Source organism: Bradyrhizobium genosp. L, assembly GCF_015624485.1.
Taxonomy (GTDB): domain Bacteria; phylum Pseudomonadota; class Alphaproteobacteria; order Rhizobiales; family Xanthobacteraceae; genus Bradyrhizobium.
On the sequence record NZ_CP061378.1, the window covers coordinates 3,900,414 to 4,126,394 of the forward strand.

Consider the following 225,981-nt stretch of genomic DNA (forward strand, 5'->3'; position numbering starts at 1 on the left):
GCGCTGGACGATCTCGCCGGCCATATGGACCTCGATCAGTTCGCGCTGGCGAGCCTGACCGAAGACCACAAGGAAGGCGTCGCCGCCTTCCTTGTGCGTCGGAAACCGCGGTTCAGGGGGCGCTGATGCGACGTGCCGATCGGATCGATCCTCAGCCGCGGCTAGGGGTGCAGGACGCGCCTAAGCCTCGGGCAATTTGCAGAGGCAATGTCGGATGCCGATAAGCGCGTTCGTCGTTCCGACGAGACGGGCATAAGGATCATCGACGTGAACGTGCAGACGCAAATCGACCGATATATCGACGCTCAAGACCCGCCAAAGCGAGACGATATCGAAGCCATACAACGGCTCATCCTCGCCGCGTCGCCGAACTGCAAGCTGTGGTTCCTGGATGGCAGGGACAGCGACAACAAAATCGTCACCAACGAGAACATCGGATATGGGACGCAAACGCTGAAATACGCGAGCGGCAAAACCCGGGAGTTCTACCGGATCGGCCTAAGCTCAAACGCAACCGGAATTTCCCTCTACCTCATGGGGCTCGAGGACAGGAGATACCTGCCCGAAACCTATGGCGGGAAAATCGGCAAGGCGAAGGTCACCGGCTATTGCGTCAGGTTCAGGCGCCTCAAGGACTTAAACCTCGACATATTGGAAGAGATGATCGCGACCCACATGACCCAGGGCGCGGCCGGCGGCGCCTAGCCGGCCTTCGCGTCACGGCTCAGCGGCCCGTGATCGACCGGGGCCCCAAGGCGCTCGGCGATCTTAGGGACGGAGACCTGGCTTCGCGGATATCCCACCCACCCATATCCGTAATTCGCATAATGTATATTATGGAATATTTATATCTACAATTAGATCAGATATTTGCGGTATCTTTCTCACCCAAGGCCTTCAATACGGCCCGGCACTCGGACGTCATGCCGTCCATGATCTGGCGGATCGATTGCTCTTCCTTGATGCGGCCGACGATCTGCCCGGTCATGTAGCCCATGTAGTCGACGGCGTTGGCGAGCTCGAGCCGCTTCAGCGCAGGCGCCACGAGCAGCTTCTGGGCGGCCAGCGGCAGCGGCTGCGGCGCGCCGGGCGCATCCCAGGCGTCAGACCATTTGCTGCGCAGACCGCGCAGCGGCTTGCCGGTGTCGTATTTGCGCTGGATCGCATCCTGGGACCGCGCCGCCAGGACCCGCTTGCGCATCTCCGGCGACAGCTCGCTCTGCGGCGAGCCGAGCCAGATCGTACCGCACCAGACGCCTTCGGCGCCGAGCGCGAACGCCGCCGCCAGATGACGGCCGCTGCCGACGCCGCCGGCAGCGAGCACCGGGACCGGCGCGATCGCATCGACCACCTCGGGCCACAGCACCATCGAGGAGATCGTGCCGGTATGGCCGCCCGCCTCGCTGCCTTGCGCCACGACCAGGTCGACACCGGCCTGGACCTGCTTGCGGGCGTGCTCGGCGCTGCCGGCCATGGCGCCGACCTTGATGCCGTAGCCGTGCAGGCGGTCGACGACATAGGCCGGTGGCGCGCCCATCGCGCTGAGCACGAATTTGGCCTGGGGATGCCGGACAACGACCTCCAGGACCTCAAGGACGCCTTCCTCGGTATGGCCGTGGCCCGGCGGCTTTTCCCGCAACATCTCCGCCTCGACCTCCGGCGGCAGCGGCGGAATGCCGGCGTCGTCGAGCAGCCTGTCGACGAACGCGATGTGCTCCTTGGGCAGTGCCTTGAGGCGATCCGACAATGGGACCACCTCGCCCACCTTGTTGGCGAACAGCACGTCGATGCAATAGGGCCGTCCGGCGGTCTTGCGGTCCATGTCGGTCAGGATCCGCTCGAGCTCGTCCGGCTGATAGTAGCTCGCCGCGAGCGCGCCCATGCCGCCTGCATTGGTCACCTCGATGGCGACCTCCGGCTTGTGGGTGAAGCCGAAAATCGGGACCTCGACCCCGAACATCTCGGTGACCCGGTTACGCATCGGCGACCTCGCGTGTTTGGCAAATTGGTTCATCGTCAGTCCCGACTGTCGTGCCGGTGCGCTTTACAGCGCACGCGCGATCAGCTCCTTCATGACTTCATTGGAGCCGCCCCAGATCTTCTGGATGCGTCCGTCGCTCCACATCCTCGCGATCGGATAGTCGAGCATGTAGCCGTAGCCGCCGTGCAACTGGACGCAATCGTCGATGATCTCGCATTGCTTGTCGGTCGCCCACCACTTCGCCATCGCCGCGGTCTCCGGGTCGAGCGTGCCGTCGATCAGCCGGTCGATGCAGCTCTCGACGAAGCTGCGCGTCACCGACGTCGCGGTCTTGGCCTCGGCCAGGACCATCCGCGTGTTCTGGAATTCAATCAGCGGCTTGCCGAACACCTCGCGCTGCTTGACATAGGCGATGGTCTCGGCGAGCGCCGCCTCGGCCAGCGCCAGCGCCTGCATGGCGATGTTGATGCGCTCCTTGGCGAGCTGCTCCATCAATTGATAGAAGCCGCGGCCCTCGATGCCACCCAAAAGATTCTCGACGGGCACGCGTGCGTCGTCGAAGAACAGTTCCGCCGTGTCCTGGGCCTTGAGGCCGACCTTGTCCAACCTGCGGCCGCGCCGGAAGCCGTCAGTCTTGTCGGTCTCGACGACCAGCAGGCTGAAACCGCGCACGCCCTCGCCGGTATCCGTCTTGACTGCGAGGCAGATCAAATCGGCGGTGTGGCCGTGGGTGATGAAGGTCTTCTGTCCATTGACGACGTAATCGCGGCCGTCGCGTCGAGCATGGGTTCTGATGGCCCTGACGTCGGATCCCGCGCCCGGCTCGCTCATCGCCAGCGCTGCCACGAGCTCGCCGCTGGCCATGCGCGGCAGCCAGCGGCGCTTCTGCTCCTCGGTGCCGTACTGCACGAAGTAGGGCGCCAGGATCACGTTCTGCAAGGGGATGCTGAAGTCGGGAAATGCGATCGCAGCCAGTTCCTCGATGATCACGGCCTCGTGGCGGAAATTGCCGCCGCCTCCTCCATAGATTTCCGGCGTGCTGGCGCAGAGCAGGCCGAGCGCGCCCGCCTTGCGCCAGAGATCACGGTCGATGTAGCCCCTTGCCCGCCACGCATCGGCATGCGGTACGACTTCGGCGGCCAGGAAGCGGCGGACATTGGCGCGGAAGAGATCGAGCTCGCCGGTGTCGGGCATTGCGGTCACGAGCGGGCTCCGCGGCTATGGGCTGACCAGCGGACAGCCGCCTTGATCGAGCGGCCGGACCGCCTTGTCCGCCGGGATCACCGCGATCTGCTTGTAATAGTCCCAGGCTGCCTTGGATTCCTTCGGCGACTTGACTTCGAAGAGATAGAGATCGCGCATCACGCGGCCGTCGGCGCGCAAATGCGCATCATGCGACATGAAGTCGTTGATCGGCATCTCGCGCATCTTGGCCATCACCTGGTCGGGGTCCTTGGAGCCGACCGCCTTGATCGCCTTCAGGTAATGATTGACCACGCTGTAGGCGCCGGCCTGCACCTGGGTCGGCATCGCCTTCATCCGCTCATAGAACCGCTTGGCGAACGCACGGGTCTCGTCGTTCTGGTCCCAGTAGAAGGCTTCGGCGACGATGATGCCCTGGGCGTCCTTGAGGCCGACGCCGTGGATCGCATCGATCGTCGCCATCAAGGCCGCGAAGCGCTGTCCCTGGGCCTTGAGGCCGAACTCCTCGCCCTGCTTGAGCACCGTCGCAAGATCGGCGCCGGCTTCGACGAGACCGATCACCTTCGCCTTGGACGATTGCGCTTGCAGCAGGAACGACGAGAAATCCGTCGCGCCGGTCGGCGTGCGCACCGAACCGACTACCGTTCCGCCACCGGCTTTCACGGCAGCGGACGCGTCACCTTCGAGGCTGTTGCCGAACACGGTGTCGTTGGTCAGAAAGAACCAGGAGTTCTCGCCGCGGTGACCAGGCCGCTGGTCGGCCCATGGCCCAGCGAATAGGTGTCGTAGGTCCATTGCGCCACATGGGGCGAGCATTTCGCGCCCGTGAGCTCGGAGCTTGCGGCGGCGTTGAACAGCGCGAGCTTCTTCCGGGTTCGGGTCATGTCGGCGATCGCCAGCGCAAGGCCCGAGAACGGCACGTCGATGATCGTATCGACGTTCTCCTCGTCGTACCATTTCCTGGCAATCGCCACCCCGACATCGACCTTGAGCTGGAAATCCGCGGAGACGATCTCGACGGGTTTCCCAAGCACCAGGCCCGCGTCTTCCGCGGCGAGCTTCGCCGCTTCGACGCTGCCGCGTCCGCCGGCGGCCGAATACACCGACGACTGGTCGCCCAGCACACCGATCTTCACCGGCGCATCAGTGGCTGTTTCGGCAACAGCGTGCCCAACCGCGAGCAACGATATCGCCGCAGCCCCCAACCATTTCAACATACGCGCCTCCCCGCTTCGGTCTTCTGTTTGACCCATGATGGCATAATTTGTCGAACGTTCAACAAAAATATGTTGCCTTCCTCCTTGGCGGCCCTAGGATCGATTTCGACAGCGAAAAGAAGCAGAGCCGGGCCGTTGCGCCTGCGCCAGCAAACGCGGGGAGAAACGGTGGCTGAGACGATCTTCGAGGCATTTCAGGCCAGCGTGGCCACGGCACCGGACAATGCCTTCGTCTGCGTGCCGGCAGGGACCTCTTACGCGCCAGATGGCTTCGAATGGACCTATGCCGAGACGATGCGGCGCGTTGCCGATCTCGTCGCGCGCTACAAGCAGGCGGGATACGGCCTCGGACATCGCATCGCCCTGCTCGTCGAGAACCGGCCGGCCTATTTCATTCATTTGCTGGCGCTCAACGCCATCGGTGCGAGCATCGTGCCCGTCAATCCCGATCATCGGCATGCCGAATTGCTCTATCAGATGAGCCACAGCGGCGCGGTGCTCGCAGTGGCGCTGCGTCACCACGTCGACCGTTTGAAGGCCGTCGCCGGCGAACTGACCGGCCCGTTCGCCGTCGTCGCTGCCGACGAGTTGCCGGAATATCTCCCCTCGCCGTCACGTCAGGCGGCTTCAGGCGCGCTCGACCGCAACACCGAGGCCGGCGTCTTCTACACATCGGGAACGACCGGCCGGCCGAAGGGCTGCCTGGTCACCAACGACTACTGGCTCTCGGCGGGCGAATGGTTCTTCACGCTGGCGAACGCCGGCGGCCGGTTCTCGATCGAGCCCGGACGGGATCGCCTGTTCAATCCGATGCCGGTGTTCCACGTCCATGCCGGCGTCGTCGCGCTGATGCCGATGCTGCTTTCGCAAGGCTGCATCATCCGCCCCGAATATTTCTCGGCCAAGCGCTGGTGGCGCGAGGTGACCGAGAGCCGCGCCACGATCGTCCACTACATCGGCGCCGTGCCGCAGGCCCTGGTTGCGCTCGATCGCTCGGCCGACGAGCGCGCGCATGCGATCCGGTTCGGCTTCGGCGCCGGGATGGAGCCTGCGATTCATCGCGCGTTCGAGCAGCGTTTTGGAATTCCCCATCTCGAAGTCTGGGGCATGACGGAGGTCGGGCGCTGGACCGCCAACGATCACGAGCCGCGTCCGCTGGGGGTTCGCGCGATCGGGCGCGCGATTCCGCCGCTCGAGGCGAAGGTGATCGACGAGCAAGATTGCGAGGTGCCAACTGGAGCCGAAGGCGAACTCGTGGTGCGGCTGGCGGGAGACAATCCGCGCAAAGGCTTTTTCGCCGGCTACCTCGCCGACGACGCCGCGACGGAGGCCGGCTGGCGCGGCGGATGGTGGCATTCGGGCGACATCGTGCGTCGGGACGACGACGGCACGATCTATTTCGTCGACCGGCGCAAGAATATGATCCGGCGATCCGGCGAGAACATTGCCGCGACCGAGGTCGAGACCGTGCTGTGCCGGCATCCCGCGGTCGGCCAGATCGCGATCATGGCCGTTCCTGACGAGAAGACAGGCGAAGAGATCTTCGCCTGCGTAGTCCCGGTGCCGAAGCGAACCGCCGATCATCAGCTCGCGAACGACATTGTCGATTATTGCAACGGCCAGCTCGCCTACTACAAGGCTCCGGGCTGGATCCTGTTTCTCGATCGGCTGCCGGTGACGGCGACGCAGAAGATCAACAAGGCGCAGATCTTCGAAGCCGGGCTCGACCCACGGACGCTGGTCGGTGCGATCGATCTGCGTTCGATGAAACGGCGCAGGTAATGCCGAGCGGAGTGACGCTAGGCCGACGCGCCCTTGCGCAGGAACGCGTCAAGCAAATCGTGGCATGCCGCCTCGCCTTCCGCAGCCGACACGGTTTCCGGATCGGCGGCCCAGCCGGCCCACAAACCTTCGGTGAGCTGGGTCAGCGTGATCGCGAGGCGATCGGCTTTGATCTTCGCCCCTCGCGCATCGGCCGCGCGCCGGATCAAATTGGTCAGTCCGCGACGGTAGGGCCGGTAGAGCTGCCGGTAGATTTCGGCGAGCTCGGGAGACCAGTGCGAGGTGCTGGCGAGCGCGACCCAGACCAGCACCCGCTCGGGCGTGAACACCGGCGGAGAAAAACTCGCCGTCACCACGGCGTGCAGGCGGTCCAATGGATCCGATCCAGCCGCCTCTGCCGCAGCCCTCGTGGCCTGCTCGAACTCCCGCGCCACCTCACCGACGGCGTGCAACAGCAACGCATCCTTGCCGGGGAAATAGTGCCCGATCAGCCCGCGCGAGAAGCCTGCGGCCTCGCAGATGGTCGCAACGGTGACGTCCTTGTAGCCGTGCTCGGCGATCGCCTTCATCACGGCGACGACGAACTCGCGCCGTTTCAGCTCCTGATCCGACGATCCGACCGGACGCCCCCGCGCCCGCTTCTCCGCTTTCTGCAAGCCGTGCTCTCCCTGGTGGCCGCGCGTGTTCGGTTGAACCTCAATCGCCCGAATTTATTTGAATGTCCATTTAATTTCATGCGCGACTGAACGCCGGGCGTCTCGACCAATGAAAAAAGCAATACAGTTGAAAGCGTTAGGCTGAAGTTTGCAACTGCGATCCGTCGACAGAATGAATTTTGAGCGGACCAGGCTGAGCGGTCCATCGACGACGTCTTCTCGTCTGAAAGCCGATATTGCCGCAGTTGGCGGACGCTGCAATAAGCGCGGGCTCCGATGCAGAGATCACTGGTGACCCCGCGGCATCTGGTCCGTATAGGATGGCATCAGAGAACAACAACAAGCCTCCCGAGGAGACTACCAATGAGCTTTTCACGACGCACGCTGCTGAAGGCCTCCGCCGCTTCCGCCGTCCTCGGCGGGATTGGCGCACCTCATGTCGCGCGCGCCCAGGCCGCCGAGTTCAGCTACAAATTCGCCAACAACCTGCCGGAGTCGCATCCGTTCGTGACCCGTGCCCGCGAGATGGCGGCGGCGATCAAGACCGAGACCAACGGCCGGTTCGATCTACAGGTGTTCCCGAACAGCCAGCTCGGCTCCGATACCGACATGCTGAGCCAGGTGCGCTCGGGCGGCGTCGAGTTCTTCACGCTGTCAGGCCTGATCCTGGCGACCCTGGTGCCGGCGGCCTCGATCAACGGCATCGGCTTCGCGTTCCCGGACTATCCCACGGTCTGGAAGGCCATGGACGGCGACCTCGGCGCCTATGTCCGCGGCGAGATCAACAAGTCCGGCCTCGAGGTCATGGACAAGATCTGGGACAACGGCTTCCGCCAGACCACGTCGTCGACCAAGCCGATATCAGGGCCCGATGATTTCAAGGGCTTCAAGATCCGCGTGCCGGTGTCGCCGCTGTGGACCTCGATGTTCAAGGCGTTCGATGCCTCGCCCGCCTCGATCAATTTCAGCGAGGTCTATTCGGCCTTGCAGACCAAGATCGTCGAGGGCCAGGAGAATCCCCTGGCGCTGATCTCGGCCGCGAAGCTCTACGAGGTGCAGAAATACTGCTCGATGACCAACCACATGTGGGACGGCTTCTGGTTCCTGATGAACCGCCGTGCCTGGGCCGCGCTGCCTGACGACATCAAGACCATCGTCGCCAAGAACGTCAACGCGGCCGCGGTCAAGGAGCGCGAGGACACCGAGAAGCTCAATGCGACAGTCAAGCAGGAGCTCACGAGCAAGGGCCTTGTGTTCAACCAACCCGAGGTCGCGCCGTTCCGCGACAAGCTGCGTGCCGCCGGCTTCTACGCCGAGTGGAAGGGCAAGTACGGCGAGAAGGCGTGGGAGCTGCTGGAAAAGTCCGTCGGCAAGCTGTCCTGATCGCGCGGGAGCTTTCCATGGCGCATGTTGAGATGACGCCGGCCGTGGCGGGCGAGGCGGCGTCAAAGCCCCCTCGCCGCCGCTCCGTTTTAGGCTCGATCGATGCCGCGCTCGGCATGCTGGTGGAGATCCCGGCGGCGATCCTGGTCGTCGCCGAGGTCGTGATCCTGTTCGCCGGCGTGATCTCGCGCTACGTGCTGCACGCGCCGCTGATCTGGTCCGACGAACTGGCCTCGATCCTGTTCCTGTGGCTCGCGATGCTGGGCTCAGCGGTCGCATTCCGCCGCGGCGAGCACATGCGGATGACGGCACTGGTCGCAAGCGCCGGGCCCAGGCTCTGGGCCTATCTCGACGTCGTCGCCACCTGCGCGGCGCTGGCGTTCCTGATCCTGATCGTCAAGCCGGCCTACGAATACGCCTACGAGGAAAGCTTCATCACCACGCCGGCGCTACAGATCTCCAACACCTGGCGCGCGGCGGCGCTGCCGATCGGCACCTGCCTGATGGCGCTGTTTGCGCTGCTGCGGCTGGCGCGGGTCGGTGATTTCAAGACGTTCCTGCTGGCCGCGCTCACCGTTGCGGCGCTGATCCTGCTGTTCTGGCTGGCGCAGCCGCTGCTGCGGCCGCTCGGCAACCTCAACCTGATCATCTTCTTCGTCGGCGTGGTCGCGTTCTGCGTCTTCGCCGGCGTGCCGATCGGGTTTGCCTTCGGCATGGCGGTGTTCGGCTATCTGGCGCTGACCACGCGGACGCCGCTGATGGTGCTGGTCGGCCGGATGGACGAGGGCATGAGCCATCTGATCCTGCTCTCGGTGCCGCTGTTCGTGTTCCTCGGCCTCCTGATCGAGATGACCGGCATGGCGCGGGCCATGGTCGCGTTCCTGGCGAGCCTGCTCGGGCATGTTCGTGGCGGGCTGCACTATGTGCTGGTCGGCGCGATGTACCTGGTCTCCGGCATCTCCGGCTCGAAGGCAGCCGACATGGCCGCGGTGGCGCCGGTGCTATTCCCCGAGATGAAGCAGCGCGGCGCCCGTTCCGGCGATCTCGTCGCCCTGCTCGCGGCCACCGGCGCGCAGACCGAGACCATTCCGCCGAGCCTGGTGCTGATCACCATCGGCTCGGTCACCGGCGTCTCGATCTCGGCGCTGTTCACCGGCGGCCTGCTGCCGGGCGTGGTGCTCGCGATCACGCTGTCGACCCTGGTGTGGTGGCGCTACCGCGGCGAGGATCTGAGCCACGTGCAGCGCGCCACCGGCAGCGAGATCGGCAAGGCCTTCATCTTCGCCCTGCCCGCCTTGGCGCTGCCCTTCGTGATCCGCTACGCCGTGGTCGAGGGCATCGCGACCGCCACCGAAGTCTCGACCATCGGCATCGTCTACGCCTTCATCATCGGGCTTCTGATCTACCGCCAGTTCAAATGGCGGCGGCTGCTGCCGATGCTGATCGAGACGGCGTGCCTGTCGGGCGCGATCCTGTTCATCATCGGGACCGCGACCGGCATGGCCTGGGGCCTGACGCAATCAGGCTTTTCGCGCGCGCTGGCGGCGGCGATGACCGGGCTGCCCGGGGGATCGGCGACCTTCATCGCGGTCTCGATCCTGGCCTTCGTGATCCTCGGCAGCGTGCTGGAGGGCATTCCAGCGATCGTGCTGTTCGGGCCGCTGCTGTTTCCGATCGCCAAGGCGGTCGGCGTCCATGAGGTGCACTACGCCATGATCATCATCCTGGCGATGGGCATCGGCCTGTTCGCGCCGCCGTTCGGCGTCGGCTATTATGCCGCCTGCGCCATCGGACGGGTCGATCCGGCCGAGGGTATTCGGCCGATCTGGGGTTACATGCTGGCGCTGTTGATCGGCCTCGTCATCGTCGCCATATTTCCGTGGATTTCGATAGGGTTCCTGTAAATTCTTCAAATGAGATAGAGCCATGAGTGCAGCTCAAAACCAGTACGCGATCGGGCTGGACAAGACGCCGGCCAACTACGTGCCGCTGACCCCGCTGAGCTTCCTGGCGCGCTCGGCCGCGGTCTATCCCGATCATGTCAGCGCGGTCTATGAAGGCCGCAGCTTCACCTGGAAACAGACCTACGAGCGCTGCAAGCGCTTCGCATCCTATCTCGCGGGCCGCGGCATCGGCCATGGCGACACGATCGCTGCGATGCTGCCGAACATCCCGGCGATGAACGAGTTGCATTTTGCGGTGCCGATGGCAGGCGCCGTGCTGAACGCGCTGAACATCCGCCTCGACGCGGCGTCGATCGCTTTTCAGCTCGATCACGGCGGCGCCAGGATCATCCTGGTCGATCCCGAATTCTCGCACGTGATCACGGAAGCCCTGAGCCTGATGCAGGGCGCAAGGCCGTTCGTGATCGATGTCGACGATGCGGCGTTCGGCGGCGGCAAGCGGATCGGCGAGATCGAGTATGAGGCGGCCGTCGCGGCCGGCGATCCGGCTTTCGCGGAGCGGCCGCCGGGCGACGAATGGGACGCGATCGCGCTCAGCTACACGTCGGGCACGACCGGCAATCCCAAGGGCGTGGTGACCCATCACCGTGGCGCGTATCTGAACGCCGTCAGCAATATCCTCGCCGGCAATCTCGGCCAGCATCCGGTCTATCTGTGGACCTTGCCGATGTTCCACTGCAACGGCTGGTGCTTCCCGTGGACGATCGCGGCGACCGCCGGCGTCAATGTCTGCCTGCGCAAGGTCGATCCGGCGAAGATCTTCGAGCTGATCCCCGCGCACGGCGTCACCCATATGTGCGGCGCGCCGATCGTCTACAACACGCTGATCAATGCATCCGATGCGCCGAAGGGCGGCAAGGCGAAGCCCGTGATCGGGCTGATCGCGGGCGCGGCGCCGCCGGTCGCGGTGCTGGAAGGCGCCGAGCGGATCGGCATCAAGCTGACGCATGTCTATGGCCTGACCGAGGTCTATGGCCCCGCCTCCGTCTGCGCCGAGCAGCCGGGCTGGGATGAGCTGTCGGCCGATCAGCGCGCGCAGCTGAAGCGGCGTCAGGGCGTCTCCTATCCGCTGCAGGAAGGCGTCACCGTGCTCGATCCCGAGACGATGCGCGAGGTGCCGCGCGACGGCGAGACCATCGGCGAGGTCATGTTCCGCGGCAACATCGTGATGAAGGGCTATCTGAAGAACGAGAAGGCGACGCAGGAAGCGTTTGCCGGCGGCTGGTTTCACACCGGCGATCTCGGCGTGCTCGACGAGCACGGCTACGTCATCATCAAGGATCGCTCCAAGGACATCATCATCTCCGGCGGCGAGAACGTCTCCTCGGTCGAGGTCGAGGATATCCTCTACAAGCACCCGGCCGTGCTGTTCGCGGCCGTCGTCGCCAAGCCCGATCCGAAATGGGGCGAAGTCCCCTGCGCCTTCCTCGAACTGAAGGACGGCGCCAAGGCGACCGAGGCCGAGATCATCGCCTATTGCCGCGAGCACATGTCGGGCTTCAAGACCCCGAAATCCGTGGTGTTCGGCGTGATCCCGAAGACGTCGACGGGCAAGATCCAGAAGTTCCTGCTGCGCAATGAGGTCGGGTCAGTGAAGGCGATCTCGGCCTAGTCGACCGTCCGCGTCGCGTAACAGAGTTCTCGCGTCCTTTGCTTATCGCGGATATTCTCGTGATGTCGCGGTCGGTTACCATCCTCGCGGCACGGAGCATTGCCGATGAAGTATGTGGCACTCGTCCTCGGTACGGTAGCCATGCTCGCTGTTGCCGGGATCGCATTCATTTGGCGTTATCTCAGCCCAAAAGATCTCGATACCGAGATTGCAAAATCCCTGTTGAGCGTGCTGACCGCTTCCGTTGTGACCCAAGCCGTAGCGATTGTCGTTTATCAATATAACGAGTCGAGAAAGACGCAGGCAGACAGAGACGCCTTTCGTGCCCGAGTGCTCGATCGTATCAACGAAGCATTCGTGAAGATAAAGGGATTACGCCGCAAATTGCGCGCTCAGGCTACGCTAACGGGGACCGAAGAAGCACCGACCTATAGCGTTAGCCAAAGTTTGTACCAGGAAACACTCGAGGAGGTGAACGATATTCAACTGGGTCTCGAAGTCATTGCCAAGGACGTGGAAACCAACTCCGGCATTCTGAAATTCGGGAAGGAAATCTTTCGAGGCCTGCGTTCGATGGAAGAGTATCTCAATGAAATTGTCGACGAGTGGGAACATCTGCATGCCGAATTCGAAGGCGAGCCCGCAGTTGCGCAAACGTCGGCTATTCCGAAGTTCAATGACTTGCTGGGTCCCTACAAAACATCCCAATTCAGGCCACTGTTCGTCCATGCCTATTACGAGACTATCGAGCGCGTCAGAGCATCCATGACAGATGGGAGTGCCCGGCGGTGGCAAATGTTCTTGAAGCCGTTCAAGGCCAGTTAGCGATCCTTGCCGACAGCTCAACGTAATCGCGCTTCAGCCTGCCCGGTCGAGGGTCAGGCGCATGCCGTCATAGGCCGGCACGACATTTCCGGGCAGCGAATTTCGCAGCACCTCGTAGTCGAGGTCGGAATGCAGATTGGTGAGCACGGCCTGCTTCGGCTTGAAGCGCTCGATCCACGACAAAGCGTCGTTGAGGCTGAAATGGCTCGGATGCGGTGCGTAGCGCAGGGCGTCGACGATCCACAGATCGAGGTCTTTCAGCGCCGGCCAGCTCGCCTCGGGAATATCGTGCAGATCCGGCGTGTAGGCGGCTGCGTCGATGCGATAGCCGAGCGCGGGGATGTTGCCGTGCTGGACCAGGAAGGCGGTCAGTTCGAGCGGACCGCCCTTCCCGTCAATCGTCTGGCTCTCGCCGGCCTCGATCGCATGTCGCGTCAGGATCGGTGGATAATCGCTGCCTTCCGGCGAGATGAAGCAATACGAGAATCGCGCCATGATGTCGTTGGCGGTCGACGTGTTGAAGTAGACCGGAATACGTCGCCGCTGGTGCAGCACGACCGAGCGCAGATCGTCGATGCCATGGGTCTGGTCGGCGTGCTCATGCGTCAGGAACACGGCGTCGATGTGCTCGACATCGGCGTCGATCAATTGCTCGCGCAAATCGGGCGCGGTGTCGATCACGACCCGCGTGGTGCCGTGCGCGCCCTCCTGCTCCGCCATGATCGAGCAGCGACGGCGGCGGTTCTTGGGATTGTTCGGATCGCAGGCGCCCCAGCCGAGCGCCGGGCGCGGCACGCCGGCGGAGGAGCCGCAGCCCATGATGGTGAGTGTCAACGTCATGCAATAACCTTTGGCGCCGGCACCTTTGAGAACAGCCGGAAGAAATTTTCGCTGGTCTGCCGCGAGATCTCCTCAAGCGAGACGCCGCGCGTCTCGGCGAGCACCTTGGCGACCTCGACGAGATAGGCCGGCTCGTTGCGCTTGCCGCGGAATTTGCCGGGCGCCAGGTACGGCGCGTCGGTCTCGACCATGATGCGATCGGCCGGCAGTTCGGCCGCCAGCTCGCGCAGCGCCTCCGACTTCTTGAAGGTCAGGATGCCCGTGAACGAGATCGACAGCCCGAGCGCGATCGCCTTCATCGCCAGCTCGCGACCGCCGGTGTAGCAATGCAGCACGGCCTTGAACGGGCCCTTCGCGGCTTCGTCTTCCAGGATGCGGCCGCAATCCACATCGGCCTCGCGGGTGTGGATGACAAGCGGCAGGCCGGTTGCGCGCGCAGCGGCGATATGGGCGCGAAAGCCGCGCTCCTGGGCCTCGCGCGAGCCGTGCTCGTAGAAATAATCCAGCCCGGCCTCGCCGAGTGCGACGACCTTCGGATGCGTCGTGAGTTCGATCAGCTCGCCGGTCAGAATGCCGTCCTCCTCGTCGGCATGATGCGGATGGGTGCCGACCGAGCAATAGACATCCGGGAAGCGATCGGTGATCGCGAGCAAGCCGCCGAGCCGCTTTACCCGGGTCGAGATCGTGACCATGCGGCCGATGCCGGCCGCTTCGGCGCGGCCGACGATGCCGTCGAGATCGTCGGCGAAATCAGGGAAATCCAGATGGCAGTGACTGTCGACCAGCATGATGTCCGAACCGCTCACTCGGTCTTCGGTTCCACATAGCGCGGGAACACGCCGACCGGCGCCGGCAGCACCGTCCCCGGCCTGATCCGCTCCGCGAGCGCCTCGAAGCTGCGGGTATTCTCCGCAACGCCGAGGCTGTCGAGCATCTTGCCGCAGGACGCCGGCATCACCGCCTGCGCCATGATCGCGATCTGGCGCACGACTTCGGCGGTGACATAGAGCACCGTCTTCTGGCGCGCAGGATCGGTCTTCGCCAGGGCCCACGGTGCCTCGCCGGCGAAGTAGCGGTTGGCCTCGGCGACCACGGCCCACACCGTGTTGAGCCATTGGTGGATCTGCTGCGTCGCCATCGCGTTGCGCGAGGTCTCCAGCATGGCATCGGCCTGCGCCAGGATCGCCTGGTCGTTGTCGCTGAACGCGCCGGGCTCCGGCACCACGCCGCCGAGTTGTTTCGCGATCATCGACAGCGAACGCTGCGCCAGATTGCCGAAATCATTGGCGAGATCGGCATTGATGCGCGCGACGATGGCCTCATGGTTGTAATTTCCGTCCTGACCGAACGGCACCTCGCGCAGGAAGAAGTAGCGCACCTGGTCGACGCCGTATTGCTCGGCAAGATTGAAGGGATCGACCACGTTGCCGACCGACTTCGACATCTTCTCGCCCCTGTTGAACAGGAAGCCGTGCGCATAGACGCGCTTCTGCACGGGGACGCCGGCCGACATCAGGAACGCCGGCCAGTACACGGCGTGGAAGCGGATGATGTCCTTGCCGATGATGTGGACGTCGGCCGGCCAGTAGCGCCAGCGCTTGTCGCTCTCATCGGGATAGCCGACGCCGGTGATGTAGTTGGTCAGGGCGTCGACCCAGACATACATCACATGCTCTGGATCGTCCGGGACCTTGACGCCCCAGTCGAACGTGGTGCGCGAGATCGACAGATCCTTCAGTCCGCCGCGCACGAAGCTCATCACCTCGTTGCGGCGCGAGTCCGGGCCGATGAAATCGGGCTGGCTCTCGTAGAGCTGCAGGAGCTTGTCCTGATAGGCCGAGAGCTTGAAGAAATAGCTCTTCTCCTCGACCCACTCGACCGGCGTGCCCTGCGGGCCACGGCGGACATTGTCCTCGCCGACGGTGGTCTCGTCTTCGGCGTAATAGGCCTCGTCGCGCACCGAATACCAGCCGGCATAGGCGTCGATGTAGATGTCGCCATTGTCCTGCATGCGGCGCCAGATCGCCTGCACCGATTTGTGGTGCGCGGGCTCCGAGGTGCGGATGAAACGGTCGAACGAGACGTTGAGCCGCTCGTCCATCTCCTTGAAGCGCGCGGCGTTGCGGGTCGCCAGATCGTGGGGCGTCATGCCCTCGCCCTGCGCGGTCTGGATCATCTTTTGGCCGTGCTCGTCGGTGCCGGTCAGGAAGAACACGTCCTTGCCGTCGAGCCGCTGGAAGCGCGCCAAGGCGTCGGTCGCGATCGCCTCATAGGCGTGGCCGATATGCGGCTGGCCGTTCGGATAGGCGATCGCGGTCGTGATGTAGAACGCATTGCCGCGATCCGCGGCCGGCGCTGCTGCGGGAGCAGCCATGGACTTTGGTTGCGTGGCCGCCGGATTCGCGGTTGCAGGCTTCGGAGCCTTTTTGGGCGTTGTCGTTTTAGCTGTCGTCTTCGGCGCTGGCGCCTTCGGAGCATCAGGACCCTTGGTCGTGGCCTTCTTCGCCATCTTGGCTGGTTTCCTGATGACCTTCTTGGCGACCTTGCCGGCTTTCTTCGCGACGGCTTTCTTGCCCGAATTCTTTGCGGTCTTCTTGGTGCTCTTGTTGCCGGCCTTCGCCTTCGCAGCGCCCTTTCTCCTGGTCGCGCGCGTCTTGACGGCCGCCTTCTTTGCAGCGCCCTTCTTCGCAGTCTTCTTGGACGATTTCTTCTTAGCCTTGTTGGCCACCACAAAATCCTTCGGATCGAAACTTGATTGTCGGGAGTGTCGTCAGACGAGTGCTGTCAGAGGGGGCGTCTACCGGGTTGCGTCCGCAAGCATCGAAAACACCGAGAAAACCAGCGGCTTGCGCTCCAGATTGTAGGCCTCGGTGTCGCGCGCGGCGCTCGTGATCTTTTCCCATACCTCTGCCAGCCGTGCAAGGCGCGGCAGATTGGCATTGACGTCGCCAGCGCGCATGCGCTCGCTCATCCAGCGATCGATGCCGTCGATGAAGGCCGCGAGCGCGACGCGGTCGCTGATGCCGAGCGCATCGCCGAGCGCATGCAACTCACGCGGATCGACATTCGGCAGCGTCGCGAGCAGCGCGGCGGTGCGCTGCTGCAGCTTGAGCGCGTCGCCGCCGAGCAGCGACAGCGCCCGCCCCACGCTGCCCTCGGAGGCCGCGGCGGCCTCGAGCAGCGCGGGATCGTCGGCGGCCATATCGGTCGCAGACGCAGCCGCGCGCACAACGTCGCTCGTCTCGAGCGGCCGCAGCAGCAATTTGCGGCAACGGGACAGGATGGTCGGCAGCACCCGCGACGGCGCGTGACTGGCCAGCAGGAACAGCGACTGCTGCGGCGGCTCCTCGAGGATCTTCAACAGCGCGTTGGCGGCATTGGGATTGAGCTCGTCGACGGTGTCGACGATGCAGACGCGCCAGCCCTCGACCGCGGCGGTCGAGCCGAAGAACGAGATCGTCTCCCGCGTCTCGTCGACCGTGATGACCGTGCGCATCACGCCACGGTCGTTGAGGCCGCGCTCCAGCACCAGCAACCCGCCATGGGCACCGGCCGTGACCTGCCGCGCCACATGATCGGACGGATCGAGGCGGAGCGTCTGTGCCTGCTGCACCTGGGAGGCACGCGGATTGCGGAACGCGAGCACGAAGCGCGCCATGCGATAGGCCAGCGTCGCCTTGCCGATGCCCTGCGCGCCGCCGATCAGCCAGGCATGCGGAATCCGACCACTGCGATAGGCATCGAGCAACGCGGCTTCCGCCTCGCGATGCCCAAACAGTTCGGACGTCTCGCGCGGATGCCGGACCGCGATCTCCTGTTCGACCTTGCGCGCGCTCATGCGGAACTGGCTTCCGTCATCGTCATGCGCAGATGCTCGCGCAGCTCGGTCCAGATCCTGGCCGCGACCGTGTCAGGATCGCCGGTGGCGTCGATCGGCACGCAGCGCTCCGGGTCCTCGGCCGCGATCCGCAAGTAGGCTTCGCGCAGATCCTGGTGGAACTTGACGCCCTCCGCCTCGAAGCGATCGGCCGCAGCGTTGCCGCGGCGCGCGGCGGCGCGTTGCAGGCCGACCTCGACCGGGACGTCGAGGATGAAGGTCAGGTCGGGCTTGAGATCGCCGATGGTGACGCGCTGCATGGCGTTGACGAGGCCGGGCGGCACCTGGCCGAGCTGGCCTTGATAGGCGCGCGTGGAATCGAAGAAGCGGTCGCACAGCACCCAGACGCCCTGCTCCAGCGCCGGCAGGATCACGCTGCGGACATGGTCGTCGCGGGCGGCGGCAAACAGCAGCGTCTCGGCGTCGGGCCCGAGCAGCTTGCCCATCCCTGACAGCAGCAGATGGCGGATGATCTCCGCGCCGGGCGAGCCGCCGGGCTCGCGGGTGACGATGGCGCGCAGCTTGGCGGCATCGAGACGCTCGGCGAGCTTGCGGATCTGGGTCGATTTGCCCGAGCCTTCGCCGCCCTCAAAGGTGATGAAGCGACCGCGCAAGCTCGGCCGTTTGACTGCCGCTTCCGCCATGTCAGAGCTTCTCGACGCCGGCGCGGAACATGCCGATGACGAGCTCCTGAACGCCGTCGAGCGCCCGGCGCATGGTCGATCCCGTGCCGACGGCTTCCGCGGCAAACACCGGCTGCTCGACGGCGACATTGGCGCCGCGCCACACCCTCACAACGCCGATCTTCTGGCCCGCCGTGATCGGCGCCTTGACCGGGCCGCTGTAGATGACCCGGGCGAGCAGCTTGTCGTTGCCGTTCTTCGACACCATCACCTTGACCGGATCGGGGCTGGTCAGCTTGACCGAGCGGCTGTCGCCGCCGAACACCCGGGCGTAGCCGATCGGCTGGTTGGCCGCGATCAGCGTGCGCGTCTCGAAGCTGCGGAATCCCCATTCCAGCATCTTCTTGGCTTCGCTGGCGCGATCCTCCGAATCCTCCAGGCCATTGACCACGACGATCAGCCTTATGTCGTTCTGCACCGCCGAGCCGACCATGCCGTAGCCGCCCTCCTTGGTGTAGCCGGTCTTCAACCCGTCGGCGCCGGGCATGGCGTTGAGCAGCGGGTTGCGGTTCTGCTGGCGGATCTTGTTCCAGGTGAATTCCTTCTCGCCGAACAGCTTGTACATGTCGGGATAGGTCAGGATGATGTGGCGCGCCAGGATCGCGAGCTCCCGGACCGTCATCTTGTTGGCGGGGTCGGGCAGCCCGTTGGAATTGCCGAAGGTCGACCTGGTCAGGCCGAGCTCGCGGGCGCGCTTGGTCATGACATCGGTCGCGAAGGTGTGCTCGTTGCCGGCAATGCCTTCGGCGAGCGCGATGCAGGCGTCGTTGCCGCTCGGGATGATCGCGCCGTGCAGGAGGTCGTCGACCGAGACCTTGCTGTTGATCGCCGCGAACATCGTGGACGTCCCGGACGGCGCACCGCCGCGGCGCCAGGCGTTCTCGCTGATCCGATACTCGTCGGTCAGCTTGATGTCGCCCTGCTTGATGGCGTTCAGCACCACCTCGGCGGTCATCAGCTTCATCATGCTGGACGGCGCGCGCAGCTCGTCGGCGTTCTTCTCGAACAGCACGCTGCCCGAGGAGGCCTCGACCAGGATCGCGGTCGGAGCATCGCCGTCGAAGCCACCCTCTTCCTTCTTGGCGCCCTGCACGCTTTGGTTGGCGGCATAGACCACCCCACCCCAGCCGATCCCGAGCGCCACCGCAGCCACGACCAGGCCGCGCCAGCTACGCCCGGCGCGAGCGGCGAACGTGCGGGGAACTGCGGTCTCTGCTGCCATCGGCGATGTCCTGAGAGGCTGCGTTCTAGAACCTTTTCCGTTCCGATGGAATCGGAACGGAAAAGCTCCAGATTCTTTGTTTGACGCTTTTTCTTTACGCGAACCGGTGACCACTTCGCTCGAAAACGCTCTAACAGTTGGAAATATCGCAAACAACTGAGGTTTTTGCGCTGTGCACGGCCGGCACCGCGCGCCATCGCCATCCTGACCGGAACTGTTAGACAATCAGGCGAAGTACCTGAGCAAGCGACCGATTCAATAAAGGCCGCGTCCGCTCAGCACTTCGGCCGGTCCGCGAGCATCGATCGGCACATAGGCCGCCGCCGGGCTCGGGCTTGCGGCATAGCGCTCGTCGCCCTCATAGGAGACTTCCCGCGGATTGTTCAGCACACGACCCCGCGAGCGGCTCGAGGCCGACATTTCGGAGGTGGCATTGATCGAGGCGTAGTCGGCCGAGGTATTGCCCAGGCTATACGGCCGCCCCTCCGGCATCGGGACATCGCCACGGATCCGGCCCGCCGAAGACCCCATCTCGGGCACGAACGACCGCGCCGAGGCGACCCGCACCATCGAGGGTGACGGCGCCGGCGTCCCGGTCCGCAAGGTCGCGATCAGCTGACGATCGTCGGACCCTTCCAGCGGCGCCCGGCCGACATATTCGACGCGGACGCGGGCGACGCCGTTGCCTTTGAATTCAAGCAGTTCCGCCGCCTTGTTCGAGACGTCGATGAGGCGGTTGCCGTGGTACGGGCCGCGGTCATTGACACGGACGACCAGCGATTTGCCATTGCTCAGATTGGTGACCCGGGCGTAGCTCGGCATCGGCAGGGTCGGATGGGCTGCCGTCAGCGAGCCCATGTCGAATACCTCGCCGTTGGCGGTCAGGCGGCCGTGGAAATCGTCGCCATACCAGGAGGCGATGCCCTCGGCGCGGTAGTTGACGTCTTCCTCGGGCACGTAGGTGCGGCCACCGACGACATAGGGCTTGCCGATCCGGTAGGTGCCGCCGCCCTTGGGCACGGGGTCACCGAACGCCACCACGCGGGGGCTCGAGGACACCCCGTATTTGGGATCGACGCGGCTGGCGAATTTGCCCGACGAGGCGCAATTGGCGAGCAGAAGACAGGTGGCCACCGCAACAGCACCGCGTGCCGTCCGGACGATCGAATCTGGCCGTCGATTCCCCATCTGCCCCAAGTACCATTCTGCTGGAGCCGCGCCTACTGCGAGGCGTCGGCGTCACATCCCCTAACGATGCGGCCCACCTTCCGCACCAGACAGTGACAATATCGCAACCGGAACACGGCGGAAATGGGGACGGCCGTCCGGCGGTGTCGCCTTGGTAAACGGTCGCTTGCGCTTCCTCCGTTCAACTACGGAGCTGCGGCACCCTCGCCTGTCCCGCGATCAGACACACTGTTGCAGCAAATCATCAGTCGGGCGGCATCTTAGATTCCAACAATTGAATCTTTTTGACTGTGCAAGGCTGCAATCGTTTTCTCTCGGGTGTGGGGCGCAAAGGAAGTTTGCGATGATCGAGACGGTTACAGCGGTTATGGGCCTGGTGAGTGCAGCCATCTTCCTGGCGCACGCCGTGGAAGGCTATCGGTATCGGGCTTAAGGCCGGCACGAACGGAAAGACGCATCACCTCTTTCCAGGAGCGACTTCCAGGCGACGACGTTCCAAGGACGACTGTTCGGAAAGCTTTAATCAATTCGGATGAGCATCGGGTCAAGGCAGGTGTGTCATGCGTAATCACGATTTTGTCTCCGACGGATTTCTGACCCTCACCGCAGCGAGCCTCGTGCTGCTGTGCTCGAGCCTGCTGGCGTTCGCCTTCAACTGACCATTTGTTATCGGGCGCGGTCCGCGCCCATCCGAGGGGCATCGCATGCCCCTTTCGCGTTTCCTTCCCCTTTGCTATGTGGCTCGCATCCAGCTGGAAGGGTGGCCGAGTGGTTTAAGGCACCGGTCTTGAAAACCGGCGTGCCCGCAAGGGTACCGTGGGTTCGAATCCCACCCCTTCCGCCAGATGGGTGACAACCTCGTGCCGTGTGCGGTCAGGTCTGCCGGATGAAATCCGCGATCAATCCTCCGACTGCCTCCGGGGCATCCTCAAAGCAATAGTGCCCGACACCGGCGAGCCGCTTGACCGGCGCATCGGGAAAGATCGCTGAGAACAGCGGCAGGAAATGCTCCGCTTGCAGCGTGCGGTCGGCCTCGCCCCAGATCGCGAGCGCGGGCTTGCTGCGGATGGCGCGGTCAGTGGCGGCATCGGGGGTCTCGAACCGGTGTGCACCCGTCGCAAAGCCCTTGGCCCAGCCGATCGCACCCAGGCAGTCGGCCGGACGCGCGAACGGTTCGCCATAGGCCGCGAGCCAGCTGTCGTTGATGATGGCGTTGTTCTCAAAACCGTTGAGCTTGAGCGTGCTCAGGATGTTGAAGCCGAGCTGTCCCAGCACCGGCTCGAGGTCGCCGCTCGCCGCGGCCTTCGCGATCCACTGAAACCAGGGCGAAGCCTGCGCATTCGCGGTGAGACGGTCGAACAGATCGCCCTGCCCGAACGGCGTCGGTCCGTTGGCCGAGATGACGCGGCGGATGCGATCCGGGTGCCGCGCCGCTAGGCCCATGCCGACCGGGCCGCCGAAATCGTGCATCACGAGCGTGATGTCGGTGAGATCAAGCGCGAGAACCAATGCCTCCAGATTATCGACGTGGTCCTGAAGCCAGTAGCTGCGCGCCGCCGGCGTCTCGCTTTTGCCAAAACCCATATGGTCCGGGACGACCACGCGGTGCGTTGCGCTCAGGACCGGAACCAGATGGCGAAACAGGTAACCCCAGGTCGGTTCGCCATGCAGGCAGAGCACGACCTCAGCGTGCCGCGGGCCCTCGTCGAGATAGTGCATCCGGAAGCCTGGCGCTGCAGTGACGTGCGGCGCGAAGGGAAAGGTCCCGGCGAAGGTGGCATCGGATCGGATCATGGTGCGGATTTCCAGTGGAGGTTTTAATTTGAAACCACGCCATATCAGTTGAGGTTTTAGTTTGCAACCGCTATATCTCCCTTGTGTCGGAGCAGCAACGGACGAGGAAGCGGAAGGCAGATCGGCGATGGCCAAACGAGTGAGCCACAAGGATTCGATGTGCGGCGTGGCGCGGCCGCTGGATGCGATCGGCGACTGGTGGTCGCTTTTGATCGTCCGCGATGCCTTCGACGGGCTGCGCCGGTTCTCCGAATTTCAGCGCAGCCTCGGGCTTGCCAAGAACATCCTCTCGGCCCGGCTACGCAATCTCCTCGCGCACGGCATTCTGGAAAGCGCGCCGGCTGCGGATGGTGGCCCCTATCAAGAGTATCTGCTGACCGAGAAGGGACGCGGTCTCTTCCCGCTCCTCGTCGCGCTTCGGCAATGGGGCGAGGATTTCTTCTTCGCGCCTGACGAGGCCCATGTGCTGCTGCTGGATAGGAAGAACGCGCTGCCGGTCCGGCGGCTGGAGCTTCGGGCGCAGGACGGCCGTGTGCTCGGCGCCGAGGACACGATGGTGCGCCTGCCGTCGGTCGAACCTCGGAGCGCAAAGCGTTCACGGTGAACGTTGCGGCGCTTCTGCAGGCAACCGGATGTTAACCCTCCCGGCCGCAGCATTCGGTCCGTGGAGGTTCGACCAATGCAGACATTCCGGATTTCGCTGAGTGATGGAACGCGCAAATTCCACACCGTGATCCAGGCTCCCGATTCCGCTTCCGCGCACATCAAGGCCACCTACTTCTTCGATACGTCGAAATGGCGGATCCTGAGCGTGTCGCTGACCGGAGCCAGCGCCGTGGCGGCGTAGTCGCTGCTCGCGTTCCGAGCGAGTTCCATCGCGCCCTGCCCATGTTGGCTGATGACAGCCCCCACCCACCTCGCGCTACAATGGCGCGCCGGTGGACGGGAGGTGTGGTGATGCCGCGAAAGGGAATTACCGGACACGATGACTGGGTGGTCACCGAGGCCCTGGCCACCGCGCTGGTTGCGCTTGAACAATTGCCGTCAAAGCATCAGCCGCGCGCGCATATGGATGACGTCCGGAAACTCCTGACGGCAAGGTGCGAGGCCGGCGCCGTCACGCTGCATCTGGCGCAGGCCAAGTGCAGATTGTTTCCCGACACCAGTCCCCTGACGATCTACGAGGAGTACGGCCTGAAGGACGGGCTGGGCTAAAGCATGATCGATCAAGGTGAGTTGGAGCAGCAACGGAGGTCACCTCTCCCTTGGGAGAGGTCGGCGCGCAGCGCCGGGTGAGGGGTTACGGTCTCTCGTTAGACTAGCGCTGCGGCCCTCACCCGATTTGCACTGGACGATGCTTCGCATCGCCAAGCGCAAATCGACCTCTCCCCGCCGGGGAGAGGTGACCCGAACCTGACGCGAAATCGATTCAACCTAATTCCATCCCGCTGTAGCCGCGCCAACCAGCTAGTCGTGGCTGATGCGCCAGATCGTGCCGTTGCCGTCCTCCGAGACCAGCAGCGCGCCATCCTGCGCCACCGTGACGCCGACCGGTCGGCCCCAAACCTCGTTGTCGCCGACCACAAAGCCGGTGACGAAATCCTCGTACTGGCCGGTCGGTACGCCGTCCTTCAGCCTGATGCGAATGACCTTGTAGCCGGTGCGCCGGGACCTGTTCCACGAGCCGTGCTCGGCCGCAAAGGCATCGCCGCGATAGTCCGGCGGAAAGTTGCTGCCAGTGTAGAAGGTCAGGCCGAGCGAGGCCGAATGGGCCTGCAGCAGCACGTCGGGGATCGTCACCTTGTCTATCAGATCCGGTCGCTCGCCGGCATGCGCGGGGTCTTCGTTGGCGCCGATATAGTACCAGGGCCAGCCATAGAACGCGCCCTCGCGGACCCGCGTCACGTAGTCGGGCACCAGATTGTCGCCGTGGCCGTCGCGCTCATTGGTCGAGCACCACGGCGTGCCGCTGCCGGGCTGGATCGCAAGCCCGACGCAGTTGCGGATGCCGGTGGCGAACAGTTTTTGGTTCTTGCCGTCGGGGTCGAAGGCGAGCACGGCGGCGCGGTCGGTCTCGGCGCCCCAGGCGGCGCCGAGCGCGTGGTCGCGGCTCCACGCCTCGATGCCATCAGGCGGCCGCCCGAGCCCCTCGCCTGCGTTACCGGCGGAGCCGACCGACACCAGCATGCGCTTGTCGTCGGGCGTGAACACGATGTCGCGGGTGGAATGGCCGTAGCCGTGCGGCAGCTGCGCAACGATGGTCTCGGGTTTGCCGGACGCCTTGAGATCCCCGCTGTGATAGGCAAAGCGGACGACGCTGTCGGTGTTGGCGACGTAGAGCCATTGCGGATCGTCGCCGCTCGGGAAGAACGCGATGCCGAACGGCCGGTTCAGGCCGCTCGCAAAGACCTCGTTGGTGGCAGACCTCGTGGCACCGGCGGCGCTGCGCAGGATGCGGATGCGTCCGGTGCCGGTTTCGACAACAAAGATGTCGCCGTTGGGCGCGGTGCGGATGATCCGCGGCCCGCTCAGCCCGCTGGCGAACAGCTCGATCTTGAAGCCCGCCGGCACCTGCGGAATCGCCGATGCCGGACGCGGCATGACGCGGGACGCATTGCTGCTGGAGGCCGTCGCGCCGGGTTTCGGCAGGTCCTGCGGCGTGATCAGGCGGACCGTACCCGGCTTGTCGCGCTGCCAGTCGCCGAAGGCGTCTGCGCCCTTCAGCACAGGCTCGGCGGCCGCAGCCGATGCGATGAGGCAGGCGGCGCAGCCTGCAATGAAGACATTTCGCTGGTTCGGCATCATGCATTCCCGACACGCGACGGTCCGATCGCTTGCCAATATCTAGCCGAGCCGCCCCTTCAACTCATCTCACAATCGCGCTGACGTCGTCACCCGACTTGTGAACTGACCACGGGCTTGCGGTCCTGCGTGGGTATTTCGCGGAACGGCGGGGAATCCGAGGAGAGCACCGCGCGCAGCGGGACAGTGAGGCGACAGATCAGGCCTTCGCTGCGCCAATCGAAATCGGCGTGCCCGCCGAGCTGGGTCTCGATGCTGGCGATCACGCTCCTTGTGCCAAAACCCTTTTGCGTCGGCGTCGTCACCCTGGGCCCGCCGGATTCTACCCAGGCCAGGATCAGCGTTTCGCTCGCCACTTCCCAGGTGATCGCGAGCCGGCCGGCCAGTGCGGACAGGCTGCCATATTTTGCGGAGTTGGTGACAAGCTCGTGCAGCGCAAGTGCGAGCGTCTGTGCGGTCGCAGGCTGCAGCTGCACCTCCGCACCGTCGATCTGGATCTGTCCGGCCTCGGAGTAAGGCGCGACCTCCTCGCTCACCAGCCGCCGGATTTCGGCGCCCTGCCAGCTCGACAGCGACAGCACGGTGTGGACCCGCGCCAGCGCGGTGATGCGCCCCTCGACCGCCCGCACATAGGCATTGACGTTCTGCGCACGCGTCAGGCGCACGATCGATTGCGCCAGTGCAAGCGCGTTCTTGGCGCGATGATCGACCTCGCGGGTGAGCAGGCTCTGGCGTTCCTCGGCCTTCTTGCGATCGGTGATGTCGACCGTGACGCCGCTCACCCGCACCACCTTGCCATTGCGATCACTGGTGGCGGCCGCGGTGCCGACGCACCAGCGCACCTCGCCGTCGGGGCGCAGCACGCGGAATTCGGCTTCATACGACGTCTGGCCGTTGCCGAAGCCAGCCCAGGCCTGCCGAAGGTCTTCGGCGTCCTCCGGATGGAACATGCGCTGGATGTTCTCGGAGGTGAGCTGGAAGGAGTTCGGGTCGACGCCGAAGATCTTGTACTGGCCTTCGTCCCACATCCAGTCGCCGTTGACCCAGTCCCAGTCCCAAGAGCCCATCTTGCCGGCGGCGATCGCCATGCTGCGGCGCTGCTCGCTTTGCAGCAGCCTCGCGGTCGACTGCTCCAGTTCGGCGGTGCGCGCGCGCACGCGGTCCTCGAGCTCGGCATTGAGACGTTCGAGCTGCCGGGTCTTGCGGTACAGCTCGGCGAACACGCGGATCTTGGCCCGCAGCACTTCGGGCACGACCGGCACCGGCACATAATCGACGGCGCCCATCTCGTAGCCGCGCAGGCGGTCGATGTCGGAAACCTGGATCGCCGAGATGAAGATCATCGCGGTCTTCTGGAAACGCGGATGCTCGCGGATCATCGCCGCAAGCTCGAAGCCGTCGAGCTCGGGCATGCAGACGTCGACCAGGATGACCGCGACCTCATTCTTGAGCAGGAACTCCAACGCCTCGCGCCCCGACGACGCGACGACGAGGTTCTCGCCGAGCTCCTTCAGGATGACCTCGTAGGCGAGCAGCTTCGCCGGCTGATCATCGACCAGAAGAATGTTGATCTTTTCGTGGTCCATCATGTTCGATCGCCGATCAGCGGTGCAGCCACATGCGGATCGCGAGCAGCAGTTGCTCGGTGTTGACGGGTTTCGCCAGATAGTCGGATGCGCCCGCCTCCAGGCATTTCTCGCGGTCGCCCTTCATTGCCTTGGCCGTCAGCGCAATGATCGGCAGCCGTGCGAAGGCCGGGTTTTGCCTGATCGCGCCGATGGTCTGGTAACCGTCCATCTGCGGCATCATGATGTCCATCAGAACGATCGCGATCCTTGGATTGGACTCCACGAGCGAGATCGCCTCGTGACCAGTTGTCGCAGTCAGCACCTTCATACCGCGCCGCTCCAGCACGCTGGAGAGCGCGAAGATGTTGCGGGCGTCGTCGTCGACCAGCAGCGCCGTCTTGCCAATGAGATCCTCATCGGAACTGTTCAGCTTCTCCAGCATCCTCTGTTTTTCGAGAGGCAATTCCGTGATCACACGGTGCAGGAACAGTGACGTTTCATCGAGCAGCCGTTCCGGCGATTCCACGCCCTTGACCACGATGCTGCGCGCCATGGTGTGCAGTTCCGCGTCCTCTTCGGCGGAGAGTTCCCGCCCCGTGAATACGACGACGGGAACGTTGGAAAGCGCATCGTCCTTGCGGATCTGGTCGAGCACCTCGAAGCCGCTCATGTCGGGCAGGCGCAGATCGAGCACGACGCAATCGCAGGGATTGTCGCGCAGCGCCGACAGCGCCCCTGCCCCGGTGTCGCTGGTCACGATCTCGATATCCTCGTGCCCGAGCAACTCGCGGATGCTGAGCTGTTCGGCGGCGTTGTCCTCGACGATCAGGAGACGCTTGCGGCGCGGCTTGGCGTATTCCTTGATCTGGGTCAGCGCCGCGCTGACGCCTTCGGTCGTGGTCGGCTTGTTGACGAAGGAGAAGGCGCCGCGGGCCAGCGCGTGCTGGCGGTCCTCGTCGAGTGTGATGATCTGCACCGGAATGTGCCGGGTCAGCGGATTGTGCTTGAGCTGGCTCAGCACGCTCCAGCCCAGCATGTCCGGCAGGAACACGTCGAGCGAGACGGCCGTCGGCTGGAATTGCTTGGCGAGATCCAAGGCCTCCGTGCCACGGGTGGCGATCAGCACCTTGAAGCCCTTGTCGCGCGCCAGGTCGATCAGCACCCGCGCGTAATGCGGGTCATCCTCGACGATCAGCAGGATGGTGTCGCCGGGCTCGAGATTGAGCCGGTCGTCCGACAACTGCTCGATCGCGCGCTCCTGCGTGGATACGACCTGCAGCGACGGCGCCGGCGTGTGGGGCATCGGCAGCGGCTGCCCCTGCGCGCGCAACGCGACCGAAGGTCCGGAATATTTCAGCGGCAGATAGAGCGTGAAGGTCGAACCCTTGCCTGGTGCGCTGCGCAGATGGATCTCGCCGCCAAGCAGGCTTGCGAGCTCGCGGCTGATGGCGAGGCCGAGCCCGGTGCCGCCATATTTGCGGCTGGTGCCGGCGTCGGCCTGCTGGAATGCCTCGAAGATCAGCTTCTGCTTGTCCTGGGGAATGCCGATGCCGGTGTCGGACACTTCGAATGCCACGACCGCGGGCGCCGTGTTGAGGATCGGATGCTCGGCGCTCCAGCCGCCGAGCGCGCCCGAGACGGTGAGCTTGACGCCGCCCTCCGCCGTGAACTTGAAGGCGTTCGACAGCAGGTTCTTCAGCACCTGCTGCAAGCGCTTGGAGTCGGTCACCATACTGCGCGCAAGGTTGCCGTCGACGTCGATGCCGAACGAGAGATGACGGTTTTCCGCCTCGTGGCGGAACGGCCGCCCGACGGTCTCGAGCAGGCTCGAGGTCAGGATCTCCTCGGCATCGACGGTCACCGTACCGGACTCGATCTTGGAGAGATCGAGGATGTCGCTGATCAGGTTCAACAGGTCGGTGCCGGCACCGTGAATGGTGCGGGCAAACTCGACCTGCTTGCCGGTCAGGTTGCCGTCGGGGTTTTCGGTGAGCTGCTGGCCGAGGATCAGGATCGAGTTCAGCGGCGTGCGCAGCTCGTGCGACATGTTGGCGAGGAATTCGGACTTGTACTTCGAGGTCAGCGACAATTCGGTCGCCTTCTCTTCCAGCGCGCGCCGTGCCTGCTCGATTTCCTGGTTCTTGCGTTCGACGTCGACGTTACGCTCGGCGAGCTGCTGCGCCTTCTGCTCGAGCTGGTCGTTGGTCTGCTGCAGCTCCTTCTGCTGGGTCTGAAGCTCGCCCGCGAGCTGCTGCGACTGCTTCAGCAGCGCCTCGGTCTGCATCGTCGCCTCGATGGAGTTGAGCACGATGCCGATGCTGTCGGTGAGCTGTTCGAGGAAGGTGATCTGCGACGTCGTGAACGAGGCGATCGAGGACAGCTCGATCACCGCCTTGACCTGGTTCTCGAACAGCACCGGGAACACGACGAGGTTCTTCGGCATGATCCGCATCAGCGCCGAATTGACCGGCACGGCGTCGCCGGGAATGTCGGAGACCAGGCGCTGCCGCTTGTCGAGCGCGCATTGGCCGATCAGGCCTTCGCCGAACTGGACGATTTGCGGATGCGGATTGGTGCTGTCGTTGGCATAGCCCGCCAGCAACCGCAATTGCGGGTTGTCGGGATTATCGATCTGGTAGATCACGCCCATATGCGCATTGATCAGCGGCGCAAGCTCGGTCAGCAGCGAGCGGCCGACGGTCGCGAGGTCGCGCTGGCCCTGCAACATGTTGGTGAAGCGCGCCAGATTGGTCTTCAGCCAGTCCTGCTCGGTGTTGCGCTCCGTGGTGAGACGGAGGTTGCCGATCATGGTGTTGATGTTGTCCTTCAACTCGGCCACCTCGCCGCGCACGTCGACCTGGATCGAGCGCGTCAGATCGCCCTTGGTCACGGCGGTCGCCACCTCGGCAATCGCGCGCACCTGGGAGGTCAGGTTGGCCGCGAGCAGGTTGACGTTGCCGGTCAGGTCCTTCCAGGTGCCGGCGGCGCCGGGCACGTTGGCCTGACCGCCCAGCCGTCCCTCGACGCCGACTTCGCGCGCCACGCTCGTCACCTGATCAGCAAAGGTCGCGAGCGTCTCGGTCATGTTGTTGATGGTGTCGGCGAGTGCCGCCACCTCGCCCTTCGACTTCACGGTGAGGTTCTGCTTCAGATCGCCGTCGGCGACCGCGGTCACCACCTTGACGATGCCGCGCACCTGCTCGGTCAGGTTCGCCGCCATCACGTTCACGGTGTCGGTCAAATCCTTCCAGGTGCCGGCGACGCCGGGCACCTCGGCCTGGCCGCCGAGCCTGCCTTCAGTGCCGACCTCGCGCGCCACGCGCGTCACTTCGCCGGCGAAGGCGTTAAGCTGGTCGACCATCGTGTTGATGGTGTTCTTGAGCTCGAGGATTTCGCCCTTCACGTCGACCGTGATCTTGCGCGACAAGTCGCCGCGCGCCACCGCGGTGGTCACCTCGGCGATGTTGCGGACCTGGGTGGTCAGGTTCGCCGCGAGCAGGTTGACGTTGTCGGTGAGGTCCTTCCAGGTGCCGCCGACGCCGGGGACGACGGCCTGGCCGCCGAGTCTGCCTTCGGTGCCGACCTCGCGCGCCACGCGCGTCACTTCGGCGGCGAACGAGCGTAGCTGCTCGACCATCGTGTTGAGGGTGTCCTTGAGCAGCAGTATCTCGCCGCGCACGTCCACCGTGATCTTTTTCGACAGGTCTCCGCCGGCGATCGCGGTCGCGACTTCGGCGATGTTGCGGACCTGGGCGGTCAGGTTCGAGGCCATGAAGTTGACGTTGTCGGTGAGGTCCTTCCAGGTGCCGGCGACGCCGGGCACCTCGGCCTGGCCGCCGAGCTTGCCTTCGGTGCCGACCTCGCGCGCCACGCGTGTCACCTCGCCGGCAAAGCCGTTGAGCTGGTCCACCATGGTGTTGATGGTGTTCTTGAGCTCGAGGATCTCGCCTTTCACGTCGACCGTGATCTTGCGTGACAGGTCGCCGCGCGCCACCGCCGTGGTGACTTCGGCGATGTTGCGGACCTGCGCCGTGAGATTGCCCGCCATCGAATTGACGCTGTCGGTGAGATCCTTCCAGGTGCCGGCGACGCCGGGCACGTTGGCCTGGCCGCCCAAGCGTCCCTCGGTGCCGACCTCGCGCGCCACGCGCGTCACCTCGCCCGCGAAGCGGTTGAGCTGGTCGACCATCGTGTTCAGCGTTTCCTTGAGCTGAAGGATTTCGCCCGAGACGTTCACCGTGATCTTGCGCGACAGGTCGCCGCCGGCGATCGCGGTCGCCACCTCGGCGATGTTGCGCACCTGGCCGGTCAGGTTGCCGGCCATCGAGTTGACGCTGTCGGTGAGGTCCTTCCAGGTGCCGGCGACGCCGGGCACCTCGGCCTGGCCGCCGAGCTTGCCGTCGGTGCCGACCTCGCGCGCCACGCGCGTCACCTCGCCGGCGAAGGCGTTGAGCTGGTCCACCATCGTGTTGAGCGTTTCCTTCAGCTGAAGGATTTCGCCCGAGACGTTCACCGTGATCTTCTTCGACAGGTCACCCTTGGCCACCGCGGTCGCGACATCGGCGATGTTGCGGACCTGCGCGGTCAGGTTGGAGGCCATCGAGTTGACGCTTTCGGTGAGGTCCTTCCAGGTGCCGGCGACGCCGCGCACATTGGCCTGGCCGCCGAGCTTGCCCTCGGTGCCGACCTCGCGCGCCACGCGCACCACCTCGCCGGCGAAGGCGTTGAGCTGGTCCACCATGGTGTTGATGGTGTCCTTCAGCTCGAGGATTTCGCCGCGCACGTCGACCGTGATCTTTTTCGACAGGTCGCCGCCGGCGACCGCAGTCGTCACCGCGGCGATGTTGCGGACCTGCGCCGTCAAATTCGAGGCCATGAAGTTGACGTTGTCGGTCAAGTCCTTCCAGGTGCCGGCGACGCCGAGCACGTTGGCCTGGCCGCCGAGCTTGCCCTCGGTGCCGACCTCGCGCGCCACGCGCGTCACTTCCGAGGCGAAGGCGTTGAGCTGGTCGACCATCGTGTTGAGCGTTTCCTTCAGCTGAAGGATCTCGCCCGACACGTTCACCGTGATCTTCTTCGACAGGTCGCCGCCCGCGATCGCGGTCGCGACGTCGGCGATGTTGCGGACCTGCGCGGTCAGGTTCGAGGCCATGAAGTTGACGTTGTCGGTCAGGTCCTTCCAGGTGCCGGCCACACCGGGCACCTGCGCCTGGCCGCCGAGCTTGCCTTCGGTGCCGACCTCGCGCGCCACGCGCGTCACTTCCGAGGCGAAGGCGTTGAGCTGGTCCACCATGGTGTTGATGGTGTCCTTCAGCTCCAGGATTTCACCTGACACGTCGACCGTGATCTTGCGCGACAGGTCGCCGCGCGCCACGGCCGTCGTCACGTTGGCGATGTTGCGCACCTGGGCGGTCAGGTTGCCGCACATCGCGTTCACGGAGTCGGTCAGGTCCTTCCAGGTGCCGGCGACGCCGGGCACGATCGCCTGGCCGCCGAGCTTGCCGTCGGTGCCGACCTCGCGCGCCACGCGCGTCACTTCCGAGGCAAAGGAGCGCAGCTGATCGACCATCGTGTTGATGGCTTCCTTCAGTTGCAGGATCTCGCCGCGGACGTCGACCGTGATCTTCTTCGATAGGTCGCCGTTGGCGACCGCGATCGTCACCTCGGCGATGTTGCGGACCTGGCCGGTCAGGTTGTTGGCCATCGAGTTGACGCTCTCGGTCAGGTCCTTCCAGACGCCGGTCACTTCCGGCACCTGGGCCTGGCCGCCGAGCTTGCCCTCGGTGCCGACCTCGCGCGCCACGCGCGTCACCTCGGAGGTGAACACCGAAAGTTGCTTGATCATCGTGTTGACGATGTTGGCCGACTGCAGGAATTCGCCGCGCAGCGGCCTGCCCTCGACGTCGAGCTGCACCGTCTGCAACAGGTCGCCCTGGGCGACGGCGGCCACCGCGCGGGTCACCTCGCGGGTCGGCCACAGCAGATCGTCGATCAGCGTGTTGAGCGAGCTTTCCATGTCGGCCCAGGAGCCGCTGGCGAGCCCGAAATTGACGCGCTGGCGCGTTTGGCCCTCGCGCCCGACGACCTGGCCGACGCGCGCCAGCTGCTGCGACATCCGCTCGTTGGCGGCGGCGATTTCGTTGAAGGCGTCGGCGATCTTGCCGTCGATCCCGAGATAGTCGCCGCGCATCCGGACCGAGAAATCGCCGCCGCGCATCGCCTGCAATGACTGCAGGAGGTCGTGCGAGGAATCCAGATTTCCGTTGGGTGGATTGGCGCGGCGTGTTTCAGTGCGGGGACGAGGCGGCGAACCGAGGTCGGTCATGGAAATTCCCCTACGTGCCGGCCGCAAGTCCGGAGACTCGGGTGAGCCAGCGACACCATAAGAAAGACTGCCCGTGATCTATTCAAGCGGGAAAACGGAATAACCGCGATTTGTGACGCAAACCGAGCAGGTTAATTGTCATTGGAACCAAAGGTTCCATCGGGCGTTGGAACTTTTTTGGCGGTTGGATTATTCTACCGGTTGCGCGGTTGCCCTGCTCGCATTGGAACAAAGGCCACCCCGAAGGCGTTTCGGGCGCTGGCAGGATGACGATGGTTAAAAAATCACGACAGCGCGAACAGGCGGTTTTCGAGACCGAGCGGCAGCAGGCGCGGGCGGAGCTCGAAGCCAGCGAAAGCCAGTTCCGCCTGCTGGTGAGCAATGTCACGGATTACGCGCTCTATATGCTGACGCCGGCCGGCATCGTCGCCAACTGGAATGCCGGTGGCGAGCGGATCAAGGGGTATGCCCCCGACGAGATCATCGGCCAAAGCTTCGCGCGATTTTATACGCCGGTCGACCAGGCTGCCGGCAAGCCGGCCCGGGCGCTCAGGATCGCCGAAGAGACCGGGCACTATGAGGAGGAAGGCTGGCGGGTCCGCAAGGATGGCTCGTTCTTCTGGGCAAGCGTCGTGATCGATCCGATCCGCGACGCTGACGGCCAGCTGGTCGGCTTTGCCAAGATCACGCGCGACATTTCAGAGCGGCGCGAGGCGCAGCAGAAGCTTGAGCAGGTGCAGCGTCAGCTCGCGGAATCGCAGAAGATGGATGCGCTGGGTCAATTGACCGGCGGCGTCGCGCACGACTTCAACAACCTCCTGATGATCATCTCCGGCAATTTGCACAGGATCGAACGCGAGGTGACGAGCGAGCGGGGCCGGCTTGCGCTCGGCGCGATCGAAACCGCTACCCAGCGTGCCGCTTCACTGACCAGCCAGCTCCTCACCTTCGCGCGCCGGCAGAGCGTCAACCCGCAGACCATCGACGTCGCCGACAGGATCGCCTCGGTGCGCGAGGTCCTGACCAGTGCGCTCGGCGGCATGATCAAGCTGAACATCGAGATATCGCCGGAGCTCTGGCCGATCTTCGTCGACCCGAACGAGTTCGAGACCGCACTGATCAACCTTGTGGTCAATGCGCGGGACGCGATGCCGGACGGCGGCACGTTGAGCGTGACAGCCCACAATGCGGCTGCCGCCGACCAGGTGGTCGTCAGCGTCGGCGATACCGGCGAAGGCATTCCCGACGATGTGCTGAGCAAGGTCTTCGACCCGTTCTTCACCACCAAGCCGGTCGGCAAGGGCACCGGCCTCGGGCTTTCCCAGGTCCATGGCTTTGCCCACCAGGCCGGCGGCAGGGTTGAAATCGCCAGCACGCTCGGCAAAGGCACCACCGTCAGCATCCATCTGCCGCGGGAGACGACGGTCCCGAAGGTCGAGGTTGAGGGCCGGGCCGCGCCAAAGTCCGCCACCGTGCTTCTGATCGAGGACAATCCCGCCGTGGCCGACGCCAGCACCGGGCTGCTCGAACAGCTCGGCTACACCGTGCGCTGGACGTCGAATGCGGAGACCGCGTTGCGGGAGATCGAGGCCAACGGCGTCGATGTGGTGTTCAGCGATATCATCATGCCCGGCAAGATGGACGGGCTGAAACTGGCGCGCGCCATCAGGGCCATGAAGCCCGATTTGCCCATCCTGCTGACGACGGGCTACAGCGACAGTGCGCGTGACGTGAAGTCGGATTTTCCGGTGCTGCGCAAGCCGTATCACATTCACGACCTCAGCCGCGAATTGTCGAAGCTCACCGGACATGATCCCGGCGAAGGGGCCACGATTCCAGCGGAATCGGATACCGGTTCGCGGCCGCCTCGACCAAGGGCGAAGGTCCGCTCCTAGAGCATTTTCGGTTCTGATTGAATCAGAACCGAAGCTCCAGCTTTTTGTGTTGACGCGTTTTCTTCACGCGAACCGCTATCCACTTCGCTCGAAAACGCTCCGGAAGCGCGCCGAAGAGCTGGTCTAGCGCTCCGCGGGCCAGCTGCGACGCACCAACTGCACGCGCTCGATGCGGCTGCACTGCTCGCAGCGGTACTGAAGGATGTCCCTGCCCTCGTCGCCGGGATAGCTGGTCTCAAGCCGCATCGTCCTGTTGCAACTGATGCAGGAGATCAGCGTCAGGAGCGGACTGCGATCATCATTCATCGATGCCCGCGGCGGTCGCGCGGTCAGATCGGCGATCATTGCGTTGGACGAAGCCATCGAATTGGACATCACCACCAGAAAATGCCGATCCCGTGGCCCGGGTTCCAGCCCCGAAACCTCAACTTGTCCTCAGACCCGGGGGCTGCGACCAGGCCCGGGCTTTCCCTTGTCGAGCCCAACCTTGGCCACCGGACGCGCCCCGCGGCTCCGGTCCAGCCGCTCGCGCACGGCCGGCAAGTGCTCGCCGCCGCCTGCGGCCTTCCAGCGGCCGATCAGCTCGGTCACCTCGGCGCGCATCGCCATCAGCCGGGTGGACGCTTCGCTGCAATCGAGGTCGCGGTTGACCTGATCCCGGATCGCGGCTTCGACCAGCGTCATCTCAGCCCGCAACACGCTGATCTTGCGACGAATTTCATTGATTTTATTGTCCATATCTTGTTAGAACAAAAATAGAACATATTGTCAAGTCACAACACAGCCAGCAAGGTGGAACATGAGCATGGCAGCGGTAAGATATGGTGGGGTCGCCGAGCGCCTGGGCGAGCAGATGACCCGTGCCCAGGCTCTGCGGTTGAGGGGCCTCGCCGAGGAGGCCTACCAGCCGAGCCAATATGCACGGGACCTGACATACGAGGAAGCGGAGCGCCGCATCGGCGCCCTCAAGGCCGAGATCGCGCTCGCGGACTCGTTCTGAAGCACCCCACTGGTCGGTTGCCGGACAGCACTTAACACTTGCTATAGCCGACGCAGCTAGTTCTGTTCCCGTGGTGCCGTTGCCTCGGGGAGTCCCTCACGTGCTGGAGCTGGAGAAGCGATCGCCGCTCGCCTTCCCGATCGCGCTGAAGGACGGGCGCAGGCTCGAGACCGTCGGCGACGCGGCGGATTATTTGTCCCGACTGAATGTCGAACAGCGTGAGCGCTTCTATTGGAGGAACGCCATCATGATGTTCAACAACGCGATGCGCGAACCGAACTATCTGAAGATCGCGACCATGAATCTGCGCTCGGCTCTTGTGTATGACCGGCTCGTCGACGACGCCGGCGCCTGACTGTGCTTTGACAGCTACAGCCGAATCGACGGCGCTTGCGTAGAGGCCATTCCGTTATGGCCGCAAACAAGGTAACGGCGGTACACACCACGGCTCGACGCTGACGGCGCCGCGAGCTGCGATCTGGGGCCGCCTGGGAGGGCCAAGGCGGCCCATTCTTTTTTCGCGAGCGCTGCGAAAAATCCGGTCAGAGCATCTTGTCAAAGCATCTTGGCGCGGACGAACAATGCGCGCAGCGCGTTGGTCGCCTGGATCGTCAGCATGGCGTTGCCGGCCGCCCGCTCCAGCGCGGTGACGGCGTCGTCATGCAGCGAGCGGAATTCCATCCATTCGACAGCGCTGAGATTGGTGATGAAGCGATAGGCCTGGCCGACGGTCGCAAGCGTCATCGTCTCGCCGTTCAGCCGCACCTTGAACGTCGCCTTCAGCGGCGTGTCGGATCTGGATACGTCAGCCATCTACGTCACTCATGGCGCGGTTGTGCGCTGCGCCCCGTTAATGTCAATCTAATTTCTCGCGCCCCTGCTCCGGCGCAACAGCCCCGACGATCGCAATGTCTGTTAGCGTTTGCTGGGGGTGATTCGTGCCTGATGTTGCCAACACAGCCTATCTCGACGCGCTCAATCCGCAGCAGCGCCGCGCGGTCGAGCACGGCATCGGGCGCGACGGAACCATCGGCACGCCGCTGCTGGTGATTGCGGGCGCGGGTTCCGGCAAGACCAACACGCTCGCCCATCGAGTCGCGCATCTGATCGTCGCCGGCGCCGATCCGCGCCGCATCCTGTTGATGACGTTTTCGCGCCGCGCGGCGGGCGAGATGGCCGGCCGCGTCGAGCGCATCGCGCGGCGCGTGCTCGGCGACCGCGCGTCCGTGATGACCGACGCCTTGAGCTGGGCCGGCACCTTCCACGGCATCGGTGCGCGCCTGTTGCGGGAATTCTCCGAGCGCATCGGGCTCGATCCAGCCTTCACGATCCACGACCGCGAGGATTCCGCCGACCTGATCAATCTGGTCCGCCACGAGCTCGGCCTGTCCCGGACCGAAAGCCGGTTTCCCACCAAGGGCACCTGCCTTGCGATCTATTCGCGCTGCGTCAACGCGGAGCTGCCGATCGAGGCGGTGCTCGGCCAGTTCTTCCCATGGTGCGCGGGCTGGGCCAGCGAGCTGAAGCAGCTGTTCGCGGCTTATGTCGAGACCAAGCAGCAGCAGAACGTGCTCGATTATGACGACCTGCTACTGTACTGGGCGCAGATGGTCGCCGACGCCGGCCTCGCGGACGAGATCGGCGGCCGCTTCGACCATGTCATGGTCGACGAATATCAGGACACCAACCGCCTGCAGTCCTCGATCCTGCTCGCGCTGAAGCCTGCGGGACGCGGGCTCACCGTGGTCGGCGACGACGCGCAGTCGATCTATTCGTTCCGCGCCGCGACCGTGCGCAACATCCTCGATTTCCCGAGCCAGTTCGCGCCGGCAGCGGAAATCGTCACGCTCGACCGCAACTATCGCTCGACGCAACCGATCCTCGAAGCCGCCAATGGCGTGATCGCGCTCGCCAGGGAGCGCTTCACCAAGAACCTGTGGACCGACCGCGCGTCGACGCGCAAGCCGCTGCTGGTCGCGATCCGCGACGAAGCCGATCAGGCCCGCTATGTCGTCGAGCAGGTGCTGGCGACCCGCGAGGAAGGCGCGCTGTTGAAGCACCAGGCGGTGCTGTTCCGCACCTCCTCGCATTCGGGACCGCTCGAGATCGAGCTGACCCGCCGCAACATCCCCTTCGTGAAGTTCGGTGGCCTGAAATTCCTCGACGCCGCGCATGTCAAGGACATGCTGGCGCTGCTGCGCTTCGCCGCCAATCCGCGCGATCGCGTCGCCGGCTTCCGCATCCTGCATCTGTTGCCCGGTGTCGGGCCCGCGTCGGCGCAGCGCGTGCTCGACCTGATGGCGGAGGCCGCGGATCCGATTGCCGCGCTCGTCGCACTGCCCTCGCCGCCCCGCGCCGGCGCGGACTGGCGGCGGTTCGTCGAGGTGATCGAGAACCTGCGCCATTCGGAATGGCCGGTCGATATCGAGCGTGCCCGGCTGTGGTACGAGCCGCATCTCGACCGCATCCATGAGGACAGCGAAGTCCGCCGCGCCGACCTGATCCAGCTCGAGCAGATCGCAAGCGGCTATCCCTCGCGCGAACGCTTCCTGACCGAGCTGACGCTCGATCCGCCGGATGCGACCAGCGACCAGGCCGGCGTGCCGCTGCTCGACGAGGATTATCTGATCCTGTCGACGATCCATTCCGCCAAGGGCCAGGAATGGAAGTCGGTCTATGTGCTCAACGTCGTCGACGGCTGCATGCCGTCCGATCTCGGCGCCGGCACTTCGGCGGAACTCGAGGAAGAGCGCCGCCTGCTTTATGTCGCGATGACCCGCGCCAAGGACGATCTGCACCTGATGGTGCCGCAGCGCTTCTTCGTCCACGGCCAGGCCGCCAGGGGCGATCGCCACATGTACGCTTCGCGCACCCGCTTCATCCCGGAGAAGCTGCTCCCGATGTTCGAGCGCGCCACCTGGCCGCGCGCCGCTGCCGCCGATCCGACGTCATCGAAACGAGCGCCCCCCATCGATATCCGCGCCAGGATGCGCGGCATGTGGCGCTGAGCAGGGGCGAAAGAATTTCTCGTCGGACCGGAACGAACCTGCCGTCGTCGCGTTGAAGCGCTGTTCGTAATCGGCAAACGACCATCCCCGACGGCTTCGGCGCATCGTCCGCAAGGACGCGCTGAAGCCGTCGTTTCTTTGCGTTCCGACGGATCACGCCGGGAACAATGTCACCGGTTCGGCAAAGCCTTTCAGCACATGATCCGAACCGTCGGCCGTGACCATGCCGCCGGTTCGCTCTCGCACGGCCGACGTGACGAATATCTCGCCCGATCTTGCCACCGATTGTGCGCGGGCCGCGCGATTGACCACGGTGCCGATGGCGGTCAGGTCGCGATGGCTCTGGCCGAATTCCCCGAAATTGGTCTCGCCGCTGTCCATCCCGATTCCGATGCCGATCTCGACATCTCCGGCACCGATCGCGCGCGCCAGTTCACCGCGCCGCCGGCCGAAGCTCTGCTGGATCTCGCGGGCCGCCAGCAGTGCCTGCGTCGCGTGATCCTGCTGGCGAACCGGAAAATTGAAGATCGCGAACACGGCATCGCCGATCGTTTTGTTGAGGATGCCGTCATAGCGCCAGATCGCCGCGGCGCAATCGTCGTAGAACGCATCGAGCAGCGAAGTCAGCCCACTCGGAGCGATGGTCTGCGTCAGTGCGGTGTAACCGCGCAAATCGGCGAACAACACGGTGGCGTCGATCGTGACGGCGCGCGCTTTCATGATCTTCGAGAACGCCATCTCGCAGATCGTGCATGTGTTGGGGTTCATGCGGCTCGGCTTGACGCCGAACAGGCGGAACGGCGCCGACAACGGTCCGCGCAATGGGATCGGCATGTGCAGATTCTGCCAGCAGCCGAGACAGACCGATGCAGGTTCCGGAGTCATGGACGCGCCTGCCGTTCCAGCGACGAGATTTGCTAGCTTAGCACCATTGCCGCCGTCCTGGCACGGATTTACCGCGGTCAGGCGGGGGCGATGAAGCTCAACCCGATCCGGGTCTTCTGGCGCCAGATCACCTGGCTGTCGTAGACGACCGACGCATCATTGGCCATCACCAGGCGAAAGCGGTCGGGAACATAGGCCGGATTTGCAACCTCGATCGCCGCACCCTCCGCCGAGATATTGACCACCACGCAATGCATCACCGAGCCGCCCGACGAGACATAAGCGGGCTCGTTGACCTCGGTCCGCGGATGTCTGCGCTTTTCTTCCATCCGGCTTGGCCTCTCGCGTTTGGACGCGAAGGCTTGGCGATTGAGGCGGACGAGTCAACGGCCCGAGCTCATCACATCGACGTTCGCAGCGCGATTTGTGCGCGGCACCATGGGACGCCGCGTGCGGCCCGGACGCAGACGAGCCCCGCGTCGGCGCGGGCTTGCCGTTCGCGACGCCGGAGAGATAGCCTGACGCATTGGCGGTGTGCTGGCGCGACGCCCGCTTTCAAATAACGAACAGGCGCCAAGGGGAAACGCCATGTTCGAGATTCTCGATCGCCGGACGAGTCTGACCGGCAACCAGATCAAGATCCTTGCGGCGGCCATCATCGGCGATGCGCTGGAGTTCTTCGATTACTTCCTGATCGGCTTCGTGCTCGCCTTCCTGATCGGGCCGTGGAAGCTCACCTTCGGCCAGTCGGCGACCGTGCTGATGAGTTCCGGCATCGGCGCCATCCTCGGCGCCTATCTCTGGGGCTGGCTCGCCGACCGGGTCGGGCGCCGCATCGTGTTCATCGGCACGGTGCTGAACTTCTCGATCGCCACCGGCCTGCTCTATTTCACGCCCGACAATGGCTGGGTCTACCTGGCGATCCTGCGCTTCTTCGTCGGCACCGGGGTCGGCGGCCTGTATTGCGTCGACCTGCCGCTGGTGCAGGAGTTCATGCCCTCGCACAAGCGCGGCTGGGTCGGCGGGCTCGTCACCTGCGTGATCCCGCTCGGCGTCGGCCTCGGCGCCGTGCTGGGCGCCTTCCTGGGCAGCGACCAGTGGCGGCTGTTGTTCGCCGTCGGCGTGCTGCCGTCGCTGATGGTGCTGCTGGTCCGGCTCTGGGTTCCGGAATCGCCGCGCTGGCTGTGCCGTCAGGGTCGTTATGAGGAGGCGCGCAAGTCGCTGGCCTGGGCCTTGCAGGTGCCGCCATCGGAACTGCCGTTGCCGAGCGCCGCCGATGCCGGCCCGATCGTCAAGACGAGTTGGCTCGATCTGTTCAAATATCCGCGCAGCCTGATCACCTCCTGGCTCGGCAATGCCGGCGCGCAAACCGGCGTCTATGGCATCACGCTGTGGGCGCCATCACTGTTCGTGCTGCTCTTGAAGGTCACGCCGCAGGAAGCCGCCAAGATGATGATCCTGCTCACCATCTCAGGCTTCATCGGCCGGCTCTCGTTCTCCTATTTCTCCGAGCTGCTCGGACGGCGCGTGGCGGGCGGCCTGCTCGGCCTCGGTGCCGGCGCGCTGACCATCATTGCCGGCTATCATTACGACACGACGCTGTTCGGCATGTCGGCGTTCTGGCTGCTGCTCGCCGCCGCCTTCTTCTTCGCCGATGGCGGCTTTGCCATCGTCGGCCCCTATGCGGCCGAGGTCTGGCCGTCGCATCTGCGTACCACGGGCATGGGTTCGGCCTACGGCTTCGGCGGCATCGGCAAGATCATCGGACCGGTCGGCCTCGCCCTGATCGTCGGCTCGAACAACTACCTGAAACCGGACGTACCGCTGACCCAGATCCCAATCGCCTTCGTCTATCTCGGCTGCTGGTTCCTGATGGCAGGCGCCGTCTATCTGTTCTTCGGTTTCGAGACCCGGGGCAAGTCGATCGAGCAGATCGACAGGGAGCTGAACGCGACCGTCGATGTCGCGGCCTCGGCGACGATCCGGCAAGCCTGAGGAAACGTCATGGGCATCAGTTCCGCCGACCTTGCGGGCAATCGCGACGTGATCGCCCTGGCCGAGGCCGTCAGGGGCGCGGTCGCGGCCGCCTCCGATGCGATCGAGACCACGCGCCGCCTGCCGCCCGAATTGCTCGACCGGCTGCACGAGGCGAAATTGTTTCGCCTGCTGCTGCCGCGTTCGTCCGACGGGATCGAGACCGATCCCGTCACCTTCTTCCATGTCATCGAGACCATCGCCAAGGCCGACGCCTCGACGGCGTGGTGCCTGAGCCAGGCCGGCGGTTGCGCGATGTCGGCCGCCTATCTCGACCTGCCGGTCGCCCGCGAGATTTTTGCCGACCCGCGCGCGGTGCTGGCGTGGGGGCCCGGCCCCAAGGTCAAGGCGATCGAGTGCGAGGGCGGCTACCGCGTCACCGGCGTGTGGTCGTTCGCCTCGGGCGGCCGGCACGCGACCTGGCTCGGCGCGCACTGCCCGATCTATGCCGCCGACGGCACGCCGCGCCGCGACGCCAATGGCGAGCAGCTCGAGCGCACCATGCTGGTGCGCACCGAGGACGTCGAATGGACCGACATCTGGAACACGGTCGGACTGCGCGGCACCGCCAGCGATCAGTTCGCCCTCAACGACTTCTTCGTCCGCTCGGACCATTCGATCATCCGCGAGTTCGACCGCGAATGCCGCGAGGACGGCCCGTTGTACCGGATGAGCAACCACACCTGCTACCAGGTCGGCTTTGCCGGGGTGGCCTGCGGCATCGCCCGCAGTGCGCTCGATACCTTCATCGACGTCGCCCGCAACAAGGTGCCGCGCGGCATGAAGAGCCCGATCCGCGACAATGCCGTGGTGCAATCTGGCCTCGCCCAGGCAGAGGTCAATCTGCGCGCTGCCCGCGCCTTCCTGCTGCAGTCGATGGCGGATATCTGGACGGACCTGGAGGCCGGCAACAGCATCACGGTCGCCCAGCGCATCACCATCCGGATGGCGGCGACCAACGCAATCCACAAGGCGCGCGAGGCGGTCGACTTCGCCTACAACGCCGCCGGCGCCACCGCGATCTTCGACGGCCATCCGCTGGAGCGGCGCTTCCGCGACATCCACACCGTGACCCAGCAATTGCAGGGCCGGCTCAGCCATTTCGAGACCGTCGGCGCCTGGATGCTGGGCGTCGATGCCGATCTCGCTTTCGTCTAACCCTGGATATCAAGGAGAAGAACCATGCCATTGGGCGGACTGCAGCATTTCACCATCGAGCCGCAGGATCTCGAGAAGACCAAGGAGTTCTATTGCGACGTGCTTGGGCTCGAGAATGGCGATCGCCCGCCGCTCGATTTCCCGGGCTACTGGCTCTATTCCGGCGGCCAGGCCACCGTGCATCTGATGGGCACAAGGAAGCCGCGCGAGGGCATCGTGGTACGCGGCACCGAGAAGAAGTTCGAGGATACCGGCCGCCTCGATCACATCGCCTTTGCCGCCACCGATGTCGAAGGCGTCCGCAAGCGGCTGCAAGCCAGGAAAGTCAGCTTCCGCGAGCAGATCGTGCCGCGCACCGGCGATACCCAAATCTTCCTCTACGATCCCGATGGCGTCGGCGTGGAGCTGAATTTCCCGAAGAGCTGAACACCCCACCGTTCATCAGCGGCCGGACCGCGTGCCAGCCGATTCCGCAATATTGCGCAATCGGTTCCCGACAAGGCCGCGGGACGGCCATCACTCGGGCGCGATCCGGTCCGCTTTTCTTCAACATTGAATGACGATCTGGCCGGGCCGCGCCGCTGCGGCAGAATAGCCGGGTGCCGCGCCTTTAACCTACCCCAGGGCCAGGCGGCCCGGCTATTCGTCCCCACCTCCCCACGAGTTGGGCGTCAATCGAGCCCGCGCTCGTGGCTGAGGCGGACCATTTCATTGATGAAGATCTGCTTCTGCTTGTCGTCGAGGCTCGCATAGAGCGGTTCGGCGGCATCGGCGACGCTGCGCTGATCGCCGGCGCGGTCGTTGAGAAACTGGGCCTCGTTGCGCATTTGCTCGATGATGTCGTCGGGCGGATCGCGCTGGGCGCGTGCGATGCGCAGGTTGAGGCGGTCGGCGCCGTTATGGCCGAGATAGTGCATCGCGCTGTTGAAGCCGGCCCACTGCTTCTCCTGTTCCGGTGTCAGGTTCAGCTCCTTCTTGATCCGATCGATGTTGGCGTCGCTGTTGGCGACGATCTGCTCGGCGGTGAGCTGCGGTGCGCCATCCTGGGTCAGCACGGCCGGCTGCTGCTTGGCGCCCTTGTCCTTGGCCGCATCCTTGCTGGCAACCTTGGCCGATTTGCTGCCCTTGGTGGCTTGTTTGCCGGCGGGTGGCGCGGTCTGGCCCGCGGCGTTGGTGTTGGCATTGCCGTTGGGATTGTTGCCATTGTTGCCGGTGAAGACGCCCGTCACGCCGGTCACCACGCCGACGACGCCACCGATCGCCCCGCCCAGCACGCCGCCGACCGGACCGGCCGCCTTGTTGCCTTCACGCGCGCCCTTCTCGACGCCCTGCACGATCTGTGCATCGACCAGATGAGGCGCTGCGAGCAGCGTAACGGCGGCGGCTCCGAGCGCGACGCACAATTTCCAGCGCGTCCGCAGCTTCGCGACCGGGATGGGCATTATCGTGTCTCCATGATCGATGGTTCGTTGGGCGATGCGAGGGGTCAGGGCGGGGTCGGCGCATCCGGATTTTATCGTTTCCGGCTTGCGCAAGTCTATTGGCAACGCTGGGCACCAGGATGACCAGACAATCCGCTGCTGCCTGAGCGATCTGCTTTCCGATGGGAAACCTGCGGCCCAACCGCGCACCTTGCCCCCGAAGCGACACGCGCCGCGCTGAACGTTGCGGCGCAGCATGGTGACAAGAAGCTTTGCTCGCGCAAGGATTACCAAGTGCATTGCCTGCAATTTGACCACAACGTTAGTTCTACATGCACAAGCATCTGATTTCTCGACAGACGACGGCAATTCTGTTCTGATCAAACTGAACGCAAGTACACGACGTCGCGCAAAAGCGACGCGCAAAAAATACGAAAAGTCTTTGTCCGTCGGCTCACCAGGGAGGGAACGCCATGTCACGGAAGAAGCTTTCACGGCGGCAATTCGTTGCTGCGACAGCGCTGTCGTCGGCCGCGCTGATAACGGCGCCGTATGTGCGCGGCGCCTATGCTGCTGGAAAACTATCGATCGGCTTCTGGGACCACTGGGTACCCGGCGCGAACGACGAGTCGAGAGCCCTGGTCAAGGAATGGGCCGAGAAGGAAAAGGTCGACGTCCAGATCGACTACATCACGAGCCAGGGCGACAAAAACCTCGTCACCATCGCCGCCGAGGGCCAGGCGAAAACCGGCCACGACATCTTTGCGATGCCGACCTGGTGGCCGCATGCCAATTCCGAGCAGCTCGAGCCCCTCAACGACGTGATGGAGCCGCTGATCAAGCAGAACGGCGAGGTCAACGGCACCGTCAAATATCTCGGCCAGCTCAACGGCAAATGGCTCGGCGTTCCGACCTGCCTGGGCAGCCAGATCAAGGGTCCTTGCTCGCGCATCGACCTGATGAAGAAATACGCCAATATCGACGTGCAGGAAATGTATCCCGCAGGCAGCCCGCCGAAGGCCGACAACTGGACGCTCGACACCTTCCTCAAGGCCGCCGAAGCCTGCCACAAGGGCGGCTTCCCGTTCGGCATCGGGCTCGGCCTGACCAGCGACAACGTCGACACCGCGGGCGCGATCTTCCAGTCGTTCGGTGCCCAGCTGGTCGACGCCAAGGGCGACATCAACGTCAAGACCGACGCGGTGCGCCAGTCGCTCGAATTCTACAAGAAGCTGATCGCCTTCCTGCCGCCCGACGTCGCGGCATGGGACGACGCCTCCAACAACAAATGGCTGGTCTCCGGCAAGGGCGCGATGATCATGAATCCGCCGAGCGCATGGGCGGTCGCCAAGCGTGACGCGCCGCAGATCGCCGAGCAATGCTGGACGCACGGCTTCCCGGCCGGCCCGAAGGGCCGCTTCGCGCCGTTCCTGCCCTACTTCCTGGCGCTCTGGAACTTCTCCAAGAACAAGGAGGCCGCCAAGAGCCTGCTGACCCATCTGTCACAGCCGGCCTCGATCGAACGGCTCGTCAACGCCAGCGGCGGCTACGATCTGCCGGCCTTCGCGAACCTGACCACGCTCAAGATCTGGCAGGAGCAGTCGCCGCCGAAGGGGACGCTCTATCACTATCCGAACCCCTACAACCATCAGACGCTGTCGATCGCCGCGTCTCCGGCGCCGCCCAAGATCGCCCAGCAGATCTACTTCCAGGCCACGCTGACCAAGATGTGCCTGAAGTACTATCAGGGCGAGACCATGGAGAACACGCTCGCCTGGGCCGAAGGCGAGTGCGAAGGCTTCATGCGAAGCTGACGAAACCTAGCCCGCCGCGCGGACGCCTTGTGCGGACGATCGCGCGGCGGCTTTGCCTTCGCATTCCGGCTGCGACAATTACGGGCCGGCCCGTTCAACCAACCCGCGCGAGGACCCTGCGTCATGGTTGATGTCACCTTGCAGCCGAACCGTGTTGCGGCGACGCGGCCTGCGCGCAAACGCACCAGTTTGCGCAATGCCATGAAGCGCAAGTCGACGACCGCGTTCCTGATGGCGCTGCCGCTGATCGTCCTGATCGCCATCTTCGTGATCTATCCGGCTATCTACGCGATCCATTTGGCAACCCTGAACAAGTCGATGTCGAAATTCGTCGGCTTCGGCAATTTCGAGTTCCTGTTCAAGCGCGAAACCTTCTGGATGGTAGTCAGGCAGTCCTGCCTGTTCGCGATCTCGGCAGTCATCTTCAAGGCGCTGATCGGCTTCATCGTCGCGCACTTCGTGCACAATGTGCCGGCCAGCAAGCAGCGCAAATGGCGCGGCATGCTGCTGGTGCCCTGGGTAATCCCGCCGGCGATGAGCACGCTGGCCTGGCTATGGCTGTTCGACCCGTCCTACAGCGCCTTCAACTACACGCTCGGCCTGTTCGGGATAGGCCCGATTTCCTGGCTCGGCGAAGTCGGCTGGGCGCGCTTCTCGGTCATCCTCGTCAACGTCTGGTATGGCGCGCCGTTCTTCATGATCATGTATCTGGCCGCGCTGAAGTCGGTGCCCGAGCAGCTCTATGAAGCCGCCGCGATCGACGGCGCCAATTGGTGGCAACGCATCTGGTACGTGACCTTGCCGATGATGCGCAACATCATCGCCATCACCACGCTGTTCTCGCTGATCGTCACCTTCGCCAACTTCGACATCACCCGGATCCTCACCAACGGCGGCCCGCTCGATCACACCCATCTGTTCGCCACCTGGGCGTTCCGGGTCGGCATCGAGAGCAGCGACATCCCGCTCGGTGCCAGCGTCTCGCTGTTCATGTTCCCCATCCTCGCGATCGCGGCGATCTTCATCCTGCGCGACATCTCCAAACGGGGGAACGAAGCCTGATGAGCACGATGGCGATCGACAAGGCGGGACCGACGCGCAAGATCAAATATCGCAGCATGAGCCGCGACCGCGCCTGGGCGCTGCGCTGGTCGTATTTCTTCCTGGTGCTGTTTGCGATCTTCTCGCTGACGCCGCCGCTCTATATGCTGATCACCTCGCTGAAGAGCAGTGCAGAGATCTCGGCGGCGACCAACCCGTGGTGGGTGTTTCATCCGACGCTCTCGAACTACGTCGAGCTTCTGACCTCGAACCAGTTCCTGCGCTTCTTCTGGAATTCGGCCTGGATCTCGATCATCGTGGTGACCGTCACGATGCTGATCAGCGTGCCGGCGGCGTTCGCGCTGGCGCGGATGAAGTTCTGGGGCTCGGCGACGCTGGCGACCGGCGTGTTCCTCACCTACCTCATTCCCGACACGCTGCTGTTCCTCCCTCTGTTCAAGATGTTCGCGCTGTTCGGCGACCTGACCGGCATCGAGCTGATCAATCATTGGTACGTGCTGGTGTTCATCTATCCGACGCTGACGGTGCCGTTCTGCACCTGGATCATGATCGGCTATTTCGCCTCGATCCCGAAGGAGCTCGACGAGGCCGCAATCATCGACGGCGCGAACTGGTTCCAGACATTGACCCGGATCTTCATCCCGGTCGCGCTACCCGGCCTGATCGCGGCGACGATCTTCGCCTTCACGGTGTCCTGGGCGCAGTACCTCTATCCCCTGGTGTTCACGACCTCGACCGACCAGCTTGTGCTGCCGGTCGGCATTACCACGACGCTGATCAAGGGCGACGTGTTCAACTGGGGCCAGATCATGACCGGCGCCCTGCTCGGCGCCGCGCCGCCGCTGATCATCTACGCCTTCCTGATGGACTACTACATTGCCGGCCTGACCGCCGGTGCGACCAAGGGTTGAACGCGAGGTAGGAATTCATGGCTGATGTGACGTTGCGCAAGGTGGTGAAGCGTTACGACGACGTCGAGGCGGTGCGCGGCATCGACCTCGATATCGCCGACCATGAGTTCGTGGTGCTGGTGGGGCCGAGCGGCTGCGGCAAGTCGACGACGTTACGGATGATCGCGGGCCTCGAGGACATTTCCGACGGCGACATCATGATCGGCGGCGACGTCGTCAACGACGTGCCGCCGAAGGATCGCGACATCGCGATGGTGTTCCAGAATTACGCGCTCTACCCGCACATGACCGTGGCCGAGAACATGTCGTTCGGGCTGCGCCTGAAGCACTATCCGAAGGCCGAGATCAAGAGCCGGGTCGCCGAGGCCGCCCGCATGCTCGACATCACCGAGCTGGTCGACCGCAAGCCGAAGCAGCTCTCCGGCGGCCAGCGCCAGCGCGTCGCGATGGGCCGCGCCATCGTGCGCAATCCGAAGGTGTTCCTGTTCGACGAGCCGCTCTCGAATCTCGACGCCAAGCTGCGCGTTCAGATGCGGATCGAGATCAAGAAGGTGCACCAGAAGGTCCGCACCACGACCGTCTACGTCACCCACGACCAGGTCGAGGCAATGACCTTGGCCGACCGCGTGGTGGTGATGAACCACGGCAGGATCGAGCAGATCGGCACGCCCAACGAGCTCTATCACAAGCCGGCGACGCGGTTCGTGGCGAGCTTCATCGGCTCGCCCGCGATGAATTTCGTGCCGTGCCGGCTCGAGGACAATGCCGGCCGCCTGCAGGTGAGGCTGACCGACCGCATCGCCTTCCCGCTGCCGCCGCAACGTGCCGCGCGCTATCAGGCCGTGTCCCGCACCGACAGACTGCTGCTGGGGATCCGGCCCGAGCATATCACCGAGGCCAGCCCGCATGCCGAGCCGGGCGTGGAGCCGTTCGATGCCGTCCTCGACGTCACCGAGCCGATGGGCATGGAGACCCTGGTCTATTCCACCCTCGACGGCACCCCGATCTGCGGCCGGGTCAATCCCAATGCCGGGGCGAAGGATGGCAGCCCGCTCCGATTGGCTGTGGACCTCAACAATATGCATTTGCTAAACGAGGTGACCGGCGCCGTCCTTTGACGGCGGACAAGAACCTCAAGGGCAGGAAATGGCCACCAACAAGAAGAAGATTTTCATCACCCAGACTTTCTCGGCAGGTGCACGGGCGCTGCTGGACGCACGGGATGATGTCGAACTCGTCGAATTTCCCAACCTGATTTCTGCCAAGGACTTCCAGTCCATGCTGGAGCAGCATGCGCCGGTCCATGGCGTCGCGCTCGGCGCGACCCGCTTCGGCGAGCCGGAGCTCGAGGCCTCCAAGGGCATGATGGTGGTGACCCGGATCGGCGTCGGCTACGACGCGGTCGACGTGCCTGCCCTGTCGCGCAAAAAGGTGCCGCTGATGGTCGCGGGCACCGCGAACTCGCCTTCGGTCGCCGAGCAGGCGCTGTTCATGATGCTGACACTGGCCAAGCGCGCGCAGGAGATGCACGCGGTCGTCAAGGACGGCACCTGGGCGGGCCGGCTTGGCGTGCTGCCCTACGATCTCTACGGCAAGACCGTGTTGATCGTGGGCTTCGGCCGGATCGGCACACGCACCGCCAAGCGCTGCCTCGCGATGGAAATGAACGTCCTGGTGTACGATCCCTACAAGCCGGCCAGCGAAATCGCCGCGGCCGGCTGCGAAGCGGTGCCGGATCTCGACGCGGCGCTGCCGCGCGCCGATTTCGTCACCGTCCACTGCCCGAAGACACCCGAGACCGTCGGCATGTTCAACGCCGCGCGGCTCAGGCACATGAAGCCATCAGCCTATCTCATCAACACCGCGCGCGGCGGCATCGTCGACGAGAAGGCGCTGCACGACGCGCTGGTGTCGGGCAAGATCGCGGGCGCCGGCCTCGACGTGTTCGAGGTCGAGCCGCCGCCGACAGGCCAGCCGCTGCACGGCCTGCCCAACGTGATCATGGCGCCCCATGTCGCCGGCGTCACGGTGGAGGCGGTCGAGCGCATGAGCGAGCAGACCGCGCGCAATATCCTCTCCGTGCTGGACGGCACTCCGCTCCGTCAGAACGTGATCAACCAGGACGTCCTCGGCTGAGCTTTCGGCCTTCCTCGTGCGCGCCGCGACCGCTTCACGCGGCCGAGCGCTGCGGAGCATGCAGATGGGTTTCAAGGAATTCGCCAATTACGATGCGGTCGGTCTCGCCGAGCTCGTCCGCAACAAGGACGTCACGGCCAAGGAGCTGCTCGACGAGGCCGTCGCCCGCACCGCGAAAGTCGACCCGCAGATCAATGCGGTCGTGGTGAAGCACTATGATTACGCCGAGCAGCAAATCGCCAGGGGCCTGCCCGACGGGCCCTTCACCGGCGTGCCGTTTCTGATCAAGGACCTCGATCCCCTCGCGGGCACAGGCACGACGTCGGGCGCGAGCGTGCTGAGGGATAACATTGCCGATCACAATTCGACGCTGGTGCAGCGCTTCCTCGATGCCGGCCTGGTGATGTTCGGCAAGAGCGCGAGCCCGGAGTTCGGGCTGATGCCGACGACGGAATCCCGCCTGCACGGTCCGACCCGCAATCCCTGGAATCTCGATCATTCCTCGGGCGGCTCCTCCGGCGGCGCCGGCGCCGCGGTCGCAGCGCGCATCCTTCCCGTGGCGCATGCCAGCGACGGCGGCGGGTCGATCCGCATTCCCGCCTCCGCTTCCGGCGTGTTCGGCATGAAGCCTTCGCGGGCGCGCAATCCGGTCGGCCCCGACCGCGGCGAAGGCTGGGGCGGCTTCTCCGTCGGTCACGTGGTCAGCATCAGCGTCCGCGACAGCGCGGTGATGATGGACGCGGTCCACGGCCCGGAGCCGTCGAGCCTCTACGTCGCGCCGCCCCCGGCGCGGCCCTACTCACAGGAGGTCGGCCGCGATCCCGGCCAGTTGCGCATCAGCTTCACCGACAAGTCGCCATTCGGCGAGGCCATCGACCCTGAAATCGCCGCGGCGGTGCGCGACGTCGCCACCGTGCTGTCCGGGCTCGGCCACCATGTCGAGGAGCGCGCGCCACAGCTTCCCGCCGATCCCGCCCCCGTGATGACGACGATCGTCGGCGGCAACACCGCGTTGATGGTGCGGCAGCTCGAAGCGCGTTTCGGCCGCCCCATGACCTCGGACGATGTCGAGCGCCTGACGCTCATCATGGGACAGAACTCGCTGAAGCTGACGCCGGCGGATTATGTCGCCGCACAGCAGACCGCGTTTCAGATCACGCACGCGCTTGCCACCTTCTTCGAAGGTTGCGACGTCTTCCTGAGCCCCACGCTGTGCGCGCCACCTCTGCGGCTCGGCGAACTCAACACCATGTCGGAGGATTTCAGCCACGTCGCGCCAGTGCTGCGCCGCTACATGCCGGGCACGTCGATGTCCAACATGTCTGGCCAGCCCGCAATGTCGGTGCCATTGGCCTGGAACAAGGCCGGGCTGCCGCTCGGCATGATGTTCGCGGCCAAGCTCGGCGAGGAAGGCCTGCTGTTCCGCCTCGCCGGGCAGCTCGAGCAGGTGCGCCCCTGGAAGGACAAGCGCCCGGCGGTCTGCGCATGAAGCTGACAAAGGGTAGCCAAGTCAGCTAGATGGAGTGGCGTCGGCAATCGGCCGGCGTCCTGTCTGGAGATCGAATGTGAGCGACGACCCGACCGACAATGCGCTTGCCGCGATCGCGAGCATTCTCGATCAGCCGCGCGAGCCGGCCAAGGCTGCGGATAAGGCCGATCCCCCCGAAGCGCCGATTGCGGGGCCGCCGCCCCTGCCTCAGGCGGCGGAGCCGGAGGCGCGTGAATTCGCGCCAAGCGAACCGCCATCGGTCCAGCAAGAGCCAGTCCAGCCGCAACCCGTCCGGCCGATCGAGGCCAACGGTTATTCGAAGGCCGGGCCCGGCCCGATGGCCGCGCTGCGCTTCCGCTGGTCCGTGCGCGAAGAAGCCGGTCGTTATTACGTCGACGAGACCGTCGGCGAAGGCTCGACCCCGCTGGTCAACGGCCCGATGGACCGCGACGAGGCGATCAAGTTCGTGGACGATCGCGAGGCCGCGGCGCGACAGCGCTTCGATCATTTCAAGCAGGAGATGATCAGCGGCGGCGCGACCGCCTCCCCGGTGCACACAGACAGAGACATCTGATGTTCCGCGCATTCGCCGGCGTCGCCGTCGCCTTGCTGCTGTCCACGGCGCATGCGCAGCAGGCCCCGTCCCGTCTCGATGAGATCGTCCAGCGCGGCACGCTCCGCGTCGGCATGACCGGCGACTATCTGCCGTTCACCTCGCTCGACAAGGAGACCAAGACTTTCCGCGGCTTCGACGTCGACATGGCGCAAGCGCTCGGCAAGGCGCTCGGGGTCAAGGTCGAGTTCGTGCCGACATCCTGGCCGCAGATGATGCGGGATTTCGAAGCGGACAATTTCGACATCGCGATGGGCGGCGTCTCCATCACCTACGACCGGCAGAAGAAAGGCCTGTTCTCGACCCCGATCATGCGCGAGGGCAAAACGCCGATCGCGCGCTGCGCCGACAAAGGCAAATACGAGACACTCGCCGAAATCGACCACGCCGGCACCCGCGTCATCGTCAATCCCGGCGGCACCAACGAGCGCTTTGCGCGCGCCCATGTGAAGAGCGCCGAGATCCGCGTCTTCAACGACAACACCAGGATCTTCGACGAGATCGCCAAGGGCGATGCCGACCTGATGATGACCGACGCCTCCGAGACGCGCTATCAGCAGAAGCTGCATCCGGGCGTGCTCTGCGCGGTGCATCCCGACAAGCCGTTCGATTTCTCGGAGAAGGCCTACTGGATGCAGCGCGATGTCGCGCTGCAGGCATTCGTCGACCAGTGGCTGCACATCGCGCGCGAGGACGGCAGCTACCAGAAGATCTACGCGGCGTGGTTCGAATAGCCTTGCCGCGAACACGCAAGCGGTTCACCTCTCACAAGAGAAACTGAATCACCGTCCAGCAGTTGAACCAAAGCCCTGACGCCACGACTCATCATCTTGAGGCGGATCGGGCAGCGGTTTCTGCGCTGGAGGTCGAGATGACGAAGCTTCTGGCTATCGCCGCGCTTCTGCTGGCCAGCACCGCAGCCGCGCAGGCGCAATACACATTCGACTATGGCGGTCGCACCATCCGGATCGATCCCGATCGCGGAACGGTGTCGATCCCCGGCGTCTACGACAATACCGGCGAGCCGCCACGGCGCGCAAAGCGCGAGACCGGCGAACATAAGCGCAAGCCCGCCCCGGCGCAGGACGCCAGGTCCGACCCGCAGGGTGTGCCCGCCACATCCTCTCCGCCGACTGCGGCGCCCGCCCCGGCCGCGACTGGTCCGGAGGCTGTTCCCGCGGCCTCACCGTCTGCAGCGACGCCGCCCGCCAACGCGACCGTCGCCGTGACACCGCCTGCCGATTCGGCCGCGACCACGCCGCAGCCCGCGCCGCCCGTCCAGCAACAGGAAGCCGCGCCGCCCGCGCCAACCGTTGCCGCAGCTCCGCCGGCTGCTGCACCCAAGCCGGCCCCTAACCCGGTGCAGGCGGCAAATTCGCCGCTGGGCGTCTGGCTCACCGAGGAGAAGGAAGGCAAGGTCCGCATCGAGCAGTGCGGCGCCAATCTGTGCGGCTATGCCGTCGACAAGAAGACGAGCCAGAACCGCGAGCAGATCCTGATCAACATGAAGCCCGGCAAGGACAAATGGAGCGGCCGCATCGTCGATCCGAACAGCGGCAGCACCTACGATTCGACGATCGCGCTGAAAGGCTCGGACACGCTGCGGGTCCAGGGCTGCGCCTTCGGCGGCATGTTCTGCGGCGGCCAGACCTGGACGCGGGTGAATTGAGCCGCTTCATCCGGGTTACAAAAAAGCCCCGCGATTGCGGGGCTTTTCGTTCTTCAATCGCGAGGTCTTCACCCCACCTTGCCGTTGTATTCCTCGTCGGTGACGTGCTCCATCCAGGTCGAGAACACGCCGTCGAGCGCCTCCTGCATGGCGATGTGGGTCATGCTGTTGCCGGGCGAAGCGCCGTGCCAGTGCTTCTCGTTCGGCGGGATCCAGACCACGTCGCCGGGACGGATTTCCCGGATCGGGCCGCCCTTGGCCTGGACGCGGCCGATGCCTGAGATCACATAGAGCGTCTGCCCGAGCGGATGGGTGTGCCAGGCGGTGCGTGCGCCGGGCTCGAACGACACCCGCGATGCGTTCAGCCGCGCCGGGGCCGGCGCCATGTTGATCGGGTCCTGCAGCACCGAGCCGGTAAAGTTCTCCTTCGGCGCGCGGCGGGTCGGCCGCGAACCGGAAACGTGGATATCCATGGGGTTACCTCGCTCTCTTGATGTTACTTCTTGCTTGCGGCGTAGCGCGCCTTGGTCTCGGCATTCATCGGATAGAGGCCGGGGAGCTGGGCGCCATTGTTCACTTCATTGACGATCCAGGCTTCCATCCGTTCCTGCTCCGGACCCTCGGCCAGCACGTGGTCGAGGAACGCCTGCGGGATCAGCACCGCGCCATCCTGGTCGGCAACGACCACGTCATTCGGAAACACCGCAACGCCGCCGCAGCCGATCGGTTCGCCCCAGCCGACGAAGGTCAGGCCCGCGACCGACGGCGGCGCGGCATAGCCGTCGCACCACACCGGCAGGCCGGTGCCGAGCACGCCCTCGACGTCACGTACCACGCCGTCGGTGACGAGCGCCGTGACGCCGCGCTTCATCATGCGTGCGCAGAGGATATCGCCGAAGATACCGGCATCAGTGATGCCCATGGCGTCGACCACCGCGATGCAGCCCTCCGGCATCGCCTCGATTGCGGTGCGGGTCGAGATCGGCGACGACCAGGATTCCGGCGTCGCCAGATCCTCGCGCGCCGGCACGAAGCGCAGCGTGAAGGCCGGTCCGACCAGCCGCTTCGCGCCCGGCCGCAGCGGCTTGGTGTCGCGCATCCAGATGTTGCGCAGTCCCTTCTTGAGCAGGACGGTCGTGATGGTGGCGGTGGACACGTGCGACAGCGTCGCAATCGCTTCGGCGGACAGGGACATCTGGAAAATCAGCTCCGATGGGAGGAAAAGACCGCGCGCATGTTGCCGCGCAACGCCCCTGCGTCAAGGGCTGCGCAAGAATTCTGCGATCATCCAAATTTATCGCAGGCCTGCCGATTAATTTATTGAAGTTGCTGCATCATTTTGCACAGAGCGAATTCCGTTTCGTGCCGAAACACGCTAGCTTGATGGCTTACGAAGTCCGCTTGATCCCATGGCCGAAACCTTAAGTCCTCCCCGCCTTTTGCCGAGTGGCGATGCCGCCATCACGGTGGAATTCAGCCGCAGCATCGACGATGTCGCCAACCGGCGCGTGCTGGCGCTCGACCGCATCATCGCGGCCGAGCCGATCGGTGGCATCACCGAAACGGTGCCGACCTATCGCTCGCTGCTGGTGCATTACGATCCCGTCGAGATCGGCTTCGACACACTCGGCGAGCAGCTGCTCGTCCGCGCCGCCAAGGCATTGCCGACCGTGTCAGGCACGCGGCGCTGGCGCATCCCGGTCTGCTACGGCGGCGAGCACGGCATCGATCTGGAGGACGTCGCCAAGGCGCTCGAGACCACGCCGGATGCGATCGTCGCGCGCCATGTCGCCGGCGACTATCGCGTCGCCATGATCGGCTTCACGCCGGGCTGGTCCTATCTCAGCGGGCTGGAGAAGTTCTTGCACATGCCGCGCCGCAAGGATCCGCGGCTGCTGACCCCGGCCGGTACGATCTCGATCGGCGGCATCCAGACCGGCGTGCAGTGCCTCGCCGGTCCGAGCGGCTGGCACCTGCTCGGCCGCACCGCCGTCCGGACCTACCAGCTGCACCGCGACCCGATCTTCCTGCTCGAGCCGGGCGATGCCATCACCTTCATGCCGGTGGACGCCAAGACGTTTGCGGAACAGGACCGCGCCGCCGAGGCGGGCGAATTCGTCGCCGAGCAGGTGACGCCATGAGCAAGCTCGTCGTCACCTCGATCGGCCCGGCGAGTTCGGTGCAGGACGGCGGACGTCCGGGCTCGCAGCGCTACGGCCTGGTTCCGAGCGGCGCGATGGACCGTTTGGCGCTCGCCGCAGCGAACACGCTGGTCGGTAACGCGCCGTTCGCGGCGGCCGTCGAGATCGGCCCGTTCGGCGCGGCGCTGACCGCGCGTGGCGGCGCGGTGCGCATCGCGCTATCGGGCGCGCCCCGCAACGCCGACATCGGCGGCCGCGCGGTCGCCGCAGACTCGTCAGCCACGCTCGCCGACGGCGAAACCCTCAACCTCGGCTTCGCCCGCGGCGGCTCCTTCAGCTATCTCGCGATCGAGGGCGGCATTCAGGGCGAACCGATGTTCGGCAGCCTCGCCGTGAACGCCCGCGCCGGGCTTGGCAGCCCCTACCAGCGGCCGCTGCAGAGTGGAGACGAGTTGAAGACGAAGCCCGCCGGCGGCACCGCCGAGCGCCGCATCGAATTGCCGGCGGCAAGCGACGCGCCGATCCGCGTCGTGTTCGGCCCGCAGGACGATGAGTTCTCCGAGGACAACAAGAGGCTATTCCTCGACAGCGAATGGAAGATTTCGGCAACCAGCGACCGCATGGGCTACCGGCTCGAAGGCCCGAGCATCAAACATCTCGACGGCCACAACATCGTCTCCGACGGCACCGTGAACGGCAGTATCCAGGTGCCGGGCGTCGGCCAGCCGATCGTGCTGATGCCGGACCGCGGCACCAGCGGCGGCTATCCCAAGATCGCGACCGTGATCTCGGCCGATTTCGGCCGCTTCGCGCAGATCTCGGCCGGCCGGCCGTTCCGCTTCAAGGCAGTGACGATGGCGGAAGCGCAGGCCGAGGCACGCAAATTCCACGAGCTGCTACGGTCCCTGCCCGACCGTCTCCGCGGCATCGACGATTTCGGCCTCAACATCGAGGCGCTGCGAGATGCTAATGTCGCAGGCCAGGCGGTCAGCGCCATCGACGCTGCGACGTGGCAAGTGGCCGTTCCCTAGCGCATGATCCGGAAAAGTGTGAAGCGGTTTTCCGAAGAGATCATGCGCAAATAAAACAATGACATCAAGAAAAGGATCGATCGTCATGACCTCAACCATCGACCTCAATTGCGATCTCGGCGAAAGCTTCGGCCCCTGGGAAATGGGCAACGACGCCGCGATGATCGAGCTTGCGACCTCGGTCAATGTCGCCTGCGGCTTCCATGCCGGCGATGCCGACATCATGCGCAAGACCGTCGAGCTCGCGAAAGCGCGCGGCGTCAGCGTCGGCGCCCACCCCGGCTACCGCGACCTGCACGGCTTCGGCCGCCGCCCGATGCCGGGGCTGACGTCGTCGGAGATCGAGAACCTGATCGCCTACCAGATCGGCGCCTTGCAGGCGATCGCGACCGCCGCCGGCCACAAGGTGACGCACGTCAAGGCACACGGCGCGATCTCCAACGTCGCCTGCGAGGACGACATGACCGCGCGGGCAATCGCCAACGCGATCAAGGCGGTCGACCCCAATTTGATCTTCGTGGTGCTCGCCAACTCGAAGCTGGTGCGCGCGGGCGAAGCCGCCAACCTGCGGATGGCGCATGAGGTGTTCGCCGACCGGGCCTATGAGGACGACGGCAATCTGGTGTCGCGCAAGAAGCCCGGCGCCGTGCTGCACGATCCCAAGGCGATCGCCGAGCGCGTGGTGCGGATGGTGCAGGACAGTGCCGTGGTCTCCGTCACCGGCAAGGTGATCAAGATGCAGACCGACACCGTCTGCATCCACGGCGACACCAAGGGGGCCGTCGAGATCGCGCGCGGCCTGCGCGAGGCGCTGAAGGCTGCCGGCATCACGGTCGCGCCGTTCAAGACACACTGAGTTTGCTGACGACGCAAATGAAGGGCCGGCAGCAGCTGCCGGCCCTTTTAGATTCTGTTAAGAGTCTTCTTAAACCCAAACTTTGCCGATTTGTTGCTAGGTGCAAGCTTCCGAGCCTTCACGTTCCTCTCAGGACATTGGGTACGAAAGCATGTTCCGCACCACTCTCTCCATCGCAATTGCCGCGGTTGCCACGGCCGCCTTCACCAGCGCCGCCTCCGCCGGCTGCAACGTCTGCTACACGCCGCCGCCCCAGCCCTGCACGACCTGCTACCAGGTGCAGACCGTGCCGCCGCAGTATCGCACGGTCGAGCAGACCGTGATGGTGTCGCCGGGTCACGTCATCGCGCATCGCACGCCGGCGCAGTATCGCACCGTGATGGTGCCGAGGACCGTGATGGTTGCGCCCGAGGGTGTCGCCTATGAGCGCATCCCGCCGCAATATGCGACCCAGCAGCGCGTCGAGATGGTCTCGCCCGGCTATTCCTACTATCAACCGGTCCAGCCGACCTGCAGCACCTGCGGCGGTTACGGCTACGGCTACTGACGAGATTGCGTAGGGTGGGCAACGCGCAGCGTGCCCACCTTCACGAGCACAGCAGGGATGGTGGGCACGTCGCTGACGCTCCTTTGCCCACCCTACAAGTTCTATGAATTCGCAAACAAAAGCCGCCGCCTGAGGCCATCAGGCGGCGGCTTTTGGATTTTCTTGACGCCTCAGAACGGATGGACGGACAGCGTCCCGAACACGATCGCTGCAATCACCGCAAACGCGCTGTACAGCGCCGCGGTCTGAATTCCGGGCCCGGTCTTCCGTGAAATGCTTCGCGCGTAAAGATGCAGGCGGGCTTCCGCCGATAGTTCGCGCATGGTCGATCTCCAACGCCCCATTCGAGGCCATATGGAATATCGTTCCCGCGCGGTTTCAAGCGGGCGGCCAAAATAGTGATGCCGCCCCCTTGGGGAACTGGGTTCCGAGAGAATTATTCTTCGGCCCGGATTCGTCCGAGAATTTTATTCGGTGCAATTGGAGACGACTGGAACCTGGCTAGTAGACGTCCTGCTGGAACCGGCCCTTCTTCTTCAGATCGGCGACGAAGCTGATCGCCTCGTCGGTCGAGCGCGCGCCGAACTGGGCGACGATATCGACCATCGCCCGCTCGACGTCCTTCGCCATCCGCTTGGCGTCGCCGCAGATATAGACGTTGGCGCCTTCCGCGAGCCAGGTCCACAGCTCGCGGCCGACCTCGCGCATGCGATCCTGCACATAGAATTTCTTCTCGCCGTCGCGCGACCAGGCGAGCGACAGCCGCGTCAGCAAGCCCGCCGTCTTCATCGCGTTGAGCTCGTCGGCATAGAAGAAATCGCAGTCCGAGCGCTGATGGCCGAAGAACAGCCAGTTCTTGCCCTGCGCACCGGTGGCCCGGCGATCGAGCAGGAAGGCGCGGAACGGCGCGATGCCGGTGCCCGGCCCGATCATGATGATCGGCGTCTTCGAGTCCTGCGGCAGCGCGAAGCCGTGCGCCTTCTGCACGTAGACCCTGACCTCATCGCCCGGATTGATCCGCTCGGCGAGGAAGGTCGAGGCCAGTCCCAGGCGCTTGCGCTTGTTGACGACATAGCGGACGCAATCGACCGTCAGCGACAATTTCCCCGGCGTCGCGTTGTGCGACGACGAGATCGAGTAGAGCCGCGGCTGCAGCGGCTCCAGCGCCTCGACGAATGCCTCCGGATGCGGCCGCACCTTGGGGAATTTCTGCAGCGCGGCCATAACGTCGAGCGTTGCGGCGTCGCCATCGGGATCCTCGCCTTGCGCCAGCGCCCGCGCCTTCTCGCGCAGTGCGCCGCCGGTCAGATACGACACCAGCTCGAACAGCGTGTCGGGCGCCGGCGATAGCGAGACGTCATCCTGCAGCACCTCGCGCAGCGTCTTGCCGCGGACTTCCGTCGTATGCGAGGCGCCGAGCAGCGCGATCACCTGGTCGACCAGACCGAGATCGTTGCGCGCGAAGATGCCGAAGGAATCGCCGACCACATAGTCCAGGCCGCATGGATCGAGATCGAACTCGAAATGCCAGGTCTCCTTCTCCGATCCCTTCTTGTTGAGCTGCCGACGTGACAGGAATTTCGCCGCCACCGGATTGTCGCGCGAGCGGCCGGCTTCAGCCGCCGGCGCCGCTGCCGCGACCGGTTCGGCTTCAGCAGGCGCCGCGGCCGAAGCTGGCGCCTTGTCGAGCTCCTCGTAGAGCGACTTCAGCATCCGCGCGGTGTCCTTGCCGCCAGGGACGCAGAGGTTGAGCCGCGCTTCGCTCTTGCCGGCGATCGCTTCCGAATAGTCCTGGCAATTGTAGCCGCACTGGCCGCAATCCTGCTGCGCCATCGCCGCCATCATCCGCCGCCTGAGCGGCCGGCCTTCGGCGAGCTTCATGCGGTCAGCGATCGGCATGGTCTGGTCGTGCCACGGCGCCTCGCCGTCGTCGCCATCGCCATCGCCGGCCGCCTGCATGATACCGGCGCCCTGCTCCGATGACAGCGGCGTCGGCGCGTCCGACAACAGTCCGGCGAAGAAGCCGTTGAGCCAGGAGCGTTGCGCCTCCGAGAATGGCGCGCTGTCCGGAATGATCTCGAGCTTGGGCGGAGGGGTGATCTGGTTCATGCCAAAACCTCGGCGTCGGCGAGCTTGCGCAGCGCTTCGCCGTCATGGCGGCGCGCAAAGCTGAGGAAGGACTCTTCGGTGGACGTGCGATGGGCGAGATAGGCCTTCAGCAGCCGCTCGACCGCCTGCGGCGCGTCCTCGGCCTTGAGGTCGTGAAACACCTCCTGCCCGACCACGGCATTGGCGCCAAAGCCGCCGCCCGCGAACAGATGATAGCCCTCGACCGTGTCGCCATCGTCGTTGACGGGCACGCGCGCGCCGATCAGCCCGATGTCGCTGATATAGTGCTGGGCGCAGGAATGATGGCAGCCGGTCAAATGGATGTTGACCGGCACGTCCATCGCCACCCGCGGCTCGCACCAGTCGCCGATCTCGCTGGCATGCCGTTTGGTGTTCGATGCCGCGAAACGGCAGCCGGCATTGCCGGTACAGGCGATCAGCCCGGCCTTGATCTGCGAAGCTTCGACCGCAAGCCCGATGCTCTTGATTGCGGCGACCGCGAGCTCGATGTTCTCGTCGCGCACGCCCGAGATCAACAGGTTCTGCCAGACCGTCAGGCGGATATCGCCATCGCCGAGATCGTGCGCGATCTTCGCGAGGCCCCGCATCTGCGTGCAGCTGACCTTGCCGAGCGGCAACGCGACGCCGATCCAGTTCAGCCCGGCCTGCTTCTGCTTGTGCACGCCGATATGCGCCATGCGATCGAACCCGGGCCGCGCCACCAGCGCATCCGCCGGCACGCGGGTGAACGGCTGCCCCAGCCGCTGCTCGACCAGCGCAAGGAATTTGTCGTGGCCCATGTCGTCGAGCACATATTTCAACCGCGCCTTGTTGCGGTTGGTGCGGTCACCGGTCTCGATGAAGATGCGCACGATGGCATCCGCAACGCTGGTCGCATCCGACGGCTTGACGATGATGTCGGAGTACTTTGCGAAATCCCTGTGCCCGGTGATGCCGCCGACGCCGAGCCTGAACCAGACGCCGGGTTCGATGCCGAAGCCGTCCTTGACCTCGACCGCGGTGAAGGCGATGTCGTTGGTCTCCTCCAGCACCGCGATCGCGCCGGCGCCGTCGAAGGCGACGTTGAACTTGCGCGGCAGGCCGTACAGCGAGCGGTCGTTGAGGATGTGGTGGTGCCACTCCCGCGCATAGGGCCTGGTGTCGAGCAGTTCCTGCGGATCGATGCCGGCGGTCGGTGTGCCCGTGACGTTGCGGATGTTGTCGGCGCCGGAGCCGCGCGAGCTCAAACCCAGATCCTGAATGCCCTCGATCAGCGCCACCGCATGCTTCGGCGGAATTTCGCGCACCTGGAGATTGGCGCGCGTGGTGACGTGGCAATACGGCCCGCACAGCTCCTCGGTGAGATCGGCGAGATCGGCGAATTGCCAATGCTTCAGGATCCCGTTCGGGATGCGCAGCCGGCACATGTAGGAGTCCTGCGCCGGCGCGACATAGAACAGCCCGAAATAGCGCCAGCGGAAATTGTCCGCCGGCGTCGGGGCTGCGTTGTCGCGCGCCTGCTGCCTGAGCCGCGGATACGCATCGAACGGATGCTCCTCGCGCTTGAACTTCTCCTGGTCGGCGAGTTTCTTGCCCGACGCGGTGACCTTGTCCTGCGCCTTGAGATGGATGGCGTCGGGGCCGACCGGCTCGGCGCTCGCCTTGCTCGCACCACCACCAAGGCCGCGGCCGACGCGGCTGATCTGCAGGCCGGTGGTGAAACCTTCCAGATAGCGCTTCTGCTCGTCGGAGAAGTCGACTGAGAGCGGCTCGATTTTCATGACTGAGACGAAGCTCCTGCGGCCACCCTGCGGGTGGATTCAACGAAACGGGGTGACCGCTGAGGGATCGGATCCGGCGGCTCCCGCCGGTTCGTCCCCAAAACGGCCCGGACAGCCTCGTTGCTGCGGAAATCCATCTTGGACATTGCCAGCCGCCTTCGGCGACGGCTGGCTGCACTGCAACATTCAAGTCGCGTGCCAGTCCGATACGGAAGCAATATCTCGATATTTCAGTGAGTTACGAAAATGCGCGAAACCGACCGATCCGCCGGCCGTCTTGGTTTCTGGGCATCCCGCTCAGAAAATGAGCGAATGGCGTTCGCTGCCTAGAAAAGCATCGCGCCGGCTCACGGCTTCCAACGGCCGATCTTGAAGGCCGCCAGATGACCCGGAACGTCCTGCGGATCGAACGGCGGACCGGCAAAGGCGCCGATCGCGTGGGAGACGCCTGCGGGACGGCCCGAGGCGGCGTCGTAGAGGTCCGGTCGGAACACGGCCATGGCGGCCTTCAGCGCCTCCGGCTTGAACGGCGTCTGGCCCCAGCGGACCATCTGGGCGTACAGCCAGGCCGCCTGCGCCGGATCGGGCCGCGCCGCCGCCTCGCGCCCGACCAGCAAATACCGGTTGCTCTCCCGCATGGTGCCGTCGGGCGAGATCTTCAGCCTGCCATCGAGCGTGCGCTGGATGACGCCGGCATCGACCCCGATGCGTTCGGGCGAGCTGAGGATGCGCGCCACCTCGCCCCGGTTCTCCGGTTGCTCGATGAACTCGGCGGCGTGCAGATGCGCACGCAGCAGCGCCGCCACCACATCCGGATGCTTCTCCGACCAGGCCTGTCGCACCGCCAGCACCTTCTCGACCGCGCTGAGCAGGATGTCAGCGACGAAATGAAGGATGTGACCGATGCCGAGATCGACCGCGATCGAATTCCAGGGCGCGCCGACGCAGAAGGCGTCGATATGCCCATTGGCGAGGCTGTCCACCATGTAGGGCGGCGGCAGCACCACGAGCTGGACGTCCTCGTCGGGATCGACACCGCCGGCGGCCATCCAGAACCGCAGCTGATAATTGTGGGTCGAGAACGGGAAGGTCATGCCGAAGGTCAGCGGCTCCGCCCCGCTCTTCTTTCGTTTCGCCACCACGCGCGCCAGTGCGCGCGAGGTCGCCATCGGATCGAAACGGTCGCCGTCGATCTCCTCCATCAACGCCGCATGCAGCGCCGGCGACACCGTGATGGCGTTGCCGTTGAGCCCGAGATTGAACGGCGCTGCGATCGGCACCTTGACGTGGCCAAGCCCGAGGTGTGAGGCGATCGCCACCGGCGCCAACAGATGCGCGGCATCGAACAGGCCGATATTGAGCTTGTCGCGGACGTTCGACCACGACACCTCCCGCACCAAGGTGACGTCGAGCCCTTCGGCCGCGGCAAATCCCTTGTCGACCGCGACGATCAGCGCGGCGGCGTCGACCAGCGGAATGAACCCGATGCTCAGGGATGAGGTCATTTCAACAGCTCCGACGCGGTCAGGATCGATTGCGCGATCTCCCCGATCTTTTTCTTCTCGCGCATCGCGGTCGAGCGCATCAGCACATAGGCTTCTTCCTCCGTCAGCCCCTTCAGCTTCATCAGAATGCCCTTGGCGCGGTCGATCACCTTGCGCTCCTCCAGCGCATGCTTGGTGCGGTCGAGCTCGTCCTGCAGCTTGGAGAAGGCGTTGAAGCGGGAGACGCAGAGGTCGAGGATCGGCTTGATCCGCTCCTTCTTCAGCCCGTCGACGATGTAGGCGGAGACGCCGGCATCGACCGAGGCCTGGATCGAGGCGGCATCGCTTTGGTCGACGAACATCGCGATCGGCCGGCGCACGGCCCGGCTGACCTGGAACATTTGTTCCAGCACGTCGCGGCTGGGGTTCTCGAGATCGATGACGATGATCTCGGGGTCGAGCGCATAGATCCGCGAGAGCAGGCTCTGCATCTCGCTGATATGGACGACATCGGTGTAGCCGGCCTCGCGCAGTCCCTCCTCGAGGATGGCCGCGCGGATCGGGCTCTCGTCGACGATGACGATCTTGGGGGACGTTTCAGCGCTCATCGACGACTCGTAAAACCCGGCAACGCATCCATAACACGCCGAAGCGGTGCGGAAAGGGTTGTAATTCTCGGCAATTGGGACTAGCTCCTGCCCATCCATCAGGCAGATTCAGATATGCAAGAGGCCGCCGCGCCGAAAGTGAGCTTTGTGTCCTTGGGATGCCCCAAGGCCTTGGTCGATTCCGAGCGCATCATCACCCGGCTGCGCGCGGAAGGCTATGAGCTCGCGCGCAAGCATGACGGCGCCGACATCGTCATCGTCAACACCTGCGGCTTCCTCGACAGCGCCAAGCAGGAATCGCTCGCCGCGATCGGCGAGGCCATGGCCGAAAACGGCAAGGTCATCGTCACCGGCTGCATGGGGGCCGAGCCCGAGCAGATCGAGACCGCCTACCCCGGCGTGCTCTCGATCACGGGTCCGCAGCAATATGAGAGCGTGCTCGATGCCGTGCACCGCGCGCTGCCGCCGGCGCACAATCCGCATCTCGATCTGGTACCGCCGCAGGGCGTCAAGCTGACCCCGCGGCACTACGCTTACTTGAAGATTTCCGAAGGCTGCAACAACCGCTGCAGCTTCTGCATCATCCCGAAGCTGCGCGGCGATCTGGTGTCGCGCCCGGCCAACGACGTGCTGCGCGAGGCCGAGCGGCTGGTGAAGGCCGGCGTCAAGGAATTGCTCGTCATCTCGCAGGATACGTCGGCCTATGGCGTCGACCTGAAATATGCCGAAAGTCCCTGGCAGGACCGCGCCGTCCGCGCCAAATTCTTCGACCTCGCGAAAGAGCTCGGCGAACTCGGCGCCTGGGTCCGGCTGCAATACGTCTACCCCTACCCGCATGTCGACGAGGTCATCGGGTTGATGACCGAGGGCAAGGTGCTGCCCTATCTCGACATCCCCTTCCAGCATGCGAGCCCCGACGTGCTGCGCGCGATGAAGCGCCCGGCAGCGCAGGAGAAGACGTTGGGGCGGATCCAGAAGTGGCGCGAGCAGTGTCCTGACTTGACCCTGCGCTCGACCTTCATCGTCGGCTTCCCCGGCGAGACCGATGCCGATTTCGCCTATCTGCTGGACTGGCTCGAGGACGCCCAGATCGACCGTCTCGGCTGCTTCAAATACGAGCCGGTCGCGGGTGCTGCGTCGAATGCAATCGGCAACGCGGTGCCCGGCGAGGTCAAGCAGGAGCGCTGGAATGCGCTGATGGCGCGGCAGCAGAAGATTTCGGCCAAGCGCCTGAAGCGCAAGGTCGGCACCCGCCAGCAGGTGATCATCGACGAGGTCGGGCCGACGGTGGCAAAGGGGCGCTCAAAGGCCGACGCGCCCGAGATCGACGGTGCCGTCTATCTCTCCAGCCGCCGTCCGCTCAAGGTCGGCGAGATCGTCACCGCGAAGATCGAACGCGCCGATCAGTACGATCTACACGGTAGTGTCGCGGGGTTTTAGTACCATCCTGGCTCGCGACACATGGGGGAGCGGACGTGGATAGCGGTACAGCGGCGGTTCTCGGGTCACTAATTGGCAGTACGACCGGCGTCGCAACGATGTTGCTGGGCGAGTATCTTCGAAATAGACGACGTACTCGCTTGGACGGAATACGCAAAGTTACTTTGCAAAAACTGCTGCAGAACCCAAAGTTTGAGTGGCGCAAACTGTCTACTCTCTCCAATTCGATTGGGTTGGACGAAGACGAGACCGTTGAAATGCTCCTTGAGATTGGCGCACGAAAGAACCCCCTCAAGGGCAGCGTGACGTGGGGTCTAGTTTCCCGGCATCCGTGGCCAGACGAAGTCGAGGAGGCCGAAAGCTAGGGTGTCCGGGGTTGGCGCTTGACATTGCCGGCTCTCAGGCTGTATGCCCACGCGCCATGAAGCTGAACCGGACCAACCGCCGCGCCATCTGCCAGCGTCGTACCAACGACGATGAGGGGCCGCGCCGTGTCCGACGCCAGCGCTGATTAAGTAGATCAGCCCAGGTTTTCGAGAAGGCCGCGCCCCCAAGCGCGGCCTTCTCGCTTTTCGGCCCACCTTTATCCCCCACACCACCAGAGGAGATCGACATGACCAACGCCACCCATCCGTTCGACGCGCTGATGGACATCACCGCCCGTCCCGAGGTCGTGTTCGTGCGCGGCGCCGGCTCGTACCTCTGGGACGACAACCGCAACCGCTATCTCGATTTCGTGCAGGGCTGGGCCGTCAATCCGCTGGGTCATGCGCCGACCGCGGTTGCCGACGCGCTGGCCGCGCAGGCCAAACGGCTGCTGACGCCGAGCCCCGCGTTCTACAACGATCAGAGCCTGAAGCTCGCGAAGATGCTGGTCGACAACAGCTGCTTCGACCAGGTGTTCTTCGCCAACTCGGGCGCAGAGGCCAATGAGGGCGCGATCAAGCTCGCGCGCAAATTCGGTGCGAAGTACAAGAACGGCGCGCATGAGATCATCACCTTCGAAGGCGGCTTCCACGGCCGCACGCTCGCGACGATGTCGGCGTCGGGCAAGAAGGCATTCGAGCCGTTGTTCGAACCCAAGGTGCCCGGCTTCAGAAAGGCAAAGCTGAACGACATCGAGTCGGTGCGAAAGCTGATCACATCGTCGACCGTCGCCGTGATGCTGGAGCCGGTCCAGGGCGAAGCCGGCGTGTGGCCCGCGACCGACGCCTTCCTGCAGGAGCTGCGCGCGCTGACCCAGCAGCGCGGCCTGCTGCTGATCGTGGACGAGATCCAGACCGGCATCGGCCGGACCGGAAAACTGTTCGGCTACCAGCATGCCGGGATCGAACCCGACATTATGACGCTCGGTAAGGGCATCGGCGGCGGCGTGCCGCTTGCGGCGCTGCTCGCGACCGAGCACGCCGCGTGCTTCGAACACGGCGACCAGGGCGGCACCTTCAACGGCAATCCGTTGATGTGCGCCGCAGGCATTGCCGTGCTTGAGCAGATCGCGCAGGCCGATTTCCTGAGTTCGGTTGTCGACACCGGCCTCTATCTGGAGAGCGAGTTGCAGCGGTTGTCGGCGCGGCATGGGCTGGGCGGCATCCGGGGCCGCGGGCTGTTGCTCGCGCTCGACCTCAAGATGCCGATCGGCGCCGCCGTCGTCGCCGAGGCCTTTGCCGCCGGCGTGCTGGTCAACTCGCCGCAGCCGGACACGCTGCGCTTGATGCCGGCGCTCAACGTCGCGCGCGAGGAGATCGCTGAGATGACCGATTGCCTGGATACGGTGCTGACGAAGGTCGGCGCGGCGCGGCGGGTAGCGTAGCTCTTACAGCAATCGTCATTGCGAGGAGCGAAGCGACGAAGCAATCCATCGGTCCCCGCGTGGACAGATGGATTGCTTCGCTTCGCTCGCAATGACGGGGAGACTACGGCCGCAAGATCGCCGCGCCCGTGGTCGCCCGGCTCTCCAGGTCGATATGCGCCTTCGCGACGTCCTTCAGCGCATAAGCGTGATTGATCGGGACATGCAGCTTGCCGTTGATCACGGCGGCGAACAGCGTGTCGGCGCCTTCGAGCAGCTCCTTGCGGGTGCCGACATAATCGTTGAGCTTCGGCCGGGTCGCAAACAGCGAGCCGTGGTTGTTGAGCTCGGCGAGCGGGAATGGCGGCACCGGACCGGAGGCGTTGCCGAACGAGACGAACAGGCCGCGCGGCCGAAGGCACGACAGCGATCCCGGGAAGGTGGTCTTGCCGACGCCGTCATAGACGACGTCGCAAAGCTCGCCGCGGCTGATTTGTTTGACGCGCTCGACGAAATTCTCCTCGTTGTAGAGGATGACGTGGTCGCAGCCGTTGGCGAGCGCGATGTCGGCCTTGGCCTTGGAGCCGACGGTGCCGATGACATGCGCGCCGAGCGCCCGCGCCCATTGGCAGGCGAGCAACCCGATGCCGCCGGCCGCGGCGTGGATCAGCACGCGGTGGCCCTGCTCGACCTTGAAGGTCTTGTGCAGGAGATACCAGACCGTCAGGCCCTTGAGCATCAGCACGGCGCCCTGCTCATAGGTGATGTGGTCGGGCAGTTTGACCAGCTTGTCGGCGGGGATGACGCGCTCGGAGGCGTAGCCGCCGAGATTGTAGTAATAGGCGACGCGGTCGCCGGGATGGAAATTGGTCACGCCCGGGCCGACCGCCAAGACCTCACCCGCGGCCTCGTTGCCGGCGATGAACGGCAGGCCGGGCGCCTTGTACAGGCCGGTGCGGAAATAGACGTCGATGAAGTTCAGCCCGACCGCGTGCTGGCGGATGCGAACCTCGCCCGCGCCGGGCGCGCCGACCTCGACGTCCTCATAGGTCAGGACTTCCGGGCCCCCTACCTTGTGCACCCGCACGGCCTTGGTCATGTCAGTCCCTCCCCTTAAGGTTCTCGCGTGACGCGAGCGAATGCCATCGCGGCCGGCTTGTCAACCAAGCGGCTCGGAACCCGGCTATCCCGTAGCCTTCTTGCGGTTGCGCCGCGCCAGCACGTTGAACATCTCGACGGCGGCCGAGAACGCGATCGCGAAATAGATGTAGCCGCGCGGGATGTGGAAGCTGAAGCCGTCGGCGACCAGCGCGACGCCGATCAAGACCAGGAACGCCAGCGCCAGCATCTTGGTGGTCGGGTGCTCCGCGACGAACCGCGCCACCGGCCCGGACGAGATGTACATGATCGCGCAGGCGATCACGACCGCCGCGATCATGATCTCGATATGTTGCGCCATGCCGATCGCGGTGATGATCGAATCCAGCGAGAACACCAGGTCGATGACGATGATCTGCACGATCACCCAGAAGAACGCGCTCGGGTTCGGCTTGGCGTCCTCGTCGGCATCGCGCGCCTCGACCTCGCCGTGGATCTCGTGGGTCGCCTTCGCGATCAGGAACAGGCCGCCGCCGATCAGGATGATGTCGCGCCAGGACAGCGCGATGTTCTTGACCGTGATCACCGGCTCGGTCAGCCCGATCAGCCAGACCAGGATCGACAGCAGCACGATGCGGAACACCAGCGCCAGCGCCAGCCCGATTTGCCGGGCCCGCTTGGCCTGCGCCGGCGGAATCCGCGACACCAGCACCGACAGGAAGATCACATTGTCGATGCCGAGCACGATCTCGAGCGCGGTCAGTGTCAGCAGCGCCGCCCAGGCTTCCGGGCTCGCGATCAATTCCGTCATGCTCGAAAGGCTCTCATCCGGCGGATCAAGGTATCGCTGCCGATGATGTAGGCGGCGATGGCGCAGAGTCCGAAAGTGACTGCGGGCCCGACCAGGAAGTCATGCGCCAGCGTGTACATGCCGAGCAGTGTCCACGCCGCGAGCAGCCACAGCGTCAGCCAGCGCAGCCGCACCACGCGGAACGGGTGCAGCACATGGAACGGCGCGAAGGTCAGCGCGATCAGCGCTGCGACCACGATGGTCGACAGCACCGGCGGCAGATGCAGCAAGAACAGGTAGAACGCCGCCGCATTCCACAGCGCCGGGAAGCCGCGGAAATGATTGTCGTCGGATTTCATGCGGCGGTCGGCGAAATACAGCGCGCTGGACACCACGATGCCGATACCGAGGACCGGCGCGGCCAGCGGCAGCAGCATGCCGCTAGCGGTGATCGCATAGGCCGGCACGAACACGTAGGTGACGAAATCGACGACGAGGTCGAGCACCTCGCCGGACCAGTTCGGCTGCAACCGCACCACGTCAAGCCGGCGCGCCAAGGGCCCGTCGATGCCGTCGATGATCAGCGCGACCCCGAGCCAGGCGAACATGTTGGCCCAGTGCTCGCGCACCGCTTCCAGCATAGCCAGCAGCGCCACGCCGGCGCCAAGCGCCGTGAAGATGTGAACGGAAAATGCGGCGGTCCGCATCCGTTCCGGCAAGGCATCCGGCTGGCTGGTATGGTCCATTTGGCAGCAGTGCTATCAGGAATCGCTGCCCTTTGCATATCCGCCATTGCGGCGTTCCGCCGCGCAATTCGCCGGACACATTTGAAGGTGAAGGATGCTTGAAAATGCAGCCAACAATGTCAATTGTCGCGGGATGAACGACACCTTGCAGGATTATGACGTTATCGTCATAGGCGGCGGTCCCGCCGGGCTGACCGCCGCGATTGCGCTTTGCGACGCCGGCGCGCGAACCGCGCTTTTGGCGCGCCGCGCACCCTATGCCGATAACCGGACCACCGCGCTGCTCGGGGCTTCCACCGACCTGTTGGAACGGCTCGACGTCTGGCGGCATTGTGCCGACAGAGCGGCGCCGCTCAAGACCATGCGGCTGGTCGACGACACGCCCCGCCTGATACGCGCCCCCGAGGTGCGGTTCTCGGCTGAGGAGATCGGGCGCGAGCAGTTCGGCTTCAACATCGACAATCGTTCGCTGGTCGCGGCGCTCGAGGAGTGCGCCGGCGTGCGCTCGACGCTGACGCGATTCGACGACGAGGCGGCCGCCGTGCTTCCCGATGAGGCCGCGGTCATTGTCACGACGCGGCAGGGCCAGTCCCTGTCGGCCCGGCTCGTGGTCGGCGCCGACGGACGCAATTCGCTGTGCCGCGCGGCCGCCGGCATCGAAACTGTCAGCCGCGTGCTCGGTCAGTCCGCCCTCACCTTCAACCTCGCGCACACCCGGCCGCACAAGAATATCTCAACGGAGTTTCACACCGAGCATGGCCCCTGCGTGTTCGTGCCGCTTCACGGCAACCGAAGCAGCGTGGTCTGGGTCTCGACGCCGAAGGAAGCCGAGCGGCTGATGGCGCTCGGCGACGACGAATTGTCCGATGCGGCGGAGAAGCAGTCCCACTCCATCCTCGGCCGCGTCACCGTCGAGCCCGGCCGTCACGTGTTTCCCCTTGCGATCGAACGGCCCCGGCACTTCGCGCAGAACCGCATCGCACTGGTCGGGGAATCCGCCCACGTGCTGCCGCCGATCGGCGCGCAGGGTCTCAACATGGGGCTGCGCGACGCTGCCGATATCGCCGAGATCGCAGGGCAAGCCATCGCGCGCGGCGAGGATCCGGGGGCACCACCGGTGCTGTCGCGCTACCAGGCGGCACGGCGTCCTGATGTCAGCAGCCGGACGTTCGCGATCGATATCGCCAACCGTTCGCTGCTCAGCGACCTCGTGGGCGTGCAGACGGCACGCGCCGCCGGCCTGCATCTGATCGGCGCGATCGGCCCGCTGCGGCGGCTTGCGATGCGCGAGGGCCTGGCGCCGTCGTGGCGGCGCTAACCTCTCAAGGAAACACCAGCCGCCCGGTCTGCAGCAGCCACATCACGCCGGTCAACGTGATCACGGAAGCGAAGGTGCCGATCAGCACCGCGACCGAGGCCGGCTCGATCCAGGTGTTGTTCTGCCGTGCGATCACGAACACGTTCAGCGCCGGCGGCAGCGAGGCCATCAGCACCGCGGTCGCCGCCCACGGTTGCGCGAACGGGCCGAACAGCAGCATCAGGCCGAACGCCAGCAGCGGATGGATCAAAAGCTTGATCGCGATCACGCCGGGCACTTCCCACGGCACCCGCTGGAACGGCCGCAGCGCCACCGTGACGCCGAGCACGAACAGCGCCATCGGCGCCGCCGCGTTCTCCAGGAACTGGATGGTGCGGTCGAGCGCGACCGGCAGCGGAATGTGCAGCGCGGCGACCAGCGCGCCGAACACCGCCGACATGATCAGCGGGTTCTGCACGATCTGCCGTGCCACCACGCCGAGCGCATGCAGCAGCGAGAGATGGTCGCGATCGGTCAGCTCGATTAGCAGCGGCACGATCGAGAACAGGAAGATGCTGTCGCAGCAAAAGATCAGCGCGGTCGGCGCCGCCGCCTTGGCACCGAGCACGGCCAGCGCCAGCCCCGGCCCCATATAGCCGATATTGCCGTAGGCGCCGGACAGCCCCGCAAGCGTCGCCTCGCGCAGCGACAGCCGGCCCATCAGTCTGCCGGTGAGCATCGCCAGGAAGAACGCGGTCACGGTTCCAAGCGTGGTCGCGATCAGGAACGGCGGATTGTTCAGCTCCGCAAAAGGTGTCTTCGACATGATGCCGAACAGCAGCGCCGGCAGCGACACGTAGAGCAAGAAAAAGTTCATCCAGGCGAGCCCGCTCTCGGGCAGCCCCTTCACCTTGCCGCAGATATAGCCGATGAAGATCAGACCGAAATACGGCAGCGCCAAATTGAGGATATCAAGCATTCTGAAAGTGATTTCTCGGCCGTATTCCGGACGCAGTTGACCGGCTAGAATCGGTAAACCGCGGGTTAATTCGCCACCCTGCCCCTAGCATCGGCCACGCCGATGGTCTATCGACGGAACATGATCAAAGCGCGCACCGCCAAGTTTCAGATAGGGCAGATCGTCCGTCACCGGGTGTTCTCGTTCCGTGGCGTGATCTTCGACATCGATCCGGAATTCAACAACACCGAGGAGTGGTGGCTGTCGATTCCCGAGAACATCCGGCCGCACAAGGATCAGCCGTTCTACCACCTGCTCGCGGAGAACTCGGAGACCGAGTACGTCGCCTATGTCTCCGAGCAGAACCTGTTGCCCGACGAGTCCGGCGAGCCGATCCGACACTCCCAGGTGGCCGAGATCTTCGTGAAGGACAAGTCGGGCGGTTACCGTCCGCGCAATCCGTCGCTGAACTGAACGGCGGCTCACACGCCTTCCCGCGCGCCCAGCGACGCCGCGATCGCCCAGACCACGAACCCCGCCAGCGCCAGTCCCGCACCGACCAGGCCGGTCGACGTCCAGCCATAACCCGCGGCAACCGCCATGCCGCCGAGCCACGGCCCGAGCGCATTGGCGGTGTTGAAGGCGGAATGGTTCAAGGAGGCGGCAAGGCTCTGCGCCTCGCCGGCCACGTCCATCAGCCGGGTCTGCAGCACCGTCGCGAGCGCACCGCCGAGCCCGATCAGGAACACGTCACCGATCAGCGTCCAGAAATTCGCAGCCGCCAGCGGATACAGCGCCAGCATCGCCGCCGACCACAGCAACAGTCCGCCGGCCGTCCTCATCAGCGCGCGGTCGGCGAAACGCGGCACGATGATGTTGCCGGCGGTCAACCCGATGCCGAACACGCAGAGCGCCACCGGCACCAGCGCCGGCGAGGTGTGCGTCACCGCCATCATGGTTGAGGCCAGATAAGTGTAGACCGAGAACATCCCGCCAAAGCCGACGGCGCCAATCGCCAGCGTCAGCCAGACGTGCTTGCGGCCGAGCGCGGACAGCTCGCGCAACGGGCTCGCGCCGGTATTGGCGGCGTCGCGCGGCGCGAAGATCGCAACGAGAATGGCGGTCAACAGCGCAAGCGCGGCGACGATCGCGAACGCCCAGCGCCAGCCGATCGCCTGCCCGACCCCGTTGGCGAGCGGGACACCGATCGTCGTCGCGATGGTCAGGCCGAGCAGCACGCGGCCGACGGCTGCGGTGCGCTTGTCGACCGGGACGAGCGAGGCCGCGACCAGCATCGCGATGCCGAAATAGGCGCCGTGCGGCAAACCCGCGAGGAAGCGCAGCGCCAGCATGGTGTGATAATCAGGCGCGAGGCCAGAGAGGCCGTTCATCAGCGCGAAGAAGCCCATCAGCGCGATCAAGAGCGTGCGCCGCGCGACACGCGCCGACAGCACGGCGATGACGGGCGCACCGACGACGACGCCGAGCGCGTAGGCACTGATGGCATGGCCGGCCGCGGGTTCGCTGACCCCGAGGTCGTGCGCAAAGAACGGCAGCAGGCTCATGGTGGCGAATTCGGCGATGCCGATGGCAAAGCCGCCCATCGCCAGCGCGAAATGCACGACACCGGGATGAAATGCCCCGGCAGCATTGTCCTGCGTCACACGGCCGCCGGTATCGAGCGACGGGCGGCGAGCCGGCTGCTGCGACGACTGAGGGACCGGTTCCCGATGCTGCGTGTTCAGGCGCTGGGACATCAAGCGGATTCCATGGCTGCGATCGGCGGCCAGGGTTCGCGAGACACGCAATTGCACGCATTCGCGCATCGAAGGCGCGTGTCGCGCGCTTTCGCCTGACCTCCCGAATGGGTTCTGTGATTGTGCTTCGACGCCAAGGCGCCCGGATAAGGCAGCGCCGATACGCGATGCGCGATCGAACCGCCCTATAGAAACTTTCGCACACGCAGCATGGGATCACCAGCGCCGCAACTTGCCATCAGCCAGCCCGCCATCGCATGGCGGCGGGGGTTGAATCCGGCGCGGGCTCACACCTCTGCTGCGATTCTCCCGGAACAAAAAAGGCGCCCTCACGGGCGCCTTCGATGTTGATGCTGTTCCGCCGCTCGCGCTTACTTGGCGGCCGGGTTGGCCGGAGCCGCCGGCGCCGCGCCACCCTGGCCGGCCGCTTCGAGCTTCTTGCGCTGCTCTTCGGCGCGCTTCTGCAATTCTTCCTGCAGCTTCTTCGAGTTTTCCTCGAACTGCTTCGGATCGGTCGGCGGGCCGTCATAGGCCTTTGCGAACTCGCCGTTGAGCGGCAGCGGCAGGGTCAGCGGCGCGCCATTGGCGTTGATCGCCTGAACCACGAGGTTCTGGCCCTTCTTCAGATTGTTGATCAGCTCGGGGGTCGCCTCATAGTCCGACATGCAGCCGTTCTGGAAGCAGATCACATAGGGCGACTGCATCGGCGGGTTGTTGTCGACGATGATGCGGGTGCCGTGGACGAGCTGCATGCCGAGCGGCAGCGTCACGCGGAGAATCTTCTTCGGCTCGCCTTCCGGCTCGATGATCACGGCGGCAATCACCGGTTGACCGGATTCGATGCGGCCGTCCTTGCCGGTGAAGCAAACCTGCTTGGCATTGGCTTCCTGGCCCTTCAGGCAGAACTTGGTCCAGGGCGCGTAGATCAGCTGGATCTGCTGATCCTGTGCAGGCGGCTGCCCAGCCGCGGCGGCCGGAGCGCCGGCGGCCGGCGGAGCCGCTGCCGGAGGAGCGGCCTGCTGGGCGGCCGGTGCCGGCGCCCTCGGAGCTGCCTTCGGTGCCGCCCTGGGCGCAGCCTTCGGGGCCGCAGGCGCGGGCTGCTGGGCCTGCGCAGCAGGAACCAGGAGCGCTGCGGACAGGGCCGTCGCCGCCATCAGGGCGGTAACCCGCCCACGCGGCCGGACCGGAGCGGCCAAGGTACGGAAATTCATTGCGGAAAACCCTTTCTGAACGGCAGCGCCCGAAACCGCTGCAGGCGCCGACACATAGCCGTTTGGGCGGCTGTCTCCTAGTCAATTGAGGCGGATACGTGACAGGCATTTCCGCCCGTTCAATTGCCCGCCTTCAATACAGCGGCGCGCGGAAAGATCAATGGTGGCAAGCAGGTTTGCGCGCATCTCGCGGCGAGTTGTGGCCGCCTGTGATAAAGCTCTCGTGTGACGTTTCGCGAATCAAATCCGGCGCCTCACGCAACCGTTGCAGCGCGGCTCGGACGCCGCGCGATGGCCTGCCTGTCGCTCGCGCTTGCGCTGATGGCAACGGGAAGCGCCCCTGCGGCGGCGGCCGAGAGTTACGCTATCGCCATGCACGGCGACCCGGCGCTGCCGCCCGACTTTACCCACCTGCCCTACGCCAATCCCGACGCCCCCAAGGGCGGCCGCCTGGTGCAGAGCCCCCGCGAAGGCACCTTCGACAGCCTCAATCCCCTGATCGTCAGGGGCCTCGCCGTGCAGCAGCTCCGCGGCTACGCCTATGAACGCGGCTATGTCTATGAAAGCCTGATGGTTCGCAACAATGACGAGCCCTTCACCCTGTACGGCCTGCTGGCCCGCAGCGTCGAGACTGACGACGCGAGGGACTACGTCACCTTCCGCATCGATCCGCGTGCGCGGTTCTCCGACGGGCAGCCGGTCACCGCCGACGACGTGGTGTTCTCGCTGACGCTGTTGCGCGACCACGGCCGTCCGCTGCATCACCAGTATTATTCGAAAGTCGCAAAGACCGAGGTGCTCGACCCGCTGACGGTGCGGTTCGATTTCGGCGGCGTGGCGGATCGCGAATTGCCGCTGATCCTCGGCCTGATGCCGGTCCTGCCGCGTCATGCCACCGACGTCGCCAAATTCGAGGAGACGACAATGACGCCGCCGATCGGCTCCGGCCCGTACCGGGTGGCGGCGGTCAACCCCGGCACCAGCGTGACCTTCACCCGCAATCCCGATTACTGGGGGCGCGACCTGCCGGTGAACCGCGGCATGTGGAATTTCGACGAGATCAGGCTCGATTACTACCGCGACGCCAACAGCCAGTTCGAGGCCTTCAAGCGCGGCCTCTACGACTTCCGGACCGAGCCCGAGCCGCTGCGCTGGCACGACGGCTACGACTTCCCGGCGGCGACAAGCGGCGAGGTGATCCGCGATACCATCAAGCTCGGCACGCCCTACCCGTCCGAATTCCTGGTGTTCAACACCCGCCGGCCGAAATTCGCCGATGTCAGGGTGCGCCAGGCGCTGTCGATGCTGTTCGATTTCGAATGGATCAACCGCAATTACTATTTCGGTCTCTATTCGCGCGCCGGCGGCTTTTTTGCCGGCTCGGAATTGTCGGCCTACGGCCGTCCCGCCGACGATCGCGAGCGCGATCTGCTCAAGCCGTATCTGTCGCATATCCCGCCCGACATCCTCGAGGGCCGCTATCGCCTGCCCGTCACCGACGGCTCGGGGCGCGACCGTACCGTGCTGCGTGACGCGCTGAAGCTGCTGTCGGACGCCGGCTACGCGCTCGACGGCACGGCGCTGAAGCAGCGTTCGACCGGAACGCCGCTCACCATCGAGATCCTGCTGACCACGCGCGAGCATGAACGCATCGCGCTCGCCTATCAGCGCGACCTCAAGCGCGCCGGGATCGACGCCACGGTGCGGGTGGTCGACGCCGTGCAGTTCGAGCAGCGCCGGCTCGGCTACGATTTCGACATGATCCCCAACCGCTGGGACCAGTCGCTGTCTCCCGGCAATGAGCAGGCTTTCTACTGGGGCAGCCAGGGCGCCGACGTCCCGGGCACCCGCAACTACATGGGCGCCAAGGACCCGGCCATCGATGCCATGATCGCGGCGCTGCTCAGGGCGCGGCAGCGGCCGGAATTCGTCTCGGCGGTGTGGGCGCTGGATCGTGCGCTGATGTCGGGCTTCTACGCTATCCCCCTCTTTAATGCGGGAGAGCAATGGATCGCACGCTGGAATCGGATAGAACGACCATCGACCGATGCGCTGTCGGGCTACCTGCCGGAGACCTGGTGGCAGAAGCCCGGCGCGCAGTCCCAGTAGTTGATCGAAGCGAGCCACCCGATCCCGGCAATGCAAGCGAAATTGACCCCGTGAACCAGCCGATCTCCTCGCCCACGCTCGATACCCTGTTCAAGCGGATCCTGGCGCGGCAACCGGATGCGCTGGCGCTGGTCGACCCGTTCAACAAGCAGCGCATCACCGGGCAGACCCGCAAGCGCCTGACCTACGCGCAGGCCGACCGCGCAATTGGCGCGATCGCGGCCCATTTCGTCGAGAGCGGATTGCCGGCCAATTCGGTGATCGCCGTCCAGTTGCCCACGACCGTCGAATTCGCGCTGACCATCCTGGCCGCGCATCGGGTCGGACTGGTGGTGCTGCCGCTGCCGCTGTTGTGGCGGCAGGCCGAACTGACCTCCGCGCTGAACCGCACCGCGGCGCGGGCGATCGTCACCTGCGGCCGGATCGACGGCGTCTCCTATGCCGACGTCGCGATGAATGCCGCCGCGGAAGCCTTCTCGATCCGCCATGTGTTCGGCTTCGGCGATGATCTGCCGGAAGGCATGGCCTCGCTCGATCAGGCGATCCTGCAGGACTCACGGACACAGCGCTCGGTGATCCAGGACGGCCGCAAGGCGGCCCTGATCTCCTTCGACGTCACCAGCGACGGCTTTCGTCCCGTCCCCCGCGCGCATTTCAGCCTGATCGCGGGCGGGCTCGCGATGTCGTTCGAGAGCGACATCGCGCAAGGCGCCACCATCATGTCGGCGTTCGCGCCGATGTCGTTTGCCGGCCTCTGCGCCTCGCTGGTGGTTTGGCTATTGTCCGGCGGCACCTTGGTGCTGCATCACCCGTTCGACGAAGAGACGTTCGAGACCCAGTTCAGGGATCATGAGTGCGACACGCTGTTCGCGCCCGCACAGCTCGCCCTGCGGCTCGACGAACGCGGGCTGTCGGAGCGGCTGCCGAGCCTGCACAGGGCCGTCGGCCTCTGGCGGACGCCGGAACAGGTCGCCTCCAGCGCAGCCTGGAGCTCGCAACGGGCGTCCCTGACCGACGTCTATCTGTTCGGCGAGGCCGGCCTGTTCAGCGCGCGCCGCACCAGCGAGGATGGATCGCCGGCGGCGATCAAGCCGGGTCCGCATGGCGCATCGCGGGATATCCCGGGTGCGGCCGTCGCCGGCGAGATCCTGCTTACGCCAAAGGGTACGCTGGCGCTGCGCGGCCCGATGGTTCCGGTCGCCGCCTATGCACCACCGCCGCCGCCGGGCGACAGCATGATCGCGCCGCCGCCGCGGGATTACGTTGATACCGAATATGCCGCGCGGGCCGACCGCGCGACGGGCGCCATCAGCATCACCGCACCGCCGTCGGGGGTCATGACGGTCGGCGGCTACCGCTTCCTTGCGCAGGAGTTGCAGGAGTGGTCGCGGCGGCTGGGCCAGGGCGCGTTGCTCACGGCCTTGCCTGACCGGCTCAGCGGCCACCGGCTCGCCGGACGCGCCCAGGACAATGCCCGGGCTCGCGACGCGCTGACGGAACTCGGGCTTAACCCCTTGATGGTCGAAGCGTTTCGCGACCGCGCTGGCGCCTTGGGTTAAACTCTTATCATTGCATTAGTCTTAGCATTGCGTTGACGCTGCATTAAGCCAAGCGAACTAGCATTCCGGCCATTGCTCATCCCTTTGGCTGACCCCTTGCTTTGGTTCCGAGCGTTCGCATGTCGCAACAAGGTCCGGTGCTCATCGTGACGGCGGCCGCAAGGCCCACCTTCGCTGCCGTGCTCGATGAGACCAAACTGTTCCCGGTGGTGACCACCGACTGGAACGAGGCCGGCCGTGCCATCGAGCAGGTGAAGCCGGCAGCGATCCTCGCGGCAGCCGAGATCGCCGATTTCGCGGCCCTGGCGATGCTCGCCAAGCGTGCCGCCGCCCGCGCGCCGTATCTGCCGCTGATCGCAGTCGATCCCTCGACCACCCTGCCCGACACCGCGATGGCGTTCTTCCAGCGCAAGGGCCAGCCGGATCGGCTGATCGCGCGTCTCAACGCCGCCCTGCGCGTCCGCGCGCTGCACGCCACCGTGATGCGGCGGCTGGTGCCACCGGCGCCGATCGCGCTCACGGACGTCGATCCGGTCGGCGAAGCGACCATGCTGCTGATCGGCCGCGGCGGCGCCTACCCGGCGCTGTCGGTCGCTCTCGGCGAACGCGCCGGCGTGGTCGGTGCGCTCAGCATCGAGGCCGCCGCGAAGCATCTTTCCAATCGCGACATCGACGGCATCGTGCTGTCGGAAGGCTTCACCACGCGGGTGATGGATGCGTTCCTGACCGTGCTGACCGAGGATGTCCGCTTCCGGCCTCTGCCCGTGATCGTCGCCTCGGGCGAGCTCACGCACCGCTACGACCTGCCCAATCTCGAAATCATCGCGGCCGGGCCGACACGGATCGCCGATATCGCATTGCCGATGATCCGTCAGCACGCCTTCGAGGCGCGGCTCAGCCGCATGCTGCGCGCGATCGACGCCAAGGGCCTGATCGATGCCCGCACCGGCCTGCTCACCAAGGTCGCATTCGACCGCGACTTCGCCACCGCCGTCTACCAGACCGCCGAGCGCGGCGGCGCGCTGTCGGTCGCGAAGTTTTCGTTCGACAGCGCCAATCCCCGCGCGCAATTCGACGGCGCGCGGATCATCAGCAAGCTGATGCGCCAGGCCGATTTCGGCGCGGTGCTGGACGACCAGTCGATCATCGTGGCGTTCGCCGGCACCGATTTGCGCAACGCGCAGGCGATCACGCGGCGCCTCGCCAGCGTGATGCGCCACACCAACCACGGCCGGCGCGACACGCGGAGCGAGCCCGCCGTCACCGTGACTGCGCTGCTGTCCGGCGATTCCGCAACATCGCTGCTGGCGCGCCTGATGCAGACGCCGGAGCGCGCCGCGTCGTAATGCCGATCATGTAGGGTGGGCAAAGGAGCGCAAGCGACGTGCACACCATTCTGGCTCGGTGCTCGTGAGGGTGGGCACGCTTCGCTTCGCCCACCCTACAAAGTCGCAATGACGTGGAGCGACTACGCCCTCACGCCGCCTTCTTGCTCTCCGCGAGATTGGCGAGCTGCCGCAGGATCTCGGTAGTGCCGGCGAGACGCTCTTCCGGCGTCTCCCAGTCCTGGAAGAACACCACCTTCATGTCCGGCCGCACCTTGGCGGCTTGGCCGTGCTGGCGAATGAACATCACCAGCCGATCCGGATGAGCGAAGGAGTTGTCGCGGAAGGTGATGACGGCGCCCTTCGGGCCGGCATCGACCTTCTCGACATTGGCGCGGCGGCAATAGGCCTTGATCGCGGCGACCTTGAACAGATAGCGCACCTCGTCGGGCAGCACGCCGAAGCGGTCGCGCATCTCGACGGCGAAATTGTCGATCTCGTCGTCGGTCTCCAGATCGGCGAGCCGGCGATACAGCGACAGCCGTACCGAGAGGTCGTTGACGTAATCCTCGGGGATCAGCACCGGCATGCCGATCGTGATCTGAGGCGACCAGCGGTCCGCCGCGGGCTCTGCGACGCCGGCCTTGAGGTTGATGATCGCTTCCTCCAGCATCGACTGGTAGAGCTCGAAGCCGACCTCCTTGATGTGGCCGGACTGCTCTTCGCCCAACAGATTGCCGGCGCCGCGGATGTCGAGATCGTGCGAAGCGAGCTGGAAGCCGGCGCCCAGCGTCTCCAGCGATTGCAGCACCTTGAGCCGCCGCTCCGCCTGCGCCGTGATCTTCTGCTGCGCCGGCAGCGTGAACAGCGCATAGGCGCGCAGCTTGGAACGGCCGACGCGGCCGCGCAGCTGATACAGTTGCGCGAGGCCGAACATGTCGGCACGATGCACGATCAGCGTGTTGGCGTTGGGGATGTCGAGGCCGGACTCGACGATGGTGGTCGAAAGCAGGAGGTCGTATTTGCCGTCGTAGAACGCCGACATGATGTCCTCGATCACGGTCGGCGGCATCTGGCCGTGGGCGACCGCGACCTTCATCTCCGGCACGTTCTTGTCGAGGAAATCCTTGACGCCGGCGAGGTCCTCGATCCGCGGCACGACATAGAACGCCTGCCCGCCGCGGTAGCGCTCGCGCAGCAGCGCCTCGCGGATCATCAGGGGATCGTGCGGCGCGACGAAGGTACGCACCGCCAGCCGATCGACCGGGGGCGAGGCGATGATCGAGAGCTCGCGGACGCCGGTGAGCGCCAGTTGCAGCGTGCGCGGGATTGGCGTCGCCGACAGCGTCAGCACGTGAACCTGGGCGCGCAACTGCTTCAGCCGCTCCTTGTGGCTGACGCCGAAATGCTGCTCTTCGTCGACGATCAGCAGCCCGAGGTCTTTGAACTTGATGGCCTTGCCGAGCAGCGCATGGGTGCCGACCACGATGTCGACGTGGCCCTCGGTGAGCCCTTTCTTGACCTGGTTCAACTCCTTGGTCGAGACCAGCCGTGAGGCCTGCGCGACATTGACCGGGAATCCCTTGAAACGTTCGGTGAAGGTGCGCGAGTGCTGCCGCGCCAGCAGCGTCGTCGGCACCACGACCGCGACCTGCTTGCCTTCCAGCGCCACCGCAAAGGCCGCGCGCAGCGCCACCTCGGTCTTGCCGAAGCCGACGTCGCCGCAGATCAGCCGGTCCATCGGACGGCCGATCTCGAGGTCTTTCAAGGTCGAGGTGATCGCCCCTAACTGGTCCTCGGTCTCCTCATAGGGGAAGCGCGCGCAGAACTCGTCATAGACATGCGGCTGCAGCGGGAATTTCGGCGCCTCGTGCAGCTGTCGCTCGGCGGCGATCTTGATCAGCTCGCCCGCGATCTCGCGGATGCGGTTCTTGAGTTTTGCCTTGCGCGCCTGCCAGCCGCCGCCACCGAGACGGTCGAGCTCGGCAGTGGCGCTGTCGGAGCCGTAGCGCGACAGCAGCTCGATGTTCTCCACCGGCAGGAACAGTTTGGTCTCGGCGGCATAATGCAGCTCGAGGCAGTCATGCGGCGCGCCGGACACCTGCAACGTCTGCAGCCCGACGAAGCGGCCGATGCCGTGCTCGACATGGACGACGAGATCGCCGGTCGCGAGAGACGTCACCTCCGAGATGAAATTGTCGAGCTTGCGGCTCGCCTTGCGCGGCCGCACCAGGCGGTCGCCCAGGATGTCCTGCTCGCTGATGACGGCGAATTCGTCGGTCTCGAAGCCGCTTTCCATGCCGAGCACGGCCAGCATGGTCTCGTTGCGCGGTGTCGCCTGCACAATGCGCCAGGTATTGACGCTGGTGGTGTTCAACAGCTTGTGGTCGCGCAGCATCGCGCCCATCCGGTCGCGCGAGCCCTCGCTCCACAGCGCGATGATCACCTTCTTGCGCTGGGTTTGCAGTGCGCCGACGTGGGCGACCACGGCCTCGAATACGTTGACGTTGCCGTCGGCCCGCTCCGGCGCAAAGCTGCGGCCGGCCCGCGCACCGGCGTCGAACACCTCGGTCGAGCCTTCCGGCACAGCAAACGGCGTCAGCCGCGCCAGCGGCACCTCGCCGAGCAGTTTGGTCCATTCGGCCTCGGTTAGATAGAGCTTGTCGGGCGGCAGCGGCTTGTAGATCGCGCCGCCGCCGGGATGCTCCAACGCCTCGCGGCGCGCCTCGTAATAATCGGCGATCTGCGTGAAGCGTTCGCGCGCGGCGTCCTCGCCCTGCGGCTCGATCGCGACGGTGGCGCCATCGAGATAGTCGAACAGCGTGTCCATCCGTTCCTGGAACAGCGGCAGCCAATGCTCCATGCCGGGATGGCGGCGGCCTTCTGAGACGGCCTCATAGAGCTGGTCGTCGCGCTCCGGCGCGCCGAACGCCGCCACATAGCCCATGCGGAAGCGGCGGATGGTTTCGGTGGTGAGCTGGAATTCGGAGACCGGGACGAGATCGAGCCCGCGCATGTCGAGATGCGTGCGCTGGGTCTCGGCATCGAAGGTGCGGATCGATTCCAGGCTATCGCCGAAGAAATCGAAGCGCACCGGCTGTTCGAGACCGGCAGGAAACAGATCGAGGATACCGCCGCGCACGGCGTATTCACCGGGTTCGCGCACCGTGGAGGAGCGCGTGTAGCCATTGTGCTCGAGCCAGGCGACGACTGAATCCATCGGCACGACATTGCCTGGGGCGACCGACAGCGCCTGCGAAGCGACCTGCTCGCGCGCCGGCACGCGCTGCACGGCCGCGTTCACCGTGGTCAGCACGATCAGCGGCTTGTCGCTTCCCGCGAGCCGCGACAGCTTCGCCAACGTGGTCAGGCGCTGCGCCAGAATACCGGCATGCGGCGACACCCGATCATAGGGCTGGCAGTCCCAGGCCGGGATCTGCATGACGCCGATATCGGGTGCGAAGAAAGACAACGCGCGCGCGAGCTGAGCCATCCGCGCGCCGTCGCGGCAGACCACGGCAAGGCTGACGGCCGGCCGCTTCGGCTTCGCCGCGATCGCGCGCGCCAGATCCGAGATGACGAGCCCCTCGGCACCCTCGGCCACATTGGCGATGGTCAGCACATGGCCCGGCGCCAGCAGCGCGGCAGGAGACTTGGCAGGCTGTTTCATGCGCCGTGGTCCGCCGGCCTAAACGCCTTGATCCGGGCGAACAACGCGGTGGCGTATGCCGCCGGCAGCACCTTGTCGCCGGTCAGCGCGGCATAGAGATCGGGATCCGGCAGCTCGATCAGGTGCTCGAGCTCGTCCAGTTCCTGGTCGGTGAGATCGGCGATCGCCGTATCCGCGAAGCGGCCCAGGATCAGGTCCATCTCCCTGGTGCCGCGGTGCCAGCAGCGAAACAAAAGCCGCTTGCGGCGGTCATCGAGCCCATCGCTCGACCGTGTCGATCCCGTCATGTCGCAAAATCCATCCAACGCGAAATGCCCGGACGTGCCGGGCGGGGTTGATATAGCGACCGCGACGGCCGATGTCAGTATCCGTTGTGCATCGACCCCTACCAAATCGTCATGGCCGGGCTTGACCCGGCCATCCACGTCGTGGCCACAAAAGACGTGGATGCTCGGGACCAGGCCGGGCATGACGGTGAAGATTGGTCCTAGGTTTCCCGAATGCGCCCCAGCCTGCTCAATCCGTTGTTTGCCCCGGTCACGACCCTGCCAGGCGTCGGCCCGAAGCAGGACAGACTGTTGCGCTATCTGCTGAGCCGTAGCGAGACGCCGCGGCTGGTGGACCTCGTGCTGCATCTACCCGCCAGCGTGATCGACCGCCGCGCCCGGCCGAAGATCCGCGACGCCACTGTTGGAACCGTGGTGACGCTGGAGGTCACCGTCGACCGCCATCGTCCACCGCCGCCCCGCAATGCGCGCGCCCCCTATCTGGTCTATGCCAGCGACGACACCGGCGACGTCGTGCTGACTTTCTTCCGTAGCCCGCCCGGCTTCGTCGAAAAACTGCTGCCGGTCGGCGAGAAGCGCTACGTCTCCGGCACGCTGGCGATGTATGACGGCATCCCGCAGATCGTGCATCCGCACCCGATTGTCGACGAGGCCGCTTTTGCAAAACTCTCCGGCATCGACCCGGTCTATCCGCTGACCGAGGGGCTCGCGCTCGGCTCGCTCCGCCGCGCCATCGCGCAGGCACTGACCAAGCTGCCGGAGCTGCCGGAATGGATCAGCCCCGAGGTGCTGCGCCGCTGCCACTTCCCGCCAATCAAGGAAGCGCTGACCCGCGTGCATGTGCCGGTCGAGCTGACGGACATCTTGCCCGACGGCCCGTTCTGGTCGCGCCTGGCGTTCGACGAATTGCTCGCCGGGCAGCTCGCGCTGGCGCTGATCCGGGCCACGCTGCGCCGGCCCGCCGGCGTCCGCAACGCCGGCGACGGCCATCTGCGCAACAGGATCATCGATGCCCTGCCCTACGCGCTGACCAAGTCGCAGCAGGACGCGGTTGCCGCGATCACCGAGGATTTGCGCCAGCCGGTGCGCATGCTGCGCCTCGTGCAGGGTGACGTCGGCTCCGGCAAGACCGTGGTGGCGCTGCTCGCCGCCGCAGCGGTCACCGAAGCCGGCAAGCAGGCCGCGCTGATGGCGCCGACGGAAATCCTCGCGCGCCAGCACATCAAGACCATCGCCCCGCTGGCCGAGCGCGCCGGATTGAGCGTCGCAATCCTCACCGGCCGCGAGAAAGGCAAGGAGCGCCGCGAGTTGCTGACGCGGCTTGAAGCCGGCGAGATCGATCTCCTCGTCGGCACCCACGCGCTGATCCAGGACGACGTGATCTACAAGGCGCTGGCGCTCGCCGTGGTCGACGAGCAGCACCGCTTCGGCGTGCGCGAACGGCTTGCACTAACCTCCAAGGGCGAAGCCGTCGACGTGCTGGTGCTGAGCGCGACGCCAATCCCGCGCACGCTGGTGCTGACCTATTTCGGCGACATGGACGTCTCGGAGCTGCGCGAAAAGCCCGCCGGCCGCCAGCCGATCGACACCCGCGCAGTGCCGATGAGCCGGATCGAGGACGTCATGGACGGCGTCGGCCGCGCGGTCGCCGCCGGCAAGCTGGTCTACTGGATTTGCCCGCTGGTCGATGAATCCGAGGCCGAAGGCACCGAGCACCTCACCAACGCCACCGAGCGGTTCGAGTCCCTGCAAAAACGCTTCGGCGAACGCGTCGGCCTGGTCCACGGCCAGATGAAGGGCGCCGAAAAGGACCACGTGATGGCGCAATTCGCCGCCCACGAGATCGGGCTGCTGGTCGCCACCACCGTGGTCGAGGTCGGCGTCGACGTGCCGGCCGCGACCATCATGGTGATCGAGAACGCCGAGCGCTTCGGGCTTTCGCAACTGCACCAGCTGCGCGGCCGTATCGGCCGCGGCTCGGAGGCCTCGACCTGCCTGTTGCTCTACAAGGAGCCGCTCGGCGAGATGTCGAAGGCACGGCTGAAAGTGATCCGCGAGACCACGGACGGATTCAGGATCGCCGAGGAGGATCTGAAGCTGCGCGGCGAAGGCGACGTGCTCGGCATCCGCCAGAGCGGCCTGCCCGGCTACCGCATCGCCCGCTCCGAGGTGCACGCCCAGCTGATCACGCAAGCCCGCGACGAAGTGCTGCGCATCATGAAGGACAATCCGAAGCTGAAAGGCGAGCGCGGCGAAGCCCTGCGCTGCCTGCTTTACCTCTACGAACGCGACGAAGCCGTGCCGCTGATCGGGGCTGGGTGAAGGGCCTTACCCCTCGACCTTCGCCGGCGTCGTTGCCGGCCGCAGCGAGGCCTGGTTGGCGATGCGGGCGGCGTTGGCCATGCCGGCGAGCGCCGCGGCCTTCTTCTGATCGGTCGTGCCGGGCTGCACCACGCCGGCCGACATGATCAGCGTCGCGGCATCTTCCGCGGTCATCTCGACCTCGATGATCTTGCTCCGCGGCACGTAGAAGAAGAAGCCGGTGGTCGGGTTCGGCGAGCACGGCAGGAACACCGAGATATGCTCTTCGTCGCCCGGCAGGCTGGCCGCGAGGTCCTCGCTCGGCGACTGCGAGATCAAGACGATCGACCACATCCCCGGCGAGGGAAACTCGACCAGGCCGACACGGCGGAAGCTCGAGCCGTTGCCCGAGAACAGCGTCTCGAACACCTGCTTCAGCCCGCGATAGATCGCGCGCACCGCCGGAATCCGCCCGAGCAGCCGCTCGCCGAGATCGACCAGCGTGCGGCCGATCAGATTGGCGGTCAGGAAGCCGAGCAAGGTCAGCGCGATCACGGCGACGACGAGCCCCGATCCCGGCAGGCCGAACGGCAGATAGGTTTCCGGCCGATAGGCGGTCGGCACGAACGGCCGCACCAGATTGTCGACCCAGGTGACGAACCACCAGGTCAGATACAGGGTGATCGCAACCGGCCCGGCCACCACGAGGCCGGTGAGGAAATAGTTGCGGAAGCGCGCCATCAGCCCGCGGGGGGCATCCGGGGGCACGTCACCCGGCGTCACGGGAGGCACTTGGTTGGACGTCATTGCGGTTCCAGGTCGTCGCAGCGGGCGGAATCGAACGCATGACCCTGGAAAACTTTGCGAACCGGTTTCCGAAAAGATCGTGCGCAAACAACAAGCTAAAGCGCGATCTTGATCGCGCTCCAAAACAGCTATGTCATCCTAGCAGGTTTTTGAAGGCTGCGTGATGTCGTCACTTGCGACTATTCGACCGTCACCGATTTGGCCAGATTCCGGGGCTGGTCGACGTCGGTGCCCATCACCACGGCGGTGTGATAGGCCAGCAGCTGCACCGGCACGGCGTAGACGATCGACGCGAAGGTCGCGCCCATGTCAGGCATCACGATCGTCACCAGCGACTGGATGGTCGCCTCTGCCGCGCCCTTGGCGTCGGTCATCAGGATGATCTTGCCGCCGCGCGCGGCGACCTCCTGCATGTTGGAGACGGTCTTCTCGAACACCTTGTCGTAGGGCGCGATCACGACGACCGGCATGTGCTCGTCGATCAGCGCGATCGGGCCGTGCTTGAGCTCGCCGGCGGCATAGCCCTCGGCGTGGATGTAGGAGATCTCCTTCAGCTTCAGCGCGCCTTCCAGCGCCAGCGGATAGGCGGTGCCGCGGCCGAGATAGAGCACGTCGCGCGATTTGGCGATCTCGCGCGCCAGCTTCTCGATCTGCGGTTCGGTGGTGAGCGCTTCCGACATCAACCGGGGGATCTCGACCAGACTGTGCACCAGCTTGGCCTCGTCGGCATCGGAGAGCTCGCCCCTCGCCTTGCCCGCCGCGACCGCAAGCGACGCCAGCACCATCAGCTGGCAGGTGAAGGCCTTGGTCGAGGCGACGCCGATCTCGGGGCCGGCCAGCGTCTGCAGCACGGTCTCGCTCTCGCGCGCGATCGTCGAGGTCGGCACGTTGACGACCGAGAGCGTGTGCGCGCCTTGCGCCTTGGCGTAGCGCAGCGCCGCCAGCGTGTCGGCGGTCTCGCCGGACTGCGAGATGAAGATCGCGAGATCGCCCTTGCGCAGCGGCGCCTCGCGGTAGCGGAATTCGGAGGCGACATCGAGCTCGACCGGCAGCCGGGCCAGCCGTTCCAGCCAGTATTTGCCGATGAAGCCGGCATAGCTCGCGGTGCCGCAGGCGACCACCGAGACGCGTTGGATATCCTTGAAGTCGAACGGCAGCTTCACCGGCAGCATGACGCGCTCGGTCGCCAATTCGACATAACGGGCGAGCGTGTGCCCGACCACTTCGGGCTGCTCGTGGATCTCCTTGGCCATGAAGTGGCGGTAGTTCGCCTTGTCGACCAACGCGGTCGCCATGGTGTGCTTGATCGCCTCGCGGTGGACGATCGCATTGTCCTTGTCGAAGATCGTCGCGCCCTTGCGGTTCAAGACCACCCAGTCGCCGTCCTCGAGATAGCTGATCGTGTCGGTGAACGGCCCGAGCGCGATCGCGTCCGAGCCGAGATACATCTCGCCCTCGCCATGCCCGATCGCGAGCGGCGGCCCGTTGCGCGCGCCGATCATCAGGTCGTCCTCGCCGGCGAAGATGAAGCCGAGCGCGAACGCGCCGCGCAGCTGCGACAGCGCCGCCCGCACCGCCTCGACCGGCGCGACGCCGCCCTTCAAGAGATCGTCGACCAGATGCACCACGACCTCGGTGTCGGTCTCGGTCGAGAACACCGTGCCCTTGGCCTCGAGGTGCTCGCGCAACTCGCGGAAATTCTCGATGATGCCGTTATGCACCACGGCGACGCGGTCGGTTGAGTGCGGATGCGCGTTGTTCTCGGTCGGCTTGCCGTGCGTCGCCCAGCGGGTGTGGCCGATCCCGGTATGGCCGCCGAGCGGCTTGGTGCCGAGCTTGGCCTCGAGATTCCTCAGCTTGCCCTCGGCGCGGCGCCGCGCCAGCGCGCCGTTCTCCAGCGTCGCGACCCCGGCGGAATCATAGCCGCGATATTCGAGCCGCTTGAGCGAATCCACCAACTGCTCCGCGACCGGAGCGCGTCCAAGAATGCCGACGATGCCGCACATGCGGTTTGATATCCCCAAATCGCCGAAAATTTGCCCGAGCGGCGACACGGTCCCTTAACGGGAATCGCCGCTCCGACGATACTCAATAATTATTGCGGATTGCGACAGTCTTAAGCGGCAAGGCTGACGCGAAGGGCTGGTTAACTTCGGCTAACCGGATCGCTTCGCATCGGCCTTAAAGCAAGGGCGTCAAATGGGCTCGACACCCTCGCGATAGCTCTCCGCCTCGGCCTCCTCCGCCGTCACATGCCCCATCCGCTTCGCCCCGAATCCGGTCAGGATCGGAACCAGGATCGCCGTCATCAGGCAGGAGGTCGCGACCAGCGCGGTGGCGGCCTGCGCCACCGGCCTGAAGCTCGGGACCATGTTGGCGATCAGGCCGCGAAGGCCGACAATCGGATCGAGGTCGCCTTCACCTGAAAGGCGCAGCGCCAGCCGCTCCAATCCGGTCGGCCCAATCGCCGTCATCGGCCGCTGATGATCGTCGGCGCGGTGCCGTCGGCAATGTTCGCGAACAGCAGATTGTTGCCCAGGCTCTGCGTCGCACCGCTGATCGCAGTGGTGTTGGAATTGACGCTTGAGTTCTGCACCGCAACCGTTCCCCCCGTGGCAATGCCCGTCGAATTGAACGAGATTTGCGACGAGCTGACGCCCACGAACGCACCGCCGTCGACCTGGATTCCCGACGTGGTGTTGGCGGTGAACACCGAGTTCTTGATCATGACGCGTCCGCCGCTGCCGACGGCAAGGCCATAGCTGTTATAAGCGGAGCTGACGTTGTCGAGTTCGGCCCCGATCGTCCCGCTCGATGGCGCGACGAGGATGCCGACGCCTTGAATGTTCACGATGCTGCTGTTGCGGATCACCAGCACCCCAGGTCCGGCCCGGTGATCCTTGATTCCGGGCATGAAGGAGGTACTCACAAGGACGTTCTCGAGGTAAACGCTGGCCGCGGCGATGATATCGATTCCACCGCGACCAAATCCGTCTATCGCGATATTCCGGAGCGTAACGATTTTCCCGGGGGCGTTAATGGTGATAGCTTCGGCATTGGCGCCTCCACCTGACGCAACGCAATCGATCACGACTGAAATGGTTATCGTAGCACTTCCAAAATAGCCTGCATCGACGCACTGAATGGCCCCGCCGTCGCTCGTGTGGCCCAGCGCCACGCTGAGTGACTGGCACGGGGTGTTTATGAAGCAGCCGTTTGTGTCTTGTCCCTGGCCTGCAAGATAAGTGATCGAATTCTGCGCTCTTGCCAGCGAGGTCAATTGGACGGTGAACGCCGCGGCCGTCAGAACGATCGCAATCAACGTCAGTAAACGCTTCATGGCTATTGCTCCGTGGGAGAAAAAGGGGGTGGCGTGGGTCCGACGGCTGAAAACCGCGCGGCGGGCAGCGTGAGCCGATCACTGCCCGCTGACGATCGTCGGCGCGTTGCCGTCGTGAACGTTGGCGAAGATGCGGTTGTTGCCCAGGCTCTGCGTCGCGCCCTGGATCGCAGTGGTATTGGAGACGACGGTGGACCCTTGCAGCGAAACCGTCCCCTGTGCGGCGACGCCGGTCTGATTGAACGAGATTTCGCTCGAGCTGATGCTCACGAACCCGCCGCCATCCACCTGGATTCCCGTGGTGGCGTTGTCGGTGAACACCGAGTTCTTGATCATCACGCGGCCGCCGCTGCCGACGGCGAGCCCGTAGGTGTTGAAGGCCGATTTCACGTTGTCGAGTTCGGCGCCGATGATTCCGGATCCCGGTGACACGACGATACCAGGTCCTTCGTTCTGGACAATGCTGCTGTTGCTGATCGCCAGCACGCCCGGCCCGTTGCGATGATCGTAGATTCCAAATTCAGAGGCGGACCGGGCAATCAGGACATTCTCAATATAGACGGTGTTGGCGGCCACGATCTCGATCACCGCAGGGGCCGATCCAGCGGAGGCGTTCCACTCGTTCACAACGAGATTTCGGAGCGTGATCTTGTCGCCCCCCGCGTTGATTTTGATCGAGTACACATTTGTGCCCCCGCCGCCCGCGAGGCAGTCGATGGTGACCCCGGAGGTTATGGTGATGATCCCGCCAAAATATCCTGCATCCAGGCAACTGAGAGAGCCGTTGGTCGGCGTCACCGCGAGCGCCCGAGTGAACGTCGCGCAAGGCGCAGCCAAAGAGCAAGCGTTCGCATCATTTCCGTTGTGGGACACGTATGTCGTGTTTGGCACGAAGTTTTGAGCTCTCACTTCCGACGTCCATCGGACCGCAAGCACCGCTGCGGCGAGAACGATCGCAATCAGGCAAAGTACGCGTTTCATTTCGATTGCTCCTTGGTGGCAAAGTGACATTCGAACGGGGCCGCGCGGTTGGTAGCCGTGCCCGGCTCCCGCTTGCTAATATCAACTCGACGGCGGTGGCGCGTCGGGCGCCCCCGGGCAATCACTGTCCGCTGACGATCGTCGGCGCGGTGCCGTCGTGAATGTTGGCGAAGATGCGGTTGTTGCCCAGGCTCTGGGTCGCGCCCTGGATCGCGGTGGTGTTGGAAACGACGGTCGAACCCTGCAGCGCAACCGATCCGCCCGCGCCGATGCCCGTCGAATTGAACGAGATCTCGCTCGAGCTGATGCTCACGAACCCACCCGCATCAACCTGGACTCCCGAGGTCGCGTTGTAGGCGAACACCGAGTTCTTGGCCATCACGCGCCCGCCGCTGCCGACGGCGAGGCCATAGTTGTTGTAGGCGGAGTTGACGTTGTCGAGCTCGACCCCGAGGCTCCCGCTCGCCGGCGCAACCAGAATGCCGACGCCGCTGCTTCCGACGATGCTGCTGTTGCGGACGACCAACCCGCCCGGGCCGGTGCGATGATCGTAGATTCCAGGGCCAGAAGGATTTCCGGAAGTGGTGACGTTCTCGAGAAAAACCTGGCTCGCGGCAACGATTTCGATCGCGGGTCCGGCAGTATAGCCACTCAGGCCGGTGATACCGACGTTGCGCAGCTTGACGATTTGGGACGGCGCATTGATGACGATCGAGGCTGCACTGATGGCAGCCCCCGCGACGCAGTTGATCGTGATCGATCTGTCGATGACGATATTGACGTGATTGGCGATAATGTTGAAATTCGCTGCATCCACACACTGCACGACACCACCACCAAAATTCTGGGCAATGGCTCGCGGAAGGGTCGCGCAAGCAGTGGCGGGGGTGTAGCAGGAGCTGCTGTCGCTGCCCGAGCTGGACACGTACGTAAAGATGGATTGAGCGTTCGCTTCCGACGACCATTGAATGGTCAACAGCGTTGCGGCGAGAACAATCGCAACCACTTCAAGTAAGCGCTTCATTTCTATTGCTCCTGGAAAATGACATCAAAAACGGGACGGTGTGGTTCAATCGTCGTCCTCGGCTCCTCTTTTCAGTTGTCGTACCATTCGCGGCGGCGTGACTGTCCCGTGGCCGGGAAAGCGGACTTGCCTTGTGGCATCGGCTGCGCCGAAGGCCGCAGCGGCAGCACCGCGGTCCGATCAGCCATCTCGAAGCGCGCGTCGCGTCGGCTGACCGAACGCAGGGTCCATCCGTCGCGACCTCCGCCGGTGGAGAGCTTGACGATCCTGTCGGAGGTCTCCTCGCGAAATACGCCGGTTTGCAGCGATGGGCCGATGATCGTGCCGATCAGCACCAGCGCTGGATGTTCCGGCAGTGAGACGACCGGCGCAGGAGGTGGCGGCCTCACCGGTGCGACGGCAATCGCGCGCGGAACTGGCGGACGGCGCGAAGCGGCAAAGATCGGGCGCTGCGTAGTGGCGGAGAGATCGCCAAGAGCGACCAGCCACAACGGATTGTGCGCGACGCGTGTGTCCTTCGAGGCGGCGTCAAGAACCGCGGGCGCCGCTTGCGTGCCGGCGGCATGCGACTGTGCAGTTGCCGCCAGCAGCCCGAGCGTCAGCAGCGGCAGCATGCGGCGACGCGTGCGGCGGAGATGTCTGCACAGCGCGCCGATCCCGCGATCGGTCCGCCGCGGTGACCCGACCGCAGCTTGCTGCATTGCCGGCATGGTGCCTCGACTTCCATTCGCACTGAAACACGTACGACAGTCTGACACAGTTTGCCGGCGTGGGTTCAATCGCTGCCGTGCAACTTCGCGCGCCACCGCTGGTCATCAGACCCGCCGGACTTTGCAAATTGCGAACTGCGCGGTCAGTCCGCCGGCAATCGGCGGCACATGATCGCGAGGGGCGCGCGCATCTGCCCAGGAGCGCGATGAGCGTCGGCAAATCGCCGTCGCGCCTAAGCCCGTCGCTTTCCGGAGCGACGTTTTCGAGAACAGCAGCACACTTATCGAAATCACGCTCTGACGCGAAGCGGGCTTTGCGTTTTGCGTACAATCCGGGGTTCACCGGCTACGACCGCGTCAAGTTGACGCAGGGGCCGGTCGCCGGTAATGTTTGGCAATATTGTCCCGGTATCGGGGCTCGGCTGGCCCGACCTCGATGCCCTGAAATGTGCCTTTTCATGGAATCCGATTGCGGACCGAAGCGGTTTTCGACCAGCGGCCTACCCGAACGCGAACGTCTCTCCCGATGGCGCGAGGAGTTCGGGCGGACCGTGGTCCGGGTGAACATCGAGCCGCTCGAGCCTGACGCCCCGTTTTGCGCCGAAGCCATCCTGCAGCGCCTTCCGGGCGTGGCGATTGCGTCGTGCTCCGGCTCGGCGGCGCGACTGGATCGCACCCGCGCGCTCGCCGCCGAAGGCGGCGATGACCTGGGGCTGATCGTCAATCTCGGCGATCCGGCGCTGGTGTGGCGGTCCGGGACGGACACCACATTGCGGGAGGGCAGCGCCGTTGTTGTCCGTCGGGACGAACCGGTCCTGTTGTGCGGCTCACGCCACCTCAACCTGGTGTTTCCGCGAACGGCGCTCGCGATGCGCGCGAATGTCGATTCCGCGGTCATGCGGGTCATCCCGCCCGACGATCCAGCACTGCGACTGCTGATCAGCTATCTCGGTCTGGTTCAGGCCGATCCGGAACTGGATCAGCCGATCCTGCAGCAGAAGATCGCCGACCACATCCACGACCTCGCCGCGTTGGTCATTTCTGCACATCGCGTCCCCCCGGAACATGCGGCGGGCGGCGTCGCGGCGGCGCGGTTGGCCGGTACGCTGGAAGATATCGGCAAGCATTTTTCCGATCCGGACATGACGGTCGCGAGCGTGGCAAGCCGGGCAGGCATCTCGCCGCGCTATCTTCAGGTGTTGCTGGAAAAGTCGGGCGTGTCGTTCACCGCCCGCGTCAACGAGCTCCGGCTGAAACGCGCGTTCGAGCTGCTGGTCCGGTTTCCGAACCGGCCGGTCTCCGACGTCGCCATGCAGGCGGGATTCTCCAACGTCTCACATTTCAACCGCTTGTTCCGGCGCCGGTTCGGCGATAGCCCGAACGGCGTGCGCGGCCGGGCCTGAGGCCCGCGCGGGCTACGGCGCGGTCTGGTGAGAAACTCCAGGAGCGTTGCCGGACAGCAACTCACGACGTGCCCGGCAATGCTGCGTGCAACCTCTGCGTCCGGTCGCCTGGAAACGATCGCGATCAGGCGGCGGCCCGCTCGCACGCCGCGAGCGCATCCTCGATTTGCCGTACGACAGCAGCCGTAGGCTGCCTTTCCCTTTGCAGGCGTCGGAGCTGGTTCCAGAGGCGGATGATGTTTTGCTGCCGGACCGCGTCGAGATCGGCAGCCCTCGGATTGTTCGCGTGCATGTCCTCGCGCTCGCGCTTGCCTATGCCTTCGCGCATTTAAGAACATAACACGAACAAAAAGTCAAGTCCGCATTAAGAAAATATTCCTCTTGGCATCCTACCCAACTCAGCTGTCTAATGTCCGCGTCTCACCCGATCGAGGGGCGCTTCGCGGTCGTCATGAGCGCGGTGTGAGATGCGGTGGACGCGGAGTGTGCGAAGACGTAGCGCGCGCAAGGCGGACGGTGAAGTCGTGCAGGCCTGACGCCCTAGTGGCAGGTGTTGATTCCTTTGACGCGAAAGCGTTGCGGATGACGGTGACACAAAAGCCCAGTCTCGCCGGGGCGAGCACGTATAAGCCGTAACCCATCGCGCAGGGAAAGCCGGGTTGTTCCCGGTTACACCTGTGGTCCTACCCCGGTGCTTTTTGTTGCACCGGGCCCATGGGTGCGATCGGCACCCGGCTTTCCCTGCGCCCTCTGTTCACAGAGCGGCGGAACGAACAGCAGACTCGGACAATTCATGTCGCGAGAACGCGAAGCTATATCCCCACCCACAACTGTCATCGCCCGGTTTAACCGGGCGACCCAGTACGCCGCGGCCTCTCGGCTCAAGCACGACTGCCTCTGGAATACTGGATCACCCGCATGCGCGGGTGACGACACCGCGGTGGTGGTTGGTGAATCGAGAACGACCCACAGCGTCGTCCTGGAAGGCCAGGACCCATTACCACAAGCATCAGTCGTTGCGCGACGCTGTGGCCACGATTCCGTTCACGATCAAATTCGGTCGTTATGGGCTCCTGGCCTTCGCCAGGACGACAATCTCTTCGTGGGAGCGGAAGCGAACGCGCCACGTCCAATCGTGCGCCTCACTTGCCCTTCGCCGCCTTCTCTTTCGTCTTCGCCGCACGATAGCGCGCGGCGCCGCCTTCGCGGATCATCTGCTGGCTGCGCTCGACGGCGAGTGCGTCGTCGGGGACATCCTTGGTGATGACAGAGCCGGAGCCGATATAGGCTCCCTTGCCGATCTTCACCGGGGCCACCAGCGAGGAATTGGTGCCGACGAAAGCGCCCTCGCCGATCTCGGTCTTGTGCTTGAGGAAGCCGTCATAGTTGCAGGTGATGGTGCCGGCGCCGAGGTTGGAATTGGCGCCGACATGGGCGTCGCCGACATAGGACAGATGATTGACCTTGACGCCGGCTTCCAGCACCGCGGCCTTGGTCTCGACGAAATTGCCGATCCGCGCGCCGTCGCCGAGCGAGGTGCCGGGCCGCAGCCGCGCATAGGGGCCGACCGAGACCTTCTTGCCGATCCTGGCTTCCACGATATGCGAGAAGGAATGGATCACGGCACCGTCCTCGATGGTGACGCCCGGACCGATCACGACGAACGGCTCGATGGTGACGTCCTTGCCGAATGTGGTGTCGGCGGCGAGATAGACCGTCTCGGGCGCGATCAGGGTGACGCCGGCCTCGAGCGCCTGCTTGCGCAGCCGCGCCTGCATCACGGCCTCGGCCTCGGCGAGCTGCGCCTTGGTGTTGATGCCGCGCACTTCGTCTTCGCTGGTTTCGATCACGACGGCCTCCAGTCCCAATTGCCTGACGATGCCGACGGCATCGGGCAGATAATATTCACCCTTGGCGTTGGCGTTGCCGATCTGCTCGAGGATCGCGAGCGCCTTGCGGCCATCGAGCGCCATCACCCCGGCATTGCACAGCGTGATCTTGCGTTCCTCGTCGCTGGCGTCGGCGTGCTCGCGGATCGCCGTGAGCTTGCCGTCCTTGACCACGAGCCGGCCATAGCCGGTCGGATCGGCGGCACGGAAGCCGAGCGCCGCCAGTGCCGCGCCCTCGCGCAAGGCTGCACGCAGCCGCGCAAAGGTCTCGGCCGAGATCAGCGGCGTGTCGCCGAAGGCGACCAAGAGGTCATCGGCGCCTTGCGCAATCGCATCGCGCGCCGCCAGCACTGCATGCGCGGTGCCGTGCCGCTCGCGCTGCACGAAGATCTGCGCATCGGGCCGCACCCGCCGCGCCTCGGCGGCGACCGCCTCGTGATCGGGGCCGATCACCACGGCGAGCCGCGATCCCTCGCCGGCGGCGGCGGCGCCCAGCACATGCGACAGCAGCGACTGTCCGGCGACGGGGTGCAGCACCTTCGGCAGCGACGAACGCATCCGCGTCCCCTCGCCGGCCGCAAGCACCACCGTCAGGCTCGATCGCGCAGTCATCAGGTATCCTCAAGATTCCGCGCGACACGGCGCGCCGCGATGTCTTTAATTGTTTTCCCGGGGAGAAGAAACCGATTCGCCCCCGTAGCGGTGCGGATTCAAGTTCCGTCTGCATTTCCTGTTAATCTTTACCTTGTGATTCGGCGGGCCTTGAGGAGGGCCAATCGCGCCTTGGCCAAAGATCCCGATAAGCTTGCGACGGATTTGCAGACCGATGACGGCCTGCTCGGCAGCGTGCTCGCCGAGGAGAAGGAGTCCGGCCGCCGACTGGCATGGCGGCTCGGCACCTGGGGCGTCGTTGCGGTCGGCGCCGTCGCGGTTGCCGTCATGGCCAATCAGTCGGCGTTGGTGCTGAAGCGCGACCAGCTCGCCGCGGCCGATATCGCGCACCAGGCGCAGCAGCTGCAATCGCTCGCCAAAGAGAGCCACAACGAGACGCGCCGGCTGGCGTCCGCAATCGACACACTCAACGGCGACCGCGACCGGCTGTATTCCCGCGTCACCACGCTGGAGCAGAACCTGGATTCCGTTACCGGCGCCATCGCCAAGCAAGCGACAATGCCGGTGCCGTCCCCGTCGACGGCAGCTGCGACGCCCGGTGCGCCGCCGGTCGCCGTGCCCCCGGCGCAACCCGTGGTGCCGGCGCCTGCGCCTTCCGTCGCCCCGGTCGCCTCCACCCAGCCCGTCGCGCCCGATAAGCCGGCGGCGCCCGACAAGGCCGCCTCCGCCGACAGCAAGGCTGCCGCGCCAACCGAGAAACCTGCCGCCGCGCCGGAGAAGCTCACCGCCGCGGACAAGAAGCCGCTGCCTGCCGGCAAGTCACAAACCAGCGCCGACACGACTCCGCCGACGGCGATCGACCGTCCGTCCGCAGCCTCGGCAACGCCCGCGCCCGCTGCGAGCCCGGCGGCATCGGCCGCGTCGATCGCGCCCGACGACGGCAAGCCGTCCGCGCCAACACCATCGGCGCCGCTGGTCGCCGAAAAATCGATGATCGGACCGCCGGATCCAGCCGCCGGCAAGCTGATCGAGCCGATCAAGCCACCATCGGCCAAGGACGTGGCCGCCGCGCCGATGGCGACGGCGGCTCCGACGGCCGACGATGAAGAGAGCGACGAGGCCGATGCGCCGAAGGCGCAGGTGCAGCGCACCGAGTTCGGCGTCGATCTCGGCTCCGCGAACTCCGTCAACGGCCTGCGCGCGCTGTGGCGCGGCCTGTTGAAATCCAAGGCCAATGCCACGCTGGCGGCGCTGCGGCCGATCATCGTGATCAAGGAAAACAGCAACGGGCTCGGCATGCAGCTTCGCCTTGTGGCTGGGCCGCTGAACGATGCCGGCACCGCCGCCAAGATCTGCGCCGGGCTGCCCCCGAGCCATCGCAGCTGTGAGACCGCGATATATGAGGGCCAGCGCCTGACCTTGAAGCCGGACGAGCCGCCCGCCGCCAGCAGACCCGCGCAGCCGCATCGGCGGATGCTGCCGAAGCGCGCCGCGGCGCCGCCACCAGTAGCCGAGGAGAAGAAGCCGGAGCCGACGACGATCTCCTCGATCTTCCGGCGGAACAGCCAATGATCCCGTTTACTCAGAGGATTGCGGCGAAGTTCTCAACCGCTTTCACGGCCTCTCGCCGCGCCTTGTCCCGTCCCGCTTTCCCGACCATAGTGCGGCGATGACAAAACCTCCGTTCCGCCTCTCCCCCTATCAGGTCCAGTTCCTGCTGGTCGTGGGCTTCCTCACGGTCGGCTACGCACTGTATCTGCGCTATCTCGGCATCGAGTTCTCGACCGTCGCGCTGGCCTGCGACGCCGGCACGCAGACCATGATCTGCAAGGCGCGGGCGCTGTCGACGGTCTTGTTCAAGAACTCGGTGTTCGGGATCACGGCGCTGGTCATCGCGGTGCTGAACCTGATGCGGCCATCGATCGTGCTGTTGACCGGCGGGCTGATCGCCGCCGGCCTCGGCATCGTGCTCTACAACATCGTGCTGTCGGGGCTCGCGATCGGGCTGTTCATCCTGGGTTTTGCGCGGCCCGCGCCCGCCACAGCGTAGAGGCAAGCAGCAGATACATCGCAACGGTCCAGTCCGACTGCCAGTTGATGGTGCCCTCGTTGTAGATCATGTAGCCGGCCGCAATCGTGAGCAGGCCGGCGAACACGGCCTCGGTGAGCGGGCGGGCGCCCTCCTTCCGCCGGTTGAGCATGGCCAGCAGCGCGAACGGCACCACCGCCATGGTCAGCGAGGCATAGGGGAAATCGCGGTAGCGCGGATCGAAGGTGAAGCCGAGCGCGGTCTCGGCTGAAATCACGGTGGTCACGGCGAGCGCGATCGCGAGCAACGCCATCAGCACGCCCTTGCCGCGATAGTCGCGCGGACCGAGCAGCTCGAGGAAGGTCGGCAGCGAGCGCCCGGCAATCAGCGCATGCGCCGACAGCAAGGGTGCCGCGATCGCGGCGGCCAGCAGCACGCCCCAATGCAGCCAGCCGTCGGTGCCGTAGCTCTCATAGGCCATCTTGTCGACGGCGATCCCGAGCAGCGCCCCCGCCGTCGTCGCGGAGACGGCGACTGCGACCCAGGCCGACGGGCGCGGCGTCCAGGGCCGGCGCCGCAGCGTCAGCCAGGCCGCGAGGAAGGTCGCGACGCTGAGCGCCATGCCGCACCCCATATAGAGCTTCCAGGCCGGATAATTGCTGATCGCTATGCCCGGCGGATACTTCACCTGCCGGTGCACCGAATCGAACAGGCCCCAATAGCCGCCGACGGTGCCCTCCAGCCGGCGCTTCCACGGCTGGTCATAGGCCTCGATCAGGTTGACGCGAAATCCCTCGCGCTTGGCGAGGTCGAGGATATCGGACACCACCCTGGCCTGGTTGGTCCGCGACGGCAGCGCGCCCTCCCGCATCCTCCCCTCGCTCGGCCAGCCGGTCTCGCCGATCAGGATCTCCTTGCCGGGGAATGCGCCCGCCATCCGCTTGCGGATCTCGTCGACATGGGCGGCGGCGAACTTGGCCTTGACCGGCATGTCCTCCCAATAGGGCAGGATGTGAATGGTGACGAAGTCGACCGCGTCATAGATCTCGCGATTCTTCAGCCAGAATTCCCAGACATCGGCATAGGTGACCGGGACATTGGCGGTGGCCTTCACCGCGCGGATGTTGGCGGCGAGATCGGCCGCCGTCATCTCGCCGCGCAGCAGCACCTCATTGCCGACGATCAGCGACGTGATGACACCGGGATATTCCTTGGACAGCCGCACTGCGATCGCGATCTGCTGCAAATTCTTGAACCGGTTGCTGCCGAGCCAGATGCCCTGCATCACCTTCAAGCCGACCTTGGCGGCAACGGCCGGCACCTGGTCGAGGCCGTTCTCGATCGAATAGGTGCGGACGCAATCGGTGACCTTGGCGAGGTCGGCGAGATCCTGCTGGATTTGCTCGACCGGAATCTGGGTGGTCGGATCGAGCGGCGTCTGGGTGCCGCGGAACGGCGTGTAGGACACGCATTGCAGCTTCGCGGCCGGATCGATCGGCGCGCGCGCAAGCGTAATCGGCGTGGCGAGCCACCACCACACGGCTGCGATCACGGAGAGCGAGATGAGGAGAAGCGCCAGCGGCGTACGAAGCGAAATCGGTTCCATCCTCCGGGGGACCGTCGAATTAGCCGGTCACAGCCCATCTGCCAAGAGCGGGAATCCGTCAATACCATGGTTGTCCTGCGACAGTTTTGCGCTGCTGCGATAAAGTTGTGAGCTTGCTGGACAAAATACCAAATTCCAGTCATGGGATTCCGCCAGAGTTTCCGCCGCACTGGAGACCTATTTGGACGGCATCACGCGAGCCGTTAGGATGATGATCCCGCGGGGGCAGGAACATATCGGGGAATACATGCGTCGACGGCTGCTTGAGTTGAAGAACACCGGTTTGCGTCACCTTGGCGTAGCAGGCCTTGCGCTGCTGATCGGCGCCGGCGGCGCTTTCGCGCAGAGCGGCTCGCCGAATCCGCCTGACCAGGCCAAGCAACAGCCCGGCAACGCGGCCGATGCCAACGCCAATGCCGTGAAGGAAGCCAACCAGCGCAAGGTCGAGGAATTCGTCGAGGCCCAGCAGGCCATCAACGGCCCGGCCGGCAATCCGGAATGCGTCTGGCTCGGCCGCCGAGTCGTCCGCCTGATGTGGAACGACGACCTCGACACCGCGTTCCGCCATCTCGACCTCTACGATCGCTTCGGCTGCCCCGGCGGCCATGTCCAGGCCGCGTTCCGCTGCCTGACCCGGTTCGGCGCCCAGATCGACGACAAGGTGCGCGGCAGCCTCGACGGCCGCATCCACGCCTGCTGGATCAATCCGGGCGCGCAGCCGCAGGCCGCGGCAGCTGCCGCAGCGCCCACCCCGGCACCGTCGACCGCCGGCAATGCCGCCGCTACGCCGGCCGCAGCGCCCTCGCCTGCACCGTCGCCGTCGGCCTCGCCGAGCCCTTCGAAATAGGGCCCGGTCGCGCCATCCGTGCCACGGGGATTTTTTCGCAGGCCGAACGGCTTGCGCCCTTAAAACGCCACCGCGGCATACCAGTTGTTAAATCGTCCGGCGGAGCTATCCTCAGCCCCGCCGTTTTGCCGGTCGAACCCAGGGGACGGGTTCGCTTAGTCCTCAATCTCAGGCCCCGTATGGTTTAACCGCGATGCGCGCCGTCGTCGCCGTCCTGTTGCTTGTCACTGCCGTTCACGCCGCGCTGTGGGGCCTGTTCCAGGAGAAGCAGTCGGCGCCGGATTTCCGCGGCACGCTGCCGAGCCTGTCCTACGCCCCGTTCGAGCCGGGCCATACCGTGGTCGACCTCGCAGCCGACACCGAGAAGGTGCGCGCGGACATGAGGAAGCTCTCCACGCTGTCACGCGCGGTCCGTCTCTATTCCTCGACCGAGGGCAATCAACTGGTGCCGCCGATCGCCGCCGAGTTCGGCATGAAGGTGACGGTCGGCGCCTGGATCGACAAGGACAAAGATCGCAACCAGCGCGAGATCGAAGCTGCCGTCGATCTGGCCCGACGCAACAGCAGCAACGTCATCGGCATCGTCGTCGGCAACGAAACCGTGTTTCGCGGCGAGCAGGTTCCGCTCGAGAACCTTGGTCCGATACCTAGTTCTGGACTTACCCCAGACGAGGCTGCCCGTTTTCGCGAAGAATCGGACCGGTTCCTTCGCCAGGAGTCCGAGCGCGTCCTGCGCGAGGAAGCTGAGCGACTTCGAGACGCCGAGGCGCAGCCCCAGGACAAGCGCGATGAAGCCATTAAATGGGCGATCGCGGAGAACAACGTCCATCGTCTGATCCGGGTGATCCAGCAGGTCAAGAAATCAGTCAGTGTCCCCGTGACGACTGGCGAAATCTGGAACATCTGGCGCGACCATCCGCAACTCGCGAATTCATCGGACTTCATCGCCGCGCACGTGCTTCCCTACTGGGAAAACTACACCGACAAACAGGCGGTGGACCAAGCGGTCGACCGCTACAAGGTGCTACGCGACACGTTCGGCGGCAAACGCATCATGATCGCAGAGTTCGGTTGGCCGAGCCAAGGTTACAACCTGCGCACCGCCGAACCCGGAGCGTTCCAGCAGGCGACCGTGCTCAGGAATTTCGTCGCCCGCGCCGAGGCCATCGGCATGGACTACAACATCGTCGAGGCGATCGATCAGCCCTGGAAATTCTTCGAAGGCGGCGTCGGTCCGTATTGGGGCATCCTGAACGCCGACCGTGAGGCGAAATTCGCCTGGACTGGCCCGATCACCAATCCGGACTACTGGAAGCTCGCGCTCGTCGCCGTCCTGGTCGGGCTGTTCATGTCGCTGCCGATCCTGCGGCTGGATGCGCCGACGGCGATGCAGGCGCTGTTGCTGTCGGTTGCGGCCAACGGCGTCGGCGCCTGGGCCGCCACTGTGTTTGCTTATTGGACTACGCACTATTTCGTCTGGGGCTCGGCGTTCGCGCTCAGCCTCGGCCTGGTACTCCTCGTTCCCCTCGTACTGATCGCAATGGCGCGGATCGAGGAGATCGCGGCTGTCGCGTTCGGCCGCGGCCCGCGCCGGCTGATCGCGCGGACCGAGCCGCTGGCGCCGGCGACGCTCGGCGAGAACGTCGCATTCCCCAAGGTCTCGATCCATATCCCCGCCTATTTCGAACCGGTCGAGATGTTGAAGCAGACGCTCGATGCGGTGTCGCGGCTCGACTATCCCAATTTCGAGTGCGTCTGCATCATCAACAACACGCCGGATCCCGAGTTCTGGCGGCCGATCCAGGATCACTGCCGTCAGCTCGGCGAACGCTTCAAGTTCATCAACGCCGAGAAGGTGCAGGGCTTCAAGGCCGGCGCGTTGCGCATCGCGATGGAGCGCACCGCCGCCGATGCCGAGATCATCGGTATCATCGATGCCGATTATGTCGTGCACGCGGACTGGCTGAAGGACCTGGTGCCGGCGTTCGCCGATCCCCGCGTCGGCCTGGTGCAGGCGCCGCAGGAGCATCGCGACGGCGACCGCTCGCTGATGCACTACATCATGAACGGCGAATATGCCGGGTTCTTCGATATCGGCATGGTCCAGCGCAACGAGGCCAACGCCATCATCGTGCACGGCACGATGTGCCTGATCCGCCGCGCCGCGATGGACAAGGCCGGCGGCTGGTCCTCCGACACGATCTGCGAGGACACCGATCTCGGCCTCACCATCCAGCAGCAGGGCTGGCTGACGCACTACACCAACGTGCGCTATGGCGAAGGCTTGCTGCCCGACACCTACGAGGCCTTCAAGAAACAGCGCCACCGCTGGGCCTATGGCGGCTTCCAGATCGTCAAGAAGCACTGGCGGCGCTTCCTGCCCGGCGCCAGCCGCCTGACGCCGGACCAGCGCCGCGAATTCTCGCTCGGCTGGCTCAACTGGCTCGGCGCCGAGAGCCTCGGCGTCGTGGTCGCGATCCTCAATTTGATCTGGGTGCCGATCGTCGCCTTTGCCGACATCGCGATCCCCGACAAGATCCTCACTTTGCCGATCATCGCCTCCTTCATCGTCTCGCTGGTGCATTTCGTCGCGCTGTACCGGCTGCGCGTGAACATCAAGGCCGGCCAGATGCTGGGCGCGATGATCGCGGCGATGAGCGTGCAATGGACGGTGTCGCGTGCGGTGGCGCAGGGCCTGATCACCGAGCACCTCGCCTTCGCCCGCACCTCGAAGGGGGGCCTGTCGCGGATGTCGATCGAATTCCAGGCGTTCTGGGAAGCCGTGATCGGCGTGCTGCTCTTGGTCGGCGCCGCGGTGCTGGTCGCCACCAACGGCTTCAAGCAGGTCCGCGAGATCTACATCTTCGCCGGCGTCCTCGTGCTGCAAAGCCTGCCATTCCTCGCCGCGGTGTCGATCGCGATCCTGGAGAATTCGCGGATCAACGAGTTCGCGTTCTGGCGCAACAGCGCGATCCGCACCGCGGAACTGATCGGCCTGCGCCCGGTCAGCCTGCCCTCGGTCGCCGCCCCGTCGCAGCCGGCCGGCTCCGAGATGCGGCGGGATGGCTGAGCCGAAGGCGTGAAAGGCCGTGGACGCTGCCGGCCGTCCGACCTCAAGAAGCGGCCCTAACGTCCAGTGGTATCGAGGCAAATCCGGCCCACGCCGGGGCAGCATTGCCGCACCGTCAGCTATTGACCCGATGCGCCCTGCCCCCTACACAGCGCGGGCTGGAGCATGATCCGGACACCACAGGCAACCGCCGACGTCCGGACCCATATGTTCAGGTGAGTGAGCGCGTAGCTCAGGCGGTAGAGCACGTGACTTTTAATCATGGGGTCGAGGGTTCGAGTCCCTCCGCGCTCACCAAACAACATCAATAGTTTAGACTGAAAATCAGACACCAAACGAATTGCTCGTGTGGACGAAACGATTGCCCTGCTCTAAGCGTGCCGCCGCGGTGCCGTAGCGATCGGCCATGACCAGCATCGCCCGCCTCTCCTCCGGCATGACGCCACGTCCGGCGAGATGCCTGCGGACACGTTCAAGGCGGCGGTAGACTCCCCGCGCGGATTCGTCGTCAAGCCGCCATTTGGGTGCGCGCCGACAGGCGCACCCCCGCGCTCACTTGGCGTATCCGTGATCCTGCGGTGCAACGAATGGTAGATTCATCAAGGATTTCGTGCGGTAGTTGGCTCGGACCAGCGTGAGGAGAGTACGATGCCTGAAGCCGTGATGCTCCAGTTCAAATCGAGAAGGCGCGCTGCATTTGACCGGCGGGCCGCAGGGTTTAATCGGCAGGTCGCTGCCGCGCTCGCGGTATTTTCGACTGACGACCTTCGTCAACTCCTGGCCGAAATCGAACAAGCCTTGGAGGCTCGCGGCGCCTGCGAATAGCACCGTTGTCGAGCCCGACTGGCTGAGGCCGGCGCCCAGATGAGCGAGTGGCTGCGCTCTCCTGATCCGCAAGCTCGGCATAGAGCGCTCCAGATCGTTGCTGGCACGACCGTTGCGAGGTTTGTCTCGGCTGGGATTGCCCACCCCAGTTTGAAACAGGGCGCCGCCGGGACAGCGTATTTCGAGCCCGGCGGCGTATCTTTCCGGGACGGCGCGCTGTGCCAACCGTGTGCCAATTTGGCCTAGATGTTCTTATTCGCACGCTCTCGGCCGAACACCGTGTTCCGGCCGAAAGCTTCGTGGAATCAATTCCCCCTCTTGGGGAATCGCTTGCGCGCAACTGCCGGTTGCTCAAAATTGTGGGCCTCACCGAGGATCACCCATGAGCGATGAACTAGACTTGGAGCTGAAACGGCTTCAGATCGAGACCTCGAAGTTTGAACTCGAAGCAAAGCGATTGGAGTTGCAGAGCCGGCCGCGCTCTTTCTTTTTGAGTGCGATCTCGAATCCAATAGTAATCGCCGGCGCAATTGCGGCGATGGTTACGGTGTCGACCGGATGCATAAGCTATGTTCTCTCGGAACATCAGAAGCAACTGGAAGAAAAAAAGACGGACGCTCAAAAACGGCTTGAAGAACAGAAAGCCGAAGCGCAGATCAGATTAGCGCAAGTCAACGCGGACTCTCAGCGAAGGCTGGAGATACTGAAAACCGAATCTTCGTTGATTATGGATGCGGTTAGAACCGACAATCCAGATCAGGCCGCCGTAAATTTAAAGTTCTTGATCGATGCCGGATTGGTTTCTCAATCGGCACCGGACTTAGCTCGGTATCTGGACAGCCGCATGCCAGGCTCTGGGAAGACGCTTCCGCGTCCCCCCGCTTCTCCGCCTTTGAATCCTCCTCGCAACCGGTGACAGCCGCGGCGCGCGCCTGCCAGCAAGAGAAACTCCGCGAGCAGAATGCGCGGATCCGCGCCGATCGTATCAAGGAGGACCTGGCCGCATTGGAGCGGCTGCGGACCTACATCGTCCGGCAGCGGAGAGTCATCGTGCCGAGCGACGCGCTGCTCGCTGCGATCGACGACTATGTAGAGCAGCTGACCGGAGATCGAACCGCGCTCCACATGAAGGGGCACAGCATCGGAGTCGGATAGATTCGCAAAACCGGCCCGGCGTGACTATCTCCTGGCGGATGCCCTTCCGGAGAAAGCCCCTCGAAATCTCGCCAGAGGCCGCACGGCAGTTTGTCGCCGACATGCAGGCCTTTCATGCTGAGTACGACGTCGACCTGCGCGACGCGATCGCTGTCCGGACCAGGCACATGCTGCTGGACCACATGCCCAACGGCACGAAGCTTCGCCTGACGGAGGTCAAGGAGCTGTTCGATCAGATGAGGGCGCTGACATGACCGACGCGCTGCATCTGCTATGAGGACACGGGTCTGCGAGAACCACCAGGACCAGCCGTGAACCGAAGTTGCCATCTCCCGCGTTAGCAACCTAAAGCCATCATCCCTGCGATTACTTCCGCACCGAAGCGACCAGCAGATTGTCCCGACTCAGTCGCCCAACACCCTTGCGGGTACATGCGTTGATCGGCATGATCATACCAAGCGGTCCCATTTTGGCCGCCGGGCTTCGCCCGCAAAGATTTTTTAAAGGAGTAGAGACATGTCGTTCCGAAACGTCTGCTATTCTGTCCTCTTCGCCTGCGCATTGATCTCTTCAGGGTCTCAAGCCAAGGCAAACACCTTGTTCGTTGCAACCACCGGCTCCGATAGCAACAGCTGCTTTGCTGGCACTCCGTGCCAGAGCATAACGAGGGCACTCTCGCAGGCGAGTCCAGGTGACACGATCTTTTGTTTAAGCCCCGTCTTCGACGGCTTCATCCAGATTAACAAATCGGTCAATATCGATTGCTCGGGTGCCCGGGCGCTTATTCTCAGTATCGTTGTCAACCTGGCCCCCGGTGGCAACATTAACGCATCGGATTCAATTTCGACGGTTCACCTCCGCGGCATCTCGATGAACGGCTCGGCAAATGGCGGTCGAAGCCCTAGCGCGGGCATTACGCTGCAATTTGTTCAAAACGTATACCTCGAAGACGTGAGCGTTTCGGATTTTGGGGCACAGGGAATCCTCGATCTGCGCACCAACGGGTCTCCTGAACTCTATATTACGAATTCGATCGTCAACAACTGCGGCGGCCCAGGTATCGTCGCGGCAGCTTCCCACGGCTCCGGTCCGCTTCCAACGGTAGTACTCGAAAACGTCAGATCGGAAGGCAATGCCTATGGCGTTGCGGTTGCGGTCAACAACAATGTGGCGATCAATCGATCAGTTCTGTCCGGAAATTCCACAGCAGGTGTTATCGGCGATACCGGCGCGCACATCGTCGTCAACAATTCAACTATCAGCCACAACGGTTCCGGAGTGATCAGCAATTCGTCGGTCCGCATTTCTAACAGTGATATCGCGTTCAACACGACCGCCGTCTCGGGCAGCACGGGAACGTTCGGCAATAATCGGTTTTCAGGCAATACATCGACCGGTTCGCCGCTGACCCCTCTCGGAGCCGCATCCAGCGACGTTGCGCAACAGTAGGCAACTGCCCCCGTTGCAACAGGCCCGATGACGAAGTCCCGCGATTGCCGCGCGGCTTCCGCGATATGCTCGACAGGGATCACGACAACGAAAAGCCCGGCAGAAGCGGCTGCCGGGCGATCGTCAATACAACCAAGTAGGGCAATGCCGGCATTAAAACCCTTCGCCCATTACACCACTATGAATTTCGGGTCAGTAAGATTGCGGAGACCCCACCGGTGAGCGCAGGCGCGCGCCAGGGGGAGCACCCAATTCCACTTCCGGTCACATGCCGGCTCGATGTCGCATTGACGGCCTTCGCTCAACAGCAGGATTGATAATCGCCGGGCGATCCGCGGCTCAGACGCCGGCCGTCAGCGCGACGACTTCATGCGCTCACTGCGCCGCCTGCGCCTTCGCGGTCTCGGCTTGCCGATCACGCGCGGCGGTCAATTCTTTCTGCATCTTCGCGCGCTCATCCGGCGTCATGGTGGCCTGCTGGCGCGGTGGCGGCAGGTCTTCGACCGGGAGATAGCCGCTTTTCTTTGCCGGCATCGATGCGTCTTTCTTTGCGGGCGTCGGCGCCTCGGCGTGCGCGTCCATCAACGATGATTGCGGAGACGTTGCACAGCCGCCGAGCGGCACGCTCAATAGCAACAGCACCGCGGCGACGGGCGCCGCTCTCAAATGGGGGTAGCACGCAAACAACATGCGCGACCGTTCGACCAACATTGCGGGCCAATTGTGTCCGTCCGCAATTCCGTGATTGGTCGGCGTGCGGCGAGGTTAATCCGGGCTTAAAGACGCGGCAGGCGCGATCGGTGCTCGCCTGCCCGATGGCGAGCATCCACGCGCGCATCAATGCGCGCTGATCTTGCGCTTGTTTGCGCGCACGCGCTCTTCCGTCGAAGCGGCCGCGTCGTCGACGCGCTCGAAATTCTCTTCTTGCTTCGCGTTGGCCCAGGCCTGCTCGAGCCTGGCCAGCGACATCGTTGTGAAGTCGGCGCGATCGTCTCTCATGTGCAGTCTCACGCTTGGGTCCCCACCCAGCCCATGACTGGAAGGTGCACTCCGAAGCGCGGCAATTCTTTGGTGGAGTTCTGAAAAAACGATGACAAGCGAACGCTCCCGTCTCATCGCAGGAATACGCCCTAAGTCACTGAAATCGCCTCAATCTGCCCGGCATCACGCGCGCCGATCGCAACGCCGCTGCCCGCAATTTGAACAGCTCAGGTCAGCATCGAGATGATGGTCTGAACCTGATCGGAGGCGGAGGCCACCAGGCCGTCGAACGATGTCTGGCCGTGAGCCGCCGCGTGCAGGATGTATTCGGCGACCGCGGCCTTGAGGCCGAACACGACCTGGTCTCTCGGTACGCTTGCCATCACGGTCTCTAACGCATCACGCATCGTCTGGATGAGTTCGGAGCTGTATTTCATGGCGGCCCTCCGCATCGGCAGAATAGTCCGAGAGCCTCCGCCCGCCACTCACAAGCCTGCGATTCCGCGTTGCCTTTTCTTAATGAACTCGATCCTTAACAAGCGCGCGATCGGTTTGTGGCCGTTCTGCGCGCGCAATAACTACCTGCCGGTTCTTAGAGGGCCTCCAGCCTCCCGCGCATGTGATTGGTAACCGCGCTGCGCAGCCGCAATAACCAGTGCGCCTCCAAGGCACGACCACGAAAGCCCCGCTGCAGAGCTCACACTCGGCGGGGCTTTCTCAATTCGCCCTCGGGTCCCTTCGTCAAATCTTGATCCGCGGCGCGTCCCGCGCGCATCCGTCTTGCAGACCGAAAATCATTCCCCTACTGCTGGGGCTGCGCGCATGTCGTCAGGGGATCGAGTCTCGGCGAGCTCCGGGCGCTTCCACTGGAGACGGCCGCGGATGGCGCGGCGTTGGGTTGGCCTTGTTCGACCAGATGAAAAAACGTGATTGGGCGTTCGTCGCGGTCTGTGCCGCAGGTGCGCTTTTGTTCGGGGTCTGGAGCGTCCGGATGGGCATCGCGTTTCATCGCAGCCACCAGGGCGTGACGGAGCTCAGCAGCTCGCAGCGGCATCGTGCAGGCGCATCCGCTGAAGGCGCGGCGACGCGCGAGGCCGACGACAGCGACACGCAGACGGAGCAGCCGCGATAGGCGCGTGGCGGCGACGCCGCGCCGGGCGTGTCGATCTCAGGCGACCGCCAGGCCGGCAATCAGTGCTGGCTCATCCTCGTCCGGTTTGGCGCGCGCGATCTGGTTGCGGCGGCGCGCGCTGCCGGCGCGACGATGACGACCATCGATCCGACGCAGCGCATGCGACGCAAGCTGCGACATCCAGCGGAGGTGATCGGCGGCCTGCCTGATCATGGCGAGCACGGCCACCATGCGTGTCAGCAGGCTGACCAGCAGGATCATCGAGAAGATATCGATGTAGGCCAGCACGTCGCCGACCAGCATCAGTTCCGGAGGAAGCGGAATCCGGTGCAGATAGGCGCCGATCACGATGACGACGGGAATCAGCGCGATGATCTTCCGAAGGGTCAGCCGATCGAGCAGCGCGGCGAGTTCGACGACCAGGATCTGCCAGAGCCAATCGCCGACGGCGGCCGGCTTGTCGACGGTCCAAGTCTGCCAGAGTCGCTGCCACAACCGTTTCCGCATCGTCGCTTCCGTGCCTGCCGCCTGCGATGGTGAAGTTCACCATGCCGGCGGCAACGATTCAACATCGCACAGTTACGGCTCGGAAGACACCTGGCTTGCGCCGGCTTCGGGCGAAGCTGCCTGCTCGTCGCCCGAATCGCCCGACGGGAAGATGCGCTCGTAATTCGCCCGCGCCTCGCGGATCAGCCGCGCGCGTTCACGTTCGGCTTTCGAAATGAACCTGATGATCTCGCCCATTTGCTCTCCAGTTCCGGGACATCAGATGCGACCTGCACTGCAACCATCGTGCCGAAAGGCCGCCAAAGTCCCTCGCCGCGCCCTGCCAAGCAGCAAATCGCGCGTCATTGTTCGTGATCGACCTGATCCGGTGCGTTACCGGTACGCCCGCGGCGACATTCGCTGCTGGCTGAACGCAAAGCGTGGATTGTAGCCGCAATAGGCATCGCGGCCCGATGCCGACGCCTGGCACTGCTGATAGGTCTGGTAGCCGCAATAGCCGGGATATCCCTCGGCCCTGCCCTGAATGCACCAGGGATAGTCATAGGGATCGGCCGCCGCAGGCGCCGCGAAGCCGACAAGCGCGCCGGCGCCAAGCGCGGTGAACGCCATAATGGCCCAACTTGCTTTGCGCATGATCCTGTTCCTTCCTCGATCGGCGCCCAGCCTGATCTAGGGTACGGGAACGAGGTTCGCGAGGTTTCGGGCCGCTGCCTCAACAGACTGTGAGCCGGCGCGCCGCGACAAAAGCGCACGAGTCGGAATCGCCTCTGGATGCTAAAAAAAACACGAGGCCCGGCGTGCCTAGGAGGCCGGGCCTCGTGTCTTTCGTCCCCCGCCTCACGTGGCGGATCAGATAATGCCTGACGGCTCACCTGTTACGTCAGCTCATCCGCACGATCCATTCCGGATGACTACGGTGGCGCGCGGCGCCAAATCGCGACGAGATCGCGCGTTGACTCCTTATTGGGGCATGATCTTTTTGGAAAACCGCTTCACACTTTTCCGGATCAAGCCCGACGCCTCACTTGCTGTAGCTGTAGAATCCCTGGCCCGTCTTGCGTCCGAGATGCCCGGCATCGACCATCTCCTTCAGCAGCGGTGCCGGCCGGTATTTCGGGTCGTTGAAGCCGGTGTAGAACACGTCCATCACCGAGAGCATGGTGTCGAGCCCGATCATGTCGGCAAGCGCGAGCGGGCCGATCGGATGGTTGCAGCCGAGCTTCATGCCGGCGTCGATCTGCTCGGCGGTCGCGATGCCTTCCTGCAACGCGAAGATCGCCTCGTTGATCATCGGGCACAGGATGCGGTTCACGGCAAAGCCCGGGCTGTTCTTCGCTGTGATCGCGACCTTGCCGACGCGCTTGGCAAAAGCTTCCGCCTTGGCGACGGTGTCGTTGGAGGTCTGCAAGCCCCGGATCAATTCGAGCAGCGCCATCACCGGCACCGGATTGAAGAAGTGCATGCCGATGAAGCGGTCGGGACGATCGCTCGCCGCGGCAAGACGTGTGATCGAGATCGACGAGGTGTTGGTTGCGACCAGCGCGGCAGGCTTCAGGCCCACGCAGAGATCCTTCAGGATCTTGATCTTCAACTCCTCGTTCTCGGTGGCCGCCTCGATCACCAGATCGCAGGCGGCGAGCTTGGCCTTGTCGCTCGTGGCGGTGATCCGCGCGAGCGTCGCCTGGCGATCGGCTGCGGTCATCTTCTGCTTGGCGACCAGGCGGTCGAGACTTCCCTCGACGGTCTTGACGCCACGCTGCAAGGCGGCGTCGGAGACATCGACCATGGTCACCGCCAACCCCGCTGCCGCACACACCTGGGCGATGCCGTTGCCCATGGTCCCCGCGCCGATGATGCCGACCGTCTCGATCATTGTGTTCGTCCTTCCCCTCGCAGACCGCGGCGTCGCCGCCGGCACGGTCAGAAATGCGGACCTGCCGTCCGCGGATGAACGCATGCATAGCAGCCCGCTCCGATCGCGGAAACGGGACAAACCGGTACTATGGTGTTGCTATTCGGGTCGCGGCGGCACGGCTCGCCTCGGCGGGACGGGCGTGCGCGGCGGCGTATGGACTCGCGGCGGCTCGGCGGCGCGGGACGGCTCGAACAGGCGATTGAGCCGGACGATCCACCAGGCCAGCCGTCCGTAGCTGCGGCGCAGCGCCGATCCGGCTCCCTCGTCGATGTCATGCTCCGGTTCCATGGCGGGATTGCTAGCGTCGATTCCTTGAAGGAACAGTGTGACGTGACCGCACAGTGCGGGAGCGCTTGTTAGAGATTCGCTAACCAGTTTCGACTGCATGCGCACTGTTCGGCGATACCTGCCTGGACAAATGATCGGTTGTGCGACCTTCGCCCTACTTCCAAGCGAAGCAAAAGGTTGCTAATTTGTAATAGTGATTTGCGCTGTGAAACGCTGAGGGGTGCGGTGTTTCAACTATTTCAATGGTGGAAGACCAGCAAGCTCACCATGGCTTGCCCGCATTGCCGGGAAATTGCTTCCTCCGAGACGTTCCGGAAGGGCCGCTATATGGCCGGCGGGGCGCCACTACGCTGCGAACATTGCGGCGTCGCGGCGGCCGTGACGCTGTGGCGCTTTGCGGGATTATCCCACGGCGCCGATGAACCTCTCGGCTGCACCGAATCGCGGCAGCACGCATTCCAGTCAGAATCTCGCGCGCACTGAACGCGGCAGCGTGCCGATCATCACATTCGACCCGGTAATCAACCGGTAATCTCCCGGATTGAAGATGGCCGTGCTTGCGCCGCAGCATCACAATGCCGAGCGACTCGCGTTTTGTTGAATGAATTGCCGGAGCGATCGCTGCGACGAAAGGACATTGACGAAGAGGGCTACGCCCATGCTTGCTGAAAAGTTCATTATCCTTCTTGAGACCTTGCTCAAGAGCCAAGGCCATCCCGACGGAAGCCCGCGTGTGGTGAGCACATCGCCCCACGTCCCGGTCAAGCTGCCGGGCGGGAAATAGCCGGGCGGCTATCGACGGCGGGTCTATTCGCTGGCAACCTCGTCGAACGGGCCAGGCAGCCCGACGATGAGGTGAACAGATGAAACGCACGCTGGCGCTTGCCGTTCTGGCCCTGACCGTCGTTGCCCGGCCCGTGCAAAGCCACGAGTTCCTCCCTGCGATCCCGCCCGAGCTGGCGGTGGTTTCGCCGGTGCCGCCGCCCTTGCTTCCCTATCGTTGCACGGCCGGTCCGGTACGCATCGCCTATCACGGCGCGCTCTACCACGAGCCGCCGGCGATCTATCGCGGCTACGCCTACCGTCCATATTATCGCTACACCGCCGCCCGCCTCGTGCCGCGCACCTATTTCTGCGTGGACGCTGATTAGAGCGTTTTCAAGCGAAGCGGATACCGGTTCGCGTGAGGAAAGCGCGTCAAAACCAGACCTGGAGCTTCGGTTCCGATTGCAAATCAGAACCGAAAATGCGCGAGGCTCAGCGCGAGCAAGCGTGAGCCATCTCACAGCGGGCGGGACCGAGCCGGGCTACACCGACGCCTCAACAACGCGGGTGCCGCCATGGACAGCAAGACCGATTTCGTCGCCATCATTGTCGCAGTCTGCGTCGCCGCCTATGCCGCGATCCTGCTCGGCCATGTCGCTCAGAACGATCTCGGTCTCTCCGCGGTCCAGGTCCGTCACCTCGCGATGATCGCGGCGCTTGCCCTGGCGCTGCCGGTCGCGCTGGGCTCTCTGCGCACGGGCCCAGACAAGGTGCACTGACAAAGCGCACGCCTCCGCCTCGCCCGCTCGAAAACGCTCTAGGTGAAAACGCGCGAATCAGCATTACTACGCTACCGATCGTTGCTTGAGATTTTGGCGGCATGACCCAGTCCGAAGTCTTGAACCAGAATATCCGCGAGCTGCAGGAATGGCTGCGCAAGGCCTGGCTGCAGCTGGGGGATCCCTCGCTCACCGCTTTCTCACGCCGTGAACTGCGCAACCAGATGAAGCAGCAGAGCGCGGATTTGCGGATGCAGCTGCGGGCAGCCTCCGAGCTTCCGCCCGAGCCCTCGGTCACCGCCCCCAGGACATTCTCCAAACCGGAACTGCGGCTGCTGGCCTGGAGTTAGCGCGCATCAACCAGCGCCAAAATGCCGCGCCGATGCTGCGCATGCGGGTCATACGGGCGGCGCGGCCCATCAGGCACAGCAAAGTCGCGCCGCTGCCGCTATATAGGGGCGACGATGCCGCGACCCACGCGGCACAAGCCTAAAGCCCGAAGGACTCCCGTGCTGTATCTGGAACTGGCGATCGTGGCGGTGCTGATCATCGTCAACGGTCTCTTGTCGATGTCGGAACTTGCCATCGTCTCGTCGCGCCCGGCGCGGCTGGCGGCGCTGGTCGAGAAAGGCGTCTCGGGATCGCGCCGCGCGCTCACCCTGGCGTCCGATCCCGGTAAATTCCTTTCCACGGTGCAGATCGGCATCACCCTGATCGGCGTGCTATCCGGGGCCTTCTCCGGCGCAACGCTCGGTCAGCGCCTGACGCAATGGCTGCTCGAGCTCGGGCTGTCGGCCAGCGTCGCGGATGCGGCCGGCGTCGGCATCGTCGTCGGCATCATCACCTATGCCTCGCTGATCGTCGGCGAGTTGGTGCCGAAGCAGATCGCGCTGCGCGATCCGGAGCAGGTCGCGGTGAGGGTCGCGCCGGCGATGACCATGATGGCGAAGATGTCGCTGCCGCTGGTCTGGCTGCTCGACCGCTCCGGCAAGGCGCTGCTCTTGCTGCTCGGCCATCGCGAGGATGCGTCCGACCGGGTCAGCGAGGACGAGATCAAGACGCTGGTGGTCGAAGCCGAGAATGCCGGCGTGCTCGAGCCCGGCGAAAAGGAGATGATTGCCGGCGTGATGCGGCTCGGCGACCTGCCGGTCGGCGCCGTGATGACGCCGCGCCACGAGGTCAGCCTGATCGACCTCGCCGATCCCCTGCCCGAGATCCTGTCGGCGCTGCAGAAGAGCAGCCACTCGCGCTGCGTGGTGTTCGACGGCAACCGCGACCATGCGCTCGGCATCGTGCAGGCCAAGGACGTGCTCGACGTCTACCTCGCCGGCGCGACGCCCGACATCCGCGCGCTGACCCGCGACGCGCCGATCATCCCGGAGACCGTGGACGCTCGCGACGTGGTCGCGATCCTGCGCGACTCCGCGGTGCATATCGGCCTCGTGCATGACGAGTACGGCACCTTCCAGGGTGTCGTCACCAGCGCCGACATTCTGGAGGCCATCGTCGGCGCCTTCCACACCGAGCAGGGCCCGGCCGAGCCGGCCTATGTCAGGCGTGCCGACGGCTCCTACCTGATCTCGGGCTGGATGCCGGCGCTGCAATTCGCCGAGCTGCTCGGCGTCGCGCTGCCCTCGCCGCGGCCCTACCAGACCGCGGCCGGCTACCTGCTGCATGAATTCGGTGCGATCCCCGAGGTCGGCGCCAGGATCACGGCGCAGGGCTGGGAGTTCGAGATCGTCGATCTCGACGGCCGCCGCATCGACAAGATCCTCGCGAGCCGGCTCGCGGCCTGAGATTGCAAGCCGGCCGCCCTGTTGATAACCGGCATGAGGGCAAAACAGGCGGCCCCGTTATGCTATCGGCATAGCGGTCTTTATTGGTGAACCACGGAATTGATCCCATGCGCATTACCCTTGTCGGCTCCCGCCATTTCGGCGTGACGACCCTGAACATGCTGCGCGAGCACGGCGTCGACATCCTCAGGGTCGTGGTCCATGACGGCGAGGACCGGCTGGCGACGACGGCGAAGGGGCACGGCATCGAGGTGGTCGTGCAGGCCGATCCCAAGCTGGTGACCGCGAGCGAGATCGCCCCCGGCACCGATCTGATCGTGACGGCCCACAGCCACGCCCGGGTCAGCCGGGAGGCCCTGGCGGTCGCCAAGCACGGCGGCATCGGCTACCACCCGTCGCTGCTGCCCCGCCACCGCGGCATCGCGGCGGTGGAATGGACCATCAAGGAGGGCGATCCGATCGCCGGCGGCAGCATCTACCACCTCGCCGACCGCATGGACGCCGGCGCAATCGCCGCCCAGGACTGGGTGTTCGTCAAGAAAGGCGAGACCGCCCGCGAGCTGTGGGAGCGCGCGCTGGCTCCGCTCGGCCTGCGGCTGCTCGCCGAGGTCATCGACCACGGCAAGGCCCACGGCACCCTGCCCGCCAAGCCGCAGGACGAGCAGTTTGCCACCAAGGCGCCGAACCTGGGCGATGGCAAGCATTAGACTACCAAAATACCGCAAGAGATCGGCGAACCCGCAAAATTTCCCGTTCCGCGGCGGGAACCAGATTCACTATGATGTGTTTGAGTTCACAGGAACTTTCAACGGTTCTTGCGACGCACCAATTTTGAACACATTGTGACAGGATAAACTGGCCTATCACCACAAATGACAGGGATTTGATTCATGCGTTCGATCCGCATCCGCGACATGCTTTTGGCATCCTGTGTCGCCTCCGCAGCCGCTGTTGCCGCCGCCCCCGCATCCGCCCAGCAGCCCTATGACGGCCTTTGGAGCGTCACAGTCGTGACCAAGACCGGTAGCTGCGAACCGTCGTCCTCATCGACCGTGACCGTCAGCGAAGGGAAGATCTCGGCGCAGGGCGCGGCGATCTCCGGAACCGTTGGCAGCGGGGGACTTGTGCGAGTCTCGATCAATGGTGCATATGCGAACGGTCAACTCAACGGCAAAACCGGATCGGGGAAGTGGAATGGGGCATCAGCTGGCGTACCGTGCAGCGGCCGATGGGAAGCGTCCCGTCAGTAAGATCGGCAGCGCATCTGGATCTGTGCTCAAGGCAATTTTCTCCGAGAGCCGGCGGCCCGTATTCGCGGCCGCCGCTTTTTTTGTGACCACACTGGCGGCGACCACCGGACATGCCCAGTCTGGCCCGTTCGCCGGCATGAACGGCACCTGGTCCGGCGGCGGCTCGGTCACGCTGGATGACGGCTCCCAGGAGCGGATCCGTTGCCGCGCGACCTACCGTGTCGGCGGCGCGAACATGACCATGAGCCTCACGTGCGCCAGCGACGCCTACAAGTTCAATTTGGCGGCCGACGTGCAGGCTGAAGGGAGTGCAGTCACCGGCTCCTGGAGCGAGTCGAGCCGCAATGTCAGCGGCAACCTGCAGGGCCGCGGCGGCGGCGGTACCTTCCAGGTCGTCGCCAGCGCGCCCGGCTTCAACGCCGACATCGCGCTGCAGACCCGCGGCAACAAGCAATCGGTGACGATCCGCGCCGACAGCCAGTTCCGCGGCGCCAACATCACGCTGTCGAAGTAACCGGCAAGCGCGCGCAAACGATCAGCCCTCGGGTTCGCTCCCGAGGGCTTTTTGCTGTCCACCACGCTACGCGCCGGGCACGAAGGCCGTGACCTCGATCTCGACCTTGGCGCGCTGATCGACCAGCCCGTCGATATAAAGCAGCGTCGAGGGCGGGAAATTGCGCCCGAGCGTCTCCTTCCAGGCCGCGCCGATGCCGGCGCCCGCGGCCTCGTATTCGCCGCGGCTGGTCAGGTACCAGGTCAGGCGGACGATATGCTGCGGCCCCGCGCCGGCTTCGCCCAGGAGCTTGACGATGCGCGTCAGCGCAGTGCCGACCTGGGCGGCCATGTCGGGGGCGTACTCGCCCTTCTCGTCTCCGCCGGTCTGGCCGGCCAGCACGATCCATTGCCCGGGGCCGTCGAACGCGACGCCGTGCGAGAAGCCGCGGGGTTTCGACCATTCGGCCGGTTGCAAGACACGCATGAGCAGATCCTCCTGATGTCGTCCGTTTGAATGCTGCTTAGCATCGATCGCGCGCGGCGCGCATCCGCGCCGGCAGAATTGCGCGTTGCAAATTCTGATCAGCTCGCCGATACCGGCTATCCCTTCACGATTTTCCCCGCCATGGACCGCACACCCTCAATCCCCCGCGCCGCACTGTGGATGTCCGGCTGGCTCGCACTGATGCTGATCGTGGCGGTGGCCGGGCGCGAGGCGACGCGCGAGGTCAACGTCTTCCAGCTGATGTGCGTGCGCGGCGTGCTCGGCTTCGTGATGCTCACGCCGCTGATCTACATGAGCGGCGGCTTTGCGATCGTGAAGACCGCGCGGGTACAGGTGCACATCGCCCGCAACCTGATGCACTTCTGCGCGCAGCTCGGCTGGTTCTATGCGCTGACCCTGATCCCGATCGGCCAGGTGGTCGCGATCGAATTCACCATGCCGATCTGGACCGCGATCCTTGCGGCGAGCTTTCTCGGCGAACGCATGACGGTCTGGAAGGTCATCGCGATCGCGCTCGGCCTGGTCGGCGTGCTGGTGATCGTGCGGCCTGCGACCGGCGCGATCAATCCGGGTCAGTTGATCGCGCTCGCCGCCGCCGTCGGCTTCGGTGTCTCGGTGGCGATCGTGAAATCGCTGACGCGGACCGAGCAGACGCTGGCGATCATCTTCTGGATGCTGGTGGTGCAGTCGGCCGCGAGCCTCGGGCCCGCGCTCTATGTCTGGACCTGGCCGCCGCTTTCGACCTGGGGCTGGCTCGCCTTGATCGCGTTCGGCGGCACCTTCTCGCATTACTGCATGGCGCGCGCCTTGTTGCATGCCGACGCCACCGTCGTGATCCCGATGGATTTCGTGCGTGTCCCGCTGACCGCCTTCCTCGGCTGGCTGCTCTACGCGGAGCGGCTCGACGCCTTCACGGTGCTCGGCGCTGCGCTGATCCTGACCGGCAATCTGTTGAACCTGAAGCCGACGGCCGCACGCCCGGCTCGCGCCGCAACGTGAGCTCAAGTAGCGCCTTTCATGACGATCCGCCCGGCCGGTTCGGCGCGTCGTTCAGGTCGGCTCGACCCAGACGAATTCCGGACGGATCCCCTGCTTGATCAGGTCGGTGCCGAGGCCTTTCAGGGTGAACATGCCGCTGATGTCGACCGCGCTGCCGCTGGTCCAGCAAGCCTGAAGGTTGGCCAGGAGCTGCGACAGCGCCTGGCTGAAGGCCAGCGACGGAGACGGCGTCACCGTCGAGGGCTGGAAATCGAACGAGGTCGGAAACTGGATCGCGGCCCCCGTAAAACTCCAGTGCCCCGCCGCGTCCTGCACCAGGGTCTTCTGGGTGTAGATCTCCTTGAACACATAGTAGTGGGCGAAGGTGCGACTGCCGGACGGCGGCTGGTCGGGCGAGCCTTCCGCACCCTCGCCTTCACTCTTGATCAGCGCGATCGCTGCGAGCGCATCGGCCAGGCTCTTGATCGGCTTGGCCTCGCCGGATTTGACCGCGAAGCCGCCGGGATTGATCGTGGGATTGACCGTGTTGAACCCCGCCGCGATCGTGTCGTAGAACGCGCCGATGGTGGTCGGCTTCGCTCCGCCTGCCAGGGCAAAGGCTACAGGCGGAAACTCCGGATACTCGATCTGCATGAAGACCTGGGCCTGATCCGGCGTGAGCGGCTTGAGATCGACGGCCAGTGCCTGCGGGATGCCGCCCGGCAGCACATGGGTGGGGTATTGCGGGACGAAGCCGGCATTGGCGATGTTCGGTACGCCGCCGATCGCGGTCAGCATGTTGCCCGCCAGGGCGAAGTGAAACATCTCCTGCACCACGATGTCCTCGATCATGCCGGAGACGCTGCTCGGGTCGTCATTGATCGACCATTGCGCGCACAGATAGGGCGGGATGGTCGAGAATTCGAGCTGCATTGCCGTCTGTAGCGCATCCTTCAGGTCCGGAAGCGACGTGATGCCGTCGTTGACGAATTGAGCGATGCGTTTCATGTCGCCTGCCTCGCAATGTCCAAACAACCGATAGCTAAGCCATCGCCTGTGGCACGACCGCGCCTGCATTGACCCAGTCCGTCAACAACTGGATGTCGGCTTGCGCCAGCACGCCCTGCATCGGCCCGGTCCCGATGATCGCGACCAGGAACATGCTGCGATCCGCCTCGCCGGGAATGATCCAGCCGCCGCGGATCAGCGCGCCCATCATATCCAGCGGCGCGTCGAACAGCGGCTTCAGCGGCACCGGCTTGCCGGTGGCGTCCGGAAGCATGAGATCGTCATGGGCCCGTTTGGCGCGCGGCGCGATGCGCTTGATCAACGCTGCGACCTGGGTGCCGAGCGTATCGGGAGCTGCGCGCGCCGCACGCACCACCATGCCGGTGATCGCCTGGCCGTCGATGAGGACCCGGTACATGAAATGGCCGGTGCCGGTATCGACGCCGTCGTCGGTCTTGAAATTCCAGGAGAAGCTTCGCACGCCCGGCTGCGGCGTCGCCTCGTCGGCCAGCACCTTCACCAGCGTCTGCCGCGGATTGAAGACCGTGATCGTCAATCGCTTGGCGTGCTCCGGGACGTGAGCGTCGATCTCGAGCTTGTCCCAGGCGTGCGGGATCGGCAGCTCCACGCTGCGCGTTGCGGCCCGCAACGCGACCACTGCGGTGTCATCGACCTTCGTGCATTGATAGATCGTTCCGCCGGACGCATAGCCGACGATCGTCTCCGTCTTGGTGAAGCGAAAGCGGTTGAGGAAGCGGCCGACGCCGTTGGCATCGAACCATGTCGCGCCGCCGTCGGTGGTGCCGCTCGTGGTCCCGTCGGGCTGGTTCGCCATGAAACCGTGGCCCCAGCCGCCGACCCATCCGACCTGCTCGTTGACGAAGCCGATCCCCTCCAGCTCCACATTGCGCTGCGGATCGGTGATCGCAATCCGCTTCCAGCTGTTGCCCCCATCCGTCGTCTTCAGGATCGCCGCCGCGGTGTCGTTCTCCAGCGATACGAATCCGACTTGCGGCGTCAGGAACTGGATCTTCCAACCCCATTCGCCGGTCGGAAAATCGATCCCGGAATTCTCGAGCTTGTCCTGCCAGGTCTTGCCACCGTCGGCGGTGAACATGACCACGGGCTTCAACTTGTCATACGTGGTCCCGCCCTTGCCGCCGACCACCCAGCCGTGCAGGTCGTCGACGAAGTAGGTGTCGATCAGGAGATTGGCGTGCGCGGCCAAGGAAATCGAATTCCAGGTCTTGCCACCGTCAGCCGTGTGCATGACGCCCGCTTCGCGATTTGGATATTGCGTGCCCGACGCAAAGACGACGCCCTTGGACGGCGACGAGATTCCGCAGATCGCGCTCGGCAACGCCGGCAGGCTCGCGGTCACGTCAGTCCAGGTCTTGCCGTCCTCGGTCTTGAACAGCCGCTGCCGTCGCGTGATCGAGCCGACCCAGCCATCGGTCGGGCTCGTGAAGCTCATGCAGCGGAGCCAGGTGTCGCCGTCGACCGTGTGCTGGGTGGTCCAGTTCTCTCCGTCCTCGGTATGGACGATCTCTCCCGCGCTGTTCACGGCCCAGCCGACCAGCGGGCTGACGAACCAGATATCGTCGTAACGCGTTTGGGGCGTAGCCTTGGTCGGACGCCAGTTGAAAGCCATGCGTCATTCTCCGGAACCAATAAAAAATCCTCGCGGCACAGGGCCGCCCGCAAAAACATCAGGTCAGTCACTACAACTATCAAACTATAATACAACTAAAGGATGCGATCAAACGGGCATTCGGCACCGTGTCGAAATGACACGGTGCGGCAGCTCGGCCGCCACAGACGGCTGCCGCGGCGCAGACACGATCATTCTCGAGGTGCGCGTGCACCACCGCGATTCCACCCACGGCCCGCTTCGCCGAACATCTGATATCCGGTTGCCGTGACGGCAATCGTGTCCTCGAGCTTGATGAAACCGCGGCGAGGATGCTTCATCGTGGTTTCGACCGAGATCACCATGCCGGGTTCGAGCGGTCGGTCGGTGTCGGCGGCATCGTAGCGGATCGGGCCCGAGGCCGTCAGCCGCGGCGCCTCGTGACTGACCAGGCCCATGCCATGAGCCAGGAACTCGATGTTGTCGCGCTGGCCCGTCTCCTTCAACGCGCGCTCGGCCGCGGCATAGATCGCGCCGCCCATCGCGCCTGGCTCGATAACCGCAAAAACCGCCTGCTGCACGGCGTCGATTTCGGCCAGCAAGTCCTGCAACTCGGCATCCGGCTCGCCCAGCACGGCCATGCGGGCGAGATCGCCGATATAGCCGTGATAATTGCCACCCGAATCGAGCGACAGCACGTCGCCGGCTTCCCAGCGCTGTTCTGAGGGCGCGCGGTCGTAGCTCGAGCCTGCGGCCAGCAGGCAATATTCGAAGGTCAGGCCGCGCGTCACCTCGGCGATCCGCAGCGCGTCGAACAGCTGGCGCTTGGTGGTGCCGGGGCCGTGATGCGCGATCACATCGAGCATCGCCTCGGTGACGCGTTCGGAAGCGGCACGCAGCTTGGCGAGCTCGGCCGGCGTCTTCACCGCACGCAGCCGCTCCAGCACGAACAGCGCATCCTTGATTTCGCTGTGAGGGAACGCGTCCTGCAGCGCCCTACCCGCATCCATCGGCAGGAAGGCGGTCTCCACGCCGATGCGCCTGGCGGGCACGCCGCTGGCGCGGATCATCTGCACGGCGGTCGCGATCGCGTCCAGGCTGCCATGGCCGGAGACATTGAGCGTCGGCACCCAGGGGCGCATGGCCTCGCGCTGATGCGTCTCCATCCCGTGACCGACATAGCCGGCCTTCTCGGGTGCGCCCTTGGCATAGACCACGACCGGCAGATAGCGGCTGGTACCGATCGCATCCATGTAGTCGAAGAAGATCGCCCGCTCGACATCGAGCAGGTACTGCACGTTATGCTTTGAGGTGACGAACAGCACATCGAGGCCCGCCGCCTCCATCAGCCCGTCGAGCTTTGCGGTGTCGAAAGGAATCCGAGTGGCCGCGCCGGTCTGGACACTGTTCTGCATGATGCTTTTCCTTCGTGGTTGTGGATCGCGCTTCGGCAAGCCTTAGGACGGCGTCGAGCGCACGACGCTCTCGGCTTCGTGGTCAAGATGAGCGGCGACCGTTCCTGGGCTTTCGCCTGACTTCAGCACCTCCAACGCCAGCGGACGGCCGTGGGTTTCGACACCAAGCAGGGTGAACGCAAGCCCGATCGCCAACCCGCACGCCGCCAGGAACAGAAAGGCCGGCGTCACGGCGTCGATGGTGGCCTTCGGCGTGATCATGTTGGAGGTGCCGGCAATCAGCGCGAGACACAACGGACCGGCGATCTTGCCGACGCCGTTGGCGGCCTGCGCGAGCCCGACGCCTCGCGCGCTCAGGCGAACCGGGAAGATTTCGGCCGAATACGGTGCGATGTTGGAGAAGCCGCCGTCAAAGAACAGCGCGGCCGGGACCAGCAACACGACGAAGGCGGGATAGCCGAACAGCGTCCGGTCGAACAACAGTCCTGCGGCACCGAGCGACAATGCGGTCCCATACCCCATGATCTCGCCGCAGCGCCGTCGGCCGATCCGTTGTGCGAGCACCGAAAAAATCGTGCGCCCGATCATGCCGGTAAGCGAGACGATCACGAACAGATGAGCGACCTCGACCGCCGTCACCCCCATCAGCAGCGCGACGATGGTCGGCCCCCACAGGAACACGCCGTAATTGGCCGTACTGGCACCGAACCAGACGATCAACGTCAGCCAGACCCGCCTCGGCTCCTGCATCAGCTCGGCAAAGCCAGCGTCTTGCGGCTTGGTGGTCGTCTCGATCAGCGGTGATGACGGCAGTGCATCGGGCGCAACGCGCAGCGCGCGTGCGACAATGCGGCGAGCCTCCGCGTCGCGGCCGCGCGACACCAGCCAGCGCACCGATTCCGGCATGACGAGCCCGATCAAAACGGCCGGTGCCAGCGGCAGGAAGCCGAGCGCAGCAAGTCCGCGCCAGCCGATCTGATGCAGCAGTGTCGCCGCCGACAGCGATGCGGCCAGGATCCCGAGCGAGACCGGGATGACGGTGGCGCTGGTCACGAGGGTGCGGTGGCGCGTCGGCGTGTATTCGACGATCAGGGGGACTGCAACCGAGGCGGCGGCGCCGACGCCAAAGCCGACGAAGAAGCGCAGCATCGCGAAAGTGATCCAGGCGCCGTCCGGTATCAGCGACACCGAGCCTGCGCTCAGCGCACATAGCGTGACGCCGGCAACCAGCAGCGTTTTGCGCCCGAAGTAGTCGGCGAGCGCGCCCCAGGCCAGCGAGCCCATGATCGCGCCGACGCCCGCGCTGAGGAGGATCAGCGAGGTCTGCCCAAAGGTAAGCTGCCATTGCGGCGCCAGCACCGCGACCAGGAAGCCGACGACATAGTAGTCGAAATAGTCGAAGACGCTGATCGAGATAACGAGCGCTATGCTGATCCAGTAGTGCGCATCGAGCCGCGCCCCGTCATAGGCTGTGACGAGATCCTCCCGGGAATTCGTCATGGTCGTTCTCCTCCGCGTTGTGCTCGGTTCTTTGGCCTTGCAGAAAGGCAGTCACTTCCGCGGCCACTGCGGCCGGATCCTGAATCGTGCCGACATGGCCGACGCCGGCGATCACCGCAGTGCGAGCGGCAGGAATCTCGCGTGCCAGCGACAGCGTATGCGCCGGCGGGATCAGTCGATCTTCGCTGCCGACCACCACCAGCGTCGGAGCCTTGATCCCACCCAGCGACACCTCGATCGGCCGCGCCAGCACCGCGCCGCGGCGCTCCTTCTGTCCGGCGTCACGTTTGGTGCCGGTGAAGATCGCGAGCGCTTCGGGATAAGCCGCGATGTAGCTCGGCGGGAAGAAATATTCGGCGAAGGCCGCTAGGCTCTCCGGCAGATGCGCACGTAGTTCAGCAAATCGTGGAAAGCCTTCGGGGTTGATCGAGGCGACGGAAACGCCCGCGCGGAAGGTCGAGGCCAGCACCAGATGATCGATGCGGGCGGGATGACGAACGGCCGCCACCTGCGCAATCGCGCCGCCAAAAGAGGTGCCGAACACGTTGGCGCGCGTGTAACCGAGCGCTGCGATCAGCGCAGCAAGATCGTCGGCGAGCTCGCCCAGGCCATAAGGCAGGTGCGGATTCCGCGTGGCGCCGGAATCACGCTGGTCGTACGCGATGACAGTGAAATGCGATGCAAGCGCCGCACCAAATGCATCGAACATCGAATGATCGGCTTCCGCGCCATGCAGCAGGAACAGCGGCGGCCCCTCGCCCCTGCGCCTGAAGCTGATCGAGATGCCGTTGGCTTCAATCCTCTCCATGGCTAGTGCAACACGGTTTGCAGCGCGCCGGCGAGTTCGCGCGCGGGGTCCTGCGGGATGTAGGGCATGCGCCAGGCCACATGGCCATCGGGACGGACCAGTACGGCGCCGCGCGGGCCCATCTGGATACCGTCGGATTGATGCGCATTCGGCAGTTGCTGAAGGTTCAACGGAATGCCGAGCTTGCCGGAGACATTGCGACCGGCCTCCAGCCATTCGCCGCCGAGTGGGCCCGTCACGACCGTGAACTCCTTGTCGAACCAGTCGAGCGTCGAGCGCTTGCGCGCCATGTCGAGCCACAGGTGCGGAAAGCGCCCGCCCGGGCGATCGGATGGGAAATAGGTCCGGGTCAGGTGGCCGCCACGCGGCGTGCCGTCGGGGATCACCGCACCCTCTTCGTAGGAAAAGCCAAGCGCTTGGCCGATCGAGTGCAGATGGTTGTCGAGATCGTTGACCCAGAAGCGGATGCGGTCCTCATTGCCCGAGCGCACAGCGTCATCGATCCGGCGGAAGCGGATCATGTTGCCGTAGCTGAAATCGGCATTCGACTGCGCCACCGGACGGCGCTCCACGTCGTAGGAATCGAGCAGGTCTTCTGAAGCGAGCCCGCGCAGCACATAGACCAGCTTCCAGGCCAGGTTGTGCGCGTCCTGCACGCCGGAGTTCAGGCCGAATCCGCCGGTCGGCGGAAAGCGATGCGCGGCATCTCCGACCACGAAGACACGGTTCTTGCGGAATTGCGCCGCGACCTGCTTGCTCATCCGCCAGATCGAGCGGTTGAGCAGCGTCACGTCGAGGTCGGGAACGCCGGCATGGCTGCGGATGATTTCGATCGTCTCCGCATCGGTCCAGGGCCGCGGCCGCTCGTCCTTCTCCTCCCCGATCTGCATTACCGACAGCCAGCGATCGCGGCCGTTGGTGTTGAGAATGCTGGCCCGCCGCGGCATGCCCGGTTTGTCGCTGTAGACCTGATAGCCTGCGGCCTCCCGCGTGATCGGAAAGCGCGAGAGATCGCCGCGCCAATATTCGTTGAGCATCACCGCGAGCGTGGACGGGCCCACCATGTCGATGCCGGCATTGCGGCGGGTCTGGCTGCCGGCGCCGTCGCAGGCGAGAAGATATTTCGCGTGCCAGCGTTCTGTGCGACCGGTCTCCACCGCACGGACCTCGCAGACGACGCCATCCTCGACCTCTTCGAAGCCTATGAATTCGGTCGAGAAATGCACCTGCACCAGATTTGAGTGTGCGATGACCTTGTAGATCTCCTCCTCGACCGCGTCCTGGGCGACCAGCGATTTCCAGGACGGCGTCTGTCCGAGATTGGGCTCCGGGCGCGAGCGGCTGATCTCGCGGCCGGCGATGCTTTCGACCTGAACGAACATGTCGGAGGAATCCTGCAGGCCGCGGTCGCGGATCGCACCCTCGATGCCCCACTGCCGGAAGATCTCCATGGTGCGGACCCAGCAGCCGCGCGACTTCGGATGATCTGTCGTGGTCGGGCTCTTCTCGACGATGATGGCGTCGATGCCGAAGCGATCGAGCAACAACCCCATCGCGAGCCCAACCGGTCCGCCGCCGACGATCATGATCGATGTGCGGCGGGGCGTCTCGAGCGACGTGCCCATGAGCGTTTCCTCCCTGGTGTTCGTGTTGGCGGCAGGATGCGCCCTTTTTGACATCTCACAAGAATATGTTTGATATGCTTCCCATCTCATTCCGAGATGGAGGCGGCGATGGACCTGCGTCAGCTTCGTTATTTCATCGGTGTGGCCGAGCGCGGCGGCTTCGGCGCGGCCGCCAGCGCGCTGAACATCGCGCAGTCCGCGCTCAGCCGTCACATCAAGGAGCTGGAGTACGAGCTCGGCGGCGCCCTGCTCACGCGCACCGCGCGCGGCGTCGCGGTGACGGAATCGGGCAAGATGCTGCTCGAGCGTGGACGCTGGCTGCTCGGTGCGGTCGACGACATCAAGGCGGAGGTGCGCACCGAGAACCGCGAGCCGAGCGGCACGGTGCGGCTGGGCGCGCCATCGAGCGTGGCAGAGATCTTCTATCCGCCGCTCGCCCGCCTCATTGCCGAACGCTTTCCGCGCGTCCAGCTCGAGCTCGGCGAGGCCCTGACCGAGCTTGCCTGCGATCGCCTGCTGCGCGGCCAGCTCGATCTTGCGATCGTCACGGCGCCGCAGCCGAACGATCATCTGGCCTATGAGACGCTGGTGCTCGAGCAGGTGTTCTTGATCGGCCCGCCGCGCGATCCCCTGCTCAAGCGCGGCCGGATGACGCTGAATGACTTCAAGCGCCTGCCGCGGGCCGTGCTGCCATTGAGCCGCTCGGCCTTCCCTGCGGATATCCCGTTTTCCATCCGCGTCGAGAGCAGCACGCCGATGAAACGCATCGTCGCGTCCGGCCTCGGTTACGCGCTATTGACCTATTCCGGCATCTACCGGGAGGTCGACGAAGGCCAGCTTTCCGCGGCGCTGCTGCCATGGACGAGCGCCGAACGGGTGCTGGCGCTGCCACGTGGCCGCCCCATCAGCAGGGCAACGCACGAGACCGTGGCCCTGCTCAAGGAGATATGCGGCAATCTGATCAGCGACGGGGTCATCAGGACCGCGCGCCGTGGGAGCGGACGCAAGCGCAAAGCCTGATTGCCGGTCTCGGCCGTGGTCCGGCCTGCTATTTCCCGGCCGCCTTGCGCAGCGCCTCGTTGATGCGGTCCTGCCAGCCGGGGCCGCCCGCCTGGAAATATTCCAGCACGTCCTGGTCGATCCGCAACGTGACCTGCTCGCGGACGCCGGGCACCGCCACGGTCTTCGGCGGTGCCGCCACGACCTTGGTGGTGGCCTTCTTGAAAGCCGCCTCCGCCTCGCTGCGGGCGTCGTTCAGGGTTCGCGGTCGCCTCGGCTGATCGGCCATCTCTCAAATTCCTTCAAACAGCGCCGTCGACAGATAGCGCTCCGAGAACGACGGCACAATCGCCAGGATGGTCTTGGCGGCCGCCTCCGGCCGCTTGCCGATCTGCATGGCGGCTGCGATCGCAGCACCCGACGAGATGCCGCCGGGGATGCCTTCATTGCGCGCCAGTGCCCGCGAGGTCTCGATCGCAGTCGCACTGTTGACCTTGACGATCTCGTCGATGACAGAACGGTCGAGGATATCGGGGATGAAGCCGGCGCCGATGCCCTGGATCTTGTGCGGCGTGTGCTGGCCGCCCGACAGCACTGGGCTCTCCTCGGGCTCCACGGCGACGACCTTGAGCGAGGGCTTGCGGGGTTTGAGCACCTGCCCGACCCCGGTGATGGTGCCGCCGGTGCCGACACCGGCCACGAAGTAATCGATGTTGCCGGCGGTGTCGTTCCAGATCTCCTCGGCGGTGGTGCGGCGATGCACTTCCGGATTGGCGAGGTTCTTGAATTGCTGCGGCATCACGGCATTCGGCGTCGTGCGCACCAGCTCCTCGGCGGTCGCGATCGAGCCCTTCATGCCCTGCGCCGCAGGGGTCAGCACGATTTCGGCGCCGAGGAAGGCCAGCATCCGCCGCCGTTCGATCGACATCGATTCCGGCATCACCAGCTTCAGCCGGTAGCCGCGGGAGGCCGCGACATAGGCAAGCGCGATGCCGGTATTGCCCGAGGTCGGTTCGATCAGCACGGTGTCGGCATTGATGATGCCGGCCTTCTCCATCGCCGTGACCATCGCGGCGCCGATGCGGTCCTTCACGCTGGCCGCCGGATTGAAATATTCCAGCTTGGCAAGGATCGTCGCATCGACGCCGTTGGCCTGCGGCAGCCTTCGCAGCCGCACGGTCGGCGTATTGCCGATCGCGTCGACGATGGAGTCAAAGACGCGTCCGCGTCCGGGTTGCACTGCACTCGTTGTCGGCGCGTCCATTAGCTGCTCCTTGGGCATCGATGTTCATGGAAGATGCGATCTCCCGACATTAGACGCAGCGCGTCAAAAAGGCGCAAGCGCATAACGGAGCGATCCGGCATTCGTTGCATCGCAAAATAGAACTGACACAAATAACGTCAAACCAACGCATTTGTGTTGCGACAAGGTCAAACAATTCGGGCTATAGTACTTTCGTCAGTAGAGTTCAGAACGCAACTTGCTCACAACGCAGCCTGCTCAGAACGCAACCTGCTCAGAACGCAAGGAGGTCACGATGCCAGCGCTTGCTGAAGTCCTGTCGACCATCGCGTCTAGGCCCGATCCGCGTGGCAGCGATCTGCCCACCTGCCCGGTGTGCGCCGATTCCATGATTGCCGCAGAAGCGTCTGCGTATCTTTACGACAATTTGATCAGCTATCTCTGGACCTGCGACACCTGCGGTTACGGGTTCGTCACCAAGCACTCGGTGAAGCCGATCGTGTGCAACTGATAACAGAGCTCATCTCGGAGCAAGATCACCGCGCGCCCATCCGGCGCGCGTTTTCGTTTTGAAGTCCTCGAAGGTGCCGTTCGCGATCGCCTCGCGGATGCCCTGCATCAGCTGCTGGTAATAGGCGATATTGATTTCGGACAGCAGCATTGCCCCAAGCGTTTCACCCGACCGCACCAGATGGTGCAGGTAGGCGCGTGAATTGCTGCGCGCCGCCGGCCACGGACTTTCCTCGTCGAGCGGCCGCGGATCGTCGATATGGCGGGCGTTGCGCAGATTGATCTGGCCGAACCGGGTGAACGCCATGCCGTGGCGGCCGTTCCGGGTCGGCATCACGCAGTCGAACATGTCGACGCCGCGCGCCACCGCTTCCAGGATGTCCTCGGGCGTGCCGACGCCCATCAGGTAACGCGGCCGATCTGCCGGCAGCACCGGGGCGGTCTCCTCGATCATCGACAGCATCACCGCCTGCGGCTCGCCGACCGCAAGCCCGCCGATCGCATAACCATGAAAGCCGATTGCAGTGAGCTCCCGCGCACTGACGTGGCGCAACGCAGGAACGTCGCCGCCCTGCACGATGCCGAACAGCATATAGCCGTCTGGCGCGGTCTCGAAGGCGCGCTTGGAGCGTTCGGCCCAGCGCAGCGAGAGCTGCATCGCACGCTCGATGTCGGCACGCTCGGCCGGCAGGCGAACGCACTCGTCCATCTGCATCGCGATGTCGGAGCCGAGCAGCCGCTGCACCTCGATCGAGCGCTCCGGCGACAGCTCGACCTTGGCGCCGTCGATATGCGAGCGGAAGGTCACCGCCTGCTCGGTCACCTTGCGCAGCTCCGACAGCGACATCACCTGGAAGCCGCCGGAATCCGTCAGCATCGGGCCTCCCCAGCCGGTGAAGCGCTGCAGCCCGCCAAGTGCTGCGATCCGCTCGGCGCCCGGCCGCAGCATCAGGTGATAGGTGTTGCCGAGCACGATGTCGGCGCCGGCGTCGCGCACTTCGCGCCAATGCATTCCCTTCATCGCGCCTGCCGTGCCGACCGGCATGAACGCCGGCGTGCGCACCACGCCATGCGGCGTGGCCAGGCGCCCGGTGCGGGCGGCGCCATCGGTGGCGAGCAGCTCGAAATGATTGGCAGGATGATCGGCGGATGTCATGCGGCTGCTTATTGCGTGCCGCCGACGACCGATCAACCCACCGTACCGTGGCCGGGCGCGACGGCTTCGTGAACGCAAAATATCCGCGCGTAGCCTTGTCGCCGCCACGTTCCTTCATTAAACAAAACGAAACCGTATCGTTTTAAGTCGAGAATAAGGCGGTGGATGTCCTGCCGTTGCTCGATCCGCGCGAAATGTGACTGGCGTCAGATGTTCTCAATTCCAGGCCACGGCGGCCCCCAGATGATGGCCGCTCGCGCGATCCGGCTCGTCCTGCTCTGCGGCCTCGCGTTGACGCTGACCGCCTGCAGCTCGCTGCCGCGTACGCCCTACACCGCCGCCGATGCCGTCGGCTCACGCGTGCTGGATCTCGACGGGTTGCGGCGCTACGCGGATGAACCCGCTTCGAAATTCCGCCTGGAGAAGGACGACCGCCGCTTCCCGTTCAAGACCTATCTCGCCCTCTCCGGCGGCGGCGCCGACGGCGCCTATGCCGTCGGCATCCTCAACGGCTGGACCGCGGCCGGCAACCGTCCGACCTTCGGGGTGGTCTCGGGCGTCTCGACCGGCGGGCTGATTGCGCCCTTTGCATTCCTCGGACCGCGCTATGACGCGACGCTGAAGGAGGTCTACACCTCCGGCATCGCGGAAACCCTGCTGACGGATCCGAGCATCACGCGGGTGCTGTTCGGCTCCGGCCTGTTCGGCAACACGCGGCTGCGCGAGCTGGTCGCCCGCTATGTCGGGCCGGAGCTCCTGAGCGAGGTGGCGCGCGAGCATGCCAAGGGCAGAAAGCTCCTGATCGTCACCACCGATCTCGACACCCAGCGCACCGTGATCTGGGACATGGGGCGGATTGCCGCGGTCGGCACGCCGGAGGCGTTGCAGCTGTTTCGCGACGTGATGGCGGCCTCGGCCAGCATCCCGCTGGTGTTTCCGCCGATCATGATCGATGCAGAGGGCCAGGGCCGCCGCTTCCAGGAGATGCATGTCGATGGCGGGGTGACCGCGCCGGTCCTCACGCTGCCCGATGCGTTGCTGTTCCAGGGCCGCGCCTGGCCCGCCAACAGCCGCTTCGACATCTACATTCTGGTCAACAAGAAGCTCGAGCGAAACTTCGAGCTGGTCTCCAACTCCACGATCGACGTCGCCTCCCGCAGCATCTCCGCGATCACCCAGGCGCAGACCCGCTCGGTGATCCTGTCGACCTACGATTTCGCCCAGCGCAACCATCTGGGCTTCCATCTGTCCTATATCGAGCGCGACTACCCCTCGCCGGAGTCGATCGGGTTCGACACCGGCTATATGCGCGCGCTCTATCAATACGGATACGACAAGGCCGCCACCGGCAGCGCCTGGGCCGCGACGCCCCCGTGAGCGGAACGGCGCAGATCGCGGCCCGATTCGACGAATCCGTGATGAGCGGGGTATAGACCAAACAGACCCGTCCAACGGGCAAAACGAGAAACGATGGGCATGGAATTGACCGCAACCAGGGGCAAGGCAGGCAAACGCGGCGAGGCGAAGTCGCGCGGCGGCCGGCCGACCCGGGACGCCGCGATCGAGCGCGACCAGCGGCTGATCGAGGTCGCCACCCGCCTGTTCCTGGAGCGCGGCTTCGACGCCACCTCGATCGACGCACTGGCCGAGGCCGCGCGCGTCAGCAAGCCCACCGTCTATGCCCAATACGGCGACAAGCGCGGCCTGTTCACCGCGGTGCTGCGGCGTGAGATCGCGCGCTGGCTCGCCCCGCTCGCCGCGGCGGCCGGCGAAATGCGGGTCGATGGTCGATCGGACCGTTCGGTCGAGGAGCGCCTGATCGACCTTGGGCGCCAGCTGCTGACGCTGAACTGCAGTGCGGACTCGATCGCCTTCAGCCGGATACTGACCGCGCAGGCGATCAACTTCCCCGAGATCGCCAAGCTCGCGGTCGACGAAGGCTGGTCGAAGGCGGTCTCCACCACGGCCGAGTTCTTCGACCATCTGGTCGATGGCGGCGGCCTCGCACTCGAGGACACCACGATCGCGGCCGAGACCTTTCTCAACATGGTGGTCGGCCACACCCACCGGATGGCGACGTTCGGCATGCCGATCGACCTGAAAGCCGCCGAGAAACGCATGGAAGTCTCGATCCGGCTGTTTCTCGCCGGCGCCCTCGGACCGCCGGATCGCGCCGGCACCGGCGCCTCATCCAAAACCGTCCCGCGCCGCCGGCCGGCGCGCTGACAGTCCTCACGACATCGTCAGGGTTCCCGCGTCGACAGCGGCAATTCGATGCTTGACCCTAACAAAACGATACCGTATGGTTTCATTATAAGCGACGCGGATCCACTGCAACCGAGTCCCCCAAGGATTCGCGTCACCTTATAAACTTCGATCGTCGCAGCGGAGCGGCCGCCATGCTCCGTCTGAACGTTCGGCGGCCGACCTGAGACCAATAAAGGTCGGCCGCGCTCTCTCGATTTTGCGCGGCCGAGGCCATATGAAGTCGACACGCGAAGCACCGGGTTCGATGATGACGACAGCACCACTGCGCAGGTTCAAGCACTGGGCATTCGGAACGCGGCTACTCGCAATCGCGCTGCTCGGCCTGCCGCTCGCCTCCCCGGCGCATGCGATCGCGCGCTCCGGAGCCGCGACGACCCCCTCGGACAACACCGCTGACGACGCCCCGGACTTTGATCCCGCCGCGGTTCAGCGCGAGCTCGACAGTTTTCGGGTAGCGCCGGTCAGTCTGAGCCGGGCGATGGCCATCGCCGAGGCACGAAATGCCGGTTCGACCACCGCTGATGTCAGCTTCGAAGGCAAATCCGACCCCGCCTTCTATCGGGTCAAGACCGTCGCCAACGGCCGCATGTGGGAATACACCGTCAGCGCCGTGAATGGTGAATTGATCGGCGACGGGACGGTCTCCCTCCTGGAGACCTTGGGCGCCGAAGACCGCGGCAACCTCGCCGTATTGCGGACGCTTCGGCAGCGTCTGTCCGATGCCGTGCGTGTCGCCGAACGCACCACGTCGGGAAAGGCGATCAGCGGCGGATTGACCCGCGAGAGCGGCAAGCTCAATTTCGTGATCGTCGTGGTCGCGGGCAGCGATCTGAAACAGGTGATCCTCGAGCCGCCCGGCGCGCGTCTTCGGTAGCGCGATCCATCCCTGCCGAGATTTCGCCTGAAAGCCGTTGACGGGGGCGAAACTCTCGCCCATAAGTCCGCGCCATGATCACCTCGACCAAACGCACGACCAAAACCACCAAGCCCTCCGGGGCCTCGGGAGGCGTGCGCGCGTAGTCGGTCGAACCGCATCATCTCTACCCGAAGCCCCGCCTGATCAAGGTCCGGGGCTTTTTTGTTGTCTGCACCACATCTCATAAGGAGGACAAAGTGAGTAACGATCCCGTCGTCGCGATTGTCGGCGTCACCGGTGCCGTCGGCGCCGAGTTCATCGCCACCATGGACAAGCGCGGCTTCCGCGTCGGCAAGCTGAAGGCGCTGGCGAGCGCCCGCTCGGCCGGCAAGACCATCGATTTCCGCGGCAAGCAGGTGGTGATCGAGGAGCTCACCGAGCGCGCTTTCGAGGGCGTCGACATCGCGCTGTTCTCCGCCGGCAGCGGCATCTCGAAGAAGTTCGCGCCGCTTGCGGTGAAGTCGGGCGCCGTCGTGGTCGACAATTCCTCGGCGTTCCGGATGGATCCGAACGTGCCGCTGGTCATCCCGGAGGTCAACGCGGACCGCATCCGCGACCACAAGGGCATCATCGCCAACCCGAACTGCGCCGCCATCACAGCGCTGGTGCCGCTGTGGCCGATCCACCAGCGGAACCGCATCAAGCGCGTGATCATCTCGACCTACCAGGCCGCCAGCGGCGCCGGAGCTGCCGCGATGGACGAGCTCGTCGAATCGACCCGCGCCCATCTCAACGGACAAGTGTTCACGCCGAAGGTGATGCCGCATCCCTACGCCTTCAACCTGTTCAACCACAACACATCGATCGATCCCGAGACCGGCTACAACGACGAGGAGACCAAGGTCATCAAGGAGACCCACAAGATCTTCGAGGACGACAGGATCGCGGTCGGCGTCACCTGCGTGCGGGTGCCGGTGTTGCGCGCGCATTCCGAGGCGATCACGTTCGAATGCGAGAAGCCGATCACCGAGGATCAAGTGCGCGCGATCATGGCGCAGGCGCCTGGTGTCAAGGTGATCGACGATCGCGCCAGGAACTACTTCCCGATGCCGATCGACGCCTCCGGCCAGGACGACGTGCTGGTCGGCCGCATCCGCAAGGATCTCAGCGACCCCTCGGGACATTCGATCTCGATGTTCGTGGCGGCCGATCAGTTGCTCAAGGGCGCCGCATTGAACGCGGTGCAGATCGCCGAGCTCTTGCCCGAACACGCGATGGCGTGAGGCGGTAGCGGCGCGGCAATGCCAAACCCGTCATCCTGAGGAGCGCGGCGCGCGCGTCTCGAAGGATGCACGGCCCCCACTGGTGGCCGTCGACCCTTCGAGGCTCGCTCCGCTCGCACCTCAGGGTGACGGTGATGGATTGTCGAATCGTAGGGTGGGCAAAGCGCAAGCGTGCCCACTATCACAAGCACACCGAGGATGGTGGGCACGGCGCCATGCGCCTTTGCCCATCCTACAAATCTGCGCGTGCCTCATGCGCCCTGAACAGCAAACACGCATCGCCATACGAATAGAACCGGTAGCCGTCCCGGATCGCGTGCGCGTAGGCCTTCTGCATCGTCTCCAGTCCGGAGAACGCCGAGACCAGCATGAACAATGTCGAGCGCGGCAGATGGAAATTGGTCAGCAGGATGTCCACCGCGCGGAAGCGATAGCCGGGCATGATGAAGATCGAGGTCTCGGCCGCAAACGGCTGGACGGTGCCGTCGGGCGTCGTGGCACTCTCGAGCAGTCGCATCGACGTCGTGCCGATCGCGACGATACGGCCGCCCTTGGCGCGCGCGGCATTGAGCGCGGAGGCGGTCTCGGCGGTGATGCAGCCCCATTCGGCGTGCATCTTGTGCTCCGCGGTCTCCTCGACCTTCACGGGGAGGAACGTCCCTGCCCCGACATGCAGCGTCAGGCGATGCAGCCCGACGCCACGGCTATTCAGCGCCGCCTCTAGCGCCGGCGTGAAATGCAGCCCCGCCGTCGGTGCTGCGACCGCGCCTTCGTTGGCCGCGAACATGGTCTGGTAGTCGCTCGCATCCTGATCGTCGGGCGTGCGCCTCGAGGCGATGTAGGGCGGCAGCGGCGTGATGCCGACCTCGGCGATGGCCTGGTCGAGCGCGGGGCCGTGGAACGAGAATGACAGCGTCACCTCACCCTCCTGCCCCTTCGCCTCGACTGATGCGTCGAGATGGCCGAGCAGGCAGACCCTGCCCTCATTGCCAAACCGGATGCTGTCGCCTTCGGAGAGTTTCTTCGCCGGCTTCACCAGCGCCTGCCAGCGCGAGCCGTCGAGCCGCTTGATCAAGGTCGCCTCGATCTTCGGCTCGGTCTCGCGGCCGATGCGGCGACCTTTGAGCTGTGCTGCGATCACCTTGGTGTCGTTGACGACGATCTGATCGCCCGCCTCGAGCCAGCGCGGCAGGTCGGCGATGGTGGCATCGCGCAGCACGCCGTCGGGATGCACCACCAGGAGCCGTGCGGAATCGCGCGGGCTCGCGGGCCGCAACGCGATCCGTTCAGGAGGGAGCTCGAAGTCGAAGAGATCGGTGCGCATGATTGGTTGCCGTCATTCCGGGGCACGCGAAGCGTGAACCCGGAATCTCGAGATTCCGGGTTCGATGCTGCGCATCGCCCCGGAATGACGGAGAGCTTGGCTTACGCCGCGTCGGCGGCCATGCGCGCCTTGACGATCTTGTCCGGGTTCTGCACCGGCTCGCCGCGCTTGATCTTGTCGACGTGCTCCATGCCCTCGGTGACCTTGCCCCAGACCGTGTACTGGTTGTCGAGGAAGGAGGCGTCGTCGAAGCAGATGAAGAACTGGCTGTCGCCGGAATCCGGATTGGCGGCACGGGCCATCGAGGCGGTGCCACGGACATGCGGCTCCTTGTTGAACTCGGCCTTCAGCTTCTTGCCCGAGCCGCCCGTGCCGGTGCCCTGCGGGCAGCCGGTCTGCGCCATGAAACCGTCGATCACGCGATGGAACACGATGCCGTCGTAAAAGCCCTCGCGCACCAGTTCCTTGATCCGGGCGACATGGCCCGGCGCCAGATCCGGACGCATCTCGATCGTGACCGGACCCTGGGTGGTTTCGAGGATCAGAGTATTTTCGGTAGCAGCCATGCTCGCTTCTCCTGGCTTCGGGGTGGATATTTGGTGTGCCTGAAAGGGATGGCGAATGGGCGTCCGGCAACCGCGCCGCCCAGGCCTTCGGTAAATGGCAACGGCGTGCAGCGCTGCAAAGTTTCCATCACGGCGATCCGGTATTGCAGCCGATCGTTGTCGTTGGCCCCTTCCGATTCATAGGTGATCCTGGGATGGCCCAGGATCTCGCCCTTGCGGTTGAAGCTGACGATCACGGTGATGTCGATCGGCCCAGCCTTGTCCTGTGGTGGCGGTCGCCAGCAGCGGTGAATGGCCAGCACGACATCGCGGATGGTGTCGAGCTGCGCGCCTTGTTGGCCGCCTTGCGCCTGAGCTGCCGCGGTCAATACGAGCCACAGGAGCGGCGCGGCAAACCAGGCAAATGGCTTGCTGCGCGCCGCGTTCATGGGTCACTTGATGTCGGATGCGACCTGCACCTTCACCATCTTGTCGGGATCGGGAACCGGTTCGCCGCGCTTGAGCTTGTCGACGACGTCCATGCCGGACACCACTTCGCCGATCACGGTGTACTTGCCGTTCAGGCTCGGGCCGTCGGCGAACATGATGAAGAACTGCGAATTCGCCGAGTTCGGATCGCTGGTCCGCGCCATGCCGACGATGCCCCGCTTGTAGGGCACGTTGGAGAATTCAGCCGGCAGGTTCGGATATTTCGAGCCGCCGGTGCCGTTGAAGTTCTTGCCGTCACCGGTCTGCGCCATGAAGCCGTCGATCACGCGGTGGAACGGCACGTTGTTGTAGTAGCCCTCACGCGCCAGCAGCTTGATCCGCTCGGCATGCTTCGGCGCCAGATCGGGCCGCAGCTTGATCACGATGCGGCCCTTGGTGGTGTCGATCACGATCGCATTGGCCTTGTCGAGGCCGGCGGGCAGCGGTTGGGCGACCGCCGATGTGACGCAGAACAGCGCGGCAACGAGTGCAAGAATGCGGATCATGGAAACTCCGGATCTCTGGACGTTCGGGGTGTGGCTTGAGCCGGCATCAGCCGGCGAACTTGGCCTTCAGGCTAGCGGCGACCGATGACGGCACGAAGGCTGCGAAGTCGCCGCCCATCTGGGCGATCTGGCGCACCAGTGTGGCGGTGATCGGGCGGACCGCGACCGAGGCGGGCACGAATACGGTATGGACGTCCGGTGCCATCGCCTCGTTCATGCCGGCTAGCTGCATCTCGTAGTCGAGATCGGTGCCGTCGCGCAGGCCGCGAATCATGATGGTCGCGCCGAGTGTGCGCGCCGCCGTCACCGTTAGATTGTCGTAAGTGGTGCAATCGAACGCGCAGCCGGCTGCCTGGGCAATCGGGCCGCAGACTTCGGCCAGCATGGCGAGCCGTTCCTCGGTGGAGAATAGCGGCTTCTTGCCGGCATGGACGGCTACCGCGACGACCAGGCGGTCGCACAGATGGACGGCCTGCCGGACCACGTCGAGATGGCCGTTGGTAACGGGATCGAAGGAGCCTGGGTAGAGCGCGATACGGGGCATTGCCCGTCCTAACCCGCCCGGCCCGCCCCGGCAAGCGGCTCTGGTTCCCTGCAATTCCCGAAATAAATTTCCGCTGGTCCAGTGAACGATCCCTGGGATGCCAGCGTCTATGAGGGTGAATGTTTCGTCACCGATGGGCCGACGAAACAAACCGGCCGGGGATGAAACCATTTTCCGGTGTGGCGAAGACACCACGAAACTTGCCCCCGGTACAGGTTGGACAACGAAACGACGGGCCCGGGGGGCCCGAGATAAGGGGACCGTCATGATCAAGGCACTTTCCGCCATCGCTATTGCCGCGTTCATTGCTGCGGCGCTCACCGTTCTTCCCGGCTTTGCGCCGCAGGTCGAAGCCTCGACCCCGCAGCCGCTCGCCAAGGCCGACCGCCTCGACATCCACGCCATCGGCAAGGATTGCTCGCAGCAGGCCTGGCCGAATTTCGAGGCCTCCTGCCTGCGCACGGTCGGCGCCAAGACCATGGTGCGCGAAGCCCGGCTCGTCACCGCCGACCGCACGCCGTAGTCAGCCCTGGGTCAGCCTCGCGTAAGCACCGTCACGTAAATCCCAATGGTAATTTGCGACGCGCCGTCGCAGACTAACGTCTAAGGCGCCCGGCCCGGACACCGGACGGGCGCCAGAGACCGGGGGATTTCACGTGACCGCTACGCCAGCCATCGTCTCCTCCGGCCACCCTCCAAGCCCGCTGCCGTTCGCGATCACGATGGGTGCGCTCGGCGTCGTCTATGGCGACATCGGCACCAGCCCCCTTTACGCACTGAAGGAAGCCGCCAAGGCCGCAGCCCATGGCGGCGCCCTCACTCCGGATGCCGTGCTCGGCGTGGTCTCGCTGATCCTGTGGGCGTTGATCCTCATCATCTCCCTGAAATACGCCATGCTGATCCTGCGCGCGGACAACCGCGGCGAAGGCGGCATCGTCGCTCTGCTGGCGCTGTTGTCGGCACGCAACGCGGCGCCCGGCACCTGGCGGGCGCATCTGCTCGTGGTCGGCCTGGTCGGCGCCGCACTCCTCTATGGCGACGGCGCGATCACACCGGCGATCTCGGTGCTGTCGGCGATCGAGGGCCTCAAGGTCGATGCGCCCTCGCTGGCACCCGCGGTGGTGCCGGCGACCGTCGTCATCCTGATCGGCCTGTTCATCATGCAGAAGCAGGGCACCGGCTTCATCGGCAAGATCTTCGGCCCGGTGATGCTCGGCTGGTTCGCGGTGATCGCAGCCCTCGGCATCCATGGCATCGTCAAAGCGCCCTCCGTGCTGGTCGCGCTCAGCCCGCTCTACGCGTTCAACTTCCTGATCCACCAGGACTTCCATGTCAGCTTTGCGATCCTCGGCGCCGCCTTCCTCGCCGTCACCGGGGGCGAGGCGATGTATGCCGACATGGGGCATTTCGGCCGCTTCCCGATCCGGCTGGCGTGGTTCGCGATCTGCCTGCCGGCGCTGGTGCTGAACTATTTCGGCCAGGCCGGCGAACTGATCTCCGATCCCACCTCGATCGACAACCCGTTCTTCCAGCTTGCGCCGGACTGGGCGCATTATCCGCTGGTCCTGCTCGCAACCGTCGCCACCGTGATCGCCTCGCAGGCGATCATCTCGGGCGTCTTCTCGCTGACCCAGCAGTCGATCCAGCTCGGCTTCCTGCCGCGCATGCATATCCGCCACACCACCAGCGACGCGATCGGGCAGATCTACGTGCCGCTGGTGAACTGGCTGCTCGCCGTCGCAACGCTCGGCGCGGTGCTCGCCTTCGGCACCTCGGACGCGCTGGCCGGCGCCTATGGTATCGCAGTGTCGCTGCTGATGGCGATCACCACACTGCTCGCCGCGCTGGTCGCGATCCAGTGGGGCTATTCGCCGATCCTGGTGATCGCGGTGAACGGCTTCTTCTTCGTGATCGACGCGATCTTCTTTGCCGCAAACACCGAGAAGCTGTTCGAGGGCGGCTGGTTCCCGCTGCTGCTCGCCGCCGCCGTGGCGTTCCTGATGATGACTTGGCGCAGCGGCGTCAAACTGGTCGAGCGGGCCCGCGGCAAGCTGCGCCAGCCGGAGGAAGACCTGATCGAGACCGCGGTCAACAAGTGCCAGGCCCGCCTGCCCGGCACCGCCGTGTTCCTGGCCTCGGCCCCGAACGGCGTGCCACTGGCGCTGACGCAGTTCGTCAAGCACAACCACGTGCTGCACCAGCGCGTGCTGCTGGTCACCGTGCAGATCGAGGAGATGCCGCGCATCTCGGACGACGATCGCGCCGACGTCGTCGAGATCTCACCGGGCATCACCCGCATCATCCTGCATTACGGCTTCATGCAGTATCCGACGATCTATGAGGGGCTGAAGACCGCCTGCCGGCAGAACAGGCTGCCCGGCATCGATCTCTCTGACGTCACCTACTATATCGGCCGGGAAACCATCATCCCGAGCGAGGACATCCCGGGCATGTGGGTGTGGCGGGAATCGATGTTCGCCTTCCTGCAGCGCAACGCCGAGCGCTCGGCGGCGTTCTTCGGCGTGCCCAGCGGTCAGGTCGTCGAATTCGGCACGGAGATCGAGATCTAGGGCGTGTACTCATAAATCCGGGATGTGCGCTTTACGGGGCGAACTGGACACGCCACCCGACCTTCAGCGATTTCGCCTTTTGATCCGAAGCCGACCTTGTGGAGTGCTCGTTCTCGTTGATATGCTGGATCATTCAGCGGGGAGTGCCGAACGATGTTCGATATCTCGCGTCGCGACCTGACACTTGGTGCAGCCACCGCCTGCGCCGCCTTTGGACTCGACAAGCCGATCACGTTTGTCGACGCGGCTTACGCCCAGCAATCCGTCACGCAACCATTCCGCAAATACAAGGTCGGCGACATTGAGGTCTTCTCTCTGATCGATGGCGCGCGCGACGTTCCGCTGCGGGACGGTATGGTCAGGAATGTCAGCGTCGAACAGGTCAAGACCGCGTTGCGTGGTGCCGGTTTTCCTGAAAATCGGGCGCCCGTTCGGTTTATCGTCATGGCACTCAAGCTGCGCGATCAAGTGGTCCTGATCGACTCGGGTACGGGCGGTCATCCGATTTATGGCGAGGGGACCGGCCGGCTATTCGAGAGCATGGCCGCGGCGGGTCTTGACCCCAAGGCCGTCAAGACGATCCTCATTTCTCATCTTCATGGCGACCACATTTATGGGCTCATGAACAATGAGAGCAATGCGCAGGTCTTCCCGGATGCCGAAATCGTGGTACCGGCAGCGGAACTTAAATGGTGGACGCGCCCAGGGGTCGACTCGCTCGATCTTGGGCCGACGCGCAAGGGCCTCGCCCGGCGCATTCAGGCTACGGTAGCGACTTGGAAAAACGTCAGGGCTTTTGAGGGAGAACCTGAACTCCTGCCTGGCGTGCGCGCCATTGAGGTGCCCGGTCATAGCCCGGGAATGGTCGCGCATCTGGTCGCCTCCGGCAGTGAGCAGTTCCTGATCAGCGCCGACGTGGTCAATCTTGCGCCCCACATTGCAACAAATCCTGAATGGCAGCTATCGATCGATCAGGATCCACAAATGGCGGTGGAAACGCGAAGGAGGATCTTCGATCGCGCGGTCGCCGACAAGCTCACCATTTCGGGTACTCACTGGTTGATGCCGAACGTTGGCACGCTGGCGAGGGATGGCAACGGCTACGTATTCGCAGCCAAGGGGTAACATCCCCCGCGACACTAGCCGTGGCTACGGACGACGACCGCTGCCGGTAGCGGGCGAACCGCTCGGCATATGAGTCAGCCTCTGGCCCGAAACCGACATGCCGTGGGCGCCCGGCGGTGTCCGGTTTTAAGGGACAGCCGACATGGCGAATTCATGATTACGCGCCTAGCTCGCGCAGCGGAGGCGCATTCCGGCGATGTCAGACGATCCACCGCTTCAGCTCAAACCCCGGCTGGCGATCTCGATCGACCAGGCCCAGGCGATCGTGTCCCGCGTCGCGCCGCGCGCGCTGGTGCGCGACATCATCGAGCTGCGCGGCGGCGAGATCAGCACGATCCTCGAGATCGTAGTGGCCGACGCGCCAGGCTGCATCCTCAAGGTCTATCCACCGTCGCTACAGTGGAAGATGGCGAAGGAGGTTCACGTCCTCGGGCTGCTCGAGAAGGTCGATATCCCAATCCCCCGCATCCTGCTTGCCGACGATACGCATGAGGTGATCGCTGGATGGCGCAGATCGGCAAACCCGAGGCACTGCCCGGCCTCACGGCAGAGCTGGAGCGCGCCACATAGCCCGCGCGGTCCTTAATTCGTCATCGGCTGCAACAAAACGTAACGCCCACTCATCCCAAAGTGCTTCAGACTCGCCGTCAGGCGAAGACGCGCCGAGAGAGCCTTTGAATGTCCCGAACCTCAACCGTTATTTTCCACCTTGCGCTGCTGATCCTGTCGGTATCGTCAACGGGTCTGGCCGAGGCGAGAGGTGGCTTCAATCCCAATTGCCACGTGGGAAGGATCAGCCTCTGCCCGGACTGCACGATCACCGTCAAGATCACCGTACTGCAAGACCACGAGTGCCGGATCAACTACGGTTCGATGGGCCCGATGCATGACCAGAAGATTCTGGTCGGAGCCAAGCACGGGAAATACTGGGCGGACAATGAGACCAGCACCGCTTACAGGCCGAGCAAGGGCTTTGTCGGCGATGACTATTTCGAGACGCGATTTTTCTACGAACTCTTTAACGGCAAGGCGGCTTCAACGCTGCTCAAGGCAAGCGTCGAAGTGGTTCCGCATCTTTAGCCGCAGTCGGTAGCCCGGATTTCGCTTCGCTTCGTCCGAACTATGGGAGGCCCCGACGGCACTAGCCGCCGTTGCCGTTCTCGCTCTCTTCTTCCGGAATATGCTCGACCGAGACGACGTGCTCGTCCTCGGCGGTGTCGAACACGATCACGCCCTGGGTGGAGCGGCCGGCGACCCGGATGTCGGCCACCGGGCAGCGGATCAGCTGGCCCTTGTCGGTGACCAGCATGATCTGGTCGGCGTCTTCGACCGGGAACGAGGCGACCAGCTTGCCGTTGCGGTTGTTGACGTTCATCGCGACGATGCCTTTGCCGCCGCGGCCGGTGGTGCGGTACTCGTAGGACGAGGTCCGCTTGCCGAAGCCGTTCACGGAAACCGTCAGCACCACCTGCTCGGCCGCCGACATTGCGGCATAGCGCTCCTGCGACAGCTGGATGGCATCCGACGCCTCCTCGCCCTCGGCATCCGCCGGCTCCTCGGTCGCGGCCTCGCCGGCAACCGCGCGGCGCATCTTCAAGTACGCCGAGCGCTCGTCCGAGGTCGCCTCGACATGGCGCAGGATCGCGAGCGAGATCAGCCTGTCGCCCTCGGCGAGCGCGATGCCACGCACGCCCATCGAGGTGCGGCCGGTGAAGACACGCACATCGGTGACCGGGAAGCGGATGCACTGGCCTCCGTCGGCGGTCAGCAGCACGTCGTCATGCTCGGTGCAGATCTGCACGTCGACGATCGCCTCCGTGTCGTCGAGCTTCATGGCGATGATGCCGGAGCGGCGGACGTCGACGAAGTCGGACAGCTTGTTGCGGCGGACGTTGCCGCCTGTGGTCGCGAACATCACGTCGAGATTGGCCCAGGAGGATTCATCCTCCGGCAGCGGCATGATGGTGGTGATGCGCTCGCCCTGCTCCAGCGGCAGGATGTTGATCAGCGCCTTGCCGCGGGCGTTGGGAGCCGCCATCGGCAGCCGCCAGACCTTCTCCTTGTAGACCTGGCCGCGCGACGAGAAGAACAGCACCGGCGTATGCGTCGACGCCACGAACAGGCGGCTGACAAAATCCTCGTCGCGGGTCTGCATGCCGGCACGGCCCTTGCCGCCGCGGCGCTGCGCCCGGTAGAGCGACAACGGGACGCGCTTGACATAGCCGGCGTGCGAGACGGTCACCACCATGTCCTCGCGCTGGATCAGGTCCTCGTCCTCGACCTCGCCTTCCTGCTCGATGATGACGGTCTTGCGCGGGGTGGCGAACTGGGCCTTCACCTCGGCGAGCTCGGTCTTGACGATGGTTTGCACGCGGGCGCGCGAGCGCAGGATGTCGAGATAGTCCTTGATCTCGGCGGCGAGCTTGTCGAGCTCTTCGGAGATCTCGTCGCGCCCGAGCGCCGTGAGCCGTTGCAGCCGCAGGTCGAGGATGGCTCGGGCCTGCTCCATCGATAGCCGGATCGTTCCGTCTTCGTTGATGCGATGGCGGGGATCGTCGATCAGCGTGATCATGGCCTCGACGTCCCGCGCCGCCCAGTCGCGCGACATCAGGGTGTCACGCGCGGTGATCGGATCGGGCGAGGTCCTGATGACCCGGATGATTTCATCGATATTGGCGACGGCAATCGCGAGGCCGACCAGGATATGGGCACGGTCGCGCGCCTTGCCGAGCAGGAACTTGGTTCGGCGGGTCACCACCTGCTCGCGGAACGCCACGAAGATGGTGAGCAGGTCCTTCAGGGTCATGGTCTGCGGCCGGCCGGAATCCAGCGCCAGCACGTTGGCCGGGAAACTCGACTGCAGCGGCGTGAATTTATAGAGCTGGTTCAGCACCACGTCGGGCACCGCGTCGCGCTTCAATTCGATCACGACGCGATAGCCGTCGCGGTCGGACTCGTCGCGCATCTCGCTGATGCCCTCGATCTTCTTCTCGCGCACGAGTTCGCCGATGCGCGCGACCATCGCGGCCTTGTTGATCTGATAGGGGATCTCCGTGACGATGATCGCCTCGCGATCCCTGCGGATGGTATCGATGGTCACCTTGCCGCGCATCACGATCGAGCCGCGGCCGAGATGATAGGCCGAGCGGATGCCCTGGCGGCCGAGGATGATGCCGCCGGTCGGGAAATCCGGTCCTGGAATGATGTTGTTGAGTTCGTCGATCGACAGCCCTGGATTGTCGATCAGCGCCACGCAGGCATCGACGACCTCGCCGAGATTGTGCGGCGGGATGTTGGTCGCCATGCCGACGGCGATGCCGCCGGCGCCGTTGACCAGCAGGTTCGGGAACCTGGCCGGCAGGACCGACGGCTCCCGTTCCGAATTGTCGTAGTTCGCCTGGAAATCGACGGTGTCCATGTCGATGTCGGCAAGCACCGCGAGCGCCGCCTTGGTCAGCCGGGCCTCGGTATATCGATAGGCCGCCGGCGGATCGCCGTCGATCGAGCCGAAATTGCCCTGACCGTCGATCAGCGGCACGCGCAGGGAGAAATCCTGCGCCATGCGCACCATCGCGTCATAGATCGATTGGTCGCCGTGCGGATGATATTTACCGATGACGTCGCCGACCACGCGCGCGGACTTGACGTATTTCTTGTCCGGCGTGTGTCCCTGCTCATGCATCGAGTAGAGAATGCGCCGGTGCACCGGCTTCAGTCCGTCGCGCGCATCGGGCAGCGCACGCGCCACGATCACGCTCATGGCGTAATCGAGGTAGGACTTCTTCATCTCGTCGAGGATGGAAACGGGACGAATATCGGAGGGCGCCGGCGGCTCGCCGGGCTTGTCGTCGTCGGTATCGGCCAAAGGGGAAATCCGGTCAGTTTGACTGGAGAATCATATAGCGTATCGATGGCCCGAAAACCACCCTCGCCGGCCTCCGCGGCGCCGTTTTTCCCTTCGTTTTTTCATGCACTTACGGGGAGGCTCGGGAGTTCCCCGACACTGCGCTTCAGGCTGCGAAGTGCGCGTGCCGAATAGCGAAAGAGTGAGCTCTATTCGCTGCTCGCCGCTCGCCTCTTCTCACTGCCCAAACACCACCGCATGCATGATCCGCCCCGGCATGAAGGTGAACAACCCGGCAATGACCAGCGCGCCGAAAAAGAGGCTGATCATCGTGAACTTGTGGCGGCGGACATTGTGCGTCCGCGCGGCCGTCACGCCGAGCACCAGCATCGCCAGCGTGAAGATCGACAGCAGATGGATCGGGCTCCAGGGGCCGAGCAGACGGATCTGATGGATCCAGAACGAGCTCAGCGCCACGGCCAGCATCAGGATCACCCAGATCCAGCCGAGCGTCCGGTGCGGCAGCGTCCCCTTCGGCGCGGCGAGTTGGATGGAGCCGAGCACGAAGGCGGCCATCGCCGCAAAGGCATGGAGGGGGATCGCAGGCGCGGCGTCCAATAGCGGTGCGAGGCTCATGACGGCAGCCCTCAAGGTCGCGGCCGGACATCGTCTGCCGGCACGGCGAATGTAAATATCATTTACATTGGCCTGTGTCAAAGTCGGAAAGCGCCGCAAACGCTGCCTTCAGTAAGCCAAGCAATGTCCGCGACTTACCTGGTTATCCTCTTTGTCCACATGAGAAATTTACCGCCGCGCATCAAGGCGCCGTTCCGGAGAATGACCTTCACGGAACGGCTCCCGAGGTCGCGTCAGAAAAACGCAGGGCCCGCTCCGCTCAGAACGGGATGTCGTCGTCCATGTCGCTGTTGCGGCCACCGCCGCTGCCGGCGGCAACCGCGCGGCGCGGCGCAGAGCTGACCGGACCGGACGAGCCGAAATCGCTGCCGCCATCGTCGGAGAAGCTGCCGCCTCCGCCGCTGCGGCCGTCGAGCATCGTGAGGTTGGAGTTGAAGCCCTGCAGCACGACCTCGGTCGAGTACTTCTCGACGCCGCTCTGGTCGGTCCATTTACGGGTCTGCAGCTGGCCCTCGATGTACACCTTGGCGCCCTTCTTCAGGTACTGCTCGGCGACCTTGCAGAGGCCTTCGTTGAAGATCACGACGCGATGCCACTCGGTCTTTTCCTTGCGCTCGCCGGTGCCCTTGTCGCGCCAGGTCTCCGAGGTGGCGATCGAGAGATTGGCGATCGGACGGCCGTCCTGTGTCCGCCGGATTTCCGGATCCTTGCCGAGGTTTCCAACCAGGATCACCTTGTTCACGCTTCCTGCCATCGCTTCATCTCCGCTCAAAAACCGGGCCGCCGGACATCGGCCGCCACTCTCAACCTTCGCCACTTACTGCAGGCGTCGCGGATGACCCTATACGCCGACACCGGGCCGTCGCATCGGCTGTCGCCCAACGATCCGGTCGTTATCCACGGTCTCGCGGATATCCACACGCCGTTATCCCCATATAGCATCATCCCCATATAGCATCGCGGCGGGGAATGTTCCAGTTTTGTTCACCGCAACCTGCCGTAGCAGCGGCACACCCATGGTGCCGCGCCAGCTTCGGGCAAGACGCCGCGAGCCACCCCGAACGACGATTCAAAAATCTCAAATAAAACAGCGCCTTGCTTTAACGTTACTTCTTCTGCGAGTGTTGCATTTGAGAGACGGCCCTTCAGGTTGAATCAGAGTATGGTCCTTGCAAATGACGCGGGCGCTCGCGTCTGATGATGCCGCTTCGGGGACGACGCAAGCGGATCGGGGAGCTGGGAGACTGACCATGAAGCGATATCTGCTAGCGACAGTTGCGTTGGTTGCGTTTGCTGCACCGGCAGCCGCTGCTGATCTCGCAGCGCGTCCCTACACCAAGGCACCGCCCCCGGTCATGGCCCCGATCTATGACTGGACCGGCTTCTACATCGGCGCCAACGGCGGCTGGGGCTCGAGCCACAATTGCTGGGATCAGGTCCCCGGCGGCACGTTCATTGGATCGGATGGTTGCCATGACGCGACCGGCGGCGTGGCCGGTGGCCAGATCGGCTACCGCTGGCAGTCCGGCACCTGGGTGTTCGGCCTCGAAGCGCAGGGCGACTGGGCTGACCTGAAGGGCAGCAACAACTCGGCGATCTTCCCGGGCTTCTTCAACAACCAGACCAAGATCGACGCTTTCGGCCTGTTCACCGGCCAGGTCGGCTGGGCGATCAACAACACGCTGCTGTACGTCAAGGGCGGCGCGGCCGTGACCGACAACCGCTACAACACCTTCTTCACGCCGACCGGCGCGCTCTCCGGCAGCGCCAGCGATACGCGCTGGGGCGGCACCGTGGGTGCCGGCGTCGAGTTCGGCTTCGCCCCGAACTGGACCGCGGGTGTCGAGTACGACCATCTGTTCATGCAGGACCAGACCTACAATCTGGTCACACCGGCCGGCGCGCTGTTCAGCACGGTTCGCGAGCGCCAGGACGTCGATCTCGTCACGGTTCGCGTGAACTACAAATGGGGTGGCCCGGTCGTCGCGAAGTACTGATCGCGCGATCGGATGTCAGACGGACGAAGAGGCCGGCCTTGCGCCGGCCTTTTTGTTTGCCGGTCCATCCACCGCGAATCGCAGTGGTTAAATCTTAAGAAATCGTAAAATATATAGCAAAATCAAAATGTTATGTCCGTTGCGGGCATGACACGGCGGTCTGCAACCTGGAATGGTAGCCTGCCTGCAGCGATCGAATCAAAGCGGGATGGATCTCCATGAAACAGCTTTGTGTTGCAGCAGCCGCCCTCGCCGCGCTGAGCGCTGCGCCGGCATCGGCGGCCGACCCCGCCGCGCGTCCCGTCAAGGCACCGCCGCCTGTGGTGACGCCAGCTGTGACCTGGGACGGGTTCTATCTCGGTGCCCCAGGGCGGCGGCGGCTGGGGCACCAGCAGGGAAACCTATCTCGGCGCACCGAACGACGCGGCGTTCATCGGCAGCCACAGCTACACCACCAGCGGCGGCTTCGTCGGCGGCGTGATCGGCTACAACTGGCAGACCGGTCCCGCCGTATTCGGCCTCGAGGGCGACTACCACTGGTCCGGCATCAATGGCCGCTCCGACATCATCAATGTCGGACCGCCCAACCTGCTCGACACCTACTACACCGCGCTGCGCAGCTTCGGCGACATCAAGGGCCGGCTCGGCTACGCCGACGGTCCGGCGCTGTGGTTCGTCAGCGGCGGGCGCTGCCGTCGGCGACATCCAGCATCGCTACAGCGCGGGCCTGGTCCCACCTTCGGTCAGTGCTAGCGACATCAGATGGGGTTGGACCGCGGGCGCCGGCCTCGAATACATGTTCACCCCGAACTGGTCGGCCAAGGCGGAATACAGCTACATCGACCTCGGCAAGGGCGCGCCGATCCAGTACACGGCCGGCGTGACCGACCGCTCGGAGTGGAAGGACACGTTCCACACCGTCAAGCTCGGCCTCAACTATCACTTCAACTCGGGCGGCGCGGTCGTCGCGAAATACTGATTGCACGGGCTGATTGCAGCCCGCGACAGGCCGGCCTTGGCGCCGGCCTTTTCGTTGCGCGAAAGGCGCGCCAAACGGCAGTCGAGTACCGGAGATTGCAGCTTTTCCGTGCGTTGTGGTTTTGCGGATACACAACTTGCGGATTCAACCATGTAGACACAGAGCAACGCTTGGCAACACGGCCGGCGCCCCTTCAAAGGCTTGAAGGGACCACAAGAAGATTGGGACTGGGAATTTTGAAAATGAGGACTCTTCTGCTGGCATCTGCCGGCTTGCTTGTTCTGAGCGCATTTGCACCGGCATCGGCCGCCGACCTGGCGGCCCGCCCCTACACCAAGGCGCCGCCCCCGGTGGCCGCCGTCTACAACTGGACCGGCTTCTACATCGGCGGCTTCGGTGGCTACGCCTCCGAGGACTCCGGCACCCCGAAGATGGAAGGCGGCTTCGCCGGCGGCACCGTCGGCTACAACTGGCAGGCCGGCAACATCGTGTACGGTCTTGAAGCTGACGGCGGCTGGGCCGACGTCGACGCCTCGGTCACCGGCTTTGGCGTGACCGTGAAGAGCAAGACCGACGCGCTCGGTACCGTGCGCGGCCGCGTCGGCTTTGCGGTCGACCAGGTGCTGTTCTACGGCACCGGCGGCTACGCCTGGATCGACAACAAGATCAGCGTCTCCGCCCTCGGCGTGACCGCCTCGCAGAGCAACTTCCACTCCGGCTGGACCGTCGGCGCGGGCATCGAGGCCTTCATCGCTCCACAGTGGTCGATCAAGGGCGAGTACCTGTACCGCAGCCTGAGCAGCGAGAACTATTTCGGCGTGCCCTCCGGCGACCTCAACCTGCACACCGTCCAGTTCGGCGTGAACTATCACTTCGGTGGCCCCGTCGTCGCGCGCTACTGATCGACGACGCAACCCATCAACTCGGAAAGGCCGGCCTCGCGCCGGCCTTTTTGCGTTGCTGGAACCCCTGCTGCTGACACCCGCTGCCAACAGGCAAACTATCCGTTGATGGTGCCAACTCAGCACTGGAAATTCCCCGCCGTTCTTCCTACGTTCCAAGGCTCACACAGCATCGGCGCAAGGTCCCGGCAGCACCGGCGATGCGCGCCCAAAAAGGCGCACACGTCACGCGCCCGGAATTGCCGCCATGGATGAAGTGCTCAAGGCGAAGCGCCAGCAGAACGCAGCAAGCTCGCGTGCCATCACGATCCGCGGCGCGCGAGAACACAATCTGAAGAACATCGACGTCGAGATTCCCCGCGACAAGCTCGTGGTGTTCACCGGCCTGTCCGGCTCGGGCAAGTCCTCGCTCGCCTTCGACACCATCTACGCGGAAGGCCAGCGCCGCTACGTCGAGTCGCTCTCGGCCTATGCGCGCCAGTTCCTGGAGATGATGCAGAAGCCCGATGTCGACCAGATCGACGGCCTGTCGCCGGCGATCTCGATCGAGCAGAAGACCACGTCGAAGAACCCGCGCTCAACCGTCGGCACCGTCACCGAGATCTACGACTACATGCGCCTGCTCTGGGCCCGCGTCGGCGTGCCCTATTCGCCGGCCACCGGCCTGCCGATCGAGAGCCAGATCGTCTCGCAGATGGTCGACCGCGTGCTGGCGCTGCCCGAAGGCACCCGCCTTTATCTGCTGGCGCCGGTCGTGCGCGGCCGCAAGGGCGAATACAAGAAGGAACTCGCCGAATATCTCAAGAAGGGCTTTCAGCGCGTCAAGATCGACGGCACCTTCCACGAGCTCGCGGAGGCGCCGACGCTCGACAAGAAATTCCCGCACGACATCGACGTCGTGGTCGACCGCATCGTGGTCCGCCCCGATTTGTCGCAGCGCCTGGCCGAGAGCTTCGAGACCGCGCTGAAGCTCGCCGAAGGCCTCGCCGTAATCGAATATGCCGACGCGCCGGCGGCGGCCGCGCAGGACGAGAAGAAAGACGACAAGAAGAAGACCGCCAAGATCCACGACAAGAGCGGCCCCGAGCGCATCCTGTTCTCGGAGAAATTCGCCTGCCCGGTCTCCGGCTTCACCATTCCCGAGGTCGAGCCCAGACTCTTTTCCTTCAACAACCCCTATGGCGCCTGCCCGGCCTGCGGTGGCCTCGGCGTCGAGCAGCATATCGACGAGGACCTCGTCATCCCCGACAAGGAGCTGAGCCTGGGCAAGGGCGCGATCGCGCCCTGGGCGAAATCGTCCTCGCCCTATTACACCCAGACCCTGACCGCGCTCGGCAAGCACTACAAGTTCACCCTCACCACCAAGTGGAAGGACCTGCCGAAGAAGGTGCAGCAGGCGCTGCTGCACGGCTCCGGCGACGACGAGATCAAGTTCTCCTACGAGGACGGCGTCCGCTCCTACGACACCAAGAAGCCGTTCGAAGGTGTCATCACCAACCTCGAGCGCCGCTACCGCGAGACCGAAAGCGAGTGGGCGCGCGAGGAGCTCGGCAAGTATTTCTCGGACGTGCCCTGCGCCGGCTGCAATGGCTACCGGCTGAAGCCCGAGGCGCTCTGCGTCAAGATCGGCGGCAAGCATATCGGCGAGATCTCCGAGCTCTCGGTGAAACGCGCCGGCGAATGGTTCGAGACCGTGCCGGATGCGTTGAACACGCAGCAGAACGAGATCGCCGCGCGCATCCTCAAGGAGATCCGCGAGCGGCTGACCTTCCTGCTCGACGTCGGCCTGAACTACCTGACGCTGTCGCGCTCCTCCGGCACGCTGTCCGGCGGCGAGAGCCAGCGCATCCGCCTGGCGTCGCAGATCGGCTCGGGACTCACAGGCGTGCTCTACGTGCTGGACGAGCCCTCGATCGGCCTGCACCAGCGCGACAACGCCCGCCTGCTCGACACCCTGAAGCGGCTGCGCGACCTCGGCAATACCGTGGTCGTGGTCGAGCATGACGAGGACGCGATCCGCCTCGCCGATTACGTACTCGACATCGGCCCCGGCGCCGGCATGCATGGCGGCCACATCGTCGCCGAAGGCACGCCCGACCAGATCATGCGCAATCCGAAATCGCTGACCGGCAAGTATCTCACCGGCGAGCTCTCGGTGCCGGTGCCCGACCGGCGGCCGCCGAACCATCGCCGCACCATCAAGGTCATCAACGCCCGCGGCAACAATCTGAAGAACGTCTCGGCGGAAATTCCGCTCGGCCTGTTCACCTGCGTGACCGGCGTCTCCGGCGGCGGCAAGTCGACCTTGCTGATCGACACGCTGTACCGCGCGATCGCCCGCAAGCTCAACAATGCCAGCGAGGGCGCCGCGCCGCACGACCGCATCGAGGGGCTCGAGCATATCGACAAGATCATCGACATCGACCAGTCGCCGATCGGACGCACCCCGCGTTCGAACCCCGCAACCTATACCGGCGCCTTCACCCCGATCCGCGAATGGTTCGCCGGCCTGCCCGAGGCGAAGGCGCGCGGCTACGAGCCCGGGCGCTTCTCCTTCAACGTCAAGGGTGGCCGCTGCGAGGCCTGCCAGGGCGACGGCGTCATCAAGATCGAGATGCACTTCCTGCCCGACGTCTACGTCACCTGCGATACCTGCAAGGGCAAGCGCTACAACCGCGAGACCCTGGAGGTGCTGTTCAAGGGCAAGAGCATCGCCGACGTGCTCGACATGACCGTCGAGGAAGCCGCCGAATTCTTCAAGGCCGTGCCGCGCGTGCGCGAGACGTTCCAGACCCTTCACCGCGTCGGGTTGGACTACATCCACGTCGGCCAGCAAGCGACGACCTTGTCGGGCGGCGAAGCCCAGCGCGTCAAACTGGCGAAAGAGTTGTCGAAGCGCGCCACCGGCCGCACGCTCTATATCCTCGACGAGCCGACCACCGGCCTGCACTTCCACGACGTCGCAAAACTGCTCGAAGTGCTGCACGAGCTGGTCGCCCAGGGCAACACGGTGGTGGTGATCGAGCACAATCTCGAAGTCATCAAGACCGCCGACTGGGTCATCGACCTCGGCCCCGAAGGCGGCGACGGCGGTGGTGAAATCGTCGCCTGGGGCCCGCCGGAGGACATCGTCAAGGCCCCGCGCAGCTACACGGGCAAGTTCCTGGCGCCGGTGCTGAAGAAGGCGAACAGCAAGCCGCGGAAGAACTCGGCGAGCGAGGCGGCGGAGTGAGGGTTAGCTCGTAGGGCGGATTAGCGAAGCGTAATCCGCCGCTCGGCGACGAAGCTGGCGGGTTACGCCTTCGGCTAACCCACCCTACGCTCCAATCTCGGCATCATGATTGGTTCGGGAAGCAAGCGATGCCCCTCACCGAAACCACCCGCCTGAAACTCCTCACCCCACCCGCCGGCCGCGTCCGCGTCGTGCTCGACACCGACACCTACAACGAGATCGACGATCAATTCGCGACCGTCCAGATGCTGCTGTCGCGGGATCGCTTCGATGTCGAGGCGATCTATGCCGCGCCGTTCTTCAACAGGCGTGCGGACGGTCCGGGTCGCGGCATGGAGCTGAGCTATCAGGAGATCCTGCGCCTGCTCGAACGGCTGGAAGTTTCGCCCAACGGCCTGGTGCATCGCGGCGTCACCGACTATGTCGGGCCGCACAAGCAGGCCCGCGAAGCGGCTGCGGTCGACGATTTGATCACGCGGGCGCGAGCCGGATCGCCGGACAATCCGCTCTACGTCATCGCCATCGCGGCGATCAGCAATGTCGCCTCGGCGCTGCTGAGGGCGCCCGACATCATCGATCGCGTCGTCGTGGTGTGGCTCGGCGGCCACGCGCTGGAGTGGCCTGACAACAGAGAGTTCAATCTTCGGCAGGATGTCGGCGGCGCGCAGGTGCTGCTCGACAGCGGCGTGCCGCTGGTTCTGGTGCCGTGCCTCGGCGTCACCTCCAGGCTGCATTCGACCGTGCCGGAGATCGAGCGTTACGTCGAACCGCATGGCGCGATCGGAGCGTTCCTCGCGATGCGCTTCAAGGAATACGCGTCGGATCATATCGGCTGGGCCAAGGAGATCTGGGACATGGCGCCGGTCGGCTGGCTGCTCAACCCGGCGTGGGCGCCGAGCGTGATCGTTCCGTCGCCGGTCCTGACCGATCAGATGACCTGGAGCATCGACCGCAGGCGTCATCCGATCCGCTACGTCACGTTCATCGACCGCAACGCGATCCTGAAGGATTTCTTCCTGAAATTGCGAGCGTTCGCAGAGAAGTAGGCGCCTACGACTACTCAGTTCTTCTGAGAAACATCCCGAACGCGCGCGGGCCGTCGCCGACCTCGACTTCGCCGACGACCTTCAGCTCGGCGGCGTCGATGATGCTGAGCGTGTTGCTGTCCCAGTTCGCGACCACCACGCGCCGCCCATCCGCCGTCGCCTCGATGCCTTCGGGATAATCCCCGACGGTGATCCGCTTCACCGGCTGCAAGCTCGCGAGGTCGAACACGCTGATTTTGCCGTCATACTGGTCGGTGACGAAGCCGCGGCCTTGCGCCAGCGCCACCGCGTAGGGGCGCAGGCCGACATGGACGCGGCCGATCTCGCGGCCGCCGGCGATGTCGATCACGGAGACGTCGTTGGAGCCGACATTGGCGGTGTAGGCGCGCTTGCCTTCGGGGTCGATCGTGATGCCGAATGGGCGCGAGCCGACCTTCACGATGCCCCTGCGCTCGCGCGAGCCGGTGTCGACGATCGACACGCTGTCGTCGTCGCGATCCGCCGAGAGCAGCAGCCGTCCGTCCGGCGTCACGGCAAGCCCGGATGGCGATGCGCCGACCGCGATGCTGGCTGTGACCTGCTGCGCCTTCGCATCGATCACCCGCACCACGGCGGCATACCAGTCGGCGACATAGACGGTGGCACCGTCGGGCGCGACCGCAATGCCGAGCGGGCCGCCGCCGACATCGATCCGGCCAACGACCTTTCGCGCCGACCACGGTGAGCGCCTTGGCGTCGGGGCTCGTCACATAGGCGAAGCGGCCATCCGACGTGACGGCCACGCCGGCCGGCTTGCCGCCGATCGCAATCGTCGCGACCGGCCTCAACGTCGCGAGATCGACGATGGTGAGATCGTCACTGAGCTGGTTAGTGACGAACGCCTCCTCGGCCCGCGCGGCCGTAAGTCCTGCGAGCAACATCACGAGTGCGATGACGCGCAAGGTCAGCTGCCGCTCTCGATCTTCTTCTTCAGCCCTTCGAGCCCGGCACGATAGAGCGCGCTCACCGCCGTCTTCGCGGCCTCGTCGTTCAGCTCGGGCGGCGGGTCGTTGTTGGGAAAACCGCGATAGAATGCACCAGCCCGTTCCAGCTTCGCCTTGCCGTCCGGCGCCGGCGATACCGTCAAGGTCGAGGAATAGTTGGTGACCGGCAACACCTTCACGTCGACGGCCGTGATCCGGTACGAATAGCTCAGCATGTCGGGCTCGTATTTGTAGAGCTCCTCGTCGATGGTCGCGCCATCAGCCAGCGTCAGCCGCCTGATGGCACCGATCTCGTTGCCCTTGTCGCCCTCGGTCTTGCTGACGCCGACCAGCCAGCCCATGTCCTGGAAATTGCCGATCGCCGCCCACACCTTCGCCTGCGGCGCGTCGATCTCGATCGATTCCCGTACCTTCTGCCGGGTCGGCCCGTGCGCCCAGGCGGCTCCCAACACAGCCAACGCCGCCACCACGGCGCCGGCCCTCGCGATCGTTCCCATCCCGTCTCCTCCGGTATCTGCCCGGCCTGCGCCGCATCGGCGTGCCGAAGCTTATGGTTCGGCATTCTGGACCGGATGGAGAAGCGGCATCTTGCACCAGAGTGCAGTCACGGCAGCCGTCGTGTTCGCCGGGAGGCAAGCCTCCCCGAATTCAGGCATGCTTTGGAGCGCGCGCGGCGGACAAGTGCAAGCCGGCTACTTCGCCGGCGTCGCCCGCTCCCATGGCCGCTTGCCATTGGCATCCCGATCCCACGGCCGGGCGCTCGGCGCGGTCTTCTCATCGGCGGCAGCTTTGGCGCGATCGGCCTGGACCCGCTCGCGATCCGTCGGCGGCGTGGGAGACGGCTGAGCTGTCTGCGCGGCGACCGGGCAGACGGTGAGCAAGACGATGATCAGGAACCTTTTCATCCCCGGCTCTACCACGCCCCGCGCGGCCTGTCCGATTTGTCGCATAGGGCAGATCAGCGCAGCGTGGTTGCGTCGCTATGTGACGTCCGCATTACATCGCGCCACACCCGCGCGCTCACTCCTCGATCGCCGCCTCGACAAATCCCCTGGGGTCGGCGCAAAATTCGCGCATGACGCGGTAGTGATCGGTCTGCTCGACGTCGACAGGCTCGAGCCCGTATTTCGACAGCCGCAGCAGTGCTGCGTTGGGATAGGCCATCAGCATCGGCGCGTGGGTTGCCATGATGACCTGGCAATGGCCCGATTCATCCATCCGCCGCAGCAGCTTCAAAAATTCGATCTGGCGCGCCGGCGACAGCGCCGATTCCGGCTCGTCGAAGATGAAAATGCCCTGCCGCGCGCAGCGCTCCTGGAAGAACTGAATGAAACCCTCGCCATGAGAGAAGGACAAATAGTCCGGTGCAAAATGAGCTGACGCGCCGGTCACTCCGGCGAGGTCTTGTTGTGCGGCCACCGCGGAACGGTCGAGATACCGCGCAACCGAAAAAAACGTCTCGGCACGGAAGAACCAGCCGTAAGGCACTTTCGGCAGCCAGCCCGCGCGCAGGGCCGAGGCCAGCTCGGCGCCGGTCACTTCGAAGCCTTGCTCGACCGAGTCATGTCCCTTCCCGCCACCGCCGCTGTCAAAGCCGGCAACCGCGGCAATTCCCTCCAGGATGGTCGATTTGCCGGCGCCGTTTTCGCCGACGATGATGGTGATGGCGGACTCGAACCCGAGATCGAAGCCGTCCCTAAAGATCGGGAGGCAAAACGGATAAGCTTCGTGATCCGCGACGAGCGACGGATCGAGCCAGACCCGCTTGAGATACGGCGCGGGAAGATTGATCTCGCGATTCCGTCGTCGTGCCATTATGCCGCCGCCTCCGTCAGTGCCGCCTCAACAATCCCCTCGGGGTCGTCGCAGAACTGGCGCATCAGCCTGTAGTGATCGGTATTCCTGAAACCGACAGGTTCGAGCCCGCCTTTGGTCAGCCGCAAGGCCGCGTCGGGATAGGCCATCAGCACCGGCGAATGCGTGGCCGTGGTGACCTGGCAATGGCCCATTGCGTTCATCCGGTGCAGCCGTTTTGAGACATGCGATCTGGCACAGCAGCGTGAAGGATAGACGTTGCGGTTCGCGATGCGGACCGGATCCGGCCAGACGCGCCGAAGATACGGCGCGGGCATGTTGATCTCACGACTTCGTCTTGCCACTCACCCTGCCCCGAACTCGACGCAACCGGCCGATACAATCGCAGATAGGCAGATCGGTGTCAAGAACATAACAAGAACATGCCCAGCAAGGCCTATAGCCTTTTCCGCGAAGCGATTCTCAGCGAGCAGCAGGTCGTCTGCCGCTACGACGGCCGGCCGCGCGAGCTCTGCCCGCACATCATCGGCCTTAGCAAGGGCGGCGAAGAGGTCGTGCTGGCCTGGCAGTTCGCCGGCCAGAGCTCCGGCAAGCTGCCGCAATGGCGCTGCCTGCGACTCGCACAAGTCAGCGACATCAGCCTGCGCAAGGGTCGCTGGCACGAAGGCGGCTCGCATCGTTCGGAACAGACCTGCGTGAGCACGGTCCACCTCGACATCAACATCCATGTGCGGAAGCGGCGGTAATGTGCTCCCGACGATCCCTCCACTCGTCATTCCGGGGCATGCGAAGCATGAGCCCGGAATCCATTGGGCCACGCATGATGCGGCCCGATGGATTCCGGGCTCTCGCTACGCGAGCCCCGGAACGACGAAGAAAAGAGCCGCGCAAGCGACTTCGTTTTTTCGTAATTTTCTCTTGACGCGGACCCCAACTCAGCTGTCTAATGTCGGCGTCTCATCCGATCGAGGGGCGCTGCGCATCGTCTGGAGTGTTGTGGTGAGATGCGGTGGACGCCGAGCGTGTCGGTGACGACAGCACGCGAGGCGGACGGTGAAGTCGTGCAGGCCTGACGCCCTAGTGGCAGGTGTTGATTCCTTTGAGAAGCTAGCGCTTCTCAGGGATGACGGTGACACAAAAGCCCAGTCTCGCCGGGGCGAGCACGTATAAGCCGTAACCCATCGCGCAGGGAAAGCCGGGTTGTTTCCGGTTACACCTGTGGTCCTACTCCCGTGCTTTTTGTTGCACGGGACCCATGGGTGCAATCGGCACCCGGCTTTCCCTGCGCCCTCTACAAAGCAAGAGGGCGGAACGACAAGCAAAGCTCGGACAACTCATGTCGCGAGAACGCGAAGCTACATCCCCACCCACAACTGTCATCGCCCGATTTAATCGGGCGACCCAGTACGCCGCGGCCTCTCGGCTCAAGCACTCCTGCCTCTGGAATACTGGTTCCCCCGCATGCGCGGAGGACGACACCACATATGTGGAGCCCCTCACGGTCGATCCGCTTCCTCCAGCACCTCGAGCACCAGCTCCATCGTCATCAGCACCGGGTTGTCGCCGCGCACCAGCCGGCCCTCGGCGATGCCGCCGAGATAATCGACCAGTGCGACGTCGAGGCTGGCACGCAGCCGCCGGTTGGCATCGGGCGCGATGTGGCCTGCGGTGACCGCAAGCTCGGTCGCGAACGGCACCACGCTGCGACCGTCGCTGAAGACGGCGCCGATGGTCGAGCCGACGCCGCCATGCAGGCGGGCGCGCAGGATGCCGTGCTGGCGGCAAAAACCCTCCAGACTGCCGGCAAAATCCTGGTTCGGCCGCAGCCGCAACGCAAAGGCGCGGCTCGTGGTCTTCGCCGCCGTCGGCGCCGTTGCGACGGGGCCGAACAGCTTGAAATTGGTCTCACTGTCGGGCTCGCCGCGAAACACAGCACCCTCGATGCCGAACGCGCTGGTCTCGAACGTCTCGGCGACGATGGTCTCCTCCGGCAGCATGTGGCCGCCATTGAAGCGGCCGTCCGCTTCGGTCCACAGCCCATGGCAATGAAAGAACGGCGCGCCGTCGCGCTCGCCAAACGTCAGCGCCGCAAGCTTGAGCCGGGTCACGCCGGCAGGACGAAAGGTCTCGCTGTAGAACGCCGCGTTGGCGCCGTCCTTGGACAGCGCCGGCATCACATAGGCGAACGGGCCGAGCGCCCCGCCCTTCGCGCTCAGCACGCCACTCGCAAATCCTTCCGCCGCGAAACCGCGCCGCACGGACTCGAGCAAGGGAATGCCGGCCTCGAGCGTCATTGGGAAGGCGCGACCGCGCGCCGCGACCGATTGGATGCGCTCAGGCTTGGGAGCGCCGGGCTGGGCAATGCTGCGCATCGCCTCAACCGCCCGTCGATTTGGCTGTCACCTCGAGCAGCCCGCGCGCCTCGAGCTCGTCGCGGACCAGCCGCTTCGGCACCTTGCCGTAACCGGACTTCGGCAGCGCCTCCCAGAAGAAGAAGCGCTTCGGCATCTTGTAGCGCGGCACCTTCGGCGCGAGATAGGCCGCAAGCTCCGCCTCGCCCACTGCATCCGTGCCTTCGCGCGCAACGCAAACGGCGATGCCGACCTCGCCCCAGAACGGGTCGGGCACGCCGAGCACGGCGACCTCGCCGACCGCCGGATGGGTCAGGATCTTCTCCTCGATCTCGCGCGGATAGATGTTGGAGCCGCCGGAGATGTACATGTCGGAGGCGCGCCCGGTGATGTAGACGAAGCCTTCGTCGTCGATATGGCCGAGATCGCCGGTGCGAAACCAGCCGTCGCGGAACGCCTTCGCGTTGGCTTCGGGATTGTCGTAATAGCCCGCGAACACGCCGGGGCCGATCACGCAGATCTCGCCGGTCTCGAACGGCTTCAGCTCGCGTCCGTCGTCGCCCTGGATCGAGACCTGCATGCCGGTGCGCTCGAATCCGCAGGTGCCGATCCGCGCATGCGGGCCGTCCTCGGGGTCGTGCAGCGCGGGCGGCAGCACGGTGATGTTGCCGGTGACCTCGCCGAGCCCGAAGTACTGCACCAGCACGCCGCCGAGCTTTGCCAGGGCCGCCTTCTGGTCCTCGCGATACATCGGCGCTCCCGCATAGATGATGTAGCGCAGCGAGGAATGATCGTGCTGGTCGGCCGCGGGATGCTCGACCATCATCTTCAGAATGGTCGGCACCGTGAACAGGTTACTGACGCGGTATCTGGCGATCAGCCGGAACGCCTCGGCGATGTCGAACTTCTCCGATGGCAGCAGGATAGTCGGCACACCGCGCGCGGTCTGCACCAGCTGATGCACGCCGGCACCGTGCGACAAGGGTGCCACCACGAGCGACGCATCCTGCTCGGTGGTGCCGGGCATCAGATCGGCGAGATGGTTGGTGATGACAAAGGCCATCTGGCCATGAGTCAGCACCGCAGCCTTGGAGCGGCCCGTCGTGCCGGAAGTGAAGAAGAACCAGCAGGGATCATCGTAGTCGACCGGCGCGTTCTCGACCTGCGCACCGGCATGCTTGGCGATGACATCGCCGACCGTCGCTTCACCGAATGTGCCCTCTTCGCCGATCCGCCAGGTGAATTCGAGCGCCGGATTGGCGGCCGCCTTGGCGTGCTCGGGGAAGTCGCCATGGCAGAGGAACGCCTTGGCGCCGGAAGCCGCGGCGAGATAAGCGACCTCGTCAGGCATCAGGCGGAAGTTGGTCGGCACCCAGACCGCACCGAGCCGGAACGCCGCGAACATCGACCAGAACATCTCGTCGCAGTTCTTGGAATGCACCAGGATGCGGTCGCCCTTGACGATGCCGCGCGCGGCAAGCGCCGCCGCCAGCGCCGAGACGTTCTGGTCGATATGCCGCCAGGACCAGGCCTTCTCGTTCCAGATGAAGCCGGGGCGATCGGCGTGACGGCGGGCGTTCTGGGTCAGGATGTAGGCGAGGTTCATCACCCGGCGCGACACCCGCGCGATCCCGCCGCGCGGCGCGGTCGTCCCGCTCATCGCCGCCCCGCCGCTACGCGCAACACATTGGGCATGGTCAGGACGGTCATCAGCTGTTTCCTCGGCGAGAGTCGGGCGTCTTCAAGCGCCGCGAAGGGATCGTGTGATCCGGTTTATCGCCAAGCCGCTGCCCCCTGCAAGGCCCACAAGAATACGACCGAGGTTCGAGCGGTACAGCCGAGACTAGTGCGAATGCTCGGCCAACTCCTGCTCGCTCAGGTTCCAGTCCTGCCAGAGCGCCAGCGCGCCCATCACAGCGACGAGCGCGCCGAGCGCGATGTGCCAGAGCTGCAGCGCCTGATCTTGGGAATAGCTGAGCACGAAGGGCGAAGCGATCAGCCACAGCCCGAGCAAGATGCTCGCCACCTCCTCCCAGCGATGCAGCGCGACATATTCGAGCTGGGCGAGCCCCAGCACCAGCATGCCGACCACAAAGCTGTTGAGCACCAGATGGCTGTGCTCGAGGTCGATCGCGTTGCTGACCTGCATTGGAAACCAGGGCGAGACCATGATCAGCACGCCGAGCAGCATGCCGAGCCAGTCCTCCCAAGAGCGGTGTGTGCCAAACAGACGATTGCCCGACATGACGAACCTCCTCCACGGCGGCGCATCTCCGGGGCCAAGCCTAATCCAACCGTATTGGCCTGCAAGGGCTCACACGCCATGTGTGCGGCGCAGCGTCGCGGAGGCCGGGCTATTCTCGCCTGGCACCGTCATTGCGAGCAGCGGAAGCGACGAAGCAATCCATTACTCCGAACACACGGAAGGATGGACTGCTTCGCTTCGATCGCGATGACGCCAGGACGGCTCTATCGCGTCGCGCCAAGGCGTTCCAGCGCCTCCTGGGCGGTCTTGAGATCCGGGCGCAGTTCGAGCGCCTTGCGGAAATCGGCCACCGCCCCTGGCTTGTCGCCGAGCTGCATCTTGCCCAGGGCGCGGTTGCTCCAGGAATAGGCGTCGTTCGGATCGTACTGCAACGCCTTGTCGTAATCGGCGACCCCGCCTTTGGCATCGTCCTGGAAAAGCCGGATCAGGCCGCGGTTGCGCCAGCCGCGCGCGTCGGTCGGCGCGATCCTGGCCGCCTCGCCGTAATCGGCGGCGGCACGGTCGAGCTGCTTCATGTCGCGGTAGACGTTGCCGCGGTTGATATAGGCGAGCACATTGGCCTGGAGCTGAATTTCCGTCGTGTAATCGGCGATCGCATGCGCCGTGTCGCGCTTGCGGAAATAGACGAAGCCGCGATTGCCATAGGCGCTGGCGAGCTTCGGATCGTACTTGATGGCCAGGCTGAAATCGGCCAATGCGCGATCGAGATCGCCCTTGCCGGCCCAGGCGTCACCACGATTATTGTAGCCGGTCGCGAAGGTCGGATCGATGCGGATGGCCTCGTCGTAATCGGCGATCGCATGATCGAGATCGCCTTTGAAGGCATAGACGCGGCCGCGATTGCTGTAGGGGCAGGCGTAGGCGGGATTGAGCCTGATCGACTCGTTGAGATCGGTAAGCGCGGCGTCGAACTCGCGCCTTTCGGTCAAACCGTAGCCGCGCCCGCAATAGGCCGCCGCGAGCCGCTTGTCCGTTTCGGTCTTGCCGTCGATCACGGCACTGCAGGCGGTCACGCGATCGACAGCCGCGGTCTTCTTGCCGATGCATGCCTGCCAATTCGGATCGTCGTCGGCCGCCGAAGCCTTTGGTGGATTGGGCAACGTCAGGGCGGCGCCGAGCAATACAGCAGTCAGGCAGGCCAAAATGCGCATATCGTCAATCCACAAATGCCAATTTGCGGGTTGGTCGCGCATTTGCGCAGATCGGTTCACGCGCTTACATCAAGGCATGGGAATCAAACAGGATTTTGCGATGGGCGCCGTCCGCGACAACAGCGATCAAAACCGCTTCGAGCTCGACACCGAGGGCGGCATGGCCTTCGCCAATTACCGGCTGACACCGTCGGCCGTGATCATCACCCATACCGAGACACCGCGCGCCCTGCGCGGCCGCGGTATTGCGTCAGAGCTGGTCAAGGGTGCGCTGGAACTGATCCGCGCCGACGGCCACAAGGTGATCGCCGGCTGCGGCTTCGTGGTGGACTACCTCAGCAAGCATCCGGAATATTCGGATCTTGCAGGGTAGCGCCCTGCCCCTCAAACGATCTTGATCGACATATCGGGCAAGCCCTCGAGCTTGCAGAGCAGCACGTCGCCCTTCACCACCGGACCGACATTTTCCGGCGTGCCGGAATAGACGATGTCGCCGGCCTTCAGCTCGAACGCCTCGGAGAGCTTCGCGATCTGCTCGGCGACGCTCCAGATCATGTTCTTCAGGTCCGAACTCTGCCGCACCGTGCCGTTCACCGCGAGCGAGATCGCGCCCTTGGTGAAATGGCCGGTCTTGTCAGCCGGGTGGATCGGACCGAGCACTGCGGCGTGGTCAAAACTCTTGCCGATCTCCCACGGCTTCTTCTCCGCGGCCATGCCGTTCTGCAGATCGCGCCGCGTCATGTCGAGGCCGAGCGCATAGCCATAGACGTGATCCAGCGCCTGCTCGGGCGGGATGTTGGTGCCGCCGGATTTCAGCGCCGCCACCAGTTCGACCTCGTGATGATAGTTCTTGGTCAGCGACGGATACGGGTGATCGGCGACCGTGCCGATCGCGACATTCTGGATCGCATCAGTCGGCTTCTGGAAGAAGAACGGCGGCTCGCGGGTCGGATCCGAGCCGCGCTCGATCGCGTGCGCCGCATAGTTGCGGCCGATGCAGTAGATGCGGCGGACCTGGAACACCTCGCTCGCGCCGACGATCGGGATCGTCACGGCCGGCACCGCAAATATCGGCTTCGGCGCGGTCTCTGCATGCGCCGGCGCGAATTGCGCGGCGGCGCCGGCCAGTGCCAGGGCGCCAGTCGTCAGCATGGTGCGGCGGTCGAGATCAGTCATGGGCGTTCTCCTTCTTGTTGGCTGATCTATAGAGGCTCGCCGTACCATAAAAAAGGGCCCGCGCCGGCGCGGGCCCTCGTCATATCGGCGGTGAACCGATTAGTGCTTGATGTCCGGCGGCAGCTTGCCGCCATTGGCGGCGAGCTTGGTCATCACCTGCTTGTGCAGCCAGATGTTCATGCTGGCGGAATCGTTGGTGTCGCCGGTGTAGCCGAGCTCATGGGCGAGCTCCTTGCGCGCCGACAGGCTGGAGTCGATGTCGAGCGCCTTCATCAGGTCGACGATCGAGGTCCGCCACTCCAGCTTCTCGCCCTTCGCCTTGACAGCCGCGTCGAGGATCGGCGCGACGTCGACGGTTTGGCCGGGTGCCGGCGCGGCATAGGACGACGAGGACGTGGAGGACGATCCGCCGGCGGCGGGAGCCGAGCTCGTCGCCGTGCCGCCGGCCGGCGCCGCACCGCCAGCGGGCGCGGCGCTCGCGCTGCTGCCGAAGATCGCGCCCATGATTTTTCCGAAAATGCTCATCGTTCGCTCCCAGAAGAGTTGAGATGGTGTGAAGGCCAGACGGCGGTGGAACGCCTGACCTGGTCGCAGTTCGACTGTACCGCCCCCTCCATAGCTTGCCAATGCGACATTCACTTGCGCGTGAAAGGCTTTGGTGCGGCTCGGTTTGGGTGTAGCCTTGATGGTTCAGTTCGCGACATGGCCAGTTCCCTGTCTTTCGCGTCTGGCCTGTTCGTGATCGCTTTCGAGAAGACGGCACGTTGTGCCCATGCGCCGGGCGCGGAATGCGGCTGTCCAGAGGGAGACAACGACCATGGCCACTCCATATCAAGGCAATCTCAATCAAGGCAGTGTCACATCGGTGACGCAGAGCGGACAAGGCGCCGCATCTGCGCCGATCATCCGCACCATCGACCTGTCCGATCTGCATCAAGCGCTGCGTCTCGGCTGGGAAGACTTCAAGGCGGTGCCGACGCACGCCATCCTGCTGTGCCTGATCTATCCCGTGCTCGGTCTCGTGCTGGCGCGGCTGGTGCACGGCTACACCGTGCTGCCGCTGCTGTTTCCGCTCGCCGCGGGCTTCGCCCTGCTCGGCCCGTTTGCCGCGATCGGCCTCTACGAGATGAGCCGCCGCCGCGAGGATGGCGGGGAAGCGTCGGCATGGGATGCCATGGAGGTGTTCCGCTCACCCTCGTTCGGCGCGATGCTTGGAGTCGGCACGCTGCTGTTTGCGCTGTTCGTGACCTGGATCGCCACGGCCCAAGGAATCTACACGGCGGTGTTCGGCTACGCGACCGCGGCCAACATTCCCGATTTCGCCGAGCGCGTCCTGACCACCCAGCAGGGCTGGTGGCTGATCGTGGTCGGCTGCGGCGTCGGCTTCCTATTCGCGCTGGTGGCGCTCTGCATCAGCGTGGTGGCCTTCCCGATGATGCTCGATCGCCAGGCGAGTGCCGGCGAAGCGATGGTGACATCGATGCGTGTGGTGGCGCAGAACCCGGTGCCGATGGCGGCCTGGGGCCTCATCGTCGCCGCGTTGCTGGTGCTGGGCACGATTCCGTTCTTCCTCGGCCTTGCCGTCGTGATCCCCCTGCTCGGTCACGCCACCTGGCATCTCTATCGCGAGGTCATCGTCAAGGATCCCAATGTGCGGCCGGTCATCCCCGAACCCCGCGCGCGCAAACCCGCCGCCGATTTCCCGGCCAACCTGTTCCCGTGGCGGCGGAGCGATCGCGGATAACGCGGTTCACCTGGCAAGCAATTCCTGTCCCGACCGCCGGCCGCCCCTCGGCCGGCGGTTTTCTGTCACCGGGGTGCGGCGGGACGCCGTCAACAGGTTGTGAAACTAGCATGGCATTTGCAGCGCTATCTGAGATCGAATCGGTCGACCGGGAGCCTTGCTTTGGCCGCTGTTGTTGCGAACATGCGCGCCGGGTTCTGCGACCAATGACGATGATATTGCAGCCTCCGGAGTGAACGGCCACATGACATTTCGTTTTTCCTTTCGCACGATCGCCGTCGGCGCCTGGCTTTTGACATCGACGGCGTCGGCGCTAGCCGCACAGTGCGGCACCGGGACGTTCGAGTCCTGGCTCGACGACTTCAAGAAGGAAGCCGTCGCCAAGGGCATTTCCCAGAGCGCGATCCAGGCCGGGTTGAACGGCGTCACCCAGGACAAGGCGATCCTGGCGCGCGACCATTCGCAGCAGGTGTTCAGCCAGACCTTCGAGCAGTTCTCCGGCCGCATGGTGCCGCCACGGATGACCCGCGGCTCCAACATGATGAAGCAATACGGCTCGGTGCTGTCGCGGATCGAGGAGACCTACGGCGTGCCCGGCGAGATCCTGGTCGCGATCTGGGGGCTGGAGACCGATTTCGGCGTCAACATCGGCAAGTTTCCGACCACGCGCTCGCTGGCGACGCTGGCCTATGACTGCCGCCGCTCCGACATGTTCAAGGCCGAGTTGATGGATGCACTGCGCATCATCGATCGCGGCGATCTGCAGCCGCAGGAGATGCGCGGCGCCTGGGCCGGCGAAATCGGGCAGACCCAGTTCATGCCATCGTCCTACATCAAGTTCGCGGTCGACTTCGACAACAACGGCAAACGCGACCTGTTACACAACGTGCCCGACGTGCTGGCCTCGACGGCGAATTTCCTCAAGAGCTATGGCTGGAAGCCGGGCAAGGACTGGCAGCCCGGCAGCGAGAATTTTGCGGTGCTCCAGCAGTGGAACAAGAGCGAGGTCTACACCAAGACCGTCGGCTATTTCGCCACCCAGCTCGCCCACGCGCCATAGGGCGCTTTGGGCGTCGGTGCGCGACAGGGAAACGCGCTTGAGAACAAGGCAAAATCAAAGGGCCGATCGCCCCAGGCGACCGGCCCTTATCAGATTAAGCAAAAGCTTACTTGGACATCGAGGCGTGCGCGGCGCGCGAGAGATGCATGCCGCAGGCACCCATCTTGCCGTCCAGCATGGCGCCCTGGGCGAGAGAGACTTCCTTCTCGGCCTCGAACTTGACCGGGGTGTCAGCCATGGCTTCGACGGCCGACTCGGTCTTGGTGAGGTTCGGGCCGCTGCAGCCCATGCCCATATGAGCCGCCTGGGCGGGGACGACAGCGAAAGCAACGGCAGCCATCGCGGCTGCACCGATCAATGTCTTGATCATGGGACTATCCATTCTTTTTCTTAGACAGATCGCCGCATGATTGCGGAATCTGCGAACGGATTATTCGCTGTTCCCGGCAACGTTTCAGAATGAAATTCGCGCGATACAAATGTGATGAGCGCTGCGTGCAACTCCCGCATGCGTTGCATCGGTTTTTCATTACGTGTTGGTAACGAAGCGCTGCGGTTGTTCGTGCGGCAACGCGCGTTCAACCGAAGCGATCAGACTGGATTCTTATTTCTGATAACCAGCAGCAAGCTGCGAGCGCCAGCACGCTCTTCGGTCGTGATCGGCTTGCCAACAGGCCCAAATTGCCAGCCCGGTCAATGTGGCTCATTGCCGCTGCTTCGATCAGGAGTTCGAAACTGCAAACAAATGAACGATTGTTCACTATATAGGCACTCGTTCGCATGCGAATCACGCATGGAACACAGTCCAGTGAACACCTCGCACGACGCCTGCTCGCGCTTGATTAGGCGGTCCGTAAATACCACGTATAGGCTATCACTTGGTATGGCAAAAATTCATTCAACTATCTGACTTGGATTGGCTTTCCTGAAAACCTCTGCGTTCGACGGAACTCGTGTAGGGCAGTTTTCTCCGCAGGCCCGGAACGGTTAATCAAACCTTGCCGTTGCCATGCGTTTTGGTCCTAGCTGCATCGCAACATCGGAACTAGTGCAGCGCACCATATCATCTATATTCACTTCAACGATGACGCTATGGAAAAGCTGAATCGGAACTACTAGGAGACTACCAATGTTACTTTCGCTCATCCGCATGATCCAGGCCTTCCGGGAGTATCAGCGCAATGTCAGCGAACTCTCCCAGCTCAGCGACCGCGAGCTGGCTGATATCGGCCTCGACCGCTCTGACATTCCGCGCGTTGCTGCCGGCACCTACAACGGCTAATCGCCGCGAAGCCACTGAAACGAACGGATAACGCCCGCTCCTGCAGCGGGCGTTGTCGTTTCCGGCGGGATCTGGATGCCTGCAAAGCGCTTTCCGGTACGCACAGACCGGCCATAAAAGCGGGCGATGATTCCACCGTTCTCATCGCGATTTGGCTCGGTTTCAGATGCACGCAGGATCAAAACGCGCTAACGCTGCGCGATGACACCGCATTCTTCACCTTCCGAACCCGTGCACATCGTGGGCGCGGGGCTCGCCGGCTCGGAAGCCGCCTGGCAGGTTGCCAATTCCGGCGTCCGTGTCGTGCTGCACGAGATGCGCCCACACCGGATGACCGAGGCGCACCAGACCGACGGCTGCGCCGAACTGGTCTGCTCGAACTCTTTCCGCTCCGACGATGCCGCCAACAACGCGGTCGGGCTGCTGCATGCCGAGATGCGCCGGCTGGGCTCGCTGATCATGCGATCGGCCGACGCCAATCAGGTGCCCGCCGGCGGCGCGCTCGCGGTCGACCGCGACGGCTTCTCCGCCGCCGTCACCAAGGCGCTGCACGAGCATCCGTTGATCGATCTCAGCCGCGAGGAAGTCGCCGGCCTGCCGCCTTCCGACTGGAGCAACGTCATCGTCGCGACCGGCCCCCTCACCTCGGCCCCGCTGGCCGATGCGATCAGACAATTGACGGACGAGAGCGCGCTCGCGTTCTTCGATGCGATCGCGCCGATCGTGCACAAGGACTCCATCGACATGTCGGTGGCCTGGTTCCAGTCGCGCTACGACAAGGTCGGTCCGGGCGGCACCGGTGCCGACTACATCAACTGTCCGATGACCAGGGAGCAGTATGACGCCTTCGTCGCGGCGCTGCTCGACGGTGAGAAGGTCGACTTCAAAGACTGGGAGACCAACACGCCCTATTTCGACGGCTGCCTGCCGGTCGAGGTGATGGCCGAGCGCGGTCACGAGACCTTGCGCCACGGGCCGATGAAGCCGGTGGGGCTGACCAACCCGCACAATCCGACGGTCAAGCCCTACGCGATCGTCCAGCTGCGGCAGGACAACAAGCTCGGCACGCTCTACAACATCGTCGGCTTCCAGACCAAGCTGAAGCATGGCGCGCAGCAGCGTGTATTCCGGACCATCCCCGGCCTCGAGAAGGCGGAGTTTGCGCGCCTCGGCGGCCTGCATCGCAACACATTCCTGAACTCGCCAAAGCTGCTCGACGCGCAACTGCGCCTGCGCGCCCAGCCCCGGCTGCGATTTGCCGGACAGATGACGGGCTGCGAGGGCTATGTGGAATCGGCGAGCGTCGGTCTCATCGCCGGGCTCTGCGCCGCAGCCGACATGCGCGGCCTGTCGCTGACGCCACCGCCGGCCACGACGGCGCTCGGTGCGCTGCTCGGTCACATCACCGGCGGCCATCTCGAGACGATCGACGCAGGTCCGCGCTCGTTCCAGCCGATGAACATCAATTTCGGCCTGTTCCCGCCGCTCGCCAGTCCGCCGACCAAGAAGCCTGACGGCACGCGGCTGCGCGGCAATGAGAAGACGGTCGCCAAGAAGCAGGCGATCAGCGCGCGGGCGCTGGCCGATCTCGATCGCTGGATCGCAGAGCATCTGCGCATGGCGGCGGCGGCCTGACCATCATGAGCCTCCCGAAAGACGACGCGGCCACCCTGTCGGCGCGCTGGACCCAGGGCGTGCTGCTCAAGCGCGACGTGTTCTCGACCGTCGAGCGCGGCCGCTTCCGCGACCGTGACGGCGAGGTCGACGGCGTGCTGCGCCGGCTCGACCAGGTGCCGTTCTGGTCGTTCGCCCTCGCCCAGCATCTGTTCTGGCGCGAGCGCCGCGCGCTGACCTTGGCGCGCGAGCTCGATGTCGGCCCCAAACTGCTGTGGGCCGGCCGACGTGCGCTGGTGCGCGGCTTCATCGACGGCGTCGCGCTGCATTTGGCAAAACCGCATGGCGACGTTGCCTATTTCCGGTCCGCCAAGCAGGCGTTGTGCAAGCTGCACCGCGCCGGCATCTGCCACAACGACCTCGCCAAGGAACAAAACTGGCTGGTCGGCCGCGACGGCCGCGCCTACCTCACCGACTTCCAGCTTGCCGCCTGCTTCAAGAGCCGAAGCCGGCTGTTCCGCATCGCGGCCTATGAGGATCTGCGCCATCTCCTCAAGCACAAGCGCAGCTATGCTCCGGACGCGCTGACGCCGATGGAGCGCAAGGTGCTGGCCAAGAAATCGGCGTTCGCCAGCATCTGGCTGATGACCGGCAAGAAGGTCTACCAGGCGATCACGCGCGGCATCTTCAATTTCACCGACCGCGAAGGCGGCGGCCGGCGATTGGTCAACGACGCGCCGGTGCTGGCCAACCTGATCCGCAGGAATCCGCAGGTGCGCGATACCGCGATCGTCGCCTTTGCCGACCGTCGCGTCGGTGTCGGGTTGTACGCATTCGTCGAGGCGGATCAGTCGGCACTCGAGAAGACGCTGCAGAGCGAGCTTGCCGCGGCCAAGGGCGTCAAGCCACCCGAGCACATCCAGGTGGTGCATGCGCTGCCGCGCGATGCCGCCGGCAAGCCGCGCACCGAGATCCTGCAGCTCGTCGCAATGAACCAGATCGACTTGATCGAACCGATGATGCGCAGCGATGCCGATCGCGAATTCCTCAAGGACATTCTCGAGCAACGCAAGAATCTGCGCGACAGATTCAATTTCGAAGTCGCCGAGATGGACCGGCCCTCGACAAACGCGTCTTGACCCCCCACTCTTGCGCCGGGCTGGCGCGCTCAAGGGACTCGTTATCATGCCACTCACTCGTGGCCGTATCGGAGGCTATGATTCCGAGCGCATGGCGTTCGGATTCACCATGCTGGACGGCGATCAGGAAATCGAATGCCAGATCAGCGATGCCGCGATGGACGAGCTGGCCGGCACGCGGGGAACGCCGAGCATCGCGCGCCAGGGACAATTCGTCGCCCTGCGCGACGCCGTCGAGCGGATCGCTTCCGACCTCTACGACAGCGGCCCGATGGTGAAGGGCGTCATCGTCCGGATCTTCACGAAGCACATTCCCAAGAACTAGAGTGTTTTCGAGCGAAGTGGAAACCGGTTCGCGTGAAGAAGACGCGTCAAAACAAAAACCTAGAGTCCCGTTCCGATTCCATCGGAACGGGAAAGGCTCTAGCTGCCGAATTGCCTGCCGTGTGCAGCGCGCCAGAGCGTCCACAGAATGCGCAGGCGTGAGGCCGGTCTTGGTGCGAACGGATTCGTGTCCGCGCGGGCTGCTCGGTTCAGTTCGCGTCGCACCTGGGCGAGTGGCAGGAAGACCGGCCTCACCTCGCCTGGAACATCCGCAAGCAGCGCCAGCGCCGTCTCGAGATGGCGCTGCGCCTCGCGGGCGAGCTGGTCGATCGCGGCACGGATGTTCGGCGTAGGCCTGCCGGCAAACACCTCTTCCTTGCTGCTGCCATGCTGCTGCAGGAGCTGTAACGGCAAGAACAGTTGCTGCCGCGCGGCGTCGTGTCCGAACGTCGCGATCACCTCGGCCATGCCGAGGGCAAGACCGGCGTGACGGGCCAGATGGTCGATCCCATCCGACGGCCGCGCCATCACCCGCGCGGCGAGCGTGAACAGTGCCGAATCTGTGGCGTCGAGATAGCCCTTGAGCGCGGCGAGCGATGGCATCGGATCGTTGTAGAGATCGAACTGATGCTCCTCGACCAGCCGCGACAGCGGCGAGACCGGCAGGCGGTGCTTGCGGATCGCCGCAAGCAGCTCGGCTGCGACCGGATTGCCTTCGACGCCGCCATGCTCGCTGCCGGCCAGCATGTCGGTCCACCATTGCATCCTGATCTCGCCGGGCAACGGCTGGCTGACCTGCTCGTGCACACGCGAGATCTCGGCATTGAAGGCGTAGATCGCAAGCAGCGCCCGGCGTTCCGGGCCGGGGACGAACAGGGTCGAGGCGTAACGCAGGAAATCGCGGGTCCGCACCAGATCGGCGCAGAAGGCCGCGCCGTCGCCTGGCGCTTCCCTGGCCGCCTCCGTCGCGGTCATGGCACTGCGATCAGCGCCGCCGCGACGCGCCGCCGCTCGCCCAGCATGACATTGTAGGTGCGGATCGCGGGGCCGGTCTGCATGGCATCGAGCACCACGCGTACCGCGCGCAGCGCCTCGCGCAGGCCTTTCGGCACCACCCAGACCTCGGTGCCGCTGCCGACGATCAGCGTGTCGATCGCGTTCGCCGCCGCGAACACCTTCTGCAGCGAAACTTCGTCGATCTCATCCGGCCTGGTCACCGGCCAGGCCCAGATCGCATCCGGCAGGCACAGCAGCGAGCCGCGATGCGACATGTCGGCGAATGCGAAGCCGCCCTTGCCGTAGGCCTCGATCGGCGCCGACCTCGGAAGATGCGGTGCGTCCGAGGACATCGGCATGGTCGCTACTTCTTGGCTGCGGCCGCGTCCGGCTTCTTGACCGGCGCATCCTGCGCCTCGCCCCTCGTGGTGTGAACGCCGAGATAGATCAGGATCGGCGCCGCGATGAAGATCGAGGTGTAGGTGCCGACCAGCACGACGCCGAACATCATCACGGCGGTGAAGCTGTGGATGGCGTTGCCGCCGAACAGCAGCAGCGCGAGCAGCGCCAGCGTCACGGTGACGTGGGTGATGATGGAGCGCGACAGCGTCGAATTGATCGATTCGTTGAGCAGCTGCGGCATCGGCATCTTCTTGTAGCGCCGCAGCATCTCGCGGATACGGTCGTAGATGACGACGGTGTCGTTGAGCGAATAGCCGAGAATCGTCAGAAGTGCCGCGATGCTGGTGAGGTCGAAATCGACCTGGGTGATCGACATGAAGCCGATCGTGAGCACGATGTCGTGCACGTTGGCGATCATGGCGCCGAGCGCGAACTGCCACTCGAACCGGAACCAGAGGTAGATCAGGATGCCGACGATCGCGAACATCAGACCAAGCATGCCGTAGGCCAGCAACTCGCCGGAGACGCGCGGCCCCACCACCTCGACGCGGCGATAGTCGACGGATTCGCCGAGCGCGCCGCGGACCTTTCCTACGGCGTCCTGCTGCGCCTTGTCGCCACCGGGCTGTTCGGCGACGCGGATCAGCACTTCAGCCGGACCGCCGAATTGCTGCAACTGCACGTCGCCGAGGCCGAGGCCGTTCAGCGTGGTACGCATCGCGGCGATATCGGCCGTGCCGGACTTGGCCCGCACTTCCAGCAGCGTTCCGCCCTTGAAGTCGATGCCGAAATTCAGGCCATGGGTGAAGAACAGCGTGATCGCGACGATCGAGAGCAGCGCCGAGATCGGGAAGCTGATGCGGCGGAAGCGGGTGAAATCGAAATGCGTGTCGTCGGGCACGATGCGCAGCGACGGCATCCAGCCGAACGCTGCCACGACGGTCAGCACGGCGATCAGGATGCCTAGGCCAATCAGAACAATATGGGTCACGACAGGCCTCTCAGATCGGCACGGTTTGCGGCCGCTTCCAGCGCACCCACGTCGCGACGATCAGGCGCGTCATCGTGAAGGCGGTGAACACCGTGGTGATGATGCCGATGCCGAGCGTCACGGCGAAGCCGCGCACCGGCCCGGTGCCGATATAGAACAGCACCGCAGCGGCGATGAAGGTGGTGATGTTGGAGTCGAGGATGGTCGCCAGCGCCCGCTTGAATCCGGCGTCGATCGCCGAGATCGCGTTGCGGCCGCCGCGCAGTTCCTCGCGGATGCGCTCGTAGATCAGCACGTTGGAGTCGACCGCGATGCCGACCGTCAGCACGATGCCGGCGATGCCGGGCAGCGTCAGCGTGGCGTTGAGCAGCGACAGCAGGCCGAAGATCATGGCGACGTTGATGGCGACGGCGATGTTGGCGAACACCCCGAACAGACGGTAGGTGATCAACATGAAGACGACGACCAGGATCGAGCCGACATAGGCGGCGAGCTCACCCTTCGCGATCGAGTCCGCGCCGAGGCCGGGACCGACGGTGCGCTCCTCGGCGACCGTCAACGGTGCCGGCAGCGCGCCGGCGCGCATCAGGATCGCCAGGTCGTTGGCGGACTGTACGTTGAAGCTGCCGGAGATCTGCCCTTGCCCCCCGGTGATGGGCTCGCGGATGACCGGCGCCGAGAGCACTTTGCCGTCAAGCACGATAGCGAAGGGTTGGCCGACATTCTCGCTCGTCGCCTGGGCGAATTTGCGCGCGCCGGCCGTGTTGAATTTGAAGCTCACGATCGCCTCACCGGTGCGCTGGTCGAAACCGGGCTGCGCGTCGGACAACTCGCTGCCGGAGACCAGAACCTGCTTCTTGACGACGGTGGGAGGATTCGACGGCGTCGCGCTCGGGAGCAGTTCGGAATCCGGCGGCACCGAGCCTTGCTGGGCCTGCTCGGGCGATACCGTCGTGTCGACCATCCGGAATTCCATCTTCGCCGTCTTGCCGAGCAGTTGCTTCAACCGCGTCGGATCCTGCAGGCCGGGGACCTGCACCAGGATGCGGTCCGTGCCCTGGCGCTGGATCAACGGCTCGACCGTGCCGAGCTCGTTGACACGCTTTTCGACGATCTGGATGGACTGCTCGATGGTCTTGCGCAGGCGATCGAGCGTGGCCGCCGGAGGCACGCTCAAGCGGATCACCCCACCGCCGGCATCCGCCACCTCAAGGTCACGTTGCCCGCTCGATCCCATCAGTCCGCCGATCGGCTGCGCCAGTTCGCGCAACTTGGATAGCGCCTGAGCCGCGTCGGCCTCCTTGGAGATGCGAACCTCGACGGCGTCGTTGCGCGTCGCCAGGCCGGTATAGGCGATCTTGGCCTCGCGCAGCACACGCCGCACGTCGTCGCGAATCCCGTCCAGTCGCTCCTTCTTCACGTAATTCGAATCGACCTCCAGCAGCAGGTAGGAGCCGCCCTGCAAGTCGAGGCCAAGCACCATGCGCCGCTGCGCCCAGGCGGGCCAGGTCTTGACCTGCGTTTCCGGGAAGAAGTTCGGAACGGCGCACAGGCAGACCACCAGCGCCGTCAGAACGATCGCCAGCGCCTTCCACCGAGTGAAATACAACATCGAATTACCTGTCAGATTCCCAAAAAGGCGGCGCCGTTGTCAGCTCGCGGACGCCTCGTCCTTGGCGTCGCCCTTCGCCGGCTCGCCCTTGGTGCGCACGCCGGTGATCATCTGTCGCATCTGCCGCACCCGCACGCCATCGGAAATCTCGAACTCGACCTGGTCGTCGTCGACCACCTTGGTCACCTTGCCGACCAGGCCACCCGAGGTCACGATGGTATCGCCGCGGCGGACGTTCTTCACGAGCTCGGCATGGTCCTTCACCTTCTTCTGCTGCGGACGCAGAATCAGGAAGTACATGATCACGAAGATCAGCGCGAATGGCAGCAGCGACATCAACATGCTGTTGGTGTCACCACTTGCTCCAGCCTGAGCAAACGCAGGAGTAATCAGCATTCGAACGATCCTCGATAAGACGGGAAAGAACCGGCAGCGCCCGATGGTCCCTGGGGCGGTATGGCGGTCCGGACAAATTCGCGCGGACTATAGCGGCCGCGGTCCCAATTGCAACGTTAACGGGCCTTCATTTAGGGCGCTTGCGGGACCGCCGCCAGCCCGATAAGGCTGCGCCGTCAGGAACGGGAAAAATGCCGAAAAAAGCCAAGAAAACAACCAGCAGGACAGCCCCGAAAGCTGCCGGCACGCGCGCCGCAAAAACCGCGACAAAACGCCCGGAAGCAGCCCTCGACGGCGCCGCCGTGGAGCGGATCGCAATCGCCCTCGAAGCCATCGCCGGCAAGCTCGCGGCCGCCTCCCCGGCCCCCGATCCGGCCACGCTGCTTGGCGCCGCGGACGCCTTCATCTGGCATCCGGATGGCCGCCTCACGGCGGTGCCGCGGGTCAGCCGCGTCGAGATCGGCCTGCTCAAGGGCGTCGACCGGATGCGCGACATCCTGATCGAGAACACCGAGCGTTTCGCCAACGGCCTTCCCGCCAACAACGCGCTGCTCTGGGGCGCGCGCGGCATGGGCAAGTCGTCGCTGGTGAAGGCCGCGCATGCGAGCCTCAATGTCGCGCGCAAGCCGGCCGACCGGCTGAAGCTGGTCGAGATCCACCGCGAGGACATCGAGAGCCTGCCCGCGCTGATGGAGCTTTTGCGCAGCTCCTCATTCCGCTTCATCGTGTTCTGCGACGACCTCTCCTTCGATGGCAATGACGCCTCCTACAAGTCGCTGAAGGCGGTGCTCGAGGGCGGCATCGAGGGCCGGCCCGAGAACGTCATCCTCTACGCCACTTCGAACCGGCGGCATCTGCTGGCGCGCGAGATGATCGAGAACGAGCGCTCGACTGCGATCAATCCGGGCGAAGCCGTCGAGGAGAAAGTGTCGCTGTCCGACCGCTTCGGCCTCTGGCTCGGCTTCCATCGCTGCAGCCAGGACGAATATCTGGCGATGGTGAAAGGCTATTGCGACCATTACGGCATTGCGATCGCGGACGAGGCGCGCGAGCGCGAGGCGTTGGAATGGTCGACCACCCGCGGCTCGCGCTCCGGCCGCGTCGCCTGGCAGTTCACCCAGGAGCTCGCCGGACGGCTCGGCGTCCGGCTGAGCGGGAAGTAGCGCGCTCGCGCCACGGATGATGCCGTCATCCTCCGCGAAAGCGGGGGATCCAGTACGCCGCGGCCTCTCGATCTGAAATGGATGTCTCTGGAATACTGGGTCGCCCGGTCAAGCCGGGCGATGACGGACGTGGAGATGATGCAAAACGGGGGAGGCTTGCGCCTCCCCCGCTGTCATTGTCGTAAGCACCTGGAAGTGCGGCGCTTACGCGCCGTTGAGGAATTGCAGCGGGTCGACCGGCGACGAGCCCTTGCGGATCTCGAAGTGCAGCTGCGGCGAGCCGACTTCGCCCGACTGACCGGACTTCGCGATCACCTGGCCGCGCTTGATGGTGTCGCCGCGCTTCACGAGCAGCTCGCTCGCATGGGCGTAGGCGGTGACATAACCGTTGGAATGACGAACCAGCACGAGGTTGCCGTAACCCTTGAGCTCGTTGCCCGAATAGGCGACGACACCGTCCTCGGCCGCCTTCACCGGCGTACCCTCAGGCACCGCGACATTGATGCCGTCATTGACCTTGCCGTTGGTCTTGGAGCCGTAGGCGGTGATGACCTTGCCGCGCACCGGCCAGCGGAAGGTCGGCAGCGCGCCGGTAGCCTCGCTCGATTTGGTAACGACTGGAGCCTCGGCGGCCGCAGTCGGCGGTTCGACAGTGGCGGTCGGCTGGACCAGCCGCGCGCTCTGCGGCTGCGCGGTCGCAACGACCCTCGGGGCAGCCACCGCCGGCGCAGGCGCCATCGCAACCGGCGCCGCTACGGGAGCAGCAACCGGTGCGGCCGGCGCGACCATCGCGGTCTTGGCGCCGGGCACGGTGAGCTTCATGCCGGGGCTGAGCCGCGCCGACAGATCGAGATTGTTGGCGTGGGCGAGCTCGGCTGCGGAGATGTGGTGCTGGCGCGCGATGCTGTGCAGCGTGTCACCGCGATTGACGTAGTGGATGCCAGGCGCGGCCGCCACGGCGACCGGCTTGACCATCGGCGCGGCCATCGCGGGCGCAGGCACCGCGGCGGTTGCGGTCGGATGCGGAATGATCAGCTGCTGGCCGGGCGACAGCGCGCGCGGCCCCTTGTAGCCGTTGGCGTGCAGGATCTCGGCCTTCGAAACATTGTAGCGCTTGGCGATGACGTCGAGCGTATCGCTGGTGCCGACGATGATCGTGGTCCCGCTGCGCGGAGGCGCAGCATGTGCAGCGGCGAGCGAATGCGGCACGGTGCCGGTGGATTCGATCTGCGGCCGCGCCGGGGGCGGCGCGTAGGAGGAAAGCCCGCGCCCTCCTCCGGAGACGCCACCACCTCCGCCGGCCACCGGATAGGATTGCGGCGCCGCGACCGGCGGCGGCAACGGCTGCGACTGGTACTGCGAGTACTGCGACTGCGGCCGGGAATATTGCGGCAGCTCGCGCGGCGGTTGCTGCTGCTGGACCGTGCCGGTCGGCTGCGGATCGAAGGCAAACGGATTTTGCGAGTAGGAGTTTTGCGAGAAGCGCGACGACATATCGGCGCTGCAACCGGCAAAGGCGATGGACATCAGCGCCAGCACCGCAGCTTGCGGCGCGCGACGCGAGCGAAGCAACTCAACGACCCCAGACATGGTTACTCACTCGTACGCAACAAAAGACTGTTTTGAGTAAACACGTCCCGAGTAAATAACCGCTTAACCCTGCGAATAAGACGTTGGCGGCAAGCGCCAATCCACGCTTCTCACAATTCACGCGCAATCCCGTGCAGCGCGGGCACGAAGCGCACATCGACCAGTTCCTTGCGGTCGAAGCCAGCATCGGTGCGCACCATACGGACCAGGGTCTGGGTACCCTGCTGCGGCCCGACCGGGGCGATCAGGACGCCGGCCGGCTCGAGCCGCTGCAGGAGCGGCTCCGGGATTTGCTCCATCGCCGCGGTGACCATGATGCGGTCGAATTCGCCGGCGCCCGCAGGTATGTCGAAACCGTCCCCGAGCAGCACCTCGATATTGAAATAGCCGAGCTTTTCGATCCGCTTGCGGGCGACGTCGGCCAGCGTGCGGTAGCGCTCGATGGTCAGCACATGCTTGCAGAGCCGGGACAGGATCGCGGCCTGGTAGCCCGAGCCGGTGCCGATCTCGAGCACCCGGTGGTCCTTCCGCAACTGCAGCTGCTCGGTCATGTAGGCCACCACGAAGGGCTGGCTGATGGTCTGCCCGCAGGGGATCGCAAGCGCACTGTCGCGATAGGCATGATCGCGGTCGGCGGCCTCGACGAAGACTTCGCGGGGCACCTCCTCCATGGTCCGCAGCACGGCCTGGTCGCTGATTCCGCGCCGCCGCAAGGTCAGCTGAAACATCATTTTCTCGGGCGGATGTGGGTTCACAGCCATGCTTTCAACGTCTCTGGCCCGCAGCGGGTCCCCTCATAAGGTTCTTGCCACGAGAGTTCGAAATGCCGCGTTAAGGAAAAATTTCTCCTGATATCTGTTCCTGACCGGGAACCGTGGCCCTCGGTTTTCTTGCCGGCACCACGGCTGCTTCCCATATGACGGCGAGCGACGCACGACAGGAAGCCCCGCGCTTGAAGCGGATCGAGGGCTTGGCTTGCTAACCAACTCCCTGGACGCGATCTCATGCGACGAGCCGGCTTGAGCGATTCGCCGCTATGCACTGCAAATTGCAGGCAATTCTCAAACGTTTGCATTGCGCCTTTCGGTGTTATTTGCGAGCTTGGTTCAGGGACGGGCAAGGATTCCATCATGACGGCGATACGGCCGGCGGGCTGTTCAGTTTTCCTCGTAGAGGACGAGGTCATGATCCGGATGATGGTCGCCGATATGCTGGAGGAACTCGGCCACAGCGTCGCGGCCGAGGCCGGCGAAATCGGCGAAGCGGTAAAGCTCGCGCAGTCGACCGAATTCGACCTTGCGATCCTGGACGTCAACGTCAACGGCAAGGTGATCACGCCGGTCGCCGAGCTGATCAACGCGCGGAACCGGCCCTTCATCTTCGCGACCGGCTACGGCTCTTCCGGCCTGCCCCAGGAATATCGCGACCGCCCGGCGTTGCAGAAGCCGTTTCAGCTGGAGACGCTGGCGCAGGCGATCAACAACGCGATGAAGAGCGCACCGGTTTAGCAGCAAACTCAGTGCGCAGCCCGGATGCAGCGCAGCGCAATCCGGGATTCCACCGCGGCTAAGAGCGGTGCCTGATTTCGCTTCGCTCCATCCGGGCTACAGGATCACTTCAGCGTCGTGGTGAGCGCTTCCGAAAATACTTCATCGGTGCGGTCGAGCCGCAGCGGCGTCACCGAGACGTAGCCCGCGGCGAGCGCCGCGAGATCGGTGCCCTCCGCCGGCGTATCCATCATCGCCGCGCGCTCGAATCCGATCCAGAAATACGGATTGCCGCGCCCGTCGTGACGGCGATCGATCTTGAGGAAGCCGAGATTGCGCTTGCCCTGCCGGGTGACGCGGATGCCCTTGACCTCGTCGGGCAAGACGGCCGGGAAGTTGACGTTGACGACGGTGTTCTTCGGGATGCCGGCCGCGAGCACCTTGCGCAGAATATCGGGACCGAATTTCAGCGCGGTGTCCCACAGCGGCTTGTCGCGGGTGGCGATGCTGAACTCCTGGGACAGCGCAAATGACGGCAGGCCGAGAATGGTGCCCTCCAGCGCGCCGGCGATGGTGCCGGAATAGACCACGTCCTCGGCGACGTTGCGGCCCTTGTTGACGCCGCTCAGCACGAGATCGGGCAGCTTCTCGCCGAGGATGTGGCGCGCACCCATGATCACGCAATCGGTCGGCGTACCGCGCACCGCGAAGTGCCGCGGGCCGACCTCGCGCAGGCGCAGCGGATCGTTCAGCGACAGCGAATGCGAGACGCCGGACTGATCGAGCTCGGGCGCGACGATCCAGACGTCGTCGGACAAAGCGCGGGCGATCTGTTCGAGGACCTGGAGGCCGGGTGCGTGGATGCCGTCATCATTGGTGCAGAGAATTCGCATCCGTCAAATTGCCTTTGTTGCGATTCGAGGCGGGTTTTCGTTGGCTTGGTGGCCGTCTTAGCCCCCTAGGGCCGCGGAGGCAAACCGGGCAAATTCCTGTGCCATCGCGTCAGCGATGCGCGCCACGGACGGACGAATCTGCCGCTGCCGGCGATCTTGCGGGTGAACACCGGCCAGGCCGATTTCGGCCGTCCCGACAGCGGAGGATCGGCTGCCCGAACCGCGACCGCGGCAGGCGCTGGGGGCACTGCCGGCGCAGGCGGATCGGGTATGACCGGTGCGGCTTGCGGAGGCTCAGGCTCGGCAAGTTCAGGCTTTGGCGCTTCGGATTCGAGCGGCGCGGCAATGGGTGCCTCCACCGACCTTGCGGCTGACGCAGCCGCGGCCGATCTCGACTTCAGCCTCGCCAGCAGCTCCTCGATCGTCGGCACCGATGACGGCTCGATCGCAGGGCGCGGCGGCGGCACGGCGCGGGCCGGCGGCGCTGGCGTCACCTGAGGTGGCGGCATGCCGCCGGGCGCGACATCGACAAACCTGTTGCGCGCAATTTCGACCGCCTTGTCGAAATCATCCCGGTTGATCCAGGCCTTCGACTGCATCGCCTCGACCACGCCCGGCTCCCACAGCCGCGCGATCTCGATATCGTAATAGCCCATCTGCTTCTGATTGATCAGCTGCAGCCCGTGGCCCGTGACGGCCCATTGGCGACCAAGCCAGTGGATGTCACGGTGGAGTGGCATCGGCTAAAGCGCGATAAAATTGGGTGGAGTTGTCATCGCGCTTCAGCTCCCCGTTTTGAGCATGATCTGTTCGGAAAACCGCTTTGCACTTTGCGCTAACGCGGCCCTTCGGGTCCGGATCATGCCGTGGCTCCCCGCCTACATGCCGTGCTCGATGACCTTGAGCCCGCCCATATAGGGCTGCAGCACATCGGGCACCGCGATCGAGCCGTCCTGCTGCTGATAGGTCTCCATGACAGCGATCAGCGCGCGGCCGACCGCCGTGCCGGAGCCGTTCAGCGTGTGCACGAAACGCGGCTTGCCGTCGGGACCGCGCGAGCGCGCATCCATGCGGCGGGCCTGGAAGTCGCCGCACACCGAGCAGCTCGAGATCTCGCGATAGGCGCCGCCGTCGCCCTGCCCCGGCATCCACACCTCGATGTCGTAGGTCTTCTGCGCGGAGAATCCCATGTCGCCGGCGCACAGCGTCATCACGCGGTAATGCAGATCGAGCCGCCGCAGCACTTCCTCGGCGCAGGACAGCATGCGCTCCAGTTCGTCCTTGCTGGCCTCCGGCGTCGTGATCGAAACCAGCTCGACCTTCGTGAACTGGTGCTGCCGGATCATGCCGCGGGTATCACGTCCGGCCGCACCTGCCTCGGCGCGAAAACACGGCGTCAGCGCGGTGAGCCGCATCGGCAGATCCTTCTCGTCAAGAATGGATTCGCGCGCGAGATTGGTCAGCGAGACTTCGGCGGTCGGGATCAGGCCAAGCCGCTCGCTGCGCAGATCAGCATTCGGCGACGCGAGCAACTCGCCCTTGATCGCCCAGAACTGGTCGTCCTCGAATTTCGGCAACTGCCCCGTGCCGAACATCACGGCGTCGCGCACGAGCAGCGGCGGATTGATCTCGGTATAGCCGTGCTCGCCGGTGTGCAGATCGAGCATGAACTGCCCGATCGCACGCTCCAGGCGCGCCAGGCCCTTCTTCAGCACGACGAAGCGCGCGCCGGACAATTTTGCTGCCGCCTCGAAATCCATATCCCCGAGCGCAGTGCCGAGATCGTCGTGCAGCTTCGGCGCAAAACCGTAATCGCGCTTCTTGCCGTAGACATGGTGCTGAACATTGCCGCGCTCGTCGACGCCATCGGGCACCTCGTCGAGCGGCAAGTTTGGAATCGACGACAGCTCCTTGGTCAGCTCCTCATCGGCCGTCTTCGCCGCGGCCTCGAGCTCCGGCATCGTGGTCTTGAGCTCCGCGACCTCGGCCATCAGCTTGGCGGCGCGCGGCTCGTCCTTGGCCTTCTTGGCATCGCCGATCTCCTTCGAGGCCGCGTTGCGCCGGGCCTGGGCCTGCTCGGAGGCCAGGATCGCGGCACGGCGCTTCTCGTCGATCGCCAGCAGCGACGACGACAGCGCGGCCAGTCCGCGGCGCTTGAGGCCGGCGTCGAAGGCCGTCGGATTGTCGCGGATCGCTTTGATGTCGTGCATGGCGCAAAATTCCCGGATCGATGCCCCCGAAGGGCCGTCTCAACTACCACGACCGTCATCACCCGCGAAAGCGGGTGATCCAGTATTCCAGAGACGGCAGTGTGTGACCGAGAGGCCGCAGCGTACTGGATACCCCGCATTCGCGGGGTACGACGACCGGATATGTGACGAAATCACCCTACTCGGCCGGATTGGGGGCCGAGGGCGCGGCCGCCGAGGCGGCGGCCTTTTTCTCCACAATGCGGACGGCGACGATCGAGCCCTCGTAGAGCAGCAGCAGCGGGATCGCGAGCGAGGCCTGGCTCAGCACGTCAGGCGGCGTCAGGACGGCCGCGATGATGAAGGCGACCACGATGAAATAGCGCCGCTTTTCCTTCAGCATCTTCGAGGTGACGATGCCGATCCGTCCGAGCAGCGTCAGGATCACCGGCAGCTGGAACGCAATGCCGAAGGCGAAGATCAGCGACATCATCAGCGAAAGATATTCGCCGACCTTGGGCAGCAGCTGGATCTGCGCCGATTCTGCGCCGGCCGCCTGCTGCATGCCGAGCGAGAAGCGGGTCAACATCGGGAACACCACGAAGTAGACCATCATCGCGCCCAGCACGAAGAACACGGGCGTGGCGATCAAATACGGCAGGAACGCATTGCGCTCGTGCCGATAGAGGCCGGGCGCCACGAACTTGTAGATTTGTGCCGCCACGATCGGAAATGAGATGAACCCGGCGCCGAACAGCGCGAGCTTGAGCTGCGTCAGAAAATATTCGAGCAGCGCCGTGTAGATGAATTTGGAATTCTCCGGTCCGGCGACCCAGATGAAGGGCCACACCAGCACGTTGAAGATCTGCTTGGCGAAGAAGAAGCAGAAGATGAAGGCCACGCCGAAGCCAAGCAGCGCCTTGATCAGCCGCGAGCGCAGCTCGATCAGATGATCCATCAAGGGGGCCTTGCTGGCCTCGATGTCTTCGGCGCTCATGACGCTCTCGCGTCCTTCAGCGCACCAGGCTCGGCCGGCGTGGCCTCGGCCGGCGTCACGTCGTGCGGCGCCGGCGGCTCCGGCTTGACCTCGCTGGTGATCGCAAGCGGCTCGCTGGTCGCGACGTGAGTCTCGGCCTCGACAAACGTTTCTGGCGTTGGCGCGACCGGCGTCGTGGGCATCACCGGCGCGTCGCTCGACGTCACCGGTGCGTCGCTTGACGTCACCGGCGCGTCGATCGCGGAGGCGACCTGCGCATCGGCGGGCTTATCGATCTGGAGCGCGTCGCTGACGTCCTTTTGCAACGAGGTCATGATGTTGCCGCTGGTGATGCCGGTGGCGGCTTCCCTGACCTCGTCGAAGCTCTTCTTGAGATCGGCCATCTCGGCCTCGCGCATGGCCTCCTGGAACTGGCCCTGGAATTCGGCGGCCATCTTGCGGGCCTTGCCCATCCATTGCCCGACCATGCGCAGCACGCCCGGCAGTTCTTTCGGGCCGATGGCGATCAGCGCGACGACCGCGATGACGACCAGTTCACTCCACCCGATATCGAACATGAATTCTTCCGCCTAAGCGCACCGCAGACGGCCCCATCCCCAACAGGATATGGGGCGGCCGGCGCCTTGTCTCAATCGGCGTCCATAGCGCGTCTGTGCGACGGCGTCACCGTTTCGCGCAACAAAAAACGTCGGAATAAACGTATCCTGCAAGGGCCTTAGACGGCCTTGCTGCCGACATCCTGGCGCGCGGCCTGCGGCGCCGCATTGTGGTCGATGGCCTTGGTCGGCTCGGGCTTGTCGGCAACCTTGTCGTCGTCCTGCATGCCCTTCTTGAAGGCCTTGATGCCCTGGGCGACGTCACCCATGAGGTCCGAAATCTTGCCGCGCCCGAACAGCAGCAGGACCACTGCGATCACGACGATCCAGTGCCAAATGCTCAACGAACCCATCCTGCAACCCTCCGAAAATGGCCGGCGAACCGGCCTGACTTTGCCCGGAAGGTAGGCCCGCGAGACGTCAAAAACAAGGACTTCAGCCGCGGCAAATCGCTGTCGCGGCTACGTAATATTGCTAGCCTTAACCGGGAATATTCCGGGCTATTCGCCCTTCTCCTCGGGGTCGGTGTCGCCGCTTTCATCATGACCGCTTTCATCGTGGCCGCGGTCATCCGGCGCGTCCTCGTCGGCAGCCTCGGACGCCATCGCTTCGGCGTCCTCCGTGGCGGATGCTTCGGCTGGCTCCGGCGCGGCGGCTTCGGTCTCGGCGGTCTCCGCTTCCGGCTCGGCGGCCGGCGCCAGCAACAGTTCCAGCGTGTCGCCGGGCTCCAGCGGGTCCTCGTCGTCGCGTAGGGTTGCATCGTCGGTCGGCGACGGAACGCTGAAGCCGGTCGGCAGACGCGAGTCGAGCAGACCGGTGCCCTTCAGCTCTTCGAGCCCCGGCAGATCGCCGAGCGCCTCGAGGCTGAACTGCGACAGGAACCCGTCGGTGGTTCCGAAGGTCAGCGGACGGCCCGGCGTCTTGCGGCGACCGCGCGGACGGATCCACCCGGTCTCCAGCAGCACGTCGATGGTTCCCTTCGACGTGACGACACCGCGGATCTCTTCGATCTCGGCCCGCGTCACCGGCTGGTGATAGGCGATGATCGCCAGCACCTCGATCGCGGCGCGCGACAGCTTGCGCGTCTCCGTGCTCTCGCGCGTCATCAGCCACGCCAGATCGCCGGCGGTGCGGAACGTCCACTTGTTGGCAACCTTCACGAGGTTGACGCCGCGCGACGCGTACTCCGCCTGCAATTGCGCCAGCGCCACCTTGACGTCCACGCCGTCGGGCATCCGCTTTGCCAGCGTCGCCTGATCGATCGGTTCGCTCGATGCAAACAACAGGGCTTCCAGGAGCCGCAATTCTTCAGGACGCGCCATCGGATCCATCGGAGAAACCTCCTCCGCGGGTTCTTCTATGCGCACTTCCGCCAAGCTTGCCATGGGCTTGCTCTCCTTCTTCCGCTTACTCAACCGATAGATCCGGCGCCGCCATGGCGGCTTGCGCAGGACGCTTTCGGAAATAGATCGGCGCGAACGCCTGCTTCTGGTTGATTTCCATCCCGCCTTCGCGGACCAGCTCGAGGGCCGCTGCGAAGCTCGACGCGAACACCGTCGCCTTCTGGGTGGGATCGGCGACGTAGTTCAGCAAATACTCGTCGAGGCAGCTCCACTCCTCGGCGATACCGACCAGTCGCTCCAGCGAGGCGCGCGCTTCCGCGAGCGACCACACCTTGCGCTTGGCCAGATGCACCGAGGTCAGCACCCGCGACTGGCGCTGCGTGGCGTAGGCCGACAGCAGGTCGTAGAGCGTCGCGGTGAACTTGGGATGCTTGATCTCGGCGATCGATTCCGGATTGCCGCGCGGAAAGATATCGCGCTGGAACTGGGGCCGGTTCAGCAGCCGGTTCGCAGCCTCGCGGATCGCCTCCAGCCGGCGCAGCCGGTTGGCCAGCGCAGTCGCCATCTCCTCCGCGCTCGGCCCTTCCGCGCTCGGCGGTTCCGGCAGCAGCAGCCGCGACTTCAGGAACGCAAGCCACGCCGCCATCACCAGATAGTCCGCTGCAAGCTCGAGGCGAATCTTGCGCGCTGCCTCGATGAACGAAAGGTACTGATCGGCGAGCGCCAGGATCGAGATCTTGGACAAGTCGACCTTCTGCTGCCGCGCCAGCGTCAGCAGCAGGTCGAGCGGCCCCTCATAGCCCTCGACGTCGACCACCAGCGCCGGCTCGCCCTCGGCGAGATCAGCCGGCCGCCCGGTCTCGAATGACAAAATCTCAGCGGTCATGCCGTCCCTACCCGATCCAACAACGCATCCAGTTCAGCCCGCGCCGCCTGCCGGTCGAGCGGTTGCGGCGGCTTCCGCGCAGCCAACGCCGCTTCGGCGCGCGCCAGCGCCATGCCGGCCAGTTCCGGCGTCTCCGCTGCGACCGCGCGCATCTCGTCGAGATTGCCGTTGCAGTGCAGGACCATGTCGCAACCGGCACTGACGATGGCCCGGGTGCGTTCGGCGATCGAGCCGGCCAGCGCATTCATCGACACGTCATCACTCATCAACAAACCTTGGAACCCGATCCGGCCGCGAATCACCTGATCCACGATTGTCGCAGAAGTCGTCGCCGGATGGGCGCCGTCGAGCGCGCTAAACACAACATGTGCAGTCATCGCCATCGGCAGGTCGGCAAGCGGCTGGAACGCGACGAAATCAGTCCGTTCGAGCTCATCTTTGGCGGTATCGACCGTCGGAAGCCGGAAATGGCTATCCGCCGTGGCCCGGCCATGGCCGGGAATATGCTTGAGAACCGGCAACACCCCGCCCCGTTCCAGGCCGTCCGTGACCGCGCGGGCGATCGCCGCGACCTTGCCCGGCTCGGTTCCATAGGCCCGGTTGCCGATCACGGCATCCGCGCCGGCCACCGGCACGTCGGCCAGAGGCAGGCAATCGACGGTAATCCCGAGATCGGCCAGATCCGCCGCGATCAGGCGGGAGCTCAACCGCGCCGCGGTCAGTCCCAGATTCGGGTCGATGTCATAGAGCGCGGCAAAGCTCGCGCCGGGTGGATAGACCGGCCAGTGCGGCGGCCCGAGCCGCTGCACCCGGCCGCCTTCCTGGTCGATCAGGACCGGCGCATCTTCATCACCGAGCGTGGCCCTGAGTTCCGCAACCAGAGCCGAGACTTGCGCCGGGGTCTCGATGTTGCGCTTGAACAGGATGAAGCCCCATGGTCGTTCGGCGCGAATGAATTCGCGTTCGGCCTCGCTGAGGACCAGTCCGGATATACCGATAATGAATGCGCGGTTCGTCATCCGGCCGATTAGGCCGTATGCGGCTCACGGGTCAAGGAAACCGCCGTTAATTCCTTTGGACGACGCACTGTCCGCCGGCAGATTTCAGGTTGCCGCAGAACTGCGTCGCCTCATCCGGCGAACCGAACGGGCCAACCATGGCGCGATAATACACGCCCTTCTCGCCAAGATCGGCGCGCCTGATCACCGGCGGATGCGACCCGAGCACGCCCGGGAACTTGCCCTGCAGCGCCCGGTACGATGACTGCGCGTCAGCCTCGTTCCGCTGCGAGGAGACCTGGACCATGTAGCCGCTGCTGACGGAGGCTGTCGAAGTCGAAGCCAGCCGGGTCGGCGGCGCGGCGGGAGCAGGATCAGACTGACCCGGGGCCAGCGACAACGGCGCATTGGCGCTGGCATTGGCCGAGGCCGGGTTGCCGCGCGACACCGGAGGCTTTGTCGCTCCCGCCGGCTTGGCCGGCACAGCGGCCTGGGCTTGCGCGCCGTCAGGCGTATCGCCCTTCACCGAGAGGGTGCGGATCTTGCGCGGCTCGCTATTCGGCATGGTGCCGTTGGCTGAGGCCGGCGCCGGCGGAGGCGGCGCGGTCTGCACGCTGGCCGGCGGCGGCGGATTGGCATTGGCGTTCAACGGCGGAAACACGACGCGCGGTCCGGCCGCCTTGCTGTTGACGTCGACTGGAGCCTCTTCGCGCGACACGATTTTCTCGGTGCCGTCGCCACTGGCCATGCGGTCCGGCGTCTTGGCCGGTGCATCGGCCTGGGCCGGGATCACCTTGGTCGGCGTGTTGTCAGCCTTGATGATCGGCGGCTCGCCGTTGCGGGGCGATCCGACATAGGTGCGGTAGGCGTACGCGCCGCCGACGCCGAACACCGCGAGCGCAAGCACGGCAGCAACCGTCATCAGGCCGCTGCTGCGCCGGCGCGGCTCGGGCTCTTCGTCCTCATAACCCTGATAGGCATAGGGATCGTCCGGATAGGCTGGATCGCGCTGCAAATCCTGCTCCCCGGCTTCCAACTGCCCGTACAGCGCATCGTCATAGCGCGACGGATCGTGGCCTTGATCGGCGGCCTGGTAATGCTGCTCTTCGTCGTCATAGGTCTCAGCCGGCTGGTAGGTCTGGACCGACGGCGACGGATAGCTGTGGACGGGCGCAGGCACGGGGAGCGGCGCAGGCGCCGGCTGGGCCGCATAACGGTGCAGCGGATGCACCGGGCTCGGCTGGAAATCCTGCTCGGGCTCCTCGTCATCGATCTGCGGCGGCGGTGGCGGCGAAGCGTCCTGCCGCGCACGTTGCATCCATGGCGGCGGGCCGGCCGGCCGCGCATCGTCATCCTCGACCGGCGGTTGATAAGGCTGCGGCGGCCGGACGTTGGCGCGCGACTGCAAAGGATGCGGCGGCAACGGCGCTTGCTGCTTGTTGGCGGTACCGAACGGATCGGTCTGGCCGATCAGCCGGGCCAGTTCGGCAAGCGGATCGCTCTCGGCCTTGGCAGCCGCGTCCGGATAAGCACCGCGATCATAGTCATCGGCGGCGGGAAAAGGTCGGTCCTGATATCGATCAGCCATCGTGATGATGCATCCCCTTCGGGACAGCGCCAGGATTGCCAAGCGCTGCCGGTCCGAACGAATTGGCCCCTGCCAGATGCCCTCACAAATCCCCACTCGTGAGGGCCAAATGCCCCTGCCTACCGCATCTCGGTTGGTGCTTGGACGCCTAGAACTCTTAGGCCCGATGCGAGAACCGAGACGACGCCCTGAACCATTGCCAGTCGCGCCCTCGTGATCTCTGCATCATTATTGATAATGAAGCGTAAATAGGGCAAATCCCGCCCCTTGGTCCAAAGCGCATGAAATTCGCTGGCCAAATCATACAGATAAAAAGCGATTCGGTGCGGCTCATGTGCAGTCGCCGCAGCTTCGATCATGCGCGGATAGAGCGCAAGCCGCTTCAAGAGGTCGAGCTCGGCCGGGTCGGTCAGCCGCTCGACCGCAGCATCCCGTAGAAATACCAGCCTGGCGTCATCGGCCTGAGGCAGCTCCGGAACCGCCTCTTCCCGCGCATTGCGGAAGATCGAATGGCCGCGGGCGTGGCCGTACTGCACGTAGAAGACGGCGTTGTCCTTGGACTGCTCGATCACCTTGGCGAGGTCGAAATCGAGCACCGCGTCGTTCTTGCGGAACAGCATCATGAAGCGGACGGCATCCGAGCCGACCTCGTCGACCACTTCGCGCAGCGTCACGAACTCGCCCGAGCGCTTCGACATCTTCACCGGCTCGCCGTCGCGCAGCAGCTTGACGAGTTGCACGATCTTGACGTCGAGCTCGGCCTTGCCGTCGGAGACAGCCTTCACCGCCGCCTGCATCCGCTTGATGTAGCCGCCGTGATCGGCGCCGAACACGTCGATCAGATTGCCGAAACCGCGCTCGAACTTGTTGCGGTGGTTGGCGATGTCGGAGGCGAAGTATGTGTAGGAGCCGTCCGACTTGATCAGCGGACGATCGACGTCGTCGCCATAGGCGGTGGCGCGGAACAGCGACTGCTCACGGTCCTCGTAGTCCTCGACCGGCTTGCCCTTCGGCGGCGGCAGGCGCCCTTCGTAGATGTCGCCCTTGGCGCGCAGGAAATCGATGGTCTCGGCGACCTTGTTGTTGCCCGTCGCGATCAGCGACCGCTCCGAGAAGAACACGTCGTGATGGATGTTGAGCGCGGCGAGATCGGCCTTGATCATCTCCATCATCATGGCGATCGCCTTGTCGCGCACGACCGGCAGCCATTGGGCTTCCGTCATGTCGAGCAGCTTGTCGCCATGGTCCTTGGCAAGCGCCTCGCCGACCGGCTTGAGGTAATCGCCGGGATAGAGCCCTTCCGGGATCGCGCCGATGTCCTCGCCCAACGCTTCGCGGTAGCGCAGGAATGCCGAGCGCGCGAGCACGTCGACCTGGGCGCCGGCGTCGTTGATGTAATATTCGCGACAGACGTCGAAGCCGGCAAACTGCAGCAGACTGCACAGCGCGTCGCCGAACACGGCGCCGCGGCAATGGCCGACATGCATCGGTCCGGTCGGGTTGGCCGAGACGTACTCGACATTGACCTTCTCGGCCTTGCCGATGCCGCTCTGCCCATAGGTCGAACCGGCAGCCAGCACCGCGCGCAGCGCGTCGGCCCAGACCTCGGGCTTCAGGGTCAAATTGATGAAGCCGGGTCCGGCGACGTCGACGGACGCGACCAGCGGGTCGGCGCGCAGCCGCTCGGCGATCTTGTCGGCGAGCTCGCGCGGCTTGGCCTTGGCTTCCTTCGCCAGCACCATCGCGGCGTTGGTCGCCATGTCGCCGTGGCTGGCATCGCGCGGCGGCTCGACCACCACGCGCGACAGATCGGTGCCGGCAGGCCAACCATCCTGGGCGGCGATCTCGGCGCAGATGGCGTGCACGCGCGCCAGCACGTCGGCGAAAAGATGCAGTGAAGCGGTGGTATCGGCCATGGCAGGGCGCTAACGCAAATCCGGGGTCGAGTCAAAAAGCCGCTGATGCTCGATCAGGGCGAAACGGTCGGTCATTCCGGCGATGAAATTGCCGATCCGCCTGTTCCGCGCGCTCTCGGTCTCATCTGCCGTGCCCTCGATCCATTCGGCCGGCAGGTCGCCCGGCGACTGCCGGTAGCGCTCGAACAAATTGCGGACCACCTGCTCCGCCTCGCCCATCACCTGCATCACCCGGTGATGCCGGTACATCCGCTTGTACAGGAAGGTCTTGATCGCCGCCTCCTGCTCGGCCACGTCGGGCGGAAAGCCGATCAGCGGCGCATGGTGATGGCGGACGTCATGGACCGATTGCGGCTGCGCGGCAGCAAGGCGCGCGCTCGCCTCCCTGGAGACCGCGTTGATGAAATGCGAGATCAGCTCACGCACCAGCTCGGCGCCGCGCCGGACCTCGTCGAGCGCCGGATAATGGGCGTCGATCTCGCCGATGATTTCCGCGGTCAGCGGCATCTCCTTCAGATCGTCGACCGCGAACAGGCCGGCGCGCAGGCCATCGTCGATGTCGTGGGCATCATAGGCGATGTCGTCGGCGAAGGCCGCGACCTGCGCCTCGAGCGAGGCGTAGCTCCACAGCTCGAGATCGTAGATCGCATTATAGTCGGCGATGCCGACCGGAATGCCGCTCTCCACGTAGCGTCCGACGGGCGCGCCGTTGCGCGCGGTCAGCGGGCCATTGTGCTTGACGATGCCCTCCAGTGCCTCCCAGGTCAGGTTGAGGCCACCGAACTCGGGATAGCGGTGCTCCAGCGAGGTGACGACCCGCAGCGTCTGCGCATTGTGGTCGAAGCCGCCATGCGCGTTCAGGCACTGGTCCAGCGCCCGCTCCCCGGCATGGCCGAACGGCGGATGGCCGAGGTCGTGCGCCAGCGCCAGCGTCTCGGTCAGGTCCTCGTCAAGCCCGAGCTGGCGGGCCAGCGCCCGGGCGACTTGGGCCACCTCAAGCGAATGGGTCAGCCGGGTGCGGTAATGATCGCCTTCGTGGAAGACGAAGACCTGGGTCTTGTGCTTGAGCCGGCGGAACGCGGTCGAGTGGATCACTCGGTCGCAGTCGCGCCGGAACGGGCTGCGGGTCCGGCTCGGCGGCTCCGCGACCAGTCGGCCCCGGCTGCGACCGGGGTCGCAGGCATAGGGCGCGCGGGGGGCAGCCATTCCGACCGACACGGTATTTTAGTCCTTATCCATTTGATTCCATGGCCCGACGCACTTAACTATTGATGGCGCCGGATACCAAATGAATTGGGTATGACGGGCTATCTACCGGAGACTGAGCATGACTGCCGCCATCACCGTCAGCGAACGAGCCGCACGCCGGATCGGGCAGATCCTCAGCAAGGAAGGCGACGGCGCCAAGCTGCGCATCTCGGTCGAGGGCGGCGGTTGCTCCGGCTTCCAGTACAAGTTCGACGTCGAGCGCACCCAGGCCGATGACGACCTCGTGATCGAGCGCGACAACGCCGTGGTGCTGATCGATTCCGCCTCCGTGCCGTTCCTGGCCGGGTCTGAGGTCGACTTCGTCGACGATTTGATCGGCGCCTCTTTCCGCGTCGTGAACCCGAACGCCACCGCCTCCTGCGGCTGCGGCACCAGCTTCTCGATCTGATCAGACAACCCTGCGCCGCGACCAGCTGCGGCCGCTCGGCGTCGCCGTCAGGAGTCGCGGCCTCATGTCCACGCCCGTCCTGATCTGCCCTTGGGAACAAGCCCGCGAACCCTCCCGCGCCATCCGCTACAGCGTCTTTGTCGAGGAACAGGGCGTGCCGGTCGAGCTGGAATGGGACGACATGGACACGTCGAGCTGGCATGCGCTGGCGTTTGCCGAGGACGGCACGCCCGTGGCCACCGGCCGGCTGCTGCCCGACGGCCATATCGGACGCATGGCGGTGCTCAAAGCGGTGCGCGGCACGGGCGTGGGCGCCCGGGTGCTGGACGCGCTGATGGCCAAGGCGGCCGAACTCGGCTATCCCGAGCTGATCCTCAACGCGCAGACGCACGCAGAGCCGTTCTACGCGCGCGTCGGGTTCGAACCAGTCGGCGAGAAATTCGAAGAGGCTGGCATCCCGCACATCGAGATGCGAAAACGCTTGATCAAAAACCCATGAAGTGAAGGACTTTCGATGTCAGTTCGCATCGCGACCTGGAACGTCAACTCGGTCCGGCAGCGGATCGAACCTCTGATGAGCTGGCTCAAGGAGTGTTCGCCCGACATCGTCTGCCTGCAGGAGATCAAATGCGTCGATGACGCGTTCCCGCGGCTCGAGATCGAATCGCTCGGCTACAACGTCGTGACCCACGGCCAGAAGACGTTCAACGGTGTCGCGCTGCTCTCAAAGCTGCCGTTCGACGAAACCAAGTCGGGGCTTGCCGGTGACGATGACGATGCCCACGCCCGTTTCCTCGAAGGCGTGGTCACGCTGAAGCAGGGCGTGGTCCGCATAGCCTGCCTCTATCTGCCCAATGGCAATCCAGCGAATACCGACAAATATCCATACAAACTCAAATGGATGTTGCGGCTTCTTGAGTACGCGAAGCAGCGGCTTAAGACCGAGGAGCCGCTGATCCTGGCCGGCGACTTCAACGTCATTCCGGCGGCCCGCGACGTCTACAATCCGGCCGCCTGGACCGGCGATGCGCTGTTCCGTCCCGAGACGCGGGAGGCCTTTCAATCCCTCCTCGGCCTCGGCCTCACCGATGCGTTGCGCGCGGTCAATGACGAGCCAGGTCAATACACCTTCTGGGACTACCAGGCCGGCGCCTGGCAGAAGAACTGGGGCTTGCGGATCGACCATCTGCTGATGTCGCCACAGGCCAGCGACCGGCTGATCGACGTCGGCATCGACAGCTATGTCCGTGCCTGGGAGAAGCCGTCGGACCATGTGCCGGTCTGGGCCGATCTCGATTTCGAGACGGCGTGACCTAGAACGTCAACTGTACCTTCATCGCGCGCGAGCGGTCGCTGGCGAGCTCGAAGGCATCGACTGCCTGTTCGAACGGAATCGACGCCGTCACCAGCGGCGTCAGGTCGACCAGCCCCTCGCCCATCAGCCGCAGCGCCAGCTCGAACTCCGGATCGAAGCGGAAGGTGCCGCGCAGCTGCAGCTCCTTGGCGACGACGGTGTTGATCGGCAGCGTCACCTCGCCGCCGAGCCCGACCTGCACGATGACGGCGCCGGGCCGCAGCAGATCGAGCGCGCCACGCAGCGCCGCCTGATTGCCGGAGGCCTCGAACAGCACGTCGAACGTGCCCTTGCCGATCTTGTACGGCTCAAGTGCGGTGCCATCGGTCGCACTGTTGATCGCGTGCGTTGCGCCCAGCCTGCGCGCCATCGCCAGCGGCGGCTCGGCGATGTCGGTCGCGACGATCTCGGACGCGCCGCCGTAGCGCGCGACCACGACCATCAGCGCGCCGATCGGACCGCAGCCGGTCACCAGCACCCGCTTGCCGAGCAGGCTGCCGGCCTGATGCCCGGCGTGCAGGCAGACCGCGAACGGCTCGGCCATCGCGGCCTCGGCGAACGACAGCCGGTCGGCGATCGGGATCGCCTGCGAGGCGTCGACCGTGATGAATTCGCGAAAGCCGCCCTGGACATGGGGAAAGCGCATCGCGCTGCCGAGGAAGCGCATGTCGGTGCACTGGTTACGCATGCCCTCGCGGCAATAGGCGCACTGGCCGCACGGCAGGCTCGGATTGACCGCGACCCGCGTTCCCGCGCGGAGATGGGAGACGCCACTGCCGACATCGGCGATGGTGCCTGAAATCTCGTGCCCCAGCGCCATCGGCTCTCGGATCCGCACCACGCCGAAACCGCCGTGATGGTAGTAGTGTAGATCGGAGCCGCAGATGCCGCCGGCCGCGATCTTCAGCCGCACCTGATGCGGCACCGGCGCGGGATTTTCAAAACTGTCGATCCGCAAGTCGTGCGGAGCATGGATGACGACGGCGCGCATGTGCTCAATCCTTCCCTTTGATGCCGGCCGGACCCGCGCGGCTACATCGCCGCCAGCATACCGCCGTCGACATAGATGATCTGCCCGTTGACGTAACTGGACGCTTCCGAGGCGAGGAAGATCGCGGCACCGACCAGCTCGTCGGGCTTGCCCCAACGCTTCGCCGGCACGCGCGACATCAGCCAGTTATTGAACTCGACATTCGACATCAGCGCTTCGTTCATGTCGGTCAGCATGTAGCCGGGTCCGATCGCATTGGCCTGGATGCCGCTCTGCGCCCATTCCACCGCCATCGACCGCGTCAGGTTACGGATGCCGCCCTTCGCCGCCGTGTAGGGCGCGATCGTCGGCCGCGCCAGTTCGCTGCCGAGCGAGCCGATATTGATGATCTTGCCGCGCTTGCGGGCGATCATCCGCTTGGCCGCCTCGCGCCCGGCGACGAAGGCGCTGGTGAGATTGGTCTCGATCACCTTGCGCCATTCCTCGGTGGTGAACTCGACCAGCGGCTTGCGGCGCTGGATGCCGGCATTGTTGACGAGGATGTCGACGGCAATGCCTTCGCGGTCGAACCGCTCGAAGGCGCCGACGATCGCCGGCTCATCGGTGACGTCGAAGGCTGCGCCCTCGACCTGGTGCCCGGCGGCGCGGAACTCGGTGACCGCGGCATCCACCCGCGCGGGGTCGACGCCGTTGATGATCAGCCGGGCGCCGGCTTTTGCCATGCCCTCGGCGATGGCGCGGCCGAGACCGCGTGAGGAGCCGGTCACCAGCGCGGTGCGGCCGGAAAGATCGAACAAGGCGGTGCTCATGTTTGGGGTCCTCAGGCGTTGGAGCGGCGCACGGTGAGATCGGAGCGGTCGAACACCGCAGGCAACAGGTCGACGCCGAGCCCCGGCCCTTCCATCGGATAGACGTAGCCATCCTTGATCACGGGCATGGTGGTGACAAGCTCGTTATACCAGCCGTTGTAGAACGCGCGCACCGATTCCTGGATCAGCGTGTTGGGCTGGCTGAACGACATGTGGATCGCGGCGATGAATCCGATCGGCCCGATGCAATCATGGGGAGCAAACGGCCGGTGATAGGTCTCGGCCATCGCCGCGATCTTGCGGCCTTCGGTAAGACCGCCGGTCCAGCACAGATCGGCCATCACCACATGCATGGCGTCGCGGTCCAGCATGTCCTTGTAGGGAAAGCGCGAGCCGAGCGTTTCGCTGGCGCAGACCCAGACATCGGTCGAGCGCGCATATTCGGCCAGCGCCTGAGGCGAGTTCATCCGGATCGGGTCTTCGTACCAGGTCGGCTTGTACGACTCGAGCGCGCGCGCGATCTGTTTTGCGGTCGGCAAATTCCACAGCGAATGCAGTTCGACCATGATCTCCATTCTGTCGCCGACGGCTTTGCGGATCTTCTCGAACGGTTCGATCGCCTGCTTCATCTGCGCCGCTGTGATGTAGAGACCCTTGTTCTCCTGCGCCGCCGGATCGAACGGCCAGATCTTCATCGCCGAGATGCCGCTTTCAAGAAGGCTTTCCGCCAGCGCGTCGGCGCGGTGCATGAAGCCGTCGAGGTCCTCGTAGGATCCCTGCGCCTCACCGAGATTCCAGTTCGACACCGGGCTGATGTTGGTGGAGCGGACATATTTGGTGCCGGCGCAGGTGTTGTAGATGCGCTGCTTGTCGCGGCAGAGGCCGCCGAGCATCTGGTGCACCGGCTGGCCGCACACCTTGCCGAACAAATCCCACAGCGCGATGTCGATCGCGGACGCCGCGCGATACTCGACGCCGGTCGAGGATTGCGCCATCGGCAGATTGAGCATGTCGCGGTGGATCGCCTCGATATGCAGCGGATTGCGGCCGAGCAGACGCCCGGCGAAGGTGTCGTGGATCTGCGCTTCGATCGCGCCTGCGCCGTAGAAGGTCTCGCCGAGCCCGATCAGCCCGGTATCGGTGTGGACACGGACCCAGATCACGTTGGCGAACTCTTCCGTGCGCAACGTCTCGATCGAGGTGATCTTCATCGCCATGTCCTCCCGAAGCCGACGTAGCGCGGCTCCATGTTCTTTGATTGCGAACGTCCCTTTTGCCCGGGCGTCGTCGCCCATTGATACGGCCGCTTGTAATATTTCACAACATGTTTTAAAGCGGACCAAGATCAATCAGGCCCACGCGATGCACGCGGGCCTGTGGGAGGAAGCAGACATGGTACGGCGCAAACGCGCGCTTGACGTCGTACGTCCCGACGAGGACGCGGCCCCCGGCCGGCGCAACCGCATCAATTTTTTCGAGCTCGCCTATCAGCGGATCGAGGATCTGCTGGTCAATTGTAAGCTGCGGCCCGGCCAGTCCCTCACCGTGCAGGAATTGCAGGACGTCACCGGCTTCGGCCGCACGCCGGTGCACAACGCCGTCAACACACTCGCGGCCGACACGCTGATCATCATCCGTCCGCGCCACGGCCTGCAGATCGCGCCGATCGACCTCGCGCGCGAACGGCGGCTACTGGCGCTGCGGCGCGACCTCGAGCGTTTCGTCATCCGCCTCGCGGCCGAGCACGCCAGCCTCTCGCATCGCAATCAGGCGCTGCATATCGAGCGCGCCATGACGGAGAAGCGCGCGACGCTTTCGCTCGACGCATTCAACAGCCTCGATCGCCGCATCGACGGCCTGATCCTGGCCGCCGCCGGCGAGCCGTTTCTCGCCCACACGCTGCGGCCGCTGCACACGCTCTACCGCCGCATCGGCTTCATCCATCACAGCTGCATGCCCGGGCAGGCCGACCTGTCCGGCACCATCGACAGCCATCTCGCTATTCTGAATGCGGTGGCCAACCGCCACGTCGACCGCGCGATGGCCGCGAGCGACGCGCTGATCGACTACATGGACGCGATGTTCGAGGGCATGGAGGCCGGCATCGATCCGCGCCTGCTCGATTGCAGCATCGAGCCGCTGCTCGGCGCATAGGATTTTGGGACAACGGGAGAAGCAACGATGTCAACAATGGCAGTTCCGCAGCAGGCGGCGATCGAGGGCGCGGTTCGCCACCTCGTCACCAATTACAGCCCGAAGGGCAACAAGGTCGGCTGGCTGATGATGGCCTCGATCCTGGTCGAGGCCTGGGACCTCTACTCGATCGCCTTCGTGCTGATCTTCATCAAGGAGCAGTACAATCCCGATCCGCTGATGCTCGGGCTCGCCGCCGCCGGCACCCAGGGCGGCGCACTGATCGGGGCGCTGCTCGGCGGCTGGCTGTCCGACAAGATCGGCCGCCGCGTGATGTTCATCTCGACCATGATCATGTTCATCGTGCTGGCGCTGGCGCAGGCCTTCGTGCCCAACGTGACCTGGCTGATCGTGATCCGGTTCCTGCTCGGCATCCCGCTCGGCAGCGATATCTCGACCGGCTACACCTACATCATGGAATCCATGGCCAAGGGCGAGCGCGAAGTCATGGGCAATCGCTGGCAGTTCATGTTCGCGGTCGGCGAGGTGCTGACGATCGGCGTCATCATCCTGTTCCTGCTCACCAACATGCAGCACGAGACGCTGTGGCGGGTCACGCTCGGCCTCGGCGCCCTGCCCGCGCTGATCATCCTCATCATGCGCCACGACGTGCCGGAGACCGCGGTGTGGCTGGTGCAGCGCGGCCGGTTCCGCGAGGCCAAGCAGGTGGCGCGGCACATGTACAACGACGATCTCAAGATGCTGCCGGACCAGGACGTCGTGATGCCGCGACCGAGCACGTCGGCCTTCATCGCCGACCTGCGCAAGGATCCGATCCGCTGGCGCGCCACGTTGTACGGCTGGATCGCCTGCTTTGCACAGGGCAGCGAGTTCTCCACCTTCGCCTTCTACCTGCCGGTGCTGTTCGCGATGGTGGGCGTCTCCAGCGTGCTCGGCAACAACCTCGTGACCATGGCGCTGTTCGCCTTTGCCGCGGTCTCGGGCTGGGTCGGACCGCTGCTGACGCCGAAGATCGGCCACCGCGGCATCAGCATCGCCGGCTTCGGCATCGTGCTGGTCTCGCTGTTGGTCGCGGCGGGTGCGCTCTACACCGGCCAGAAATACATCCTGCCGTTCGCGGCGGCCGCCATGCTGTGGGGCCATTATTGGGACGCCTCGAACTGCATGACGATCCCGACCATGGTGGCGCGGCCGCAATATCGCGGCACGGCGTCGGGCTTTGCCTACATGTTCGTGAAGCTGCCGTCGTTCCTGGCGATCTTCTTGTTTCCGTCGCTGTTCGAGGCGATCGGCCAGGCCAATGCGACGCTGCTGGTTGCGATCTTCCCGCTGATCGGGCTGCTCGCAGCGATCTTCATCCTGCCGGAGGTCTACGGCTACGAGCAGGACTAGTCCCGACGCCCTTTAGTCCCGACGCCCCTGCACCCAGTGCTCGAGCATCTGCAGCGCCATCGCCTTGTCGTCCTCGGACGCCTTGGCGACGGCCCGGTTGTAGTTTTCCTTGATCCAGTTCTCGTCGGGCGTGGCGCTGTCGCGCGCCAGGGTCAGCCACATCAGGCCACGCGCCCGCTGCGGCGGCAGGCGGTCGCCGTTGAACAGCATCTGGCCGAGCAGCGCCTGGGCCTGGTGCTGGCCCTTCTGGGCGGCAAGGCCGAGCCAGCGGGCGCCGTAACGGAAATCGTCGCGCGAGGCGTCCGGCGTCTTCAGGTACAGCCGGGCGAGGTCGTACTGGGCGTCGGCATTGCCGAAATAGGACGCGGCATAGGAGAACATCTCCCGCGCCCGCTCGGTGTCCGCCTTGATCTTGGAATTGGGGATGCCGGCCAGATAATAGCGGCCGAGCGCCACGAAGGCGTTGGCCACGATCGAGGCCTGCGGCGCCGACGGGGAATCCTCCGCATGCGCATTGGCGATGCGGCTGAAATATTCGAACGCGCGGACATCGTCCTGGGCGACGCCGTCGCCCTCGGCGTACATCTTGCCGAGCTTCCACTGCGCCACCGGGTGGCCGGCTTCGGCCAGCGACATCACGCTGGAATTGCTGATGGTCTCGGCCGGGGCGACCGGGACCGCGGTCCGCTTCAGGGCGGCTGCGCTCGGCTGCGGCGAGACGATCGGAAGCGCGGTGTCCTGCGGGTTGACCGGGGCTCCGTCGAATCCGAATCCGGGGCCCGCCACCGGAATGGCCCCTAACGCAAACGCCAATATGGTACGCCTAAACGTCCGCATAACACTGTTTCTCGTACGCGCCACCCGGATGGGTGACAGCACCATCCACCGCCGGCCCCACTTGCTCGGCGTACTTCCACAGCGCACCAGATGTATGGTTGGTCGCGCGAGGGGCCCATTTGGTCTTACGATTTGCGAGCTCGGCGTCGCTCAATTTTACGTCAAGCGTGCCGTCATCCGCGTCGATCTCGATGATGTCGCCGTCCTGCAACAGGGCGATCGGCCCGCCGACCGCCGCTTCCGGCCCGATATGGCCGATGCAGAAGCCGCGGGTGGCGCCGGAGAACCGGCCGTCGGTGATCAGGGCGACCTTGCCGCCCATGCCCTGCCCGGTCAGCGCCGCCGTGGTCGACAGCATCTCCCGCATGCCGGGGCCGCCCTTGGGGCCCTCGTAGCGGATCACGATGACGTCGCCTTCCCGGTAGGTGCGCTTCTGGACCGCCTCGAAGGCGTCCTCCTCGCAGTCGAAGCACCGGGCCGGACCGGTGAACTTCAGGTTGGACATACCCGCGACCTTCACGATCGCACCCTCCGGAGCGAGATTACCCTTCAATCCGACAACGCCACCTGTGACGGTGATCGGATTGTCGGCGGGCCGCACCACATCCTGGTGCGGATTCCATTTCACGCTTTTGAGGTTTTCGGCGATCGTTCGGCCCGTAACGGTGAGGCAATTCCCGTGCAGGTGGCCATTGTCGAGCAGCGTCTTCATCAACAGCGGTATGCCACCTACTTCAAACATGTCTTTGGCAACATAACGGCCGCCCGGCTTCAAATCCGCGACGTAAGGAGTCTTTTTGAAGATTTCCGCAACGTCGAACAAATCGAACTTGATTCCGCACTCATGCGCGATCGCCGGCAGGTGCAGTGCAGCATTGGTCGAACCACCTGAGGCTGCAACCACGGCCGCAGCATTTTCAAGGGCTTCGCGGGTAACGATGTCACGCGGCCTGATGTTCTTCTCGATCAGCTCCATCACCTTCTCGCCGGCGGCGGCACAGAAGGCGTCGCGGATCTCGTAAGGCGCCGGAGCCCCGGCAGAATACGGGAGCGCGAGGCCGATCGCCTCGGAGACGGTCGCCATGGTGTTGGCGGTGAACTGGGCGCCGCAGGCGCCGGCCGAGGGACACGCCACCCGCTCGATCTCGTCGAGGTCCTCGTCCGACATCGCGCCGACCGAGTGCTTGCCGACCGCCTCGAACATGTCCTGCACGGTGACCGGCTGTCCCCGGAAATTGCCCGGCAGGATCGAGCCGCCGTAGATGAAGATCGAGGGCACGTTGAGCCGAACCATCGCCATCATCATGCCCGGCAGCGACTTGTCGCAGCCGGCCAGCCCGACCAGCGCGTCATAGGCGTGGCCGCGGACCGTCAGCTCGACCGAATCGGCGATGCATTCGCGCGACGGCAGCGACGAGCGCATGCCGTCATGGCCCATGGCGATGCCGTCGGTGACGGTGATGGTGCAGAACTCGCGCGGCGTACCGCCGGCCGAGGCGACGCCCTTCTTCACCGCCTGCGCCTGGCGCATCAGCGAGATGTTGCATGGAGCCGCTTCATTCCAGCATGAAGCAACGCCGACAAACGGTTGATGGATCTGGGCTGTCGTCAGCCCCATGGCATAGAGATAGGAGCGGTGCGGCGCGCGCGCGGGGCCTTCCGTCACATGACGGCTCGGCAGCCTGCCCTTGATGTTCGTCTTGGCGTCCATCTTGGCGTCCATCCGCAAACCTGTTTCCAGCCTCCCCTCGCTCAAACGCCGGAACCTGTAAAAAATATCCCGGTCACTGCGAGCGCTGGTGAAATTCAGCTTTATGAACATCCTTTCATGGAGGGGTGTGGCCAAAAAGCGGCGCGCGCAAGGGCCGGCTGGCGATAAGGTTAAATGTTCAGGATATGTTGCGATGAAGCAACAATCGTGGCTGCTGGGCAACCATGTATTACAGCCCCTTATGGGAACCTGACTGTGACCTGACAGATATCGACGGCAAAGTGCGCTCTCGCGACGGAACTCGCCCGAGTTGTGGATCGATCCGCCCTCTTGCTTTGTAGAGGGCGCAGGGAAAGCCGGGTGCCTATTGCACCCATGGGCCCGGTGCAACAAAAAGCACCGGGGTAGGACCACAGGTGTAACCGGAAACAACCCGGCTTTCCCTGCGCGATGGGTTACGGCTTATACGTGCTCGCCCCGGTGAGACTGGGCTTTTGTGTCACCGTCATCCCTGAGAAGCGCTAGCTTCTCAAAGGAATCAACACCTGCCACTAGGGCGTCAGGCCTGCACGACTTCACCGTCCGCCTCGCGCGCGTTACGTCTTCGCACACTCCGCGTCCACCGCATCTCACCGCAACACTTATGACGACCGCGAAGCGCCCCTCGATCGGGTGAGACGGCAACATTAGACAGCTGAGTTGGGGTCCGCGTCAAGAGGAAATTACGAAAAAACGAAGTCGCTTGCGCGGCTCTTTCCTTCGTCATTCCGGGGCTCGCGTAGCGAGAGCCCGGAATCCATCGGGCCGCATCATGCGTGGCCCAATGGATTCCGGGCTCATGCTTCGCATGCCCCGGAATGACGAGTGGAGAGATGCGGGACAAGCGAGCGAACTGCAGCAACGGCCTCACTCTCCGTCGCCCATTGACGGCCGCGCCTGCTGGTGTCCATCATCCCGCTACGGTCTCCGGAGTGGCAGCCATGATCCAGAACGTCGTCGCCGGACTTGTCGTCGTCGCGCTGATTGCGATCGGCTTGATCAGCTTCGCGCAGGAGCACCATGAGTGCTGGAACGGGCACTGGCTCAAGACCTTGAAGCCTTGCGGCTCTATGGCCCCTGACGTGTAGGAATTGCGGCGGCGAAGTGTGGGTGCGCACCGTCGTGCGCAATGCGCGCGAAGGTGGGCACGCTTGCGCTTTGCCCGCCGCAACGCTGCATTTCCCTCTCCTTCGTCATTCCGGGGCTCGCGTCAGCGAGAGCCCGGAATCCATCAGGCCGCATTAACGCGCGGATGAATGGATTCCGGGCTCATGCGGAGCCTGTCATCGGGCGCGCGTTCGCGCGACCCGTTGGCATGCCCCGGACGCGCAATTGCGCACCGGGGAATGACGAGGGGTGAGACGCGGGCAGCTCACGGATACCCGTCGCCGGCCGTCCCGACCTCGATCACATCGATCCGCGAGATCGACTTACCCTTGCGCAGGTCCTCATACGAGGTCTCGGCACTCAGGCAGAACAGCGTCTTCCGCTCCTCGCCGCCGAGCGCGCAGGCCAGTGCGCGACGGCCGGGCACGCTGATGCGCGCAAGCTCCTTGCCGTCGCGGCCGGTCCGGATGAAGGCGTCCTCGGTGAAGGAGGCGACCCAGACCGCGCCGTCGCGGTCGAGGCAGATGCCGTCGGGTTCGCTGATGCGGCCGAACCGGCCGCGCAGGCTGAGGCTGCCATCGGGCGCAATGTCGTAGTCGGCGAGATCGGCACCGTCCATCTCGGCGACCACAAGCCGGCGGTGATCGGACGAGACCGCGATGCCGTTGGGAAAGCGCAGGCCGTCGGCGACGACGCGCCCGCGGCCGTCGGGCTCGACCAGGATGATCCGGCCGACCGCGCCGCGCCCCTCGGGCGGCGGCAGGTCGAAGCCGAGATCGCCGACATAGGCACGCCCTTGCCCGTCGATGATCACGTCGTCGATCGTACCAGTGGCCAGTTGCGAGAGATCGGCGTAGAGCGAGAGCTTGCCGTCCGCGAAACGCAGCAGCCGCTTCCTGAACATCGTCAGCACGACGATGTCGCCGTCGGGCAGCACGCCGAGGCCGCAAGGGGTGTCATCGGTCACGGCCGCGTGCTGCTGCAGGTCACCCGCCGGGCCGATGCTGAGCAGGGTCCGCGCCATGCAGTCGACGAACCACAGCCGTCCATCGTGCCAGCGCGGGCCCTCGAAATACCGCCCGCCGTCGAGCACAGTCTTCAGTTGCAGCGACATCGGCAGGCCCCCCGGATCGTTTGGGGCACAGAATAAATCCCGGCAGTCCCCTGTAAAGACACGGGGATTGGCCGCCTCCCGGCCAAGCGAAAAATTGCCGATTCCAGCCGGTTCCACACGCCGTGTTCCACATTTCGCCGTCTTTCCCTGTTGAGTTGCGCCGGCCTTAACGGTTGAGAATCAGGGGTAGTGGTAGTCTGCGGCCCGTTGTGCCGCGTGCGGTCTGTTTGTGCCTGATGGTTTCGCAGGGGGGACCAGGGAATGAACCGTTGCCTACGTCCGCTGGCGTGCTTCGCCACCGTCGCCGCGCTCGCGCTGCTTCCGGTTAAGGCGACCGCCAAGCCGCATCACCAGCACGCAGCAAAAAGCGCGCATGGCGCGGAGAAGAAAGGCGGCAAGGCCGTGCGCGAGGCCACGTCGAGCAAGCGCCGCCATGCCAAGAGCGCCGCAGGCAACGGCAAGAGCGCCGCAGGCAACAAGAACGAAGCGGGCAAAGAAAAGTCCGAGCGAAAGTCCGCCAAGGCGAAATCCGATAAATCCAAATCCACTGAGAGCAAGGCCGCGCCGGAGAAACCTGCCGGTCCGGAATTGTCGGGTGATCTCGCCGCGGTCAGGGATGCCATCCTCGCCGCGCGCAAGGGCCGGACCAGCGAGGCGACCGAGATCCAGGGCACCATCTCCGACCCGGTCGGCCGCAAGCTCGTCGAATGGTACCTGCTCCGCCACGCCGAGTCGGATGCGAATTTTGGCCGCTACGCCGCGTTCATCTCGGCCAATCCGGACTGGCCGAGCATCACGATGCTGCGGCGGCGGGCCGAGGCGCGGATGTGGCAGCAGCGCAGCGATGCGGCCACCGTGCACGGCTTCACGCTCGATCAGCCGCTCAGCGCCAAGGGCAAGTTCGCGCTGGCCCGCGTGCTGCTGGCCGAGGGCGACCGCGATCGCGCGACCCGGCTGGTGCGCGAGGCCTGGCGTTCGGAAGACCTGTCCGAGCGCACCGAGAGTGACGCCTATGATGCCTTCAAGGACCTGCTGACCCGCGACGACCATCGCGCGCGCATGGACAAGCGGATCGGCGCCAGGGATCTCGCCGGCGCACGGCGCGCCGCCAAGCTGCTCGGCAGCGATGAGCTTGCGATCGTCAAGGCCTGCGGCAGCAAGACCCAGAAGGCGTTCGACAACGTCCCGGACGACGCCCGCCGCGATCTCGGCTACACGCTGTGCCGCATGCAATGGCTGCTGGCACAGAACAAGATCGACGATGCCGCCCGCGTCACCATCGCGGCTGCGCCGGAGACGATGAACCAGCAGGACACCGACCAATGGTGGCGCGAGCGGCGCATCCTGTCGCGCAAGCTGCTCGACCAGGGCAAGTTCCAGACCGCCTATGACGTGATCCGGCCCGCGGCGCTGCCCGACAATCCCTATTACCGTTCCGACCTGCACTTCATGCTGGGCTGGATCGCGCTGCGCTATCTCGACGACGCCAGGACCGCGGCAGCGCATTTCGCGCGGATCGACGAGGGCCAGAGCAATCCGACCGTGCTGTCGCGCGCCGCCTATTGGCGCGGCCGCGCCGCCGAGGCGCTCGGCAACACGTCGGCGATGCGGGCCGACTACCAGGCCGCCGCGCGCTATCCGACCGCCTATTACGGTCAGCTCGCACTCGCAAAACTCGGGCGCGACGCGATCGACCTGCATGCGCCCTCACCGGCCGCGCTGACCACGAACGCAGCGGCCGACGAACGGGTGCGCGCGGCCGACATGCTCTACGCCATCGGCGAGCCCGATGTCGTGCTCTACTTCGCATCCGACCTCGCCGAGGAAAGCTCCGACGTCGGCATGCTCGAGGCGCTCGGCGAGCTCACCAGCCGCCGCAACGACCCCCGCGCCATGCTGCAGATCGGCAAGATCGCGCTCGCGCGCGGCCTGGCATTCGACCACTACGCCTTCCCGATCATCGGCATCCCCGCGCACACCCCGATCGCCCCGGATATCGGGCGCAGCATGACCTATTCGATCGCGCGGACCGAGAGCGCCTTCGACCAGCGCGACAAATCGGCGGCCAAGGCGGTTGGGCTGATGCAGGTAACGCCGGAAGCCGGCCGCGACACCGCCAAGCGCTTCAAGGTCAGCTATGACTGGGACAAATTGGTCTCCGATCCCGTCTACAACACCCAGATGGGCGCCGCCGAGCTCAGCGCGCTGCTGTCGGAATATCGAGGCTGCCACATCATGACGTTCGCCGGCTACAACGCCGGGCGCGGCCGCGTCCGCGACTGGGTCAAGGCCTATGGCGATCCGCGCGATCCCAATGTCGATGCGGTCGACTGGGTGGAACGGATCCCGATCTCGGAGACCCGCAACTACGTGCAGCGCGTGATGGAGAATTTTGCGGTCTACCGTGCCAGGTTCGAGGACGCCGGCACGGCGATGGCGAAGAACAGCGAGCGCGTCGGCACGCAGGAGAGCAACGCGGCGCCGGCGGCACTGCCGCCGCAGTAACCGCTGTCGTCCTGGCGAAAGCCAGGACCCATTACCACAAATGCAAAAGACTCGAGCCAAATGGGGCCCCGGCCTTCGTCAAATCAATCGCGGTGGTTATGGGTCCTGGCTTTCGCCAGGACGACCCGTGGATAGATCACGCAACTCACTCCACCTTCACATTGGCGGACTTGATCATCGGCCACCATTTGGCGATTTCCGCCTTTTGCCAGGTGCCGAGCGCCTCCGGCGTCAGCTGGTCCTTCGGCGGCATCTGCAAGCCCAGATTTTCAAGCTGCTTCTGCACCGCCGGATCGTTCAGCGCATCGACAGCCGCAGCATTGAGCTTTGCCACGATCTCCTTCGGCGTGCCTTTGGGCACCCAGAGGCCCGACCACAGCGTCATGTGGAAGCCCGGCAGGCCGGCCTCGTCGGCAGTCGGGATGTCAGGGGCGTTCTCGACGCGCTTGGAATCGGTGACGGCATAGGCGCGGATGTTGCCGGCGCGGACCTGATTGATCGAGTTCGAGGTCTGGTCGACGATGATGTCGATCTGTCCGGCGACGAGATCGTTCAGCGCCGGACCCGTGCCGCGATACGGCACGTATTGCAGCTTGATGCCGGTCACGCTCTCGAAATACAGCCCGGCGATGTGGCTGCCGCTTCCGGCGCCGGCGGTGCCCGCGGTCGGCGGCTGCGGCCGCGATTTCAGCCAGGCCAGAAGCTCCTTCAGCGATTTCGCCGGCACCGCGTTCTTGCTGACGATGATCATCGGATTGCTCGGCAGCAGCACCACCGGCTCGAGATCCTCGACCAGGTCGTAGCCGAGCTTGTAGATCGCGCCGTTGGCGACATGGGTGCCGAGATGACCGAACGAAATGGTGTAACCATCCGGCGCCGAACGCACCGCGCGGCCGACGCCGATCGAGCCGCCCGCCCCCGTCACGTTCTCGATCAGCAGCACCTCGCCGAGCGACTGCTTCATGCGCTCGCCGAGAATCCGCGCCATCGCGTCCGAGGGCCCGCCGGCGGCGAACGGCACGATGATGGTGATGGGATGGGAGGGATAGGTTTCGGCTGCCCGCGCCGTCGTGAGCGCGAATATCGCCAATACGGCCAGTGCAAGCTTCCGCATCACGTCTCCCTCAATCGTCTTTATTCTTGATTATTTTCGAAGGGCCACCTTTCGACAAGATGGCCCTTCGGATGACGTCTCAGAACTGCGAGAAATCGATCGGCTTGTGCCGATCGAGCGTGCGGTCGACCTTCGGCAGCGGATATTTCAGGCCGCTGGCGCAGTTGAACAGCATCACGCGGTCGCTCTTGGTGACCCGCCCGTCGGCAAGGCTCTCCTTGTAGGCGGCGTAGGTCGCGGCGCCCTCGGGGCACAGCAGCAGGCCCTCCTCGCGCGCGACCTCGTTGAGCGCCGCCGAAATCCTGTCGTCGTCGACGGCGATCGCAAAGCCCTTGCTCTCGCGCACCGCACGCAGGATCAGGAAATCGCCGATCGCCTGCGGCACGCGGATGCCGGAGGCGATGGTGTGGGCGTCCTCCCAGCGCGTCGCATGCTCGGTGCCGGCCTCATAGGCCCGCACCATCGGTGCGCAGCCGGAGGCCTGCACGGCCACCATGCGCGGGCGCTTCGAACCGATGAAGCCGATCTGCTCCAGCTCGTCGAACGCCTTCCACATTCCGATCAGGCCGGTGCCGCCGCCGGTCGGATAGAAGATCACGTCGGGCACCTCCCAGCCGAGCTGCTCGGCGAGCTCGAGGCCCATCGTCTTCTTGCCTTCGATCCGGTACGGCTCCTTCAACGTCGAGGTGTCGAACCAGCCGACCTTGGCCTTGCCCTCGCCGACGATCTTGCCGCAATCGTCGATATAGCCGTTGACGCGATAGACGGTGGCGCCCTGCAGCTCGATCTCGCTGACATTCACTTCAGGCGTATCGGCCGGGCAGAAGATCGTGGTCTTGATGCCGCAGGACGTCGCGTAGGCCGCCAGCGCCGCGCCGGCATTGCCGTTGGTCGGCATCGCCATGTGCTTGATGCCGAGCGCCTTGCCCATCGACACCGCCATGACCAGGCCGCGCGCCTTGAATGACGCGGTCGGCAGCCGCCCCTCGTCCTTCACGATGATCTCGCCGCCGCCGAGCTTGTGCGACAGCTTCGGCAGCCGGATCAGCGGCGTCGTGACCTCGCCGAGCGAGACGATGTCCTTGCAGTGGCGCACCGGCAGCAGCTCGCGGTAGCGCCACATGTCGGCGGGGCGTTCGGCCAGCGCCTGCTTGGTCAGCGCCTTCTTCACGCCGGCGAGATCGTAGCGCACCAACAGCGGCTTGCCGGCCTTGGAGAGGTTGTGCACCTGGTCGGCCGGATAATGATCGCCCTCCATCGCGCATTCGAGATGCGTGACGAAGGTCGGGCGTTCGATGGTGAGGTTGTCGTTGTCTTTCACGAGGTACGCTCTTTCTTGTTATTGGGTTCACCCATATCAGACCCGTCACCCTGAGGTGGCCGCTCTTCAGCGGCCCTCGAAGGGCGACGAGCCCCGTTGCTTGATCCGGGCCGTACATCCTTCGAGGCTTGCTCCGCTCGCACCTCAGGATGACGGGACTTTGGACGCCGTTCTGCGATGTCAAATATTCAGCACGCGGCCGTAGGCGTCGAGCACCGCTTCCTTCATCATTTCGGATAGGGTCGGATGCGGGAACACGGTGTGCATCAGTTCCTCTTCCGTGGTCTCCAGGTTCATCGCCACGACGTAGCCCTGGATCAGTTCGGTGACCTCCGCGCCGATCATGTGGGCGCCGAGCAACTGCCCGGTCTTCTTGTCGAATACGACCTTGACCAGGCCCTGGTCCTCGCCGAGCGCGATCGCCTTGCCGTTGCCGACGAAGGGGAAGCGGCCGACGCGGATCTCGCGGCCGCCCTCTCTCGCTTTCGCCTCGGTGAGGCCGACGGAGGCCACCTGCGGATTGCAATAGGTGCAGCCCGGGATCATCAGCTTGTCCATCGGATGCGGATGCAGGCCCTTGATCGCCTCGACGCAGATCACGCCCTCATGCTCGGCCTTGTGCGCCAGCATCGGGGGACCCGCGACGTCGCCGATCGCGTAGATGCCGGGGACGTTGGTCTTGCACAGGCCGTCGATCACGATGCAGCCGCGGTCGGTCTTCACGCCGAGCTTCTCCAGCCCGAGATTCTCGATATTGCCGACCACGCCGACCGCGGAGATGACGCGGTCGAACTCCTTGGTCTGCGGCGCCTTGCCGTCGTCGATGGTCGCGACCACGCTGTCGGCCTTCTTCTCGAGTTTTGTCACTTTGGTCGAGGTGAGAATCTTGATGCCCATCTTCTCGAAACGCTTGCGCGCGAGCCCTGCGATCTCGGCGTCCTCGACGGGCAGAATCTGCGGCAACACCTCGACCACGGTGACGTCTGATCCCATGGTGTGGAAGAACGACGCGAATTCGATGCCGATCGCGCCGGAACCGACCACGAGCAGCGATTTCGGCATCCGCTCCGGCACCATCGCCTCGAAATAGGTCCAGACCAGCTTCTTGTCAGGCTCGAGCCCCGGCAGCGCGCGCGGCCGCGCGCCGGTCGCGATGATGATGTGCTTTGCGTCGTAGCTGCCCTCGCCGAGCGCGCCCTTCGGCCCCTCGACATCCGACTTCTTCACCGTGATCTTGCCGGGCGCATCGATCGAGGCGGCGCCCCAGATGATCTGGACCTTGTTCTTCTTCATCAGGAAGCCGACGCCGTCGTTGAGTCGCTTCGACACCCCGCGCGAGCGCTGCACCACGGCCTTCGGATCGAACGACACGTTGTCCGCCGACAGCCCGTAATCCTTGGCGTGCTGCATGTAATGATAGATCTCGGCCGAGCGCAGCAGCGCCTTGGTCGGGATGCAGCCCCAATTCAGGCAGATGCCGCCGAGATAGGCCTTCTCCACGATCGCAGTCTTGAAGCCGAGCTGGGCGGCACGGATCGCCGTGACATAGCCGCCGGGACCGGAGCCGATGATGATGACGTCGAAAGATGTGTCGGCCATGTCGGCTCCCGTTCAACTCAATTGTTAAAGCCGCGGGCGCGGCTTGCAGTGATCAAAGCTCCGGCCAGCACGGATATGTCGGCCATCACCCATGCTCCGGCCATAGCACGCCCATGACCACCGCCCAGACCAGCGCGAGCACGCCCGAGCCGATCATCGCGATCCGGAATTGCATCGTCGAGATCAGGTCACGGCTGACCGCAACGATCGCCGCGATCGCAATGGCGGCGAGGAGGACGTACGGAGCGTAGACCGCGTGCATGGCTGATGTCCGTCAGACCATCATCATCACGGGGTTCTCGATCAGTTGCCTGAAGGCGCCGATCAGCTCGGCGCCGAGCGCGCCGTCGATCGCGCGATGATCGCACGACAACGTCACGCTCATGATGCTCGCGATCTCGATCTTGCCGCCGCGCACGACGGGGCGCTCCTCCGAGGTGCCGACCGCCAGGATCGAGGCGTGCGGCGGGTTGATCACCGCGGTGAAGTGGTTGATGCCGTACATGCCGAGGTTGGACACCGCGGTGGTGCCGCCCTGATATTCTTCCGGCTTCAGCTTGCGGGCGCGCGCGCGTGCCGCAAAGTCCTTCATCTCGTTGGAGATGGTGGAGAGCGTCTTGGTCTCCGCCTTGCGGATGATCGGGGTGATCAGGCCGCCCGGCATGGCGACCGCGACGCCGACGTCGGAATGCTTGTGCTTGAGCATGCCGCCTTCGGTCCAGCTGACGTTGCAGTTCGGGATCTTCTGCAATGCGACCGCCATCGCCTTGATGACGAAATCGTTGACCGAGATCTTGTAGAGCGGCTTCTTCTCCTTGTCCTTCGGAGCGGCCGCGTTGATCTCCTCGCGCGCGGCGAGCAGCTTGCCGATGTCGCAGTCGATGGTCAGATAGAAGTGCGGAACGTTCTGCACCGAGGCGGTAAGCCGCTGCGCGATGGTGCGGCGCATGCCGTCATGCGGCACCACCTCGTAGGAGCCCGGCTCGAACAGCGCCAGGATCTGCTTGTCCGACATCGACGGCGCGATGCTCGGTCCCGCGGCGGCCGGTGTTGCCGCCGGCGCCTTAAGGCCCTTGCCGGACTTCGCCTCCGCGACGTCGCGCGCGACGACGCGGCCATGCGGGCCGGTGCCGGTGATGCGGCCGAGCTCGATGCCGGCCTCCTTCGCCAGACGGCGCGCCAGCGGCGAGGAGAAAATGCGGGCGTGACCATTGGCCTGTGCGGCCGGAGCAGCAGCGGCCTGCGGCGCGGGAGCAGGTGCCGCGGCCGGCTTCGGCGCGGGCGCGGCAGCCGGAGCTGGAGCCGCCGCAGGCGCGGCAGCAGCAGGCTTTGGCGCCTCCGCCGGCTTCGGCGCAGGCGCAGCTCCACCGCCCGCGCTCGCCGCAGCCTTCACGTCCTCGCCGTCGCCGGCGAGCACCGCGATGACGTCGTTGACCGGCACGTCCTGGGTACCTTCGGGTACGACAATCTTGGCAAGCGTGCCCTCGTCGACCGCCTCGACTTCCATCGTCGCCTTGTCGGTCTCGATCTCCGCGATCACGTCGCCGGACTTGACCTTGTCGCCCTCTTTCTTGAGCCACTTGGCGAGGTTGCCCTTCTCCATCGTCGGCGACAGCGCGGGCATGAGAATGTTGATCGGCATTGTCAGTGACCTTGTTGCGACCGCGGCATGGTTTTGCCCGTGTCGGTCGGCCGGGCGATTTCGGCTTCGAACATCTCGACGATGCGCGCGAGCGCCTCGTCCTCGGTGTATTCGCTCTCGCGTGCATAGGCGCGCGCGGCGTGGCGGGCGATGTCGACCAGCAACAACCCCCACATGTCGGGCTCCTCGAAGGCGCGCTGGAACGCGATCGACAGGCCGCCGTCGACGACAAAGGCGCGCAGCACCTCGATTGCATCGTCGCGGCCCATCACGTCAGGCGGCAGCGGCTGCTCCTTGGGACCGGTCATCGGCGCTACCGATACGACACGGCCTTGGCGGCGGCGACCACCTCGGCGACGTTGGGCAGCGCGAGCTTCTCCAGATTATGGGCATAGGGCATCGGCACGTCCTTGCCGGAGACGCGCGCGACCGGCGCATCCAGATAGTCGAACGCGTGCTCCATGATCCGCGCCGCGACCTCGGCGCCGACACCGCTCTGCTGCCAGCCCTCCTCCACCGTGACGGCGCGGCCGGTCTTCTTCACGGAGTTGATGACGGTCTCGGTGTCCATCGGGCGGATGGTGCGCAGATCGATCACCTCGGCCTCGATGCCTTCCTTTGCGAGCTCCTCGGCCGCCTTCAGCGCGTAGGACATGCCCATCGCCCAGGAGACGAGGGTGACGTCCTTGCCGGCGCGCGCGATCCGCGCTTTGCCGATCGGCACCACGAAATCGGCGAGCTTCGGCACCTCGCCGGTGTGGCCGTACAACACTTCGTTCTCGAGGAAGATCACCGGATTGGGATCGCGGATCGCGGCCTTGAGCAGGCCCTTGTAGTCGGCGGCCGAGTACGGCGCGACCACCTTCAGTCCCGGCACCTGCGAGTACCAGGCGGCATAGTCCTGGCTGTGCTGGGCGGCGACGCGGGCGGCGGCGCCGTTCGGGCCGCGGAACACGATCGAGCAGCCCATCTGGCCGCCCGACATGTACAGCGTCTTGGCGGCGGAATTGATGATCTGGTCGATCGCCTGCATCGCGAAATTCCAGGTCATGAACTCGACGATCGGCTTCAGGCCGGCCATCGCCGCGCCGACGCCGACGCCGGCAAAGCCGTGCTCGGTGATCGGCGTGTCGATCACGCGCCGCGCGCCGAACTCCTGCAACAGGCCCTGTGTCACCTTGTAGGCGCCTTGATATTCCGCGACCTCCTCGCCCATGATAAAGACGTCGCCGTCGCGGCGCATCTCCTCGGCCATCGCATCGCGCAGCGCTTCGCGGATGGTCTGCGTCACCATCTCAGTGCCGGCGGGGATTTCAGGATCGGGCGGCGCCTCCGTGGCGGGCGCAGCCGGCGCCTTTGCTTCCGCCTTCGGCGCTTCAGACTTTGCTTCAGACTTGGCCTCAGCGGGAGGCGCGGCCTCGGCCTTCGGTGCCGGCGCGGCGGCAGGCGCCTTGTCGAGATCGGCGGCGCTCTCGCCGTCGGCGAGGATGGTAGCGATCGGCGTGTTCACCGCGACGTCGGCGGTGCCTTCCGGAATCAGGATCTTGCCGAGTGTGCCCTCATCGGTCGCCTCGACCTCCATGGTCGCCTTGTCGGTTTCGATCTCGGCGATCACGTCGCCGGACTTGATGGTCTCGCCTTCCTTCTTCAGCCATTTGGCGAGGTTGCCCTTCTCCATGGTGGGCGACAGCGCAGGCATCAGCACTTGAATGGGCATATCAGCTCCCGAAATCGGTCTTGAAAGTTCTTCTGCGCGGGGGGATCAGCGGTAGATGTCGGTGTAGAGCTCGGAGGGATCGGGCTCCGGATCGTGCTGGGCGAAGTCGGCAGCCGCGTTGACGATCTCGCGCACCTCGCCGTCGATCGCCTTGAGGTCCTGCTCGCTGACGCCGGCCTCCAACAGGCGGTTGCGCACCTGCTCGATCGGATCCTGGTCGTGGCGGACCTTCTCGACCTCCTCGCGGGTGCGGTACTTCGCGGGATCGGACATCGAATGGCCGCGGTAGCGATAGGTCTGCATCTCCAGGATGATCGGCCCGTTGCCGCCGCGACACCAGGCCGTGGCCTCCTCGCCCGCGGCTTTCACCGCGCGCACGTCCATGCCGTCGACCTGCTTGCCAGGGATATTGAACGAGACGCCGCGCTTGGAGAAATCCTGCTGCGCTGACGCGCGCGACACCGAGGTGCCCATGGCGTAGCGGTTGTTCTCGATGACATAGATCACCGGCAGCTTCCAGAGCTCCGCCATGTTGAAGCTCTCATAGACCTGGCCCTGGTTGGCGGCGCCGTCGCCGAAATAGGTCACGCTGACGTTATCGTTGCCGCGATAGCGGTTGGCGAAGGCGAGGCCAGTGCCGAGCGGCACCTGCGCGCCGACGATGCCGTGACCGCCGTAGAAGTGCTTCTCCTTGCTGAACATGTGCATGGAGCCGCCCTTGCCCCGCGAATAGCCGCCGCGGCGCCCGGTCAGTTCCGCCATCACGCCCTTGGCTTCCATGCCGGTCGCCAGCATGTGGCCGTGGTCCCGGTACCCGGTTATGACCTCGTCGCCTTTCTTCAAGGCCATCTGCATGCCGACGACGACGGCCTCCTGGCCGATATAGAGATGGCAGAAACCGCCGATCGCACCCATGCCGTAAAGCTGACCGGCCTTCTCCTCGAAGCGGCGGATCAAGAGCATGTCGCGCAGCGCCTTGAGCTCCTGGTCCCTGGTCAGCTCGGGCGGAGAACCTGCCTTCTCCTGCCCTGATTCTTTCGCGGCGGTCTTCTTGGGTGCGGCCATGGCAATTCCGGGTGAGAGAAGTCGAAGAACCCTCTCTAACCCAACTCAAATCGCCTTGGAAGGATTGCGTTCGCCCGCTGGAATTTTGCTATGCCGCACTGCAACGCGGCGCGACACTTTTGTGATAGCACGTGAAGCTTTTTGAAATTTGAGAACGCGTCAATTCGGCTTGTTGATCCGAACCAGGTCCCGCGGATTGACATAGTCGAGCTGGAAGCGCGCACGCTCGTCGAGCATGTCGGGATCGACGCGATCCGAGCGCAACAGCGACACCCGCTGCTCGCCCTCGGCCCGCTCCTTCTTCAACCGCGCCAGCTCCGAGGTCAGCGCGATGATTTCCTGGTCGAGCTCCTGCCGCGCGTTGAGGCCGTACTTGCCGGTGTAGGCATTGACCCCGAAATAGCCGACCATCAGCGCCGCCAGCGTGTAGAGGGCAAGCCCGGTCAGGATCGATTTGAGGCGTGTGCGGGAGACCATGGCCGCAACCATCGGCCATGGCGGTTAATGGAATGCTAAGTTTGATTAGCGGTGCTGCTTCTCGATGAACGCCGCGAAGGCGTCGAGGTATTGCTGCAACACGGTCTTGAGCGAGTCCTTGATCAGCTTACCCTTCTCGTCGAACGCATCGCCCACGCCGTTGAGATAGGCTTCCGGCTGGCCCATGATCGGGCCCGAAATGCCCGGCAGGATGTTCTGCAGGGTTTTTGCGGCACTGACGCCGCCGAGCGGGCCTGGCGAGTTCGAGATGATCCCGATGGGCTTGCCGAGGAACGAGCTCTTGCCGTAGGGGCGCGAGGCAACGTCGATGGCGTTCTTCAACACGCCCGGGATCGCGCGGTTGTATTCGGGCGTTACGAACAGCACGCCGTTCGACTTCTGCAGCTTCTCGCGGAACGTCGTCCAGTCCGCCGGCGGCGCGGCCTCAAGGTCCTGGTTGAAGAAGGAGATGCCCTGCAGCGTGGTGACGTCGAGCTTCAGCGAGGCGGGCGCGAGCTTGGCCATTGCGTTGGCGATCTTGAGCGAAAAACTCTCTTTGCGGATACTGCCGACGATGGTGACGATGTTATAGGCCATTGCAAAATTCCCTGGGTTGCGCGTGAAGCCGGACCGACGGCCATCACCTACCGGCGCGGCGATAAGGATGCAAGTGCATGGATTGCGCAATTCCGGAAACCCAGCGTTTGCGGAATCTGGCCGATCGGCAACCCGGCTTCCCGGCGAGCGCCGGGTCGGGGCCCATTCTGGACACGTTCGTTAGGATATGTTGCGGCATCCGCGGCATCATCCAGCTCGAGACTTGAAGACCATGACAGCACGCAAGACACGGGTTGCAATCCTGTTCGGTGGCCGCTCGGCCGAGCACGACGTGTCGCGGGCGTCGGCGGCGAATGTGCTGCGCTCGCTCGATCCTGATCGCTATGACGTCACGGCGATCGGCATCGTCAGGGACGGCCGCTGGATCGCCGTCGGCGCGGGCAACGGCGCCGGCACAGGCGGCGGCGCGCTGACCATTCCGGACGACGGACCGCAACTGGCCTTGCTGCCAGGCGGACAGGGCCGCGCCTTGGCGCTTGAAGGTGCGACGTCGCGGGAATTGCCCGCGTTCGATGTCGTCTTCCCGGTCCTGCACGGCCCCAACGGCGAGGACGGCACCGTGCAAGGCGCGCTCGAGCTCGCCGATGTCGCCTATGTCGGCTCGCGCGTGATGGGCTCGGCGGCGGCGATGGACAAGGACGTCGCCAAGCGGCTGCTACGCGAGGCCGGATTGCCGATCGTCCCCTTCGTTGCAATGTCGGCCGCAGCTCCGCTCGGTTATGACGATGCGGTCAGTGCCCTCGAATCGCAGGAGCTCTTCGTCAAGCCGGCCAACATGGGCTCGTCGGTCGGCGTGTCGCGGGCGCGGAACGCGGCCGAGTTCGAGGCCGGCTGCCGACTGGCGTTCCGCTTCGACAGCAAGATCCTGATCGAGCGCAGCCTGGCGCCGATCCGCGAGGTCGAATGCTCCGTGCTCGAGGATGCCGAGGGACACATTCGCGCGTCGCTGCTTGGCGAGATCGTGCCCTCCGACAAGCACGGCTTCTACTCTTACGATGCAAAATATCTCGATGCGGATGGCGCCTTGCTTCAGGTGCCCGCCATGGTGCCGCCCGTACTCGCCGATCGCATCCGAGAGCTCGCCATCGAGACCTTCCGCGTCCTCGGTTGCGAAGGCATGGCACGGATCGACTTCTTCCTGCACGGCGAAGAGGCTTATGTGAACGAGGCAAACACCCTGCCCGGCTTCACCGATATCAGCATGTATCCAAAGCTGTGGGAGGCCAGCGGCCTGCCGCAATCCGAGCTGATCGATATCCTGATCGGCCATGCCCTGGAGCGACAAAAGCGCTCCAGACGCCTGGTGTTCGAGCGGGAGTAGACAGCGGCTCGCGCGTTACATGCCCTTGTTCGGGTTGATCAGGAATTTCTCGCCCGTCGAACGCTTGTTGTAGATGGCGATGTTGTCGAGCTGCAAAACCTCCTGCAGCGACACCACGCTGGTGTAGTGGCTGGCGAACGTGGTCTTCAACTCCGCCACCACGCGCTGGCGCAATTTGTTGCCCGCCTCCGGGCCGATCTTCATCAGGAACGGGAACAGCAGCCAGCCGCCGACGCCCCAGGCCATGCCGAAGCCGCGCGGCAATTCGATCGGACGGGTGTCGAGGCCGCCATAGACATAGACCTGCTTGTGCACGTTCGAGCCGTAGCGGCTGTAGGCCTTGGCGGTCTTGTTGATGGCGGTCTCCATCGCGACAAGGATCTGGCCGGCGAGCTTGCCGCCGCCGATCGCATCGAACGCGATGGTCGCGCCGGTCTCGACCAGCGCGTTGGTGAGATCGTCGGTGAAAGTAGGTGCCGTCGAATCGACGACGTGCTTGGCGCCGATCTTGTGCAGGATGTCGGCCTGCTCCTTATTGCGCACGATGTTGACGAGGCCGATGCCGTCCTTGAGGCAGACCTTGTTCAGCATCTGGCCGAGGTTGGAGGCGGCAGCGGTGTGCACCAGCGCCTTGTGGCCCTCGCGCCGCATCGTTTCGGTCATGCCGAGCGCAGTCAGCGGATTGACGAAGCAGGACGCGCCCTCCGCTGGCGTGGTGCCCTCGGGCAGCGGCAGGCACTCGCCCACCCGCAGCGTGCGGTACTGTGCGTACATCGCGCCGCCGATCATCGCGACCGTCTTGCCCAGCAGCGCCTTGGCCGCATCGGACGAGCCGGTCTTGATCACGACGCCGGCGCCCTCATTGCCGACCGGCATGGACTCGTCGAGCCGCGCCGCCAGCCCCGGCAGCGCTGCCTCAGGCACTCGCGCGGTCACGACCGGCAATTCGCTGCTGCCGGAGACCTTTGCCGCCGACATGTCGGCGGGGCCGATCAGCAGGCCAAGGTCGGAGGGATTGATCGGGGTGCCCTCGACCCGGACCACGACCTCGTCGGGGCCGGGCTCGGGGGTCGGGACATTGACCAGCGATATCTCGAGCTCGCCATTTTTCTTGAGCAGCGAACGCAGTTGCAATCCGCTCTTGCCGTCACTCATCCCGACCTCCCCTTCGCTCACGTGTTTTTGGGTTCCGATCAGTTGGGGCGCTAAGCCAGCGCCTTCAAGGCCGCCCTGCCCGCATATTTCGCCTGCGTACCGAGCTGCTGCTCGATGCGCAACAGCTGGTTGTACTTGGCGGTGCGGTCGGAGCGCGCCAGCGAACCGGTCTTGATCTGCCCGCAATTGGTGGCGACCGCGAGATCGGCGATGGTGGAATCCTCGGTCTCGCCGGAGCGGTGCGACATCACGGCGGTGTAGCCGGCCTTGTAGGCCATCTCGATCGCAGCCAGCGTTTCAGTCAGCGTGCCGATCTGGTTGACCTTGACCAGGATCGAGTTGGCGCGGCCGTTCTTGATGCCGTCGGCGAGCCGCGTGACGTTGGTGACGAACAGATCGTCGCCGACCAGCTGGCACTTAGCTCCGATCGCATCCGTCAGTTCCTTCCAGCCGTCCATGTCGTCCTCGGACATGCCGTCCTCGATGGTGACGATCGGATAGCGACCGACCAGGTCGGCGAGATACTTCACCTGCTCGGAACGCGAGCGGGTCTTGTTCTCGCCGCCATAGACGTAAGACCCTTCCTTGAAGAATTCGGTGGAGGCGCAGTCGAGGCCGAGCACGACGTCGCCGCCGGCCTTGTAGCCGGCCTTGCCGATCGCGTTCATGACGAACTCCAGCGCGGCGTCGGCCGACGGCAGGTTCGGCGCAAAACCGCCCTCGTCGCCGACATTGGTGTTGTGGCCGGCCTTCTTCAACTCGCCGCGCAGGGTGTGGAAGATCTCCGAGCCGCAGCGCAGCGCTTCGGCGAAGCTGGCGGCGCCCACGGGGAGGATCATGAATTCCTGGAAGTCGATCGGGTTGTCGGCATGCACGCCGCCATTGATGATGTTCATCATCGGCACCGGCAGCGTCCGCGCCGAGGTGCCGCCGACATAGCGATAGAGCGGCATGTCGAAGGACTCAGCCGCCGCCTTGGCGCAGGCGAGCGAGACGCCGAGGATGGCATTGGCGCCGAGCCGGCTCTTGTTCGGCGTGCCGTCGAGATCGATCATGATCTGGTCGATCGAAACCTGGTCCTCGACCGAGTGGTCTTCCAGCGCCTCGAAGATCTCGCCGTTGACGGCGGCGACCGCCTTCTGCACGCCCTTGCCGAGATAGCGCGCCTTGTCGCCGTCGCGGAGTTCCACGGCCTCATGGGCGCCGGTCGAGGCGCCCGACGGCACCGCTGCCCGACCGATCGACCCATCCTCCAGGACCACATCGACCTCGACCGTGGGATTGCCGCGGCTGTCCAGGATTTCGCGGCCGATGATGTCGATGATGGCAGTCATGAGGACCTCTTGTGGCGAGTGCGGGGATCGAATGGCGGTGCTTCTACCGCAATGCATCGGGGTCGAAAAGGCCGGGTGACTGATCCGCCATCATTGAGTAAAGACGGCGCACGGAGACCCCCGCGATGGCGAAAAAGTCCAGCAAATCGAACCTGTCAGGCGACCTGCAACTCGGCCGTGCGGTGGAATGGCCCGATGCGCCGGAAAAGGCGAAATTGGACCGCGTGCCCAACCCGCAGGCTGGTACCGATTATCTGGTACGCTTCACCGTGCCGGAATTCACCTCGATCTGCCCGGTGACGGGACAACCGGACTTTGCGCATCTGGTGATCGACTACGTGCCGGGCCGCTTCCTGCTGGAGTCCAAGTCGCTGAAACTGTTCGCTGCGAGCTTCCGCAACCATGGCGCGTTCCACGAAGACTGCACCGTCATGATCGGCCGGCGCATCGCCAGTGAGATCAAGCCAAAGTGGCTCAGGATCGGCGGCTACTGGTATCCGCGCGGCGGCATCCCGATCGACGTGTTCTTCCAGACCGGCCGGCTGCCGAAGGGCGTGTGGGTTCCGGACCAGGGCGTCGCGCCGTATCGCGGGCGGGGTTAAGACGCAACGTCCGGCCGCGCGTCGGCATCAGCCGGACGCCGCTGCTTCAAGAACCTTGCACAGACAAAACCGAGCACGACCATCACGGCCGCCGCTGACACCAGTGTCGCGGTCTTGCCGGCATGCTGCAAACCAAAACCGTAGGCGATCGGGCCGACGGTCTGGCCCATGAAGAAGAAGAACGAGTGCAGCGACAGCGCGGTGGCGCGGGCTTCGACCGAGAGCTCGCTGGCGAACACCTGCAGGCAGCCATGGATCATGTAGAAGCCGAGGCCCATCACCATCAGGCCGGCCATCTGCAGCTTCCAATGCGGACCGAAGGCGACACCGACGAGCTGGATCGCGACCAGCGTGGCGCCTGCGATCATCATGCCGCGGACGCCGAGCCAGGGCAGCATGCGCGACACGGTGAGCGTGTAGACCAGCCCGCCGATGGCAAAGCCGGCGATCACGATGCCGGCGATCGACAGCGAGCTTTCGCCGAGCTCGAACAGGAACGAGGCGATGAAGGGAAACAGTCCGAGCACGCAGCAGCCTTCGACGAAGACGGCCGAATAGCAGATCCGCGCATTGGGGTTGGTGAAGATGGTGCGGTAGCCGTGGCGCAGCGCTCTCAGGCTGGTGCGCGGCGGGCGGTTCAGCGCGGCACCGCGAAAGCCGGCCGCGACAGCAACCGCGACAATGATCACGAGGCCGCCGAGCACCGCGAGCACGCCGCGCCAGCCGAGCAGATCGCCGATCAGGCCGGAGGCCGTGGCGCCGAGCAGATTGCCGGTCATCGAGCCCGCGAGCGTGCGCCCGATTGCGAGCTGCCGCTTCTCGGGTCCGACCAGGTCTGAGGTCAGCGACAGCGCCACCGGAAACACGCCGCCGGAGCCGACGCCGGCGAGGATCCGGGTCACGAACAGCATCGGGAACGAGGTCGAGAGCGCGCCGAGCACATTGGCCGCGCCGAGCAGCACCAGGCAGATCGTCATCAGCCGCGCCTTGCCGAACAGGTCGGCAGCGGCGCCGATCGCCGGCTGGACGATCGCGAAGGTGAAGGCGAACACCGCGGCGAAGCTCGCAGCGGTGGCGATGCTGACGGAAAAATCCTCGGCGACATGCGGCAGCACCGGATCGAGCGCACGCACCGACAAGCTCGCCGCAAATGTCGCCAGCGTGATGACGTTGAGGGCCGGCGGCATGCCGCCTTTCGCGGTCACGTTCCGATCCGCCGCCTCACGCCGCGGTCTTGGCGAGCGCGTCGAACGCCATCAGCCGCTTGACGAGGGCCTCGAACTCGCGGAGCGGCACCATGTTCGGGCCGTCGGAAGGTGCGTGATCCGGATCGGGATGGGTCTCGATGAACACGCCGGCGACGCCGACCGCGACCGCCGCACGCGCCAGCACCGGCACGAATTCGCGCTCGCCGCCGGACGATGTCCCCTTGCCGCCCGGCTGCTGCACCGAATGGGTCGCATCGAAGATCACGGGTGCGCCGGTGGTGCGCGCCAGGATCGGCAGCGCGCGCATGTCGGAGACCAGCGTGTTGTAGCCGAACGAGGCGCCACGCTCGGTGACCAGCACATTGGCGTTGCCGGCGCCGGTGATCTTGCTGACGACATTGGCCATGTCCCACGGCGCCAGGAACTGGCCCTTCTTGACGTTGACCACCTTGCCGGTCGCGGCAGCCGCCAGCAGCAGATCGGTCTGCCGGCAAAGGAACGCCGGGATCTGCAGCACGTCGACCGCCTGCGCCACCTCGCCGCACTGCGAGGCCTCGTGCACATCGGTCAGCACCGGCAGTCCCAGCGAAGAACGAATCTCGGCGAAGATCGGCAGCGCCTGCTCGAGCCCGATGCCGCGCGCGGCGGACGCGCTGGTGCGGTTCGCCTTGTCGAACGAGGTCTTGTAGACCAGACCGATCCCGAGCCTCGCCGCGATCTCCTTCAGCGCGGACGCGACTTCGAGCGCATGCGCGCGGCTCTCGAGCTGGCACGGACCGGCGATGATGGAGATCGGCAGCGCATTGCCGAATTTGGCCGGTCCAACGGACACGACGGGCGCGGCGGTCTGCGCAGAAAGCTGATTGGTCAAGTGCGGTATCCTTTCGCGGGCGACCATGCAATCCCGCGCGCGATGGATCAAGCCACCGGTACGACAATGGGGGTTGCGCTGACGCCGTAGATGCTCCGTGCTATCACAATCCTGCCCCAGCTGCCCCTGTAGACTGGGCCGGAATCGGATATCCACGAGGGACCAATGCGCATATCGCTTGTCATCACAGCTGCGGCCGCCTTGTCCACCTTGTCGGGCCTGGCGCACGGCCAGACCAGCGCTCAGCCCGGCGTCGTCACCAGCGGCGCCACGGGTGTCACCGTCAACGGCAAGCCGGCGGCGCGCAGCGGCGACACCACCAGCAATGGCGGTCCGCTGGTCGAGGGCGTGCCAAACGTATTGATCAACGGCAAGCCCGCGGTCGTGATCGGCGACCGCACCCATTGCGGCGGCAAGGCCGTCTCCGGCAGCCATGGCGTCTTCATCAACGGCAAGCCGATGGTCCGCGAAGGCGACCAGACGTCGGGCTGCGCGGAGTAAGGGGCAGCCGACGCCGCGTCACTCACTTCACCGACGAGAACGCGGTCGGCACCAGAAGCTGGTTGACGATGTTGAGAACGATCTGGCCGTCCTCCTCGGTCTTGGCGCGCGCGGTGATCCATTCCGGATCGGACTGGAACGCGGCCCATTTCTTGTCGCGGTCGGCAAGCGACTCCCAGGCCAACAGATAGGTCAGCTCCTGGTTGGATTCGCCGACCAGCGTCGTGAAGAAGCCGGCCTGCTTGATGCCGTGCTTGTCCCACAGTTTCAGCGTGACGGTCTCGAAGCGCTTCAACAGCGCCGGCAACCGGCCCGGCAGGCAGCGATAGACACGGCTCTCATAGATCATCGGCAGTCCTCCCAAATTGTGGTGCGAGGGGTTATAGCGAGCGGGTTCCCGGCTGTCTCGGGGGGCGACAACATGGCACCCCTGCTCGCCCTCGCGGACCATTTCCGCAATGTTGTTGCAATGTGACTTGCCCTAGAGTCGGTGGTTTGAACCCAGGGTTGCGGCATGCGGATATTGCTGGTCGAGGATGAGGCCGAAATGGCGGCGGCGCTGTCGCAGGCGCTGAAGGGTTTTGACATGGTGGTCGACCATGTGCCGAACCTTGCCGAGGCCGAAGAGGCGATCTCGGCCGATGTCCACGGCGCGGTCCTGCTCGACCGGCAACTGCCCGACGGCGACGGGCTGTCGCTGATCCCGAAGCTGCGCGCCAAGGCTGACGG

213 protein-coding genes, 2 tRNA genes and 4 pseudogenes (2 of these 219 running past the window's edge) are annotated in these 225,981 nt (G+C 64.9%); 96 read left to right on the plus strand and 123 right to left on the minus strand.

Annotation, left to right across the window (positions count from 1 at the left end; genetic code table 11):
• Positions 1–126 carry the end of an enoyl-CoA hydratase/isomerase family protein gene (locus tag IC762_RS18380; protein ID WP_195783690.1) on the plus strand. The gene continues 681 nt to the left of window position 1, outside the view, so 126 of the gene's 807 nt are visible here — the last part of the coding sequence; its start codon lies beyond the left edge, outside the window; the stop codon is at positions 124–126.
• Positions 127–207: 81 nt separating this feature from the next.
• Complete coding sequence (locus IC762_RS18385; protein ID WP_210338380.1) at positions 208–705, plus strand: DUF1801 domain-containing protein; 498 nt, start codon at positions 208–210, stop codon at positions 703–705.
• Between the two features lie 157 nt (positions 706–862).
• Here the strand turns inward: IC762_RS18385 and IC762_RS18390 are convergent, their stop codons facing one another.
• From IC762_RS18390 to IC762_RS35800, 3 genes and pseudogenes are all read right to left on the minus strand, one after another.
• Entirely contained in the window at positions 863–1,981 is a 1,119-nt protein-coding gene (locus tag IC762_RS18390; protein ID WP_195783691.1) for an NAD(P)H-dependent flavin oxidoreductase, read from the minus strand.
• 63 nt (positions 1,982–2,044) lie between these two features.
• Positions 2,045–3,175, minus strand: coding sequence for an acyl-CoA dehydrogenase family protein (locus IC762_RS18395; RefSeq protein ID WP_195790178.1), 1,131 nt, complete (start codon positions 3,173–3,175; stop codon positions 2,045–2,047).
• Positions 3,176–3,199: 24 nt separating this feature from the next.
• A pseudogene (locus tag IC762_RS35800) lies at positions 3,200–4,401 on the minus strand (ABC transporter substrate-binding protein).
• Between the two features lie 168 nt (positions 4,402–4,569).
• Here IC762_RS35800 and IC762_RS18405 point away from each other — a divergent pair.
• Positions 4,570–6,183 carry an AMP-binding protein gene (locus tag IC762_RS18405; RefSeq protein ID WP_195783692.1) on the plus strand — a complete coding sequence of 538 codons (1,614 nt, stop codon included), beginning with the start codon at positions 4,570–4,572 and terminating at the stop codon, positions 6,181–6,183.
• 17 nt (positions 6,184–6,200) lie between these two features.
• Here IC762_RS18405 and IC762_RS18410 read toward each other — a convergent pair whose 3' ends face one another.
• Positions 6,201–6,839, minus strand: coding sequence for a TetR family transcriptional regulator C-terminal domain-containing protein (locus IC762_RS18410; RefSeq protein WP_195783693.1), 639 nt, complete (start codon positions 6,837–6,839; stop codon positions 6,201–6,203).
• A gap of 363 nt (positions 6,840–7,202) precedes the next feature.
• Between IC762_RS18410 and IC762_RS18415 the strand changes: the two genes are divergently transcribed.
• The 4 genes from IC762_RS18415 to IC762_RS18430 all read left to right on the plus strand — a co-directional run bounded on the left by IC762_RS18415 (position 7,203) and on the right by IC762_RS18430 (position 12,623).
• The gene (locus IC762_RS18415; RefSeq protein WP_195783694.1) at positions 7,203–8,222 is read left to right on the plus strand and encodes a TRAP transporter substrate-binding protein; all 1,020 of its coding nucleotides are present in this window, start codon (positions 7,203–7,205) and stop codon (positions 8,220–8,222) included.
• Between the two features lie 17 nt (positions 8,223–8,239).
• Entirely contained in the window at positions 8,240–10,126 is a 1,887-nt protein-coding gene (locus tag IC762_RS18420; RefSeq protein ID WP_195783695.1) for a TRAP transporter large permease, read from the plus strand.
• Positions 10,127–10,148: 22 nt separating this feature from the next.
• Positions 10,149–11,798 carry an acyl-CoA synthetase gene (locus IC762_RS18425; RefSeq protein ID WP_195783696.1) on the plus strand — a complete coding sequence of 550 codons (1,650 nt, stop codon included), beginning with the start codon at positions 10,149–10,151 and terminating at the stop codon, positions 11,796–11,798.
• A gap of 105 nt (positions 11,799–11,903) precedes the next feature.
• Complete coding sequence (locus IC762_RS18430; RefSeq protein WP_195783697.1) at positions 11,904–12,623, plus strand: hypothetical protein; 720 nt, start codon at positions 11,904–11,906, stop codon at positions 12,621–12,623.
• A 33-nt stretch (positions 12,624–12,656) separates the two neighbouring features.
• On the opposite strand, the gene IC762_RS18435 is transcribed toward IC762_RS18430, so the two are convergent.
• The 7 genes from IC762_RS18435 to IC762_RS18465 all read right to left on the minus strand — a co-directional run bounded on the left by IC762_RS18435 (position 12,657) and on the right by IC762_RS18465 (position 20,433).
• Positions 12,657–13,463: an MBL fold metallo-hydrolase gene (locus IC762_RS18435; protein ID WP_195783698.1), complete on the minus strand. Its 807-nt coding sequence runs from the start codon at positions 13,461–13,463 to the stop codon at positions 12,657–12,659.
• Complete coding sequence (locus IC762_RS18440; RefSeq protein ID WP_195790179.1) at positions 13,460–14,251, minus strand: TatD family hydrolase; 792 nt, start codon at positions 14,249–14,251, stop codon at positions 13,460–13,462. The genes IC762_RS18435 and IC762_RS18440 overlap by 4 nt, the downstream gene beginning before the upstream one ends.
• 14 nt (positions 14,252–14,265) lie before the next feature.
• Positions 14,266–16,191, minus strand: a complete 1,926-nt coding sequence (gene metG, locus IC762_RS18445; RefSeq protein WP_195783699.1) for a methionine--tRNA ligase — start codon at positions 16,189–16,191, stop codon at positions 14,266–14,268.
• A 69-nt stretch (positions 16,192–16,260) separates the two neighbouring features.
• On the minus strand, positions 16,261–17,301 hold the full coding sequence (locus IC762_RS18450; RefSeq protein WP_195783700.1) for a DNA polymerase III subunit delta': 1,041 nt from the start codon (positions 17,299–17,301) through the stop codon (positions 16,261–16,263).
• A complete protein-coding gene (gene tmk, locus IC762_RS18455) occupies positions 17,298–17,984 on the minus strand; it encodes a dTMP kinase (RefSeq protein ID WP_195783701.1) in 687 nt (228 codons plus the stop codon). The genes IC762_RS18450 and tmk overlap by 4 nt, the downstream gene beginning before the upstream one ends.
• A 1-nt stretch (position 17,985) precedes the next feature.
• On the minus strand, positions 17,986–19,245 hold the full coding sequence (locus IC762_RS18460; RefSeq protein ID WP_246801077.1) for a D-alanyl-D-alanine carboxypeptidase family protein: 1,260 nt from the start codon (positions 19,243–19,245) through the stop codon (positions 17,986–17,988).
• Positions 19,246–19,500: 255 nt separating this feature from the next.
• Positions 19,501–20,433: a septal ring lytic transglycosylase RlpA family protein gene (locus tag IC762_RS18465; protein ID WP_195783702.1), complete on the minus strand. Its 933-nt coding sequence runs from the start codon at positions 20,431–20,433 to the stop codon at positions 19,501–19,503.
• Positions 20,434–21,187: 754 nt separating this feature from the next.
• On the opposite strand from IC762_RS18465, the gene IC762_RS18470 reads away from it, so the two are divergent.
• A tRNA-Ser gene (locus tag IC762_RS18470) sits at positions 21,188–21,277 on the plus strand.
• A gap of 29 nt (positions 21,278–21,306) precedes the next feature.
• Here the strand turns inward: IC762_RS18470 and IC762_RS18475 are convergent.
• Positions 21,307–22,227, minus strand: a complete 921-nt coding sequence (locus IC762_RS18475; RefSeq protein WP_195790181.1) for an alpha/beta fold hydrolase — start codon at positions 22,225–22,227, stop codon at positions 21,307–21,309.
• Between the two features lie 127 nt (positions 22,228–22,354).
• Here IC762_RS18475 and IC762_RS18480 point away from each other — a divergent pair, with 127 nt between their 5' ends.
• The 3 genes from IC762_RS18480 (at position 22,355) to IC762_RS18490 (ending at position 23,442) form a co-directional block, all read left to right on the plus strand.
• Positions 22,355–22,831 (plus strand): winged helix-turn-helix transcriptional regulator, encoded by a 477-nt coding sequence (locus tag IC762_RS18480; protein WP_195783703.1) that lies wholly within the window; start codon positions 22,355–22,357, stop codon positions 22,829–22,831.
• A 75-nt stretch (positions 22,832–22,906) separates the two neighbouring features.
• Positions 22,907–23,074 (plus strand): hypothetical protein, encoded by a 168-nt coding sequence (locus tag IC762_RS18485; protein WP_172626923.1) that lies wholly within the window; start codon positions 22,907–22,909, stop codon positions 23,072–23,074.
• Positions 23,075–23,184: 110 nt separating this feature from the next.
• Complete coding sequence (locus IC762_RS18490) at positions 23,185–23,442, plus strand: hypothetical protein (protein WP_195783704.1); 258 nt, start codon at positions 23,185–23,187, stop codon at positions 23,440–23,442.
• A 252-nt stretch (positions 23,443–23,694) separates the two neighbouring features.
• On the opposite strand, the gene IC762_RS18495 is transcribed toward IC762_RS18490, so the two are convergent.
• The 3 genes from IC762_RS18495 to IC762_RS18505 all read right to left on the minus strand — a co-directional run bounded on the left by IC762_RS18495 (position 23,695) and on the right by IC762_RS18505 (position 32,922).
• The gene (locus tag IC762_RS18495; RefSeq protein ID WP_195783705.1) at positions 23,695–25,029 is read right to left on the minus strand and encodes a PQQ-dependent sugar dehydrogenase; all 1,335 of its coding nucleotides are present in this window, start codon (positions 25,027–25,029) and stop codon (positions 23,695–23,697) included.
• A gap of 89 nt (positions 25,030–25,118) precedes the next feature.
• A complete protein-coding gene (locus IC762_RS18500) occupies positions 25,119–26,615 on the minus strand; it encodes a sensor histidine kinase (protein WP_195790182.1) in 1,497 nt (498 codons plus the stop codon).
• A 16-nt stretch (positions 26,616–26,631) separates the two neighbouring features.
• Positions 26,632–32,922: a HAMP domain-containing protein gene (locus tag IC762_RS18505; RefSeq protein ID WP_433995838.1), complete on the minus strand. Its 6,291-nt coding sequence runs from the start codon at positions 32,920–32,922 to the stop codon at positions 26,632–26,634.
• A 272-nt stretch (positions 32,923–33,194) separates the two neighbouring features.
• Between IC762_RS18505 and IC762_RS18510 the strand changes: the two genes are divergently transcribed.
• Positions 33,195–34,817 (plus strand): PAS domain-containing sensor histidine kinase, encoded by a 1,623-nt coding sequence (locus tag IC762_RS18510; RefSeq protein ID WP_195790184.1) that lies wholly within the window; start codon positions 33,195–33,197, stop codon positions 34,815–34,817.
• Between the two features lie 123 nt (positions 34,818–34,940).
• Here the strand turns inward: IC762_RS18510 and IC762_RS18515 are convergent, their stop codons facing one another.
• Entirely contained in the window at positions 34,941–35,162 is a 222-nt protein-coding gene (locus IC762_RS18515) for a hypothetical protein (protein WP_195783706.1), read from the minus strand.
• A gap of 90 nt (positions 35,163–35,252) precedes the next feature.
• A complete protein-coding gene (locus tag IC762_RS18520; protein WP_195783707.1) occupies positions 35,253–35,501 on the minus strand; it encodes a hypothetical protein in 249 nt (82 codons plus the stop codon).
• A 121-nt stretch (positions 35,502–35,622) separates the two neighbouring features.
• Between IC762_RS18520 and IC762_RS18525 the strand changes: the two genes are divergently transcribed.
• The gene (locus IC762_RS18525; protein ID WP_246801079.1) at positions 35,623–35,817 is read left to right on the plus strand and encodes a DUF3072 domain-containing protein; all 195 of its coding nucleotides are present in this window, start codon (positions 35,623–35,625) and stop codon (positions 35,815–35,817) included.
• A 100-nt stretch (positions 35,818–35,917) separates the two neighbouring features.
• On the plus strand, positions 35,918–36,172 hold the full coding sequence (locus IC762_RS18530; RefSeq protein ID WP_195783708.1) for a hypothetical protein: 255 nt from the start codon (positions 35,918–35,920) through the stop codon (positions 36,170–36,172).
• 200 nt (positions 36,173–36,372) lie between these two features.
• On the opposite strand, the gene IC762_RS18535 is transcribed toward IC762_RS18530, so the two are convergent.
• The gene (locus tag IC762_RS18535) at positions 36,373–36,630 is read right to left on the minus strand and encodes a hypothetical protein (protein WP_195783709.1); all 258 of its coding nucleotides are present in this window, start codon (positions 36,628–36,630) and stop codon (positions 36,373–36,375) included.
• 125 nt (positions 36,631–36,755) lie between these two features.
• On the opposite strand from IC762_RS18535, the gene IC762_RS18540 reads away from it, so the two are divergent.
• Positions 36,756–38,825: an ATP-dependent helicase gene (locus IC762_RS18540; protein WP_195783710.1), complete on the plus strand. Its 2,070-nt coding sequence runs from the start codon at positions 36,756–36,758 to the stop codon at positions 38,823–38,825.
• Between the two features lie 153 nt (positions 38,826–38,978).
• On the opposite strand, the gene IC762_RS18545 is transcribed toward IC762_RS18540, so the two are convergent.
• Positions 38,979–39,710, minus strand: coding sequence for an adenylate/guanylate cyclase domain-containing protein (locus IC762_RS18545; RefSeq protein ID WP_195783711.1), 732 nt, complete (start codon positions 39,708–39,710; stop codon positions 38,979–38,981).
• A gap of 77 nt (positions 39,711–39,787) precedes the next feature.
• The gene (locus IC762_RS18550; protein WP_195783712.1) at positions 39,788–40,039 is read right to left on the minus strand and encodes a PilZ domain-containing protein; all 252 of its coding nucleotides are present in this window, start codon (positions 40,037–40,039) and stop codon (positions 39,788–39,790) included.
• A gap of 259 nt (positions 40,040–40,298) precedes the next feature.
• Here IC762_RS18550 and IC762_RS18555 point away from each other — a divergent pair, with 259 nt between their 5' ends.
• Genes IC762_RS18555 through IC762_RS18565 form a run of 3 tightly spaced genes read left to right on the plus strand, consistent with a single transcriptional unit; the run spans position 40,299 to position 43,328 of the window.
• Entirely contained in the window at positions 40,299–41,705 is a 1,407-nt protein-coding gene (locus IC762_RS18555; protein ID WP_195783713.1) for an MFS transporter, read from the plus strand.
• A 9-nt stretch (positions 41,706–41,714) separates the two neighbouring features.
• Positions 41,715–42,902, plus strand: coding sequence for an acyl-CoA dehydrogenase family protein (locus IC762_RS18560; protein ID WP_195783714.1), 1,188 nt, complete (start codon positions 41,715–41,717; stop codon positions 42,900–42,902).
• A 24-nt stretch (positions 42,903–42,926) separates the two neighbouring features.
• On the plus strand, positions 42,927–43,328 hold the full coding sequence (locus tag IC762_RS18565; protein WP_195783715.1) for a VOC family protein: 402 nt from the start codon (positions 42,927–42,929) through the stop codon (positions 43,326–43,328).
• A 245-nt stretch (positions 43,329–43,573) separates the two neighbouring features.
• Here the strand turns inward: IC762_RS18565 and IC762_RS18570 are convergent, their stop codons facing one another.
• The gene (locus tag IC762_RS18570; RefSeq protein WP_195783716.1) at positions 43,574–44,344 is read right to left on the minus strand and encodes a Spy/CpxP family protein refolding chaperone; all 771 of its coding nucleotides are present in this window, start codon (positions 44,342–44,344) and stop codon (positions 43,574–43,576) included.
• A gap of 452 nt (positions 44,345–44,796) precedes the next feature.
• On the opposite strand from IC762_RS18570, the gene IC762_RS18575 reads away from it, so the two are divergent.
• From IC762_RS18575 to IC762_RS18615, 9 genes are all read left to right on the plus strand, one after another.
• On the plus strand, positions 44,797–46,137 hold the full coding sequence (locus IC762_RS18575; protein WP_195783717.1) for an ABC transporter substrate-binding protein: 1,341 nt from the start codon (positions 44,797–44,799) through the stop codon (positions 46,135–46,137).
• Positions 46,138–46,260: 123 nt separating this feature from the next.
• The gene (locus tag IC762_RS18580) at positions 46,261–47,199 is read left to right on the plus strand and encodes a carbohydrate ABC transporter permease (protein WP_195783718.1); all 939 of its coding nucleotides are present in this window, start codon (positions 46,261–46,263) and stop codon (positions 47,197–47,199) included.
• Complete coding sequence (locus tag IC762_RS18585; RefSeq protein WP_195783719.1) at positions 47,199–48,110, plus strand: carbohydrate ABC transporter permease; 912 nt, start codon at positions 47,199–47,201, stop codon at positions 48,108–48,110. The genes IC762_RS18580 and IC762_RS18585 overlap by 1 nt, the downstream gene beginning before the upstream one ends.
• A 17-nt stretch (positions 48,111–48,127) precedes the next feature.
• Positions 48,128–49,228 carry an ABC transporter ATP-binding protein gene (locus tag IC762_RS18590; protein WP_195783720.1) on the plus strand — a complete coding sequence of 367 codons (1,101 nt, stop codon included), beginning with the start codon at positions 48,128–48,130 and terminating at the stop codon, positions 49,226–49,228.
• Positions 49,229–49,256: 28 nt separating this feature from the next.
• Positions 49,257–50,246, plus strand: a complete 990-nt coding sequence (locus tag IC762_RS18595; protein ID WP_195783721.1) for a hydroxyacid dehydrogenase — start codon at positions 49,257–49,259, stop codon at positions 50,244–50,246.
• Positions 50,247–50,310: 64 nt separating this feature from the next.
• Positions 50,311–51,735: an amidase gene (locus tag IC762_RS18600; protein WP_195783722.1), complete on the plus strand. Its 1,425-nt coding sequence runs from the start codon at positions 50,311–50,313 to the stop codon at positions 51,733–51,735.
• Positions 51,736–51,811: 76 nt separating this feature from the next.
• Positions 51,812–52,309, plus strand: coding sequence for a hypothetical protein (locus IC762_RS18605; RefSeq protein WP_246801081.1), 498 nt, complete (start codon positions 51,812–51,814; stop codon positions 52,307–52,309).
• The gene (locus tag IC762_RS18610; protein WP_195783723.1) at positions 52,309–53,082 is read left to right on the plus strand and encodes a transporter substrate-binding domain-containing protein; all 774 of its coding nucleotides are present in this window, start codon (positions 52,309–52,311) and stop codon (positions 53,080–53,082) included. The genes IC762_RS18605 and IC762_RS18610 overlap by 1 nt, the downstream gene beginning before the upstream one ends.
• Positions 53,083–53,219: 137 nt before the next feature.
• Positions 53,220–54,017, plus strand: a complete 798-nt coding sequence (locus IC762_RS18615; RefSeq protein WP_195783724.1) for a DUF2147 domain-containing protein — start codon at positions 53,220–53,222, stop codon at positions 54,015–54,017.
• Positions 54,018–54,085: 68 nt separating this feature from the next.
• Here the strand turns inward: IC762_RS18615 and IC762_RS18620 are convergent, their stop codons facing one another.
• Both IC762_RS18620 and IC762_RS18625 read right to left on the minus strand, forming a co-directional pair.
• Positions 54,086–54,490 carry a (R)-mandelonitrile lyase gene (locus IC762_RS18620; RefSeq protein ID WP_195783725.1) on the minus strand — a complete coding sequence of 135 codons (405 nt, stop codon included), beginning with the start codon at positions 54,488–54,490 and terminating at the stop codon, positions 54,086–54,088.
• 23 nt (positions 54,491–54,513) lie between these two features.
• The gene (locus IC762_RS18625; protein ID WP_195783726.1) at positions 54,514–55,212 is read right to left on the minus strand and encodes a ribonuclease activity regulator RraA; all 699 of its coding nucleotides are present in this window, start codon (positions 55,210–55,212) and stop codon (positions 54,514–54,516) included.
• A 214-nt stretch (positions 55,213–55,426) separates the two neighbouring features.
• On the opposite strand from IC762_RS18625, the gene pxpB reads away from it, so the two are divergent.
• From pxpB to IC762_RS18645, 4 genes are all read left to right on the plus strand, one after another.
• Positions 55,427–56,158 carry a 5-oxoprolinase subunit PxpB gene (gene pxpB, locus IC762_RS18630; protein ID WP_195783727.1) on the plus strand — a complete coding sequence of 244 codons (732 nt, stop codon included), beginning with the start codon at positions 55,427–55,429 and terminating at the stop codon, positions 56,156–56,158.
• On the plus strand, positions 56,155–57,189 hold the full coding sequence (locus tag IC762_RS18635) for a biotin-dependent carboxyltransferase family protein (protein ID WP_195783728.1): 1,035 nt from the start codon (positions 56,155–56,157) through the stop codon (positions 57,187–57,189). The genes pxpB and IC762_RS18635 overlap by 4 nt, the downstream gene beginning before the upstream one ends.
• A gap of 85 nt (positions 57,190–57,274) precedes the next feature.
• Positions 57,275–58,045: a LamB/YcsF family protein gene (locus IC762_RS18640; RefSeq protein ID WP_195783729.1), complete on the plus strand. Its 771-nt coding sequence runs from the start codon at positions 57,275–57,277 to the stop codon at positions 58,043–58,045.
• Between the two features lie 151 nt (positions 58,046–58,196).
• A complete protein-coding gene (locus IC762_RS18645; protein WP_195783730.1) occupies positions 58,197–58,592 on the plus strand; it encodes a hypothetical protein in 396 nt (131 codons plus the stop codon).
• A 170-nt stretch (positions 58,593–58,762) separates the two neighbouring features.
• Here IC762_RS18645 and IC762_RS18650 read toward each other — a convergent pair whose 3' ends face one another.
• The 5 genes from IC762_RS18650 to IC762_RS18670 all read right to left on the minus strand — a co-directional run bounded on the left by IC762_RS18650 (position 58,763) and on the right by IC762_RS18670 (position 64,574).
• Positions 58,763–58,915, minus strand: coding sequence for a hypothetical protein (locus IC762_RS18650; RefSeq protein ID WP_195783731.1), 153 nt, complete (start codon positions 58,913–58,915; stop codon positions 58,763–58,765).
• Between the two features lie 178 nt (positions 58,916–59,093).
• Positions 59,094–60,701 carry a sulfite reductase subunit alpha gene (locus IC762_RS18655; RefSeq protein ID WP_195783732.1) on the minus strand — a complete coding sequence of 536 codons (1,608 nt, stop codon included), beginning with the start codon at positions 60,699–60,701 and terminating at the stop codon, positions 59,094–59,096.
• The gene (locus IC762_RS18660; RefSeq protein WP_195783733.1) at positions 60,698–62,482 is read right to left on the minus strand and encodes a NirA family protein; all 1,785 of its coding nucleotides are present in this window, start codon (positions 62,480–62,482) and stop codon (positions 60,698–60,700) included. Before IC762_RS18660 ends, IC762_RS18655 begins: the two co-directional genes overlap by 4 nt.
• Before the next feature lie 347 nt (positions 62,483–62,829).
• Positions 62,830–63,987 (minus strand): CmpA/NrtA family ABC transporter substrate-binding protein, encoded by a 1,158-nt coding sequence (locus IC762_RS18665; RefSeq protein WP_195783734.1) that lies wholly within the window; start codon positions 63,985–63,987, stop codon positions 62,830–62,832.
• The gene (locus IC762_RS18670) at positions 63,984–64,574 is read right to left on the minus strand and encodes an ANTAR domain-containing response regulator (RefSeq protein ID WP_195783735.1); all 591 of its coding nucleotides are present in this window, start codon (positions 64,572–64,574) and stop codon (positions 63,984–63,986) included. Before IC762_RS18670 ends, IC762_RS18665 begins: the two co-directional genes overlap by 4 nt.
• A 114-nt stretch (positions 64,575–64,688) precedes the next feature.
• Here IC762_RS18670 and rimO point away from each other — a divergent pair, with 114 nt between their 5' ends.
• Positions 64,689–66,014, plus strand: coding sequence for a 30S ribosomal protein S12 methylthiotransferase RimO (rimO, locus tag IC762_RS18675; protein WP_195783736.1), 1,326 nt, complete (start codon positions 64,689–64,691; stop codon positions 66,012–66,014).
• Between the two features lie 613 nt (positions 66,015–66,627).
• Positions 66,628–67,824, plus strand: coding sequence for an acetylornithine transaminase (locus IC762_RS18680; RefSeq protein WP_195783737.1), 1,197 nt, complete (start codon positions 66,628–66,630; stop codon positions 67,822–67,824).
• Positions 67,825–67,927: 103 nt separating this feature from the next.
• On the opposite strand, the gene IC762_RS18685 is transcribed toward IC762_RS18680, so the two are convergent.
• From IC762_RS18685 to pcsA, 3 genes are all read right to left on the minus strand, one after another.
• The gene (locus tag IC762_RS18685) at positions 67,928–68,902 is read right to left on the minus strand and encodes a quinone oxidoreductase family protein (RefSeq protein WP_195783738.1); all 975 of its coding nucleotides are present in this window, start codon (positions 68,900–68,902) and stop codon (positions 67,928–67,930) included.
• An 84-nt stretch (positions 68,903–68,986) separates the two neighbouring features.
• Positions 68,987–69,712, minus strand: coding sequence for a TerC family protein (locus IC762_RS18690; RefSeq protein WP_195783739.1), 726 nt, complete (start codon positions 69,710–69,712; stop codon positions 68,987–68,989).
• On the minus strand, positions 69,709–70,437 hold the full coding sequence (gene pcsA / locus IC762_RS18695) for a phosphatidylcholine synthase (protein WP_195783740.1): 729 nt from the start codon (positions 70,435–70,437) through the stop codon (positions 69,709–69,711). The genes IC762_RS18690 and pcsA overlap by 4 nt, the downstream gene beginning before the upstream one ends.
• A 133-nt stretch (positions 70,438–70,570) precedes the next feature.
• Here pcsA and IC762_RS18700 point away from each other — a divergent pair, with 133 nt between their 5' ends.
• The gene (locus IC762_RS18700) at positions 70,571–71,755 is read left to right on the plus strand and encodes a UbiH/UbiF family hydroxylase (protein WP_195790187.1); all 1,185 of its coding nucleotides are present in this window, start codon (positions 70,571–70,573) and stop codon (positions 71,753–71,755) included.
• A 4-nt stretch (positions 71,756–71,759) separates the two neighbouring features.
• Here the strand turns inward: IC762_RS18700 and IC762_RS18705 are convergent, their stop codons facing one another.
• Positions 71,760–72,713: an AEC family transporter gene (locus IC762_RS18705; protein ID WP_195783741.1), complete on the minus strand. Its 954-nt coding sequence runs from the start codon at positions 72,711–72,713 to the stop codon at positions 71,760–71,762.
• Between the two features lie 120 nt (positions 72,714–72,833).
• Between IC762_RS18705 and hspQ the strand changes: the two genes are divergently transcribed.
• The gene (hspQ, locus tag IC762_RS18710; RefSeq protein WP_195783742.1) at positions 72,834–73,166 is read left to right on the plus strand and encodes a heat shock protein HspQ; all 333 of its coding nucleotides are present in this window, start codon (positions 72,834–72,836) and stop codon (positions 73,164–73,166) included.
• An 8-nt stretch (positions 73,167–73,174) separates the two neighbouring features.
• Here the strand turns inward: hspQ and IC762_RS18715 are convergent, their stop codons facing one another.
• Both IC762_RS18715 and IC762_RS18720 read right to left on the minus strand, forming a co-directional pair.
• Positions 73,175–74,449, minus strand: coding sequence for an MFS transporter (locus IC762_RS18715; protein WP_195783743.1), 1,275 nt, complete (start codon positions 74,447–74,449; stop codon positions 73,175–73,177).
• A gap of 371 nt (positions 74,450–74,820) precedes the next feature.
• A complete protein-coding gene (locus IC762_RS18720) occupies positions 74,821–75,660 on the minus strand; it encodes an invasion associated locus B family protein (RefSeq protein ID WP_195783744.1) in 840 nt (279 codons plus the stop codon).
• Positions 75,661–75,951: 291 nt separating this feature from the next.
• On the opposite strand from IC762_RS18720, the gene IC762_RS18725 reads away from it, so the two are divergent.
• The 3 genes from IC762_RS18725 to IC762_RS18735 all read left to right on the plus strand — a co-directional run bounded on the left by IC762_RS18725 (position 75,952) and on the right by IC762_RS18735 (position 80,674).
• Positions 75,952–77,769 (plus strand): extracellular solute-binding protein, encoded by a 1,818-nt coding sequence (locus IC762_RS18725; protein ID WP_246801083.1) that lies wholly within the window; start codon positions 75,952–75,954, stop codon positions 77,767–77,769.
• 50 nt (positions 77,770–77,819) lie between these two features.
• Positions 77,820–79,328, plus strand: a complete 1,509-nt coding sequence (locus IC762_RS18730) for a class I adenylate-forming enzyme family protein (protein WP_195783745.1) — start codon at positions 77,820–77,822, stop codon at positions 79,326–79,328.
• 119 nt (positions 79,329–79,447) lie between these two features.
• Positions 79,448–80,674 (plus strand): GGDEF domain-containing protein, encoded by a 1,227-nt coding sequence (locus IC762_RS18735; RefSeq protein ID WP_195783746.1) that lies wholly within the window; start codon positions 79,448–79,450, stop codon positions 80,672–80,674.
• Positions 80,675–80,804: 130 nt separating this feature from the next.
• On the opposite strand, the gene mfd is transcribed toward IC762_RS18735, so the two are convergent.
• Positions 80,805–84,323 (minus strand): transcription-repair coupling factor, encoded by a 3,519-nt coding sequence (gene mfd / locus IC762_RS18740; RefSeq protein WP_195783747.1) that lies wholly within the window; start codon positions 84,321–84,323, stop codon positions 80,805–80,807.
• Positions 84,320–84,610, minus strand: coding sequence for a succinate dehydrogenase assembly factor 2 (locus tag IC762_RS18745; protein WP_195783748.1), 291 nt, complete (start codon positions 84,608–84,610; stop codon positions 84,320–84,322). Before IC762_RS18745 ends, mfd begins: the two co-directional genes overlap by 4 nt.
• Positions 84,611–84,823: 213 nt before the next feature.
• On the opposite strand from IC762_RS18745, the gene recG reads away from it, so the two are divergent.
• Entirely contained in the window at positions 84,824–86,932 is a 2,109-nt protein-coding gene (recG, locus tag IC762_RS18750) for an ATP-dependent DNA helicase RecG (RefSeq protein ID WP_195783749.1), read from the plus strand.
• Positions 86,933–86,938: 6 nt separating this feature from the next.
• On the opposite strand, the gene IC762_RS18755 is transcribed toward recG, so the two are convergent.
• The 7 genes from IC762_RS18755 to IC762_RS18785 form a co-directional block, all read right to left on the minus strand.
• Positions 86,939–87,718, minus strand: a complete 780-nt coding sequence (locus IC762_RS18755) for a DUF502 domain-containing protein (RefSeq protein WP_195783750.1) — start codon at positions 87,716–87,718, stop codon at positions 86,939–86,941.
• Between the two features lie 179 nt (positions 87,719–87,897).
• The gene (gene glmS, locus IC762_RS18760; protein ID WP_195783751.1) at positions 87,898–89,724 is read right to left on the minus strand and encodes a glutamine--fructose-6-phosphate transaminase (isomerizing); all 1,827 of its coding nucleotides are present in this window, start codon (positions 89,722–89,724) and stop codon (positions 87,898–87,900) included.
• Between the two features lie 189 nt (positions 89,725–89,913).
• Entirely contained in the window at positions 89,914–90,192 is a 279-nt protein-coding gene (locus IC762_RS18765) for a 2-keto-3-deoxygluconate permease (RefSeq protein WP_195783752.1), read from the minus strand.
• Positions 90,189–91,058 carry a right-handed parallel beta-helix repeat-containing protein gene (locus tag IC762_RS18770; protein WP_195783753.1) on the minus strand — a complete coding sequence of 290 codons (870 nt, stop codon included), beginning with the start codon at positions 91,056–91,058 and terminating at the stop codon, positions 90,189–90,191. The genes IC762_RS18765 and IC762_RS18770 overlap by 4 nt, the downstream gene beginning before the upstream one ends.
• 78 nt (positions 91,059–91,136) lie before the next feature.
• A complete protein-coding gene (locus IC762_RS18775) occupies positions 91,137–92,039 on the minus strand; it encodes a right-handed parallel beta-helix repeat-containing protein (protein WP_195783754.1) in 903 nt (300 codons plus the stop codon).
• 121 nt (positions 92,040–92,160) lie between these two features.
• Positions 92,161–93,063 carry a right-handed parallel beta-helix repeat-containing protein gene (locus IC762_RS18780; protein WP_195783755.1) on the minus strand — a complete coding sequence of 301 codons (903 nt, stop codon included), beginning with the start codon at positions 93,061–93,063 and terminating at the stop codon, positions 92,161–92,163.
• Positions 93,064–93,134: 71 nt separating this feature from the next.
• Positions 93,135–93,773 carry a hypothetical protein gene (locus IC762_RS18785; protein WP_195783756.1) on the minus strand — a complete coding sequence of 213 codons (639 nt, stop codon included), beginning with the start codon at positions 93,771–93,773 and terminating at the stop codon, positions 93,135–93,137.
• Positions 93,774–93,979: 206 nt separating this feature from the next.
• Here IC762_RS18785 and IC762_RS18790 point away from each other — a divergent pair, with 206 nt between their 5' ends.
• Entirely contained in the window at positions 93,980–95,176 is a 1,197-nt protein-coding gene (locus IC762_RS18790; protein WP_195783757.1) for a helix-turn-helix transcriptional regulator, read from the plus strand.
• 124 nt (positions 95,177–95,300) lie between these two features.
• On the opposite strand, the gene IC762_RS18795 is transcribed toward IC762_RS18790, so the two are convergent.
• Both IC762_RS18795 and glmU read right to left on the minus strand, forming a co-directional pair.
• The gene (locus IC762_RS18795) at positions 95,301–95,504 is read right to left on the minus strand and encodes a hypothetical protein (RefSeq protein WP_195783758.1); all 204 of its coding nucleotides are present in this window, start codon (positions 95,502–95,504) and stop codon (positions 95,301–95,303) included.
• An 814-nt stretch (positions 95,505–96,318) separates the two neighbouring features.
• Positions 96,319–97,677, minus strand: coding sequence for a bifunctional UDP-N-acetylglucosamine diphosphorylase/glucosamine-1-phosphate N-acetyltransferase GlmU (gene glmU, locus IC762_RS18800; protein WP_195783759.1), 1,359 nt, complete (start codon positions 97,675–97,677; stop codon positions 96,319–96,321).
• A 171-nt stretch (positions 97,678–97,848) separates the two neighbouring features.
• Here glmU and IC762_RS18805 point away from each other — a divergent pair, with 171 nt between their 5' ends.
• On the plus strand, positions 97,849–99,249 hold the full coding sequence (locus IC762_RS18805; RefSeq protein WP_195783760.1) for a hypothetical protein: 1,401 nt from the start codon (positions 97,849–97,851) through the stop codon (positions 99,247–99,249).
• Between the two features lie 97 nt (positions 99,250–99,346).
• On the plus strand, positions 99,347–99,727 hold the full coding sequence (locus tag IC762_RS18810; RefSeq protein ID WP_195783761.1) for a hypothetical protein: 381 nt from the start codon (positions 99,347–99,349) through the stop codon (positions 99,725–99,727).
• Here IC762_RS18810 and IC762_RS18815 read toward each other — a convergent pair.
• Complete coding sequence (locus IC762_RS18815) at positions 99,687–101,312, minus strand: beta-(1-6) glucans synthase (RefSeq protein WP_195783762.1); 1,626 nt, start codon at positions 101,310–101,312, stop codon at positions 99,687–99,689. The genes IC762_RS18810 and IC762_RS18815 overlap by 41 nt on opposite strands.
• A 247-nt stretch (positions 101,313–101,559) precedes the next feature.
• Here IC762_RS18815 and IC762_RS18820 point away from each other — a divergent pair, with 247 nt between their 5' ends.
• From IC762_RS18820 to IC762_RS18855, 8 genes are all read left to right on the plus strand, one after another.
• Positions 101,560–102,159 (plus strand): beta-1-3, beta-1-6-glucan biosynthesis protein, encoded by a 600-nt coding sequence (locus tag IC762_RS18820; RefSeq protein WP_195783763.1) that lies wholly within the window; start codon positions 101,560–101,562, stop codon positions 102,157–102,159.
• A gap of 193 nt (positions 102,160–102,352) precedes the next feature.
• Positions 102,353–105,229, plus strand: coding sequence for a glycosyltransferase (locus IC762_RS18825; protein WP_195783764.1), 2,877 nt, complete (start codon positions 102,353–102,355; stop codon positions 105,227–105,229).
• 221 nt (positions 105,230–105,450) lie between these two features.
• Positions 105,451–105,526 (plus strand) — tRNA-Lys (locus IC762_RS18830).
• Between the two features lie 351 nt (positions 105,527–105,877).
• Entirely contained in the window at positions 105,878–106,054 is a 177-nt protein-coding gene (locus IC762_RS35165; protein ID WP_210338381.1) for a hypothetical protein, read from the plus strand.
• A gap of 382 nt (positions 106,055–106,436) precedes the next feature.
• The gene (locus tag IC762_RS18840; RefSeq protein WP_195783766.1) at positions 106,437–106,970 is read left to right on the plus strand and encodes a hypothetical protein; all 534 of its coding nucleotides are present in this window, start codon (positions 106,437–106,439) and stop codon (positions 106,968–106,970) included.
• Positions 106,967–107,209 (plus strand): hypothetical protein, encoded by a 243-nt coding sequence (locus IC762_RS18845; RefSeq protein ID WP_195783767.1) that lies wholly within the window; start codon positions 106,967–106,969, stop codon positions 107,207–107,209. Before IC762_RS18840 ends, IC762_RS18845 begins: the two co-directional genes overlap by 4 nt.
• A gap of 20 nt (positions 107,210–107,229) precedes the next feature.
• A complete protein-coding gene (locus IC762_RS18850; protein WP_195783768.1) occupies positions 107,230–107,463 on the plus strand; it encodes a hypothetical protein in 234 nt (77 codons plus the stop codon).
• 262 nt (positions 107,464–107,725) lie between these two features.
• Entirely contained in the window at positions 107,726–108,658 is a 933-nt protein-coding gene (locus tag IC762_RS18855; protein WP_195783769.1) for a right-handed parallel beta-helix repeat-containing protein, read from the plus strand.
• Positions 108,659–109,033: 375 nt separating this feature from the next.
• On the opposite strand, the gene IC762_RS18860 is transcribed toward IC762_RS18855, so the two are convergent.
• The 3 genes from IC762_RS18860 to IC762_RS18870 all read right to left on the minus strand — a co-directional run bounded on the left by IC762_RS18860 (position 109,034) and on the right by IC762_RS18870 (position 110,076).
• Positions 109,034–109,366, minus strand: coding sequence for a hypothetical protein (locus IC762_RS18860; RefSeq protein WP_246801085.1), 333 nt, complete (start codon positions 109,364–109,366; stop codon positions 109,034–109,036).
• 129 nt (positions 109,367–109,495) lie between these two features.
• Positions 109,496–109,657: a hypothetical protein gene (locus IC762_RS18865; protein ID WP_195783770.1), complete on the minus strand. Its 162-nt coding sequence runs from the start codon at positions 109,655–109,657 to the stop codon at positions 109,496–109,498.
• Between the two features lie 209 nt (positions 109,658–109,866).
• The gene (locus tag IC762_RS18870; RefSeq protein ID WP_195783771.1) at positions 109,867–110,076 is read right to left on the minus strand and encodes a hypothetical protein; all 210 of its coding nucleotides are present in this window, start codon (positions 110,074–110,076) and stop codon (positions 109,867–109,869) included.
• Between the two features lie 467 nt (positions 110,077–110,543).
• Between IC762_RS18870 and IC762_RS18875 the strand changes: the two genes are divergently transcribed.
• Complete coding sequence (locus IC762_RS18875) at positions 110,544–110,771, plus strand: hypothetical protein (protein WP_195783772.1); 228 nt, start codon at positions 110,544–110,546, stop codon at positions 110,769–110,771.
• A gap of 36 nt (positions 110,772–110,807) precedes the next feature.
• Here the strand turns inward: IC762_RS18875 and IC762_RS18880 are convergent, their stop codons facing one another.
• The 4 genes from IC762_RS18880 to IC762_RS18895 form a co-directional block, all read right to left on the minus strand.
• On the minus strand, positions 110,808–111,278 hold the full coding sequence (locus IC762_RS18880; protein ID WP_195783773.1) for a hypothetical protein: 471 nt from the start codon (positions 111,276–111,278) through the stop codon (positions 110,808–110,810).
• 72 nt (positions 111,279–111,350) lie between these two features.
• Positions 111,351–111,515, minus strand: a complete 165-nt coding sequence (locus IC762_RS18885) for a hypothetical protein (protein ID WP_195783774.1) — start codon at positions 111,513–111,515, stop codon at positions 111,351–111,353.
• Between the two features lie 135 nt (positions 111,516–111,650).
• Entirely contained in the window at positions 111,651–111,911 is a 261-nt protein-coding gene (locus IC762_RS18890; protein ID WP_195783775.1) for a DUF3551 domain-containing protein, read from the minus strand.
• Positions 111,912–112,299: 388 nt separating this feature from the next.
• Positions 112,300–113,151 (minus strand): 3-hydroxybutyryl-CoA dehydrogenase, encoded by an 852-nt coding sequence (locus tag IC762_RS18895; protein WP_195783776.1) that lies wholly within the window; start codon positions 113,149–113,151, stop codon positions 112,300–112,302.
• Positions 113,152–114,344: 1,193 nt separating this feature from the next.
• Here IC762_RS18895 and IC762_RS18900 point away from each other — a divergent pair.
• The 7 genes from IC762_RS18900 (at position 114,345) to IC762_RS18930 (ending at position 118,585) form a co-directional block, all read left to right on the plus strand.
• The gene (locus tag IC762_RS18900) at positions 114,345–114,632 is read left to right on the plus strand and encodes a hypothetical protein (protein WP_195783777.1); all 288 of its coding nucleotides are present in this window, start codon (positions 114,345–114,347) and stop codon (positions 114,630–114,632) included.
• 189 nt (positions 114,633–114,821) lie between these two features.
• Complete coding sequence (locus IC762_RS18905) at positions 114,822–115,025, plus strand: hypothetical protein (RefSeq protein ID WP_195783778.1); 204 nt, start codon at positions 114,822–114,824, stop codon at positions 115,023–115,025.
• Positions 115,026–115,126: 101 nt separating this feature from the next.
• Positions 115,127–115,375 (plus strand): hypothetical protein, encoded by a 249-nt coding sequence (locus tag IC762_RS18910; RefSeq protein WP_195783779.1) that lies wholly within the window; start codon positions 115,127–115,129, stop codon positions 115,373–115,375.
• 159 nt (positions 115,376–115,534) lie between these two features.
• Positions 115,535–116,821, plus strand: coding sequence for a hemolysin family protein (locus tag IC762_RS18915; protein WP_195783780.1), 1,287 nt, complete (start codon positions 115,535–115,537; stop codon positions 116,819–116,821).
• Between the two features lie 107 nt (positions 116,822–116,928).
• A complete protein-coding gene (locus IC762_RS18920) occupies positions 116,929–117,528 on the plus strand; it encodes a formyltransferase family protein (protein WP_195783781.1) in 600 nt (199 codons plus the stop codon).
• Positions 117,529–117,735: 207 nt separating this feature from the next.
• Positions 117,736–118,071: a hypothetical protein gene (locus tag IC762_RS35290; protein WP_195790190.1), complete on the plus strand. Its 336-nt coding sequence runs from the start codon at positions 117,736–117,738 to the stop codon at positions 118,069–118,071.
• A complete protein-coding gene (locus IC762_RS18930; protein WP_195783782.1) occupies positions 118,016–118,585 on the plus strand; it encodes a hypothetical protein in 570 nt (189 codons plus the stop codon). Before IC762_RS35290 ends, IC762_RS18930 begins: the two co-directional genes overlap by 56 nt.
• A 66-nt stretch (positions 118,586–118,651) precedes the next feature.
• Here IC762_RS18930 and IC762_RS18935 read toward each other — a convergent pair whose 3' ends face one another.
• On the minus strand, positions 118,652–119,050 hold the full coding sequence (locus IC762_RS18935) for a RidA family protein (protein WP_195783783.1): 399 nt from the start codon (positions 119,048–119,050) through the stop codon (positions 118,652–118,654).
• A gap of 141 nt (positions 119,051–119,191) precedes the next feature.
• Between IC762_RS18935 and IC762_RS18940 the strand changes: the two genes are divergently transcribed.
• Positions 119,192–120,070, plus strand: coding sequence for a DMT family transporter (locus tag IC762_RS18940; protein WP_195783784.1), 879 nt, complete (start codon positions 119,192–119,194; stop codon positions 120,068–120,070).
• Positions 120,071–120,121: 51 nt separating this feature from the next.
• Here the strand turns inward: IC762_RS18940 and IC762_RS18945 are convergent, their stop codons facing one another.
• The 6 genes from IC762_RS18945 to IC762_RS18970 form a co-directional block, all read right to left on the minus strand.
• Positions 120,122–121,057, minus strand: coding sequence for a ferritin-like domain-containing protein (locus IC762_RS18945; RefSeq protein ID WP_195783785.1), 936 nt, complete (start codon positions 121,055–121,057; stop codon positions 120,122–120,124).
• Positions 121,058–121,091: 34 nt separating this feature from the next.
• The gene (locus IC762_RS18950) at positions 121,092–122,708 is read right to left on the minus strand and encodes a WD40/YVTN/BNR-like repeat-containing protein (protein ID WP_195783786.1); all 1,617 of its coding nucleotides are present in this window, start codon (positions 122,706–122,708) and stop codon (positions 121,092–121,094) included.
• 191 nt (positions 122,709–122,899) lie between these two features.
• A complete protein-coding gene (locus IC762_RS18955; RefSeq protein WP_195783787.1) occupies positions 122,900–124,102 on the minus strand; it encodes a M24 family metallopeptidase in 1,203 nt (400 codons plus the stop codon).
• Between the two features lie 42 nt (positions 124,103–124,144).
• A complete protein-coding gene (locus IC762_RS18960; protein WP_195783788.1) occupies positions 124,145–125,602 on the minus strand; it encodes an MFS transporter in 1,458 nt (485 codons plus the stop codon).
• Complete coding sequence (locus IC762_RS18965; RefSeq protein ID WP_195783789.1) at positions 125,565–126,410, minus strand: alpha/beta fold hydrolase; 846 nt, start codon at positions 126,408–126,410, stop codon at positions 125,565–125,567. Before IC762_RS18965 ends, IC762_RS18960 begins: the two co-directional genes overlap by 38 nt.
• A 2-nt stretch (positions 126,411–126,412) precedes the next feature.
• Positions 126,413–128,035: an FAD-dependent monooxygenase gene (locus IC762_RS18970; RefSeq protein WP_195783790.1), complete on the minus strand. Its 1,623-nt coding sequence runs from the start codon at positions 128,033–128,035 to the stop codon at positions 126,413–126,415.
• A gap of 96 nt (positions 128,036–128,131) precedes the next feature.
• On the opposite strand from IC762_RS18970, the gene IC762_RS18975 reads away from it, so the two are divergent.
• Complete coding sequence (locus tag IC762_RS18975) at positions 128,132–129,055, plus strand: LysR family transcriptional regulator (protein ID WP_195783791.1); 924 nt, start codon at positions 128,132–128,134, stop codon at positions 129,053–129,055.
• Between the two features lie 28 nt (positions 129,056–129,083).
• Here IC762_RS18975 and IC762_RS18980 read toward each other — a convergent pair whose 3' ends face one another.
• Positions 129,084–129,323: a BrnA antitoxin family protein gene (locus tag IC762_RS18980; protein WP_195783792.1), complete on the minus strand. Its 240-nt coding sequence runs from the start codon at positions 129,321–129,323 to the stop codon at positions 129,084–129,086.
• Between the two features lie 3 nt (positions 129,324–129,326).
• Entirely contained in the window at positions 129,327–130,298 is a 972-nt protein-coding gene (cysK, locus tag IC762_RS18985; RefSeq protein ID WP_195783793.1) for a cysteine synthase A, read from the minus strand.
• A 274-nt stretch (positions 130,299–130,572) separates the two neighbouring features.
• On the opposite strand from cysK, the gene IC762_RS18990 reads away from it, so the two are divergent.
• Positions 130,573–130,788 carry a hypothetical protein gene (locus tag IC762_RS18990; protein WP_195783794.1) on the plus strand — a complete coding sequence of 72 codons (216 nt, stop codon included), beginning with the start codon at positions 130,573–130,575 and terminating at the stop codon, positions 130,786–130,788.
• Positions 130,789–130,797: 9 nt separating this feature from the next.
• On the opposite strand, the gene tgt is transcribed toward IC762_RS18990, so the two are convergent.
• Positions 130,798–131,943: a tRNA guanosine(34) transglycosylase Tgt gene (tgt, locus tag IC762_RS18995; protein ID WP_195783795.1), complete on the minus strand. Its 1,146-nt coding sequence runs from the start codon at positions 131,941–131,943 to the stop codon at positions 130,798–130,800.
• A 246-nt stretch (positions 131,944–132,189) separates the two neighbouring features.
• On the opposite strand from tgt, the gene IC762_RS19000 reads away from it, so the two are divergent.
• From IC762_RS19000 to IC762_RS19015, 4 genes are all read left to right on the plus strand, one after another.
• A complete protein-coding gene (locus tag IC762_RS19000; protein WP_195790191.1) occupies positions 132,190–133,320 on the plus strand; it encodes a patatin-like phospholipase family protein in 1,131 nt (376 codons plus the stop codon).
• 93 nt (positions 133,321–133,413) lie between these two features.
• Positions 133,414–134,169, plus strand: a complete 756-nt coding sequence (locus tag IC762_RS19005; RefSeq protein WP_195783796.1) for a TetR/AcrR family transcriptional regulator — start codon at positions 133,414–133,416, stop codon at positions 134,167–134,169.
• A gap of 520 nt (positions 134,170–134,689) precedes the next feature.
• Positions 134,690–135,085 (plus strand): PepSY domain-containing protein, encoded by a 396-nt coding sequence (locus IC762_RS35295; RefSeq protein WP_246801086.1) that lies wholly within the window; start codon positions 134,690–134,692, stop codon positions 135,083–135,085.
• 239 nt (positions 135,086–135,324) lie between these two features.
• On the plus strand, positions 135,325–136,350 hold the full coding sequence (locus IC762_RS19015) for an aspartate-semialdehyde dehydrogenase (RefSeq protein ID WP_195783798.1): 1,026 nt from the start codon (positions 135,325–135,327) through the stop codon (positions 136,348–136,350).
• 232 nt (positions 136,351–136,582) lie between these two features.
• On the opposite strand, the gene queA is transcribed toward IC762_RS19015, so the two are convergent.
• The 5 genes from queA to coaD all read right to left on the minus strand — a co-directional run bounded on the left by queA (position 136,583) and on the right by coaD (position 139,758).
• Entirely contained in the window at positions 136,583–137,674 is a 1,092-nt protein-coding gene (gene queA / locus IC762_RS19020) for a tRNA preQ1(34) S-adenosylmethionine ribosyltransferase-isomerase QueA (protein WP_195783799.1), read from the minus strand.
• Between the two features lie 101 nt (positions 137,675–137,775).
• Positions 137,776–138,240, minus strand: a complete 465-nt coding sequence (locus IC762_RS19025) for a peptidylprolyl isomerase (protein WP_195783800.1) — start codon at positions 138,238–138,240, stop codon at positions 137,776–137,778.
• Positions 138,216–138,668 carry a hypothetical protein gene (locus IC762_RS19030; protein ID WP_195783801.1) on the minus strand — a complete coding sequence of 151 codons (453 nt, stop codon included), beginning with the start codon at positions 138,666–138,668 and terminating at the stop codon, positions 138,216–138,218. The genes IC762_RS19025 and IC762_RS19030 overlap by 25 nt, the downstream gene beginning before the upstream one ends.
• 3 nt (positions 138,669–138,671) lie before the next feature.
• Positions 138,672–139,214: a peptidylprolyl isomerase gene (locus IC762_RS19035; protein ID WP_195783802.1), complete on the minus strand. Its 543-nt coding sequence runs from the start codon at positions 139,212–139,214 to the stop codon at positions 138,672–138,674.
• Positions 139,215–139,260: 46 nt separating this feature from the next.
• Positions 139,261–139,758: a pantetheine-phosphate adenylyltransferase gene (gene coaD / locus IC762_RS19040; protein ID WP_195783803.1), complete on the minus strand. Its 498-nt coding sequence runs from the start codon at positions 139,756–139,758 to the stop codon at positions 139,261–139,263.
• Between the two features lie 265 nt (positions 139,759–140,023).
• On the opposite strand from coaD, the gene IC762_RS19045 reads away from it, so the two are divergent.
• The 5 genes from IC762_RS19045 (at position 140,024) to IC762_RS19065 (ending at position 144,533) form a co-directional block, all read left to right on the plus strand.
• The gene (locus IC762_RS19045) at positions 140,024–140,281 is read left to right on the plus strand and encodes a hypothetical protein (RefSeq protein WP_195783804.1); all 258 of its coding nucleotides are present in this window, start codon (positions 140,024–140,026) and stop codon (positions 140,279–140,281) included.
• Positions 140,282–140,474: 193 nt separating this feature from the next.
• The gene (locus IC762_RS19050; protein WP_195790192.1) at positions 140,475–142,328 is read left to right on the plus strand and encodes a potassium transporter Kup; all 1,854 of its coding nucleotides are present in this window, start codon (positions 140,475–140,477) and stop codon (positions 142,326–142,328) included.
• 153 nt (positions 142,329–142,481) lie between these two features.
• Positions 142,482–143,453 carry an MBL fold metallo-hydrolase gene (locus IC762_RS19055; RefSeq protein WP_195783805.1) on the plus strand — a complete coding sequence of 324 codons (972 nt, stop codon included), beginning with the start codon at positions 142,482–142,484 and terminating at the stop codon, positions 143,451–143,453.
• Between the two features lie 196 nt (positions 143,454–143,649).
• Positions 143,650–144,039: a hypothetical protein gene (locus IC762_RS19060; protein ID WP_246801088.1), complete on the plus strand. Its 390-nt coding sequence runs from the start codon at positions 143,650–143,652 to the stop codon at positions 144,037–144,039.
• A gap of 92 nt (positions 144,040–144,131) precedes the next feature.
• Positions 144,132–144,533, plus strand: coding sequence for a hypothetical protein (locus IC762_RS19065; protein WP_195783806.1), 402 nt, complete (start codon positions 144,132–144,134; stop codon positions 144,531–144,533).
• Positions 144,534–144,594: 61 nt separating this feature from the next.
• On the opposite strand, the gene gyrA is transcribed toward IC762_RS19065, so the two are convergent.
• From gyrA to IC762_RS19080, 3 genes are all read right to left on the minus strand, one after another.
• Positions 144,595–147,318: a DNA gyrase subunit A gene (gene gyrA, locus IC762_RS19070; RefSeq protein WP_195783807.1), complete on the minus strand. Its 2,724-nt coding sequence runs from the start codon at positions 147,316–147,318 to the stop codon at positions 144,595–144,597.
• Between the two features lie 216 nt (positions 147,319–147,534).
• Positions 147,535–147,933: a DUF2306 domain-containing protein gene (locus tag IC762_RS19075; protein WP_195783808.1), complete on the minus strand. Its 399-nt coding sequence runs from the start codon at positions 147,931–147,933 to the stop codon at positions 147,535–147,537.
• 259 nt (positions 147,934–148,192) lie between these two features.
• Complete coding sequence (locus IC762_RS19080) at positions 148,193–148,687, minus strand: single-stranded DNA-binding protein (protein ID WP_195783809.1); 495 nt, start codon at positions 148,685–148,687, stop codon at positions 148,193–148,195.
• A 496-nt stretch (positions 148,688–149,183) separates the two neighbouring features.
• Between IC762_RS19080 and IC762_RS19085 the strand changes: the two genes are divergently transcribed.
• The 5 genes and pseudogenes from IC762_RS19085 (at position 149,184) to IC762_RS19105 (ending at position 156,089) form a co-directional block, all read left to right on the plus strand.
• On the plus strand, positions 149,184–149,930 hold the full coding sequence (locus IC762_RS19085; RefSeq protein WP_195783810.1) for an outer membrane protein: 747 nt from the start codon (positions 149,184–149,186) through the stop codon (positions 149,928–149,930).
• A 218-nt stretch (positions 149,931–150,148) separates the two neighbouring features.
• Positions 150,149–150,909 (plus strand): annotated as a pseudogene (locus IC762_RS19090) (outer membrane protein).
• Positions 150,910–151,151: 242 nt separating this feature from the next.
• Entirely contained in the window at positions 151,152–151,811 is a 660-nt protein-coding gene (locus tag IC762_RS19095; RefSeq protein ID WP_195783811.1) for an outer membrane protein, read from the plus strand.
• A 247-nt stretch (positions 151,812–152,058) separates the two neighbouring features.
• Positions 152,059–155,043, plus strand: a complete 2,985-nt coding sequence (gene uvrA, locus IC762_RS19100) for an excinuclease ABC subunit UvrA (protein WP_195783812.1) — start codon at positions 152,059–152,061, stop codon at positions 155,041–155,043.
• 128 nt (positions 155,044–155,171) lie between these two features.
• Positions 155,172–156,089 (plus strand): nucleoside hydrolase, encoded by a 918-nt coding sequence (locus IC762_RS19105; protein ID WP_195783813.1) that lies wholly within the window; start codon positions 155,172–155,174, stop codon positions 156,087–156,089.
• Between the two features lie 10 nt (positions 156,090–156,099).
• On the opposite strand, the pseudogene IC762_RS19110 reads toward IC762_RS19105, so the two are convergent.
• The 5 genes and pseudogenes from IC762_RS19110 to IC762_RS19130 form a co-directional block, all read right to left on the minus strand.
• Positions 156,100–157,009: pseudogene (locus IC762_RS19110) on the minus strand (YncE family protein).
• 23 nt (positions 157,010–157,032) lie between these two features.
• Complete coding sequence (locus IC762_RS19115; RefSeq protein ID WP_195783814.1) at positions 157,033–157,569, minus strand: SRPBCC family protein; 537 nt, start codon at positions 157,567–157,569, stop codon at positions 157,033–157,035.
• A gap of 195 nt (positions 157,570–157,764) precedes the next feature.
• Positions 157,765–157,977, minus strand: coding sequence for a hypothetical protein (locus IC762_RS19120; RefSeq protein ID WP_195783815.1), 213 nt, complete (start codon positions 157,975–157,977; stop codon positions 157,765–157,767).
• A 115-nt stretch (positions 157,978–158,092) separates the two neighbouring features.
• The gene (locus IC762_RS19125) at positions 158,093–158,887 is read right to left on the minus strand and encodes an AAA family ATPase (protein WP_195783816.1); all 795 of its coding nucleotides are present in this window, start codon (positions 158,885–158,887) and stop codon (positions 158,093–158,095) included.
• Positions 158,887–159,204: a hypothetical protein gene (locus IC762_RS19130; protein ID WP_246801090.1), complete on the minus strand. Its 318-nt coding sequence runs from the start codon at positions 159,202–159,204 to the stop codon at positions 158,887–158,889. The genes IC762_RS19125 and IC762_RS19130 overlap by 1 nt, the downstream gene beginning before the upstream one ends.
• Before the next feature lie 105 nt (positions 159,205–159,309).
• Between IC762_RS19130 and IC762_RS19135 the strand changes: the two genes are divergently transcribed.
• Entirely contained in the window at positions 159,310–159,633 is a 324-nt protein-coding gene (locus IC762_RS19135; protein WP_195783817.1) for a hypothetical protein, read from the plus strand.
• Positions 159,634–160,383: 750 nt separating this feature from the next.
• Here IC762_RS19135 and IC762_RS19140 read toward each other — a convergent pair.
• The 4 genes from IC762_RS19140 to IC762_RS19155 form a co-directional block, all read right to left on the minus strand.
• Positions 160,384–161,259 (minus strand): PCC domain-containing protein, encoded by an 876-nt coding sequence (locus IC762_RS19140; protein WP_195783818.1) that lies wholly within the window; start codon positions 161,257–161,259, stop codon positions 160,384–160,386.
• A 4-nt stretch (positions 161,260–161,263) separates the two neighbouring features.
• Positions 161,264–162,898 carry an acyl-CoA synthetase gene (locus IC762_RS19145; protein WP_195783819.1) on the minus strand — a complete coding sequence of 545 codons (1,635 nt, stop codon included), beginning with the start codon at positions 162,896–162,898 and terminating at the stop codon, positions 161,264–161,266.
• Between the two features lie 183 nt (positions 162,899–163,081).
• A complete protein-coding gene (locus IC762_RS19150; RefSeq protein WP_195783820.1) occupies positions 163,082–163,483 on the minus strand; it encodes an SPW repeat protein in 402 nt (133 codons plus the stop codon).
• A gap of 224 nt (positions 163,484–163,707) precedes the next feature.
• Positions 163,708–164,655 carry a tetratricopeptide repeat protein gene (locus IC762_RS19155; RefSeq protein WP_195783821.1) on the minus strand — a complete coding sequence of 316 codons (948 nt, stop codon included), beginning with the start codon at positions 164,653–164,655 and terminating at the stop codon, positions 163,708–163,710.
• A gap of 100 nt (positions 164,656–164,755) precedes the next feature.
• Between IC762_RS19155 and IC762_RS19160 the strand changes: the two genes are divergently transcribed.
• A complete protein-coding gene (locus IC762_RS19160) occupies positions 164,756–165,028 on the plus strand; it encodes a GNAT family N-acetyltransferase (RefSeq protein ID WP_195783822.1) in 273 nt (90 codons plus the stop codon).
• 11 nt (positions 165,029–165,039) lie between these two features.
• Here the strand turns inward: IC762_RS19160 and IC762_RS19165 are convergent, their stop codons facing one another.
• Positions 165,040–165,831: a fumarylacetoacetate hydrolase family protein gene (locus IC762_RS19165; protein ID WP_195783823.1), complete on the minus strand. Its 792-nt coding sequence runs from the start codon at positions 165,829–165,831 to the stop codon at positions 165,040–165,042.
• 99 nt (positions 165,832–165,930) lie between these two features.
• On the minus strand, positions 165,931–166,356 hold the full coding sequence (locus IC762_RS19170) for a DUF3597 domain-containing protein (protein WP_195783824.1): 426 nt from the start codon (positions 166,354–166,356) through the stop codon (positions 165,931–165,933).
• Between the two features lie 292 nt (positions 166,357–166,648).
• Between IC762_RS19170 and IC762_RS19175 the strand changes: the two genes are divergently transcribed.
• Positions 166,649–167,575 (plus strand): DUF2189 domain-containing protein, encoded by a 927-nt coding sequence (locus IC762_RS19175; RefSeq protein WP_195783825.1) that lies wholly within the window; start codon positions 166,649–166,651, stop codon positions 167,573–167,575.
• Positions 167,576–167,819: 244 nt separating this feature from the next.
• Positions 167,820–168,635, plus strand: coding sequence for a lytic murein transglycosylase (locus tag IC762_RS19180; protein ID WP_195783826.1), 816 nt, complete (start codon positions 167,820–167,822; stop codon positions 168,633–168,635).
• Between the two features lie 106 nt (positions 168,636–168,741).
• Here IC762_RS19180 and IC762_RS19185 read toward each other — a convergent pair whose 3' ends face one another.
• Complete coding sequence (locus tag IC762_RS19185) at positions 168,742–169,005, minus strand: hypothetical protein (protein ID WP_246801092.1); 264 nt, start codon at positions 169,003–169,005, stop codon at positions 168,742–168,744.
• A 759-nt stretch (positions 169,006–169,764) separates the two neighbouring features.
• Here IC762_RS19185 and IC762_RS19190 point away from each other — a divergent pair.
• The 4 genes from IC762_RS19190 (at position 169,765) to IC762_RS19205 (ending at position 172,995) form a co-directional block, all read left to right on the plus strand.
• Positions 169,765–169,917, plus strand: coding sequence for a DUF1127 domain-containing protein (locus tag IC762_RS19190; RefSeq protein WP_195783828.1), 153 nt, complete (start codon positions 169,765–169,767; stop codon positions 169,915–169,917).
• Positions 169,918–170,118: 201 nt separating this feature from the next.
• Positions 170,119–171,552: a methylenetetrahydrofolate--tRNA-(uracil(54)-C(5))-methyltransferase (FADH(2)-oxidizing) TrmFO gene (gene trmFO / locus IC762_RS19195; protein ID WP_195783829.1), complete on the plus strand. Its 1,434-nt coding sequence runs from the start codon at positions 170,119–170,121 to the stop codon at positions 171,550–171,552.
• A 5-nt stretch (positions 171,553–171,557) separates the two neighbouring features.
• A complete protein-coding gene (locus IC762_RS19200) occupies positions 171,558–172,670 on the plus strand; it encodes a serine/threonine protein kinase (protein ID WP_195783830.1) in 1,113 nt (370 codons plus the stop codon).
• 46 nt (positions 172,671–172,716) lie between these two features.
• A complete protein-coding gene (locus IC762_RS19205) occupies positions 172,717–172,995 on the plus strand; it encodes a DUF1488 family protein (RefSeq protein ID WP_195783831.1) in 279 nt (92 codons plus the stop codon).
• Between the two features lie 98 nt (positions 172,996–173,093).
• On the opposite strand, the gene IC762_RS19210 is transcribed toward IC762_RS19205, so the two are convergent.
• Genes IC762_RS19210 through yajC form a run of 5 tightly spaced genes read right to left on the minus strand, consistent with a single transcriptional unit; the run spans position 173,094 to position 177,391 of the window.
• Entirely contained in the window at positions 173,094–173,969 is an 876-nt protein-coding gene (locus IC762_RS19210; protein ID WP_195783832.1) for a phytoene/squalene synthase family protein, read from the minus strand.
• A complete protein-coding gene (locus tag IC762_RS19215) occupies positions 173,966–174,349 on the minus strand; it encodes an Mth938-like domain-containing protein (protein ID WP_195783833.1) in 384 nt (127 codons plus the stop codon). The genes IC762_RS19210 and IC762_RS19215 overlap by 4 nt, the downstream gene beginning before the upstream one ends.
• A gap of 5 nt (positions 174,350–174,354) precedes the next feature.
• Positions 174,355–175,383: a protein translocase subunit SecF gene (secF, locus tag IC762_RS19220; RefSeq protein ID WP_195783834.1), complete on the minus strand. Its 1,029-nt coding sequence runs from the start codon at positions 175,381–175,383 to the stop codon at positions 174,355–174,357.
• A 10-nt stretch (positions 175,384–175,393) separates the two neighbouring features.
• Positions 175,394–176,995 (minus strand): protein translocase subunit SecD, encoded by a 1,602-nt coding sequence (secD, locus tag IC762_RS19225; protein WP_195783835.1) that lies wholly within the window; start codon positions 176,993–176,995, stop codon positions 175,394–175,396.
• A 39-nt stretch (positions 176,996–177,034) separates the two neighbouring features.
• On the minus strand, positions 177,035–177,391 hold the full coding sequence (gene yajC / locus IC762_RS19230) for a preprotein translocase subunit YajC (RefSeq protein ID WP_195783836.1): 357 nt from the start codon (positions 177,389–177,391) through the stop codon (positions 177,035–177,037).
• Between the two features lie 191 nt (positions 177,392–177,582).
• Here yajC and IC762_RS19235 point away from each other — a divergent pair, with 191 nt between their 5' ends.
• Positions 177,583–178,554, plus strand: a complete 972-nt coding sequence (locus IC762_RS19235) for an ATP-binding protein (protein ID WP_195783837.1) — start codon at positions 177,583–177,585, stop codon at positions 178,552–178,554.
• A gap of 204 nt (positions 178,555–178,758) precedes the next feature.
• Here IC762_RS19235 and IC762_RS19240 read toward each other — a convergent pair whose 3' ends face one another.
• Both IC762_RS19240 and IC762_RS19245 read right to left on the minus strand, forming a co-directional pair.
• Positions 178,759–180,144: a peptidoglycan DD-metalloendopeptidase family protein gene (locus tag IC762_RS19240; RefSeq protein ID WP_195783838.1), complete on the minus strand. Its 1,386-nt coding sequence runs from the start codon at positions 180,142–180,144 to the stop codon at positions 178,759–178,761.
• A gap of 110 nt (positions 180,145–180,254) precedes the next feature.
• Positions 180,255–180,905 (minus strand): protein-L-isoaspartate(D-aspartate) O-methyltransferase, encoded by a 651-nt coding sequence (locus IC762_RS19245; RefSeq protein ID WP_195783839.1) that lies wholly within the window; start codon positions 180,903–180,905, stop codon positions 180,255–180,257.
• 369 nt (positions 180,906–181,274) lie between these two features.
• Between IC762_RS19245 and IC762_RS19250 the strand changes: the two genes are divergently transcribed.
• Positions 181,275–181,652 (plus strand): response regulator, encoded by a 378-nt coding sequence (locus IC762_RS19250; RefSeq protein ID WP_195790193.1) that lies wholly within the window; start codon positions 181,275–181,277, stop codon positions 181,650–181,652.
• A 104-nt stretch (positions 181,653–181,756) separates the two neighbouring features.
• On the opposite strand, the gene surE is transcribed toward IC762_RS19250, so the two are convergent.
• The 12 genes and pseudogenes from surE to IC762_RS19310 all read right to left on the minus strand — a co-directional run bounded on the left by surE (position 181,757) and on the right by IC762_RS19310 (position 194,255).
• Positions 181,757–182,524 carry a 5'/3'-nucleotidase SurE gene (gene surE / locus IC762_RS19255; RefSeq protein ID WP_195783840.1) on the minus strand — a complete coding sequence of 256 codons (768 nt, stop codon included), beginning with the start codon at positions 182,522–182,524 and terminating at the stop codon, positions 181,757–181,759.
• Between the two features lie 65 nt (positions 182,525–182,589).
• Positions 182,590–183,264 (minus strand): hypothetical protein, encoded by a 675-nt coding sequence (locus IC762_RS19260; RefSeq protein ID WP_195783841.1) that lies wholly within the window; start codon positions 183,262–183,264, stop codon positions 182,590–182,592.
• 138 nt (positions 183,265–183,402) lie between these two features.
• Entirely contained in the window at positions 183,403–184,734 is a 1,332-nt protein-coding gene (gene serS / locus IC762_RS19265) for a serine--tRNA ligase (protein WP_195783842.1), read from the minus strand.
• Between the two features lie 178 nt (positions 184,735–184,912).
• Positions 184,913–185,710 (minus strand): twin-arginine translocase subunit TatC, encoded by a 798-nt coding sequence (gene tatC / locus IC762_RS19270; protein WP_195783843.1) that lies wholly within the window; start codon positions 185,708–185,710, stop codon positions 184,913–184,915.
• The gene (tatB, locus tag IC762_RS19275) at positions 185,707–186,267 is read right to left on the minus strand and encodes a Sec-independent protein translocase protein TatB (RefSeq protein ID WP_195783844.1); all 561 of its coding nucleotides are present in this window, start codon (positions 186,265–186,267) and stop codon (positions 185,707–185,709) included. The genes tatC and tatB overlap by 4 nt, the downstream gene beginning before the upstream one ends.
• 158 nt (positions 186,268–186,425) lie before the next feature.
• Positions 186,426–186,659, minus strand: coding sequence for a twin-arginine translocase TatA/TatE family subunit (locus tag IC762_RS19280; protein ID WP_195783845.1), 234 nt, complete (start codon positions 186,657–186,659; stop codon positions 186,426–186,428).
• 162 nt (positions 186,660–186,821) lie between these two features.
• Positions 186,822–187,691, minus strand: a pseudogene (scpB, locus tag IC762_RS19285) (SMC-Scp complex subunit ScpB); the annotation flags it as partial.
• A 22-nt stretch (positions 187,692–187,713) separates the two neighbouring features.
• Positions 187,714–188,535: a segregation and condensation protein A gene (locus tag IC762_RS19290; RefSeq protein WP_195783847.1), complete on the minus strand. Its 822-nt coding sequence runs from the start codon at positions 188,533–188,535 to the stop codon at positions 187,714–187,716.
• Positions 188,532–189,554, minus strand: coding sequence for a beta-N-acetylhexosaminidase (nagZ, locus tag IC762_RS19295; protein WP_195783848.1), 1,023 nt, complete (start codon positions 189,552–189,554; stop codon positions 188,532–188,534). The genes IC762_RS19290 and nagZ overlap by 4 nt, the downstream gene beginning before the upstream one ends.
• 46 nt (positions 189,555–189,600) lie before the next feature.
• Positions 189,601–191,121: an SPOR domain-containing protein gene (locus IC762_RS19300; RefSeq protein ID WP_195783849.1), complete on the minus strand. Its 1,521-nt coding sequence runs from the start codon at positions 191,119–191,121 to the stop codon at positions 189,601–189,603.
• A 119-nt stretch (positions 191,122–191,240) separates the two neighbouring features.
• Positions 191,241–193,037, minus strand: a complete 1,797-nt coding sequence (argS, locus tag IC762_RS19305) for an arginine--tRNA ligase (protein WP_195783850.1) — start codon at positions 193,035–193,037, stop codon at positions 191,241–191,243.
• A 9-nt stretch (positions 193,038–193,046) separates the two neighbouring features.
• Positions 193,047–194,255 carry a deoxyguanosinetriphosphate triphosphohydrolase gene (locus IC762_RS19310; protein ID WP_195783851.1) on the minus strand — a complete coding sequence of 403 codons (1,209 nt, stop codon included), beginning with the start codon at positions 194,253–194,255 and terminating at the stop codon, positions 193,047–193,049.
• A gap of 109 nt (positions 194,256–194,364) precedes the next feature.
• Here IC762_RS19310 and erpA point away from each other — a divergent pair, with 109 nt between their 5' ends.
• The 3 genes from erpA (at position 194,365) to xth (ending at position 196,006) form a co-directional block, all read left to right on the plus strand.
• The gene (gene erpA, locus IC762_RS19315) at positions 194,365–194,694 is read left to right on the plus strand and encodes an iron-sulfur cluster insertion protein ErpA (protein ID WP_195783852.1); all 330 of its coding nucleotides are present in this window, start codon (positions 194,365–194,367) and stop codon (positions 194,692–194,694) included.
• Between the two features lie 64 nt (positions 194,695–194,758).
• The gene (locus IC762_RS19320; RefSeq protein WP_195783853.1) at positions 194,759–195,193 is read left to right on the plus strand and encodes a GNAT family N-acetyltransferase; all 435 of its coding nucleotides are present in this window, start codon (positions 194,759–194,761) and stop codon (positions 195,191–195,193) included.
• Positions 195,194–195,208: 15 nt separating this feature from the next.
• The gene (gene xth, locus IC762_RS19325) at positions 195,209–196,006 is read left to right on the plus strand and encodes an exodeoxyribonuclease III (protein ID WP_195783854.1); all 798 of its coding nucleotides are present in this window, start codon (positions 195,209–195,211) and stop codon (positions 196,004–196,006) included.
• Between the two features lies 1 nt (position 196,007).
• Here xth and IC762_RS19330 read toward each other — a convergent pair whose 3' ends face one another.
• The 3 genes from IC762_RS19330 to IC762_RS19340 are packed head-to-tail and all read right to left on the minus strand — an operon-like array spanning position 196,008 to position 199,059.
• Positions 196,008–197,039: an L-idonate 5-dehydrogenase gene (locus tag IC762_RS19330; protein ID WP_195783855.1), complete on the minus strand. Its 1,032-nt coding sequence runs from the start codon at positions 197,037–197,039 to the stop codon at positions 196,008–196,010.
• Positions 197,040–197,080: 41 nt separating this feature from the next.
• Positions 197,081–197,848, minus strand: a complete 768-nt coding sequence (locus tag IC762_RS19335) for an SDR family oxidoreductase (protein WP_195783856.1) — start codon at positions 197,846–197,848, stop codon at positions 197,081–197,083.
• Positions 197,849–197,859: 11 nt separating this feature from the next.
• Positions 197,860–199,059 (minus strand): mandelate racemase/muconate lactonizing enzyme family protein, encoded by a 1,200-nt coding sequence (locus IC762_RS19340; RefSeq protein WP_195783857.1) that lies wholly within the window; start codon positions 199,057–199,059, stop codon positions 197,860–197,862.
• A gap of 181 nt (positions 199,060–199,240) precedes the next feature.
• Between IC762_RS19340 and IC762_RS19345 the strand changes: the two genes are divergently transcribed.
• A complete protein-coding gene (locus tag IC762_RS19345; protein ID WP_195790194.1) occupies positions 199,241–200,002 on the plus strand; it encodes a GntR family transcriptional regulator in 762 nt (253 codons plus the stop codon).
• Positions 200,003–200,029: 27 nt separating this feature from the next.
• Positions 200,030–201,394: an MFS transporter gene (locus IC762_RS19350; protein WP_195783858.1), complete on the plus strand. Its 1,365-nt coding sequence runs from the start codon at positions 200,030–200,032 to the stop codon at positions 201,392–201,394.
• 12 nt (positions 201,395–201,406) lie between these two features.
• Here IC762_RS19350 and IC762_RS19355 read toward each other — a convergent pair whose 3' ends face one another.
• Both IC762_RS19355 and ilvD read right to left on the minus strand, forming a co-directional pair.
• Entirely contained in the window at positions 201,407–202,231 is an 825-nt protein-coding gene (locus IC762_RS19355; protein ID WP_195783859.1) for a tetratricopeptide repeat protein, read from the minus strand.
• Entirely contained in the window at positions 202,218–203,942 is a 1,725-nt protein-coding gene (gene ilvD / locus IC762_RS19360) for a dihydroxy-acid dehydratase (RefSeq protein ID WP_195790195.1), read from the minus strand. Before ilvD ends, IC762_RS19355 begins: the two co-directional genes overlap by 14 nt.
• Before the next feature lie 980 nt (positions 203,943–204,922).
• Between ilvD and IC762_RS19365 the strand changes: the two genes are divergently transcribed.
• Positions 204,923–205,069: a hypothetical protein gene (locus IC762_RS19365; RefSeq protein WP_195783860.1), complete on the plus strand. Its 147-nt coding sequence runs from the start codon at positions 204,923–204,925 to the stop codon at positions 205,067–205,069.
• 284 nt (positions 205,070–205,353) lie between these two features.
• Here IC762_RS19365 and IC762_RS19370 read toward each other — a convergent pair whose 3' ends face one another.
• Positions 205,354–206,202: an SMP-30/gluconolactonase/LRE family protein gene (locus tag IC762_RS19370; RefSeq protein ID WP_195783861.1), complete on the minus strand. Its 849-nt coding sequence runs from the start codon at positions 206,200–206,202 to the stop codon at positions 205,354–205,356.
• A gap of 261 nt (positions 206,203–206,463) precedes the next feature.
• Between IC762_RS19370 and IC762_RS19375 the strand changes: the two genes are divergently transcribed.
• Complete coding sequence (locus tag IC762_RS19375; protein ID WP_195783862.1) at positions 206,464–208,707, plus strand: transglycosylase SLT domain-containing protein; 2,244 nt, start codon at positions 206,464–206,466, stop codon at positions 208,705–208,707.
• Positions 208,708–208,852: 145 nt separating this feature from the next.
• On the opposite strand, the gene IC762_RS19380 is transcribed toward IC762_RS19375, so the two are convergent.
• The 10 genes from IC762_RS19380 to IC762_RS19425 all read right to left on the minus strand — a co-directional run bounded on the left by IC762_RS19380 (position 208,853) and on the right by IC762_RS19425 (position 218,239).
• Positions 208,853–209,821: a tripartite tricarboxylate transporter substrate binding protein BugD gene (locus IC762_RS19380; RefSeq protein ID WP_195783863.1), complete on the minus strand. Its 969-nt coding sequence runs from the start codon at positions 209,819–209,821 to the stop codon at positions 208,853–208,855.
• A gap of 79 nt (positions 209,822–209,900) precedes the next feature.
• Positions 209,901–211,142, minus strand: a complete 1,242-nt coding sequence (locus tag IC762_RS19385) for a threonine synthase (protein WP_195783864.1) — start codon at positions 211,140–211,142, stop codon at positions 209,901–209,903.
• Between the two features lie 180 nt (positions 211,143–211,322).
• A complete protein-coding gene (gene lpdA, locus IC762_RS19390) occupies positions 211,323–212,741 on the minus strand; it encodes a dihydrolipoyl dehydrogenase (protein ID WP_195783865.1) in 1,419 nt (472 codons plus the stop codon).
• Positions 212,742–212,826: 85 nt separating this feature from the next.
• A complete protein-coding gene (locus IC762_RS19395; protein ID WP_195783866.1) occupies positions 212,827–213,003 on the minus strand; it encodes a hypothetical protein in 177 nt (58 codons plus the stop codon).
• Between the two features lie 12 nt (positions 213,004–213,015).
• Positions 213,016–214,383 carry a pyruvate dehydrogenase complex dihydrolipoamide acetyltransferase gene (locus IC762_RS19400; protein WP_195783867.1) on the minus strand — a complete coding sequence of 456 codons (1,368 nt, stop codon included), beginning with the start codon at positions 214,381–214,383 and terminating at the stop codon, positions 213,016–213,018.
• Between the two features lie 2 nt (positions 214,384–214,385).
• Positions 214,386–214,691 carry a DUF5076 domain-containing protein gene (locus IC762_RS19405; protein WP_195783868.1) on the minus strand — a complete coding sequence of 102 codons (306 nt, stop codon included), beginning with the start codon at positions 214,689–214,691 and terminating at the stop codon, positions 214,386–214,388.
• Between the two features lie 5 nt (positions 214,692–214,696).
• On the minus strand, positions 214,697–216,100 hold the full coding sequence (locus tag IC762_RS19410) for a pyruvate dehydrogenase complex E1 component subunit beta (RefSeq protein WP_195783869.1): 1,404 nt from the start codon (positions 216,098–216,100) through the stop codon (positions 214,697–214,699).
• A 45-nt stretch (positions 216,101–216,145) separates the two neighbouring features.
• Complete coding sequence (pdhA, locus tag IC762_RS19415; RefSeq protein ID WP_195783870.1) at positions 216,146–217,165, minus strand: pyruvate dehydrogenase (acetyl-transferring) E1 component subunit alpha; 1,020 nt, start codon at positions 217,163–217,165, stop codon at positions 216,146–216,148.
• 159 nt (positions 217,166–217,324) lie between these two features.
• Positions 217,325–217,642 carry an FtsB family cell division protein gene (locus IC762_RS19420; RefSeq protein ID WP_195783871.1) on the minus strand — a complete coding sequence of 106 codons (318 nt, stop codon included), beginning with the start codon at positions 217,640–217,642 and terminating at the stop codon, positions 217,325–217,327.
• Between the two features lie 45 nt (positions 217,643–217,687).
• Positions 217,688–218,239 (minus strand): NADPH-dependent FMN reductase, encoded by a 552-nt coding sequence (locus tag IC762_RS19425; RefSeq protein WP_195783872.1) that lies wholly within the window; start codon positions 218,237–218,239, stop codon positions 217,688–217,690.
• 232 nt (positions 218,240–218,471) lie between these two features.
• Here IC762_RS19425 and IC762_RS19430 point away from each other — a divergent pair, with 232 nt between their 5' ends.
• On the plus strand, positions 218,472–219,581 hold the full coding sequence (locus IC762_RS19430; protein WP_195783873.1) for a D-alanine--D-alanine ligase family protein: 1,110 nt from the start codon (positions 218,472–218,474) through the stop codon (positions 219,579–219,581).
• Positions 219,582–219,596: 15 nt separating this feature from the next.
• Here IC762_RS19430 and IC762_RS19435 read toward each other — a convergent pair whose 3' ends face one another.
• A complete protein-coding gene (locus IC762_RS19435; RefSeq protein ID WP_195783874.1) occupies positions 219,597–220,736 on the minus strand; it encodes a zinc-binding dehydrogenase in 1,140 nt (379 codons plus the stop codon).
• Between the two features lie 50 nt (positions 220,737–220,786).
• Positions 220,787–222,070 (minus strand): phosphopyruvate hydratase, encoded by a 1,284-nt coding sequence (gene eno / locus IC762_RS19440; protein WP_195783875.1) that lies wholly within the window; start codon positions 222,068–222,070, stop codon positions 220,787–220,789.
• Between the two features lie 125 nt (positions 222,071–222,195).
• On the opposite strand from eno, the gene queF reads away from it, so the two are divergent.
• Positions 222,196–222,672 (plus strand): preQ(1) synthase, encoded by a 477-nt coding sequence (gene queF / locus IC762_RS19445; RefSeq protein WP_195783876.1) that lies wholly within the window; start codon positions 222,196–222,198, stop codon positions 222,670–222,672.
• Here the strand turns inward: queF and IC762_RS19450 are convergent.
• Complete coding sequence (locus IC762_RS19450; RefSeq protein ID WP_195790196.1) at positions 222,669–223,859, minus strand: MFS transporter; 1,191 nt, start codon at positions 223,857–223,859, stop codon at positions 222,669–222,671. The two genes, queF and IC762_RS19450, sit on opposite strands and share 4 nt — an antisense overlap.
• A 34-nt stretch (positions 223,860–223,893) precedes the next feature.
• Positions 223,894–224,751, minus strand: a complete 858-nt coding sequence (gene kdsA, locus IC762_RS19455; RefSeq protein WP_246801094.1) for a 3-deoxy-8-phosphooctulonate synthase — start codon at positions 224,749–224,751, stop codon at positions 223,894–223,896.
• A gap of 165 nt (positions 224,752–224,916) precedes the next feature.
• On the opposite strand from kdsA, the gene IC762_RS19460 reads away from it, so the two are divergent.
• Positions 224,917–225,252, plus strand: a complete 336-nt coding sequence (locus IC762_RS19460) for a PAAR domain-containing protein (RefSeq protein WP_195783878.1) — start codon at positions 224,917–224,919, stop codon at positions 225,250–225,252.
• A 22-nt stretch (positions 225,253–225,274) separates the two neighbouring features.
• Here IC762_RS19460 and IC762_RS19465 read toward each other — a convergent pair whose 3' ends face one another.
• Positions 225,275–225,601, minus strand: a complete 327-nt coding sequence (locus IC762_RS19465) for an NIPSNAP family protein (protein ID WP_195783879.1) — start codon at positions 225,599–225,601, stop codon at positions 225,275–225,277.
• Positions 225,602–225,766: 165 nt separating this feature from the next.
• On the opposite strand from IC762_RS19465, the gene IC762_RS19470 reads away from it, so the two are divergent.
• A protein-coding gene (locus IC762_RS19470; RefSeq protein ID WP_195783880.1) for a response regulator transcription factor crosses the window boundary here: on the plus strand, positions 225,767–225,981 show its beginning. It continues 460 nt past the right edge of the window; the window shows 215 of its 675 coding nt (coding positions 1–215); its start codon is at positions 225,767–225,769; its stop codon lies beyond the right edge, outside the window.

Coding starts and splice junctions, on each gene's coding strand:
- IC762_RS19365 (WP_195783860.1), top strand. CDS start 204,923: ATGATCCAGAACGTCGTCGCCGGACTTGTCGTCGTCGCGCTGATTGCG.
- IC762_RS19005 (WP_195783796.1), top strand. CDS start 133,414: ATGGGCATGGAATTGACCGCAACCAGGGGCAAGGCAGGCAAACGCGGC.
- IC762_RS18645 (WP_195783730.1), top strand. CDS start 58,197: ATGTTCCGCACCACTCTCTCCATCGCAATTGCCGCGGTTGCCACGGCC.
- IC762_RS19160 (WP_195783822.1), top strand. CDS start 164,756: ATGGGCGCCGTCCGCGACAACAGCGATCAAAACCGCTTCGAGCTCGAC.
- tatB (WP_195783844.1), bottom strand. CDS start 186,267: ATGTTCGATATCGGGTGGAGTGAACTGGTCGTCATCGCGGTCGTCGCG.
- IC762_RS18555 (WP_195783713.1), top strand. CDS start 40,299: ATGTTCGAGATTCTCGATCGCCGGACGAGTCTGACCGGCAACCAGATC.
- erpA (WP_195783852.1), top strand. CDS start 194,365: ATGACTGCCGCCATCACCGTCAGCGAACGAGCCGCACGCCGGATCGGG.
- IC762_RS19000 (WP_195790191.1), top strand. CDS start 132,190: ATGGCCGCTCGCGCGATCCGGCTCGTCCTGCTCTGCGGCCTCGCGTTG.
- yajC (WP_195783836.1), bottom strand. CDS start 177,391: ATGCTGATTACTCCTGCGTTTGCTCAGGCTGGAGCAAGTGGTGACACC.
- IC762_RS18435 (WP_195783698.1), bottom strand. CDS start 13,463: ATGACGTTGACACTCACCATCATGGGCTGCGGCTCCTCCGCCGGCGTG.
- IC762_RS19155 (WP_195783821.1), bottom strand. CDS start 164,655: ATGCGCATTTTGGCCTGCCTGACTGCTGTATTGCTCGGCGCCGCCCTG.
- IC762_RS18550 (WP_195783712.1), bottom strand. CDS start 40,039: ATGGAAGAAAAGCGCAGACATCCGCGGACCGAGGTCAACGAGCCCGCT.
- IC762_RS18430 (WP_195783697.1), top strand. CDS start 11,904: ATGAAGTATGTGGCACTCGTCCTCGGTACGGTAGCCATGCTCGCTGTT.
- IC762_RS19105 (WP_195783813.1), top strand. CDS start 155,172: ATGCCCCTCACCGAAACCACCCGCCTGAAACTCCTCACCCCACCCGCC.
- IC762_RS18560 (WP_195783714.1), top strand. CDS start 41,715: ATGGGCATCAGTTCCGCCGACCTTGCGGGCAATCGCGACGTGATCGCC.
- IC762_RS18580 (WP_195783718.1), top strand. CDS start 46,261: ATGGTTGATGTCACCTTGCAGCCGAACCGTGTTGCGGCGACGCGGCCT.
- IC762_RS18720 (WP_195783744.1), bottom strand. CDS start 75,660: ATGAATTTCCGTACCTTGGCCGCTCCGGTCCGGCCGCGTGGGCGGGTT.
- pxpB (WP_195783727.1), top strand. CDS start 55,427: ATGGCCGAAACCTTAAGTCCTCCCCGCCTTTTGCCGAGTGGCGATGCC.
- IC762_RS18570 (WP_195783716.1), bottom strand. CDS start 44,344: ATGCCCATCCCGGTCGCGAAGCTGCGGACGCGCTGGAAATTGTGCGTC.
- uvrA (WP_195783812.1), top strand. CDS start 152,059: ATGGATGAAGTGCTCAAGGCGAAGCGCCAGCAGAACGCAGCAAGCTCG.
- IC762_RS19210 (WP_195783832.1), bottom strand. CDS start 173,969: ATGACCGCGACGGAGGCGGCCAGGGAAGCGCCAGGCGACGGCGCGGCC.
- IC762_RS18685 (WP_195783738.1), bottom strand. CDS start 68,902: ATGACCAAGGCCGTGCGGGTGCACAAGGTAGGGGGCCCGGAAGTCCTG.
- IC762_RS19460 (WP_195783878.1), top strand. CDS start 224,917: ATGCGCATATCGCTTGTCATCACAGCTGCGGCCGCCTTGTCCACCTTG.
- IC762_RS18735 (WP_195783746.1), top strand. CDS start 79,448: ATGTCGCAACAAGGTCCGGTGCTCATCGTGACGGCGGCCGCAAGGCCC.
- IC762_RS18900 (WP_195783777.1), top strand. CDS start 114,345: ATGAAACGCACGCTGGCGCTTGCCGTTCTGGCCCTGACCGTCGTTGCC.
- IC762_RS19170 (WP_195783824.1), bottom strand. CDS start 166,356: ATGAGCATTTTCGGAAAAATCATGGGCGCGATCTTCGGCAGCAGCGCG.
- IC762_RS19165 (WP_195783823.1), bottom strand. CDS start 165,831: ATGACTGATCTCGACCGCCGCACCATGCTGACGACTGGCGCCCTGGCA.
- hspQ (WP_195783742.1), top strand. CDS start 72,834: ATGATCAAAGCGCGCACCGCCAAGTTTCAGATAGGGCAGATCGTCCGT.
- IC762_RS18785 (WP_195783756.1), bottom strand. CDS start 93,773: ATGCCGGCAATGCAGCAAGCTGCGGTCGGGTCACCGCGGCGGACCGAT.
- IC762_RS19340 (WP_195783857.1), bottom strand. CDS start 199,059: ATGAAGATCACCTCGATCGAGACGTTGCGCACGGAAGAGTTCGCCAAC.
- IC762_RS19200 (WP_195783830.1), top strand. CDS start 171,558: ATGAGCCTCCCGAAAGACGACGCGGCCACCCTGTCGGCGCGCTGGACC.
- IC762_RS18655 (WP_195783732.1), bottom strand. CDS start 60,701: ATGAACCAGATCACCCCTCCGCCCAAGCTCGAGATCATTCCGGACAGC.
- IC762_RS19150 (WP_195783820.1), bottom strand. CDS start 163,483: ATGTCGGGCAATCGTCTGTTTGGCACACACCGCTCTTGGGAGGACTGG.
- IC762_RS19435 (WP_195783874.1), bottom strand. CDS start 220,736: ATGAGTGACGGCAAGAGCGGATTGCAACTGCGTTCGCTGCTCAAGAAA.
- IC762_RS18870 (WP_195783771.1), bottom strand. CDS start 110,076: ATGAAATACAGCTCCGAACTCATCCAGACGATGCGTGATGCGTTAGAG.
- IC762_RS18625 (WP_195783726.1), bottom strand. CDS start 55,212: ATGTCCCTGTCCGCCGAAGCGATTGCGACGCTGTCGCACGTGTCCACC.
- IC762_RS18475 (WP_195790181.1), bottom strand. CDS start 22,227: ATGATCCGATCCGATGCCACCTTCGCCGGGACCTTTCCCTTCGCGCCG.
- IC762_RS18725 (WP_246801083.1), top strand. CDS start 75,952: ATGGCCTGCCTGTCGCTCGCGCTTGCGCTGATGGCAACGGGAAGCGCC.
- IC762_RS19290 (WP_195783847.1), bottom strand. CDS start 188,535: ATGACCGCTGAGATTTTGTCATTCGAGACCGGGCGGCCGGCTGATCTC.
- IC762_RS19245 (WP_195783839.1), bottom strand. CDS start 180,905: ATGGCTGTGAACCCACATCCGCCCGAGAAAATGATGTTTCAGCTGACC.
- IC762_RS19335 (WP_195783856.1), bottom strand. CDS start 197,848: ATGAGCACCGCCTTGTTCGATCTTTCCGGCCGCACCGCGCTGGTGACC.
- IC762_RS19190 (WP_195783828.1), top strand. CDS start 169,765: ATGTTACTTTCGCTCATCCGCATGATCCAGGCCTTCCGGGAGTATCAG.
- IC762_RS19140 (WP_195783818.1), bottom strand. CDS start 161,259: ATGCGCAGCATTGCCCAGCCCGGCGCTCCCAAGCCTGAGCGCATCCAA.
- IC762_RS19215 (WP_195783833.1), bottom strand. CDS start 174,349: ATGCCGATGTCCTCGGACGCACCGCATCTTCCGAGGTCGGCGCCGATC.
- queF (WP_195783876.1), top strand. CDS start 222,196: ATGGCGAAAAAGTCCAGCAAATCGAACCTGTCAGGCGACCTGCAACTC.
- IC762_RS19450 (WP_195790196.1), bottom strand. CDS start 223,859: ATGCCGCCGGCCCTCAACGTCATCACGCTGGCGACATTTGCGGCGAGC.
- IC762_RS18485 (WP_172626923.1), top strand. CDS start 22,907: ATGCAGACATTCCGGATTTCGCTGAGTGATGGAACGCGCAAATTCCAC.
- IC762_RS19430 (WP_195783873.1), top strand. CDS start 218,472: ATGACAGCACGCAAGACACGGGTTGCAATCCTGTTCGGTGGCCGCTCG.
- IC762_RS18940 (WP_195783784.1), top strand. CDS start 119,192: ATGGACCGCACACCCTCAATCCCCCGCGCCGCACTGTGGATGTCCGGC.
- IC762_RS19030 (WP_195783801.1), bottom strand. CDS start 138,668: ATGAACGCGGCGCGCAGCAAGCCATTTGCCTGGTTTGCCGCGCCGCTC.
- IC762_RS19065 (WP_195783806.1), top strand. CDS start 144,132: ATGTCCCGAACCTCAACCGTTATTTTCCACCTTGCGCTGCTGATCCTG.
- IC762_RS18825 (WP_195783764.1), top strand. CDS start 102,353: ATGCGCGCCGTCGTCGCCGTCCTGTTGCTTGTCACTGCCGTTCACGCC.
- IC762_RS18590 (WP_195783720.1), top strand. CDS start 48,128: ATGGCTGATGTGACGTTGCGCAAGGTGGTGAAGCGTTACGACGACGTC.
- IC762_RS19235 (WP_195783837.1), top strand. CDS start 177,583: ATGCCGAAAAAAGCCAAGAAAACAACCAGCAGGACAGCCCCGAAAGCT.
- secD (WP_195783835.1), bottom strand. CDS start 176,995: ATGTTGTATTTCACTCGGTGGAAGGCGCTGGCGATCGTTCTGACGGCG.
- IC762_RS19320 (WP_195783853.1), top strand. CDS start 194,759: ATGTCCACGCCCGTCCTGATCTGCCCTTGGGAACAAGCCCGCGAACCC.
- IC762_RS18515 (WP_195783706.1), bottom strand. CDS start 35,162: ATGATCGCCGATCTGACCGCGCGACCGCCGCGGGCATCGATGAATGAT.
- IC762_RS19060 (WP_246801088.1), top strand. CDS start 143,650: ATGTCAGACGATCCACCGCTTCAGCTCAAACCCCGGCTGGCGATCTCG.
- IC762_RS18855 (WP_195783769.1), top strand. CDS start 107,726: ATGTCGTTCCGAAACGTCTGCTATTCTGTCCTCTTCGCCTGCGCATTG.
- IC762_RS19045 (WP_195783804.1), top strand. CDS start 140,024: ATGATCAAGGCACTTTCCGCCATCGCTATTGCCGCGTTCATTGCTGCG.
- IC762_RS18910 (WP_195783779.1), top strand. CDS start 115,127: ATGACCCAGTCCGAAGTCTTGAACCAGAATATCCGCGAGCTGCAGGAA.
- IC762_RS18480 (WP_195783703.1), top strand. CDS start 22,355: ATGGCCAAACGAGTGAGCCACAAGGATTCGATGTGCGGCGTGGCGCGG.
- IC762_RS19260 (WP_195783841.1), bottom strand. CDS start 183,264: ATGCCACTCCACCGTGACATCCACTGGCTTGGTCGCCAATGGGCCGTC.
- IC762_RS18820 (WP_195783763.1), top strand. CDS start 101,560: ATGCGTCGACGGCTGCTTGAGTTGAAGAACACCGGTTTGCGTCACCTT.
- IC762_RS19145 (WP_195783819.1), bottom strand. CDS start 162,898: ATGAGCGGGACGACCGCGCCGCGCGGCGGGATCGCGCGGGTGTCGCGC.
- IC762_RS18415 (WP_195783694.1), top strand. CDS start 7,203: ATGAGCTTTTCACGACGCACGCTGCTGAAGGCCTCCGCCGCTTCCGCC.
- IC762_RS18660 (WP_195783733.1), bottom strand. CDS start 62,482: ATGAAAATCGAGCCGCTCTCAGTCGACTTCTCCGACGAGCAGAAGCGC.
- IC762_RS19250 (WP_195790193.1), top strand. CDS start 181,275: ATGACGGCGATACGGCCGGCGGGCTGTTCAGTTTTCCTCGTAGAGGAC.
- IC762_RS18780 (WP_195783755.1), bottom strand. CDS start 93,063: ATGAAGCGCTTACTTGAAGTGGTTGCGATTGTTCTCGCCGCAACGCTG.
- IC762_RS19035 (WP_195783802.1), bottom strand. CDS start 139,214: ATGATCCGCATTCTTGCACTCGTTGCCGCGCTGTTCTGCGTCACATCG.
- IC762_RS18510 (WP_195790184.1), top strand. CDS start 33,195: ATGGTTAAAAAATCACGACAGCGCGAACAGGCGGTTTTCGAGACCGAG.
- IC762_RS18440 (WP_195790179.1), bottom strand. CDS start 14,251: ATGCTGGTCGACAGTCACTGCCATCTGGATTTCCCTGATTTCGCCGAC.
- xth (WP_195783854.1), top strand. CDS start 195,209: ATGTCAGTTCGCATCGCGACCTGGAACGTCAACTCGGTCCGGCAGCGG.
- IC762_RS18930 (WP_195783782.1), top strand. CDS start 118,016: ATGGGGCATCAGCTGGCGTACCGTGCAGCGGCCGATGGGAAGCGTCCC.
- IC762_RS19120 (WP_195783815.1), bottom strand. CDS start 157,977: ATGAAAAGGTTCCTGATCATCGTCTTGCTCACCGTCTGCCCGGTCGCC.
- tgt (WP_195783795.1), bottom strand. CDS start 131,943: ATGACATCCGCCGATCATCCTGCCAATCATTTCGAGCTGCTCGCCACC.
- IC762_RS18670 (WP_195783735.1), bottom strand. CDS start 64,574: ATGAGCGCTGAAACGTCCCCCAAGATCGTCATCGTCGACGAGAGCCCG.
- IC762_RS18960 (WP_195783788.1), bottom strand. CDS start 125,602: ATGACGAATTCCCGGGAGGATCTCGTCACAGCCTATGACGGGGCGCGG.
- recG (WP_195783749.1), top strand. CDS start 84,824: ATGCGCCCCAGCCTGCTCAATCCGTTGTTTGCCCCGGTCACGACCCTG.
- IC762_RS18790 (WP_195783757.1), top strand. CDS start 93,980: ATGAGCGTCGGCAAATCGCCGTCGCGCCTAAGCCCGTCGCTTTCCGGA.
- queA (WP_195783799.1), bottom strand. CDS start 137,674: ATGCGCACCGATCTCTTCGACTTCGAGCTCCCTCCTGAACGGATCGCG.
- IC762_RS18755 (WP_195783750.1), bottom strand. CDS start 87,718: ATGACGTCCAACCAAGTGCCTCCCGTGACGCCGGGTGACGTGCCCCCG.
- IC762_RS19205 (WP_195783831.1), top strand. CDS start 172,717: ATGCCACTCACTCGTGGCCGTATCGGAGGCTATGATTCCGAGCGCATG.
- IC762_RS18635 (WP_195783728.1), top strand. CDS start 56,155: ATGAGCAAGCTCGTCGTCACCTCGATCGGCCCGGCGAGTTCGGTGCAG.
- IC762_RS19465 (WP_195783879.1), bottom strand. CDS start 225,601: ATGATCTATGAGAGCCGTGTCTATCGCTGCCTGCCGGGCCGGTTGCCG.
- glmU (WP_195783759.1), bottom strand. CDS start 97,677: ATGACTGCGCGATCGAGCCTGACGGTGGTGCTTGCGGCCGGCGAGGGG.
- pdhA (WP_195783870.1), bottom strand. CDS start 217,165: ATGGCCGCACCCAAGAAGACCGCCGCGAAAGAATCAGGGCAGGAGAAG.
- IC762_RS19075 (WP_195783808.1), bottom strand. CDS start 147,933: ATGAGCCTCGCACCGCTATTGGACGCCGCGCCTGCGATCCCCCTCCAT.
- IC762_RS19080 (WP_195783809.1), bottom strand. CDS start 148,687: ATGGCAGGAAGCGTGAACAAGGTGATCCTGGTTGGAAACCTCGGCAAG.
- rimO (WP_195783736.1), top strand. CDS start 64,689: ATGCAAGAGGCCGCCGCGCCGAAAGTGAGCTTTGTGTCCTTGGGATGC.
- IC762_RS18715 (WP_195783743.1), bottom strand. CDS start 74,449: ATGTCCCAGCGCCTGAACACGCAGCATCGGGAACCGGTCCCTCAGTCG.
- trmFO (WP_195783829.1), top strand. CDS start 170,119: ATGACACCGCATTCTTCACCTTCCGAACCCGTGCACATCGTGGGCGCG.
- IC762_RS19085 (WP_195783810.1), top strand. CDS start 149,184: ATGAAGCGATATCTGCTAGCGACAGTTGCGTTGGTTGCGTTTGCTGCA.
- IC762_RS19185 (WP_246801092.1), bottom strand. CDS start 169,005: ATGATCAAGACATTGATCGGTGCAGCCGCGATGGCTGCCGTTGCTTTC.
- IC762_RS18395 (WP_195790178.1), bottom strand. CDS start 3,175: ATGCCCGACACCGGCGAGCTCGATCTCTTCCGCGCCAATGTCCGCCGC.
- IC762_RS18970 (WP_195783790.1), bottom strand. CDS start 128,035: ATGGGCACGTCGCTCGAGACGCCCCGCCGCACATCGATCATGATCGTC.
- IC762_RS18765 (WP_195783752.1), bottom strand. CDS start 90,192: ATGACGGCGATTGGGCCGACCGGATTGGAGCGGCTGGCGCTGCGCCTT.
- IC762_RS19410 (WP_195783869.1), bottom strand. CDS start 216,100: ATGCCCATTCAAGTGCTGATGCCTGCGCTGTCGCCCACCATGGAGAAG.
- IC762_RS19330 (WP_195783855.1), bottom strand. CDS start 197,039: ATGCGCGCCGTCGTCATCCATGCTCCGCACGACTTGCGGATCGACAGT.
- IC762_RS35290 (WP_195790190.1), top strand. CDS start 117,736: ATGCTTTTGGCATCCTGTGTCGCCTCCGCAGCCGCTGTTGCCGCCGCC.
- IC762_RS18450 (WP_195783700.1), bottom strand. CDS start 17,301: ATGAGCGCGCGCAAGGTCGAACAGGAGATCGCGGTCCGGCATCCGCGC.
- IC762_RS18650 (WP_195783731.1), bottom strand. CDS start 58,915: ATGCGCGAACTATCGGCGGAAGCCCGCCTGCATCTTTACGCGCGAAGC.
- IC762_RS18895 (WP_195783776.1), bottom strand. CDS start 113,151: ATGATCGAGACGGTCGGCATCATCGGCGCGGGGACCATGGGCAACGGC.
- IC762_RS19055 (WP_195783805.1), top strand. CDS start 142,482: ATGTTCGATATCTCGCGTCGCGACCTGACACTTGGTGCAGCCACCGCC.
- IC762_RS18465 (WP_195783702.1), bottom strand. CDS start 20,433: ATGGGGAATCGACGGCCAGATTCGATCGTCCGGACGGCACGCGGTGCT.
- IC762_RS19355 (WP_195783859.1), bottom strand. CDS start 202,231: ATGCGGACGTTTAGGCGTACCATATTGGCGTTTGCGTTAGGGGCCATT.
- IC762_RS19240 (WP_195783838.1), bottom strand. CDS start 180,144: ATGTCTGGGGTCGTTGAGTTGCTTCGCTCGCGTCGCGCGCCGCAAGCT.
- IC762_RS19350 (WP_195783858.1), top strand. CDS start 200,030: ATGTCAACAATGGCAGTTCCGCAGCAGGCGGCGATCGAGGGCGCGGTT.
- IC762_RS18980 (WP_195783792.1), bottom strand. CDS start 129,323: ATGGCCGATCAGCCGAGGCGACCGCGAACCCTGAACGACGCCCGCAGC.
- IC762_RS19405 (WP_195783868.1), bottom strand. CDS start 214,691: ATGACCGGTCCCAAGGAGCAGCCGCTGCCGCCTGACGTGATGGGCCGC.
- IC762_RS18885 (WP_195783774.1), bottom strand. CDS start 111,515: ATGGGCGAGATCATCAGGTTCATTTCGAAAGCCGAACGTGAACGCGCG.
- IC762_RS18490 (WP_195783704.1), top strand. CDS start 23,185: ATGCCGCGAAAGGGAATTACCGGACACGATGACTGGGTGGTCACCGAG.
- IC762_RS18460 (WP_246801077.1), bottom strand. CDS start 19,245: ATGGCAGCAGAGACCGCAGTTCCCCGCACGTTCGCCGCTCGCGCCGGG.
- surE (WP_195783840.1), bottom strand. CDS start 182,524: ATGCGAATTCTCTGCACCAATGATGACGGCATCCACGCACCCGGCCTC.
- tmk (WP_195783701.1), bottom strand. CDS start 17,984: ATGGCGGAAGCGGCAGTCAAACGGCCGAGCTTGCGCGGTCGCTTCATC.
- eno (WP_195783875.1), bottom strand. CDS start 222,070: ATGACTGCCATCATCGACATCATCGGCCGCGAAATCCTGGACAGCCGC.
- IC762_RS18795 (WP_195783758.1), bottom strand. CDS start 95,504: ATGCGCGAAGGCATAGGCAAGCGCGAGCGCGAGGACATGCACGCGAAC.
- IC762_RS18680 (WP_195783737.1), top strand. CDS start 66,628: ATGACCAACGCCACCCATCCGTTCGACGCGCTGATGGACATCACCGCC.
- IC762_RS18775 (WP_195783754.1), bottom strand. CDS start 92,039: ATGAAACGCGTACTTTGCCTGATTGCGATCGTTCTCGCCGCAGCGGTG.
- IC762_RS18610 (WP_195783723.1), top strand. CDS start 52,309: ATGTTCCGCGCATTCGCCGGCGTCGCCGTCGCCTTGCTGCTGTCCACG.
- IC762_RS19345 (WP_195790194.1), top strand. CDS start 199,241: ATGGTACGGCGCAAACGCGCGCTTGACGTCGTACGTCCCGACGAGGAC.
- IC762_RS19380 (WP_195783863.1), bottom strand. CDS start 209,821: ATGCGGAAGCTTGCACTGGCCGTATTGGCGATATTCGCGCTCACGACG.
- IC762_RS18595 (WP_195783721.1), top strand. CDS start 49,257: ATGGCCACCAACAAGAAGAAGATTTTCATCACCCAGACTTTCTCGGCA.
- IC762_RS18535 (WP_195783709.1), bottom strand. CDS start 36,630: ATGGCTGACGTATCCAGATCCGACACGCCGCTGAAGGCGACGTTCAAG.
- IC762_RS19180 (WP_195783826.1), top strand. CDS start 167,820: ATGACATTTCGTTTTTCCTTTCGCACGATCGCCGTCGGCGCCTGGCTT.
- IC762_RS18840 (WP_195783766.1), top strand. CDS start 106,437: ATGAGCGATGAACTAGACTTGGAGCTGAAACGGCTTCAGATCGAGACC.
- IC762_RS19400 (WP_195783867.1), bottom strand. CDS start 214,383: ATGCCGATCAACATTCTCATGCCCGCGCTGTCGCCGACGATGGAGAAG.
- IC762_RS35295 (WP_246801086.1), top strand. CDS start 134,690: ATGGCCATCGCCGAGGCACGAAATGCCGGTTCGACCACCGCTGATGTC.
- IC762_RS18880 (WP_195783773.1), bottom strand. CDS start 111,278: ATGCGGAAACGGTTGTGGCAGCGACTCTGGCAGACTTGGACCGTCGAC.
- IC762_RS18565 (WP_195783715.1), top strand. CDS start 42,927: ATGCCATTGGGCGGACTGCAGCATTTCACCATCGAGCCGCAGGATCTC.
- IC762_RS19425 (WP_195783872.1), bottom strand. CDS start 218,239: ATGGCCTATAACATCGTCACCATCGTCGGCAGTATCCGCAAAGAGAGT.
- IC762_RS18390 (WP_195783691.1), bottom strand. CDS start 1,981: ATGCGTAACCGGGTCACCGAGATGTTCGGGGTCGAGGTCCCGATTTTC.
- IC762_RS18545 (WP_195783711.1), bottom strand. CDS start 39,710: ATGACTCCGGAACCTGCATCGGTCTGTCTCGGCTGCTGGCAGAATCTG.
- IC762_RS19135 (WP_195783817.1), top strand. CDS start 159,310: ATGCCCAGCAAGGCCTATAGCCTTTTCCGCGAAGCGATTCTCAGCGAG.
- IC762_RS19130 (WP_246801090.1), bottom strand. CDS start 159,204: ATGCCCGCGCCGTATCTTCGGCGCGTCTGGCCGGATCCGGTCCGCATC.
- IC762_RS19375 (WP_195783862.1), top strand. CDS start 206,464: ATGAACCGTTGCCTACGTCCGCTGGCGTGCTTCGCCACCGTCGCCGCG.
- argS (WP_195783850.1), bottom strand. CDS start 193,037: ATGGCCGATACCACCGCTTCACTGCATCTTTTCGCCGACGTGCTGGCG.
- IC762_RS18865 (WP_195783770.1), bottom strand. CDS start 109,657: ATGAGAGACGATCGCGCCGACTTCACAACGATGTCGCTGGCCAGGCTC.
- nagZ (WP_195783848.1), bottom strand. CDS start 189,554: ATGACGAACCGCGCATTCATTATCGGTATATCCGGACTGGTCCTCAGC.
- IC762_RS18700 (WP_195790187.1), top strand. CDS start 70,571: ATGAACGACACCTTGCAGGATTATGACGTTATCGTCATAGGCGGCGGT.
- coaD (WP_195783803.1), bottom strand. CDS start 139,758: ATGCCCCGTATCGCGCTCTACCCAGGCTCCTTCGATCCCGTTACCAAC.
- IC762_RS18525 (WP_246801079.1), top strand. CDS start 35,623: ATGGCAGCGGTAAGATATGGTGGGGTCGCCGAGCGCCTGGGCGAGCAG.
- glmS (WP_195783751.1), bottom strand. CDS start 89,724: ATGTGCGGCATCGTCGGCATTCTTGGACGCGCTCCGGTCGCGGAGCAG.
- IC762_RS18615 (WP_195783724.1), top strand. CDS start 53,220: ATGACGAAGCTTCTGGCTATCGCCGCGCTTCTGCTGGCCAGCACCGCA.
- IC762_RS18495 (WP_195783705.1), bottom strand. CDS start 25,029: ATGCCGAACCAGCGAAATGTCTTCATTGCAGGCTGCGCCGCCTGCCTC.
- IC762_RS18690 (WP_195783739.1), bottom strand. CDS start 69,712: ATGACGGAATTGATCGCGAGCCCGGAAGCCTGGGCGGCGCTGCTGACA.
- IC762_RS19025 (WP_195783800.1), bottom strand. CDS start 138,240: ATGGCTGCTACCGAAAATACTCTGATCCTCGAAACCACCCAGGGTCCG.
- IC762_RS19395 (WP_195783866.1), bottom strand. CDS start 213,003: ATGCACGCGGTCTACGCTCCGTACGTCCTCCTCGCCGCCATTGCGATC.
- IC762_RS18950 (WP_195783786.1), bottom strand. CDS start 122,708: ATGGCTTTCAACTGGCGTCCGACCAAGGCTACGCCCCAAACGCGTTAC.
- pcsA (WP_195783740.1), bottom strand. CDS start 70,437: ATGGACCATACCAGCCAGCCGGATGCCTTGCCGGAACGGATGCGGACC.
- tatC (WP_195783843.1), bottom strand. CDS start 185,710: ATGAGCGCCGAAGACATCGAGGCCAGCAAGGCCCCCTTGATGGATCAT.
- IC762_RS19420 (WP_195783871.1), bottom strand. CDS start 217,642: ATGGTCTCCCGCACACGCCTCAAATCGATCCTGACCGGGCTTGCCCTC.
- IC762_RS18420 (WP_195783695.1), top strand. CDS start 8,240: ATGGCGCATGTTGAGATGACGCCGGCCGTGGCGGGCGAGGCGGCGTCA.
- IC762_RS18575 (WP_195783717.1), top strand. CDS start 44,797: ATGTCACGGAAGAAGCTTTCACGGCGGCAATTCGTTGCTGCGACAGCG.
- IC762_RS18600 (WP_195783722.1), top strand. CDS start 50,311: ATGGGTTTCAAGGAATTCGCCAATTACGATGCGGTCGGTCTCGCCGAG.
- IC762_RS18965 (WP_195783789.1), bottom strand. CDS start 126,410: ATGGAGAGGATTGAAGCCAACGGCATCTCGATCAGCTTCAGGCGCAGG.
- IC762_RS18425 (WP_195783696.1), top strand. CDS start 10,149: ATGAGTGCAGCTCAAAACCAGTACGCGATCGGGCTGGACAAGACGCCG.
- IC762_RS18905 (WP_195783778.1), top strand. CDS start 114,822: ATGGACAGCAAGACCGATTTCGTCGCCATCATTGTCGCAGTCTGCGTC.
- IC762_RS18665 (WP_195783734.1), bottom strand. CDS start 63,987: ATGACCTCATCCCTGAGCATCGGGTTCATTCCGCTGGTCGACGCCGCC.
- IC762_RS18990 (WP_195783794.1), top strand. CDS start 130,573: ATGCCAGCGCTTGCTGAAGTCCTGTCGACCATCGCGTCTAGGCCCGAT.
- IC762_RS19115 (WP_195783814.1), bottom strand. CDS start 157,569: ATGGGAACGATCGCGAGGGCCGGCGCCGTGGTGGCGGCGTTGGCTGTG.
- IC762_RS18890 (WP_195783775.1), bottom strand. CDS start 111,911: ATGCGCAAAGCAAGTTGGGCCATTATGGCGTTCACCGCGCTTGGCGCC.
- ilvD (WP_195790195.1), bottom strand. CDS start 203,942: ATGGACGCCAAGACGAACATCAAGGGCAGGCTGCCGAGCCGTCATGTG.
- IC762_RS19125 (WP_195783816.1), bottom strand. CDS start 158,887: ATGGCACGACGACGGAATCGCGAGATCAATCTTCCCGCGCCGTATCTC.
- IC762_RS18745 (WP_195783748.1), bottom strand. CDS start 84,610: ATGACGGGATCGACACGGTCGAGCGATGGGCTCGATGACCGCCGCAAG.
- IC762_RS18935 (WP_195783783.1), bottom strand. CDS start 119,050: ATGCGTGTCTTGCAACCGGCCGAATGGTCGAAACCCCGCGGCTTCTCG.
- IC762_RS18815 (WP_195783762.1), bottom strand. CDS start 101,312: ATGGAACCGATTTCGCTTCGTACGCCGCTGGCGCTTCTCCTCATCTCG.
- IC762_RS18705 (WP_195783741.1), bottom strand. CDS start 72,713: ATGCTTGATATCCTCAATTTGGCGCTGCCGTATTTCGGTCTGATCTTC.
- IC762_RS18640 (WP_195783729.1), top strand. CDS start 57,275: ATGACCTCAACCATCGACCTCAATTGCGATCTCGGCGAAAGCTTCGGC.
- IC762_RS18585 (WP_195783719.1), top strand. CDS start 47,199: ATGAGCACGATGGCGATCGACAAGGCGGGACCGACGCGCAAGATCAAA.
- IC762_RS35165 (WP_210338381.1), top strand. CDS start 105,878: ATGCCTGAAGCCGTGATGCTCCAGTTCAAATCGAGAAGGCGCGCTGCA.
- IC762_RS18770 (WP_195783753.1), bottom strand. CDS start 91,058: ATGAAGCGTTTACTGACGTTGATTGCGATCGTTCTGACGGCCGCGGCG.
- IC762_RS19370 (WP_195783861.1), bottom strand. CDS start 206,202: ATGTCGCTGCAACTGAAGACTGTGCTCGACGGCGGGCGGTATTTCGAG.
- serS (WP_195783842.1), bottom strand. CDS start 184,734: ATGCACGACATCAAAGCGATCCGCGACAATCCGACGGCCTTCGACGCC.
- IC762_RS18920 (WP_195783781.1), top strand. CDS start 116,929: ATGCGCATTACCCTTGTCGGCTCCCGCCATTTCGGCGTGACGACCCTG.
- IC762_RS19300 (WP_195783849.1), bottom strand. CDS start 191,121: ATGGCTGATCGATATCAGGACCGACCTTTTCCCGCCGCCGATGACTAT.
- mfd (WP_195783747.1), bottom strand. CDS start 84,323: ATGAAACAGCCTGCCAAGTCTCCTGCCGCGCTGCTGGCGCCGGGCCAT.
- lpdA (WP_195783865.1), bottom strand. CDS start 212,741: ATGGCCGACACATCTTTCGACGTCATCATCATCGGCTCCGGTCCCGGC.
- IC762_RS18620 (WP_195783725.1), bottom strand. CDS start 54,490: ATGGATATCCACGTTTCCGGTTCGCGGCCGACCCGCCGCGCGCCGAAG.
- IC762_RS19175 (WP_195783825.1), top strand. CDS start 166,649: ATGGCCACTCCATATCAAGGCAATCTCAATCAAGGCAGTGTCACATCG.
- IC762_RS18810 (WP_195783761.1), top strand. CDS start 99,347: ATGACAAAACCTCCGTTCCGCCTCTCCCCCTATCAGGTCCAGTTCCTG.
- IC762_RS19095 (WP_195783811.1), top strand. CDS start 151,152: ATGAGGACTCTTCTGCTGGCATCTGCCGGCTTGCTTGTTCTGAGCGCA.
- IC762_RS18500 (WP_195790182.1), bottom strand. CDS start 26,615: ATGGACCACGAAAAGATCAACATTCTTCTGGTCGATGATCAGCCGGCG.
- IC762_RS19280 (WP_195783845.1), bottom strand. CDS start 186,659: ATGGGTTCGTTGAGCATTTGGCACTGGATCGTCGTGATCGCAGTGGTC.
- IC762_RS18945 (WP_195783785.1), bottom strand. CDS start 121,057: ATGAAACGCATCGCTCAATTCGTCAACGACGGCATCACGTCGCTTCCG.
- IC762_RS18520 (WP_195783707.1), bottom strand. CDS start 35,501: ATGACGCTGGTCGAAGCCGCGATCCGGGATCAGGTCAACCGCGACCTC.
- IC762_RS18975 (WP_195783791.1), top strand. CDS start 128,132: ATGGAGGCGGCGATGGACCTGCGTCAGCTTCGTTATTTCATCGGTGTG.
- cysK (WP_195783793.1), bottom strand. CDS start 130,298: ATGGACGCGCCGACAACGAGTGCAGTGCAACCCGGACGCGGACGCGTC.
- IC762_RS18955 (WP_195783787.1), bottom strand. CDS start 124,102: ATGCAGAACAGTGTCCAGACCGGCGCGGCCACTCGGATTCCTTTCGAC.
- IC762_RS18385 (WP_210338380.1), top strand. CDS start 208: ATGTCGGATGCCGATAAGCGCGTTCGTCGTTCCGACGAGACGGGCATA.
- IC762_RS18505 (WP_433995838.1), bottom strand. CDS start 32,922: ATGACCGACCTCGGTTCGCCGCCTCGTCCCCGCACTGAAACACGCCGC.